Origin of the sequence: Hydrosulfovibrio ferrireducens, assembly GCF_046883345.1 — a bacterium.
In the GTDB taxonomy this organism is placed as follows: Bacteria; Desulfobacterota; Desulfobulbia; order Desulfobulbales; family Desulfurivibrionaceae; genus Thiovibrio; species Thiovibrio ferrireducens.
In genome coordinates, this window is record NZ_JALKCW010000010.1 from 1 (window position 1) to 228,964 (window position 228,964).

Annotated in this window: 216 protein-coding genes, 5 tRNA genes, 1 other RNA gene and 1 pseudogene (1 of these 223 cut by a window edge); 157 read left to right on the top strand and 66 right to left on the bottom strand. The window is 56.8% G+C overall.

Annotation, left to right across the window (positions count from 1 at the left end):
* The first annotated feature begins 153 nt into the window (after window positions 1-153).
* Window positions 154-504, top strand: a complete 351-nt coding sequence (locus MWR57_RS03460) for a hypothetical protein (protein ID WP_423123395.1) — start codon at window positions 154-156, stop codon at window positions 502-504.
* A 61-nt stretch (window positions 505-565) separates the two neighbouring features.
* Here MWR57_RS03460 and MWR57_RS03465 read toward each other — a convergent pair whose 3' ends face one another.
* Entirely contained in the window at window positions 566-1,780 is a 1,215-nt protein-coding gene (locus MWR57_RS03465) for an IS256 family transposase (protein ID WP_423123396.1), read from the bottom strand.
* A gap of 384 nt (window positions 1,781-2,164) precedes the next feature.
* Between MWR57_RS03465 and MWR57_RS03470 the strand changes: the two genes are divergently transcribed.
* The 12 genes from MWR57_RS03470 to recQ all read left to right on the top strand — a co-directional run bounded on the left by MWR57_RS03470 (window position 2,165) and on the right by recQ (window position 13,936).
* Entirely contained in the window at window positions 2,165-3,820 is a 1,656-nt protein-coding gene (locus tag MWR57_RS03470) for a CTP synthase (protein WP_423123397.1), read from the top strand.
* Between the two features lie 95 nt (window positions 3,821-3,915).
* Window positions 3,916-4,758 (top strand): 3-deoxy-8-phosphooctulonate synthase, encoded by an 843-nt coding sequence (gene kdsA, locus MWR57_RS03475; RefSeq protein ID WP_479723938.1) that lies wholly within the window; start codon window positions 3,916-3,918, stop codon window positions 4,756-4,758.
* Window positions 4,755-5,399 carry a 3-deoxy-manno-octulosonate-8-phosphatase KdsC gene (kdsC, locus tag MWR57_RS03480; RefSeq protein ID WP_423123398.1) on the top strand — a complete coding sequence of 215 codons (645 nt, stop codon included), beginning with the start codon at window positions 4,755-4,757 and terminating at the stop codon, window positions 5,397-5,399. Before kdsA ends, kdsC begins: the two co-directional genes overlap by 4 nt.
* The gene (gene lptC / locus MWR57_RS03485) at window positions 5,396-5,971 is read left to right on the top strand and encodes an LPS export ABC transporter periplasmic protein LptC (protein ID WP_423123399.1); all 576 of its coding nucleotides are present in this window, start codon (window positions 5,396-5,398) and stop codon (window positions 5,969-5,971) included. Before kdsC ends, lptC begins: the two co-directional genes overlap by 4 nt.
* Window positions 5,972-5,997: 26 nt before the next feature.
* Window positions 5,998-6,705 (top strand): orotidine-5'-phosphate decarboxylase, encoded by a 708-nt coding sequence (pyrF, locus tag MWR57_RS03490; RefSeq protein WP_423123400.1) that lies wholly within the window; start codon window positions 5,998-6,000, stop codon window positions 6,703-6,705.
* A 229-nt stretch (window positions 6,706-6,934) separates the two neighbouring features.
* Window positions 6,935-7,183: a hypothetical protein gene (locus MWR57_RS03495; RefSeq protein WP_423123401.1), complete on the top strand. Its 249-nt coding sequence runs from the start codon at window positions 6,935-6,937 to the stop codon at window positions 7,181-7,183.
* A 186-nt stretch (window positions 7,184-7,369) separates the two neighbouring features.
* Window positions 7,370-7,822, top strand: coding sequence for a hypothetical protein (locus tag MWR57_RS03500; RefSeq protein ID WP_423123402.1), 453 nt, complete (start codon window positions 7,370-7,372; stop codon window positions 7,820-7,822).
* A 108-nt stretch (window positions 7,823-7,930) separates the two neighbouring features.
* Window positions 7,931-8,821 carry an NAD(P)/FAD-dependent oxidoreductase gene (locus tag MWR57_RS03505; RefSeq protein ID WP_423123403.1) on the top strand — a complete coding sequence of 297 codons (891 nt, stop codon included), beginning with the start codon at window positions 7,931-7,933 and terminating at the stop codon, window positions 8,819-8,821.
* 41 nt (window positions 8,822-8,862) lie between these two features.
* A complete protein-coding gene (locus tag MWR57_RS03510) occupies window positions 8,863-9,159 on the top strand; it encodes a hypothetical protein (RefSeq protein WP_423123404.1) in 297 nt (98 codons plus the stop codon).
* 17 nt (window positions 9,160-9,176) lie between these two features.
* Window positions 9,177-10,874 (top strand): 2-oxoacid:acceptor oxidoreductase subunit alpha, encoded by a 1,698-nt coding sequence (locus tag MWR57_RS03515; RefSeq protein ID WP_423123405.1) that lies wholly within the window; start codon window positions 9,177-9,179, stop codon window positions 10,872-10,874.
* Window positions 10,871-11,722 (top strand): thiamine pyrophosphate-dependent enzyme, encoded by an 852-nt coding sequence (locus MWR57_RS03520; RefSeq protein ID WP_423123406.1) that lies wholly within the window; start codon window positions 10,871-10,873, stop codon window positions 11,720-11,722. The genes MWR57_RS03515 and MWR57_RS03520 overlap by 4 nt, the downstream gene beginning before the upstream one ends.
* A 399-nt stretch (window positions 11,723-12,121) precedes the next feature.
* Window positions 12,122-13,936 (top strand): DNA helicase RecQ, encoded by a 1,815-nt coding sequence (gene recQ, locus MWR57_RS03525; RefSeq protein WP_423123617.1) that lies wholly within the window; start codon window positions 12,122-12,124, stop codon window positions 13,934-13,936.
* Window positions 13,937-14,055: 119 nt separating this feature from the next.
* Here recQ and MWR57_RS03530 read toward each other — a convergent pair whose 3' ends face one another.
* Window positions 14,056-14,520 carry a NanQ anomerase/TabA/YiaL family protein gene (locus MWR57_RS03530; protein WP_423123407.1) on the bottom strand — a complete coding sequence of 155 codons (465 nt, stop codon included), beginning with the start codon at window positions 14,518-14,520 and terminating at the stop codon, window positions 14,056-14,058.
* Between the two features lie 73 nt (window positions 14,521-14,593).
* The gene (locus MWR57_RS03535) at window positions 14,594-15,568 is read right to left on the bottom strand and encodes a LysR substrate-binding domain-containing protein (protein ID WP_423123408.1); all 975 of its coding nucleotides are present in this window, start codon (window positions 15,566-15,568) and stop codon (window positions 14,594-14,596) included.
* A 234-nt stretch (window positions 15,569-15,802) separates the two neighbouring features.
* Between MWR57_RS03535 and MWR57_RS03540 the strand changes: the two genes are divergently transcribed.
* Both MWR57_RS03540 and MWR57_RS03545 read left to right on the top strand, forming a co-directional pair.
* Complete coding sequence (locus MWR57_RS03540) at window positions 15,803-16,405, top strand: hypothetical protein (protein ID WP_423123409.1); 603 nt, start codon at window positions 15,803-15,805, stop codon at window positions 16,403-16,405.
* Complete coding sequence (locus MWR57_RS03545; protein ID WP_479723939.1) at window positions 16,383-16,820, top strand: hypothetical protein; 438 nt, start codon at window positions 16,383-16,385, stop codon at window positions 16,818-16,820. Before MWR57_RS03540 ends, MWR57_RS03545 begins: the two co-directional genes overlap by 23 nt.
* 128 nt (window positions 16,821-16,948) lie before the next feature.
* On the opposite strand, the gene MWR57_RS03550 is transcribed toward MWR57_RS03545, so the two are convergent.
* The 8 genes from MWR57_RS03550 to galU form a co-directional block, all read right to left on the bottom strand.
* A complete protein-coding gene (locus MWR57_RS03550; RefSeq protein ID WP_423123411.1) occupies window positions 16,949-20,209 on the bottom strand; it encodes a DUF748 domain-containing protein in 3,261 nt (1,086 codons plus the stop codon).
* Between the two features lie 96 nt (window positions 20,210-20,305).
* A complete protein-coding gene (locus MWR57_RS03555) occupies window positions 20,306-20,761 on the bottom strand; it encodes a phosphatidylglycerophosphatase A family protein (protein WP_423123412.1) in 456 nt (151 codons plus the stop codon).
* The gene (gene larC / locus MWR57_RS03560; protein WP_423123413.1) at window positions 20,761-21,954 is read right to left on the bottom strand and encodes a nickel pincer cofactor biosynthesis protein LarC; all 1,194 of its coding nucleotides are present in this window, start codon (window positions 21,952-21,954) and stop codon (window positions 20,761-20,763) included. Before larC ends, MWR57_RS03555 begins: the two co-directional genes overlap by 1 nt.
* The gene (locus MWR57_RS03565) at window positions 21,947-22,708 is read right to left on the bottom strand and encodes a TVP38/TMEM64 family protein (RefSeq protein WP_423123414.1); all 762 of its coding nucleotides are present in this window, start codon (window positions 22,706-22,708) and stop codon (window positions 21,947-21,949) included. Before MWR57_RS03565 ends, larC begins: the two co-directional genes overlap by 8 nt.
* Window positions 22,705-23,649, bottom strand: a complete 945-nt coding sequence (fmt, locus tag MWR57_RS03570) for a methionyl-tRNA formyltransferase (RefSeq protein WP_423123415.1) — start codon at window positions 23,647-23,649, stop codon at window positions 22,705-22,707. The genes MWR57_RS03565 and fmt overlap by 4 nt, the downstream gene beginning before the upstream one ends.
* Before the next feature lie 3 nt (window positions 23,650-23,652).
* Window positions 23,653-24,168 carry a peptide deformylase gene (gene def, locus MWR57_RS03575; RefSeq protein WP_423123416.1) on the bottom strand — a complete coding sequence of 172 codons (516 nt, stop codon included), beginning with the start codon at window positions 24,166-24,168 and terminating at the stop codon, window positions 23,653-23,655.
* A gap of 69 nt (window positions 24,169-24,237) precedes the next feature.
* The gene (gene priA / locus MWR57_RS03580) at window positions 24,238-26,688 is read right to left on the bottom strand and encodes a replication restart helicase PriA (protein ID WP_423123417.1); all 2,451 of its coding nucleotides are present in this window, start codon (window positions 26,686-26,688) and stop codon (window positions 24,238-24,240) included.
* A gap of 158 nt (window positions 26,689-26,846) precedes the next feature.
* Window positions 26,847-27,716 (bottom strand): UTP--glucose-1-phosphate uridylyltransferase GalU, encoded by an 870-nt coding sequence (gene galU / locus MWR57_RS03585; protein ID WP_423123418.1) that lies wholly within the window; start codon window positions 27,714-27,716, stop codon window positions 26,847-26,849.
* Window positions 27,717-27,871: 155 nt separating this feature from the next.
* Between galU and tilS the strand changes: the two genes are divergently transcribed.
* The 3 genes from tilS to MWR57_RS03600 all read left to right on the top strand — a co-directional run bounded on the left by tilS (window position 27,872) and on the right by MWR57_RS03600 (window position 30,084).
* Window positions 27,872-29,347, top strand: coding sequence for a tRNA lysidine(34) synthetase TilS (gene tilS, locus MWR57_RS03590; RefSeq protein ID WP_423123419.1), 1,476 nt, complete (start codon window positions 27,872-27,874; stop codon window positions 29,345-29,347).
* A 25-nt stretch (window positions 29,348-29,372) separates the two neighbouring features.
* Window positions 29,373-29,449, top strand: a tRNA-Arg gene (locus tag MWR57_RS03595).
* Window positions 29,450-29,703: 254 nt separating this feature from the next.
* Entirely contained in the window at window positions 29,704-30,084 is a 381-nt protein-coding gene (locus tag MWR57_RS03600; protein ID WP_479723940.1) for a response regulator, read from the top strand.
* A gap of 60 nt (window positions 30,085-30,144) precedes the next feature.
* On the opposite strand, the gene MWR57_RS03605 is transcribed toward MWR57_RS03600, so the two are convergent.
* From MWR57_RS03605 to MWR57_RS03640, 8 genes are all read right to left on the bottom strand, one after another.
* Window positions 30,145-30,450, bottom strand: coding sequence for a DUF6763 family protein (locus MWR57_RS03605; RefSeq protein ID WP_423123421.1), 306 nt, complete (start codon window positions 30,448-30,450; stop codon window positions 30,145-30,147).
* A gap of 26 nt (window positions 30,451-30,476) precedes the next feature.
* The gene (locus tag MWR57_RS03610; RefSeq protein WP_423123422.1) at window positions 30,477-30,659 is read right to left on the bottom strand and encodes a hypothetical protein; all 183 of its coding nucleotides are present in this window, start codon (window positions 30,657-30,659) and stop codon (window positions 30,477-30,479) included.
* A gap of 46 nt (window positions 30,660-30,705) precedes the next feature.
* Complete coding sequence (locus MWR57_RS03615; protein WP_423123423.1) at window positions 30,706-31,152, bottom strand: universal stress protein; 447 nt, start codon at window positions 31,150-31,152, stop codon at window positions 30,706-30,708.
* Between the two features lie 176 nt (window positions 31,153-31,328).
* Window positions 31,329-31,667 (bottom strand): hypothetical protein, encoded by a 339-nt coding sequence (locus tag MWR57_RS03620; protein WP_423123424.1) that lies wholly within the window; start codon window positions 31,665-31,667, stop codon window positions 31,329-31,331.
* 153 nt (window positions 31,668-31,820) lie between these two features.
* Window positions 31,821-32,207, bottom strand: a complete 387-nt coding sequence (locus MWR57_RS03625; RefSeq protein WP_423123425.1) for an acyl-CoA thioesterase — start codon at window positions 32,205-32,207, stop codon at window positions 31,821-31,823.
* Window positions 32,176-32,730: a thioredoxin family protein gene (locus MWR57_RS03630; RefSeq protein WP_423123426.1), complete on the bottom strand. Its 555-nt coding sequence runs from the start codon at window positions 32,728-32,730 to the stop codon at window positions 32,176-32,178. Before MWR57_RS03630 ends, MWR57_RS03625 begins: the two co-directional genes overlap by 32 nt.
* A gap of 39 nt (window positions 32,731-32,769) precedes the next feature.
* Window positions 32,770-36,027 carry a UvrD-helicase domain-containing protein gene (locus MWR57_RS03635; RefSeq protein ID WP_423123427.1) on the bottom strand — a complete coding sequence of 1,086 codons (3,258 nt, stop codon included), beginning with the start codon at window positions 36,025-36,027 and terminating at the stop codon, window positions 32,770-32,772.
* Between the two features lie 277 nt (window positions 36,028-36,304).
* Complete coding sequence (locus tag MWR57_RS03640) at window positions 36,305-36,682, bottom strand: endonuclease domain-containing protein (RefSeq protein ID WP_423123428.1); 378 nt, start codon at window positions 36,680-36,682, stop codon at window positions 36,305-36,307.
* A gap of 240 nt (window positions 36,683-36,922) precedes the next feature.
* Here MWR57_RS03640 and MWR57_RS03645 point away from each other — a divergent pair, with 240 nt between their 5' ends.
* The 49 genes from MWR57_RS03645 to MWR57_RS03885 all read left to right on the top strand — a co-directional run bounded on the left by MWR57_RS03645 (window position 36,923) and on the right by MWR57_RS03885 (window position 80,541).
* Window positions 36,923-37,846, top strand: coding sequence for an NAD(P)/FAD-dependent oxidoreductase (locus MWR57_RS03645; protein ID WP_423123429.1), 924 nt, complete (start codon window positions 36,923-36,925; stop codon window positions 37,844-37,846).
* A gap of 19 nt (window positions 37,847-37,865) precedes the next feature.
* Entirely contained in the window at window positions 37,866-38,342 is a 477-nt protein-coding gene (gene tadA, locus MWR57_RS03650) for a tRNA adenosine(34) deaminase TadA (RefSeq protein ID WP_423123430.1), read from the top strand.
* 33 nt (window positions 38,343-38,375) lie between these two features.
* Window positions 38,376-38,467, top strand: a tRNA-Ser gene (locus MWR57_RS03655).
* Between the two features lie 250 nt (window positions 38,468-38,717).
* Window positions 38,718-39,131 carry a HEPN domain-containing protein gene (locus MWR57_RS03660; RefSeq protein ID WP_423123431.1) on the top strand — a complete coding sequence of 138 codons (414 nt, stop codon included), beginning with the start codon at window positions 38,718-38,720 and terminating at the stop codon, window positions 39,129-39,131.
* A 5-nt stretch (window positions 39,132-39,136) separates the two neighbouring features.
* The gene (locus MWR57_RS03665) at window positions 39,137-39,493 is read left to right on the top strand and encodes a nucleotidyltransferase domain-containing protein (protein WP_423123432.1); all 357 of its coding nucleotides are present in this window, start codon (window positions 39,137-39,139) and stop codon (window positions 39,491-39,493) included.
* Between the two features lie 96 nt (window positions 39,494-39,589).
* On the top strand, window positions 39,590-40,111 hold the full coding sequence (locus MWR57_RS03670) for a transcriptional activator RfaH (RefSeq protein ID WP_423123433.1): 522 nt from the start codon (window positions 39,590-39,592) through the stop codon (window positions 40,109-40,111).
* Between the two features lie 281 nt (window positions 40,112-40,392).
* The gene (locus tag MWR57_RS03675; protein WP_423123434.1) at window positions 40,393-41,874 is read left to right on the top strand and encodes an oligosaccharide flippase family protein; all 1,482 of its coding nucleotides are present in this window, start codon (window positions 40,393-40,395) and stop codon (window positions 41,872-41,874) included.
* On the top strand, window positions 41,861-42,673 hold the full coding sequence (locus MWR57_RS03680; RefSeq protein WP_423123435.1) for an HpcH/HpaI aldolase family protein: 813 nt from the start codon (window positions 41,861-41,863) through the stop codon (window positions 42,671-42,673). The genes MWR57_RS03675 and MWR57_RS03680 overlap by 14 nt, the downstream gene beginning before the upstream one ends.
* On the top strand, window positions 42,663-43,148 hold the full coding sequence (locus MWR57_RS03685; RefSeq protein ID WP_423123436.1) for an acyltransferase: 486 nt from the start codon (window positions 42,663-42,665) through the stop codon (window positions 43,146-43,148). The genes MWR57_RS03680 and MWR57_RS03685 overlap by 11 nt, the downstream gene beginning before the upstream one ends.
* Window positions 43,149-43,188: 40 nt before the next feature.
* Window positions 43,189-43,962, top strand: a complete 774-nt coding sequence (locus MWR57_RS03690) for a 3-deoxy-manno-octulosonate cytidylyltransferase (RefSeq protein WP_423123437.1) — start codon at window positions 43,189-43,191, stop codon at window positions 43,960-43,962.
* Window positions 43,949-44,941, top strand: a complete 993-nt coding sequence (locus MWR57_RS03695) for a class I SAM-dependent methyltransferase (protein WP_423123438.1) — start codon at window positions 43,949-43,951, stop codon at window positions 44,939-44,941. Before MWR57_RS03690 ends, MWR57_RS03695 begins: the two co-directional genes overlap by 14 nt.
* 34 nt (window positions 44,942-44,975) lie before the next feature.
* The gene (locus MWR57_RS03700; RefSeq protein WP_423123439.1) at window positions 44,976-46,013 is read left to right on the top strand and encodes a Gfo/Idh/MocA family protein; all 1,038 of its coding nucleotides are present in this window, start codon (window positions 44,976-44,978) and stop codon (window positions 46,011-46,013) included.
* 18 nt (window positions 46,014-46,031) lie between these two features.
* On the top strand, window positions 46,032-46,643 hold the full coding sequence (locus MWR57_RS03705) for a D-sedoheptulose-7-phosphate isomerase (protein ID WP_423123440.1): 612 nt from the start codon (window positions 46,032-46,034) through the stop codon (window positions 46,641-46,643).
* Window positions 46,644-46,674: 31 nt separating this feature from the next.
* Complete coding sequence (locus tag MWR57_RS03710; protein WP_423123441.1) at window positions 46,675-47,019, top strand: hypothetical protein; 345 nt, start codon at window positions 46,675-46,677, stop codon at window positions 47,017-47,019.
* A gap of 20 nt (window positions 47,020-47,039) precedes the next feature.
* Window positions 47,040-47,957 (top strand): NAD(P)-dependent oxidoreductase, encoded by a 918-nt coding sequence (locus MWR57_RS03715; RefSeq protein WP_423123442.1) that lies wholly within the window; start codon window positions 47,040-47,042, stop codon window positions 47,955-47,957.
* A 1-nt stretch (window position 47,958) separates the two neighbouring features.
* Window positions 47,959-48,690 (top strand): SDR family NAD(P)-dependent oxidoreductase, encoded by a 732-nt coding sequence (locus MWR57_RS03720; protein WP_423123443.1) that lies wholly within the window; start codon window positions 47,959-47,961, stop codon window positions 48,688-48,690.
* Window positions 48,683-49,765: an AroB-related putative sugar phosphate phospholyase (cyclizing) gene (locus tag MWR57_RS03725; protein ID WP_423123444.1), complete on the top strand. Its 1,083-nt coding sequence runs from the start codon at window positions 48,683-48,685 to the stop codon at window positions 49,763-49,765. The genes MWR57_RS03720 and MWR57_RS03725 overlap by 8 nt, the downstream gene beginning before the upstream one ends.
* 3 nt (window positions 49,766-49,768) lie before the next feature.
* Window positions 49,769-50,689: a WxcM-like domain-containing protein gene (locus MWR57_RS03730; RefSeq protein WP_423123445.1), complete on the top strand. Its 921-nt coding sequence runs from the start codon at window positions 49,769-49,771 to the stop codon at window positions 50,687-50,689.
* Window positions 50,686-51,783, top strand: coding sequence for a DegT/DnrJ/EryC1/StrS family aminotransferase (locus MWR57_RS03735; protein ID WP_423123446.1), 1,098 nt, complete (start codon window positions 50,686-50,688; stop codon window positions 51,781-51,783). The genes MWR57_RS03730 and MWR57_RS03735 overlap by 4 nt, the downstream gene beginning before the upstream one ends.
* A 13-nt stretch (window positions 51,784-51,796) precedes the next feature.
* Window positions 51,797-52,567, top strand: a complete 771-nt coding sequence (gene rfbF, locus MWR57_RS03740) for a glucose-1-phosphate cytidylyltransferase (RefSeq protein WP_423123447.1) — start codon at window positions 51,797-51,799, stop codon at window positions 52,565-52,567.
* Window positions 52,567-53,670 (top strand): CDP-glucose 4,6-dehydratase, encoded by a 1,104-nt coding sequence (gene rfbG, locus MWR57_RS03745; RefSeq protein ID WP_423123618.1) that lies wholly within the window; start codon window positions 52,567-52,569, stop codon window positions 53,668-53,670. The genes rfbF and rfbG overlap by 1 nt, the downstream gene beginning before the upstream one ends.
* On the top strand, window positions 53,655-54,095 hold the full coding sequence (locus MWR57_RS03750; protein WP_423123448.1) for a dTDP-4-dehydrorhamnose 3,5-epimerase family protein: 441 nt from the start codon (window positions 53,655-53,657) through the stop codon (window positions 54,093-54,095). The genes rfbG and MWR57_RS03750 overlap by 16 nt, the downstream gene beginning before the upstream one ends.
* A 26-nt stretch (window positions 54,096-54,121) precedes the next feature.
* Window positions 54,122-55,177, top strand: a complete 1,056-nt coding sequence (locus MWR57_RS03755) for a sulfotransferase family protein (protein WP_423123449.1) — start codon at window positions 54,122-54,124, stop codon at window positions 55,175-55,177.
* Window positions 55,164-56,435, top strand: coding sequence for a glycosyltransferase family protein (locus tag MWR57_RS03760; RefSeq protein WP_423123450.1), 1,272 nt, complete (start codon window positions 55,164-55,166; stop codon window positions 56,433-56,435). Before MWR57_RS03755 ends, MWR57_RS03760 begins: the two co-directional genes overlap by 14 nt.
* A gap of 51 nt (window positions 56,436-56,486) precedes the next feature.
* On the top strand, window positions 56,487-57,617 hold the full coding sequence (locus tag MWR57_RS03765; RefSeq protein ID WP_423123451.1) for a DegT/DnrJ/EryC1/StrS family aminotransferase: 1,131 nt from the start codon (window positions 56,487-56,489) through the stop codon (window positions 57,615-57,617).
* Window positions 57,610-58,569, top strand: a complete 960-nt coding sequence (locus tag MWR57_RS03770; RefSeq protein ID WP_423123452.1) for a glycosyltransferase family 2 protein — start codon at window positions 57,610-57,612, stop codon at window positions 58,567-58,569. The genes MWR57_RS03765 and MWR57_RS03770 overlap by 8 nt, the downstream gene beginning before the upstream one ends.
* Window positions 58,570-59,913 (top strand): hypothetical protein, encoded by a 1,344-nt coding sequence (locus tag MWR57_RS03775; protein WP_423123453.1) that lies wholly within the window; start codon window positions 58,570-58,572, stop codon window positions 59,911-59,913.
* A 39-nt stretch (window positions 59,914-59,952) separates the two neighbouring features.
* Complete coding sequence (locus tag MWR57_RS03780) at window positions 59,953-61,149, top strand: oligosaccharide repeat unit polymerase (RefSeq protein ID WP_423123454.1); 1,197 nt, start codon at window positions 59,953-59,955, stop codon at window positions 61,147-61,149.
* A 78-nt stretch (window positions 61,150-61,227) separates the two neighbouring features.
* Window positions 61,228-62,256 (top strand): polysaccharide biosynthesis protein, encoded by a 1,029-nt coding sequence (locus MWR57_RS03785; RefSeq protein ID WP_423123455.1) that lies wholly within the window; start codon window positions 61,228-61,230, stop codon window positions 62,254-62,256.
* Window position 62,257: 1 nt separating this feature from the next.
* A complete protein-coding gene (gene wbjC / locus MWR57_RS03790; RefSeq protein WP_423123456.1) occupies window positions 62,258-63,364 on the top strand; it encodes a UDP-2-acetamido-2,6-beta-L-arabino-hexul-4-ose reductase in 1,107 nt (368 codons plus the stop codon).
* Between the two features lies 1 nt (window position 63,365).
* Window positions 63,366-64,496 (top strand): non-hydrolyzing UDP-N-acetylglucosamine 2-epimerase, encoded by a 1,131-nt coding sequence (gene wecB, locus MWR57_RS03795; protein ID WP_479723941.1) that lies wholly within the window; start codon window positions 63,366-63,368, stop codon window positions 64,494-64,496.
* 131 nt (window positions 64,497-64,627) lie between these two features.
* Complete coding sequence (locus tag MWR57_RS03800) at window positions 64,628-65,740, top strand: glycosyltransferase family 4 protein (RefSeq protein WP_423123458.1); 1,113 nt, start codon at window positions 64,628-64,630, stop codon at window positions 65,738-65,740.
* Window positions 65,741-65,779: 39 nt separating this feature from the next.
* Window positions 65,780-66,733 (top strand): UDP-glucose 4-epimerase family protein, encoded by a 954-nt coding sequence (locus MWR57_RS03805; RefSeq protein ID WP_423123459.1) that lies wholly within the window; start codon window positions 65,780-65,782, stop codon window positions 66,731-66,733.
* 180 nt (window positions 66,734-66,913) lie between these two features.
* Entirely contained in the window at window positions 66,914-68,815 is a 1,902-nt protein-coding gene (locus MWR57_RS03810) for a polysaccharide biosynthesis protein (RefSeq protein ID WP_423123460.1), read from the top strand.
* Between the two features lie 159 nt (window positions 68,816-68,974).
* Window positions 68,975-69,062: transfer RNA gene (locus tag MWR57_RS03815), tRNA-Ser, on the top strand.
* Between the two features lie 18 nt (window positions 69,063-69,080).
* Window positions 69,081-69,179: signal recognition particle sRNA small type (gene ffs / locus MWR57_RS03820), an RNA gene on the top strand.
* 188 nt (window positions 69,180-69,367) lie between these two features.
* Window positions 69,368-71,113 carry a DNA polymerase III subunit gamma/tau gene (dnaX, locus tag MWR57_RS03825; RefSeq protein ID WP_423123461.1) on the top strand — a complete coding sequence of 582 codons (1,746 nt, stop codon included), beginning with the start codon at window positions 69,368-69,370 and terminating at the stop codon, window positions 71,111-71,113.
* An 82-nt stretch (window positions 71,114-71,195) separates the two neighbouring features.
* A complete protein-coding gene (locus tag MWR57_RS03830) occupies window positions 71,196-71,504 on the top strand; it encodes a YbaB/EbfC family nucleoid-associated protein (RefSeq protein ID WP_423123462.1) in 309 nt (102 codons plus the stop codon).
* Between the two features lie 111 nt (window positions 71,505-71,615).
* Window positions 71,616-72,224: a recombination mediator RecR gene (gene recR, locus MWR57_RS03835; RefSeq protein WP_423123463.1), complete on the top strand. Its 609-nt coding sequence runs from the start codon at window positions 71,616-71,618 to the stop codon at window positions 72,222-72,224.
* 227 nt (window positions 72,225-72,451) lie between these two features.
* Window positions 72,452-72,528, top strand: a tRNA-Val gene (locus tag MWR57_RS03840).
* Between the two features lie 138 nt (window positions 72,529-72,666).
* The gene (gene thrS / locus MWR57_RS03845; protein WP_423123464.1) at window positions 72,667-74,607 is read left to right on the top strand and encodes a threonine--tRNA ligase; all 1,941 of its coding nucleotides are present in this window, start codon (window positions 72,667-72,669) and stop codon (window positions 74,605-74,607) included.
* A gap of 83 nt (window positions 74,608-74,690) precedes the next feature.
* Window positions 74,691-75,239, top strand: a complete 549-nt coding sequence (gene infC / locus MWR57_RS03850; RefSeq protein ID WP_423123465.1) for a translation initiation factor IF-3 — start codon at window positions 74,691-74,693, stop codon at window positions 75,237-75,239.
* Between the two features lie 173 nt (window positions 75,240-75,412).
* Entirely contained in the window at window positions 75,413-75,610 is a 198-nt protein-coding gene (gene rpmI, locus MWR57_RS03855; RefSeq protein ID WP_423123466.1) for a 50S ribosomal protein L35, read from the top strand.
* Window positions 75,611-75,707: 97 nt separating this feature from the next.
* Entirely contained in the window at window positions 75,708-76,061 is a 354-nt protein-coding gene (gene rplT / locus MWR57_RS03860; protein WP_423123467.1) for a 50S ribosomal protein L20, read from the top strand.
* A gap of 29 nt (window positions 76,062-76,090) precedes the next feature.
* Window positions 76,091-77,101 carry a phenylalanine--tRNA ligase subunit alpha gene (gene pheS / locus MWR57_RS03865; RefSeq protein WP_423123619.1) on the top strand — a complete coding sequence of 337 codons (1,011 nt, stop codon included), beginning with the start codon at window positions 76,091-76,093 and terminating at the stop codon, window positions 77,099-77,101.
* A gap of 128 nt (window positions 77,102-77,229) precedes the next feature.
* Complete coding sequence (pheT, locus tag MWR57_RS03870; RefSeq protein WP_423123468.1) at window positions 77,230-79,653, top strand: phenylalanine--tRNA ligase subunit beta; 2,424 nt, start codon at window positions 77,230-77,232, stop codon at window positions 79,651-79,653.
* Between the two features lie 3 nt (window positions 79,654-79,656).
* Window positions 79,657-79,950, top strand: a complete 294-nt coding sequence (locus MWR57_RS03875; protein WP_423123469.1) for an integration host factor subunit alpha — start codon at window positions 79,657-79,659, stop codon at window positions 79,948-79,950.
* A gap of 72 nt (window positions 79,951-80,022) precedes the next feature.
* Complete coding sequence (locus tag MWR57_RS03880) at window positions 80,023-80,379, top strand: MerR family transcriptional regulator (RefSeq protein ID WP_479723942.1); 357 nt, start codon at window positions 80,023-80,025, stop codon at window positions 80,377-80,379.
* Window positions 80,380-80,464: 85 nt separating this feature from the next.
* Window positions 80,465-80,541, top strand: a tRNA-Pro gene (locus MWR57_RS03885).
* Window positions 80,542-80,610: 69 nt separating this feature from the next.
* Here MWR57_RS03885 and MWR57_RS03890 read toward each other — a convergent pair.
* Together MWR57_RS03890 and MWR57_RS03895 are read right to left on the bottom strand one after the other, a co-directional pair.
* Window positions 80,611-81,636 carry an MraY family glycosyltransferase gene (locus tag MWR57_RS03890; protein ID WP_423123471.1) on the bottom strand — a complete coding sequence of 342 codons (1,026 nt, stop codon included), beginning with the start codon at window positions 81,634-81,636 and terminating at the stop codon, window positions 80,611-80,613.
* A gap of 16 nt (window positions 81,637-81,652) precedes the next feature.
* A complete protein-coding gene (locus MWR57_RS03895) occupies window positions 81,653-83,404 on the bottom strand; it encodes an LTA synthase family protein (protein ID WP_423123472.1) in 1,752 nt (583 codons plus the stop codon).
* A gap of 254 nt (window positions 83,405-83,658) precedes the next feature.
* On the opposite strand from MWR57_RS03895, the gene MWR57_RS03900 reads away from it, so the two are divergent.
* From MWR57_RS03900 to MWR57_RS03920, 5 genes are all read left to right on the top strand, one after another.
* Window positions 83,659-84,333, top strand: coding sequence for a winged helix-turn-helix domain-containing protein (locus tag MWR57_RS03900; protein WP_423123473.1), 675 nt, complete (start codon window positions 83,659-83,661; stop codon window positions 84,331-84,333).
* Complete coding sequence (locus MWR57_RS03905) at window positions 84,320-85,735, top strand: sensor histidine kinase (protein WP_423123474.1); 1,416 nt, start codon at window positions 84,320-84,322, stop codon at window positions 85,733-85,735. The genes MWR57_RS03900 and MWR57_RS03905 overlap by 14 nt, the downstream gene beginning before the upstream one ends.
* A gap of 193 nt (window positions 85,736-85,928) precedes the next feature.
* A complete protein-coding gene (locus MWR57_RS03910; protein ID WP_423123475.1) occupies window positions 85,929-88,013 on the top strand; it encodes an LTA synthase family protein in 2,085 nt (694 codons plus the stop codon).
* A 104-nt stretch (window positions 88,014-88,117) separates the two neighbouring features.
* Window positions 88,118-88,855 (top strand): carboxy-S-adenosyl-L-methionine synthase CmoA, encoded by a 738-nt coding sequence (cmoA, locus tag MWR57_RS03915; protein ID WP_423123476.1) that lies wholly within the window; start codon window positions 88,118-88,120, stop codon window positions 88,853-88,855.
* The gene (locus MWR57_RS03920) at window positions 88,852-89,598 is read left to right on the top strand and encodes a methyltransferase family protein (RefSeq protein ID WP_423123477.1); all 747 of its coding nucleotides are present in this window, start codon (window positions 88,852-88,854) and stop codon (window positions 89,596-89,598) included. The genes cmoA and MWR57_RS03920 overlap by 4 nt, the downstream gene beginning before the upstream one ends.
* A 10-nt stretch (window positions 89,599-89,608) precedes the next feature.
* Here MWR57_RS03920 and phoU (MWR57_RS03925) read toward each other — a convergent pair whose 3' ends face one another.
* The 10 genes from phoU (MWR57_RS03925) to corA all read right to left on the bottom strand — a co-directional run bounded on the left by phoU (MWR57_RS03925) (window position 89,609) and on the right by corA (window position 101,106).
* Window positions 89,609-90,277, bottom strand: a complete 669-nt coding sequence (phoU, locus tag MWR57_RS03925) for a phosphate signaling complex protein PhoU (RefSeq protein ID WP_423123478.1) — start codon at window positions 90,275-90,277, stop codon at window positions 89,609-89,611.
* 15 nt (window positions 90,278-90,292) lie between these two features.
* Window positions 90,293-91,042, bottom strand: coding sequence for a phosphate ABC transporter ATP-binding protein PstB (gene pstB / locus MWR57_RS03930; RefSeq protein ID WP_423123620.1), 750 nt, complete (start codon window positions 91,040-91,042; stop codon window positions 90,293-90,295).
* Between the two features lie 38 nt (window positions 91,043-91,080).
* Window positions 91,081-91,935, bottom strand: coding sequence for a phosphate ABC transporter permease PstA (gene pstA, locus MWR57_RS03935; RefSeq protein WP_423123479.1), 855 nt, complete (start codon window positions 91,933-91,935; stop codon window positions 91,081-91,083).
* On the bottom strand, window positions 91,932-92,066 hold the full coding sequence (locus MWR57_RS03940; protein WP_423123480.1) for a hypothetical protein: 135 nt from the start codon (window positions 92,064-92,066) through the stop codon (window positions 91,932-91,934). The genes pstA (MWR57_RS03935) and MWR57_RS03940 overlap by 4 nt, the downstream gene beginning before the upstream one ends.
* Entirely contained in the window at window positions 92,063-92,950 is an 888-nt protein-coding gene (gene pstC, locus MWR57_RS03945; protein WP_423123481.1) for a phosphate ABC transporter permease subunit PstC, read from the bottom strand. Before pstC ends, MWR57_RS03940 begins: the two co-directional genes overlap by 4 nt.
* Complete coding sequence (locus MWR57_RS03950; protein ID WP_423123482.1) at window positions 92,934-93,794, bottom strand: PstS family phosphate ABC transporter substrate-binding protein; 861 nt, start codon at window positions 93,792-93,794, stop codon at window positions 92,934-92,936. The genes pstC and MWR57_RS03950 overlap by 17 nt, the downstream gene beginning before the upstream one ends.
* Window positions 93,795-94,035: 241 nt before the next feature.
* A complete protein-coding gene (locus tag MWR57_RS03955; protein ID WP_423123483.1) occupies window positions 94,036-97,320 on the bottom strand; it encodes an efflux RND transporter permease subunit in 3,285 nt (1,094 codons plus the stop codon).
* On the bottom strand, window positions 97,320-98,351 hold the full coding sequence (locus MWR57_RS03960) for an efflux RND transporter periplasmic adaptor subunit (RefSeq protein ID WP_423123484.1): 1,032 nt from the start codon (window positions 98,349-98,351) through the stop codon (window positions 97,320-97,322). Before MWR57_RS03960 ends, MWR57_RS03955 begins: the two co-directional genes overlap by 1 nt.
* Before the next feature lie 24 nt (window positions 98,352-98,375).
* Window positions 98,376-99,809: a TolC family protein gene (locus MWR57_RS03965; RefSeq protein ID WP_423123485.1), complete on the bottom strand. Its 1,434-nt coding sequence runs from the start codon at window positions 99,807-99,809 to the stop codon at window positions 98,376-98,378.
* Window positions 99,810-100,023: 214 nt separating this feature from the next.
* A complete protein-coding gene (gene corA / locus MWR57_RS03970; protein ID WP_423123486.1) occupies window positions 100,024-101,106 on the bottom strand; it encodes a magnesium/cobalt transporter CorA in 1,083 nt (360 codons plus the stop codon).
* Window positions 101,107-101,337: 231 nt separating this feature from the next.
* Here corA and MWR57_RS03975 point away from each other — a divergent pair, with 231 nt between their 5' ends.
* From MWR57_RS03975 to MWR57_RS04050, 16 genes are all read left to right on the top strand, one after another.
* Window positions 101,338-101,733 carry a flagellar export chaperone FliS gene (locus tag MWR57_RS03975; protein WP_423123487.1) on the top strand — a complete coding sequence of 132 codons (396 nt, stop codon included), beginning with the start codon at window positions 101,338-101,340 and terminating at the stop codon, window positions 101,731-101,733.
* 116 nt (window positions 101,734-101,849) lie between these two features.
* The gene (locus tag MWR57_RS03980; protein ID WP_423123488.1) at window positions 101,850-102,458 is read left to right on the top strand and encodes a DUF116 domain-containing protein; all 609 of its coding nucleotides are present in this window, start codon (window positions 101,850-101,852) and stop codon (window positions 102,456-102,458) included.
* Between the two features lie 156 nt (window positions 102,459-102,614).
* Complete coding sequence (locus MWR57_RS03985) at window positions 102,615-104,495, top strand: hybrid sensor histidine kinase/response regulator (protein ID WP_423123489.1); 1,881 nt, start codon at window positions 102,615-102,617, stop codon at window positions 104,493-104,495.
* Between the two features lie 207 nt (window positions 104,496-104,702).
* Window positions 104,703-105,053 (top strand): cytoplasmic protein, encoded by a 351-nt coding sequence (locus MWR57_RS03990; protein WP_423123490.1) that lies wholly within the window; start codon window positions 104,703-104,705, stop codon window positions 105,051-105,053.
* A 30-nt stretch (window positions 105,054-105,083) separates the two neighbouring features.
* Complete coding sequence (locus tag MWR57_RS03995) at window positions 105,084-105,869, top strand: sterol desaturase family protein (RefSeq protein WP_423123491.1); 786 nt, start codon at window positions 105,084-105,086, stop codon at window positions 105,867-105,869.
* A gap of 42 nt (window positions 105,870-105,911) precedes the next feature.
* Entirely contained in the window at window positions 105,912-106,772 is an 861-nt protein-coding gene (locus tag MWR57_RS04000) for a rhodanese-like domain-containing protein (RefSeq protein ID WP_423123492.1), read from the top strand.
* Window positions 106,772-108,814, top strand: coding sequence for a PAS domain-containing protein (locus tag MWR57_RS04005; protein WP_423123493.1), 2,043 nt, complete (start codon window positions 106,772-106,774; stop codon window positions 108,812-108,814). The genes MWR57_RS04000 and MWR57_RS04005 overlap by 1 nt, the downstream gene beginning before the upstream one ends.
* 35 nt (window positions 108,815-108,849) lie before the next feature.
* Window positions 108,850-110,637, top strand: a complete 1,788-nt coding sequence (locus MWR57_RS04010) for a sigma-54 dependent transcriptional regulator (protein ID WP_423123494.1) — start codon at window positions 108,850-108,852, stop codon at window positions 110,635-110,637.
* Between the two features lie 364 nt (window positions 110,638-111,001).
* A complete protein-coding gene (locus tag MWR57_RS04015) occupies window positions 111,002-111,217 on the top strand; it encodes a hypothetical protein (RefSeq protein WP_423123495.1) in 216 nt (71 codons plus the stop codon).
* Between the two features lie 74 nt (window positions 111,218-111,291).
* Window positions 111,292-111,603, top strand: a complete 312-nt coding sequence (locus MWR57_RS04020) for a hypothetical protein (protein WP_423123496.1) — start codon at window positions 111,292-111,294, stop codon at window positions 111,601-111,603.
* A 235-nt stretch (window positions 111,604-111,838) separates the two neighbouring features.
* Complete coding sequence (ftsH, locus tag MWR57_RS04025) at window positions 111,839-113,659, top strand: ATP-dependent zinc metalloprotease FtsH (RefSeq protein WP_423123497.1); 1,821 nt, start codon at window positions 111,839-111,841, stop codon at window positions 113,657-113,659.
* A 456-nt stretch (window positions 113,660-114,115) separates the two neighbouring features.
* Window positions 114,116-114,649: a cytochrome c3 family protein gene (locus MWR57_RS04030; RefSeq protein WP_423123498.1), complete on the top strand. Its 534-nt coding sequence runs from the start codon at window positions 114,116-114,118 to the stop codon at window positions 114,647-114,649.
* Window positions 114,650-114,705: 56 nt separating this feature from the next.
* Window positions 114,706-115,629 carry a 4Fe-4S dicluster domain-containing protein gene (locus MWR57_RS04035; RefSeq protein ID WP_423123499.1) on the top strand — a complete coding sequence of 308 codons (924 nt, stop codon included), beginning with the start codon at window positions 114,706-114,708 and terminating at the stop codon, window positions 115,627-115,629.
* A 16-nt stretch (window positions 115,630-115,645) separates the two neighbouring features.
* Entirely contained in the window at window positions 115,646-116,896 is a 1,251-nt protein-coding gene (locus MWR57_RS04040; RefSeq protein ID WP_423123500.1) for a polysulfide reductase NrfD family protein, read from the top strand.
* A gap of 75 nt (window positions 116,897-116,971) precedes the next feature.
* A complete protein-coding gene (locus MWR57_RS04045; RefSeq protein WP_423123501.1) occupies window positions 116,972-119,311 on the top strand; it encodes a GAF domain-containing protein in 2,340 nt (779 codons plus the stop codon).
* A 43-nt stretch (window positions 119,312-119,354) separates the two neighbouring features.
* Window positions 119,355-119,672 carry a MerR family transcriptional regulator gene (locus MWR57_RS04050; protein ID WP_423123502.1) on the top strand — a complete coding sequence of 106 codons (318 nt, stop codon included), beginning with the start codon at window positions 119,355-119,357 and terminating at the stop codon, window positions 119,670-119,672.
* Window positions 119,673-119,692: 20 nt separating this feature from the next.
* On the opposite strand, the gene MWR57_RS04055 is transcribed toward MWR57_RS04050, so the two are convergent.
* Both MWR57_RS04055 and MWR57_RS04060 read right to left on the bottom strand, forming a co-directional pair.
* On the bottom strand, window positions 119,693-120,505 hold the full coding sequence (locus tag MWR57_RS04055) for a 50S ribosomal protein L11 methyltransferase (protein ID WP_423123503.1): 813 nt from the start codon (window positions 120,503-120,505) through the stop codon (window positions 119,693-119,695).
* Window positions 120,506-120,520: 15 nt separating this feature from the next.
* On the bottom strand, window positions 120,521-121,432 hold the full coding sequence (locus MWR57_RS04060; RefSeq protein ID WP_423123504.1) for a DUF748 domain-containing protein: 912 nt from the start codon (window positions 121,430-121,432) through the stop codon (window positions 120,521-120,523).
* A 183-nt stretch (window positions 121,433-121,615) separates the two neighbouring features.
* On the opposite strand from MWR57_RS04060, the gene MWR57_RS04065 reads away from it, so the two are divergent.
* From MWR57_RS04065 to MWR57_RS04095, 7 genes are all read left to right on the top strand, one after another.
* Window positions 121,616-122,329, top strand: coding sequence for a lysophospholipid acyltransferase family protein (locus MWR57_RS04065; RefSeq protein ID WP_423123505.1), 714 nt, complete (start codon window positions 121,616-121,618; stop codon window positions 122,327-122,329).
* 204 nt (window positions 122,330-122,533) lie between these two features.
* Entirely contained in the window at window positions 122,534-125,050 is a 2,517-nt protein-coding gene (locus MWR57_RS04070; RefSeq protein ID WP_423123506.1) for a PEP/pyruvate-binding domain-containing protein, read from the top strand.
* On the top strand, window positions 125,047-126,111 hold the full coding sequence (locus tag MWR57_RS04075; RefSeq protein ID WP_423123507.1) for a protein-tyrosine phosphatase family protein: 1,065 nt from the start codon (window positions 125,047-125,049) through the stop codon (window positions 126,109-126,111). The genes MWR57_RS04070 and MWR57_RS04075 overlap by 4 nt, the downstream gene beginning before the upstream one ends.
* Window positions 126,112-126,183: 72 nt before the next feature.
* Window positions 126,184-127,113, top strand: a complete 930-nt coding sequence (locus MWR57_RS04080; RefSeq protein ID WP_423123508.1) for a phosphate/phosphite/phosphonate ABC transporter substrate-binding protein — start codon at window positions 126,184-126,186, stop codon at window positions 127,111-127,113.
* 14 nt (window positions 127,114-127,127) lie between these two features.
* Window positions 127,128-129,164 (top strand): ATP-binding protein, encoded by a 2,037-nt coding sequence (locus MWR57_RS04085; protein WP_423123509.1) that lies wholly within the window; start codon window positions 127,128-127,130, stop codon window positions 129,162-129,164.
* 22 nt (window positions 129,165-129,186) lie between these two features.
* Window positions 129,187-129,546 carry a response regulator gene (locus MWR57_RS04090; RefSeq protein WP_423123510.1) on the top strand — a complete coding sequence of 120 codons (360 nt, stop codon included), beginning with the start codon at window positions 129,187-129,189 and terminating at the stop codon, window positions 129,544-129,546.
* Window positions 129,547-129,686: 140 nt separating this feature from the next.
* Window positions 129,687-130,094, top strand: a complete 408-nt coding sequence (locus MWR57_RS04095) for a hypothetical protein (protein WP_423123511.1) — start codon at window positions 129,687-129,689, stop codon at window positions 130,092-130,094.
* A gap of 76 nt (window positions 130,095-130,170) precedes the next feature.
* On the opposite strand, the gene MWR57_RS04100 is transcribed toward MWR57_RS04095, so the two are convergent.
* From MWR57_RS04100 to MWR57_RS04110, 3 genes are read right to left on the bottom strand one after another with little or no spacing between them, the layout of a single operon-like run.
* Window positions 130,171-131,046: an ATP-binding protein gene (locus tag MWR57_RS04100; RefSeq protein ID WP_423123512.1), complete on the bottom strand. Its 876-nt coding sequence runs from the start codon at window positions 131,044-131,046 to the stop codon at window positions 130,171-130,173.
* Window positions 131,043-131,873, bottom strand: a complete 831-nt coding sequence (locus MWR57_RS04105; RefSeq protein ID WP_423123513.1) for a nucleotide-binding protein — start codon at window positions 131,871-131,873, stop codon at window positions 131,043-131,045. Before MWR57_RS04105 ends, MWR57_RS04100 begins: the two co-directional genes overlap by 4 nt.
* A complete protein-coding gene (locus MWR57_RS04110) occupies window positions 131,870-132,346 on the bottom strand; it encodes a NifB/NifX family molybdenum-iron cluster-binding protein (protein ID WP_423123515.1) in 477 nt (158 codons plus the stop codon). The genes MWR57_RS04105 and MWR57_RS04110 overlap by 4 nt, the downstream gene beginning before the upstream one ends.
* A gap of 261 nt (window positions 132,347-132,607) precedes the next feature.
* Between MWR57_RS04110 and MWR57_RS04115 the strand changes: the two genes are divergently transcribed.
* On the top strand, window positions 132,608-134,710 hold the full coding sequence (locus tag MWR57_RS04115; protein WP_423123517.1) for a sigma 54-interacting transcriptional regulator: 2,103 nt from the start codon (window positions 132,608-132,610) through the stop codon (window positions 134,708-134,710).
* A 90-nt stretch (window positions 134,711-134,800) separates the two neighbouring features.
* Here the strand turns inward: MWR57_RS04115 and MWR57_RS04120 are convergent, their stop codons facing one another.
* The 6 genes from MWR57_RS04120 to MWR57_RS04145 all read right to left on the bottom strand — a co-directional run bounded on the left by MWR57_RS04120 (window position 134,801) and on the right by MWR57_RS04145 (window position 139,557).
* A complete protein-coding gene (locus MWR57_RS04120) occupies window positions 134,801-135,421 on the bottom strand; it encodes a cytochrome b/b6 domain-containing protein (RefSeq protein WP_423123518.1) in 621 nt (206 codons plus the stop codon).
* Window positions 135,418-136,572: a cytochrome c3 family protein gene (locus MWR57_RS04125; protein WP_423123519.1), complete on the bottom strand. Its 1,155-nt coding sequence runs from the start codon at window positions 136,570-136,572 to the stop codon at window positions 135,418-135,420. The genes MWR57_RS04120 and MWR57_RS04125 overlap by 4 nt, the downstream gene beginning before the upstream one ends.
* Window positions 136,573-136,788: 216 nt before the next feature.
* Window positions 136,789-137,016, bottom strand: coding sequence for a hypothetical protein (locus tag MWR57_RS04130; protein ID WP_423123520.1), 228 nt, complete (start codon window positions 137,014-137,016; stop codon window positions 136,789-136,791).
* A 78-nt stretch (window positions 137,017-137,094) separates the two neighbouring features.
* Window positions 137,095-137,520, bottom strand: a complete 426-nt coding sequence (locus MWR57_RS04135; RefSeq protein ID WP_423123521.1) for a hypothetical protein — start codon at window positions 137,518-137,520, stop codon at window positions 137,095-137,097.
* 347 nt (window positions 137,521-137,867) lie between these two features.
* The gene (locus MWR57_RS04140; protein WP_423123522.1) at window positions 137,868-138,800 is read right to left on the bottom strand and encodes a S66 peptidase family protein; all 933 of its coding nucleotides are present in this window, start codon (window positions 138,798-138,800) and stop codon (window positions 137,868-137,870) included.
* Window positions 138,784-139,557 (bottom strand): type III pantothenate kinase, encoded by a 774-nt coding sequence (locus MWR57_RS04145; RefSeq protein ID WP_423123523.1) that lies wholly within the window; start codon window positions 139,555-139,557, stop codon window positions 138,784-138,786. Before MWR57_RS04145 ends, MWR57_RS04140 begins: the two co-directional genes overlap by 17 nt.
* Window positions 139,558-139,779: 222 nt before the next feature.
* On the opposite strand from MWR57_RS04145, the gene cutA reads away from it, so the two are divergent.
* Window positions 139,780-140,106, top strand: coding sequence for a divalent-cation tolerance protein CutA (gene cutA, locus MWR57_RS04150; protein ID WP_423123524.1), 327 nt, complete (start codon window positions 139,780-139,782; stop codon window positions 140,104-140,106).
* A gap of 268 nt (window positions 140,107-140,374) precedes the next feature.
* On the top strand, window positions 140,375-140,728 hold the full coding sequence (locus MWR57_RS04155) for a hypothetical protein (RefSeq protein WP_423123525.1): 354 nt from the start codon (window positions 140,375-140,377) through the stop codon (window positions 140,726-140,728).
* A 190-nt stretch (window positions 140,729-140,918) separates the two neighbouring features.
* Here MWR57_RS04155 and MWR57_RS04160 read toward each other — a convergent pair whose 3' ends face one another.
* The 6 genes from MWR57_RS04160 to MWR57_RS04185 all read right to left on the bottom strand — a co-directional run bounded on the left by MWR57_RS04160 (window position 140,919) and on the right by MWR57_RS04185 (window position 145,318).
* Window positions 140,919-141,380, bottom strand: coding sequence for a YaiI/YqxD family protein (locus MWR57_RS04160; RefSeq protein WP_423123526.1), 462 nt, complete (start codon window positions 141,378-141,380; stop codon window positions 140,919-140,921).
* 102 nt (window positions 141,381-141,482) lie between these two features.
* Complete coding sequence (locus tag MWR57_RS04165) at window positions 141,483-141,947, bottom strand: glycine zipper domain-containing protein (RefSeq protein ID WP_423123527.1); 465 nt, start codon at window positions 141,945-141,947, stop codon at window positions 141,483-141,485.
* 181 nt (window positions 141,948-142,128) lie between these two features.
* The gene (gene thiD, locus MWR57_RS04170; protein ID WP_423123528.1) at window positions 142,129-142,983 is read right to left on the bottom strand and encodes a bifunctional hydroxymethylpyrimidine kinase/phosphomethylpyrimidine kinase; all 855 of its coding nucleotides are present in this window, start codon (window positions 142,981-142,983) and stop codon (window positions 142,129-142,131) included.
* Between the two features lie 16 nt (window positions 142,984-142,999).
* On the bottom strand, window positions 143,000-143,521 hold the full coding sequence (locus MWR57_RS04175) for an FKBP-type peptidyl-prolyl cis-trans isomerase (protein ID WP_423123529.1): 522 nt from the start codon (window positions 143,519-143,521) through the stop codon (window positions 143,000-143,002).
* Window positions 143,522-143,591: 70 nt separating this feature from the next.
* Complete coding sequence (locus tag MWR57_RS04180) at window positions 143,592-143,813, bottom strand: hypothetical protein (RefSeq protein WP_423123530.1); 222 nt, start codon at window positions 143,811-143,813, stop codon at window positions 143,592-143,594.
* 2 nt (window positions 143,814-143,815) lie between these two features.
* Window positions 143,816-145,318, bottom strand: coding sequence for a hypothetical protein (locus MWR57_RS04185; RefSeq protein ID WP_423123531.1), 1,503 nt, complete (start codon window positions 145,316-145,318; stop codon window positions 143,816-143,818).
* A gap of 232 nt (window positions 145,319-145,550) precedes the next feature.
* Here MWR57_RS04185 and MWR57_RS04190 point away from each other — a divergent pair, with 232 nt between their 5' ends.
* The 5 genes from MWR57_RS04190 (at window position 145,551) to MWR57_RS04210 (ending at window position 148,174) form a co-directional block, all read left to right on the top strand.
* Window positions 145,551-145,724, top strand: a complete 174-nt coding sequence (locus tag MWR57_RS04190) for a hypothetical protein (protein WP_423123532.1) — start codon at window positions 145,551-145,553, stop codon at window positions 145,722-145,724.
* 26 nt (window positions 145,725-145,750) lie between these two features.
* Window positions 145,751-146,128 carry a phosphoribosyl-AMP cyclohydrolase gene (gene hisI / locus MWR57_RS04195; protein ID WP_423123533.1) on the top strand — a complete coding sequence of 126 codons (378 nt, stop codon included), beginning with the start codon at window positions 145,751-145,753 and terminating at the stop codon, window positions 146,126-146,128.
* Window positions 146,125-146,997, top strand: a complete 873-nt coding sequence (hisG, locus tag MWR57_RS04200; protein ID WP_423123534.1) for an ATP phosphoribosyltransferase — start codon at window positions 146,125-146,127, stop codon at window positions 146,995-146,997. Before hisI ends, hisG begins: the two co-directional genes overlap by 4 nt.
* A gap of 235 nt (window positions 146,998-147,232) precedes the next feature.
* Complete coding sequence (gene yihA / locus MWR57_RS04205; RefSeq protein ID WP_479723943.1) at window positions 147,233-147,814, top strand: ribosome biogenesis GTP-binding protein YihA/YsxC; 582 nt, start codon at window positions 147,233-147,235, stop codon at window positions 147,812-147,814.
* 75 nt (window positions 147,815-147,889) lie between these two features.
* A complete protein-coding gene (locus MWR57_RS04210; RefSeq protein WP_423123536.1) occupies window positions 147,890-148,174 on the top strand; it encodes a hypothetical protein in 285 nt (94 codons plus the stop codon).
* Between the two features lie 20 nt (window positions 148,175-148,194).
* Here the strand turns inward: MWR57_RS04210 and lepA are convergent, their stop codons facing one another.
* Window positions 148,195-149,988 (bottom strand): translation elongation factor 4, encoded by a 1,794-nt coding sequence (gene lepA, locus MWR57_RS04215; RefSeq protein WP_423123537.1) that lies wholly within the window; start codon window positions 149,986-149,988, stop codon window positions 148,195-148,197.
* Between the two features lie 250 nt (window positions 149,989-150,238).
* Here lepA and MWR57_RS04220 point away from each other — a divergent pair, with 250 nt between their 5' ends.
* The 4 genes from MWR57_RS04220 to greA all read left to right on the top strand — a co-directional run bounded on the left by MWR57_RS04220 (window position 150,239) and on the right by greA (window position 157,367).
* Window positions 150,239-151,216 carry a sigma-70 family RNA polymerase sigma factor gene (locus MWR57_RS04220; protein WP_423123538.1) on the top strand — a complete coding sequence of 326 codons (978 nt, stop codon included), beginning with the start codon at window positions 150,239-150,241 and terminating at the stop codon, window positions 151,214-151,216.
* Window positions 151,217-151,265: 49 nt separating this feature from the next.
* Entirely contained in the window at window positions 151,266-152,459 is a 1,194-nt protein-coding gene (locus MWR57_RS04225; RefSeq protein ID WP_423123539.1) for a DegT/DnrJ/EryC1/StrS family aminotransferase, read from the top strand.
* A 69-nt stretch (window positions 152,460-152,528) separates the two neighbouring features.
* The gene (locus MWR57_RS04230; protein WP_423123540.1) at window positions 152,529-156,662 is read left to right on the top strand and encodes a tetratricopeptide repeat protein; all 4,134 of its coding nucleotides are present in this window, start codon (window positions 152,529-152,531) and stop codon (window positions 156,660-156,662) included.
* A 219-nt stretch (window positions 156,663-156,881) separates the two neighbouring features.
* A complete protein-coding gene (greA, locus tag MWR57_RS04235) occupies window positions 156,882-157,367 on the top strand; it encodes a transcription elongation factor GreA (protein WP_423123541.1) in 486 nt (161 codons plus the stop codon).
* 90 nt (window positions 157,368-157,457) lie between these two features.
* Here greA and MWR57_RS04240 read toward each other — a convergent pair whose 3' ends face one another.
* Window positions 157,458-158,045: a TetR/AcrR family transcriptional regulator gene (locus MWR57_RS04240; RefSeq protein ID WP_423123542.1), complete on the bottom strand. Its 588-nt coding sequence runs from the start codon at window positions 158,043-158,045 to the stop codon at window positions 157,458-157,460.
* A 379-nt stretch (window positions 158,046-158,424) separates the two neighbouring features.
* On the opposite strand from MWR57_RS04240, the gene purD reads away from it, so the two are divergent.
* The 6 genes from purD to MWR57_RS04270 all read left to right on the top strand — a co-directional run bounded on the left by purD (window position 158,425) and on the right by MWR57_RS04270 (window position 164,243).
* Window positions 158,425-159,699: a phosphoribosylamine--glycine ligase gene (gene purD / locus MWR57_RS04245; protein ID WP_423123543.1), complete on the top strand. Its 1,275-nt coding sequence runs from the start codon at window positions 158,425-158,427 to the stop codon at window positions 159,697-159,699.
* Between the two features lie 204 nt (window positions 159,700-159,903).
* On the top strand, window positions 159,904-160,392 hold the full coding sequence (gene purE, locus MWR57_RS04250; protein WP_423123544.1) for a 5-(carboxyamino)imidazole ribonucleotide mutase: 489 nt from the start codon (window positions 159,904-159,906) through the stop codon (window positions 160,390-160,392).
* On the top strand, window positions 160,385-161,023 hold the full coding sequence (locus MWR57_RS04255; RefSeq protein ID WP_423123621.1) for an L-threonylcarbamoyladenylate synthase: 639 nt from the start codon (window positions 160,385-160,387) through the stop codon (window positions 161,021-161,023). Before purE ends, MWR57_RS04255 begins: the two co-directional genes overlap by 8 nt.
* A 190-nt stretch (window positions 161,024-161,213) precedes the next feature.
* The gene (locus tag MWR57_RS04260) at window positions 161,214-161,540 is read left to right on the top strand and encodes an Hpt domain-containing protein (RefSeq protein WP_423123545.1); all 327 of its coding nucleotides are present in this window, start codon (window positions 161,214-161,216) and stop codon (window positions 161,538-161,540) included.
* Between the two features lie 68 nt (window positions 161,541-161,608).
* The gene (locus MWR57_RS04265) at window positions 161,609-162,451 is read left to right on the top strand and encodes an HDOD domain-containing protein (RefSeq protein WP_423123546.1); all 843 of its coding nucleotides are present in this window, start codon (window positions 161,609-161,611) and stop codon (window positions 162,449-162,451) included.
* A gap of 7 nt (window positions 162,452-162,458) precedes the next feature.
* The gene (locus MWR57_RS04270; protein ID WP_423123547.1) at window positions 162,459-164,243 is read left to right on the top strand and encodes an ATP-binding protein; all 1,785 of its coding nucleotides are present in this window, start codon (window positions 162,459-162,461) and stop codon (window positions 164,241-164,243) included.
* A 35-nt stretch (window positions 164,244-164,278) separates the two neighbouring features.
* Here the strand turns inward: MWR57_RS04270 and tsaE are convergent, their stop codons facing one another.
* Genes tsaE through MWR57_RS04285 form a run of 3 tightly spaced genes read right to left on the bottom strand, consistent with a single transcriptional unit; the run spans window position 164,279 to window position 166,078 of the window.
* On the bottom strand, window positions 164,279-164,761 hold the full coding sequence (tsaE, locus tag MWR57_RS04275) for a tRNA (adenosine(37)-N6)-threonylcarbamoyltransferase complex ATPase subunit type 1 TsaE (RefSeq protein WP_423123548.1): 483 nt from the start codon (window positions 164,759-164,761) through the stop codon (window positions 164,279-164,281).
* Window position 164,762: 1 nt separating this feature from the next.
* The gene (locus MWR57_RS04280; protein WP_423123549.1) at window positions 164,763-165,035 is read right to left on the bottom strand and encodes a hypothetical protein; all 273 of its coding nucleotides are present in this window, start codon (window positions 165,033-165,035) and stop codon (window positions 164,763-164,765) included.
* An 11-nt stretch (window positions 165,036-165,046) separates the two neighbouring features.
* The gene (locus tag MWR57_RS04285; RefSeq protein ID WP_423123550.1) at window positions 165,047-166,078 is read right to left on the bottom strand and encodes an NAD(P)/FAD-dependent oxidoreductase; all 1,032 of its coding nucleotides are present in this window, start codon (window positions 166,076-166,078) and stop codon (window positions 165,047-165,049) included.
* Between the two features lie 319 nt (window positions 166,079-166,397).
* Here MWR57_RS04285 and MWR57_RS04290 point away from each other — a divergent pair, with 319 nt between their 5' ends.
* From MWR57_RS04290 to MWR57_RS04305, 4 genes are all read left to right on the top strand, one after another.
* Window positions 166,398-167,768 (top strand): M23 family metallopeptidase, encoded by a 1,371-nt coding sequence (locus MWR57_RS04290; protein ID WP_423123551.1) that lies wholly within the window; start codon window positions 166,398-166,400, stop codon window positions 167,766-167,768.
* A gap of 3 nt (window positions 167,769-167,771) precedes the next feature.
* Window positions 167,772-169,613, top strand: a complete 1,842-nt coding sequence (gene mutL / locus MWR57_RS04295; protein ID WP_423123552.1) for a DNA mismatch repair endonuclease MutL — start codon at window positions 167,772-167,774, stop codon at window positions 169,611-169,613.
* Between the two features lie 212 nt (window positions 169,614-169,825).
* Complete coding sequence (locus MWR57_RS04300; RefSeq protein WP_423123553.1) at window positions 169,826-170,716, top strand: phosphoribosylaminoimidazolesuccinocarboxamide synthase; 891 nt, start codon at window positions 169,826-169,828, stop codon at window positions 170,714-170,716.
* 141 nt (window positions 170,717-170,857) lie between these two features.
* Complete coding sequence (locus MWR57_RS04305; RefSeq protein ID WP_423123554.1) at window positions 170,858-171,574, top strand: hypothetical protein; 717 nt, start codon at window positions 170,858-170,860, stop codon at window positions 171,572-171,574.
* A 100-nt stretch (window positions 171,575-171,674) separates the two neighbouring features.
* On the opposite strand, the gene MWR57_RS04310 is transcribed toward MWR57_RS04305, so the two are convergent.
* From MWR57_RS04310 to MWR57_RS04320, 3 genes are all read right to left on the bottom strand, one after another.
* The gene (locus tag MWR57_RS04310; RefSeq protein WP_423123555.1) at window positions 171,675-172,616 is read right to left on the bottom strand and encodes a DnaJ C-terminal domain-containing protein; all 942 of its coding nucleotides are present in this window, start codon (window positions 172,614-172,616) and stop codon (window positions 171,675-171,677) included.
* A gap of 47 nt (window positions 172,617-172,663) precedes the next feature.
* The gene (locus tag MWR57_RS04315) at window positions 172,664-173,074 is read right to left on the bottom strand and encodes a single-stranded DNA-binding protein (protein WP_307633107.1); all 411 of its coding nucleotides are present in this window, start codon (window positions 173,072-173,074) and stop codon (window positions 172,664-172,666) included.
* Window positions 173,075-173,297: 223 nt separating this feature from the next.
* Window positions 173,298-174,437, bottom strand: coding sequence for an SPL family radical SAM protein (locus tag MWR57_RS04320; protein WP_423123556.1), 1,140 nt, complete (start codon window positions 174,435-174,437; stop codon window positions 173,298-173,300).
* A 241-nt stretch (window positions 174,438-174,678) separates the two neighbouring features.
* Here MWR57_RS04320 and MWR57_RS04325 point away from each other — a divergent pair, with 241 nt between their 5' ends.
* The 16 genes from MWR57_RS04325 (at window position 174,679) to MWR57_RS04400 (ending at window position 193,158) form a co-directional block, all read left to right on the top strand.
* Window positions 174,679-175,803: a hydrogenase small subunit gene (locus tag MWR57_RS04325; RefSeq protein ID WP_423123557.1), complete on the top strand. Its 1,125-nt coding sequence runs from the start codon at window positions 174,679-174,681 to the stop codon at window positions 175,801-175,803.
* Between the two features lie 3 nt (window positions 175,804-175,806).
* A complete protein-coding gene (hybA, locus tag MWR57_RS04330) occupies window positions 175,807-176,757 on the top strand; it encodes a hydrogenase 2 operon protein HybA (RefSeq protein ID WP_423123558.1) in 951 nt (316 codons plus the stop codon).
* 39 nt (window positions 176,758-176,796) lie between these two features.
* A complete protein-coding gene (gene hybB, locus MWR57_RS04335; protein WP_423123559.1) occupies window positions 176,797-177,933 on the top strand; it encodes a Ni/Fe-hydrogenase cytochrome b subunit in 1,137 nt (378 codons plus the stop codon).
* 177 nt (window positions 177,934-178,110) lie between these two features.
* Window positions 178,111-179,814: a nickel-dependent hydrogenase large subunit gene (locus MWR57_RS04340; RefSeq protein WP_423123560.1), complete on the top strand. Its 1,704-nt coding sequence runs from the start codon at window positions 178,111-178,113 to the stop codon at window positions 179,812-179,814.
* A 75-nt stretch (window positions 179,815-179,889) separates the two neighbouring features.
* Entirely contained in the window at window positions 179,890-180,378 is a 489-nt protein-coding gene (locus MWR57_RS04345) for a HyaD/HybD family hydrogenase maturation endopeptidase (RefSeq protein WP_423123561.1), read from the top strand.
* A gap of 137 nt (window positions 180,379-180,515) precedes the next feature.
* A complete protein-coding gene (locus tag MWR57_RS04350; protein ID WP_423123562.1) occupies window positions 180,516-181,190 on the top strand; it encodes a response regulator in 675 nt (224 codons plus the stop codon).
* A 237-nt stretch (window positions 181,191-181,427) separates the two neighbouring features.
* The gene (locus MWR57_RS04355) at window positions 181,428-183,464 is read left to right on the top strand and encodes an ATP-binding protein (protein WP_423123563.1); all 2,037 of its coding nucleotides are present in this window, start codon (window positions 181,428-181,430) and stop codon (window positions 183,462-183,464) included.
* An 87-nt stretch (window positions 183,465-183,551) separates the two neighbouring features.
* A complete protein-coding gene (locus tag MWR57_RS04360; protein ID WP_423123564.1) occupies window positions 183,552-183,890 on the top strand; it encodes a hydrogenase maturation nickel metallochaperone HypA/HybF in 339 nt (112 codons plus the stop codon).
* Window positions 183,891-183,897: 7 nt separating this feature from the next.
* A complete protein-coding gene (gene hypB / locus MWR57_RS04365) occupies window positions 183,898-184,644 on the top strand; it encodes a hydrogenase nickel incorporation protein HypB (RefSeq protein ID WP_423123565.1) in 747 nt (248 codons plus the stop codon).
* Window positions 184,645-184,823: 179 nt separating this feature from the next.
* Window positions 184,824-187,145 (top strand): carbamoyltransferase HypF, encoded by a 2,322-nt coding sequence (gene hypF, locus MWR57_RS04370; protein ID WP_423123566.1) that lies wholly within the window; start codon window positions 184,824-184,826, stop codon window positions 187,143-187,145.
* Window positions 187,146-187,149: 4 nt separating this feature from the next.
* Window positions 187,150-187,422, top strand: coding sequence for a HypC/HybG/HupF family hydrogenase formation chaperone (locus MWR57_RS04375; protein WP_423123567.1), 273 nt, complete (start codon window positions 187,150-187,152; stop codon window positions 187,420-187,422).
* A gap of 101 nt (window positions 187,423-187,523) precedes the next feature.
* Entirely contained in the window at window positions 187,524-188,618 is a 1,095-nt protein-coding gene (hypD, locus tag MWR57_RS04380) for a hydrogenase formation protein HypD (protein ID WP_423123568.1), read from the top strand.
* The gene (hypE, locus tag MWR57_RS04385; protein WP_423123569.1) at window positions 188,611-189,666 is read left to right on the top strand and encodes a hydrogenase expression/formation protein HypE; all 1,056 of its coding nucleotides are present in this window, start codon (window positions 188,611-188,613) and stop codon (window positions 189,664-189,666) included. Before hypD ends, hypE begins: the two co-directional genes overlap by 8 nt.
* 162 nt (window positions 189,667-189,828) lie before the next feature.
* Window positions 189,829-190,131 (top strand): c-type cytochrome, encoded by a 303-nt coding sequence (locus tag MWR57_RS04390; RefSeq protein ID WP_423123570.1) that lies wholly within the window; start codon window positions 189,829-189,831, stop codon window positions 190,129-190,131.
* Window positions 190,132-190,173: 42 nt separating this feature from the next.
* Window positions 190,174-191,646, top strand: coding sequence for a DUF3373 family protein (locus MWR57_RS04395; RefSeq protein ID WP_423123571.1), 1,473 nt, complete (start codon window positions 190,174-190,176; stop codon window positions 191,644-191,646).
* Between the two features lie 207 nt (window positions 191,647-191,853).
* On the top strand, window positions 191,854-193,158 hold the full coding sequence (locus MWR57_RS04400; protein WP_423123572.1) for a M48 family metallopeptidase: 1,305 nt from the start codon (window positions 191,854-191,856) through the stop codon (window positions 193,156-193,158).
* Between the two features lie 5 nt (window positions 193,159-193,163).
* On the opposite strand, the gene MWR57_RS04405 is transcribed toward MWR57_RS04400, so the two are convergent.
* On the bottom strand, window positions 193,164-193,892 hold the full coding sequence (locus MWR57_RS04405; protein WP_423123573.1) for a DUF6901 family protein: 729 nt from the start codon (window positions 193,890-193,892) through the stop codon (window positions 193,164-193,166).
* Window positions 193,893-194,147: 255 nt separating this feature from the next.
* Here MWR57_RS04405 and MWR57_RS04410 point away from each other — a divergent pair, with 255 nt between their 5' ends.
* The 6 genes from MWR57_RS04410 to MWR57_RS04435 all read left to right on the top strand — a co-directional run bounded on the left by MWR57_RS04410 (window position 194,148) and on the right by MWR57_RS04435 (window position 202,365).
* Entirely contained in the window at window positions 194,148-195,629 is a 1,482-nt protein-coding gene (locus tag MWR57_RS04410; RefSeq protein ID WP_423123574.1) for an HD domain-containing phosphohydrolase, read from the top strand.
* A 58-nt stretch (window positions 195,630-195,687) separates the two neighbouring features.
* The gene (locus tag MWR57_RS04415) at window positions 195,688-197,085 is read left to right on the top strand and encodes a phospholipase D family protein (RefSeq protein ID WP_423123575.1); all 1,398 of its coding nucleotides are present in this window, start codon (window positions 195,688-195,690) and stop codon (window positions 197,083-197,085) included.
* Window positions 197,086-197,196: 111 nt separating this feature from the next.
* On the top strand, window positions 197,197-199,629 hold the full coding sequence (locus tag MWR57_RS04420; RefSeq protein ID WP_423123576.1) for a hybrid sensor histidine kinase/response regulator: 2,433 nt from the start codon (window positions 197,197-197,199) through the stop codon (window positions 199,627-199,629).
* On the top strand, window positions 199,613-201,436 hold the full coding sequence (locus MWR57_RS04425; protein WP_423123577.1) for an ATP-binding protein: 1,824 nt from the start codon (window positions 199,613-199,615) through the stop codon (window positions 201,434-201,436). Before MWR57_RS04420 ends, MWR57_RS04425 begins: the two co-directional genes overlap by 17 nt.
* Before the next feature lie 19 nt (window positions 201,437-201,455).
* On the top strand, window positions 201,456-201,875 hold the full coding sequence (locus MWR57_RS04430) for a response regulator (RefSeq protein ID WP_423123578.1): 420 nt from the start codon (window positions 201,456-201,458) through the stop codon (window positions 201,873-201,875).
* Between the two features lie 37 nt (window positions 201,876-201,912).
* Entirely contained in the window at window positions 201,913-202,365 is a 453-nt protein-coding gene (locus MWR57_RS04435; RefSeq protein WP_423123579.1) for an Hsp20/alpha crystallin family protein, read from the top strand.
* Window positions 202,366-202,447: 82 nt separating this feature from the next.
* Here the strand turns inward: MWR57_RS04435 and MWR57_RS04440 are convergent, their stop codons facing one another.
* Window positions 202,448-204,277: a pentapeptide repeat-containing protein gene (locus MWR57_RS04440; RefSeq protein WP_423123580.1), complete on the bottom strand. Its 1,830-nt coding sequence runs from the start codon at window positions 204,275-204,277 to the stop codon at window positions 202,448-202,450.
* Window positions 204,278-204,691: 414 nt separating this feature from the next.
* Here MWR57_RS04440 and metF point away from each other — a divergent pair, with 414 nt between their 5' ends.
* Window positions 204,692-205,582 (top strand): methylenetetrahydrofolate reductase [NAD(P)H], encoded by an 891-nt coding sequence (metF, locus tag MWR57_RS04445; protein WP_423123581.1) that lies wholly within the window; start codon window positions 204,692-204,694, stop codon window positions 205,580-205,582.
* 10 nt (window positions 205,583-205,592) lie between these two features.
* On the opposite strand, the gene MWR57_RS04450 is transcribed toward metF, so the two are convergent.
* A complete protein-coding gene (locus MWR57_RS04450; RefSeq protein WP_423123582.1) occupies window positions 205,593-205,820 on the bottom strand; it encodes a nicotinamide mononucleotide transporter in 228 nt (75 codons plus the stop codon).
* A 223-nt stretch (window positions 205,821-206,043) separates the two neighbouring features.
* Between MWR57_RS04450 and MWR57_RS04455 the strand changes: the two genes are divergently transcribed.
* The 5 genes from MWR57_RS04455 (at window position 206,044) to MWR57_RS04475 (ending at window position 210,561) form a co-directional block, all read left to right on the top strand.
* On the top strand, window positions 206,044-206,472 hold the full coding sequence (locus MWR57_RS04455) for an FKBP-type peptidyl-prolyl cis-trans isomerase (RefSeq protein ID WP_423123583.1): 429 nt from the start codon (window positions 206,044-206,046) through the stop codon (window positions 206,470-206,472).
* A gap of 167 nt (window positions 206,473-206,639) precedes the next feature.
* Window positions 206,640-207,530 carry a TRAP transporter TatT component family protein gene (locus tag MWR57_RS04460; RefSeq protein ID WP_423123584.1) on the top strand — a complete coding sequence of 297 codons (891 nt, stop codon included), beginning with the start codon at window positions 206,640-206,642 and terminating at the stop codon, window positions 207,528-207,530.
* 180 nt (window positions 207,531-207,710) lie between these two features.
* Window positions 207,711-208,748, top strand: coding sequence for a TRAP transporter substrate-binding protein (locus MWR57_RS04465; RefSeq protein ID WP_423123585.1), 1,038 nt, complete (start codon window positions 207,711-207,713; stop codon window positions 208,746-208,748).
* Window positions 208,745-209,287, top strand: a complete 543-nt coding sequence (locus MWR57_RS04470) for a TRAP transporter small permease (RefSeq protein ID WP_423123586.1) — start codon at window positions 208,745-208,747, stop codon at window positions 209,285-209,287. The genes MWR57_RS04465 and MWR57_RS04470 overlap by 4 nt, the downstream gene beginning before the upstream one ends.
* 8 nt (window positions 209,288-209,295) lie before the next feature.
* Window positions 209,296-210,561 carry a TRAP transporter large permease gene (locus MWR57_RS04475; RefSeq protein WP_423123587.1) on the top strand — a complete coding sequence of 422 codons (1,266 nt, stop codon included), beginning with the start codon at window positions 209,296-209,298 and terminating at the stop codon, window positions 210,559-210,561.
* 2 nt (window positions 210,562-210,563) lie between these two features.
* Here the strand turns inward: MWR57_RS04475 and MWR57_RS04480 are convergent, their stop codons facing one another.
* Together MWR57_RS04480 and MWR57_RS04485 are read right to left on the bottom strand one after the other, a co-directional pair.
* Complete coding sequence (locus MWR57_RS04480) at window positions 210,564-211,586, bottom strand: Lcl C-terminal domain-containing protein (protein ID WP_423123588.1); 1,023 nt, start codon at window positions 211,584-211,586, stop codon at window positions 210,564-210,566.
* A gap of 69 nt (window positions 211,587-211,655) precedes the next feature.
* Complete coding sequence (locus MWR57_RS04485; protein ID WP_423123589.1) at window positions 211,656-212,318, bottom strand: protein-L-isoaspartate(D-aspartate) O-methyltransferase; 663 nt, start codon at window positions 212,316-212,318, stop codon at window positions 211,656-211,658.
* Window positions 212,319-212,628: 310 nt separating this feature from the next.
* On the opposite strand from MWR57_RS04485, the gene MWR57_RS04490 reads away from it, so the two are divergent.
* The 10 genes and pseudogenes from MWR57_RS04490 (at window position 212,629) to MWR57_RS04530 (ending at window position 221,702) form a co-directional block, all read left to right on the top strand.
* Window positions 212,629-213,495 carry a hypothetical protein gene (locus MWR57_RS04490; protein WP_423123590.1) on the top strand — a complete coding sequence of 289 codons (867 nt, stop codon included), beginning with the start codon at window positions 212,629-212,631 and terminating at the stop codon, window positions 213,493-213,495.
* Window positions 213,496-213,613: 118 nt separating this feature from the next.
* On the top strand, window positions 213,614-214,273 hold the full coding sequence (locus MWR57_RS04495; protein ID WP_423123591.1) for a response regulator: 660 nt from the start codon (window positions 213,614-213,616) through the stop codon (window positions 214,271-214,273).
* An 87-nt stretch (window positions 214,274-214,360) separates the two neighbouring features.
* Complete coding sequence (locus MWR57_RS04500) at window positions 214,361-216,394, top strand: OmpA family protein (RefSeq protein ID WP_423123592.1); 2,034 nt, start codon at window positions 214,361-214,363, stop codon at window positions 216,392-216,394.
* 76 nt (window positions 216,395-216,470) lie between these two features.
* Entirely contained in the window at window positions 216,471-217,100 is a 630-nt protein-coding gene (locus MWR57_RS04505; RefSeq protein WP_423123593.1) for a DUF47 domain-containing protein, read from the top strand.
* Window positions 217,093-217,311, top strand: a pseudogene (locus MWR57_RS14440) (inorganic phosphate transporter); the annotation flags it as partial. The gene MWR57_RS04505 and the pseudogene MWR57_RS14440, both read left to right, overlap by 8 nt.
* A gap of 177 nt (window positions 217,312-217,488) precedes the next feature.
* Window positions 217,489-218,457 carry an inorganic phosphate transporter gene (locus MWR57_RS04510; RefSeq protein ID WP_479723944.1) on the top strand — a complete coding sequence of 323 codons (969 nt, stop codon included), beginning with the start codon at window positions 217,489-217,491 and terminating at the stop codon, window positions 218,455-218,457.
* 179 nt (window positions 218,458-218,636) lie between these two features.
* Window positions 218,637-219,260 carry a hypothetical protein gene (locus MWR57_RS04515; RefSeq protein ID WP_423123595.1) on the top strand — a complete coding sequence of 208 codons (624 nt, stop codon included), beginning with the start codon at window positions 218,637-218,639 and terminating at the stop codon, window positions 219,258-219,260.
* Between the two features lie 163 nt (window positions 219,261-219,423).
* Window positions 219,424-220,224, top strand: a complete 801-nt coding sequence (locus MWR57_RS04520) for a Mut7-C RNAse domain-containing protein (protein WP_423123596.1) — start codon at window positions 219,424-219,426, stop codon at window positions 220,222-220,224.
* Between the two features lie 35 nt (window positions 220,225-220,259).
* Window positions 220,260-220,829, top strand: a complete 570-nt coding sequence (locus MWR57_RS04525) for a hypothetical protein (RefSeq protein WP_423123597.1) — start codon at window positions 220,260-220,262, stop codon at window positions 220,827-220,829.
* A 204-nt stretch (window positions 220,830-221,033) separates the two neighbouring features.
* Complete coding sequence (locus MWR57_RS04530) at window positions 221,034-221,702, top strand: hypothetical protein (protein WP_423123598.1); 669 nt, start codon at window positions 221,034-221,036, stop codon at window positions 221,700-221,702.
* Window positions 221,703-221,759: 57 nt separating this feature from the next.
* Here the strand turns inward: MWR57_RS04530 and MWR57_RS04535 are convergent, their stop codons facing one another.
* Window positions 221,760-222,248, bottom strand: coding sequence for a sll1863 family stress response protein (locus tag MWR57_RS04535; protein ID WP_423123599.1), 489 nt, complete (start codon window positions 222,246-222,248; stop codon window positions 221,760-221,762).
* Between the two features lie 297 nt (window positions 222,249-222,545).
* Here MWR57_RS04535 and MWR57_RS04540 point away from each other — a divergent pair, with 297 nt between their 5' ends.
* A complete protein-coding gene (locus MWR57_RS04540; protein WP_423123600.1) occupies window positions 222,546-223,031 on the top strand; it encodes a BCAM0308 family protein in 486 nt (161 codons plus the stop codon).
* A gap of 110 nt (window positions 223,032-223,141) precedes the next feature.
* On the top strand, window positions 223,142-224,764 hold the full coding sequence (gene ade / locus MWR57_RS04545; RefSeq protein WP_423123601.1) for an adenine deaminase: 1,623 nt from the start codon (window positions 223,142-223,144) through the stop codon (window positions 224,762-224,764).
* Between the two features lie 27 nt (window positions 224,765-224,791).
* On the opposite strand, the gene MWR57_RS04550 is transcribed toward ade, so the two are convergent.
* The 4 genes from MWR57_RS04550 to pstA (MWR57_RS04565) all read right to left on the bottom strand — a co-directional run.
* Window positions 224,792-225,493 carry a response regulator gene (locus tag MWR57_RS04550; RefSeq protein WP_423123602.1) on the bottom strand — a complete coding sequence of 234 codons (702 nt, stop codon included), beginning with the start codon at window positions 225,491-225,493 and terminating at the stop codon, window positions 224,792-224,794.
* Between the two features lie 204 nt (window positions 225,494-225,697).
* On the bottom strand, window positions 225,698-226,381 hold the full coding sequence (gene phoU, locus MWR57_RS04555) for a phosphate signaling complex protein PhoU (protein WP_423123603.1): 684 nt from the start codon (window positions 226,379-226,381) through the stop codon (window positions 225,698-225,700).
* Between the two features lie 390 nt (window positions 226,382-226,771).
* Window positions 226,772-227,560 carry a phosphate ABC transporter ATP-binding protein PstB gene (gene pstB / locus MWR57_RS04560; protein ID WP_423123604.1) on the bottom strand — a complete coding sequence of 263 codons (789 nt, stop codon included), beginning with the start codon at window positions 227,558-227,560 and terminating at the stop codon, window positions 226,772-226,774.
* Window positions 227,561-227,809: 249 nt separating this feature from the next.
* Window positions 227,810-228,964 carry the 3' portion of a phosphate ABC transporter permease PstA gene (pstA, locus tag MWR57_RS04565; RefSeq protein WP_423123605.1) on the bottom strand. It continues 438 nt past the right edge of the window, so 1,155 of the gene's 1,593 nt are visible here — the last part of the coding sequence; its start codon lies beyond the right edge, outside the window; it ends in the stop codon at window positions 227,810-227,812.

Here is a 228,964-nt window from a genome sequence, read left to right on the forward strand (position 1 = left end):
TAGCTGAACAACATCTGTTGGTGGGTGTCGGTTCCGCGCATGTTTTCCTCAATGTTTATGAGTTATCCTAACTGGTTACAGAATACATTGAGCGGATTAAAAAGTCTCGATATTTGATGAGTTTTTCAACAGCCTGCTAGAGCGGACATTCGCGTGGAGCTTCAATGGGAACAAATGTGGCCAGATAGTGTTTTACATAGAAAGATAATGGAGTTCTGCGCCACTCACAAAGATCCCTGCTATGAAGACGAGCGTGAATTGCGTATTTTTGTTTATCCATCTGCCTCGGCTGAGTTTCGCGTGTTTACAGGGATAGCAACCAAGAAACAAGTGAAAACGTGTCCTAACGGAAAAAAGTATATCGCATTAGGTGAAAATTGGAGGCCTGGAATTATGCCTCGAAGAGTGATAATTGGCACCAAAGCCGATCAGAATATTGATTCAATCTTGGCAAATTATTTCCCTAAACCCAAAGTGGCATCTGCAAACATGCCTATCGCTTAGAGAGGAAAATGGGGCAGTTTTTTTGGGTGTGTAAAGAATTTTGTGTAAATGGTTTTTGTGATCAAAATTCCGGCAGCCTGTCTTCAAACATGATGCTGAACTGATTCAGCGCCGATTTCCAGTTTTTAATCGGCATCGTCCAGCGTTTCGAAATATTCGTCAGCGCCAGATACAACAGCTTGAACATCGCCTCGTCGTTCGGAAAGGAGCCCCGGTTTTTGGTGACCTTGCGCAGGGACATGTTCAACGACTCAATGGTATTGGTCGTATAGATCACCCTGCGGATCTCCGGCGGATAGGAAAAATACGGGATGATCCGCTGCCAGTTGTTCTGCCAAGACTGGCTGACCCGAGGATGGGTCGAATCCCATTTTTCCCCGAAGCTGATCAGGTTTGTCTCGGCCTGTTCAGCGGTCGGGGCGCTGTAAATCTCCTTCAGGTCGTCCGCCATTTCCTTGCGCTGTTTCCAGGAAACGAAGTTCAGGCTGTGCCGCACCAGGTGTACGATGCACAATTGGACCTGGGCAGAGGGATACACTGCCTCGATGGCCTCCGGGAACCCTTTAAGTCCATCGACACAGGCGATCAGGATATCCTTCACGCCTCGGTTTTTCAGCTCGGTCAGGATGGCCAACCAGAACTTGGCGCCCTCGGTCTCAGCGGCCCACATGCCGAGAACCTCCTTTACGCCTGTCATCGTCACGGCAATCGCCAGGTAGACGGCCTTCTTGATGATCTGACCGTTGTGCTTGACCCTGATCCGTACCGCGTCCAGATAGACGATGGGGTAAACATCTTCCAATGGCCGGTTCTGCCAGAGCCGGACCTCTTCCATGACGGCTTCGGTCACTTGGGAGATCAGGGTCGGGGAGATCTCGACCCCGTAAATCTCCTCCAGATGGCCCTGGATATCGCGGGTGGTCATCCCCCGGGCATACATGGAGATGATCTTGTCGTCAAACCCCTTGAAGCGGGTCTCTCTCTTGGGAACGATGATCGGCTCGAAGGAGCCGTTCCGGTCACGGGGAACCGCGACGTCAATCTCGCCAAAGTCTCCCTTGAGCTTCTTCTTGTAGCTGCCGTTTCTGGAGTTGCCGCTATTCTTCCCCGCCGGGGCGTTCCGGGGATAGCCGAGGTGATCGGTTATCTCGGCCTGCATGGCCCGCTCCAACAGGGCCTTGGTCAGTTGTTTCAGTATGCCGTTCTCGCCGATCAGGTCTTCCGGCTTTTTGTAATCGGCAATCAGTTGGTCAAGCACTTCTTTGGAAATGGCCATATCTCTCTCCTTGGTTGGGGGCGAACTTTTCTACCCCCGGAATGGCCATTTACACAATCCTTTTTACACCCTCTACAAGATACCCAACTGACCATCTGGGTGGTCAAGGTCGGCCACCGCCGAGAAGTCTACCGCATTTAGGGGCAGCCAGGCAGGACTTACAAGGCTGTTCTGCGGTTTTCATGAATCTTTCCCCGCCCCGTGCTTTGCTGCAAGCTGTCCGGCAAGTTCTCTTGTTGTTGGGGTATTTTCCCTTGGACAAAAGAGGGCGGAATACTGTATTTTGATGGGTATGTGTTGCGGCCTGACTGTCTGGGTTGTGTTGCGCATGCTGAAAGTCATCCTCCGTGTTTTTTCCTATTTCTATGAGACCGGCGCCATTTTATGAAAACTACCAATCAGACCCATCGGACCAAGTTTATTTTTATCACTGGCGGCGTTCTTTCGTCCCTGGGCAAAGGGCTGGCAGCCGCGTCCATCGGCGCCCTGCTTGAGAGCCGCGGGCTGTCCATCACCTTTCAGAAGCTGGACCCGTATATCAACGTGGACCCCGGCACCATGAACCCCTTCCAGCACGGCGAGGTGTATGTCACCGACGACGGGGCGGAGACGGATCTTGACCTTGGCCATTACGAGCGGTACACCTCCGTGGCCCTGGGGCAACGCAACAACTATACCTCGGGCCGCATCTACCATTCGGTGATCAGCAAGGAGCGGCGCGGCGAATATCTGGGCGGCACCGTGCAGGTGATCCCGCATATCACCGACGAAATCAAGAGAGCCATCCTCCAGTTTGAAGGCGAGGTGGACGTGGCTATTATCGAGATCGGCGGCACCATCGGCGATATCGAAGGGCTGCCTTTTCTGGAGGCGATCCGTCAGTTCCGCACCGATGTGGGGCGGGAAAATTCCCTGTACATCCATGTGACCTGGGTTCCCTACATCAAGACCGCTGGCGAGGTGAAGACCAAGCCTACTCAGCACAGCGTCAAGGAGCTGCGCGCCATCGGCATCCAGCCGGACATTCTCCTCTGCCGCACGGAAGGGTTGCTCAGTAATGAGCTGAAGGCCAAGATCTCCCTGTTTTGCAACGTGGAGAAAGAGGCGGTCATCACGGCCCGCGACGTGGACAATATCTACGAAGTGCCGCTCTGTTTCCATGCCGAAGGGCTCGATGACATCATCCTCAATAAGCTCAATATCTGGACCGGATCGCCGCGCCTGGACGCCTGGCAGGAGCTGGTCGAGAAGGTCAAGCACCCCAAACGCGAGGTGGAGATCGGCATCATCGGCAAATACGTCGATCTGACCGAGTCGTACAAGAGCCTGCACGAAGCCTTGGTGCATGGGGGTGTGGCCAACGAGGCCAAGGTGCGGCTCCGCTATGTGAGCGCCGAGGAGATTGAAGACAAGGGCGCCGACGGCTTGCTGGCCGGGTGCCACGGGGTACTGGTGCCGGGCGGCTTCGGCAGCCGCGGGGTGGCGGGCAAGATCCAGGCCGTGACCTTTGCCAGGGAGAAAAAGATTCCTTATTTCGGCATCTGCCTTGGCATGCAGTTGGCGGTGATCGAGTTCGCCAGAAATGTCGCAGGCATGAAAGATGCCGACAGCACCGAGTTCAACCAGCTTACTAAGCATCCTGTCATCTACTTCATTAAGGAGTGGTATGATTACCGCACCGGCAAAACCCAGATCCGCGACGAAGCCACCGACCTGGGCGGTACCCTGCGGCTGGGGGCCTACCCCTGCAAGATGGTGGAGAATACCTTTGCCCACGCGGCGTATGGTACGGGCGAGATTCAAGAGCGGCATCGGCACCGCTACGAATTCAACAATGCCTTCAAGGACGAGCTGGTGAAACATGGGCTCATCATCAGCGGCACCTCTCCGGATGAAAAGCTGGTGGAGATCATTGAGCTGCCCGACCATCCGTGGTTTCTCGGCTGCCAGTTTCATCCGGAATTCAAGTCCGGCCCCATGAAGCCGCATCCCCTGTTTACGAATTTCATCAAGGCAGCTTTGGAGAACGCCGGAATTTAAAGGGAAAGGTGAAAGGTCAAAGGCTAAAGGCGAAGAATCCAAGCAAAACCTTTACCCTTTCACCTTGGACCTGTCTTTAACGAAGGAGAGCAAAAGTGGAGCCTGTGCGTATCCCAGATTTTTTCGAGGTCGGTCCCAACCGGCCTTTTTTATTGATCGGCGGGCCGTGCGTCATCGAATCGGCCGACCTGTGCCGCGAGGTTGCCGCAGGGCTTAAAGAGATCTGCGCCCGGTTGGGCATTTCCTACATGTTCAAGGCCTCCTTTGACAAGGCCAACCGGACCTCGCTCGCTGCCTTCCGCGGCCCCGGTCTGGATGAGGGGCTGCGTATCCTGGCCGATATCCGCCGGGATTTTGGCGTGCCGGTGGTTTCCGATGTGCATGAGGTGGCCCAGGTCGGTCCGGCCGCCGAGGTCTTGGATGTCTTGCAGATTCCCGCCTTTCTCTGTAGGCAGACCGATCTGCTGGTGGCTGCGGCCAAAACCGGCAAGGTGGTGAGCCTCAAAAAAGGTCAGTTTGTCTCGCCCTGGGATATGCAGCACGCGGTGAGCAAGATCAACGCGGTGGCTAAAGATAAGCTGATGCTCATGGAGAGGGGCACCACCTTCGGTTACAACAATCTGGTTGTTGACATGCGCTCCTTGCCGGTGATGCGCTCCTTCGGCTGCCCGGTTATCTATGATGCGACCCACAGCGTCCAATTGCCCGGCGGGGCAGGGGGAAGTTCCGGCGGCCAGCGCGAGTTTATCCCCACTCTGGCCCGGGCCGCCGTGGCTGCGGGGATCGACGGCTTGTTCATGGAGATCCATCCCGATCCGGCCAAGGCCTTGTGCGATGGGCCCAATTCCATGCCCCTCAACGACGTGGAACCTTTGCTCGCCCATCTTGTGGAGATTCATGCCCTTATCCAGCGGCAAGCAGCGGAGGGCGGTCCATGACCGGCAACGGTTCCTGCGGTATCCCGGGCGGCCAGTACCCTTCCGACTGCGAGGTCACCGAAGGGTTGCGCCAGCGGGCCATGTCGCGAAGTGGCCAGGACGAGCGCGGCTATGCCTGGCGCGTCTGCCTGCCCCGGGCAAAGGAGATCCAGCTCCTGCTCCTTGACGTGGACGGGGTGCTCACCGACGGCACCATCACGTACGGGAATTCCGGCACGGAGCTGAAATCCTTCAACATCAAGGACGGCTTCGGCATCCGCCTTCTGCGGGAATCGGGAGTGGAGGTGGGCATCATCACCGCCCGCCGTTCCGAGGCGGTGGAGCGCAGGGCCCAGGATCTGAAGCTGGCCCACCTCTACCAGGGAGTGGGCAACAAAATCGAGGCCTTCACCGAGATCCTCGCCGCCCAGAAGCTCACCCCCCAACAGGTCGCCTACATGGGCGATGACTGGCTCGATCTGCCCCTGCTCAGCCGGGTGGGGTTGGCGGTAACGGTGGCCGACGGCGTGGCCGAGGTCAAGGCGGTTGCCCATTATGTGACCAGGCAGGCCGGAGGCAGGGGGGCGGTGCGCGAATTGTGCGAACTGATCATCGAGGCCAAAGGACAACGGGAAGAGCTGTTGGCGAGGTATCTGCGATGATGACTGGTTACCGCAATATCCTCTGGGCCTTGCCCCTGGTTCTTGTGCTTTCCTGGCCGATTTGGGGCGGCGCGTTCACCCGGGTTCTCGCTCCCCGCGGCGGCATGGATTCCGGCGCTACCCTTGCTGCGCCCAAGGCCGCGACCGCAGGCGCCGGTTTCAGCATGGAGGGGGTTTTGTTTTCCCAACTGAAAAACGGGGTGCGGGACTGGCAGATCCAGGCCAAGCGGCTCTATTCCGGAGAAGACCAGGACAGAATGCAGCTCGTAGCGGTGGAGGCGCAGGTTTTCAAGAACGCCGAACGCAGGTTTGTGATCACCGGCCAGGAAGGCGAATACAACAGCAAGCAAAAAGTTCTCACCATGCGCAACGAAGTTAAGGTGCAGGCCGAGAAAGGCATGCTGATCCAGTCCGACAGCCTCAGCTATGACGATCAGGCCCGAAAGATCACGACCCAGGACCCGGTGCAGATCACCGACAAAAACCTGGACATCCGCGGCATGGGGATGGCGTATGACATGGAAAAGGATTCCTACGATGTTCGCGGCCGGGTCAAGGTGGATTTTCAGTAAGATTGGCATAAGGAAAAAGGTAGCGCGTGAAAGATATTTCCTTGAAAGAACGGATCATCCTGGCCCTTGATGTGGAAACCCCGGAGCAGGCCAGGGAGCTGGTGAAAAAAACCGAATCCCATCTTGGTTTTTACAAGGTCGGGCTGCAGCTTTTTATGGCCGATTGGTTCCAGACCGTTGACTGGCTGGTTGACCGGGGTCACAAGGTGATGCTGGATCTCAAATTTTTCGATATTCCGGAGACGGTCAAGCTGGCCGTGGCTCAACTGAGAAGCCACGGGGTGAGCCTGGCCACCGTGCACGGCAACGACCCGATCATCCGGGCGGCCCTGGAGGAAAAAGGAGACATCAAGCTGCTGGCCGTGACCGTGCTCACCAGCTTTGGCGAGGAAGACCTGCGGGCCATGGGCATGACCCAGTCCATCGAGGATCTGGTCTATTTCCGGGCCAAACGGGCGCTGGAACTGGGCTGCGACGGGGTGGTCTCCTCCGGTCTTGAGGCGGCCAGGTTGCGCGACGGGCTTGGCGAGAAGCTGTTGCTGGTCACGCCGGGGATCAGGCCTGGGGCCAACGTGCTGGACACGGCCGACGATCAGACCCGGATCATGACCGCAGGCCGCGCCATCACAAGCGGCGCCGATCAGGTGGTCGTGGGCCGCCCCATTTCCAAGGCCGCTGATCCCATCGCGGTTATCGAAGCCATGCAGCAGGAGATTGCCCAGGCTCTTCGGTAAGGCAAGAGCCTGGCAGGCAACCTGGGCATCAAAATCTCCTCTCCTCCCGTTTTTTTCACGCAGAGAACAGCAACCCATTTTCGTGCGCGAACACCACCCCCTCTGTCTTCAAAGGCAGACAGGACAGCATTCTGGGCAAATTCCCCTCCGCCCCTTTACATCCGGTTTTTCAGGGCATATAGTAAAATATATGAATTCTGAATAGCAGAACACAACAGGAGGACGCGCCATGCACACCAAAGAAGAGCTGTGTGAGAAGATCAAGGCTGTTTTTCCGGAGATCGGCGCCTGCGGCATCGACCTCAAGGTTGATTACGACAAGGACAACAAGGCCTGGGTCGTTGATCTCAAGAAGGACAAACATGAGCTCAAGACCTTCCTGGAGGACTCCGAAGCGCAACAGTGCATGGACGGCAAGCAATGCGTGTCGTTGGGGCTGCAGATCGGCCAGCTCAGGAAAAATATCGAGCAGATGTAGCGTGCGCGGTTCTGAAGCAAACTGCGAAAACGGGGTGTTTATCCACTAACCACACGAGGAGGGACAAACATGACGGTAAAAATCCAATGGCGCACGGAAATGGACGATGCCCTGAGTCTGGGGCGGAAGGCGGGCAAACCGATCCTGCTCGATTTTTTCAACCCCAACTGAATTGGCTGCCAACAGATGGATACAGTTACGTATCCCGAAAGCAAGGTGGTGCAATTCATCGAGGAAAATTTCATACCGCTCCGCATTCCGTCTGACAGCAAACCCCATCCGGACAAGTTCAACGTCAAGTGGACCCCCACCCTGGTAACCTTGAGCCCGGACGGTCAGGAACATCATCGCACCGTGGGGTTTCTCGGGCCCGAGGAGTTGATTCCCTCGCTCCTGTTGGGACTGGGCAAATATCATTACGAAAATGACCGTTTCGACGAGGCCTTGGCCCGCCTTGCGCAACTGCTCGACGGGTATGGGCAAAGCGGCAGCGCGCCCGAGGCCATTTTCCTGGTCGGCGTCTGCAGCTACAAGCGGTCGCAGGATCCCAAGCCGCTGAAGGCGGCCTATGAAAAATTGACCGCTCTTTTTCCCGACAGCGAATGGACCAAGCGCGCCTATCCCTATCGGCTCCTCTGAGGTTCCGGACACGCGGATCAGCCGGGTTGCCCATCGGCTCCTGACCAATCCGCGTGTCCCTCTTTGCAAACGATTTCCTGCCGCCGGGGGGAGGGTTGGGAAAAGCCCATGCAAGAAAACAGCTACGATTGCATCATCATCGGGGCAGGGCCTGGCGGTTTGCAGGCCGCCATCCATCTGGCCCGCTATAACCGGAAGGTCATCCTCCTCGATCACGGCGGCGGCAGGACACGCCATGCCCTGCACATCGAGAACTACCTCGGCCTTGAGCGTACCTCCGGGAAAGAACTTGTTGATACCGGCATCAGGCAGATCACCTCCTTCGGCGCCGAGTTCAGACGGGAGGATGTTGCCTCGGTTCGGGTCGAGAACGGGTTTGTTGTGACCACGGAAAAGGGGCGGTACCAAGCGCCCTATGCCATTGTTTCCGCCGGAGTTGTCGAGCATCCGCCGAAAATCAGGGGGATGAACAGGTTTTTCAGCCGCACGGTTTTTACCTGCGTTGACTGCGACGGTTACCGCACCACCGGCAAGAAGCTCGTCATTCTCGGCGATTCCCTCGAAGCCATGCGCCTCGCCTTTGCCATGCGCCAGATGTTCACCCCGGATATCATGCTCATCCTGCCGGACGGCGTTCTGCCGGACGATCATGCCGATTTGCTGGCCGAGGACGGAATTGGTTTCCTGATCGGGGCTCCACAGGAATTTCTTGGCGAGACAACGTTGCGCGGCGTGAGGCTGACGGACGGGCGGGAGATTGCCTGCCAGGTGGTCATGCTCAGTTATGAGTACACCGTGAACGACTCCTGTCTGGCCGGGCTTGCCCTTGCGCGGGAGGGCAACGGCCGCGAGCTTGCAACCGACCCTGCCTGCGAAACCTCTGTTAAAAATCTCTTTGCCCTGGGCGCCCTCAAGGCGGGCAAGGCCCAGGCCATCATTGCCGCCGGCCAGGGAGCCATGGTGGGCATCGAGATCAACCGCCGGCTGCTGAATCTGTGAGCAGCGCGGCATAAACCGTCATCCCGCACAGGAGGAACATCATGAAACGTCAGGTTGAAATGGAAGAAACCATGCTGCGTGCGCACCGGGAGTTCCTGGAGCATCTTGAGAAATCCCTTGCTCTGGTGGCGAAGGATATTGATGAGGCCAAGGAGATGACGCATATCTGCACCGATGAGTGGTGTCAGGCCACCGAGGGCGTGCTTGACGAGTTGGCCAAGGTCATCTTTGCGGTCAGCGAACCGCGCTGGCTCTCCAAGGAAGACTCGAAAAAGATCAGCGCGTTGCGCCATCGCATGCACGATCTGTACGCCCGTTACAAAGCAGTTAAAAAATAACCCCAGGAGCCACGATCATGTCACTGGACATCCATTTGCTTATTGGCGGCGAGGCCGGTCAGGGGTTGGTGACCATAGGCCAGTTGCTCAGCAAGGCCCTGGTCCGGGCTGGGTATGAGGTTTTTGTCAGCCAGAGTTATCATTCGAGAATTCGCGGCGGGCACAACACCTTTGCCATCCGTTTGGGTGCGGGGCCATTTTTTGCGCCCCGCGTGTCCATTGACATCCTGGTGGCGCTCAACGCCGAAACCGTGGCGCTGCATCGGGGGCAATTGACCGGCCAGGCGCTGCTCATTGCCGATGCCTCCTTTGCCCCCGACCAGCCGGGCGTCATTGCGGTGCCCTTTGCCGAGCTTGGCCCGGAGCAGCTTTGGAACACGGCCGCCCTCGCCCTGCTCGGCAATATCCTGGATCTCCCCTCCGAGGCTCTGCATCAGGCGGTGGAGGCGATGCTCGGCAAAAAACATCCGGAAGCCCTGGCTGAAAACCGGGAGATCATGGAAAAAAGCCGGGAGTGGGCCGCGGTCCATGTGCCGCAGCATGGCTTTGCCCTGACCGGCGGAGTTTCTGCGGCGGATCGGCTTTTACTGAACGGCAATCAGGCCATCGCCCTGGGCGCTCTGGCCGGCGGCCTTAAGTTTTGCGCTTTTTATCCCATGACCCCTGCCACCTCCATTGTCCTTGAGCTGATCACCCATGCCGAGGTCATGGGGTGCGTGATCGAGCAGGCCGAGGACGAAATCGCTGCCATCAACATGGCCATCGGCGCTGCCTTTGCCGGAGCGGTCAGCATGGTGGCCACCTCGGGCGGCGGTTTTGCCCTGATGGCCGAGGGGGTGAGCTTGGCGGCCATGACCGAAACGCCGGTGCTCATCGCGGTGGCTCAACGGCCCGGTCCGGCCACGGGCATGCCCACCCGCACCGAACAGGCGGACCTGGAATTCGTGCTCCATGCGGGGCATGGCGAATTTCCCAGGGCAATCTTTGCCCCGGGCAGCATCGAAGCCTGCTTTGCTTTGGCCCAAAAAGCCTTGGCCCTGGCCGAGCGGTCCCAATCGCCGGTTTTTCTTCTCACCGATCAGTTTTTGGCCGATTCGTCCCGGCCGGTCGCGCCCTTTGACCTGACGACCATCGTTCCGGTCGCAACGGGGAGTGAGACGGCGTCGGCGTCGATCCCTTACCAGCGCTACCGGCTCACGGAAAATGGCCTTTCGCCCCGGCTGCTGCCAGGATTTTCGCCGCAGTTGGTGGTGGCGGACAGCGACGAGCATGACGAAGAGGGGCATATCAGCGAAGACCACGGGGTGCGCATTGCCATGGTGGAAAAACGGCTCCGCAAATGTGAGCTGCTCAAGCAGGAGGCCATCGCTCCCGAGCTTAGCGGGGAAAAGGGCGCGGACCTTCTTTTCGTCTGCTGGGGCTCAAGCCTCGGGCCGGTGCAGGAGGCAGCCGCTGTTTTGCGCGGGCAGGGGAGGCAGGTCGCCAGCCTGCATTTTTCCCAGGTGTGGCCCCTGGTCCCTGACCAGTTTCTCGACATCCTTCAGGGGGCCGGCAAGATCGTGTGCGTGGAGGGCAATGCCACCGGCCAATTTGCCCGGCTCATCCAACGGGAGACAGGTTTTGCCATCCCTGAAAGGATAGCGCGTTACGACGGACTGCCCTTTACCGCCCGCTACATTGTGGAACGCCTTGCAGCCATGGAGGAACGCGCATGACATCCATTGAGGAATACGGCAAATACGAAACAGCCTGGTGCCCCGGCTGCGGCAATTTCGGGATTCTCAACTCCCTGAAGCACGCCCTGGTCGCCTGCGGACTTTCTCCCTATCAGGTGCTGCTGGTTTCCGGCATCGGCCAGGCGGCCAAGACCCCGCATTATCTCAAGGCCAATGTTTTTAACGGTCTGCACGGCCGCAGTCTGCCCGTGGCCATCGGGGCAAAGCTCGCCAACCCCGAACTCACCGTGATCGCCGAAAGCGGCGACGGCTGCATGTACGGGGAGGGCGGTAACCATTTCCTCGCCGCCCTGCGCCGCAATCTCGACCTCACCATCCTGGCGCACGACAACAGGGTGTACGGTCTTACCAAGGGCCAGGCCAGCCCCACCTCGGAGCAGGGATTCGTGACCAAGGCCCAGCCCCATGGCGCTTTTGCCCTGCCCTTCAACCCGGTGGCCGTGGCGGTGACCATGGGCGCTTCCTTTGTGGCCCGCGGCTATGCCGGCTTGCCGGAGCATCTCGCCGACCTCATCGCCCAGGCCATCAAGCATCGGGGCACCTCCCTGGTGGATATCCTGCAGCCCTGCGTCTCGTTCAACAAGATCAACACCTACCAATGGTACAAGGAGCATTGTTATGAGCTTGGCGAAGACCATGATCCCACCGATCATGGTCAGGCCCTCCGCATTGCCCTGGAATTCGGGGAGCGCATCCCGCTCGGGGTGATCCATAAGATGGAAAAGCCGCTCTTTGAGGAGCAGTTCGCGGTTCTTAAAAACGGGCCGCTCGCACGGCAGGAGGTTTCCCGGGAGGGGCTGCAGCAGATAATGCAGGGATATTTTTGATGGACTCCTGAAAACTCAAAACACATTTTTCGGCAACGCCGGTACTGTTCATTTCTTTGCTTGCCCAAAGAAACGAACCAAAGAAAGGGCACCCTGTGTCTCTTGTCCCGCCGAAGGCGGGATGCCCGGAGTTTATGCCCCGCATGGGGTACTCCTCGATGCTGCCGGGGCTTTGCAAACTCGCTGCGCTCAGACAGTGCAAAGCCCTTTTTCGGCAGCCTCTCCGGTGCTCGGCTGCGTGCCAATGGGATTTTAACTGCCATGCGGCCAAAGGACTTAACTGAGATTGGTTGATAAACAGAATTTTTTCGGATCGGTCGATAAATGGTGGCGGGAGTGTTGTCGTGATGGGTAAGATCAAAGATCGATTAAAAATATGGGAGAAGATCTTTGAGTCGCATGCACACCACCCCCCAGGAAAGCCTCAAAAAAATATTCGGCTATGACACCTTCCGGCCTCCGCAGCAGGAGATCATCGAGGGATTGATCCGGGGCGAGGATGCCTTTGTCCTGATGCCCACCGGCGGCGGCAAATCGCTGTGCTATCAGATCCCGGCCCTGCACCGGAAAGGCGTGGGGATCGTGGTTTCTCCCCTGATTTCGCTGATGAAGGATCAGGTGGATGCCCTTTTGGCCTGCGGGGTCCGGGCGGCCTTTTACAACTCTTCTTTAAAAAGCGAGGAGGCCCGCCAGGTTCTTGCCCAGTTGCACCGGGAGGAGCTGGACCTGCTTTATGTCGCGCCGGAGCGGTTGATGAGCGACGGGTTTGTCGAACGGCTGCGCGAGATCCCCATCGCCCTGTTCGCCATTGACGAGGCGCACTGCATCTCCCAGTGGGGCCACGATTTCCGGCCGGAATACTGCAAGCTCGGCCAGTTGCGCACGCTCTTTCCCGACATCCCCCTGATCGCCCTCACCGCCACGGCCGAGCCGCACACCCGCAAGGATATCCTCGATCGTCTGGGCTTACGCGCAAACCAGTGTTATGTCTCCGGCTTTGACCGGCCCAATATCCGCTACACCGTGCTGGAAAAGCATAAACCCTTTGGACAGCTCACCAATTTTTTGCAGGGGCGGCGGGAGGAGGCAGGCATCGTCTACTGCCTGAGCCGCAAGCGGGTGGAGAAGGTGGCGGAGCAGTTGCGCGATGCCGGTTTTTCTGCCGCCTCCTACCACGCCGGGCTGCCTGCGGCTCAGCGCCAGCAAGTGCAGGAGGATTTCCTGCGCGACGATGTCCGGATCATCGTGGCCACGGTGGCCTTTGGCATGGGCATCGACAAGTCCAACATCCGCTATGTGGTGCATTACGACATACCCAAGAACATCGAGAGCTATTACCAGGAAACAGGCCGCGCCGGCCGCGACGGTTTGGCCGCCGAAGCGTTGCTCCTGTTCGGCTACGGGGATATCGCCCTGGCCCGCGGTCTGATCGAGAACAGCGGCAATGCGGAACAGAAGCGGATCGAACTCCACAAGCTCAACACCATGGTGGGCTTTGCCGAGGCCCTGAGCTGCCGTCGGCAGGTGCTGCTCGGCTATTTTGGCGATCGTCTGGAGCAGGATTGCGGCAATTGCGATATCTGTCTCAACCCGCCGGAGTTGGTCGATGTGACGGAGGATGCCCGTAAGGCGCTCTCCTGCGTCTTTCGGGTGGAGCAGCGATTCGGGGTGGGGTATGTGATCGAGGTGCTGCGCGGCTCGAAAAAAGAGCGGCTTTTGCAACTGGGGCACGACCACCTTTCCACCTACGGCATCGGCGCGGACAAAAGCCAGGAGTACTGGGGCAGCATTCTCCGCCATCTGGTGCAGCAGGGATATCTCGAACAGGACGTGGCAAACTACTCGGTGCTCAAGTTGAGCGAGTCGGCCCGGCCCTTGCTGCGCGGGGAACAAACCCTGAGCATGGCCAAGCCCAGGGCCAAGGTTGCCCCCCTGCCCAAACCGGTACGGCGCAAGGTCGGTGATCTGGAGTACAATCCGGAGCTGTTTGAGAGATTGCGTGCGGTGCGCAAAGGGTTGGCCGACGCAGCCGGGGTGCCGCCGTTTGTTATCTTCAGCGATGTCGCCCTGGCGGAGATGGCTGCCTTGCTGCCCATTGACGACGCGGCTTTCTTGCAGATCCACGGCGTCGGCGCCCACAAGCTGGAACGCTACGGCGCGGAGTTTCTTGGCGAAATCCGGCGGTTTTGCGAGGTGAGCCAGGAAGAGGAATAATCCCCTCCTCCTGGCGGAGGAGGGCTAGGGAGAGGGGGAAGTTGGCAGATGTTGTGTGGCTTGCCATCTCACCCACCCCCCATCTCTTCCCGTTTCGGGAGGGGAGTACGCCTGCTAGCTCATAAGAGATGCATGCCCACCTTGACCACCACCTTTTTGGTGAAGACCGGTCCTTGCCGGGTCATGATCGACGGCATATGCGCGTCATGGGGGAACAACGCCATGAAGTCTCCCGGGAACAGATCCACCCGCAGCAGCCCTTGTTTTGGGTGCTTGTACAATTCCGCATCCTTGGCTGTGTCATAGGGTGTGTCAATCTCCAGGTCATCGATCTGGCTCCAGCCAATCCCTTCTTCCCCCGTGATAACCGCTTGAATATCGAGATACTTCCGGTGCGCTTCGATCTCGGCGTTTTCCGGAGCGCGGGTTTCATAGCGCATGACAATGGCGAAAAGGTCATCGCCAAGCAAGGGGTATTTTTTTTCTTCCGCGTCGTGGGGCAACGACAGGAGAAAATCAAAGGCCATTTGCCACGCCTTGCCAAAGGGATAACATCTGTAGTGCTCTAAACGATCAACAATCATGGTGTCTTCCTCTGGTGTTGGCGTTCCGCGCCATGTAAAATTCCGCTCTGTTTACAGAATGACCTCGGCCCTGTCAAGCCCCAGGCTGCTGGCAGGATTTTGCCAGCAGATCCTGGAGTTTCCAGGGCGAGGAGAGGCAGGCGCACCCCTGACTGCACTCGTTGAGCAGGGCGCAGAAGTTGATGAATTCCTCCATCAGATTGGTGGAGGCTTTTTTCTTGTATTGGATGATCTGCAGGGTCCGTTTCATGTCGATGCCCTCCACTGGCAATCCGGCCAGCCAGCCCTGTTCCACTTCCCGGCAGACCGCCAGTTTTGAGAGGCAGGCAACCCCGGCCCCGGATTCAACCGCCTTCTTGATGGCCTCGGTATGGCCCAGTTCCATGATCACCTTGAGCCTGGTTACATGGCGGCCCAGTTTCTTTTTGAAGATCTGCGCCGTGCCCGAGCCCTTTTCCCGCATGACCCACTCGCATCTCTCCAGATCCTCCGGCACCCGGAAGGTCTTCTGGGCGCCTATTTCGCTGGCTGGGCTGGCGATCACCATCAGTTCATCCTGCAGCCAGGGAATCGTTGATATTTGGTCATTGCTGACCTCGCCTTCCACAAACCCAAGATCCATGCTACCGCCGACGATGAGTTCCTCGGCATGGCTGGTGTTGCAGACCTCCATGTCGATGGAGACCGAGGGATGCATGTGCTTGAAGGCGCCGATCAGATAGGGCAGGACATAATTGCCGACCGTGGAACTGGCCACGATCTTGAGGGCGCCGACAACCTTGTCTTTTTTCTCGGTCATCAGGGTTTCGATGTTGTTGATCTGGCAGAGGATTTCCTTGGCAAAGGGCAGGAGGTAGCGGCCGCGGTCGTTGATCAGCAGGGTGCGGCCCCGCCGGTCAAAAAGGGGGCCGGCCAGTTGATTCTGCAGTTCATTCAAGGCCATGCTCACCGCCGATTGGGTCAAAAACAGCCGTTCGCTTGCCTTGGTCACCTGCTGGGTTTCTGCCACGGCGACAAAGATTTCCAGTTGTCTCAAGGTAATGCTCATCAGGAATCCCTCGCGCGGCAATGGTTGGTCTGTGTCTTTTTACTGGCATTCTACTATAAGTAAAACTTGCTGCAAATATCTATATTATTCATTTTTATTTATCATTAAGGTTCGCTACAGTGCATATACGGCAGGGCGCATGGGACAGAGAAACACGCACGGGTCGTTTCCCGCGGCACAAAAATCTGGCGGGACGAGCCCCACAAGGATACTTCAGTAACAAGGAGGAATGCCATGGGAAAGTCGGAAGATGGTATCTGCAGGATTGCCCCACAACGCAACGCTTCTCCGAGGAAAAGCGAAGAGGTTTCGGGAAACCGGTCGAGAACATGGCTCAATGCCGGGGGCGGTAATCTTGTCCAGACCGGCAATGCGCCGGACGAGCACCACGGAAAATTTCCCCGATTCACTCCGCGCCAGGAAATGTACGTGTTCCATCAGGGCGTCGGCAGGGTGCTCGACATCAGCATGGGCGGGGTGTCGTTTTCATACATTGCCGACAACCCTCCGCCAGCGGAACTGCCTGGGGAGGGAATCCTCTTTACCCACAACGGCCAACATGTCCAGGGGGTTCCCTTTGAGATCCTGGCCGATGATGTGTGTTCCCGGTTTTTGTCGAGCGACTATTTTGTCAGGGAAAGACGGATCCGTTTTGGCGAGCTTTCCGAGGTTCAGGTGCGGCAACTGGAAAACTTTATCCTGAACAACGCCCATATCCCGCAATTTTCCTACGACACGCGGTACACGGAGTACAAATCCGTGTATGCCACCGGTAGGGCATATCCTTCTGAGAGGAAAGCGCGGGGAATGGAGAATGCGGATGTACGCCTGGCTTGATCGAGCCGATATCAGGATCTCCCAGGGGATGGACAGGTACTGCCAGCCCCTGATGCGATACTCCATCGCCTTGATCTTCATCTGGTTCGGCCTGCTGAAGCCTTTGGGCATGAGTCCGGAGGAAGAGCTGATCAAGCGGACGGTCTATTGGGTTTCCCCCCAGGTTTTTTTGCCGGTTCTCGGCTGGTGGGAGGTGGCAGTCGGGTTGTGTCTGCTCTATCGGCCGTTGATCCGCATCGCCCTGCTGCTTCTGCTTCTTCAGTTGCCAGGAACGATGCTGCCCTTGTTTCTGCTGCCGGAAATTTGTTTTACCCGTCCGCCTTTCGGGCTCACCCTGGAAGGGCAGTATATCGTGAAAAATATCTTTTTGGTGAGCGCGGCTTTTATGATTGGCGGCAAAGTCCGCGCCCAGTGATCGCCCTCAGCACCGGTTGCGCCCTTCCCTCGCTGCCGGGGCGACTGCGGCCTTGCCAGCCCTTCTCCCCTGGCAAGGCCGCAGAGTTTTTTGCAGAGTGCGGGGTACCTTGAGCGAAAGCTGGTTCTTCAGCGCGCGCTCAATTCGAGCTTGGCAGGGACACCCTCTTCCTGTTCCTCGGTCTGCACCGCAGGGCCGATGCCTATCCTGGCGGGATCCCCTTTGAAACGGCTTGTGAGTTCTTGGACGATGGCCACCCCACGTTGTTCGGCCAAGGCCTGCAGCTCCGTCTGGGGCAGGGGCGCGGTCTCCACCAGATGGCGAAACAGGGCCCGGTAGAAAGCGGAATCCTCGCTGGCCTTTCCGAGCAAGGCCAGAGCCGGGTTGACCCGTTTGGCCTTTTGGCCGGAGGTCTCTTCATAGCGGGACTGAAAGGCGGCCAACGTGTCTTCGCCCAGTTTTTCCAGGGCGCGCTGGGTTTTGGCGTTGTCAAAGGCAATGGGGCCAGGGGTTGTCCCAAATTCCTGCACCAGGGTACGCCGGAGCTGTGACCGTTTGATTGCCGTACCATCAAGGCCAGGCGCAAAACCGCCATGGACGGTGAGTTGGAGCTGTTCCCGCTTGGCAAGGGCCTCCGCGATATTTTTAAGTTTTTCCTGCTCCGGCGGGGCAAGCTCTGCCCGGCCCGGTTCGAAGAGGATGATGCCCGGGTTTTCGGAATTGCCGCCAAGCATGGCGCCCAAAGCGCGAAAGGGCGCGGTCACGATCTTGCTGAGCAGATTGAACAGCGCCTGTCTGATGAGATGCCCGTAAGAGAATTCCGGATGGTCTACGTTGCCGCGGATGGGCATCGCGATATCGATCTTGCCCGCGCTGTCGGTGAGCAGGGCAATGGCCAGATCCAGGGGCAGATCCATGGCGCTGGGGCTTTCGACCCTCTCCCCCAGAGTGAAATCCTCCAGGACCACCGAGTTTTCGCCCAGCAATTCGCTGTCCTTAATGTTGTAGCCCAGATCGAGGTTGAGTTTTCCCGAGGCGATGCTCCGCCCGGCGAAGGTGGCGCTGTAAGGGGAGAGGGGCATCAGGGCGACATTGCGGAAGGTAACCGTGATGTCGGTGAACTGCTTGGGGTTGGATGGGATCAGGCTGCCCTTGGCCTTGGCCTGACCGAACTCGCCGACCCTCCCCTCGAATTTGAGGCTGGCGCGGCTGCCCGGCTTGGAGGAGATGCCGGTGGCTGCGCCCTTGAATTGCGTGACCCGGGTGGCAAAGGGCAGGACCAGGCTTAAGTCGGCAAAATCCACCACCCCGTTATTGAGGCGGATGCGATCTATCGCCACGGGAAAGGCGGGCTTTTCGGCGTCCTCTTTCTTTTCCGCTGTTTCTTCGCTCTGTTTGCGGATTTTGGCCAGATTGAGGCTCTTGTCCTTGAAGATGGTGATTTTTATCCCCGGCTCCCGCAGCCGGATCTGCTTGATGGTCAGCCGGTCCGGGTTGAGTCCGAAATCAAGTCCGCTGGCGGTCAGTTCTTTCCAGGCAAGAAGGCGCGCCCCGGTTTTTTCCTCGTTGAGCAGCAGCTTTCCGATCGTTGCCTCGCCCTCCATGGTGAGCGAAGGTTTTGTTCCGTCCGTGGCATGGAGCAGGTGCAAGTTTGTCGAAAGGTTGCCGGAAACAAGGGCCAGGGCGGCATGCTCCGTAACCAGTGGGGCCAGGGGCTTGAGGTTCATCTCGGTGATGCCGATCCGGGCCTCCGTTTGACCGAGTTTTCCGGCTGATTGCGCCATGGTTCCGCTCAGGCTGACTGAACCGCCTTGGTCTATTTCCGCCTGCGCCTCGAAGGCGATCGGTTTGTCGGCGGGACTGCCGAAATCCTTCACCTGCGCCGTCAGGCCGGTCAGCCCATACGCCAGGGGCGGGGTGTTTTTCTGGTCGACAAAGCCAAGGCGAAATCCGGAGATGTCGAGTTGGTTGAGCGCCACTTTCCAGGGATTTTTTTGCTCCGGCCCGGTTTCTCCCGCTGGTGGCGGTCCGCTCTCGGACCGGGCGTTTCGTTGCGCGGATTTCTTGCGGCTGAGCGGATTTTGGGTATAGGTAATTCCTCCGCCGCTCAGGGCAAGACGTTTGACCACGGCTTCCTGCCGGCCGAGGTCCAGGCTGCCTCCGGACAGCGAAAGGGCGAGGTCCGCCTTGAGGCTGATGGGGGTGGCGCGGCTGGCATCATTGTACTGCAGGTTGAGACCGGTGGCGTCGAAAGAGCCGAGGGAAATCCGCCAAGGGGGCGTCGTGCCGGGAGCGGGTTTGGCGGTTGTGGCGGGAGGATTGTCCGTTTCCTTGACAAGCCTTTGCCAATTGCCGACACCTGCGGCATTGACCACGGCAGCGAACCGGCCACCCTTGAGAATAATCGATGGCAAGGAGATCCGGCGGGTGGCAAAGTCAATGTCTCCGCCCGAGGCGGCGAAACTCTCGATATTCAGGAGCGGCTCTGTTGTGTCCTTTTCAGTGAGCGAGAGTCCCTGTACTTCCAACCGGATGGGGTTTATCCGTAGTTCGGATTTTCCGTTGCCGGCGGAAAAAAGGTACCCTGCCGTGAGGTGTGCCGTGCCGGCGGGTTTTGCGAGATTCAATCCGTCCTGAAAGAGGTGCCAGATTGCGGCGGGCTTAAAATTTTTGAGTTCAATGGAGCCGGTGGAAGAGAGCGGCTGGAGGGACAATTCCCCCTGCCAGCCAAGGGTGCCGTTGTCAGGAAGGGCGGCGCAAACAGTATAGGCGCCGCGATGCTCCGGCAGGGTGGAAATGTTTTTGAGCTCAAGGGCAATGGGCGTAAAGGTGGTGCTGGTCGGTTTTGCTTTGGAATGGTCGGCCAGATGCACCGTGCCGCTGGATAGGGCCAGGTGCTGCAGCAGCAAACGAAGGGGCTTCTTTTTCCCCGTGTCCGGCGGCGGGGCTGACGCTGGCTCTCTTGCAAGGAAATCGGCCAGGTTGAGGCGGCCGTCGCCGTCGATCTTCAGATGAAGGGATGGGCTCTCGATGACAAGGTCGTCAAAGGTCCAGGCGCGGCGGATAATGCTTTCGAGTTCGAAGTCGACAAAAAGCCTGTGCGCCGAGAAGATGGGTTCGTCCGCGTTGTTTATTCGCAGGCTGAGATCCTGGAGCTCGCAGGTAAAGAGCAAAGGATTGATCCGCACCTTGCCGAGCAGAAGCGTGGAGTGGAGCTGCTCTTCGGCATATTGCGGCGCATATCTGGAGAGGAGATAGGGGGCCAGGAGGAATCCCGCCAGGCCATAGACGGTGAACAGCGTGGCAAGGGTGATGCCCAGGATGGAGAGGCGGCGGCGCCAGAGTGGCGGCAGGGAAAACAACTGTCCCGGTTCGATACGTTTCGGCATGGCATTCTCCGTGGGAAAGAGTCCGTGAAACGGAGGACGGTCCGATGATTTTTGCAGGTCGTTGCCCTCAGGTTTCGGGGCAGGGGAATCCCTTTCTTATCCAATTATAGCATAACAGAAAATTTGCAGGACGATACAACTGTAAACCCCGGCCAGCACATCATCCAGGACGATGCCCATGCCGCCGTTGATCCGTTGGTCGATGATCCGGATGGGATAGGGCTTGAAAATGTCGAAAAAACGGAAGATGAGAAAACCCAGCAGCCAGATCAGTGGGTTGTTCGGCGCACCAATCAGGGTGATGAGCATGCCGATGACCTCGTCGATCACTATTACGCCGGGGTCTTTGCGATCCAGAATTTTTTCCGCCTGTCCGGCCGTGATGACTCCGATGAAAAAGATACCCCCCAGGGCAAGGGCATAATGGTTCGGCGCCAGTTGGCGGAGAAAAAAATGCAGGGGCAGGGCCAGCAGGGTGCCCCAGGTGCCGGGGGCCTTGGGCAGATAGCCCGCACCGAAACCGGTGGCAATGGTCATGAATAAACGATCCATTAGGTATCCTTTGTAAAATCCGTGCATTCGGCGCGAGCCACTTCGGCGTACACCGCTTTGATCGAGACGCCCTGCGCGATTGCCACCCGTCGGCAATCTTCGTATTCCGGGGTAAACACCTCGCCGGTGGGAGTCGTTACCTTCTTTACTTTTACCTCGCCCCAGCGTGTGGGAACCGTGCCGATTTCCCGGGGCAGGGTCCAGCGCTGTTCCGTGCGGAAACGCAACCCGATAGCCGTGGTTTCGCTGAGGATGCATTCCTTGATTGCCAAGGAGGCAGCCCGGTCGCAGATCACCCGCAACAAAAAGCCGGGCCGCCCTTTTTTCATCTGAATGGGGATCAGGGCCACATCCAGCGCGCCCAGGAAAAATAGCCGTTCACTGAGATAGGGAAAGGTTTCCGGGGACCAGTCGTCCAGATGGGTTTCGATTACCTCCACCTCCTGGGCTTCGACCGCGATCCGGGCGGTGCCGAGGATCAATCGCAAAATATTGGGCTGACCATTGGCCAGCTCCTGGCTGCCGGCGCCGTAGCCCACGCCGGTGATGGTCATGGCTGGCATGGGACCAAAATCGGCGGCCAACGCCTTGACTATGGCCGCCCCGGTCGGGGTGACCAGTTCCTGGTTCAGCTCCACCCCGTAGGCGGGCATCCCTTGCAGCAGTTCGCACACCGCAGGCGCAGGCAGGGGCAACCGGCCATGGGCGCACTGGACCCAGCCGCGCGGCATGGGCAGGGGGGCGCAATGCAGGTGGGTGATCTTCAGGCAGGCAAGGCCGATGGCCGCGCCGACTATATCAATAATAGCGTCGATTCCCCCTACTTCATGGAAATGTACCGTGTCCGCCGGCTTGCCATGCACCTTCCCCTCGGCCTCGGCCAGCAGGGAGAAGATGGCAAGCGCTGTTGCCTTGACCGGCTCCGCGAGCCTACTTGCGGCGATGAGCTGCCGGATATCCGCCAAGGTGCGGTGCGGATGGTTCTCGCTGCTTTCAACCGAAAGGGTGGTGGCGGCGATGGCTCCGCAGCTTTTTTTGCCCACGGTCAGAGTGTAGCCGTCAAGGCCGAGCAAGGAAAGCTGGCTGCGTAGCTCCGCTTCCGGCAGTCCGGCGTCGAGCAGGGCGCCAAGGAACATGTCGCCGCTGATTCCGGAAAAACAGTCGATATAGGCGATGGTGCGCTGGTCAGTCATTTTTTTTCACCGGGCCAGGGCTGTTGTTATCGTCGTCGGGAAAGGTCCGTTTGCTGTAATGGGTGAGCCAGGTGAGAATCTGCTTGTGATAGAAGGCATACGGGATGGCGACTAGGGCCGAAACCGCCAGGAGAATCGCAAACTTCAGGTAGTTGCCTTGGTAGATCTCGGCCCCTTGGAAGGAGAGAAGCAGGGTGCCAGGGATCCGGCCCACCGCGGTGATGAAGAGAAACACCGGCATCGGCATGTGGCTCATGCCCAGCAGGTAGGCCAGGGAATCCTTGGGAAAGCCGGGCAGGAGAAAGAGCACAAAGGGAATAATAAAATCACCCTTGGAAATCAAGTGGTTAAACCGTTTGTAGATGGCGGCGTGTTCCAGGCGGCGGCGAACCAGATCGCTGAGCAAGCGGCCGACGACAAAGGCCAGCATGGAACCGATGGTGAGTCCCAGAGTGGAGTAGGCAAAGGCGGGTAGGGCTCCGAAGAGGTAGCCGCCCAAGATGCCGCTGGCCTCGCCGGGAATGGGGGCGATCAGCACCTGGAGAACCTGCAGGGCGATGAAGATGAGCGGCGCGAAGACGCCTTTGGCCAGGATGGCTTCCCGGAGCTGTTCCCCGTGGTGCCGGGAATTTTGCAGGTAGGAAATGACCCTGCCGAACAGGTTGTCCTCTTGGAGCGCGTAGAGGGTAACGGCTCCAATCCCGGCCAGGATGAGAACCAGGTAGAAGATGCGGCTTTTCAGGAACCGGGTCATGTGGGGAACCTGATGCCGGAAGCAAGAGGCCTGCCCCGGAGAAAGGCGTCCGCGCTCATCCGTTTGGACCCTTCAAGCTGCACCTCGCCGAGGCGCAGATACCCTTCGCCCGTGGCCACGGTTAAGCCGGTTTTGTCGGCCCTGCACAGGGTGCCGGGCGCTTCGCGTACCGGGCCGGGGATCACCTGCGGGGCAAAAAAACGCAGCCATTTGCCCTCCAGGGTGGTGTGGGCCATGGGCCACGGGTCCAACCCCCTGATCTGGCAACTGATTTTTTGGGCCGATTTCTGCCAGTCGATGGGGCTCAACTCCTTGGTGAGGGGGGGGGCTGGGGTGGCAAGGCTGTCGTCCTGTTTCTGCGGGGGGAGGTTTCCTGCCTTGAGGAGTTCCAGGGCTTCGATCAACAATCGGCCCCCGAGGGCGGCCATCTTCACGGCCAGGGTGCCGGAGGTGTCGTCTGGCTGGATAGCCAGGCTTCCCGGCAGAAGAATATCGCCGGTGTCCATGCCCTCGTCCATCTGCATGATGGTGATGCCGGTTTCCGGGTCGCCGTTCAATACCGCCCACTGGACCGGCGCCGCGCCCCGGTATTTGGGGAGGAGCGAGCCGTGTACGTTGATGGTGCCCAAGCGCGGCAGGTTGAGCACCGGCCCGGTCAGAATGCGGCCATAGGCGGTTACCACCATGAGATCCGGCCTATAGGCGCGGAGCTCTTCAAGAAATTCAGGGGTTCGAACCTTGGTTGGCTGGAGTACCGGGAGGCCCGCAGCCAGTGCCAGCTCCTTGACCGGCGGCGGGCTCAGCTTGCGGCCGCGGCCCTTGGGCTTGTCCGGCTGGCAGACCACGGCCACCACCTCTTCCCCATGGTCGAGCAGCGCTTGCAGTGAGGGCACGGCAAACTCGGGGGTCCCCATGAAGATGATGCGGTACTTGGCTGCCACCGGTTATTTCCCCTCTTCGGCCTTGAGCATCTTTTTGAGCTTCTTTTTATAGAGCGTCCGCTTGAGGGAGCTGATCCGGTCGATGAACAGGGTGCCGTTTAGGTGATCAAGCTCGTGCTGGATCACCCGGGCGTAATAATCCTCCGCCTCAAAGCTTAGGGGCTGGCCGTTGATGTCCTGGGCCTCCACCCAAATTTTTGTGTAACGGGGAACCTTGCTGGAGTACTCCCGCACGCTGAGACACCCCTCTTCATCAACCTCTTCCCCCTCGCCCTTGATGATCTTGGGATTGGCTAGCACGATCAGCTCCCTGGGCGTGTCCTTGGGCGAGATGTCAATGACGCAGAGCTGCAGGGGGATGTTGATCTGCGGGGCCGCTAGGCCGACGCCGGGGGCGTCGTACATGGTTTCCGCCATGTCGGCCACCAGCTTTTTGAGCTCCTCACCGAAGTCGGTCACCGGCTTGGCCGTGTCCTTGAGAATGGGAAAGGGATAGGTGACAATCTCTCGCAGAGCCATGGGGAGTATCCTTGGTGATGCGTTTTTTTTGGTTTCGCCGGGATGAACCGGGGTGATTAAGGAGACAATTTATAACATATTTTCCGGATCAACGTCCACCGACAAATTCACCTTTCCAGCCAACCGGGCGTGCTCCTGTTCCAACTCCAGGCAGAGGGAGTGCAGCTCTTCAAGGTCAGTCCCCTTGAGCAGGATCTGCCAGCGGAATCTGCCCCGCAATCTGGCCAGGGGAGCCGGGGCCGGGCCGAGGATCCCGGTTTTGCGATACCGGCGCAGGGCCTTGCCCTTGGCTGCCAGGGCTTCAGCCCTGTTTTGCACCGCCTCTTCCTGTTCGCCGTCAAGAACCAGATTGATGAGGCGGCTGAAGGGCGGATAGCCCAAGGCCTTGCGCAGTCCGGTTTCTTTTTCGAAAAACCGGGGATAATCGTGGTCGCGGGCTGCGGCAATGCTGTAGTGGGTGGGCTGGTGGGTCTGGACAATGACCCTGCCCGGCTGCTCGCCCCTCCCCGCCCGCCCGGTGACTTGGGCCAAAAGCTGGAAGGTGCGCTCGCCTGCCTTGTAATCGGGCATGCCGAGCCCGGCATCGGCCCAGACAATGCCCACCAGGGTGACATGGGGGAAATGGTGGCCCTTGGTGATCATCTGGGTGCCTACGAGAATGTCCACCTCCCGGTCGTGCACTGCCCGGAGGATGCGAAGGAAATCCTGACGGTTGCGGGTGGTGTCGTGGTCGAGCCGGGCGATACGGGCCTTGGGGAACATCCCCGCAAGTTCCTCTTCGATGCGTTCCGTGCCGAAACCGATGGGCGCCAGATTGATGGAGCGGCAATTGGTACAGACCGTGCGGCTGTTGGTGGCATAGCCGCAGTAATGGCAGACCAGTTCGCCCCTGCCCTTGTGCAGGGTCAGGGTTATCCGGCAATGGGGGCATTGCACCGCCTGGCCGCAGTCGGAGCAGAGCATGCAGCCGGCAAAGCCGCGGCGGTTTAAAAAGACGAGACTCTGCTCCTGCCGGGCCAGGGTTGCCCGCAGTGCCTGTTTGAGTTGCGGGGAAAAAAGCGGCGGCCTACCGGAAACCGTGTTCACCGCCTGGAGATCGACCAGCTCCACCTGGGGCAGGGGCCGGTTTTCGATTCTGGTCGGCAGGCTGAGCAGGGTGTACTTGCCGCTGAGCGCGTGCTGATAGCTGGCCAGCGACGGGGTGGCCGAGCCGAGGAGCACCGTGGCCCCGGTCTGGCTGCCCCGGACCAGGGCCAGGTCGCGGCCCTGGTAGCGCAGGCTGTCTTCTTGCTTGTAGGCACCGTCGTGTTCCTCATCCACGATGATCAGCCCCGGGTCACCAAGGGGCGCGAAGATGGCGGAGCGGGCGCCGATGACGATGCGCGCCTTGCCGGAAACCACCCGCTGCCACTGGTCGAATCGCTCCCCCCTGGCCAGGCCGCTGTGGAGCAGGGCCACGGTCTCGCCAAAGCGGGAAAGGAAATGCGCTTCCAGTTGGGTGGCCAGGGCGATCTCCGGCACCAGCACCAGGACGCTGCGGCCCAAGGCCAGGGTGGCCTCCGCCGCCCGCAGGTAGACCTCGGTCTTGCCGCTGCCGGTGACGCCGTGCAGGAGAAAGGGCGCGTATTTTTTCTTGGCGATGGCCGGGTTCAGTTGGGCAAGTCCATTTTCCTGATCAGCGGTGAGCTGGGGTGGCCTGGGATAAAAAAGCGGGGTTTCGCCAAAGGGGTCGCGATACACCGGGCGTTCTTCCAGGCGGAGAACCCCTTTTCCGGCCAGAGAGGCGAGGGCCTTTGCCGCGCCGCTGTAAGCCTTGGTCAGCTCCCTCCGGGGAAGCGCCTGGGGTGCAGGGAGCAGCATTTCTTCAAGGAGGGCGAGGGTCTTTTTTTCCGAAGGCTTGAGGTTGGCGAGGGTCTCCGGGGCAAGCGGCTCCGAGGCAAGGAACACGCAGGTTTCCGTTTTCTGGCCGATGGTCGCCCCGGAAATAATCTGCTCCACCGAGATCAGCCCCTGCTCACCCCACTGCTCGATGATCCGCCTTTCCTTGCCGCGCCAGAGCTTGCGCACCGTTGCGGCACTGAGTTTTTTCTTGGCGGTCACACTGGCAAGCCAGGGATGGTCATGGACAAGCTGGGGTTGTTCAACAAGGAAATAGTGCAGCCCCGCCTCGGTGGCCATGATTTGTCGGCCGCTCTGCGAGGTGAGCCCGCCGGGCAGCGCGCCCCGGATTACCTCCCCTATTGGATAATGATAGTAGCGGGCCACCCAGCGGAAAAAGGGGACCATGCCTTCCGGAAACACCGGGAAATCATCGAGGAGATCGGCAATGGGCTTGAGGCGGAATGCGGGCTTTTCTTGGGTTACGGCCAGGACATAGCCGGTGAGCAACCGTCCTCCCAAGGGGACCAGCACCCGCTGACCCGGGGCGGGGATCTCCCCGCTGCTCGGGAGGGCGTAGGTCAGGGTTTGCGGCAGGGGCGCGGCCACGGCGACTTCAAGATAGGGAGGGGATGCGGACATGGGCCTGTCGGTGAATTGTGCAACAAAGGTTGATGATCTGATGACAACTAAAAATGCGACGCACAGTCGCAGACGTGCAGAGACAGCACGCTGAAATCAAAGAGCGAGAACTCTGCGCCCCAGCGACGGAAAAAATTGCGGCTGCAAGTTCGGCGAAACTAAAAATCCGCGCAAACCTCCTTGATGTGTTTCTTGAACTCCTTGGATATCACGGGATGCCGCAGAGCATAGGCGACAATGGCTTTGAGGTAGCCGAGTTTGTCGCCTGCGTCGAAACGGGTGCCGGTGAATTCATAGGCATACATGGGGCGTTGTTTGGCCAGGGCCAGCAGGGCGTCGGTGAGCTGGATCTCTCCGCCGTGGCCGGGCGTGGTTTTCTCGAGCATGGGAAAGATTTCCGGGGTCAGGAGATAGCGGCCGATGATTGCCAGGTCGGAGTCGGTGGTGCCGGGGGCGGGCTTTTCCACCATGCGGTCCACCTGATACACCCCTTCCCGGACCTGGGTTCCCTCCACGATCCCGTACTGGTTGGTTTCCTCGGCCGGCACCTTTTGGATCGCCACAATGGGCGCGTCCATTTCCTGGTGCAGGGTGAGCATCTGCTGGCAGCAGGGCACCTTGCTCAAGACCAGATCATCGCCCAGCAGCACCAGGAAGGGCTCGTTGCCAATGACGTTTCTGGTGGTCCAGATGGCGTGGCCCAGTCCCAATGGTTTTTTCTGGCGGACCGTGGTAATGTCGATGAGATTCGAGATGTGGTTGATCTCTTCGCAGAGCGCATCTTTGCCCTTTTGCCGGAGGATGGTGTCGAGTTCGAAATCGTAGTCGAAATGATTTTCAATGGCCGACTTGCCCTGGCTGGTGACAAAAACAATCTCTTCGATTCCGGAGGCGACCACCTCTTCGACAATGTACTGGATGGTGGGGCGGTCGACGATGGTGAGCATTTCCTTGGGGATCGCCTTGCTGGCTGGAAGAAAGCGGGTGCCTTTGCCGGCCACTGGGATAACGGCTTTGCGTACGTTCATGGGAGACCCGTTGCTGAGTATTTTTTAAAAAAGACAGACTACAGTTATGGTATACCACATAGCCAAAGATAGCTGCTACTTCAAGGGAAATAATGAAGCCCCGTAAAAACTCCCTGGAGATCGGATTGTTACCTGGGGCATCGTGAACGAGACGGATGCATTCTTTCCTGAAAAAAACAGAAAAAATTATCAGGCGTCAGGCGCTTCTTGCCGTTGGAGAACGCTGCGTTGTGGCGGTGTCCGGAGGACCGGATTCCATGGCCCTGCTGCAGGTTTTGGCGCATCTGGCCCCAGTGTTCGATTGTTCTCTGGTGGTTGCCCATGTGGATCATGGCTTGCGGCCCAAGGAAGCGGAGGCGGAAGAGCGACTGGTGCGGGAAACGGCTTTGTCCCTGGGGCTTGCCTGCGAGTGCGGCCGGCTGGAGGTTGTTGCCTGCGCCAGGGAAGAGGGGCTCTCCATCGAGCATGCCGCCCGCAATCTTCGCTACGGATTTTTGGCGGAGGTGGCGGCGCGCCATGGAGCCACGAAGATTGCCGTGGCGCATACGGCGGATGATCAGGCCGAGGAGATTTTGTTGCGGCTTATCCGGGGTACCGGCCGCGCGGGTTTGACCGGCATGGCCGGAATGCGCGATGGTCTTGTGATCCGGCCTTTTTTGGGCATCGCCAAGAAGGAGATTTTCCGCTATCTTGCCGAAGAAGCTATCCCCTATTGTCTCGACAGCTCCAACCGGGAGCGGATGTATCTGCGCAACCGGATACGGCTTGATCTGCTGCCCTATTTAGAGGAACATTTTAACCCCAATATCGGCAACTCCCTGCGGGAAACAGCGGCGATTTTGCAAGGGGAAGAGGAGCTGCTGGCCGGGATGGCCAGTCAGGCCTATGTCCAGGTGGTTGCGGAGGAGGGGAGCGAACCCTCCGGGCTGGCGATCCAGGTGGCGGATTTTTTGCGCCACCCCCTGGCCATCCGGCGGCGCATTGCGGAAACAGCTTGCTGGCGCATGGGCTGCAGGCCGACGTTCAGGCAAATTGCCCAGCTTCTCTCCCTGGCGGAAACCGGGGATGAGGGCGCGGGATTGCATCTGGCCCAAGGGTTACGGGTTGTGAAGGCAGAAGGGCGAATGGGCTTTGGTTATCCCCAGGGGCAACAGGCAGTGCGCGGCAATCTCTTGGCGGCGGATAGGGAAGAGGGCTTTGTGTGCAGGGAGCTTTCCGGCCCGGGGGAATATGTTTGGGAGGGCTCAGGGGCGAGGATTACCCTGTGCTTTTTGGCGGCGGCGCCCGAGGGATGGAAAGATGAGTCTTCTCAGACCCTGTATTGCGATGCCGACAAAGTCTCCTTTCCCATGACGGTGCACACCGTTAGGCAGGGAGATCGCTTTCATCCCCTGGGCGCGCCGGGCTCAAAAAAGGTCGGCGATTTTTTCACCGACCGGAAGATCCCCGTGATCCAACGGAGACGGATACCCATCCTGGCCGACCGCGAGGGGATCATTGCCATCCTCGGCGTGCGTCCTGACCAGCGGGCAGCCCTCTCTCCAAGCACCAGAAGGATTCTGGCCGTAAGCCTGCACCCTTTGCCCACCGGTGAAAATGGCTTTACTGAAAAAGCGATACATGGTAAGTAGGTTGCCATTGTACAGAAAAACCCGAGGGCGGGTAGCTCAGTTGGATAGAGTGTTGGCCTCCGAAGCCAAAGGTCGTGGGTTCGATCCCCGCTCCGCCCACCAAAAATTATAAGGAATCAGCCGAAATGCTGGTTCCTTTTTTTGTGGGCATCGCGCCGGTTGCGAAAGGGTATTTTCCGTGCTGCCTTCGCCTGTGCCACAGAAGCGTGATGGTTCCCATCTATTGCTTTAATTCCTCGGGATCCTCCGTTATAATTAAAAAAATCAGGAGCGATACATGGCTCCTTCCGCGGAGAAATCCGGCAAAATGCCGGTTATATGGCATAGATCGCGCAAGAATGGAAATCGATTACGATATGAAAGTGTTGGTGGTTGATGATTCCCTGGTCATGCGGAGGATCATTATCAACCACCTGCGCTCCTTGGGGTATACGCATATCCTTGAGGCGGACAGCGGGGAGAAGGCGCTAACGATTCTGGCGCAAGACGGGGCGGACCTTATTCTTTCCGACTGGTGCATGCGGGGAATGCACGGCATCGAGGTGCTGCGGAGTGTCCGGAACAACGAGCGCACCCGGAACACCCCCTTTATCATGGTAACCGCCGAGGCGCAGCCGCATCTGATTCTGGAAGCGATTCGGGCCCAGGTCAGTGATTATGTGGTCAAGCCTTTTACCAGAGAGAATCTGCGGGAGAGCATCGACAAGGTTCTTGCCCTGGGGCAGGTGGGGGGCTGAAGGCCGGAGCCGCTCCTTCTGCAGGACATTTAAGAAAATTTGCCAGCGGATATCGTGCCCTTATTCCTCAATCTCGGGCAAAGGCTCCCCCCAATCGTCATCTTCCTGCTTTTCTGTTTGGCCCCACTCCTGCGCCTCATCGTCCTGCTCAGCCAATTCATCAAACAATCCTGTTTCGTCCGGCGGGGCAATGCCGGTAAGATCGGCCTCATGCCAGGCTTCGAGGGTGATTTCTTCCGTTGCCCCATCCTCATGCTGGAGTTCGATAAGCCCTTCCTCCTCGTCAACGGTGACCACGACGAAGCGGGCGCCATCCTCGATGGCCTCGTACCAGTTGCCTTCAATGGGTTCAGTGTCGGTCGGCATGGTCTTTTCCGGAGAACGGTTTTTTGCTACATGAGCAGGCAATCCTCTCGCCAGCAGCAATCTTCCTGGCTGCAGTGTTCCATGGCTGAGCCAAAGCAGGGGAAATTCCCTTCTCTTTCCTGGATGGCGCGGATGAGCTCCTCTTTTTTCATCTTGCCTGCCCTGAGGCCAAGATCTTTCGCCTTTGCTTTGATGTCGAGCATTTTCATGGGAAACCTCCGTGGATGGTGAGCGTAATGCCGGAAATCCGGATCGTTACAAGCATGGATTCATGCTGAGGACAGGGCAGTGAGCGGTCTTGATCACCCGCTCGGTAACGCTGCCGAACAGGGTTTTTTCCACTCCCTTGCAGGTCTGGGTGCCGATCATGATCATGTCGCACCCAGTGGCTTTGGCGTGCCGGACGATCTCTGCCGCAACCTTGCCCGTGAGCACCGCGCTCGCATGGGGGAGGTCACGCGGCATGTTTTCCGTGATGAATTCGGTCATCTTGCGTTTGGCCCGTTCGAGCAGTTCTTTTTCCAGATTTTCCAAGGGCAGATGGGGCACGGCAAAACCGGCGTAGGCGTCAAGACTTTCCACCACAAAAACCACCTCGATGGCCGCTGCGAACTTGCGGGCGATCATGATGGCGGACTGCAGAACCCGGTTTGAATGTGCGGAAAAATCCGTGGGAACCAGAATTTTTGTGATGTTGTTCATGGCCGAGCCTCCTCTGGGGAAAGATCTGGGAACAGCGTGGCAATTGAGCCCAGATTTATAGACGGTTGCAGCGCCGCGCGGAGCCGCGTGTCAATGGCCGGTAAAAGTGCCGCTGGCAGCGAAACCAACGCAGTGAGGCTGGGGAAGGAGATGCGGTGTCTTTCGCCTCTGGCGTCTCATCGCCTGGTGCTTTCAACGACAAAGGGGGTGGAGCGTATGGCAATGCTTTTTTTTCTCACCCAGATCCTGGCCATGGGAATCACCTCGCCCTCCATGGTGACGATGTTGGCCAGCTCCTCAACGTAGGAGATATCCTGGGTGTTGAATTCGTAATAAAAGGTGTTTTCGCTGTAGGGGTCGACGACCAAACAGATTTTCTGCGGGTTGGTCGCGTGTTTTTGGGGGGCGCCGGAAAAGGCGATGTGGGTATCGCGCAGCCGTTTTTCATCGCTGGGGCGCTGGTACACCTGGATCTCAAAGCGAACTATCGCTTGGGGAAAGTTGGCGAGGGGCATGGCTGACCTCTGCACTGTGTGATGATTGCCGTGCGGGCAACAACCGAATCGAAGCTCTCATTTCATAGTATACAGATTCTCCGGGGTGAATCAAAAAATAAAGTGGCGGCGGCGGATTTTTTTACGCTCTGTTCCCGCCGGGCCGGGTTGCCTTTATTTCTTAAGCGGAATCGGACGCATGGCATCGTCCACTGCGACAAAGGTGAAAAGTCCCTCGATGGCCTTTACCCTGGATTCGTCGTACATCTGTTCAAGATACACGGTTACCCGGATCTGGATGCTGGTGTTGCCGACCTTGACCACCTGGCCGATCAGTTCGACAAAGGTGCCGGCCGGGATCGGGGTCGTGAAATCGATGCGGTCCGAGCAAACCGTGACGATTTTTTGCCGGGAAAAGCGGGTGGCGGTGATAAAGGCTGCTTCGTCCATCCACTGCAGGGCCGTGCCGCCGAACAGGGTGGCGTAGTGGTTGGTGGTGTTTGGGAAAACCGCCTTGGTGATGCGGGTTTCAGCGGCTTTCATTTTCTGGGTGATCTCCATGTCCATCTCCTGCGGTTTGGCTGCGCAACGTTTCGCTTTCTTCCCTAACCCATTCCTCGACCTCGGCCGAAGACGGCATCCGCCCGGCGCATTTTACCCTGTGGTTGATGATCAGGGCCGGGGTTTTTGTTACCCCGAACCGCCAGATTTCATCGAGATCGTGCACCGATTCCATGTCCGCGGCCAGGCTGAATTTCTGCAGGGCCTCAAAGAGCATGGCGCTCAATGTGTTGCAGGTCACGCAGCCGGAGCCCAGCACCCGGATGGTGAGGATTTCCGGGGCGGCGCCCTGTTTTCCTTGGCGGCGGCGGTATTCGGCGCGCAAGGCCTCGCGGTAGAGAGGCTCCGCGGTTAAGGGGATGTAATTTTCCTTGGCAATGGCCTCAAAAAGAAAATCCACCGCCGCCTCTTCCTCCATCTCTCCGGCAAGCGCCGTGTTCAGTGCCTGGTCAAGGCCGATCAGCCCGATATTGGCCGCGCCGATGCGGATGGTGCGGGGTGCTGGTCTGTCCTGGTTTTCCATGGGGTTCCTGTTTGGGATACGGCGCCAAGCCAAGTTCGTCTAAAAAAGTTTCATCTGCCGTTCGTTTCCTTTCCCGCCTTTGCTCACGAGCTGATCCGTCTCGTTCAGCAGGGAGGCGGGTATTTCCCGGAGAAAGCGGGAGGGTAGGTGGGCGGCGGTCCGGTTGAATATGGTGCGGTTTGCGGCGTTGCTTACAATCAGGTGGTCCTTGGCTCTGGTCATGGCAACATAGAAAAGACGGCGTTCTTCTTCCACGTCGCTGAGGCGGTTGGCAATGGTGCAGGGAAGGATCTCCTCTTCAATCCCGGCCAGAAAAACCACCGGGAACTCCAGGCCTTTGGCGCCATGCATGGTCATGAGGGCCACGGCTTCGGCCCGTTCATCGTATGCGGTGGCCTGGGCGTTTTGCCGGAGATGTTCGCAGAAGCCCTGAAGATCGTTGCCAAAGGCGTTGGCAAGCTGGAGCAATCGCTTGGCCTCCGGCTCCTGGGGATCAATGCCCAGGATGGGCATGGCCTCGGTCAGGGGGAGGGCAAGGCCATGCTCCGCGGCGCGGCGAAAATGCGCGAGGGCTTTTCCCATTGCCGCGATGCTTTTTGCCGCACCGGCAGGGAGGGGAAGGGCAAACGCCGCGCTGTAAAAATCAGGGCAACGCATGGGGAGCTCTTGTTCCAGGCGGGCGATGGTTGCCTCCCCGATGCCTGGAAGGCCGGCCAGCAACAGGAGATGATCGTGTAGGTTCGCGTCTGCCGCACCAGCCAGGAGAAAATGACAGGCGCCCTTCAGGGCTGGTTTGAGATAAAAGGGGGTGGCGCCGACGAGCTGGAAGGGGATGCCCTTGCGGTGCAGGGCTTGGGCAATGGGTTCGGCCAGTTGGCTGAGCCGGTAGAGGATGGCGAAATCGGCAAAGCTCCGTGGCGGGGTCTGCTCGCCGCGGTTGGCGGTGTGCCGGGAAAGACTGCTGATGCCGCCCAACCCCTCTTCGATGCGGCGCACGATAAACTCCGCCTCGGCCTGGGCGCTTGGCGCCTGATACCATTCGATGGGCGTCGTGCTGCTGCATTCGGCCACGAGCTGGGTGTCGCCGCTCTGCCGGTTCCGGCGGATGAGAGCGGCCGCGCCGTCGATGATGGCAGGGGCTGAACGGTAGTTGCGGATCAAGGCCAGGGTGGCGACTCCCTCTCTGTCTCTAAATCGCTGGAAAAGGGTGAGGTCGCTGCCGCGAAAGCCGTAAATGGCCTGGTTGGGGTCGCCGATGGCAAAAACCCGCGCCTGCGCGCCAAGCAACAGGACTAACTGGTACTGGGGATGGTTGAGATCCTGGAATTCGTCGACAAAAAGATGGGTCGCCCTGCCGATGATGTGTTCGGCAAAGGCGGGATCGCTGCTGAGGCGCTCCACGCAGCGGGGGATGACCAGATCAAGGTCAATGGCCTTGTTGGGGGCAAGCGAGGCAATATAGCGCGCAAGAAGTTCCGGCAGGGCTCCACCGGCTGGCAGCGTCCCCCTGTTGAGCTGGTCAACATAGACTGCCAGTTGCTTTTTGAGGATATGGTGTTCGGCTCGGGATATTTCCGGGAAAACCTTGCGCAGATAGAGGTCGCGCTCATCCTCGCCGATGACCAGGAGATCTGGGGTTTCCTTGCGCAACAGGGCCAGGCAATACCCATGGAAGGTGCCCACGAAGATGGCCCGGGCTGCTTCGCCAAGCTCCCGGCTAAGGCGCTCGTGCATCTCGCGGGCTGCCCGGTTGGTGAAAGTGATGGCCACCATCTCTTCGGGACGTTCATGCTCGGCGGTCAGCAGATGTTCGATCCTGGCCACCAGGGTAAAGGTTTTGCCGGTGCCCGGCCCGGCAGCCACCAGAATATTCCTTGCCGCGCTGGTGATGGCGGCCAGTTGCTCCGGGTTGGGTTTTCTTGGGGATTTGGGCGTGTCGGCGGGAGGAGAGGGGTTTCTCTCAAGGGGCAGCGGTGAGCGGGATAGTTTTTTTGCGGGCTGGAGAGTCTTTTTGCCGGCAAACAGGCTGATCTGGCCGGCCAACTCCTCTCGCTCCCCTTCAGCAAAAACCCGGATCACCCCGAATTCCCCGTCGTAGCCAGGGGTGCGGATGACCCTGCCTGTGCGGATGCGGGCCACTGCCTTGCCCAGCACCGGAGACATCCGGTTGATTTCCTCCACCGGCGTGTCGAGCAGCAGGTTGAACTCCGACCCGAAGCGGTCGATGACCTTGGCGTACAGAGCCATCACCCCCTTGGTGGCCGGGCCGGCGCCGAGGATCTCGCCCAACACCTCGGGCAGCGGGATAAGGCTGTGCACCGCGGGCGAGCCCGGCGGGTAGTACGGCTCGGTCCGCTCGGCCAGCTCCATGACCCGGTGCAGCACCCCCACGGTCAGGGGCTTGCCGCAGACCGGGCAGATCGAGCCGATTTTCCGGGTTTCGAGTGGCTCAAGGCAAACATGGCAGTTCCGGTGGCCGTCGCAATGGTACTTTCCTTCTTCCGGGTAGAATTCGATCGTCCCGGAAAAACCGCCGGTTAGAGGATTTTTCAGGGCCTCGCGCAGATCGGCAAAGCTGAAGCCGGTGTTGAAGATGTTCGCCTCCCGGCCCAATTTCCCAGGAGAATGGCAATCGGAATTGGAGATCAGGGCGAAGCGGTCCAAGGCCGGGATGAGCCGGTTCATGTCCGGGTCCGAGGAGAGGCCGGTTTCGAGCGCGAAGACGTGCGGGCTGAGATCGCCGTAGCATTCCTCGATGGTGTTAAAGCCGGAACGGGAGCCGAACAGGGAGAACCACGGCGTCCAGATGTGGGCGGGCACCAGAAAACCCTCCGGCGCTTTTTCGAGCAGGATTTCGAGCAGATCGCGGGAGTCAAGGCCCAGGATGGGGCGGCCGTCGGACTCGATGTTGCCGATGCCGGCCAGGACGGAGTTTATCCGTTCCGCCGAGGCGAAATCGGGCACATAGAGCAGATTGTGGACCTTGCGCACCGCGCCGTGCCGCTTGTAGATGGAGCTGATCTCAGCGGTGAGCAAAAAACGGCTGGGCAGGGCAACCGGGGTCGCCTCCGATAAGGCCGGAGGAATTGCCTCGTCCTTGAGCTTATAAAACCCCAGTTCGGCAGGCTCAAGCTGCTCCTTGAGCTGGCTGAACCAGCCGGGATGGGTGAAGTCACCGGTGCCGAGGAGATGGATGCCCTTGACGTGAGCCCAGGCGGCAAGGCCCTGCAGGTTTCCGGCCTTGCTGGTTGCCCGGGAGAAGGGGGAATGGATATGGAGATCAGCGATATAGCGCATTTTTTTTGTTGCCGTTTGAAAAATCTCTTTCGTTTAAAAAACGTCTAAATCCCCCCTCGCCCCCCTTTTTCAAAGGGGGGAATAATATGCACTACCTGCTTTGTAAGTAATCGCTGTGCTCCCCCTTTGAAAAAGGGGGATTGAGGAGGATTTATTTAGTGCGATGATACAGCATTTCCCTCGGATGCAATTTCTTAACCGGACAGTGCGGGCAGAGGCTGAAAAAAGAGAGGAGTTGAGTCCGCTCGTTGCTGTTCCCCACTTTGAAAAAGGGGGGTCAGGGGGGATTTTTATGTGTTTTTCGGCCTTTTACGATTTCATCTATCACCACCAGCACTGCATCCGTCTCCAATAAAACCTGCCTATTATCAAAACGCAATACACGCAAGCCTAATTCGGTCAATGCTGCATCGCGTTCTTGGTCTTTGGTCTGATGCTCTTCTGCAAAATGTTGGCTTCCGTCGAGTTCGATCACCAACTTCGCTACCGGGCAATAAAAATCCACAACGAATGTGGACAATGGCTTTTGCCGATAAAACTGGACACCTTGTATCTGCTTGCGTCGAATGCGTTGCCATAGCACCTGTTCCGCATCGGTCATGTTGGTTCTGAGTGAGCGGGAATTTTCCTTGAGTTTTGGGCTGTAGCGTTCCATTTTTTCTCAAAATCCCCCTCAGTCCCCCTTTTTCAAAGGGGGACGCCATCATCAAACGTCATTTTTCTTAAAAAAAGAGAAAAACCGACGTTAACCAATGAATCTTACACAGATTCACTCTTCCTGTCCACGCCCTATTTTCCTACGGAAAAGACGGAAAAGGATGGCCTTCCTTTGATAAAATCGCTATATATTGAGCAGTTCATTTCGAACTTTTTTTTAATGAGAGGGAGACCGGAAATGGTTGAACAGATAACAGACGTGGTGATTATCGGCGCTGGCCCGGCAGGGTTGCAGGCCGCCGTGCACGCAGCCAGAAAAAAGGCTTCGGTACTTGTCTTGGGGCGGGTGGAAAACAGCAGTATTTCCCAGGCCCATGTTGAGAATTATCTCTGTGTCGATGGCGTGACCGCTGGGGCGGAGTTGCTGCGGGTCGCCTTGGCCCAGGCCATCCGTTTTGGCGCGGAGGTGTGGCCGGAGGATGTCCTGCACCTTGGCCAGGAAGGAGAGCTGTTCACGGTCAAGGTGGAAAGCGGACGGCAGGTCACGGCCCGAACCCTGATCCTTGCCACCGGCACCTCACGGAAAAAGTTGAAGGTGCCTGGCGAGAAGGAGCTGCTGGGGCGTGGGGTCAGTTATTGTGTGGATTGCGATGCCAATTTTTATCGCAACGCCAAGGTGGCGGTGGTGGGCAACGAATCCGCTGCGGTGGACGGGGCCCTGACCCTTACCAAGTATGCCGCCGAGGTGCATCTGGTTTGTAAGGATTTGGCGGTTACCAAGGAGCTTGGCGAAAAGCTGGCCGCCAGCTCGGTGGTGGTCCATAAGGGAAGATGGCCTCAGGAGATTGTCGGCGAAAAGGCGGTGAGCGGCCTTGTGCTGGACAGCGGCGAGACCCTTGCCGTGGACGGGGTTTTTGTCGAACTCGGGGCCAAGGGGGCCATGGAGCTTGCCACCAGCATCGGCGTCCTGCTCGACACGGAAACCTTCTCCTTTATCGAAACCAACAAGAAGCAGGAAACCAATATCCCAGGTATCTACGCGGCGGGCGACATTGCCGGACCTCCCTGGCAGATGGCCAAGGCGGTGGGCGAGGGGTGCGTGGCCGGTTGGGAGGCCGCCAACCACGCCAACCGGCTCAAGCGTATTCCGGAAAGCGTATAACGTGCCGGATTTTTTGCCGATGGACTCCCCCGAACAGTACATGGCAGTCGCCCTTGCCGAGGCACGGCTTGCAGCGGCGCGGGGCGAGGTGCCCATCGGCGCGGTGCTGGTGGACAGCGCCGGACAGATTATCGCCCAAAACGGTAATCGCACCATTGAGCTGTGCGACCCAGGAGCGCACGCGGAGATGCTGGTGCTGCGACAGGCGGGCCGGTTGCAGGGGAATTACCGGTTGCCCGGCACCACCCTCTATGTTACTCTTGAGCCCTGCGTGATGTGCGCTGGTGCCCTGGTGCACGCCCGGGTGAGCCGCCTGGTCTATGGGGCCATTGATCCCAAGGCAGGCGGAGTTGTTTCTCTGTTTCAGGTCGGACAGGACACGCGGCTCAATCATCTGCTGGCCGTGGAAGGCGGCCTGCTGGCGGCGGAGAGCGCCACCCTGCTCAAGGATTTTTTCCGGCAGAGAAGGTGCGGGGCAGGCGAGGGCAAAAGGTAGGAGCGGCTTCAGCCGCGATAATCTGCTTGAAACGGAGAGGTGCCAGAGCGGCCGAACGGGAGCGACTCGAAATCGCTTGACCTGGGAGACCAGGTCCGTGGGTTCGAATCCCACCCTCTCCTCCAGTTCTGCCGGGGAAAAAATCGGTCGGACGTTATTGGGTGATGATTTCGTAAAAAAATCAATAATCGTGATATGCTGTTTCCGGCGTTCGTTTCGGTCCTCGCTTGAGTGGGAAAAGCCGGAGTAAACGAGCGGAGCGAGACCACGGTCCAGGGTCCTGGATAGTTAGGGAAAGCCCGGGTCTCTGTTTTTACCGAGGTGACGATTTGTAGAGCTTCTTTTTTTTGCGTGTCTGCAACGGAGCTTGGCGGGTTGCACGAAAATAAGAATGGTGGAAAAATGACGCGATACCTCGACTGGCTCCATCAAGCGGAAAACGACTTGCAATGGGCGAAACATTCTTTTGCCGGAGGTTTTTATGCCCAGTCCTGTTTTGTCTGTCAGCAGGCTGGCGAAAAGGCATTAAAGGCATATTGTCTGTTCAAGGAGTATGATACTGTTCGCACACACTCCCTCTATCAGATCATCCGGGCGTTGCATGAAAACGGGAAGCTGGAACAATGCGCCAAGATCCTCGATTTGTATTACATCGCCGGACGGTATCCGGACGCATTCCCCGGAGGAGCTCCTTACGAAATGATCACCCGCGAGCAGGCCGAGGAAGCTCTTGCGTCTGTCGAGACAATCTATGCAATCATTGTCGAACGAACATCTTCCGGGAAATAATCTTCATGGCGCGGTCGATTTTGGAGAAAAGCAGGCCAGAGGTCAGTGTTCGTGATTACGGCAGGGATGCGCTTGTCGAGATATTCCGGCAACGGCTTTCGCAGCATCCCAATGTTGCCGCCGCCTTTCTCTTTGGTTCGTCGGCAAGCGGCAAGGCCTCATTTTGGTCTGACTGCGATCTCGTGGTTGTTGCCCAGACGGAAGATCCGTTTATCAAAAGGCCAAGACTTTTTGATGACCTTTTCGATCTTGGCTTCGCGCTTGATCTGCTGGTGTATACCCCGGCCGAGTTTGCAGAGATGCAGTCGGACGCCTCGCCGTTCTGGAAAAGTTTTAGGGAAAGCTGTGTCAGGGTTATCTGATTTCTCGTGCATGAAGATGTGGCCGGGAGAAAAAGTGACATCCCTGCTGCGCCCGAAACGAGCCAGCCTTTTGATGCCAGTATCCCTTCGCTTCGCATGAATCAGGACGCAGCAAGAGAGTGGTTCGCCATCCGCACCAAGCCCCAACAGGAACAGATTGCCAAACTGCATTACCAGCGGCAGGGGTATGTGGTCTACCTGCCCATGATGCGGACCATAGTCCGGCACGCCCGCCGCACCGAGGAGAAGCTCAAGCCGTTTTTTCCGGGTTATCTCTTTTTGCATCTTGCCCCGCTCGAACGAAACTGGGTGGCGATTTCCTCCACCCGTGGCGCCCTCGGGCCGATATGCTTCGGCGACCAGTATGTGCCGGTGCCGGACTGGATCATCGCCGACCTGCAGGCCAAGGAAGACGGGAGCGGAGCGGTCCCATTGGCGGAGTTGCGGGAAAAATGGCTGACTCCGGGCGCTGCTGTCGCGGTGCAACTTGATGATGACACCTCTGTCCAGGGGTTGTTTTACTCATTCTCCGGCGAGGAGAATGTGGTGGTGCTTTTGAGTTTTCTTAACCGTCAGGTGAAGGCCACACTTCCTTTGGATAGGGTACAGCGACAATAAGGCGTTTAGGTTATTCCATCTTTTTTGATCAATCCCCGTTTTTGTTTGACACTGGCTGAAAATGTCATGTATACCGGGGCAACGGTTGAATAGGCGTTCACCCGAAGGGCGGTAGCATGCCATTTTTCTATTTTAGTAAATTTGGCTGGTTTTATTTTTCGGAGAGCAAGAGATACGGAAGAGCGCAGGGCACAACAGCCTTATAATGAATTGCCAGGCATCATGTTTACCGAAAGGTCCTCTTGCTAATTTCCTAAGGTTCCCTTAAAAGTTGTAAAATAATGGCAGAAGAGAAGAAAATATTTCAAAAAATCAAGGAGGCGGGCAGCCATTCCATGATTTATGGTTTGGGCTCTGTCTTGCAGACTCTTACCGGTTTTGTGCTAATACCATTATACACGCGGTATTATACGACTGATATATACGGCGTATTAGCTTTAGTCACCATTAGCGGGACACTGGCTGGATCCATATTCTATTTAGGCGCCTCTTCAGCGCTGGCTCGATCCTATTACGACTATGACGACCCGGAAGAACGTAAGCGGGTTGTAAGCACATCTCTCTATATCACCCTGTTTGGCGCGATTCTTCAGGTAATCTTGGGATTCTCACTTGGTGGCTTTCTTTCAGAGTGGCTGTTCAAATCCTACGCATATAGACTGCATATTGCGTTAATGCTCACATCCTCGGCATTCACGTTCATAAACACACTATTTTATATGCTGCTCCGTTTTCAACGCCTTTCAAAATACGTCATAATACTTAATATCGTTTCGTTGCTTCTGTCGTCGCTACTGATTGTTTTCTTTCTGGTTTGGGCGAAGTTGGGAGTGTTAGCTCCAATACTGGGTGGACTGCTGAGCCAGACTATTGTTTGCGGGGTACTTTTTCTGTTGGTGCGTAAAAACTTTGTGATGGGGTATTCTGATAAAGAATTGAAAATTCAGATACTATTCGGATTACAATCGGTAATTATAGCCCTGGCCTATTATTCCTTTGATTGGTTGAACCGTTTTTTCATCAATAAGTACTGTTCTCTTAGTGAAGTTGGCATTTATTCGCTAGGCTATCAGATTGGCATGAGCATTAATATATTGTTGATTTTTCCATTTTGCCAAATATGGGCGCCCATGCGAATGCAGTATCGCAACGACCATAATGCAGACGAGTTCTATAAAAAGATATTGACCTATTATTTTATGATCGGGCTGACTATTACGGCATCCATAAGCGTTTTTGCGCGTGAAATCATCACGCTTCTGGCAGGACACAAGGAATATGTGGATGCATTCCGGGTTGTTCCCTTCGTCATGCTGGGGATGCTAATTTATGGGGCGGTTAACATCATTGATAGCGGCATCTATTTTAGCAGAAAGGTGATTTACCACGCATATATTTTTTGGTTTACGTCGTTGGTTTCCCTGATTCTCAATTATTTGTTGGTCCCACGATTTGGCTATCTGGCGGCGGCGTTTGTGATTCTAGTCTGTTATTGCACAGTCGCGATGCTGGTTTTCATGATTTCCAATCGTCTCTATGCAATCCCGTACGAGGGGAAGCGACTGGCAGCACTTATGGGGCTCAGTATTGCGGTTATTGTCGCGGGTAGCATGGTGTCACTTCCGTCACTCGTCTCTGTAATCGTTTTGAAGTTGTGCCTAATGACCTTCATGTGCATTGTCATTTATACGTTGATACTCTACAGGGAAGAAAAGGATAAAATACACATGGTCTTCAGAAGGGTGTGCTTTGGAACAAATTAATCGAAAAAGCCTGAAAAAAGCATTACGGGGCAACATATTGACAATCGGTTCATGGATAAGTCTGGCACATCCGGCTATCGCCGAGATTATGTCCGATGCCGGATTTGATTGGTTGACAATAGATATGGAGCACAGCGTCATCACCATCCGCGAGGCGGAAGAGTTGATCCGTATAATTGACCTTAAGGGTAAGACTCCGCTGGTGCGTGTGACAAGCAATGAGCCCAACCAGATCAAACGGGTCATGGATGCTGGGGCGCACGGTGTTATTGTGCCGATGGTCAACTCTCGGGAGCAGGCCGAGGCGGCCGTGAGGGCGGTCAAATATCCTCCATCCGGCACACGTGGGGTGGGCCTGGCGAGAGCGCAAAAGTACGGTGCCGGATTTGATGACTATGTCCGTTGGCTTGAGGAAGAATCTGTCGTAATCGCCCAGATTGAGCATATAGACGCTATCAACAATCTGGATTCAATCCTGACGATGGAAGGCATTGACGGTACCATTATAGGGCCATACGATCTGTCGGCTTCCATGGGCAAGCCGGGTAAATTTGAAGATGCCGACGTAATGGAGGCCATTGCTCGTTACGAGGAAACTTCTAAAAGACTAAGCAAGCCGCTCGGTTATCATGTGGTCCCTTCCGATTACCTACAAGTCAAAGCAAGGATTGAGAAAGGGTATTCATTTGTTGCGTTCAGTACGGATTTTTTATTCTTGGGAAATGTTTGCAGGGAGCAACTTGGTAAAGTTTTAAATACCAATAATTTACTAGGAATGGATACTGAAATTGAAAAATAGATTTATACTATGGCTAGTCGATAAAACGAAACGTTATGTATGGACTTTCGCTAATTTGTACGATATACGAATCAACAAGCATGTGAGTCCACAAGGTCAGCATTCCGTTATACTGAAAGGCGGCATCGACGATGCAAACAATAATATCCCCAAGACCGTATACTTCAATACCCGCTCTGGGGACATTACAATAGGAGAAAATACCGTATTTGGTGAGGATGTTATGGTGCTCACCGGTAAACACTATTGTGTTTCAGAAGCAGAAGAAGAAAATAAACCATTGCATTATGTTCCTGAAGAGGGGAGAGATGTGACGATTGGGTCAGGGTGTTATATTGGCAGTGGAGTTATTGTAATCGGCAAAGTAAATATTGGTGATTATGCGGTAATTGGTTCAGGTTCAGTCGTAACAAAAGATGTACCTTCTCGTGCTTTCTTTGCCGGTAATCCTGCAAAACTGATAAAAATGCTATAACTAAAACTAATAGTTACTACTTTAATTGAATGGAACATATATGAACATAATAGGCATGATCCCAGCCCGCATGGCATCTACCCGTTTTCCGGGTAAACCTTTGGCTAAGATAAATAGCATCCCGATGATCGGCCATGTTTATTATCGATGCAAGATGTGTGCGCTGTTGACTGATGTCTATGTTGCCACCTGCGACCGGGAGGTTTTTGACTACATCGAGTCCATTGGCGGCAAGGCGGTCATGACTGCCGACACCCACGAGCGGGCCAGTGACCGCTGTGCCGAAGGGATGTTGAAAATCGAGCAGAAAACTGGCAAGCCAACCGATATTCTGGCCATGATTCAGGGCGACGAGCCGATGGTGTATCCGGAGATGATCACCGAAGCGCTTCAGCCAATGATTGATGATCCAAATGTTATGATTACCAACCTGCTTGGACAAATTGCCTCGCAGGAGGAATTTGAGGATCCAAATCAGGTTAAGGTGGTGACCGATCTGGCCGGTAATGCGCTCTATTTTTCTCGCGAACCGATCCCCTCCCGTAAAAAATATTCCGCGCAGGTGCCGATGTTCAAGCAGGTGCCGATCATCCCGTTCCGCCGAGACTTTTTGATCGAGTACAACAACATGTCTCAGACACCGCTGGAAATCATAGAATCTGTCGATATGATGCGGATTGTGGAAAATGGGATTAAGATCCGGATGATCAAGACAAAATATGAAACGCATGCGGTTGATACTGCAGCGGATTTGCATCATGTCGAGGAGCTTATGAAGGAAGACTCTCTGGTTCGCTTATATGAAAGAGCATGATATCCGTCCTAAGCATATTTTTGATGAATACCTGCGGCTGACGACAGAGGATACCCGCTCTTATTTCCAGGATTCAGTCAGGCATGACGTTGGCTGCCCCGCTTGTGGCGCAAACGGGGTACATGCTTTTACCAAAATGGGTTTCAGTTACGCCGAATGTCCGGACTGCAGCACTCTTTATGTTAGTCCGCGCCCCGAACGTTCCGCTTTTGAGAGATATTATACCGACTCCCCATCAACTCATTACTGGGCTACCACATTTTATAAAGAGACCGAAGCAGCAAGGCGTGAAAAAATATGGAAACCCAAAGCCGAATTAATATCTGAAAAATTATCCCATTTTTCTGCTTTTGACGAGATAGTTGATGTGGGAGGGGGTTACGGGACCTTTGCTGAGGAAATCAACCGCATTTCAGGATGCAAGGTCACAATCGTGGAACCATCGCGTCATCTTGCCGAGATTTGCCGTAATAAGGGTTTTGTGGTTATTGAAAAGTTTCTTGAGGATGTCTCACCGTGCGATCTGGGCCACAAAACTCGTTGCTTTGTCAGCTTTGAACTTTTTGAGCATTTATACGACCCTGCCGCCTTTTTACGATGTCTCAACCGTTTGATGCGAGTTGGCGACGCCTTCATTTTTAGCACTTTGAACGGTATGGGCGCAGATATCCGGGTATTATGGGAACATTCGCAGGCAGTTTCGCCGCCGCATCATCTTAATTTCTTTAACTCCCATTCTGTTCGTAAGCTTCTTGCAACTTGCGGTTTTGGTGTGATAGAGGTAACTACCCCAGGGAGACTGGATGTCAATATTATCGAAAACAGTCTGCAGCATGTAACCGATAGATTTTGGCAAACTTTTATCACTCATTCATCTGAAAATGCTAAACAGCAACTGCAGGAATTTTTGGCTGCACACCTGTTGAGTTCACATATGATGGTAATTTGTAAAAAAGATTCAGAGTCATATAACCTGTAAATACAGATCCACAGTTTAATTGGAGATAATTTCAATGGCTTCCGGGAGATTAAAGGTTGGCATAGCCGGATATGGTGTTGTTGGTAAAAGACGTCGTGTTTTTATCGATCTGAATCCGCACTTAACTACGGTAGCGGTAAGTGATATTGCCTTTGGCAAAGACGGTATAGCGGAGGATGGTGTACCATTTTTTTCTGATTTCAAATCTCTTTATTCACAGGATATTGATATCCTTTTGGTCTGTCTGCCAAACCATTTGGCCGCAGAAGCGACGATTTCAGGAATCGAGAAAGGTCTACATGTCTTTTGTGAAAAACCTCCGGGTAGAACTGTTGAAGATATTCGCAAAGTACTCGAAAGCGAAAAACGACATCCAAAGATAAAACTGAAATATGGCTTCAACCATCGTTATCATACCTCTGTCATTGAGGCAAAACGGATTATTGACAGCGGCCAGTTTGGTAAGGTCATAAACATTAGAGGAGTCTACGGAAAAAGCAGCGTCATTCCTTTCTCCGGCGGTTGGCGCTCTGAGCGCCAATATGCCGGAGGCGGTATTCTGTTGGATCAAGGCATTCATATGCTCGACATGATACTTTTGTTCGGGGGGGATTTTGAAGAGGTGAAAAGTTTTGTTTCCAATGACTATTGGAATCATGATGTTGAAGATAATGCCTATGCAATCATGAGGAACCGGTCTGGCTGCGTTGCCATGATCCACTCGACCGCTACCCAATGGCAACACCGATTCAGACTAGAGGTCACTCTGGAAGAAGCGCAACTTGAATTAACGGGAATATTGTCCGGCTCAAAAAGTTATGGTGAGGAAAAATTGCGCTGTGTCCCCAGAAAAGACGGTTCGATCATTGGATCATTTACGGAAACAACGACTTCTTATTTGGAAGATAATTCATGGCGGGATGAAGTAGACGAATTTGCCGACGCCATAGTCAATGACAAACCCATCGAAAGCGGAACAAGCACCGATGCCTTGAAAGTTATGGAGCTTGTTTACAATATTTACTGCGCTGATCAGCAATGGCAGCAACTGTTCAATATTGATCATCCCTAACAGGAGGTAATACACATTATGAACAACATAGACAAAGCTTGCATGGCATCAAACAGCGCTGGTGTATTTGCGCAAGGTTATTTTACCTATCTCAAGCAGGTCCTAGATTCTATTTCTCCGGAATCCATAGACCAGCTTGTGGCAGAATTCGAAGCCGCTCGCGCCGCTGGCTCCACAATATTTGTTGCGGGAAATGGCGGCTCAGCCACCACCGCCACCAGTATGGCCAATGACATCGGGTTTGACATCTTGAAGAAGACGGATACGGACAAGCCTTTCAGGGTCATGGCGCTTACCGATAATGGTTCAGTTATTACCGCAATTGCCAATGATGTCGGTTATGAGAACATATTTATCAATCAGTTAAAGATTCATTATCGTCCAGGGGACAAATTGCTTGCCATCTCAGCCAGTGGCAACTCGCCAAACATTGTGGCAGCCGCCGAGTGGGTTAAGCAACAGGGGGGCAAGGTCATCGGTTTCCTGGGATTTAGCGGAGGCAAGCTCAAGGAGATAAGTGACATCATTCTCCATGTAAAATCAGAACCCGGTGAGTACGGTCCAGTGGAGGATGCTCATCTGGTGCTAAATCATATTTTGGCGCACTGGTTTCAGTGTAAATTGAAATAAGCCGTTCAAGAACAATTACCAGGATCTGGCTATGTCGCGTTTCGATCACATTGAAACTCATGTTTCAGACATCAAACGATATTGTGAGTTTCTTGTCGCTATTTTCGAGGGGGGAACCTATAAGGTCATTTCTCCTAGCGGAACATCCATGTATACTTCTCCAGACCAAGTCAATATCGAGGTGAAAAAGAAAAGTATTGATGGAGCTCCGACCAAAAGCGGTTTTTGCAACCCGTGCTTGCGGCGACTTGATCCAAGATCGCTCTTGTCTGAACTCAACTTGGAAATAGAATCCGAGCAGGATTCTATTTCGGGCAAGGTGTATTTTTTCAAGGATCACGAAGGGGTGACTTGGCATATCAAAGACCTGCCGTGATAAATCAAGGAGATGCATTCATGTCATACAAAATCCTGCTTGGCCCGTCATCCTTTGGCGAAACAGATAAGGCACCATTTTTCAAGCTCCAGGAGGCTGGCTATGAAGTTGTAGATAATCCCTTCAAGCGCAAGCTGACCAAGCAGGAGTTGTTCGATCTGCTGACACCGGACGTGATTGGGATTATAGCCGGATTAGAACCATTGGATCGCGAGGTATTGTCCCGATCAAAGTTAAAGGTTGTTTCACGGGTAGGATCTGGCATTTCAAATGTTGATCTGGAAGCTGCTGAGGAGTTAGGGATAATTGTGCGCTCGACCCCTTATGGGCCTACGGAAGCTGCTGCAGAACTTACCCTCGGAGCCCTGCTCAGCTTGTTGCGTAAGATCCCCCGGATGGATCAGGCACTTCATGCCGGCAGATGGGAAAAGCGCATTGGGACCCAGTTGGAAGGCAAAACCGTGGCAATTATAGGCTATGGACGGATCGGCAAGCGCGTAGCCGAATTGCTCGCCCCATTCCATGTGCGTTTGTTGGTCGTTGATCCTAACCTGGAGCAATCGGCTGTAGGCGCGGCCGAACTCATGTCACTCGATGAAGCGCTGCCATGGGCTGATATCATTACACTGCACAGCAGCGGGGAAGCCTGCCTTCTTGGAGAACAAGAGTTCAGACGGATGAAGCAAGGCGCGTTTTTGTTGAATGTCGCCCGTGGTGGGTTGGTGGCAGAAGAGGCTCTGGTCGAGGCGTTGGACGACGGCAAGGTTGCCGGAGCTTGGATTGACACCTTTGGAATGGAGCCTTACAAGGGGCCGCTATGCGGTCGGGAAAATGTGGTGTTGACCCCGCACGTAGGTTCATATACGCTGGAATGTCGCCAGGGGATGGAAAATGAGGCAGTGGAAAACCTGCTGGCTGTTACTGGAAAGTGTTGTTGAGATGAAGATCGATTTTAGCGGAAAGATAGCCCTGGTGACCGGCGGCACAAAGGGAATCGGCAAACAGATAGCTGATGATTTGTTGAAGTTGGGGGCTGATGTCTATGTTTCTGGCCGCTCTATTGAGCCCCCAGCGGAAATGCAGGATAGGGCGGACCGATATTTAGCAGTCGATTTCACCGACAGAAATAATACGAAGCGTTTCCTTGATTCCGTGTCACAGATAGAACGTATTGATATTTGTATTAACAATGCTGGGATCAATCGTATTAATCCTATTGACGAAACGCTCATTGAGGATTGGGACGATATTTCGGCGGTGAATCTCGACGCGCCTTTTTTGCTCACGCGCACGGTAAGCAGAATCATGAAAACCAATCGTTACGGCAGAATTATTAATATTTCTTCTATTTTTGGTGTTATCAGCAAGGCAAAGCGGGCATTGTACTCCATGTCAAAATTCGGACTGCGTGGCCTGACCATATCAAGCGCCCTTGATCTCGCTCCTTACAATATCCTCGTGAATTCCGTTTCGCCGGGATTCATTATGACAGAATTGACTCAGCGTATTCTCGACCCTGCGGAGATGGTTCATCTGGCCGAACAAGTGCCAATGGGCCGTTTTGCCCAGCCAGAAGAAATCTCCCGTTCTGTTTTGTTCCTCGCAAGCGACCTCAACACTTACATCACCGGGCAAAATCTAATTATAGATGGCGGGTTTGTAAATGTCTGATTTCATGATTAAATCTCTCCGGAAAGAATATGGCGTCAGCTTTGTCAACGACTTCACTGTTCCGCTAAAAGAGGCAACCGACGAGGGAGCTTTTGTCATCTGCGACAGCAAGGTTTTCGACCTCTATCGGGATCGGATATTGAACGCGGTAACGCAGGAGCGCTGTCTGATCATCGAAGCATTAGAAACCGCAAAAACCATTGAAAAATGTAAAGAAATAATTGAGTTGCTTGTTGATGCCAAGATGCGCCGCAATCAGAAATTAATCGCATTAGGGGGAGGAGTCATTCAGGATATAACTGCATTCATTGCATCCATCCTTTATCGCGGCATAGGCTGGAAATTCTTTCCTACGACTCTGCTGGCACAGGGAGACAGTTGCATCGGCAGCAAGACGTCCATCAATCTTGGCACTAAGAAAAATATTCTCGGAAACTTTTACCCTCCTGATCAGATTTTTATTGATTCTGAGTTTCTGGAATCCCTTGCCGCAGGAGATATTCAATCAGGCATCGGCGAAATACTCCACTTTTACTATTATTCAAACAGTCCATTAATCACTAAACTTATAAAAAACTACCATAATGTTCTTGCAGATCGAAAACTCCTAAGAGAATATACGCAAGAGAGCCTTGCCATAAAGAAGTCGGTGATTGAGGTCGATGAGTTTGATAAGGGAGAGCGGAACAAGTTCAACTACGGTCATACTTTTGGACATGCCTTGGAAACCATTACCGACTATGGGGTTCGTCATGGACAGGCAGTGACCGTTGGTATGGATTTGGCCAATTACCTTTCCTTGAAATTTGGTCTGCTGCCGCAGGAACAGTTTGATGAGATGCACGCACAATTATCGGTCAACTTTCCTGATTATGATTTCAATTCTTGTAACATGGATTTGTATTTTGATGCTTTATCCAAAGATAAGAAAAATATTGGTACTAACTTAGGCTGTATCCTTTCTGAAGGTCCGGGGCGTCTGGTGCGCAAACAAGTTCCATTTGATAATGTATTGAAAGAAAGCATTCGATCTTATTTCACCTCGAAATTACTTCAATTTGATACGGAGAAGTAAATTGTGAATTTCTTCAGGCATGCTCAGGCGTTAGTGGAATCAGAAGCCATCGGCGATAACACCCGTATCTGGGCTTTTGCTCATGTGCTGTCAGGCGCACGAATTGGCGCCGACTGCAATATCTGCGACCATGTCTTTATCGAAAACGACGTGCTGATTGGAGATCGTGTCACGATAAAATGTGGGGTACAGATATGGGACGGTTTGCGAATTGAAGATGATGTTTTTATCGGTCCCAATGCGACTTTTACCAATGATCTTTTTCCCAGAAGTAAGCAACATCCGGAAGAGTACACTAAGACCTTCCTCTGTAAAGGAGCCTCCATTGGAGCAAATGCCACTGTTTTAGCTGGTGTTACCATTGGAATAAACGCGATGGTTGGAGCTGGCGCGGTGGTTACGCGTGATGTCCCCCCAAATGCCATTGTTGTGGGAAACCCAGCGGTAGTTAAGGGTTATGTTAATGTCAACAATCAACAGGGGAGTTCCCACCTGAAGCAAATCGGTGAGGCAGAATCTGTCGTCCCGGGAGTAAGATTTTATAATCTACCTTTGATTGAAGATATGCGTGGCAATCTTTCTTTTGCTGAATGTGGTCAATATTTACCGTTTGTACCCAAACGCTATTTTCTTGTTTTTGATGTGCCAAGTAAGGAAATACGTGGTGAGCATGCCCATAAGCAGGTGCAGCAATACTTGGTTTGCGTTAAAGGGAGTTGTTCGGTGGTGGTGGATGACGGTAAACACCGCCAGGAATTTCTTTTGAACTCGCCAGCCCAAGGGCTTTATTTACCCCCGATGATATGGGGAATTCAGTATAAATATTCACCTGATGCCGTATTGATGGTTCTGGCCTCTGATGTATATTCTGCTGCTGACTACATTAGAGATTATGATGAATATTTGCAGGCGGTGGCAGGATGATACCTTTTTTGAACCTTGGCAACGTTAATGCACGGCATCGGGACGAAATCGTTAGCGCGATGATCCGAGTACTCGACTCCGGATGGTATATCCTTGGCAATGAAGTAAGGGCTTTTGAAAAAAAATTTGCAGACTATTGCGGTGTATCACATGCTATTGGTGTGGCAAACGGATTGGATGCCCTGACGCTCATTTTTAAAGCCTATATGGAACTTGGCCTTATGAGTGAAGGGGATGAAGTTATAGTCCCAGCCAATACATATATAGCTTCTATGCTGGCGGTATCGGCCAATCGGCTTATTCCGGTACCGGTGGAACCGCACCCAGATACCTTTAATATCGACATCAAGCAAATTGAAGAGAGTATTTCCCCGCGCACAAAAGCCATCATGGTGGTGCATCTGTATGGGCAAATCGGCTACTCCGATGAGCTGCAAAAGTTGGCAGACAAATATGGGCTCAAAGTCATTGAGGACTCGGCTCAGGCGCATGGTGCGCTGTCCCAAGGGAAACGCGCTGGGTCTCTCGGAGATGCGAGTGGGTTCAGTTTTTATCCCGGCAAGAACCTTGGCGCTCTCGGAGATGGTGGTGCGGTAACAACCAATGACGCGGAGCTTGCCCACACTATTCGGGCCTTGGGGAATTATGGGTCGAAGGTTAAATACGAGAATCTCTTTAAAGGGGCCAATAGCCGTCTTGATGAACTGCAAGCTGCAATTCTGTCAGTCAAAATACAGTACCTTGACCATGACAATCAGAGGCGCCGTGTAATTGCGAAGCAATATTTGGAATCAATCTGCAATCCAAAGCTGAATCTTCCGAAGAGCATATCCCCAGAATCTCATGTATGGCATCTTTTTGTTGTTAGAACAGAGCAACGCGATGTTTTTCAGCAGCATCTTAAAGATAAAGCTATTGGAACGGTAATCCATTATCCGGTTCCTCCGCATAAACAGCAAGCATACGGTGAATGGAACGTACGTAGTTATCCTGTTACTGAAGAAATTCATCGGACTGTTCTGAGCTTGCCCATAGATCCAAGCATGAGTGATGACGAGGTGCGGGCGGTCATTGATGCTTGTAATTGCTATTGAGAAAGGTAATTGAATGAAAACAGTTATTCTGGCAGGCGGTTTCGGTTCGCGACTAAGCGAAGAAACAACTATCAAGCCGAAGCCCATGGTGGAGATCGGTGGTAAGCCAATCCTCTGGCATATTATGAATATCTATGGGCACTACGGCTTCAAGGAATTCGTTATTGCCCTGGGTTACAAGGGAGAGTACATCAAGGAATATTTTCTTAATTACTATAACTTTCAGAGTGATTTGACTATCTCTCTTAAAAACGGTGAAGTGTCGGCCCAAAAAAACTGTAACAGGGATTGGATGGTTCATCTCGTCGATACAGGTACGAACAGTATGACCGGCGGTAGACTTCACCGACTTCAGGATCACGTTGGCAACAGCACATTCATGCTGACATATGGCGATGGCGTCTGCTCAGTGGATGTTAACAAACTGGTGGCATTTCATAAGTCGCACGGAAAACTGGCAACCGTTACGGCGGTCCGCCCGACCGCGCGTTTCGGGGGCATGTGCTTTGACGGTGAACGGGTGATCGAATTCAAGGAAAAACCGCAGGCTGGAGAAGGGTGGATCAACGGCGGTTTTTTTGTCTTTGAGCCGGGGATCTTTGAATATCTTCATGGAGACGCCACTGTTTTGGAAGCAGAGCCAATGGAGAACCTTGTTCGTGACGGGCAGTTAATGTCCTACCGGCACGACGGTTTTTGGCAGTGTATGGATACCATCCGCGACAGGAGTCACCTCGAGGAGCTTTGGCAATCAAATCCACCATGGAAGGCTTGGAGAGATTGATGTTCAACGGATGTTATTTAGGCAAGAGGGTACTTGTCACTGGTCATACAGGGTTCAAAGGGAGTTGGCTCACTGCCTGGTTGCTCAAGCTAGGGGCGGAAGTCATCGGTGTATCAAAAGATGTCCCGACCAACCCGGCTATGTTCGTCGAAATGGGTCTCGCCCAACGCATTTGTCACCGTGTGGCTGATATTCGCGACTTGCCGGCGATGCAGGCCATTATTCGTGAGGAACGGCCTGACTTTGTATTTCACTTAGCCGCCCAGGCCGTTGTCTCGGTTTCTTACGTTGATCCGGCGGAGACAATGACTTCGAACGTCATCGGGACGATGAACGTTCTGGAGTCCCTGCGCACGGTCGATCATCCCTGTATTGCAGTGCTCATCACCAGCGACAAGTGCTACGACAATGTTGAATGGGTGTGGGGGTATCGCGAAACCGATGCGCTTGGGGGCAAGGATGTCTACAGCGGCTCCAAAGGCGCTGCTGAACTGGTCATCAAGTCTTATCTGCACTCCTTTTTTATGGCCCCAGACCACCCGGTGCGCATCGGCGTTGGCCGGGCGGGGAATGTCATTGGCGGAGGCGATTGGGCTAAGGACCGGATCGTGGTGGATTGTATGCGCGCCTGGAGTGAAGGCCGTTCTGTCGAAATCCGCAGTCCGAGCGCCACACGGCCCTGGCAACATGTGTTGGAACCGTTGAGTGGTTATTTGACGCTTGGTGCGGCGCTCGCCAGGACGGGTGATCTGCACGGTGGTGTTTTCAACTTTGGCCCTCGCGCGGAGCAAAACCGGACAGTAGTTGAACTGCTGAGCGATCTGGGTGCCCATTGGGGTTTTTTGCGCACGGAGGATGCCTACCGGGTTACCGGTAACATTCCGTTCCACGAGGCAGGCCTGCTTAAACTGTGTTGTGACAAAGCCCTGTTTCATCTCAAATGGGCACCCAATCTCGGCTATCCAGAGATGATTCAAATGGTCAGCGAGTGGTACTACGCCTATTACCATGAGCACGGCGACATGTACAGCCTGACCCTGGAGCAGATTGCCACCTACGAACGCTTCGCCGAGGAGCGGAACCGCGCATGGACTACCCGCTGATCGAAGGCGTGCTTGTCACGCCACAGAAACGCATCCTGAATTCAAAAGGCGATATCCTGCATGCCATGAAACGCTCGGGGCCGGGATATACAGGCTTTGGCGAGGCATATTTTTCCATTGTGCGCACCGGTCTTATTAAGGGATGGAAGCGTCATCGGCATGCCACCCTTAATGTGGTCGTCCCGGTGGGTGCCATCCGTTTTGTCATTTACGATGATCGTCAGGAAAGCCTCACCTCCGGGCGTTTCCTCGACGTCACCCTGGGGGGCGCGAATCATGTTCGCCTCACCGTATCCCCCGGTCTCTGGATGGCTTTTCAGGGGATGAATGAGGGAATCAATTTGCTGTTGAATATCAGCAATGAGGAGCATGACCCGACTGAGGCCGATAATATTGATCTCGATGCCATTCCCTTTATTTGGTAAATACCTTCAATGAGTATCCCTCTTTCATGACCAATCTGGGTTTCATCGATGTTTCCGGCGTCGGCAACAGCGGGAAGAGTGCTGCTGTCGATCTTTTGCGCGAGTTCGACGGAATTTTTGTTCCCAATTTTCAATTCGAATTCGACTTCTTACGGGTCCGCGGCGGCTTGCTTGATCTGCGTCATGCCCTGCTCGAGGATTGGTCACCGGTACGAAGCCACGCTGCATTTAAGGCTTTTTTGAAAGTGGCGAGCCGAATGGGGAGAAATCCCCGGGCATGGTGGGATGTGCCAGCGTGGATAGAATCAACCAGCCAGCGGTATGACCGACATTTTTTTGAAAGCTTCCAGGGATTGACCCAAAGTTTCGCTCGGTCCTTCGTGATCGGCAGTTACTTCGCCGAGTGGCCATATGACGATTTGTGCAGTTCACCGGTCCAGGTTTTTATGCGTAAATTTATCCGTCGGCTTGGCGGGCGCCGCAAATTGCTGCGGGAGGTGTTTCTGCTGGACGGCACCGACTTTGATAAACAAGCCTACGCTTATTTGACGCAACTCTTCCAGAAGGTGGTACCCAAGAATATAAATCGGGTGATACTCAACAATGGCTTTGAACCGTTCAACCCGGTGCCATTTCTTGACATGCTGGATGGGTCTAGACAAATTGTCGTTACTCGAGATCCGCGAGATGTATATGTCTCGGGTCAGAACAATCACCATGCAAACGCGGCCGACAAAAAGTTGTTCGCTTTCGATAACGACGGGCTTAACAAATCATTTTTGGCGGCAGACGACATCGAGCTGTTTGTACGTCGATACCGTTTATATCATCAGCATCTTTTTCAGGGCACGGACAAGCGGGTGCTACGGTTGCGTTTTGAAGACCTGGTGCTTGATTATGAATCCGTAGTTGCGAGAGTTCTTGCCTTTTTAGATCTTCCGCCAGAAAAGCACGTCAGTCCACGCCTTAATTTCGATCCCACCCGAAGCCGGGAAAATGTCGGTGTCTGGCGTAAATACAGCAAGCATACGGAACTTCGCTTTATCGAAGCTCAACTTGAGGAATTCCTTGTCTCCGACTGAGATCCCCAATATTTATTTCATATTCCCGTACCGAGGGGTGGGTGGTGTCTCGCTGTTATTCCTCCGGTTAGCGGAATTTTTTGCCGAGAACGGCATGGCAAGATCTTATCTGGTGGACTATCCGGACGGCTTTATGGCGAGCCATCGGCGAGACGGGTTGGCTCGATTGCTCCCCTATACCGATGATGCCGCTGTGGATATTCCGGCCGGTGCCGTCGCCATTTTTCAATCAATGACGCCGTGGTCCATCTACCCGTCATTGCGTCTCGCCAAAGAAACCCGCGTACTGTTTTGGAACTGTCATCCATTTAATCTGGTGCCTACCCTGCCGGGGGTGCGACAAGTTATGCAAAGTCATCTTTGGTTCGGTCGCCTGATGCTCGATACATTGTTGATTGGGTATAAACTAAAAATCTTTCGCTTAATCAATCTATTGATAAAGCAACGGTCTTTGGTTTTTATGGATTCTACCAATCACCAAACTACAGAAGGATATTTGGGGTTAAAGATAGCTGCGCCGGTATATCTGCCGATTCCCGCTTCTCCGCCGGAGGTCCCGGTTGAATCTGCAGTTGTTAATGGAAGAGACTTCCGAGTGAGTGGTATTCGGGTCGGCTGGGTCGGGCGTGTGGTCGATTTCAAGTACCACGTCTTGAAGCGCGCATTGATTGAGCTCAATCTTCTCCAGCCGAGCTGTGGCGTGTCAATCTCCGTGACTATTGTCGGAACGGGTGAATTTGCTGATCGCTTAAAACTCGATGCAAAGCGGCTGGAAAACATATCAATAGACTTTGTCGAGCATATTTCGCCTGGGGAACTTGATCGATATCTTTTGGAACATTTTGATCTGCTTCTGGCCATGGGTACGTGTGCCCTGGATGGTGCAAAATTGGGCATACCTACGATTCTTCTGGACTGCTCGTACAAGAAGGTGCCGACAAGCTATCTGTTCCAGTGGCTGCACGAGCGGAAAGGTTATACGCTCGGCGACTTGATCGGATCGGTGCACCTTAATGGTGGAACAGATTCGATGGCTGCTCGCGTCCAGGAACTTCTCCTCACGCATTCCTCGTTAAGCGCCGCTGCTCGTTCATATGTTGACACCAATCATGATCTTGCGAAAATCGCAAATCGGCTGCTCAACATCGTGGGCGAGAGTCGTTGTTTATGGCAAGAAATTGAAGGCGCCCGAATTCTGGGGCGTGGATTCGTTTATTCAGTATTCGACAGAACCAGAAAAAAACTGGTAGCCAAATGATTCTTGAAATTTTCTCGAAACATAAATTAATCCATGATTGCGGATAATGTAATGGACCCGATTCGTCTTTCCAGATCCTGCGTCGGCAACGAAGAAATTGCCGCCCTTGCGCGAGTCATTGAGGCTGGATTTCTCGGTATGGGGAGCGAGGTGCAATGTTTCGAACAGGAGATTAAGGCCTATCTTGCGACTCCGTACGAGGTGATTTGCGTTAACACCGGAACCGCCGCTTTGCATTTGTCCTTAGAAGGGCTGGATATAGGAGCCGGGCATGAAGTGCTGGTCCCGAGCATAACTTATCTCGCATCCTTTCAGGCGATTGCCGCGTCTGGCGCAACGCCCGTTGCATGCGATGTAACCCCTGAGCGGGTATTTATCGATCTGCAAGATGCGGAGCGTCGTGTGACCGAGAAGACTAGGGCCATAATGCCGGTCCATTACGCCAGTGACAGTACGGAAATGTCGGGCGTTTATGAGTTTGCAGAGCGTCATGGTATTCGGGTCATCGAAGACGCTGCCCATGCATTTGGCTGCAAGCGAAATGCAAAGAAAATTGGCGCTACGGGGGATGTGCTTTGTTTTAGTTTTGATGGTATAAAAAACATTACCTCAGGGGAAGGCGGTGCAGTAATCACGGGTGATTTGGAGCTGGCAAGCCGCATTCGCGATGCACGACTGCTTGGTGTCGAAAAAGATACCGAAAAGCGTTACACCGGCCAGCGTAGTTGGGTGTTCGATGTTAACCGCAGGGGATATCGTTACCATATGAGTAATTTGATGGCTGCGATAGGCCGTGAGCAACTCAAAAAAATTGGTCGATTTTCGGAACATCGACGCACTGCAGCCATCCGTTACCGTGAATTTTTGGCAGGTCAGTCTGGTGTTGAGTTGCTAACATTGAGTGATGATGACATTGTTCCGCACATTTTTGTGATCCGCGTTACCAATGGCCGAAGGGATACCGCGATGCAAGCGCTTCGTGATGCGAAAATCGAATGTGGTATTCACTATCAACCCAATCATCTGCTGGCCTACTTCAACCAAGGCTATGCGTTACCGGTGTCCGAATTACTGATGAGTCAATTATTGTCTCTTCCCTTACACGCAATGCTAACGGACCAAGAACAATGTCGAGTCGTCGATGTGTTGAAATCATCTTTGGAAGATAAATCTAATGCCTAAAGTCTCGGTGATTATGAATTGTTATAACGGGGAGGAATATCTCCGTGAAGCGATAGATTCCGTTTACGCCCAGACGTTTGACGACTGGGAAATCATATTCTGGGACAATGCCTCGACAGACCAAACCCCGGTGATTGCCGCAAGTTATAGGGAGCGTCTACGGTATTTCAGAAGTTCCACCATGCTCACTTTGGGGGCCGCACGGCGGCAAGCAGTTGAACAGGCTGCCGGTGAATGGGTAGCGTTTCTGGACTGCGATGACTACTGGTATCCAGAGAAGCTGGAGACCCAGATCAGCGCTCTGGCGGGAACAGATCATGTTCTTTGCTATGCAGGCATACGCGAAATTGAGCCGGATGGAACTATCATTCGGGAAGTCATACCGCATCATTTCTCCGGCAACGCATTGGAGCAGTTGCTCCAACAGTTCGACGTTAATATGGTTACACCCATGCTGCGACTTGCAGTTTTAAAGCGCTTCGGACTCAATTTCGACGAAAATATCACCGCATCAGAAGAGTATAACCTCTTTGTTCGTCTTGCGGCGAAGGGTTCTGTTCTTTCGCTCCCCAATATTCTTGGTGCGTGGCGCATATCCCCGGGAAGTCTGACAGACCGCCAGATCGCAAAATGGTCAATTGAGCGTTACTACACTCTCGACCAGCTTAAGCGAGAAAATCCTGGAATCGACCGACTCTACCCGGCGGCGTTTCGTGAAGCCTACGCGCGTGGTGATTACTACAAGGCGCGTTACCTTATGTCAGAGGGACGCGTCGCGGAAGCACGAAAAGTTATGGCAGGCATTGCTGCGGTCAACTTCCGCTATCGACTGCTATTGTTTGGGCTTTATGTGCCGAGCTTTTGGGGTATAATTCACGGCAATTTCCTGAAACGTCGTGTTTTGCCGAGGATATTCGGATACACGTCTGTAAATTCTGGTCGTGTGAAATAAATGCCGCAGTGTTTTCCAAAGTTTATTCGGCGATGGCGTGACACGAAAGACAAATGGCTATTACTGTCGACTTGGGGAGTGCTTATAGGAACCTTTGGTGCGACGAGTGCCTCTGCCCCCAATAATGTAATCAGTTATGTGTCATTTGTAACGGCGATCTGCTTGTATTTCTTTATGATATTTTGGAAACCACAATCTAGCAATGATCGTGGTAAGTTGTTTTGTCTGTTTGACATTTTACCCGCTACGCAGCTCGGTGTGTGGGGGTATGGTGTGATCTGGGGCATGATAAATTCGAACCCATATCAAAATATATTGCGGAACAATGCCGGCATATTGGTATGTGTGCTGTATTTTATTTTTATCTTAGTAAGGTCTTCTCGAAGGGCACTGCTCGAGTGTTTAATATTCGCGGCCTGGGTAACTGCGATTGTTGTAGCTTCGTTCTTTCTCTTTGATAAATTGTTTAGCAAATATTTTTATGGCGTGTCATATTTTGCGCAACTTTCGACTCGATCATATTTTTCTGAGTCTGTTGTATTGTTGATCGTCCCGATTTGCCTAGTACTTTCAGGATTATTTTCACAACAATCTTGGCGAAATACTGAAGCACGAAACGTCCTGCGGGTACTCTATTTGTATACGTTGTCATTTTTATTGCTTGTCCCAATGCAGTCAAAGGCATTATCCGTAGCATTTCTGCTAATATTAGTGTGCTTCGCAGTGGCAATATATAGAGCTCTGCCGCGGATGAATGCTCAGCAGGTAGTTATGGCGAGTTGCTCTATCTTAATACCTTTCGTGGCTACAGCTTGGCTTACATCGTATCTTGTTTTAAACGCTTATTCAACAAGCGTAGTCGCGACCGATCCAACAAGTAAGTCATTTAGTGTGAAAGTTTTATTATCGGATAGCCGAATTGAGCAGACGCATAAGCTATACAATGAGTTTTCGATATTTGGGAGTGGATCGGGAGCGGTGTTGCGTTCCGGATATGCCCGTGATTCAGCGGGGTACGGTTTCGAAAGTTCATATGCCAATATCATTCACAAATTTGGAATATTCGCATTGCCTCTTTTCTTAGGGGACCTTGCTATTTTGGCTTGGATAGTCGTTTCTTTTAACTCGTTGATTTGGCGTCCTTACGCGGCAGTATCATTGGCTGTGGTGGGAGTGGATTTCATTGCGATTGGCAATCCAGTTTATACTGGACCAATTGCGATTATGTTAAAAACTATCATCTTTTACTGGATGCGGGGGTACTTGATCTGGAGGCAGTCGCATGGTAAACGCTATGCGCTGTCTTGCTCCGTTGCCACATTATTGGAGACGCGCCATGATTAGAGCGAGTGTGAAAATATACAACTTACTTAGGCCCCCCAAATGAAAGAAATTAATTTGAGCAGGCCTGACATATTTTTTGCGTGTGTATGGTTATCGGTAACGATATTGGCTTATGCAGATTTATATTACATGGGGTTCGATGAGTCAGTTTTTGTTACCAGCTTAATCACTGTAAACATAGCTTCGTTTTTTGTAGCATATAAATTTGTCAATTATGGAATGGACAAATTCCCCAGTTTAGCACAGCAGCGTGATGTTCATTTGAGCCAATCGCAAATAGATAAACTGTCACTCGCCAACTTTTTTCTGTTTCTTTTGTGGTGTTTTTTGTTTTCATTTGTTGTGTACAAAAGCGGTGGTGTCCCTATTCTGTGGAGAATGGCGCACATCAATAAATCTTATACTGACTTCGGCGTTCCAACGTTGTCCGGTTTTGCCAATATGATCCGCGCATTTATTTTCTGTCTATCAATTGTTCTATGGTTGAAAGTCAAAGAAAAAAGAGCTTTAGTCATAGCGGTGATTCTTCTAACGACATCACTTTTAGAATTTGCGAGGGCGAATACTATTTATCTCGTATTGCACGGGGTAGCGATTATCTTATTGCTACGCCCTTTGCGAATAAAACATATCGCAGCTATAGCAGTCGTTATACCGATACTTGTTATTCTTTTTGGTATCGTGGAGCAGATCCGAACGCCAAATGGTTCGGGTGGGGAGGCGATCCAAAAGTACACATCCGTACTTAACAAGCTACCGTATGGGTTTACAACCACTTATTTATATCTGACTACTCCAGTTAGTAATTTATACTATGCAGTAAATAAAGGTATCGTTCCGAATAATTTTCCTTATTATACACTTCAAACGGTTCTTCCTACGATCTTGCGTGACCAGATTCACGTCCCGAACCGGTATCCAATTGCTCTTAGAAGGGAAAGTCACAATGCGACTACGTTCTATTCGCCGTTTATTGCGGATTATGGAATTATGGTCGCTGGATTTTTAGTTTTTGTAATACAATTCTTTGTATCGTGGGTGCACTTGCAAGCGATGCGAGGTGATATATTTTATAGTTTAATTTATTCTCCCCTTTTTGCGTCTATAGCATTAAGTTTTTTTTATAATTACTTCATTACGCTTGGTGTTTTGTTGTTTCCCGTGATTACTTTTGGGGTGCGATTATATGTCATAAGGTCAACGAAGCTCACCCGTGTTGTTCGCCCTCACGCGTAATTTCGCAAGATATGCCCGTGTGAAAAAAAGGTAGAAACCGCTTTAGTTAGAGCATTCTTCATTATATGGAAGCACAATATGTTTAATAAAAAAACCCTTTTGATTACCGGCGGTACCGGCTCTTTTGGGAACGCGGTTTTAAGGCGATTCCTGGATTCGGAGCTTGAAGAAATTCGTATCCTGAGTCGGGACGAGAAGAAGCAGGATGATATGCGAAAGCGCTATCACAGCGCCAAGCTGAAATTTTACATTGGTGATGTTAGGGATTTTCAGTCGTTACTGAATGCCGTCCGGGGGGTAGATTACATTTACCATGCGGCAGCTTTGAAGCAAGTTCCTTCCTGTGAGTTTCATCCCCTTGAGGCGGTAAAGACAAACATTCTGGGCACGGAGAATGTCCTTGAAGCGGCGATTTCTTGTGCTGTAAAGCGGGTGGTATGCCTTAGCACGGATAAGGCTGTTTATCCAATTAATGCGATGGGGATTTCTAAAGCGATGATGGAGAAGGTCATCGTTGCCAAGTCGCGAAACAGTGAATCAACCGTAATTTGTACAACGCGATACGGCAATGTGATGGCATCCCGTGGATCTGTGATTCCGCTTTTCGTGGATCAGATTCGAGCGGGGAACCCTATTACCATTACCGACCCGAATATGACGCGCTTCATGATGACCCTTGATGACGCAGTCGATCTGGTACTATATGCCTTCAACAACGGCAAGCCCGGTGATATTTTTGTGCAAAAAGCCCCTGCCGCCACCATAGAAACCTTGGCGAAGGCATTGACAGAGCTAATGGGGGTTCCAAACCATGAAATTCGGATCATCGGGACACGCCATGGCGAAAAATTGTACGAAGCGCTGCTCAGTCGCGAGGAAATGGTTGCTGCCGGAGATTTGGGAGGGTATTACCGTGTTCCTCCTGACTTGCGGGATTTAAACTATGGCAAGTTTGTTGAGCAAGGTGAAATAAAGATTTCCGAGGCGCTAGATTACAACTCGCACAATACGATACGGCTGGATGTCGAAGGAATGAAGGCGTTGCTGATGAAGCTTTCCTTTATGCAAGCCATAACGCGCGGCGAGCATGTCCAACCGGAAGAGTGAGATGCGGGTATTAGTCACCGGTTGTCGCGGATTTATTGGGAAAAACCTGGTTGCCCAGCTTGGTGAACAGGCGGACACAGAAGTTCTGCAATTCGCCCGAGGCGATACTTTGGATACGCTGTCGGCGTTGGTTGCACGGGCGGACACAGTCGTGCATCTGGCTGGCCAAAATCGGCCTGGGGACGTGGCCGATTTTGTGCTGGTTAACGTCGACTTGACCAAAGTGCTCTGCGACAACATACGAGCCACCGGTCGAAAGATTCCATTCATTTTGGCGTCGTCGACACAAGCCGAACTGGACAACCCCTATGGGCAAAGCAAGCGAGCCGCCGAGCAAATTGTCGAGCAACTTGCCAGCGAGACAGGCAACCCTGTTGTAATCTATCGTTTGCCGGGAGTCTTCGGCAAGTGGTGCAAGCCAAACTACAATTCGGTGGTTGCTACCTTTTGCCACAACATTGCGAATGATTTACCGATTCAAATTAATGCCCCCGCATCAACAGTGCGGTTGGTCTATGTAGATGATGTGGTGAACGAGTTTCGGATTTCGTTGGCAAACATGGCTGACGGAATCAAGTGGGGAAAGGTCGAACCGGAGTACGAGATTACGCTTGGTAATTTGGCTGCTCAAATACACGCTTTCAAGAACAGCCGAGCGAGCCTAATCTCTGAACGGGTAGGGACAGGCTTAACCCGTGCGCTTTATTCCACTTTTGTCAGCTACCTGCCGACTGCCAAGTTTGCCTACGATTTGCCAACGCACGGCGATGACCGTGGCGTGTTCGTGGAAATGCTTAAAACACCTGATTGTGGTCAGTTTTCATTCTTCACGGCGCATCCTGGCGTAACCCGTGGTGGCCACTACCACCACACCAAGACTGAGAAGTTTTTGGTCGTCAAAGGCTCTGCCCGTTTTGGGTTTCGCCATATCGGAACGAATGAGACTTACGAATTGATTGCTTCGGGCGACAAGCCTCAGGTGGTTGAAAGCGTGCCTGGCTGGACGCACGACATCACCAATGTTGGTGAGGACGAAATAGTGGTGCTGCTTTGGGCCAACGAAATTTTCGATCATGAGCGCCCCGACACGATTGTCTGCAAGGTTTGATATGAAAAAACTTAAAGTCATGACCGTGGTTGGCACCCGACCGGAAATCATTCGTCTTTCACGTGTGTTAGCGCGGTTGGATGAGCATTGTGAGCATGTGCTTGTTCACACAGGTCAGAACTATGACTACGAGCTGAACCAGATTTTTTTTGATGATCTGGGCATTCGCAAACCCGACCATTTTCTGAATGCAGCAGGCACCAACAGTGCTGAGACCATCGGCAAGGTAATTATTGCAGTAGACAGCGTTCTGGCAGAGGAAAAGCCGGATGCGATGCTGGTGCTGGGTGATACCAATAGTTGTATGGCCGTATTGCCCGCTAAACGTCGGAAGATTCCAATCTTTCACATGGAGGCCGGGAACCGCTGTTTTGACATGCGGGTGCCTGAGGAGATCAACCGTCGCATCGTTGACCATACGTCAGACATAAATTTGCCCTACAGCACGATTGCCCGGGACTACCTTCTGCGCGAGGGTCTGTCGCCCGACATGATCATCAAGACGGGCAGCCCGATGAATGAGGTGCTGACATATTACCGTGCCGGTATCAATGCCTCGGATATCTTGGAGCGTTTGGGGTTGGCCGAAGGGCAGTTTTTTGTCGTGAGCGCACATCGAGAAGAGAATATCGATTCCGAGAAGAATTTTGGCAAGTTGGTCAGTGTGCTGAACGGAATCGCCGAAGCCTACGACTTGCCTGTTATCGTTTCGACTCACCCTCGCACGCAAAAGCGAATAGATGCGGTCGAGGTCAAGTTCAATGACCATGTGCGATTGTTGAAACCGCTGGGTTTTAAGGACTACAACAAACTGCAATTCACTGCAAAGGCGACGTTGTCCGACAGTGGCACCATTAATGAGGAGTCTTCCATTCTCAATTTCCCGGCACTTAATCTGCGCGAGGCGCATGAGCGTCCAGAAGGGATGGAAGAAGCGGCCGTGATGATGGTAGGCTTGGAGGTGGATCGAGTAATGCAAGCGCTGAGAATTCTGGAAACTCAACCACGAGATACGAAGCGAGGGTTACGCCAAGTGGTCGATTATTCAATGCCAAATGTTTCTGATAAGGTGGTTCGTCTGCTCCACAGTTATACCGATTATGTGAACCGGGTGGTTTGGAGGAAGTTTTGAATCCTCGGCATTTTCAAGACTCCCGATTAGAGAGATAGAGCTAATCTGAAATGCAACAGATTTTTCTTTTGTCCGAGTACGTTAGTCGTAACGATAATTCCACGGGATATTATTGGAACGACATCATACGAATGTTGGCTAGAAACTTTGGCTCTCTATCTGTAATTTGTCCAAAACAAGACAATGAAAATTGTTTCGAGGCCCTTGGGCAAGTCAAATTCTACTTTGTCAGAAATGAAAAATTTTCTAATAGAAAGCTTTTGCTTAGAATATTTGGCCAACTGTTAAAGGCTATACGATTTTGTCTATATCTCCTTAGGTATGCCAATAAAGGCGATGTGGTTATTAGTGGAACGAATCCGGCCTTATTTGTTCTCCTCATGCCAATCCTAAGGAAAGTTACGCCTTTTAGTTGGCTGCTTGTAGTTCATGATGTCTTCCCTGAAAACTTGATCCCTGCAAAAATATTATCGAAAAACAACATTTCGTATCTTCTTCTGAAGAAGTATTCAGATTGGGCATACGGATCTGCAAATACAATTGTTGTCATCGGTCGGGACATGGCGGGTTTGATCAATGAAAAGATAGGCTCTTCAAGCCGAATCAAACTTATCCAAAACTGGGTTCGCCCCAGTGATATCGCGGTGCTTCCAAAAGAGAAAGCGTTGATCATTCGAGATCTAAGTTGGCAGAAACAAATCGTCTTTCAGTTCTTTGGCAATATGGGCCGAGTGCAGGGTATTGAGAATATTCTTTCCGCTATTGAACGCGTTAAGCACCCGAAAGCATCGTTTCTTTTCATTGGCAATGGCGTGATGACTCCAGTCATAAAGAGCTTTATCAAAAATAATCCTAGACTGTCAGTTGCATATTCCGAATCGCCCCCAATTGAGGATCGGGAAAGGGGGCTTGCAGCATGCGACGTGGCAATTGTGACGCTTGCGCGCGGAATGTTTGGTCTTGGGGTTCCTAGTAAGGCGTATTTTTCTCTCGCAGCAGACAGGCCATTGCTTGTTGTTTCTGATTTTGGCTCAGAAATAGGCAAGGTTGTTGAGGAAGACAAAGTTGGTTGGTGGTGTAAACCAGACGACCCGAGTGCGTTGTCTTCAATGATTGACCATATTTGTTCTCTTGATTTGACAACATATAGGGGTCGCCCTCGAAGAGCCCTTGTTGAGAAATACTCTGATGACATTGCTCTTGAAAAATATAATCGTGCTGTTTCTGAGTTACTTTGCGGCTGAGATGAACGAATTTTGCCATGATTCACATTAATTGAAACAATGCGCATACTTGTAACCGGGAGTAACGGCTTTGTCGCAACAGAGTTAATTAATACCCTGATCGAAAAAATGGGGTACGATGTTGTCGGAGCGGTTCGCCGTCCTGTTGTATCAGGTGTGCTGGGCAAGTTGGCAGTTGTTGGTGAAATTAATTCATTAACAGATTGGAAGCCGTATTTATCCGATGTCGAAGTAGTAATTCATACCGCCGCTCGAACTCACATCATTAATGAAACTGCGGCCAACCCACTTGAAGCTTTTCGGCGTACTAATGTAAGCGGGACATTGAATCTAGCCTATCAAGCAGCAACTGCGGGGGTTCGGCGTTTTATTTTTCTTAGCTCCATTGGCGTTAATGGAAAATCCACGCGTTTTGGTCAAAAAATTACTACTGACGATTTGCCTGTTCCGCATGATCCATACAGCCTCAGCAAGTATGAAGCAGAGCAAGGTTTGCGGCAGTTGGCGGTTGAAACCGGTTTGGAGGTGGTGGTTATTAGGCCGCCCCTGGTTTATGGGGCTCACGCGCCGGGTAATTTTGGGCGACTCTTACAAGTCTTATCGAAACGCCTTCCGTTGCCATTGGGAGCAATACACAACAAACGCAGCTTAGTGGCGCTGGATAATCTCGTGGATTTGATCATTACTTGCCTCGATCACCTTGCCGCAGCTAATCAGACTTTTCTGGTCTCCGATGGTGAAGATCTTTCCACCACGGAACTGTTACGTCGCATGGGGTTGGCTCTGGGGCGACCAGCACGCTTGATACCGGTGCCCTCGGCATTGCTGGAAGCTGGGGCTGCGTTGTTGGGCAGGCACGATATGGCTCAGCGGCTGTGCGGATCCTTGCAGGTGGATATTTCCAAGACGCGGATGTTGCTCGGGTGGAATCCACCCATCAGTGTGGATGAGGGCTTGCGCAGGACTGCGAGGAAATTTTTACATGGTTTGTGATCCACCATTATTGATAAGAGAGTTGAGAAGAAATTAACAGGGTGATCACGAAAGGTTGATCCACAGGAAAGCCGGATTAAGCTCAGATATTTATGGTCGGCATCGCAGACATGGAGATGGTGGTGGGCTTTGCTGGCGCCGGAAGTCACAGCCGGATTAACAGGAATTTATGGAAAACCAATGAAATACCAATTCCGTAAACTGAATTTTTGGATCGTGCTCGGGGTGGACCTGCTGTTGCTGGTTGCAGCGCATTTGCTGGCCTATATAATTCGCTTCGATGGTGCTGTTCCCCAAGAGCAATGGGCCAATATCTCTACCGTCCTCGGTTTTCTCCTTCCCGCCAAGCTGGTGTTGTTTCATCTGTTCGGCTTGTATCGGGGGATGTGGAGGTACACCTCCCTTGCCGACCTTTTGAACATTCTCAAGGCGTGCGTAACGGCGGGATTTATTACCTTGGGCGGTATCCTCTTGTTCAACCGTTTTGAGGGGTTTTCCAGGTCGGTCTTTGTGCTTGATGCTCTGTTGACCTTCCTTTTCATCGCCGGGTTTCGGATCAGTCTCCGACTTTCTTGCCAGAGTTTTTTTTGTCTGCCTTTTTTGCGGGAAGACGTCAGTAAGCGCCAGCGTCGCAAGCGGCTGCTCATCATCGGGGCAGGCGACGCAGCCGAGAAGGTTACTCGGGAAATCAACGACAACAAAGGGTTGCCTTACATGGTGGCCGGATTTTTGGATGACCATTCCGCCAAGATCGGCCAACAGATTCACGGGATTCCGGTTCTTGGACCCATTGCGGATCTTTCGGAGTATGTATTTAAAGTCAAGGCCCAGGAAGTGCTCATCGCCATTCCTTCGGCCAGCCGTGACCAGATGCAGAGGATTGTCGATCTGTGTAGGGGGTGTGAAATTCCGTTCAAGACTCTGCCCGGCTTGGGGGAGTTGATCAGCGACAAGGTCTCCATTAAAACCATCCGCGATGTCTCGTATAAGGATCTCCTGGGGCGGCCGCCGGTGCGGCTTGAGCTGGAGCAGATCGGCGATGTTTTGGGGGGAAAGACGGTTCTGGTTACCGGGGCTGGAGGCTCCATTGGTTCGGAACTCTGTCGCCAGATTGTCCGCTTCCATCCCTCCACCCTTGTTCTCATGGACGCCAGCGAACAGAATCTGTACCAGATCGAGATGGAGTTGCTCCACGAATACGGCTTCAAAAATTATGTGGCCGTTCTCGGTAAGGTGCAGGACAAGGCCTTGCTGGAGTCGTTGTTCCCGCATTATCGGCCGACTGTGGTTTTTCATGCTGCGGCCTACAAGCATGTCCCCATGGTTGAGCGCAATCCCTGGGAAGGAGTGTACAATAATATCTTTGCCTCCAAGCGGTTGATGGAGGTTTCGGTGCGGTCCGGGGTGGAACGCTTTATCGTGATCTCCACCGACAAGGCGGTGCGGCCCACCAACGTCATGGGCGCCACCAAGCGGATGACTGAGATTCTCATGCAGGGTTTTTGCGAAAAGGCCCGATTGGCTGGGGCAGGAACCCGGTTTATGGCGGTGCGTTTTGGTAACGTCCTCGGCTCCTCTGGTTCGGTCATCCCCCTGTTCCGGCGGCAAATCGAGCTTGGTGGGCCGGTTACCGTCACCCATCCGGATATGACCCGCTACTTCATGTCCATCGAGGAGGCGGGTCAGCTTATTCTTCAAGCCGCCACCATGGGCGAGGGCGGGGAGATTTTTATTCTGGAGATGGGGACGCCGGTGCGGATCGGCCAGATGGCCCGCGATTTGATCAAGCTCTGCGGCAAGGAGCCGGATACGGAAATCGAGATCAGGGTCACCGGACTCCGGCCCGGCGAAAAGATGTACGAAGAGTTGATCACCGAGGGCGAGGGGATCGTGCCCACCGGCCATGAAAAGATCATGGTGTTGCGCGGGAACGGCGCTTGTCTGGAGGACTTGCAGGAATCGCTGGAAAATCTTAAGCAATTCGCTTCAACCCATGATGCCGAGGGGATCAAGGCCGAGCTTGGCAGGGTGATTCCTGAGTATGCATTCCAGGCCAGTGAATCCGTCCTGCCCAGGGGATGAGCGTTGCTTTTGGCTGGACATCGCTTGGGAATCATTGATAAAATTATTGAGTGAGACGGTCATCTCTTCCCCTTGGCCATTTTGTTCTTTGCAAGAGGGAGCAGGTGTTGTAAAGTGGTGCCCCATTGGCCAGCGTGCCTATTTGCTCTGAAAAACGCTGGAGAGGTGACCGAGTGGCTTAAGGTGCACGCCTGGAACGCGTGTGTGCGGCAACGTACCGTGGGTTCGAATCCCACCTTCTCCACCAGATATTTTACGGTTTGATAGCCGGGTCCTGCGCAACAGAGACTTGCGAACCCCGCCAGGTCCGGAAGGAAGCAACGGTAGTGAGTAACTCTGTGTGCCGCAGGGGTGCCTGGCTATCATTTTTTTGTAAGCGGTTGCAGGGCACCACATCTTGCAGCGATCGGTCCGTCTCACGTACCTGGTGTACGCTTCGCCGTCCCGCTTGCTGCAATCTGCGGCACCCTGCAACCACTTCCTTTGTTTCCTCATTTGCAGCTCTATCTTCTGTTTTCCCCGTTTACCGGGGCTGATCTCCGAGGGCTGAGAATGTCCTACCTTGTTCTCGCCAGAAAATGGCGTCCCCAGAATTTCGATGCGGTTGTCGGTCAGCAGGCCGTGGTGCGCACCTTGCGCAATGCGCTTACCCGGAACCGGGTGGCCCATGCCATGCTCTTTTCCGGGGTGCGCGGGGTCGGGAAAACCACTCTGGCGCGGCTTATGGCCAAGGCGCTCAACTGTCGGCAGGGCGAGCCGGATGTGCCCTGCGATCAGTGCGAGTCCTGTCTGGAGATCATGGCCGGCAACGCCATGGATCTGCATGAGATCGACGGCGCCTCCAACCGCGGTATCCAGGAGATCCGCGAACTCAAGGAAAACATCCGCTTTTTCCCTGCCAAGGGGCGCTACAAGATCATCATCATCGATGAAGTGCACATGCTCACCACCGAGGCTTTCAATGCTCTGTTGAAAACCCTGGAAGAGCCGCCCGCCCATGTCTATTTCATGTTCGCCACCACCGAGCTGCACAAGATCCCGATCACCATCCTTTCCCGTTGCCAGCGCTATGAGCTCAAGCGGGTGCCTTTTGTCGAGCTGGTTGCTTTTTTTGCCAGGATCGCCGCAGCGGAAAAAGTCGCGATTTCCCAGCGCGGTCTGGAGATGATCGGGCGGGAGGCGGACGGCAGTGTGCGGGACGGCTTAAGTCTTCTTGATCAGCTTTTTTCTTTTGGCGGGGCGGAGATCAGCGATGGGGATGTGGCCGAGGTTCTGGGGCTGGTCGACCGCCGGATTTATGAAAATCTGGCGCGCGCTCTCCTGGCCGGAGACCTGGCCGGGTGCCTTGAAATATTTGAGCAGGGCCAAGCCGCGGGCATGGATCTTAAGCGTTTTGCCAGCGATCTGTTGGGATTCTTCCGATCCTTGCTGATTGCCAAGGTCAAGGCCAGTCCCGAGGAGCTGCTGGATATTTCCGATCAGGAACTGGCAGCCATCAAGGATATTGCCGCAGGCGCCAGCCAGGAAACGCTCTATCAGTATTTTTCTTTGCTGCTGAAGGGGAGCGAAGAGATGCAGTACTCTTCCCGGCCGCGCCTTGCCTTGGAAATGGCGTTTGTCCGGGCCACCCAGGCTGGGCAGATCGTGCCGGCGGCTACTCTGCTGGGTCGTCTTGACGGGCTGCTGGCCGGAGTAGCACCTTTGGCGCAGGGGGGCGGAAAGGCTGGATTTCCGGCGGTTTCCACCGCCGAGCCTGAGCCAAATGCGCCCAGGGCGATACCCCGGGCTCCGCTTGCCGCCCCCTCTTCCGGATCGCTTCCGGCACAAAAAAAAAATGAAATAACCAGTGCGCCAGCGCCTCTTTCGGAACATGCCCGTGCATTGCCTCCTGTCGCGATGGCTTCCCCTTCCGGGCGGGAGGTGAAACGGGATTGGGAGGCGTTTATTGAGTATGTCAAGGCGCGGAAGCGCTGGATGGCGCCGGTGCTGCAACTCTGTGCCATGGCCCGTGACGAGGGGAGCGAGCTGGTTTTAAAATTTGATGATCCTTCCGATTGCAAGCTGTTGCAGGAGCATGACAATCTGAAGCTTTTGCAATCCTTTGCCTTGGATTTTTTTCAGCATGATTTCCGGGTTGTTTTCAGGGGCCGCGGTGCACAGGCAATTGAGGAGGGCGGTGGTAACGAGGCTGAGGATCTTCTTGTCGAGCGGCGGGTTTTGGCCAATGATCCCATGGTGCAGATGACGGCCGAGATTTTTGGCGGCCAGGTCGGCAGTATTCGGACCGGAACAAAGTAAAAGGTTCAAGGACAGGGGGGAGCCGGCAGATGCTTCCTGTGTCCTTGCGGTATATGGGAATGTCAATGTCGGAGATATGCGGATGGATATGAAACAGATGGTGAAGCAGGCGCAGCAGTTTCAGCAGCGGTTGACGGAGATGCAGGGGGAATTGGCCGGGAAACAGGTCAGCGCCTCGGTGGGCGGGGGGATGGTGAGCGCCACGGTGAACGGCAGGCACGAGCTCGTCAGTCTGACCATTGACAAGGAAGTGGTAGACCCTTCGGACCCGCAGATGCTTCAGGATCTTGTGGTCTCGGCGGTGAATGAGGCCATGCGCAAGGCCCAGACCATGATCGAGGCCGAAATGGCCAAGATCACCGGCGGCATCAAGATACCGGGGATGTTTTAAGGGATAGGCGCAAGGCTCAAGGTTAAAGGTGCAAGGTGAAGAAATGAAGCCTGAGAAATTGTGTTTGTCCGTTCCTTTCACCTTTCACCTTTCACCTTGGGTCTTTTGTATATGAACGTCGTACCTCCGGCCCTGAGCCGCCTTATTGCCGACCTGAACCGGTTGCCTGGAATCGGCACGAAAACTGCGACCCGGCTCGCTCTCCATATCCTGCGGCGGCCGGCCAGCGAGGCTCAGAGCCTGGCCAGGGATTTGGGGGAGCTGCACCGGAGCATCAGATTGTGCAGCGGCTGTTTCGCTTTTGCGGAAACCGATCCCTGCGGCATCTGTAAGGATTCCGAGCGTGATGGCGGGTTGGTCTGCGTGGTGGAGGAATCCGCGGATCTCATGGCCATCGAGAAGACCGGGGCCTTCAAGGGCAAGTACCATATCCTCCATGGGGTTCTTTCTCCAATGGATGGAATCGGGCCTGAGGAAATCAAGGCGGATGCCTTGCTGGAACGCATCCGCAACCAGCAGGTGCGGGAGGTGTTGATCGCCACCAGCTCCACCGTGCCCGGGGAGGCGACGGCCGCCTATCTCATCAAGCGGTTGCAGGAGGAGGCTGCGGTCAAAGTGACCAGGCTGGCCTGCGGGATTCCCATGGGCATGGACATCAAATATGCCGATGAGCTCACGCTCAGCCGGGCCATTGAATCCCGGAAGGATACCTGTTCCTGACCCTGGAAGCTCTCCTTGGGCGGCACAATTTGCTCGCTTTTTTGGCTGGGTGACGACGAAAAGAAGAAGCCGTTATCGCTGTGAACGGCGGGGGTATTCCGTAACGGCTCCTGAACTATTTGTCCTTGACACTCGGATGAAATGTTGGTAATTGGTTGCCGGTTGGAAGTTTTGTCTCAAAAGAAGAATGGGCTGTCGCCATGGGCGGCGTGCTCCTTGTTTTTTTCAGGCGCGTAGCTCAGTTGGTTAGAGCGCTTGCCCGACACGCAAGAGGTCGGCGGTTCGAATCCGCCCGCGCCTACCAGAAGAACATCCACTATATCGTGACGTCGCAAGGCCTGGCAGGGGGATTTTTTTGCCAGACCTTATTGTGCAGGCAGATTGACCAGGTCAATGTGCTTGTTTTTGTTTGTGCATTTGCGGAAAGGCTGATCCAACAACCATGACGGAAATATCCCTCACCCTTCCTTCCGGGGAGCAGAAAACGATCCCCGCGGGGACCACGGTGGCCGAGGCCCTGAAAGAGCTGGTTTCCAACAAGGAACGCAAGCAGACCATTGCCGCCCGGTTGGATGACAGGCTGGTGGATCTTTCCATGCCCATCACTGCCGCTGCCGCCTTTGCGCCCATAACCATTGACAGCCCCGAGGCCTTGGAAATTCTCCGGCACAGCGCGGCCCATGTCATGGCCGAGGCTGTCCTTGCCCTGTTCGGCAAGGAGGTGCAGGTTGCCATCGGGCCTGCCATCGCCGATGGATTTTACTATGATTTCGACCGGGCGGAGCCGTTCACCCCGGACGATCTCGCCCGCATTGAAGAAAAAATGCAGGAGCTTGTCGCTCTCGCCGCGCCTTTTTCTCGGGAAACCATGTCTTCCGCCCAGGCGATTGCGCTTTTTGAAAAGAGCGGGCAGCGCTACAAGGTTGAATTGCTGAAAGACCTTGGCGCCGAGACGGTCTCGCTGTACCGGCAGGGAGATTTTGTTGATCTCTGCCGTGGTCCGCATCTGCCGCATGCCGGCTGGCTCAAGGCCGTAAAAGTGATCAAGCTGGCCGGCGCCTATTGGCGTGGCGATGAAAAAAATCAGATGCTCCAACGCATTTACGGCACGGCGTTTTTCGACCCCAAGGATCTGAAGGCCTATCTTCTCCAGATTGAAGAGGCGAAAAAGCGCGATCATCGGAAGCTCGGCAAGGAACTGGAATTGTTTGCCGTCTCCGATCAGGTCGGACCGGGTCTGATTCTGTGGCAGCCCAAGGGGGCATTGCTCCGGAAGATCATCGAGGATCACTGGCGCGAAGAACATTACAAAAACGGCTACGAGTTGCTGTTTACTCCGCACATTGCCCGGCGCGATATGTGGAAAACCAGCGGCCATCTCGATTTTTATGGGGAGAACATGTTTTCCCCCATGGAGATCGAGGAGGTGAGCTACCAGCTCAAGCCGATGAATTGCCCGTTTCATATCGGCATCTATAATACGCGCAAGCGCAGCTACCGGGAATTTCCCCTGCGCTGGTGCGAGCTGGGCACCGTGTACCGTTTCGAAAAAACCGGCGCTTTGCATGGATTGATGCGGGTGCGCGGTTTCACCCAGGACGATGCCCATATTTTCTGCCGTCCCGATCACCTGGAAGAGGAGATTTTTAATATCCTTGACCTGAACCTGCACATCCTCAAGACCTTCGGGTTTGAAAGCTATGAGGTGTATCTCTCCACCAGGCCGGAAAAGTCCGTGGGCAGCGACGAGCACTGGGATCAGGCCACCGCCGCCCTGAAGCTGGCCCTGGAGAAAAAGGGTTTGGCGTATGCGATCGACCCTGGCGAAGGGGTGTTTTACGGTCCGAAAATCGATATCAAGATCAAGGATGTTTTGGGGCGGAGCTGGCAATGCTCCACCATCCAGGTGGATTTCAACCTGCCCGAACGTTTTGAGATGACCTATACCGGGGAAGACGGCAAGGAGCATCAGCCGATCATGATCCACCGGGCGCTCATGGGCTCGTTGGAGCGCTTCATCGGGGTGCTTATCGAGCATTATGCCGGCGCCTTTCCGGTGTGGCTTGCCCCGGCGCAGGCCAGGATCATGAATATCACCGACGCGCAGGGCGATTACGCGGAAGAGGTTTATGCCGAATTGCGCCGGGGCGGAGTGCGGGTTGAAAAGGATCTCCGCAACGAAAAGCTTAATTACAAGATTCGCGAAGCCCAGATGCAGAAGATTCCCTACATGCTGATCATCGGCGACAAGGAAGTGGAAGCGCGTCAGGTCACGGTGCGGTTGCGCAACGGCGACAATCTGCCGGCCATGTCGATCCCTGAGTTTGCGGCCTTGATTGCCGGGGAAAATGAGGCAGGTCGAACTGGTGCTTGCAATAGCTAGGTGATTCAGAGTATTATGATATATTTCAGCGTGCGGATGCGTTGCGTCATGTGCGGTGTTTTAAGAATCATGTGTGCGGAGGTATGAGTATCAAAGGCAAAAAAGTTGGCGACCGACCAGAGCGGGAAGTGCGGGCCAGAATCAACCACGAGATTGATTGCAAGGAAGTTCGTCTCATTGATGAGGAAGGGCAGCAGGTAGGGGTTGTGCCTGTTCGCGAAGCGCTGGCAAAGGCCGAAGCGGCAGGGCTTGATCTTGTGGAGCTGTCGGCTGCGGCCGATCCTCCGGTCTGCCGGATCATGGATTTTGGCAAATTCCGTTACGAGCAGTCCAAGAAGCAACAGGAAGCCAAGAAGAAACAGACGGTTATCGAGGTCAAGGAGATCAAGCTGAGGCCCAAGACCGAGAAGCATGATCTTGAATTCAAGATCAAGAATATCAAGAAGTTTCTGCAGCAGAAGAACAAGGTGAAGATCACCCTGCGTTTCCGCGGCCGCGAGATCGTTTATGCCGACACCCTCGGCATGGAGGTCTTGAACAAGGTGGTCGAGGAATTGAAGGAAGATGCGGTTATCCTGCAGTCCCCCAAGATGGAAGGGCGGCAGATGGCCATGTTTGTAGGGCCGAAATAACGTAACCGTCCCGCAGCACCGCATCTGTGTTGTTATCAGCCTGCACATGTGCGCTAGCACACGTCGCAGGCTTCTGCCTAGCAGCTACGGTACTGCTGAACGGTTACAATTGTGATGTTTAAGCCTGATTTTGGGTTTTAGATGAGTCTGGGTAGTTACAAAGGGAGAACACCATGCCGAAGATGAAAACAAACAGAGGGGCTGCCAAGCGGTTCAAATGCACTGGCACCGGTAAGATTGTACGCCGCAAGGCTTTTACCAGCCACATCCTCACCAAGAAGAGCACCAAGCGGAAAAGAAATCTGCGCCAAGCCGGGATTGTTGACGACACCAATCTCAAGGGGATCAAGCGTCTGTTGCCCTACATGTGAAAACCGGCAGGATTGATAGTCCGCCTCAAGACGATTACCAGTGTAAATACTGCCGGCGCCAAGAAAGCGTCGGAGAATGTCAATAAGGAGAAGTACGATGCCTCGCGTAACACGTGGATTTAAAGCGCGCCGGAGAAGAAAAAAGGTTTTGAATTTGGCCAGTGGCTTTATCGGCGGGCGGAACCGTCTGTACCGGACGGCAACGGAAGCCGTAGACCGGGCGCTGGTCTATGCCTACCGCGATCGCCGTCAGAAAAAGCGCGATTTCCGGAAATTGTGGATTGTGCGTATCGGTGCGGCTTGCCATGAAAACGGCACGACCTACAGCCGGATGATGGGCAGCTTGAAGAAAGTGAATGTTGAGTTGGACCGCAAGGTTCTCGCCAATCTGGCAGTTCTTGATCCGGGGGCTTTTTCCCAGGTTGCCAAGCTGGCTGGCGTTAGCAACTGATTGTTGCCGTGCCCTCCGCCATGCCCAGCATGCACGAAGAACTCCTTCGCCTGAAAGCCGCTGCCGGTGAAGAGCTCGCCGCAATCTCCACGATCGGCGAGCTCGAACCGTTTAGGGTGAAATACCTGGGCCGGAAGGGGGAGTTTACCCTTGTTATGCGCCAATTGGGGCAGGCTCCTCCCGAGGAGCGCCCAAGGCTCGGGCAACTGGCAAACGAGATCAAGCAGGAGCTGGAAACTGCATATGTTTCGCGGGAAGCTCTTCTTGCCGATGCTGGCGCCGCTTCAGCCCAAACCACCCTTGATCTGACTCTGCCCGGCCGGGCGCTGCCTTTTGGCAAGCTGCATCCGGTGACCCAGGTCATGGACGCGGTGTGCTCTATTTTCGAGGGGTTGGGCTTTGCGGTGGCCGAAGGGCCGGATGTCGAGGTTGATTTTTATAATTTCGAGGCCTTGAACATCCCGCCGCATCATCCCGCCCGGGCCATGCACGACACCTTCTATATCAGCGACAGCCTGCTGCTCAGAACCCATACCTCGCCCATGCAGGCCAGAATCATGGAGAAGGAGCAGCCGCCCCTGCGGATGATCGCGCCGGGCAAGGTGTACCGCTGTGATTCGGATATCACCCATACCCCCATGTTTCATCAGGTGGAAGGGTTTCTCGTTGACCGCCATATCTCCTTCGCCGACCTCAAGGGCGTGCTTTCGGTGTTCATCACCAGGATGTTCGCGGAAAACACCCCCATCCGTTTTCGTCCCAGCTTTTTCCCCTTTACCGAGCCCAGCGCCGAGGTTGATATCGGTTGCGTGATCTGTGGCGGCAAGGGGTGCCGGGTGTGCAAGCAGACAGGTTGGCTCGAAATTCTGGGCGCCGGCATGATTGATCCGGAGGTTTTTAAAAAGGTTGGCTACGATCCGGAAGAGTACAGCGGCTTTGCCTTTGGCCTTGGCATCGAACGGATTGCCATGTTGAAGTACGGCATCACCGATATCCGGCTGTTCTACGAAAACGACCTGCGTTTTCTTTCCCAGTTTTAGGAGCCGTTACAGAGTAATTATTGCCGTTGCCGCTCATGCTGCTACGGTTCTTTACGCCGTTAACACTGCTGCCGTTTTTTTGCAACGGCTTAAGCCTTTTTTCGGGCGACGACCATAAGACACTATCCATGAAGTTTACGCTCAACTGGTTGCGCGAATATATTGACACCGACCTGGAGCCGGCACGGATTGCCGACCACCTCACCATGCTTGGCCTTGAGGTGGACGCCTGCGTGCCGTGTTATCCGGAGCTGAACGGGGTTGTGGTCGCAAGGATCGAGGCGGTTTTTCCCCATCCCAACGCGGACAAGCTGGTGCTCTGTGACGTGAATGCGGGACAGGGGCTTACCCGGGTGGTGTGTGGCGCTCCCAACGCGCGCGCCGGGCTGGTTACACCTCTTGCCTTGCCCGGTGCGGTTTTGCCAGGGGGGTTTACCATCAAACCGGCCAAGATTCGCGGGGAGGAATCCTGCGGTATGCTCTGTTCTGCCAAGGAGCTTGGGATTGCGGAGGATCAGACCGGGATCATGGAATTGGCCGCGGATCTTCAGCCGGGAGTGGCGTTGAGCCAGGCCTTGGGCCTGGTTGACACCATGATTGAGGTCGATCTCACCCCCAACAGGCCCGATTGCGCCAGTGTCCTGGGAATTGCCCGGGAGGTGGGCGGGGTGATCGGCAAGCGGATCAAGCCGCCGGTCGATACACCCCCCGCACTGTCCGACGAGAATCTGCCCTTCAGCGTGGAGGTGGAAGCCGTTGCCGATTGTCCGCGGTATGCCGCCCGGCTCGTCAGGAAGGTAAAGATCGGGCCTTCGCCCTGGTGGCTGCGGCAGCGATTGCTGGCCGTGGGTATGCGCCCGATCAACAATATCGTCGATATCACCAACTTTGTCATGCTGGAGTATGGGCAGCCCCTGCACGCTTTTGATTTTAACAAGCTTGCCGGGGGCAAGATCGTGGTCCGGCGGGCGAGGGTTGGCGAGAGTTTTGTTACCCTGGATGGAAACGAGCACCAGCTTGAACCCGAGATGCTGATGATCTGCGATGCCAAGCGGCCGGTGGCCCTGGCCGGGATCATGGGCGGGGCCAATTCCGAGGTTGATGCGGAGACCACGGATATTCTGCTGGAAAGCGCCTGCTTTTCCGCCATTGGCATCCGCCGCACCGCCGGAAAGCTCAAGATGAGCACCGAGGCCTCCTATCGTTTCGAGCGGGGCGTTGATCCGCAGGGTGTCCCCCGCGCTATGGAGCGGGCTGTGCAACTTATCGCCGCCCTGAGCGGCGGGGAAATTGTCGAAGGCGGCGTGGATTGCCGGGACGGGGTCATCGCCCCGGCGCCCATCATCTTGCGTGGGAAGCGGACGCGTGCCCTGCTGGGCATGGATCTCACCCTGGACCGGATCGGTGCTGCCCTTGCCGGTATTGAAATTGACGTGGAAAAACTCGATGACGACACCCTGCGGGTGACGCCCCCGAGTTTTCGGGTTGATCTTGAGCGGGAGGTTGACCTCATTGAAGAGGTGGCCCGGATTGTGGGCTACAACCTGTTGCCGACCACCCTGCCCATGGTGCCCATGAATTTTTCCGAGCAGGACCCTCTCCGGGAACTGCGGAAAAAGGTGGTGCAGACCTTGACCGCCCTCGGGTTTTACGAAGCCATCAACTACAGCTTCGTGGCTCCGCAGCATTGTGACCTCCTGGGGTTGGCCGCGGACGACGCGAGAAGGCAGTCCGTGCATCTCTTGAATCCTCTGGCGGAAGATCAGAGTGTGTTGCGGACCACGCTGTTGCCCGGGCTTCTTGAAAATCTGCGGCGCAATGTAAACCACCAGAGCCACGATGTCCGGCTCTTTGAAATTGGCAAGGTTTTTCACCCCCTCGAAAGCGGTCAGCCCCAAGAGCCTTTCCGTCTGGCCGCGGTTGTTTCCGGACGGCGCAATCCTGGCGCGCCAGTGCTCCACGCCGGGGAAACCCCTGTGGATATCCTTGATGTCAAAGGGGTTGTGACGCAGATTCTCGAAAGTCTGCGTTTGGGTGGAACAATCACCTGCGAGGCAGGTGTTGCCAGCCAGGAGCTCCCCTTTGCCGAACCGGGCAGTGTCTTGGCTGTCAGGGGCGGGGAGCAGATCCTCGGCTGGTGCGGAGCTTTCAGCCAGAAAACCCTGAAGGGTTTTGGCGTCAAGCAACAGGCCTTTTTTGTTGATCTTGATCTTGCCGCGTTTGGCGGTTTTTCACCACAGGCAAAGACCTTTGCGCCGTTGCCCAAATTTCCTTTTGTGAAATGGGACATGGCTCTCATTGTGCCGGAGGGGGCTGCCGCGGGGGAAATGCTGGCCGCCATTCATGGCTGCGGCGATAAGCTCATCGAAAGAGCTGAGATCTTTGATGTGTTTCAGGGGAAAAATATTGAGGCCGGCAAAAAGAGCGTTGCTATTTCCATCACGTATCGCGCAGTTGACCGGACCCTGGACGACGAAACAGTTGGCAAGATTCACCAAAAAATTATCGAGATGATGATTTCCCGTTTTAACGGGCAGTTACGTGAGGCATAATAGATGAAACGATCCAACCTTACCAGAAAAGAACTGGCGCAAACCATCAACGAGAAGATGGGGTTTTCACAGCGGAGCGCCGGTGAGATGGTTGATGCTGTTTTTGATGCGCTCAAGAAAACCCTGCTGCAGGGCGAGGCAATCAAGATTGTGCAGTTCGGCACCTTCACCGTGCGGAAGAAATCCTCGCGGGTGGGGCGTAATCCCCGGACCGGTGAAACCATGGAGATCTCCAAGCGGCACATGGTATCCTTCAGGCCCAGCAAAGTGGTTCGGGAGAATCTGAACAAGGAATAAAGGAACAGAGTGACCAAACCATCTTGCGGGACTTTTGATGATGGTCAAAGTGGAGCCCAGGTTCTTCCAGGGATTCCTGACAAGCGTTATTTTAAGATTGGTGAGGTGTGTGCGATAACCGGGGTGAAGCAGCATGTGCTTCGCTACTGGGAGTCGGAATTCAGGATTCTCCAGCCGCAGCGGGCCCAGTCCAAGCAGCGGCTCTATCGTCGGGTGGATGTTGAAACGGTCCTGGCGATCAAAAGGCTTCTTAAGGATGAGGGCTTTACCATTACCGGCGCAAAAAAAGCCCTGGCGCGGGATGGAAACGGGCAGGAAAGCGACAGCGGTGCCCGCGAAGTGGTGCAGGAGTTGCCGGTGAAACCGGCGGATATTTTCATGCAGGTCAAGGCGGAGTTGTTGGCCTTGCAGAAAATTCTTGAGGAATAAGGTCGGTGGGGTGAGTCCAGCTTGACAGGTGCTTCCGGTCGTGCTAAATAGGGGGCCAACCTGTTCGATGGTTTACATATTTTGTCGGGATGTAGCGCAGTCTGGTAGCGCACTTGAATGGGGTTCAAGGGGCCGGAGGTTCGAATCCTCTCATCCCGACCAGCAATAGTACAGAGGTTAGCCGTTTTCGGCTAACCTCTTTTTTTTGCCCAAGTCGAAATTGCCCCGCACTCACACTTCCTGCTGTTCCTTTGCCCCAGCCTTGAACATAAACGCGCACCAGAGCAGCGGCGCATAAGCGATCAGCAGTCCGGCCAGGCCTGGAAGCGCTCCCTTGGCCACCAGGAGCGCCAGGGGCAACAACCAGAGAAGATTAATCAACCCCACCGCGATGGAGACATGCCGGTGCGCGGAAAAACGACGGGCGGCATACTGGTAGGCGTGACTGCGATGGGCTTCATAAACGGGCTCTCTCCGGATTGCCCTCCGCACTAAAGTTGTGGTGGCGTCGACAATGAAAACCCCGAGGAGGATGAGCCAGCACCAGAACAGTTCCGGCTCACTCTGGCCCGCCTGAATCGAGAGAAGACCCAAGATCAGGCCCAGGAAACCGCTGCCGGCATCTCCCATGAAGATCTTGGCCTTTGGGAAATTCCAGTAGAGAAATCCGGCCACCGCGGACAGCAGCAATACCGGCGCGAGCCAGTTCTGCCCGTCAGGGGAGGAGAGCACAGAGGCAACGCCTCCGCCCAGACAGACCGTGATCGCCTCAATGCCGGCGATACCATCAATGCCGTCCATGAAATTGTACAGGTTGAGCAACCAGACAAGATAGAGCGCGGCGAGCAGATAGCCGACCCAGCCGAGATACACCAGGTGCCCGAAAACAGGAAGAGGGGGCAGCGTTCCCAACCAGAAAAGGCCCCAGGCCGCTCCAAGAAAATGGGCGCTTAACCGCCATCTTGCCGCGATATGGCGACGATCATCCAAAAAGCCCACCCCGGCAACCAACCCTCCGGCGCCGGCCAGAGCCACCAATGCATGGGTCGGCAGAAAACCGGTCAACCACAGGCAGAACAGCCCGGGGAGAAAGGTGAAGACAATGGCCAGCCCCCCTGCCCGCGGCGTCGGAATCGTGTGCGAGCTCCTGCTGTTGGGAACATCAAAAAGATTGCTCGATGCGGCGTAGCGCCGGAGAACTCCGGTCAGCAACAGGGAACCCCCGGCGACAAGAGGGAAAAATATCCAAGGATTCATTGGGATAGTCATGGTTTCATTGCACGCACTGCGCCTTCGGGTCGAACAGGCGGATGGCTGAACCGGCATCCATGGCCTGGGACATGATGTCCAGGTAGTCGTCCCGGAAAGCGGTTTGGGTAACAGGGGTGTCGTGGGCCGTGAAATTGCAGGCATGTTCCCGGCAGTATTTCCCCCTGGTCGCGTAGTTGAGGATTATGCGGGGGATGTCGTAATGGTGGATGGTATTCTGGCGCACCGGCCGGCCGTTTTCGATGATGTAGATCCGGTTGAGAAAGGTGGCGCCCACCTTTCCGTCAAGATAGTTGAGATCCTGGTAGGTTTGGCCTCCCGAGAGGCTTGGCAGGTGGTCGCTCACCAGGATGATCAGCGACTTCGGGTCTGCCGCGATCAATCCTTTTACATAGGCGGCGATGGCTTCGGTGCGGTAATAGTACTGGTTGGCTGCTTTTTCCAGGCCTTCGTCCTGGAATTTTCCAAGCATTGTGATGGTTCTGGGCCGTTTGTTCAGGTTGAGATCGTGGGGGGTGTGGCCGTACATGCCGATAACGTAGTTGAAGATGGGGAGCGTCGGATTCTCCCTGATCCGTTTGGCGATGAATTCCAGGTTTTGGGAGAGAAGCACCCCGTCGAACATGTAATTCTCGTCCGTAACGTCGCCGGCGGCAAAATAGGTGTCGTAGCCCGCGGAGAATTCCTGGGGGTAGTACATTTTTTCAAAGCCGATTCCGGTGTAGGCTTTGGTGGAGTTGAAAAAATCGGGCTTGTAGGAGTTGGTGGCGTGGGTCTCGTAGCCGCCCAGGGAGAGGATGCGGGGGAGGCAGGGAGCCTTGGCCCCGGTGAACACATCAAACTCGATGCCGGAAAATTCCCGCAGGGCCGGAGCTCCGCAGAGAACCTCGAACTCGGCCTGCGCCGTGCCTCCGGCAAAGACCGGGGAGATGGAAAGTCCCCCCTTTTTTGCCAGGAGCTTGCTGAAGTCGGGATGAGCCGGGTTGCGTGAAAAACGGGCATCCTTTAAAAGCCCAGGGTCCAGAAAGCTCTCAAGGACGATCAGGTGAATATTTCTTTTTTCCGGCTGTTCTGTGAGTCCATTGATCACTTTGTCGAAATTAATCAGGGCAGCGGGGGTTATCTGATGTCCGGCAATCTTTTTGTGGTAGCTTTTCCGCTTGGCCTCATTATAGAGCATCATGCTCAGGCGCCCATTGTTGCGGGCGCTGAACATGTCGGAATAGATGACGATCTCCTGCTGTGTGTTCTGGAAAGCGGTCATGAAAAAATCCGGGGTCGTCTCCACCATCAGCAGCAAGGCCATAAGAGGCAGAGAGGCCACGACCGGGGCAAGCCGTCGGGGCGGGATTTCAAGGAAGGCGAGAAAGGCCAGGAGGGGAAGCCCGATCAGCACCCCGATCAACACGAGGCCCAGGGAGGGGAGAATCTGCAACATCTCCGGCAGCTCGGTGATTTCGGTGATCCGCAGCATCCGGCCAAACATGCGGTAATAGACGTCGAACACGCCATAGAGCAGAACGAGCGGCGCCGCGGCCACCAGTGGTTGCAGGCGTGATTTGCGGAGAAGTTGATTGAACAAGAAATAGAGATAGAGGAGCAGGGGGATTTCCAGGCGCCACGCAGGCAGCAAGGCTGGCAGACCGCCGGTTTGCTGAAGAATCTCCGTGCAGCCGAGAAAAAAGAGCAGGAACAGGGTGTATCGGTTTACCACGGTTTTCAGCCAGGGGAGATAGGGGGGCACGGTTGGGATCATATGGTCGTTTGTGTGGGAGAAAAAAATCTCGCTGCCGGTGAGCCCGGCATGTTCCGGGTAAAAACCGCTTCCGCCCCTTTAACAGCAAGGCAAAAAACTATACCATACTGTCCGTCCGACCCGCACATATTCTTTTCTTGTGGGAAGCCTCCGCACTCCCCCTTTCCCTGTAAAGTTCTGATTGCCGGTTGGCCGCAGGACTGCTAATCTTTGTGGGAGCGACAGCAACCGGGATTTTTCAGGATGAGGCGGCCATGCGCATACTCGTAGTCGAAGACGATTCTAAAATTGCCTCGTTCATCAGCGTGGGGCTTCGGCAGGCTGGTTTTTTGGTTGATGTTGTGGACAATGGCGAGGATGGTCTTGTTCGGGCTCTAGACGGCGTCCATGATCTTGCCATCCTCGATATCATGCTGCCAAGGCTTGACGGCCTTGCCCTGCTCGATCAACTCCGCCGTCGGCAGGTCAATACCCCGGTGATCATTCTGAGCGCCAAACGTTCGGTCGAGGATCGGGTCAAGGGGCTGCAGGCCGGCGGGGATGATTATCTCACCAAACCGTTTTCCTTTTCCGAGTTGCTGGCCAGGGTGCAGGCCCTGCTCCGCCGGGCAGGCGCCGCGCCGGAAACCACGGTTCTGCGGGTGGGGGATCTCTCCCTCGACAAGCTGAAGCGGGAGGTTCACAGAGGGGATCGCAAGATCGATCTCCAGCCCAGGGAGTTTTCCCTTCTCGAATATCTCATGCGCAATCCGGGGAGGGTCATTTCCAAAACCATGATTCTGGAGCATGTCTGGGATTATAATTTTGATCCCCAGACCAATGTGGTGGATGTGCTCATCTGCCGGTTGCGCAATAAAGTCGATCGGGATTTCGGACGCAAGCTGATTCAGACGATTCGTGGGGTCGGCTATGCCCTTGGCAACAATTAAGCAACTGGCGAAAACCACGGGGTTCCGGCTGGCCCTGTGGTATTCCCTCATCTTTATCTCAAGCTCGCTCCTGCTTTTTGCCCTGCTCTATTTTCCCCTGCGCGCCGCGATCCTGGAAAAAGACCGGAACATCATCCTGGGCAGGCTCAATGAATACACCCTGCAGGAGCAACAGCGCGGGCTGCAGGCCATGCTTGCCGAGATTCGTCTTGAGGATGCCGCGAACAGTCAGGCGGGTTTTTTTGTGCGGGTGGCCGACCCCACCGATCAGTCGCTTATTGTTACCCTGCCGCCGGACTGGCGCCAGTTGACCGGCGGTTTTTCTCCGCTATTCCGTAGCGGGGGCGGGGGGGATGGCGATGATTGGGTCGCCCTTCCCGCGAAGGGCAGGGGTGATGTCCTTGAGATTGTCAGCAGGAGGCTTAAGAGCGGATATCTGCTCCAGATCGGTCGAGGGTCCGGGGAGCGGCAAAAAATCCTGGATTATTTCGGGGAGGTTTTTGCCGGAATCATGCTGCCGATGATCATCTTTGGTTTTGTCGGCGGTTTTTTTCTGGCCTTCCGTTCCCTGCGACCGGTGCGCGACCTCATTCAGGTCGTGCGCAGCATCGACATCGGCAAGATGGACGCCAGGGTGCCATCGCGGCAGACCGGTGATGAGCTGGACGAGCTGGTTCACCTCTTCAATACCATGCTGGAAAAGATCGAGCAGCTGATTACCGGCATGCGGGCGGCTCTGGACAATGTGGCCCATGATTTGCGGACCCCGGTGACCCGTATGCGGGCCGGGATCGAAACCGCGTTGCAGTTTGGTAATAATACCGAGGTGTTGCGTGAAGCATTGCTGGACTGCGCCGAAGAGTCGGAGCGGATCATCACCATGCTCAACACCCTGATGGATATCTCCGAAGCGGAGACCGGGGTGATGAAGCTGCATCGGCAACCCGTTGAGGTTGTTTCCCTCCTTGCCGAGGTGGCCGATTTGTACCAATATGTGGCGGAGGAAAAGGGGGTGGAGGTTTCTGTCTCCGGCCCGTCCGATCTTACGGCGATGGCGGATGTCGACCGGATGCGGCAGGTTGTCGGCAATCTGCTGGACAACAGCCTGAAGCATACCCCTCCTGGTGGCCGCATAGAACTGACCTGTAATCGCCAGGCTGAAGATGCGGTGGTCCTGGTGCGGGATACCGGGACAGGCATCCCGCCGCACGATCTGCCCCTGATTTTTGACCGGCTGTATCGGGGGGATCACAGCCGCAGTCAGCGCGGCCTGGGTCTCGGCCTGAGCCTTGTCAAAGCCGTCATCCATGCGCATGCCGGAACCATCGAGGTGGAAAGCGCGCCCGGACAGGGTGCGACCTTCATCCTGCGGCTGCCCGCCGACGCTCCCCTGCTGTCCTGATCTCCTGCATCTCCGGTTATAATTTCTCAAAAAAGACCCAACCTTTCACGTTTGTAATGCCCAGGAAAGCATCCGGTAATTCTTGGCGTGCTAGATTCAGGCAAGGCAGTGCGCTTCCTCCTGGAAAAATTCGCGGTCATTCCGGCCGAGAACACGGGGCAGGCCTGTGCAACGGATCAGGGCAGCCAACATTATGTCAAAGATCATACCTCCCGTGTTTTACCGCCTGTCCGGTCTTCCGTTTCCTGGCCGCTTTCAACTTCTCCGGCTTTTTTTTCTCTGGTACAGTCTGTACGCCTTTGGGGTGCGGCTGGCGTTGTTGATCCACATCTGGCCGCAGATCGGGCATGGTCCCATGACCGTGACAGGGATCTTTTTGGTCGGTTTATTGTCTGATCTGGTCAATGCCGTGTATTTTGCCATTCCCTTGGCTCTGTATCTGATGGTCATGCCCCACCGGTTTTTTGTCAGCCGGTGGCAGAGGGTTGTTCTGTATCCCCTTGTTTTTGCCCTGTGTTATGGCCTGGTTTTCTCCGCCTTGGCGGAATGGCTGTTCTGGGATGAGTTCGGCGTGCGCTTCAATTTCATTGCCGTGGATTATCTGGTCTATACCCATGAGGTGATCGGCAATATCCGTGAATCCTATCCGGTGCCCCAGTTGCTCGCCCTCGTCGGCGTCACGGCGGCATTGATTTTTTTCGTCATCCGGCCCCGGATTGAAGCCGTCATCGCCTCGGTGCGACAACAGGGAATGCTGCCGTCTGCCTCCGGGCTTGCCGCCCGCCTGGCCACCGGGGCAGTTTTTTTGTTCTTGCCCGTCCTGGTATTCCTGGCCGTGGATGGCTCCCTTCCCGGCGCGGCCTTTGAGAACCGCTATGAAAAAGAGCTGGCGGAGAATGGGATATACCAGTTGTTTTCCGCCTTTCGCAACAACAGCCTGGATTACGGAACCTTTTATAAAAACATGGATGAGGGCCTGGTGTTCACCGGATTGCGGACGCTGCTCAAGACCGGAAACAGCCGCTATGTCGAGGATAATCCCACGGACATAGAACGGGTGCTTACCTCCGTGGCTCCGGAAAAACGTCCTAATGTCGTGTTGATCATGGTGGAAAGCCTGAGCGCGGAGTATCTCGGCGCTTTTGGCAACACCGCGCATCTTACCCCCAATCTTGACGCCTTGGCCAAGGGCGGTCTGTTGTTCAACCGGCTGTATGCCACGGGCACCCGGACCGTTCGCGGGATGGAGGCGGTCACGCTTTCCGTGCCGCCGACGCCGGGGCAGTCCATTGTCAAGCGGCCTAACAACGCCAACCTGTTTTCCCTGGGCTTCGTTTTCCGGGACAAAGGGTATGACACCAGGTTTTTCTATGGCGGTTACGGGTATTTTGACAATATGAACGCCTTTTTCGGCGGCAACGGCTTTGAGGTTACCGATCGCAGCGATCTCAGCGCGGCAGAGATCAGCTTTGCCAATATCTGGGGCGTGTGCGACGAGGATATCCTGGGCCGGGCGCTGCGCGAATTCGATCAGTCCGCAAGCCGGAAGAAGCCATTCTTCGGGTACGTGATGACCACCTCAAACCACAGGCCTTTCACCTATCCCGAAGGAAAGATCGATATCCCCTCAAAAACCGGGCGACCGGGGGGGGTTAAGTATACCGATTACGCCATCGGCAGGTTCATCGCCGAGGCACGGCATCACTCCTGGTTTGACAACACGATTTTCGTTATTGTCGCGGACCATTGTGCCGGCAGCGCAGGTCGGCAGGAGCTTCCGGTGCACAGCTACCATATCCCCTTGATTTTTTATGGCCCAGGTATCATTAGGCCGGGGGTGAACTCCACCCTGGCAAGCCAGGTGGACCTGGGACCTACCCTGTTTGGCCTTCTCAAGTGGCAATACCACAGCAAGTTTTTTGGCAAGGATATTTTGGCCTCTGATTTTACGCCCCGCGCCTTTATCGGAAACTACCAGCGGCTTGGTTATCTGGAGGGAGGCTATCTGGCCATCCTCAATGAACGGCAGGGGATTGGCCAGTACCAGGTGGTCAAAGAAACCATGCAGGATGCGGTGCTGGTTCCGGTGGCCGAGAATAAGGATTTGAGCGCTAAGGCCATCTGTTCCTATCAGGGAGCCAGTCTGCTCTACCAGAGGGGCTTGGATCATTGGTCGCCGGAAAAGAGACTCCCCCCAGTCAGCCAGGCAGCGGCCATGGTATCTCGGTCCGGGCCTAAAAAAGAGGGGATAAGCATGGATTTTCGTCGCGCTTTGTGATAATAAGGGAAGCTGGTTTGTAATAACCGCACGAAGCATCCGGACTGTGGCGTACGCCCATGGCCGAATTTCAGAATACTATTCGAGCAGAAGAAGAGGATTTCATGGCTAAGAAGGATGAAATTTTTGCAACCCCACATGGCACGGTGGCTGATTTCAGTTTTGACGCGAAAACTGCCTCTGTCTTTGACGACATGCTGGTCCGCTCAATCCCTTTTTATCTTGAAGTGCAGCGGATGATGGCCGAACTGACCCTGGATTTCGCCGTGCCTGGGACGAACGTCTACGACCTGGGCTGCTCCACCGGAACGACCCTGATTCAGCTTGACCCGATCCTCCCTGCGGGAGTAAGGATGGTGGGCTGCGATTATTCCGAGGAAATGTTGAAAAAAGCCGAGGAAAAGCTGAAGGGCCACGGCATGCAGCATGATTACCATTTTGAGTGCATGGATCTCAACAACGAGGTGCGGATCGAAAACGCCTCGGTGGTGATCATGAACCTCACCCTCCAGTTCGTCCGCCCCCTGAACCGGGAGCGCTTGATCCAGAGCATCGCCAAGGGGGTAAACGAAAACGGCTGCATGATCCTTATCGAGAAGGTGCTGAGCCGGGATTCACTGCTCAACCGGTTCTTCATCAAGTACTACTACGATTTCAAGGAGGCCAGCGGTTACAGTAAGCTTGAGATCAGCCAGAAACGCGAGGCCCTGGAAAATGTCCTCATCCCCTACCGGGTGCAGGAAAATGAGGAACTTGTCTTGCAAAACGGCTTCAGCGAATGCGAGATTTTTTTCAAGTGGTACAACTTTTGCGGCTATATCATTCGTAAGGTGGCAAAATGAGATTGAGCAATCCCTTCATGGTTGGGGCGGGGAACTTCTTTTTCCGCTATCGGGCCTATATGTTCCCGGTCATCTTCATTGTCATGCTCTTTGTGTTCAGACCGCAGGTGATCGTCAACGAAACCGTCACCAGCTGGGTGACCACTCTGGGGCTGGCGGTGACCTTGCTCGGCGAGGGACTGCGTTTTTTTACCATTGGTTTTGACTACATCGAGCGGGGCGGTAAAGATGGCAAAGTCCACGCCAGCCGTCTGGTTACCGGCGGCATCTATAACCACGTGCGCAATCCCATGTACCTGGGCAATATCCTGATCGCCATCGGCATCGGCCTGTATGGCGGCGCACCCCTGGCCTTTGTCACCGTGTTGCCGTTTTTCGTTTTTTTCTACTATGCGATCATGGCCACGGAGGAGAAATTTCTCTACGGGAAATTCGGAGAGGAATACGAGGCATTCTGCCGCAGGACGCGCCGGCTCTGCCCGTCATTTGCCAATCTCGGCCAGACCCTGTCCGGGTTCAGTTTCCACTGGTGGCGCGCCGCGATCAAGGACAGCGGCACTGCCTTCTGGACCTTTGTCGCCCTGGCGCTGATTCCGCTCTGGCGGGAGTATTTTCTCCACGGCACCACGCTCGCTGAATCGGCCTACGCGCCCTACGCCGCAGGCATCGTGGCCGTGCTGCTTCCCACCTACATCTGGTTGCGCATCCTCAAGAAAAAAGGCACCATCGACATCTCGTCGTAGGGCTTCCGGTTTACTCGTCGTAGAGTTCGGGCGTGTGGCGGATGATCTGTGCATCCACCAGATAGATGACATCCTCGGCGATGTTGGTTGCGTGGTCGGCGATGCGCTCCAGATGCCTCCCCACGGAGAGGACATGCATGAGGTTATTCACCTGCTCGGTATCGGTGATGATCATCTCCTTAAGCTGGGCGTACATCTCCCGGTTCATGGCATCCATGGTGTCGTCCGTCGCCCGGATATGGTGGGCCAAGCGCACGTCATGGTTGATCAGGGCGTCGATGCTTTCCGTGACCATTTTTTCGGCCAGACTGACCATGGCGGTCAGGTCAAAGGGGATTTCAAACTTTTCCTGGCCGGCGAGGAATAACCCCCGTTCGGCGATATTCACCGCCAGATCTCCGATCCGCTCCAGATCGCTGTTGATTTTCAGTACTGCCACGATGAAGCGCAGGTCGATGGCCACCGGCTGATACAGGGCGAGAATCTTCAGGCAATCCTCCTCGATCTCCACCTCCATGTCATCGATTTCCCGATCCCCCTTGATCAACGCGTTTGCCTTGACCGCATCGCGGTTGATCACGGAGAGCGTGGCCTGGTAGACCCGGTCTTCCACGGCCTCGCCCATGGCGATGATCTTTGCCTTCAGTTTGTCGATGTCGTGCTGCATGTGTTTTGGCATAGTTTCACTCCACGCTCATCCGAAGCGGCCGGTTATGTAATCTTCTGTCTGTTTCTGCCGAGGGTTGGTGAATATTTTGGGGGTTGCATCGCATTCAATCAGGCTCCCTTCGTAAAAAAAGGCGGTGTAATCGGAAACCCGGGCAGCCTGCTGCATGTTGTGGGTGACGATGACGATGGTGTAGTTGGTGCGCAACTCGCCGATCAGATCCTCGATCCGCATGGTTGATTTGGGGTCCAGGGCCGAGGCTGGTTCGTCCATGAGCAGGATCTTCGGCCCGACCGCCAGGGCGCGGGCGATGCAAAGCCGCTGCTGCTGGCCGCCGGAGAGTCCCATGGCGTTGGCGTGCAGCCGGTCTTTGACCTCGTCCCAAATGGCTGCCTGCTGCAGGCTCTGTTCGACAATCTCCGCCAACCGTTTGGGGTTTTTTTCGCCATGAATCCGGGGGCCGTAGGCAACATTGTCGAAGATGGACTTGGGGAAGGGATTTGATTTTTGGAACACCATCCCCACCTCCTTGCGCAGCTCCACGACATCGGTGCCCGGCGCATAGATATCTTTTTGGTTGATGGAGATTGCCCCCTCAACCCGGCTGTGGGGGATGGTGTCGTTCATCCGGTTCAGGCAGCGCAAAAATGTGGATTTGCCGCAGCCGGACGGCCCGATCAGGGCAGTGACGTGCTTGGCCGGGATCAGGAGGGAGATGTCAAAAAGCGCTTGGGTCGGTCCATAAAAAAAATTGACCTGGCTGGTGGTGATGACCATCTCCAAATCTTTTGGGTAATTTGGGTAAATAGACTGTTCTACCATCGGTATTTTTTCCTGAAATGGGTTCGAATGAGTATCGCGCCGAGGCTTAAGCCCAGAACCAGCAGGAGGAGAATCAGGGCGGTGCCATATTGCATGTGCCTGATCCGGTCCGCTTCCGGATGTTGGGTGGCAAGGATGTACAGGTGATAGGGCAGGGCCATGACCTGGTCAAAAACGGATTTGGGCAGCCTGGGGAGATAAAAGGCGGCCACGGTAAGGAGGATGGGGGCGGTTTCCCCTGTGGCCCGGCCGATGCCCAGGATCGAGCCGGTTATCATGCCGGACATGGAATAGGGCAGGATGTTGGTGCGGATCATCTCCCACTTGGTGGCGCCCAACGCCAGACTCGCGTCGCGGAAGCCCTTGGGCACGGCGCGCAGCGACTCTTCGCTGGCCACGATGATGGTGGGGAGCACCATGCAGGCCAGGGTCAGGCTGCCCGCCAGGATGGAGGGGCCGAAGCCGCAAAAGAGCACAAAGATGCCGAGGCCGAACAGGCCGAAGACGATGGACGGCACCCCGGCCAGGGTGACGATGGCCAACCGGATCAGGGTGTTGAACCGGTCCTGCTCGGCATATTCGGCAAGATAGATCGCGCCGCCGATCCCCAAGGGCAGGGAGACGGCGATGGTGCCCACCACCAGATAAAAGGTGCCGACAATGGCCGGGAAGATGCCGCCCGCAGCCCCGCTTCTCCGGGGAAAGCTGCTGATAAACTGCCAGTTGAGGGCCGAGGACCCGTGCCGGATGATGTCGAACAGGATATAGCCGATCACCAGGACAATGGCGTAGGTGATGAGCCGCAGGGCGAGGAGAATGAATTTGTCGGCGGTGTTGTTCGTCATCATTTGTCGGCCTCGCAGTGCGCGAACACGATGAAACAACGAAAAGTTGCTCCGCCGACGGTGCGGGCTTGTTTCTTTTTGCTGGCGTTCAATGGACCCGCGCCTTGGCTCTTCTTTTGCGAGATCGTCTTCATTTCATCATGCCGTATTTTTTCAGCACGCGCTGGGCCACGATGTTGAGGGCAAAGGTGATGACCAGCAGGATGATGCCTATCCAGAAAAGCGCTTGATAATGGACGCTGCCGAAGGGCACCTCGCCCATCTCCGCGGCGATGGTGGCGGTCATGGTCCGCACCGAGGCCAGGGGGGAGGCGGTGAGAATAGCCGAATTGCCCGTGACCATCAGCACCGCCATGGTTTCCCCGATAACCCTGCCGATCCCGAGCATCACCGCGGCCACGATCCCAGGCAGGGCCGCGGGCAGGGTAACTCGGAAGATGGTCTGCAGATGGCTGGCGCCCAGGGCCAGGGAGGCGTTTTTCAGGGCGTAGGGCACGCTGACCAGGGCATCCTCCGACAGGGAGATGATGGTGGGGATGGCCATGAGCGAGAGGAGCAGGGCGCCGGTCAGGGCGGTGAGTCCGGTGTTGAGGCCGAAGAGTGTCTTAATGAGGGGGGCCACCACCAGCAGGCCGAAAAAGCCCAGAACCACCGAAGGGATGCTGGCCAGGATTTCAATGAACGGCTTGAGAAACTCCCGTTCGGCAGGGCGGGCGATTTCCGCGATGTAGATGGCCACCAGCACGGAGATGGGCACCGTGACCAGCATGGCCAGGGCGGTTACCAGGGCCGAGCCGGAAAGCAGGGGGCCGACGCCGAAATGCTCCTCCTGGAAGGAGACCGGAATCCATTGGCTGTCCAGAAGCTTGCCCAACCCGGGATTCAGCGCAAAGGGGCCGGCCTCCTTGAACAGGAAGAGGAAAATCAGGCAGACGACAAGGACGCTGGTCGAGGCGGCGCTGACCAGCAGCAGCCGCATGACCTTGTCGGTTATGAAGAGCTTACGAGACCGGGACATATCCCGTTTCTCTCACGATTTGCTGACCTGCCGGACTCAGACAGAAGTCGATGAACTGTTGCGCCGTTTTCGTTGGCGTCCCGTTGGTATAGAAGAACAGCGGCCGGGAAACAGCGTATGTTCCGGAGCTGACCGTCTCCTCACTGGGAAGCACCGGCTCGTGCTGGTCAGCGGCCTGGACGCCGAGGGTTTTCACGGTGTTTTTCGCCTCGGCGGCAAAGCCAAGGCCCACATAGGCGATGGCCCCGCGGTCGGCGGTCACGGCCTGCACCAGCGCCGAGGTGCCGGGCAGCAGCCGGGCGGAGGAGCTGAAGTCCTCCTTGTTCAGGACATGTTCCTGGAAGAAAACAAAGGTGCCGGAGCTGGACTCGCGGGACAACAGGAGAATGGGGGTGTCGGATCCGCCGACCTCCTTCCAGTTGGTTACCTTGCCCGTGTAGATAAGCCGCAATTGGTCAATGGTCAGACCGTTCACCGGGTTTTGAGGATGCACGATCAGGACGATGCCGTCGCGGGCCACCGGGATTTCCACCGGGGAAATCTTGTTGTGTTCGGCTTGTTTTTGTTCCTTTTCCTTCATTCCCCTGGAAGCCGCGCAGATATCGGTGGTGCCGTTGATCAGGGCGGCGATGCCGGTGCCAGAGCCGCCGCCGGTTACGGAGATGTCAACTTCGGCATGGGTTTTCATGAATTCTTCCGTCCAGGAGCTGACCAGGTGGACCATGGTGTCCGAACCCTTGATGGAAAGGGTTTGGACGGGGGCGGATTGCTGCGAGGGGCCTGAGTCGCAACCGGTTATCGCCGCTGCGAGCAGCAGGCCAAGGGTCAAGGCAATTTTTTTCATGATTTCCTCCGGAAGCGGTAGACATACTGGTTGGGGTGGACCCAACGAAAAAATGCGTGGGGCCGGTGTTTGTAACCATGTGATTTTACGGGAGCCGGGCGAATTACATCCTGCATAGCCCCGATACCAGAAATTCCAGCTATTTGCCAGTAAAAATTATACTCAAGATTGTCTTGCGCGCCGAGCCGGACTGTCTCGACCGCGCTGAGGCGGGCCCCAGGAGGACGAGTCCGGGGGATGCTTATGCGCCCTCCTTGGCGGTGCGGTCTGCGGCTCGCGAACGGCGGCGCGTGTGCAGCATAAAGTAGAGAACCGGCACCGCCATGCGGCTGATCAAGAGCGAGGCGATCTCCCCGAACATCAGCGAGATGGCCAGCCCCTGGAAGATCGGGTCGGCCAGGATCACCGAGGCCCCGACCACCACGGCCAGGGCGGTAAGGAGCATGGGCCTAAAGCGGATGGCTCCGGCTTCCACCACCGCTTCGCCAAGCGGCAGGCCGTGGCTGATCCGCAGTTCGATGAAGTCAACGAGAATAATGGAATTGCGCACCACGATTCCTGCCCCGGCCATGAAGCCGATCATGGAGGTGGCGGTGAAAAAGGCGCCGAAAGCCCAGTGGGCCGGAAGGATGCCGATCAGCGAAAAGGGGATGGCGGCCATCACCACCAGCGGCACGGTGTAATCCTTGAACCACCCCACCATGAGCATGTAGATGAGGATCATCACCGCGCAGAAGGCGAAGCCCAGATCCCGGAAGACCTCCAGGGTGATGTGCCACTCTCCGTCCCATTTGATTGCCGGTTCCAGTTCCGAAAAGGGTTGTTTGAGGTTGTAGATGGAGATCGCTTTCTGTTCGCCTCCATACTCCCTGCCGTCGAGCTCGGCGAGTTTTTTGTTCAGGGCGAAGATGGCGTAGGCCGGGCTTTCCGCCGCCCCGGCCACATCGGCCGTCACATAGATAACCGGTTTGAGGTTCTTGCGGTAGATGGGCTGGTCAATGGGCGCTTCGCTGACCGAGACCAGCTCCCGCAGGGGCACCAAGGGGCCTGTCGGGTTGAGGCCGGAGCGGAGCTGGGTGTTGAGGATGCTCTCAATCCGCGCCCGCTCCCCCCGCGGCAGCTCCAAGACGATACTGATCCCCTCCTTGTCCTCGGGCAGGTGCAACAGGCTGACGGCCAAGCCCTTAACCGCCAGATCGACGGCCTGGGTGATTTCGCCCTCGGAAATACCGTTGAGGGCTCCTTTTTCCTTGTCCACCGCGATCACGGTTTTGAATCGTTCCGCTTCCCGGTACCAGTCGATATCGACCACCCCTTCCGTGGCGGCGAGAAGATCCTTGACCCTGGTTGCCAGCTTGAGCCGCTGTTCATCGGTTCGGCCGTAGATCTCGGCGACCAGGGTTTGCAGCACCGGCGGCCCCGGCGGCACTTCGGCCACTGCCACGGCGGCGCCGTATTGTGCCGCGATTGCCGCGACCTGAGGCCGGATGCGTTTGGCGACCTCGTGGCTTTGGGCTGTGCGCTCGCCCTTGGGCCGCAGATTGATCTGGATATCCGCCAGGTTGGTGTTGTTGCGCAGGTAGTAATGGCGCACCAGGCCGTTGAAATTGTAAGGCGAGGCCGTGCCGGCATACACCTGATAGTTGATCACCTCCGGTTCCCGGCCGATGAGCGCGGCCATTTCCCTGGCGACCTGGGTGGTTTTTTCCAGGGGGGCGCCCTCGGGCATGTCCAAAATAATCTGGAACTCGCTCTTGTTGTCAAAGGGGAGCATCTTGACCTTGACCAGCCCGAAATAGACCATGGCGCAGGAGCCGAGGAGTAGGCCGCTAATGGACAGGAAAAAAATTAGCCGCCAGCGGGCGTGGGCAAGGAGGGGGTCCATGGCCCGGTGATAGAGACGGGTAAAGAAGTCATCCGGGGCTTGGCCGTGCTCTTCTTCCTGCTTCGCCTCCTCTTCGGAGTCGATGGGGCATTCCGCGGGGGAACAGTTCTTTCTCAGCACCCGCACGGCGGCCCAGGGAGTAACGGTGAAGGCGATGAGCAGCGAAAAAATCATCGCCGCGGAGGAGCCGATGGGGATCGGCCGCATGTAGGGGCCCATCAGCCCGCCGACAAAGGCCATGGGCAGAATGGCGGCGATTACCGCCCAGGTGGCGAGGATGGTCGGGTTGCCCACCTCGTTCACCGCCTCGATGGCGATGGTAAGGACGGATTTCTGGGTGTTTCCCGGCAGCCGGAGGTGGCGGACAATGTTTTCCACCACCACGATGGCGTCGTCCACCAGGATGCCGATGGAAAAGATCAGGGCGAAGAGGGTGATGCGGTTCAGGGTGTAGCCGTACAGATAAAAGAGCAACAGGGTCAGCGCCAGGGTCGAGGGGATGGCGAGGATGACGATGACCGACTCCCGCCAGCCTAAAAAGAAGAGGATGAGCAAAGTCACCCCGAAGACGGCGATGCCCATGTGCAGCAGAAGCTCATTGGATTTTTCCGCCGCGGTTTCGCCGTAGTTCCTGGTCACGCTCACCGTGACATCGGTGGGGATGAGGGTTCCCTTGAGGGTCTCGATCTTGGTCAGCACCGTTTCCACCACCTGCACGGCATTGGCCCCCGGCCGCTTGGCCAGAGAGAGGGTGACGGCCGCCTCTTCCGGCTGCCCCTTGCCTGAACCGAAAAGGACATAGTTGGTGGGATCTTCCGGGCCATCGACCACGCCGGCCACCTCGTCGAGATATACCGGCCGGTTGTTGTACACACCGACGACGATGCGGCCGATTTCCTTGGCCGAGGTGAGAAACCGGCCGGTCTGCAGAAGGATTTCCGTGTTCAGGGACTGCAGGGTGCCGGAGTACGATTGCCGATTGGCCTGTTGCAGCGTGGGAATGATCTCCGTTGCGGTCAACCCGCGGGCGGCAAGACGGGCGGGATCGAAGAGCACCCGCACCTGACGGCGGGCGCCGCCGATGAGCTTGGTCTCGGCCACCTCGGGGATGTTTTTGACCGCGTCGTCAAGCTGGGCTGCGAGGCGTCGGAGGGTGAAGTGGTCATAGCGCGGGCTGTGCAGGGTCAGGGCGAGCACCGGCACGTCGTCGATGGTATGCGGCTTGACCATGGGCGGCACGACGCCGTAGGGGATGCGGTCGAAGTTGGTGGCCAGCTTCTGATTGAGGCGGACAATGGCGTCCTCCATTTTTTCGCCCACGTAGAAACGGGCGACGAGCAGACACTGGCCCGGCATGGAGGTGGTATAGATGTATTCCACCCCGGGCAGTTCGTAGAGGAGTTTTTCCATGGGGATGGAGACGCGTTCCTCCACCTCCTTGGGGGTGGCGCCGGGCATGGCGACCATGACGTCGATCATCGGCACCTTGATCTGCGGCTCCTCCTCCCGCGGCAGCATGGCAACGGCCACGATTCCGAGGAGCAGGGAGGCGATGATCAGGATGATGGTCAGCCTGGATTCGACGAAAACCGAGGCGAGCCTGCCGGCAAAGCCGTGTTGATTGTCCGGGGAGTGGTTCATCACGGCACGATGGCTACGGGTTGTCCGTCAATAAGCCGTTCTCCGCCCTGGATCACGACCTGCTCTCCTCCGTTGAGGCCGGTGAGGATCTCCACCTGGCCTTCCCGGTGTTCCCCGCTGCGCACCAGGCGCAACTGGGCGGTATTGTTGTGTAGCACAAATACCCGCTCCATCTGGCCGAAGCGAAACAACGCTGTTTCCGGCACCAGCAAGGTCTTGGCGTCACCTTCGCCGGGAAGCGTGACCCGTGCGTACTGCCCGGGTCGCAAGGAGTTACCGCCGTGGACGCTGATTTTCACCAGCGCGGTCCGTGAGGCGGTGTCTGTTGACGGCCCGATTTCGGTGACGGTTCCGGTCTGGGAAAACTCGGCCGCCGGGACCGTGACGGCAAGCGTGTCCCCTTTTTTGATTTTCAGGGCCGCCCCCTCCGGCGCCGCGGCAACCACCTGCAAGTGTTCGGTGTTTTCCAATACCAGGAGGGGCATCCCCGGGGTGGCCAGATCGCCGGCATTGGCCATTTTCTGCGAGATGATCCCGGCAAAGGGGGCGGTGATCAGGGTGTAGTCGCGCAGGGCCCTGGCTTCGCGCAGACCTGCCTCAGCCATCCGGTAAGCATCTTCCAGGGATTTTACTGTTTCCCGGGTGGAAGCGTCTTGTGCCAGCAACCGTTTTTCGCGGTCGAAATTCCGCTGCGCCTGTCCGAATTGCGTCTCAGCCTGCGACAGCCGGGCGGCAATCTCTCCGGCGCTGATCCGTGCCAGCAGCGCGCCTTTTTGTACCGCGGATCCCAGTTCCACGGGCATCTCCTCGATGGGTCCGGATATCTTGGCGCTGATGGTCGCCCGCTGGAGCGATTCCACGGCGCCGGCCACCTCGCTTTGCCGCTGGGGTGTCTGACCGGCCACGGTGAACACTCGCACTTGCGCAACGGGAAGAGGCTGGCTGGCTCCCTTGTGGCCGGAATCCTTGCAGCCGGCGGCGGTGAGGAGCAGGCACAGGGAAAGCGCTGAGAAAAAATGTTTGTACCGCATGATGTCGATTTCCTGTTGCAGAGCTTATTGGGATGCTGTCGCCTTTTCAGGCTGGAGTTCGGCCGGTATTTCCGGGGGGTCAGGGAACTGGTCCAGGCCAAGGGCGCGCCGCAGGCCGGCAACGGCAATGCGCTGGGAAGTTTCCGCCGCGATGCGCCGCACCTGGGCGTCAATCAGGCGGTTTTCCACCCCGAGCAGATCGGCGGAGAGCAGGGTGCCCTCCTTGAAGCGGAGCCGGTTGATGCGTGCGCTTTCCTGGGCCTGGGCCACGCTTTTTTCCGTAATCTGCAAACGTTCTCTGGCCTCCTGCAGGGCCAACTCCGCCTGCTTCACCTCAAGGATGATGGCCAGTTCGGTTTTGCGTTTTTGTTCCTGCGCTTCGGCCAGCAGGGCGGAGGCCCTGGCAACCTCGGCTTCGGTCCGGCCGCCCTCGGAGAGGTTGAACCGCAAGGTGACCCCGGCCTGCCATGAATCGCCGGAGCCGTCGGTGACATAGCCCGTGTCCGCGTCGTATCCGGCATAGCCTTCCACGGAGGGATAATAGCCGCCCTGGGCCTGGCGGACCTTGGCCTTGGCCGCCAGGATGAGGGCCTCCATGCTTTTCAGCTCAAAACGGTGTTCAGGGCTTGCGGACTGCGGTATTTCCTGAACGCAACCCTGGGCCGGGTCAAGCGTCACCGGGCCGTCGTCAAGACCCATCAGGCCGAGGAAGATCCTGCGGCTTATCTCAAGGGTGTGGTGGGCTTGGCTTAAATTTTCCCGCGCCGTGGCCTGTTGCACCTCCAGATCGAGGAGATCGGCCTTCAGCAGGACTCCTTCCCGGTAACGGGCCTGCGCCACGGCCAGGGAGGCAGTGATCGCATCCACCGATGCCTGCCGCGCCTTGACCAGCTCTTCGGCCTGGATGACGAGCTGAAAGGTTCGGACCACCTCAAAGGCGAGCTGAGCCCGGACCGCCCCGAGTTCCATGCGCGAGGAAACCGCCTGGGCTTCGGCGGCTTTCAATCCGGCCAGGTCGCGGCCGCCGTTGAAAAAGCGGTAGCCGAGCCTGACCCCCATGTTCAGGGTGTCGGTGCGGCCGGGATTATTGAAGTCGATGGCATTGGTGAAGGCCCCTTGGTTCAGGATGTTGCCAAAGGAATACATGGGGTTGTCGGTTTGTTCGTATCGGGAGTTTAGATCAAGCCTTGGGAAAAAAGAGGACCTCTCCATGGCCATGGCGGCTTGGGCCGCTTCAATCCGGTTTTTTCCCATCCGGCTGTCCGGGTTGTTCCGCACGGCAAAGAGTACTGCATTGCGAACTGTCCACACCTCCGGCCTGGGTGGGGCGTCGGTGGCCGCACCGGCGACAGGGGGAAAAACGACCGCCAGCAGAAGGGCTACGCACAGAGAGCAGAGCCTGCGCCAGGAGAAAAGGCGGCGATTGGTGTTTTCGCAAGGAGATAGTGGCCGGGTCATGGTTCCGTGTTCTCTTGTTTGCAGACCGGAGGAAAAGGAGGAAGCCTGTTTCGTATATTCAGCATTTAATTATATAGTTACAAGCTGAACTATCTGCCATGCTTTTTTTTGGTTTCATGGCCGGCGGAGAGTGCATTCTTTGTCACGCATGGCGCTCTACAACAGTATATCATAGAGGAAAGTCCCAACGGCAAGGGGACTTTTCACAGATCGTTCAGAACCACTGCTTCTTTTTGAAGTAGACCAGCATGGAGAGGAGTGTGCCCGCCATCAGCAGGAGGGCAAAAGGGTAGCCGAAATACCAGTTGAGCTCCGGCATGTTGAACGGGCTCGCGCCGGTGTTGAAATTCATGCCGTACAGGCTGGTGATGAAGGTGAGGGGGATGAAGATCACCGCGAAGATGGTCAAGACCTTGATGATCTCGTTCATGCGATTGCTCACCGAGGAAAGGTAGATGTCGATCATGCCGGAGATGATATCCCGGAAGGTTTCCACCGTGTCGAGCACCTGGATGGTATGATCGTAGAGGTCCTTGAGGTAGACCCTGGTCGATTCCCCCATGAAGGTGGTTTCATCCCGTTGGAGTCCGTGGATCACCTCGCGAAGCGGCCAGACCGATTTGCGGAGCAGGATCATCTCCCGTTTCAGGGAGTGGATGGCCTGGAGGGTTTCCGGGGAAGGCGCGGCGATCAACTCCTCTTCCAGATCTTCGACCTCCTCGCCGATTTTTTCGAGGACGGAAAAGAAATTGTCCACCACCCTGTCCAGCAGGGAATACAACAGGTAGTCTGTCCCCAATTTCCGGATGCGCCCCTTGTTGGTTTCCAGGCGGGCCAGCACGTCGTCAAAGATGTCGTCGTCTTTTTCGTGAAAGGTGAGCAGATAGTTGGAGCCGAGCACGAAGCTGATCTGCTCCATGCTCATCTCCCTGGCGGCATCGTCATAGTTGATCAGGTTGATGACCAAAAACAGGTACTCCTCGTAATGGTCGATCTTCGGACGCTGGCCGGTGTGGAGGATATCTTCAATGGTCAGCGGATGCAGGCCGAACTCGAGGCAGAACCTGTCCACCGCCTCGGCGTCATGCAGGCCGTGGACCCTGATCCAGGTGTTGCTGGGGGTTTCCTTCAGCAGGCGGAATTCGTCGAGCCGTACAGGGGTGCTGAGCGAAAGGTTCTCGGCATCGTAATCGACCATGTCCAGGCCGAATTTTTCCGTGACCCGTTCGCCGATGAACACGGGGCTTCCCGGGGGGAGCCCGGCTTTCCTGGAGGATGTCTTGACAAGCTTCAGCATCTGTAATTCCCCAAAATGGAGGTGGTTTTTTCCGACGGCGGGGTGGGTCGGCAAGAGAGTTGGGAGCCTTAATAAGGATATCATATCCATGGCTGTTCCGTGAACTCCATTGTCCGTTGGGGTGAATATCTTGCTGATCTTACAAGAACAGGGGAGATTTTTTTGTGAAAAGGCGCTATGGAATCGTGCCCTGATATGCGAGGATAAGAGTAAACACGAAAAGAGAGGGGAATGAAGCAGCCAGGCCCGCAGTATCTGAAAACCATGGTTGAGACGGCAAGCCCGGTGCGCAACATTGTCGCGTTGTACGAAAAATGCTTGCTGCACCTGACCAGGGCGCGGAAAAGTCTTGCCGCCGGGGAGATTGCCTGCAAGGCGGAAAGTCTGCGCAAGGCCATGGATATCCTCTTTTATCTGGACAATACCCTGGACGCCGCCGAGCCGGAAGCCGCGCAGCCGCTGCATGAAAGCTACCAGATGATTCTGGCCCAATTGAGCTTGGCCAACAGCGGGAACTCCCCGGAAGCGTTGGGGCTGGCCGAAAAATGGCTGACCGGGTTGCTGGAGGCGTGGCAGGCGATTGCGCCGGGCGGCAAAAAAACAGGGCCAGGCGGGAAATACCCATGAAAACTGCCTGCCGGATACGGGATGGTGTGGTAGACTGGAAATAACAAGACCGTTGCAAGTTCCCGTTGTCCTGCATCTGCAAGGGCTGCCGAAAAAACGATACAACCATAGAGATCATGACACTATCCCTTCCCCCCTGGCTGATCCTTCCCATTCTGGTTTTTTTCTACCACCCCCTTGCCCGGTTTTTCCCGAAGATGGACAAGGATGCCTACGTCCGGAAAGTCGTGGCGGCCGGAAACCAATTTTACCGGCGCAGATTTGCCCAAACGCCCTATGCCGAGAGGATGCTGTTTTTGCCCTACTGCCTGCGGGCCGAAGGGTGCGCCACGGTCATCGATCAGGAAAAGGGCTTGTTGTGCCCTCCTGAATGCCGTATTCCCTGCCGCTTGCGGGAGATGCGGGAGATGGCCTTGGCATTGGGGTATCAGGATGTTTCCGTGGTGGTGAGCGGCCGGCTGCACAAAAAGGACGGGGTGCTGCGCAGCCGGGATTTCCTGGTGCGCCGGATCGAACAGCGCCGGCCGAACGCGGTGCTGGGTTGCCTCTGCACCCGTGACCTGCGGGAGAAATATCTGCGCTCCGCCAATGTCTCTCCCGAGGGGTCGCTGGGCGGCCATGGGCTCAAGGTGATTCCCCAGGTGTGTCTGCTCAAGGATTGCAACTGCAGGCAGAGCTCCATTGATTGGCAGGAGCTTGAAACGCTGATTCGGGCGCATGTTTGAAATGCTTGTGCCGTCTTGTCCGGAATCCGGTGAGAATACAAAAAATACCTTTCGCGCCCCAAATTCTCGTCAAACGGCAGGGGGCGAAGTATATTTGAAAAAAAAGCGGCTTGCGGCCGCACTATTATTCCATGGAGTAGAAACGTCGGATGCAGCGTGAATAATCAGGAATTGAACACAGTATTCAAGCGGGTTGTCGATACCGCAAGCGTGGAGTTTTATCTGATCACCCCTGAAGGGGGATTTGCCTATGTGAATCAGGCAGCGGTCAGAAATCTCGGCTATTCCGAGGCAGAGCTTCTTGCCTTGAACCTTGCCGATATTGATCCGGAAATCGGCCCCAGGGCCAAACATCTTTGGCCCGAGTGGAAAAGACAGGGCACCCTGCGTCTTGAAACCACCCATCGAACAAAAAGCGGGCAGGTCGTCCAGAAGGAAGTTGATGCGGTCTGCGTTACCCTCGGCGCGGCAGACTATATCTGTGCCTTTGTCCGGGATATCACCGAGCGCAAGCGCATGGAAGCAGCCCTTTTGGAAAGCGGGGAGCAATACCGCGATCTTTTTGAAAGCGCCAGCGACCTCATCCAGTTCGTCCGGCCGGACGGCTCCTTTCTCCAGGTCAATCCGGCCTGGCGGGACACCTTTGGCTATTCCGAGGAAGAGGTCGGGAAGCTCACCATCTTTGATCTCATCGATCCGGACTGCTCGGATCACTGCATGGAAACCTTTCAGCGGGTCCTGGAGGAGGGACGGGTTGACAGGATAGACACATCCTTTGTCGCGAAGAACGGCGAAAAGATCATGATCCAGGGCGCGGCCAACTGCAGGTACGAAAACGGCAAGCCCCAGGTGACCCGCTGCATTTTCCGCAACGTCAGCGAGGAAAAAAGACTGCAGGCCCAATTGCTGCAATCCCAAAAACTGGAGGCTGTCGGGCGGTTGACCAGCGGCGTGGCCCACGATTTCAACAACCTGCTCACCACGATTTTAAGCTACAGCGAATTGTATCTGAGGCGTCTGCCGGACAGCGACCCCCTGGCGAACGCCCTGCGCGCCATCCGCGAGGCCGGCGTCCGAGGCGCGGCCCTGACCCGCCAGTTGCTTACCTTCAGCCGGCATCAGGTTGCGGATGTGCGGGTTATCGACTTGTGTAATCTTGTCTCCGGGTTGAGCACCATGATCCGGCGTCTCATCCATCCGGGCATCGATTTTACGGTGGAGGTTGCCTCCGGCGGACAGGGGCGGATTCTTGCCGATCAGCACCAGATCGAGCAGGTGCTGCTCAATCTGGCCATCAACGCGCGCGACGCCATGCCGGAGGGGGGGGGCTTGGCCATTTCCTGCCTTGAGGAGGTTTTGGAGCAAAACGAAGTCTCCAATTTCGACAATATCGAGCCGGGACGGTATGTGGTTCTTGTGGTGAGCGATACAGGGGAAGGCATGAGCAAGGAGGTGCAGGAGCATATCTTCGAGCCGTTTTTCACCACCAAGCCCCAAGGCAAGGGAACCGGCCTTGGCTTGGCCACCGCCTACGGCATTGTCAAGCAGCATAGCGGCTATATTGTGGTTGAGAGTGAGCCTGGCGAGGGAACCACCTTCCGTCTGTATTTCCCCAGGGTGGAGGCGCCGCTGGAGTCGGTGGTGACCGGCCAGGCCTTGGAGGTGTTGCAGGGAAGTGAGACCATCCTCGTGGTTGACGATGAACCGGAGATCTTGGCGGTTATCAGCCATTCCCTCGGGACCATGGGCTACCCCGTGCTTACGGCCGGGTCTTCGTCGGAAGCCTTGCTCCTTGTGGAAGAGGGGGGGCACAAGATCGACCTCCTGTTGACCGATGTGGTCATGCCGGGGATGCCCGGCCACACGTTGGCCGCCCGGGCCCAGGCGGCTGACCCCCGGACCAGGGTGTTGTTCATGTCGGGCTATACCGATTCCATGCTCGAAGAATATGGGGTCTTCCGGACGCATGCCAATTTCATCAGCAAGCCGCTTTCTCCGGGCGAGCTCGCCGTCAAGATCCGCAAGATGCTGGCGTAAGCCTGAATATGGCCTACGTTCGGACTCTTTTCCTTATTTCCGCATGATCTTCCGTCGCCCTGCGCTCGTTGCGGCGTTTCCGCGCAAGATTGTTTTCGGAAAAAACGGGATATGAATTTTTCCCGTTTTTTGCACAAAGCGTGGTAGTTTTTGGGGAGAAGCACCCCCTGTCCCGTCTTCTTGTCTTGTTTCTGAACGGAGGATGCCATGGAGCATAAGATCGCCATCGTTGCCTTTGCCGGGGAACCATCCTGTTTTGCCCACGCCTTGCTGAATGGCCTGGATATGCAAGCCAGGGGCTGGGAGGTCAAGCTGATCATCGAAGGCAAGGCCACAGCCCTGGTCAAGGAGCTGGCCGAGGCGGAGGCGCCCTTTGCTCCTCTCTACGCCAAGGCAAAAACAGCCGGACTTATCGACTGCGTCTGCCGGGCCTGCGCCACCAAGACCGGGGCTTTGGCCGCGGCCGAGGCGCAGGGCTTGCCCCTGTCCGGCGAGATGCAGGGGCATCCTTCCATGGCTCGCTATGTGGAGGCGGGCTATACGATAATCACCATATAATGATGCACGCTGGCTGAAGGAGGAATTGTCATGGACCTGTATGCGATCAAGCCCTATCTGTACTGGGGCGGCGTTGCTTTTTTTCTGCTCTGCGAGCAGGGTTTTTCCTACCGGCAGCCCACCGTGGCCCGGACAACACGCTGGCTCGCCAATCTGCCGCTGTCCATCATGAACGGCACGATCTACCATCTGCTGTATACCAGCGCCATTGTCGCTCTGATTCTTGCCGGGCAGGAGAAAAATACCGGCCTGCTCAACGCATGGGAGCTGCCCGGCTGGCTCAACATTGTCGCCTCCATCCTGATCCTGGATTTTTTCATCTACCTCTGGCATCTGCTCACCCATGTGCTGCCCTTCCTCTGGCGGTTCCATCGCGTGCACCACAGCGACATGAACATGGACGTGACCACGGCCAATCGTTTCCATTTGGGCGAGTTTCTTTTCACCGGCCTGATCAGGCTGGCGGTGATCTATACCTTCGGCATTTCGCTGACCGCCTACATCCTTTTTGAGATTCTGGTGAATCTCTCCGTGCAGTTTCATCACAGCAGCATCCGGGTGCCGGCGTGGTTCGAGCGGTTGTGGGTGCTTTTTTTTGTCCCCCCCTTCTTGCACCGCATCCACCATTCGGTGCGGATCAAGGAGCGGGATTCCAACTACGGGGTGATTCTGTCCATCTGGGACCGGATGCTGGGCACCCTGACCACCGGGGTGGAACAGGAAAAAATCGTCATCGGCATCGGTTCGCACCGGGAAATCGAAAAGCTGGGTTTCTGGCGGCTGTTGGCGCTGCCCTTCACGCGCAATACCCCGTGAAGCATGAACCCCGGATAGGGAAAGACACGAGAGGAGTGAGCAATGAACTGGAAGAATCTGTTTGTCCCGGGCAAGGATTTCACCGTGGCCCAGGCCAAGGAGTACATGGAGGCGCGGGGAGCTGATGCCTATCAGCTCCTGGATGTCCGTCAGCCCAAGGAGTATGAGGAAGGGCATCTGCCCGGGGCCATCCTCATCCCGCTTAAAGAGCTGCCCGGGCGACTGGCTGAGCTTGATAAGGAAAAGCCGGTCATTGCCTATTGCGCCGTTGGCGGCAGAAGCAAAGCCGCGGCCCAGCTTCTTGCTGGCAAGGATTTTGCAAACGTTTACAATATGGCCGGAGGCATCAAGGCCTGGCAGGGGCAACAGGCCAAGGGGGGGGAAGAGGCCGGGCTGGAGTTTTTCACCGGCCAGGAAGAGTATGAGGACGGAGTGAGCCTGGCCTATGCCATGGAAGACGGGTTGCAGGAGTTCTACCGTCTTCTGGCCGAACGGGCGCAGGATAACGGGGCCCGGCAGCTCTATACCCGTTTGATGGGCTTTGAGGATGCGCACAAGACCCGGCTTCTTGCCGAGTACCGGCAGGCGCACGGGTCAGCGGCCATGCCGGGCACAGGGGCTACGGGGGTGATGGAGGGCGGTTCCAGGGTGGAGGATTTTCTTGTCCGGGTCGATACCCGTCTGCACACCAAGCGGGATATCCTGGAGTTGGCCATGGGGTTAGAGACCCAAGCCCTGGATTTGTACAGCCGCATGGCGCAAAAGAGTAAAAAAAACGAGGCCAGGGCGTTGTTTTTGCGTTTGGCGGATGAAGAAAAAACGCATCTTTCCTTTTTGGCCGACGAAATGGACACGGTGCTAAGCCAAGGCGCAAGCCCCTTGGATGGCGGACAGGTACGATAATGGAATGGAAAACGCAAGAACGCAGGGTGGCAAAAACCGACAGGCGGGCCATAGGCCGCATGCTGCTGGGTCACCTCCGATTCCTGCAATCGGTGATCAACGGGGTGACGGACCCTGTCCTGGTGATCGGAACGGATATGCGGGTAAAGCTCATCAACCAGGCAGCGCGGGATTTCCCTGTTTCCCGGAAGAACGGTGGGAGATTCTCTGAAAATTCGCACTGTTATCGGGTGTTGTTCGGCTTGGAGCAACCGTGCGACAAAGTCGGGCGCGCGTGTCCGCTCATGGAGGTTCTTGAAAGCGGCAAAGCAGTCTCGGTTTCTCAGGACATTACCCTGAAGTCCGGTGAGCTTCGTCATTACGAGGTGTTTGCCTCCCCTCTTCTGGGGGACGACGACACCCTGCTCGGCATTATCGAAATTTTGCGTGATGTCACTGAACTGAATTGTGCCGCCGAGGTTTTAAAGAAAAGTCATGACGAGCTTGAGCGGCGGGTTGAGGCGCGAACCATTGAGTTGAAAAAGGTCAATGATGCCCTGCGCCTTGAGGTCGAAGAGCGGCGCTGGGCCGAAGACCAACTGCTTCAGGCCTGCGAACAGGCAAAACTCGTTTACAGTGTTATTCCCAGCGCCATTTTTACCGTTGACCTTGAGAGAAAGATCACCAGTTGGAATAAGAAGGCGGAAAAGATTACCGGATATACGGAAGCGGAGGTTCTCGGCAAGCCGTGCAGTGTTTTTGCCTTGGAACCCTGCACGGTAAAAGGCTGCGGCGTGTATTCGAAAACGGTCAAGAAACCTATCATTAATCGGATTTGTGAGATCAAAACCAAGGATGGACGGGTAAGGATTGCCAGTAAAAACGCCGACTTATTGCGGGATGCAAGCGGCCGGGTCATCGGGGCGGTGGAAAGCTTCAGCGACATTACGGAACAGCAAAATATCGACAGACAGTTGCGCACGGAGCGGGATAAGTTCCGGGGGATCCTTTCCGCCCTTGATCATGGCATGCACATCCTCAACCGGGATTATGAGATCGAATACCAAAACGAGATCTTGCGCCGGACCTTTGGCGACAAGATCGGTGAGAAATGCTACGAGGTGTACAAGCAGCGGGATGCGCCCTGTGAGGTGTGCCGCATGCATGCGGCCATCGAAAGCAACGAGATCCAGCGAACAGAGGAGGTCATGTCCGATCACCGCCATTATGAACAGAGCTATGTCCCCTTTGTCGATGTCGATGGCGAAACCAAGGCCCTGATTCTCCTGCGGGATGTCACCGAGGAAAAAAAATACCGGGCCGAAACCATGCGGGCCGGCCAGCTTGCCTCCATCGGCGAACTGGCCGCCGGAGTGGCTCACGAGATCAATAATCCCATCAACGGGATCATCAACTACGCCCAGGTGTTGCTCGACGATTCAAGCCAGGTGTCGCTGGAAGGCGAGGCCGTCAACCCGGTCCAGCGGGAGATGCTCGATCGCATCATCAAGGAAGGAGAGCGGATCGCCTATATCGTGCGCAATCTCCTCTTTTTTGCCCGTCAGCGGGAAGAGGAGGCGGAGGTGGTCGAAATCGGGGCGATTGTCGATGATTCCCTGGCCTTGATCAAACATCAGCTCCAGAAAGACGGGATACGTATCTCCACCGATATCCCGGAGGGTTTGCCGCCCATCCGGGTGCATCCGCAGCAGTTGCAGCAGGTTTTCCTCAATCTGCTCAGCAATGCGCGATATGCCCTCAACCACCGCTACCCCGGGCGGGACGCCGGTAAAAAGTTGGAGATCCGCTGCCGACAAGTGCAGGACCCGGGCCGAACCATGGTGCGGACGGAAATAACCGATCATGGCGAAGGGATTCCGCCGGAGATGCTTTCCCAGATCTTCGAGCCGTTTTTTTCTTCAAAGAAACCGGGAGAGGGAACCGGCCTGGGGTTGTCCATCAGCGCCGGGTTGATCAGGGATTTTCAGGGAGAACTGAGGGTGGCAAGCGAACTCGGGGTATACACCACCATGACCGTTGATCTGCCTGCATATGGAGAATGAACCGTTGATTTCTTTCCTTTTTTACGAGGGTGGCAATGATTGATCTGGATAAATCAGAGACCAGGATACTGGTGGTGGACGACGAGGAAAGCCTGCGGCTGACCTTTCAGATGTTTCTCGGTCGCGAGGGGTACGGGCCGGTGGTGACTGCCTCGACTTTTGAAGAGGCGATGGCGCTGATTGAACAGCAGACCTTCGATCTGATCATCAGCGACATCGTCATGGAGGGGGCCTCGGGCATTGATCTGCTGCGGCGGGTCAGGGAGCTTGGGTTGGAGTGCCCGATGGTCATGGTCACGGGCTATCCCAATATCAACACCGCTTCCGAGGCGGTGCGGCTGGGGGCCTTTGATTACCTCGCCAAGCCGGTGAAAAAGGCCGATCTGTTGCGCACCGCGCGCATGGCCCTCCAGCAGTATGGACTCTGGAAGGAAAAAGAACGGTTGACCGAGGAAAAAGAGCGCTACCAGCAGTATCTTGAAACGATTTTCCGCAGTGTTCGGGACATGATCATCACCGTTGACCATGACCTGCGGGTGGTGCAGATGAATGATCAGGCCAAAAATTGGGCGGCTACGTACATGCCCCGCCTTGCCGTTGGCGCCGATCTGGAGGAGGTGGCCGGCGCCTTTGCCGTGTTTGCCTCGGATGTGCAAAAAGTAATGGACTGCCGGGAAGCGGTAAGCGAGCATCGCATCGAGATCAATCTGGAGGACGGGGGGCATGTTGTGTTCCGGCTCAGCGCGGCTCCTCTGGAAAGTCAGCACGACAAAGGCTTTCTCGGGGTGGTGCTGGTGTTCCGCGATGTGAGCCGGTTGGAGGATCTCGAAAAACGGGGCAAGCGCACCTATTTTCACCGGTTGGCCGGGGTGAGCCGGGCCATGCAGACGGTCTACACCCTCATCGAAAATGTCGGCCAGGTGGACACCTCGGTGCTGATCACCGGAGAATCGGGCACCGGCAAGGAGTTGGTGGCCGAGGCCCTGCATGCGGAAAGTCCGCGCCGGGACATGCCCCTGGTCAAATTCGACTGCACCTCCATCCCGGAAAACCTCATGGAAAGTGAGCTGTTCGGTCATAAAAAAGGCGCCTTCACCGGGGCGGATCGCAATCGGGAGGGGAGGATTTTGCAGGCGGACGGCGGCACCTTGTTTCTTGACGAGATAGGCGATATCTCACCGCTGATGCAGTTGCGTCTGCTGCGTTTTCTCCAGGAGCGCACCTTCTATCCGGTGGGCGAGGATAGGCCCGTCACCGTGGACGTTCGGGTGGTGGCCGCCACCAACGCCGATCTGAAGCAAAAGGTGCAGCGGGGGGAGTTCCGGGAGGATCTCTATTATCGGCTGCGGGTGATTGACATTACCCTGCCGCCTTTGCGGAACCGTGAAGGGGATCTGCCCATTTTGGTGGATCTGTTTCTGGTCCGGTTCAGCAAACGTCTGAACAAGAATATTACCGGGATTTCCGACCAGGCTTTGCAACTGCTGGCTGACTACAGTTGGCCGGGAAATGTCCGGGAGCTGGAGCATGTCGTGGAGCGGGCCTGTGTGCTGTGCACGGACGACACGATCACCACGGGCAACCTTCCTGAAGAAGTGCGGAGCTGGAATCGTGTTGCTGCCACAACTTCTGGGGGTAATGGGGAGGAGGCCTCGGCTGTCAATGGCTTCGGGGTGAGCGCTCCTGTTTCGCGGGAGAGCGAAAAGGAGCATCTTGTGAGTATCATCGCCCAAACCGACGGCAACAAAGCCAAGGCTGCCAGGCTGCTTGGCATTGACCGCAGCACCCTGTACCGGAAGATGAAGGCGTACGGTCTGGAATAGCAGAGTGTTGCACGTGCAACACTCTGCTACACATGCTACAGCAAAAGTGTGGCGCCGCAATTCCGGGCGCCACACTTTTTTGTTTCCCTCCCCCCTGTCATTCTCTGCTGTGCCATCTTGCTGATAATCGCTGTAAACATTTGCTAACGATTTGATATTCATTGTTTTTTTGTGTTTTATCCTCCCCAGGCGTTCAATTCCTCCTCTGTTTTTTATTTGTAATTAAATCAATAAGTTAAACTTTAATGATGGAAAATGCTCCCCTGTCTCCGGAGTGTGTTGGCACACCCCATGCAATGTACCCTGATCAAACGAAACAAGAATCATGATAAGAGCGAAAAAACAAAATCATAGGAGGCTCACCATGAAGAATACACTGCAGAAACAAGGACTCGGTCTTGGCGAACTTGATCAGGAAGCAATCGGTGAGGGAATCTCCCAGGCAGGCGTGGGCGTCATTCTTACCTTGGCCACCTTGATCGGAGTATGGGGCATTGCCTGTTTGGTCGGCGGCATGATCAGCATGGGCGGGGTCCTGGAAATGGGGCGCAACTGGCTCACCGCAATAACAGGCATGTAATCTGGCTGAAAAATCAAGGGCTTGGGGATAAACCAAGCCCTTGAAAAAAAAGAAAATTCATAAGGAGCGACATCATGGAAAAGGCAATATCAGACAAGAAGGGCGCAGGGATTTTCATGGCAGTAATGGGCGGCATCGGTGCGGCAGTCGGAGTGTGGGCTTTTGCCGCCCTGAGTTTCAGCCTTTCAAAGGCGGGTTTGAGCGAGGTGGCTCGGCAATACATGGTAGCCATCGGCCTGATCGGCGAACAGGCCACCCTGGTTGACTTTTACACCCACATCAAGGGCGTTGAGTACCTGGTCTGTGTCGCCTTCTTCGCCGCATTCCCGGTTTTCTTCAAGTATGTCAACACCCCCAAGAAGGTTACGGTTCCCGGCCAACGCTGATCAGGAGCCGATGACGGATGCTGTGTTCTTTAAAGCATTCGTCGCGGCCCTGATGCCGTTCAACGGCTGACCTTGCAGTACCCTCCCTCCAAGCCCGGGTTCGCCCGGGCTTTTTTTTTATTGTTTTTCGCAGAGTAATGATAGGCTGGAGTAAAGACATGGTCCGAATGTTGCACCTTTTTTTCTTGGAATCCGTTCGCCCTGCTTCGTGTTCATTACAGTCCGGGAGGAAATTGTGGCCAAATATGTTCGAAATTATCTGCTGCTCATGGCGGTGGCAACATTGGGGGTTATCGGATACAACGTCTGGCTTGTTGAAAATCAGCTTCCCATGCTGGAATATTCCGCGTTTCTGACCAAATTGGAAAATGACGAGATCCAGACCGCGCGGATACAGGGCCAAGAGATCACCGGCACGGACAGCTATGGCCAGTCCTTTTCCACCTATGCCCCGGATGTGCAGCAGCTTCTTCCCAGGCTTGAGGGGAAGAATGTCCGTATTTCCGCCGGAAAGCCCCGGGCGGTTTCGCCTTTTTGGTCTTCGACCTTTCCGGTTGTGCTGCTCATGGGCGGCTGGATGTTTTTTATGTTTCGCAGCCAAAAAGGGGGAAGCGGCGGCGTCAGTGGCGGTTTCGGCAAGAAAAAAATCGCCATGGATCCGGACAAGGCCCGCCGGGTGACCTTTGCCGATGTGGCCGGCATTCCGGAAGCAAAGGAGGAATTGGTCGAGATCGTGGAGTTTTTGAAGGATTCCAAGAAGATTACGCGTCTTGGGGGCAAGATCCCCAAGGGCGTGCTGCTGCAGGGGCCTCCGGGAACCGGAAAGACCTTGCTGGCCAAGGCCATTGCCGGAGAAGCAGGCGTTCCTTTTTACAGCATCAGCGGTTCTGATTTTGTCGAGATGTTTGTCGGGGTCGGCGCTTCCCGGGTGCGGGATCTCTTTGCCCAGGCCAAGAAAAGCGCGCCGTGCATCATCTTCATCGACGAAATCGATGCGGTGGGCCGCAGTCGCGGGGCTGCCGGGGCCATGGGCGGCCAGGACGAGCGGGAGCAAACCCTCAATGCCCTGCTGGTCGAAATGGATGGCTTCCAGAGCGAGCAAACCGTCATCATCGTCGCGGCGACCAACAGGCCGGATGTTCTTGATCCCGCTTTGATGCGGCCGGGCAGATTCGATCGGCAGGTCACCATCATGCCTCCCGATGTCAAGGGGCGGCGCAAGATCCTGGAGGTGCACTCCCGCAACGTGATGATGGATCCGGACGTTGATCTGCAGGTGGTGGCCCAGTCCACGCCGGGATTCACCGGCGCTGAACTTGCCAACCTCATCAATGAGTCCGCCCTGATGGCGGCGCGCAAGGGCAAGGCGGGAATTCAGCTCAGTGATATCGAGGATGCCAAGGATAAGATTCTCATGGGGGCGGAAAGGACCGGGTTGGTCATAAGCGACCAACAGCGCAAGGTCACGGCCTACCATGAAGCCGGACATGCGATCCTTGCCAAGGTGTTGCCCAACACGGATCCGGTGCACAAGATTACCATTATCCCCAGAGGGCAGGCAATGGGGGTGATGCAACAGGTGCCCATTGATGACCGCCACGCCTATTCAAAGGAATATTTGACCAACCGGATCAAGATTCTCCTTGGCGGCAGGACCGCGGAGGAGATTGTCTTCAATGAATTCTCAACCGGCGCCAGCAACGATCTGCAGGTTGCCACGGATATAGCCACCCGCATGGTGTGTGAATGGGGGATGAGCGAACGGCTTGGGCCACGGGCCTTTGTCACTTCGGACCAGGGCTTTCTCGGCAGCGGTTCGCGGCAACGTGCTTACAGCGAAGAAATCGCCAGGACCATCGATGAGGAGGTCTCCCGGATCATCGCGGAGTGCTATCAGGAGGCGATCATTGTCCTTGAAGGGCGCATCACCTTTCTGCACAAGCTGGCGGAAGTTCTGCTGCTCAATGAAACCATTGATGCGGAAGAGGTTGATATCATAGTGACCTGTCCCAAGCTAACCGAAGAAAACAAGGAGAAAACCGGATTATTCGGTTAGGCGGCGTGATGGCGTGCAACCTGTTGCACGCAACACCTGTGTTGCATCAGAAGTGTTGCATGCAACACTTCTCCCTGCGTCGCGCAACTCCGCCGCACACTGCATGGCATCCCGCAATAATTTTTAATTTCCTCCCGTTCAATATCCCCCAGAGAGAGCGTTTGACAAAAAAACGCTCTCTTCTTCAGCGGTTCTCCTTTTTTCCCGATCCGGTGCTGTGCGTTTCGCGCGGAATGTGCTCCGAATGCCCGTTTCGGATCGGGGGCCTTCACGTAATACGTTCAAAAATAAAGGTTGGCACAGGATGTGCTATGTCCAAGGTTGGAAGCAATAACACACGGCAAAAAAGGGAGGCGGTGTTGCCCGTAACAGCCCTTTCTGTGTCAGGATTTTTCGATGGTACGGTTATTTTTAGGACAACGGTTTACGAGATTACTTTTTTACAAGGAGACCAACATGGGAGGAAGAAAAAAGACACTCATGGGCATGGCGGCGCTTATGCTCCTGACCGCGCCGACGGGTGCGCAGAGTTGGGCCGCGGATGGCCCTGACACGGTGGAACTCGGCAGTCTGGCAAATCATTATTCTGCGGTGACCTTTGACCATGCCATGCATGTCGGTGTGGCGGCGAGTTGTGCCGAGTGCCATCACCACACAACCGGGCTCGCGCCCACGGATCCGAACTGTGTCCGTTGCCATGAAGCCGGAGCTCAGGCACAATCCGTTGCCTGCAAGGATTGCCACTCCGACAAACGTTTTTCCGCGGAAGATCTGGAAAAGACCGGCGGAAATCCCCAACTCTACCATAAAGGCAAACCCGGCCTGAAAGGGGCGTATCATCAAAAATGCCTAGGCTGCCACACCACCATGGGCGGACCGACCGGCTGCCAGGATTGTCATACCCGCAACGACCAGGGCGACGCCTTTTTTCATTCCGGCAAATATGCCCCGGCGCCAAAGGCTTCCGGCGGGCATGGGGGCGGTCACTGATTTGAAGGCCACAGAGGCTTGAAGCTTACGCTGAAACGATATCAGAGGAATTTACCATGAAAAAGTTACACCGCAGAAGTTTCTTGAAAGGCGGATTGGTTGGTGGCGCTGCCATCGCCGCCGTCGGGACAAGCAAACATGCCGAGGCTGCCGGGAGTTTCGGCGGCTACCCGGACAGCATGGGCGTGCTTGTTGATCTTACCAAATGTGTCGGCTGCCGCACCTGTGAAGCCGCCTGCAACAAAGAACAGGGGTTGCCCGCACCGGACAAATCCTTTGACGATCCTTCGGTGTTTGAGGAGAAGCGCGAAGGGGGGTTGCCGAGAAGGACCACGGAAAAGGCCTACACCGTGGTGCAGAAATACGACGTGCCGGGCCGCGAACATCCGCTGTTTCGCAAGGTGCAGTGCAACCACTGCAACGAGCCCGCCTGCCTGACCTCCTGTTTCGTTAATGCCTACAAAAAAACCCCGGAAGGGGCGGTGATGTACGACCCCACGGTCTGCGTCGGCTGCCGGACCTGCATGGTGGCCTGTCCTTTCTATATCCCGGCCTACAGCTATTCCAGCGCCATCAACCCGGTGGTGAAGAAATGCATCATGTGCTACGACACCCGTCTCAAGTTCGGCAAGCCTCCGGCCTGTGTCGAGGCGTGTCCCCAGGAGGTCATGACCTTTGGCAAGCGCAAGGATCTCCTCAAGCTGGCCCACCAGCGGATCAGCGAAAAGCCGGATGCTTATGTGGATCATGTGTACGGCGAAAACGAGGTGGGCGGCACCGCCTGGATGTACCTCTCCGACGTGCCCTTTGACAAGATCGGTTACGACACCCATCTCGGGGACCAGCCGATCATCAGTTATGTCAAGGAATTCCTGGCGATCGTACCCATGGTGCTCACCATCTGGCCCGCGCTCTTTACCGGCTTCCACTTGCTGAGCAACCGGAAAGACGGACTGAAAAACGAAGATAATAAAAGCTGAGGAGAGGTGGACAACGATGAATAGCTTAAAATCACAAGGGTTCGCCCCTGTTGTCTCCCATCTCAAAAAGGATGGGAGCGAGTGGACCGTAAAAGAGAAGCTCATGCTGGGGCTTTCCCCCAAGGAATACTGGGCGGTGCAGCTCAGAAACCCCTTCAACTGGGTGCTCTGGGCCATCTATGCCGTGGGGCTGCCGATTCTGGTGGGACGTTTCATCTACGGCCTGGGCTGGGTCACGCATTCCTCCTATGACTATCCCTGGGGCCTCTTTCTGGGCTGGGGATTGTTCGTCATGGTGCCGCTTTCCGCTTCCGGCTTTATGATGGGAACCACGGTGGAGCTTTTCGGCCGCAAGGATTTCAAGTCCATCGAGCGGCTCGGCTTGCTGAACGGCCTTCTGGGTTATCTGTTCGCGGTCATGTTTTTGCAGGTGGATCTTGGTCAGCCCTGGCGTCTGATTTACCCCATGTTCGTCTCCCTGGGGCCGGCGGCGGTGCTCTTCCTCGTGGCCTGGCATGTGGCCACCTATCTCTCCTGCCAGGTGGCGGAGCTGGTGCCGGCCTTTGCCGAATGGATGGGTTTTCCCAAGGCCAAGCAGTTTATCAAGAAGATCGTCCTCGGTCTGACCGTTGCCGGGATCATCCTTTCCACCCTGCACCAGGGAGCCCTGGGCGCGCTGTTCACCTATGCCCCGGGCAAGGTGCATCCGCTCTGGTACTCTTCTTCATTCCAGTGGTTCCAGTTTTTCGTTTCCGCGGTTTTTGCCGGGCTATCGATGCTCATTGTGGTCAGCACCCTCACCAAGTGGTTCATGCGCTGGCGGTGTGACGAGACCTATCTGAACAACCTGAGCAAATTGACCCTGGGGCTGGCCAAGGGCGCTTCCCTTGCCCTGATCACCTATCTGGTGATCAAGATCATCGGCATTGCCCATGACAACGACTGGCAGTATCTGGCCTCCGGCTGGGGCGCCTGGTTCATGTTCGAGATGGTGGTTGGGGTGATACTGCCCCTGATTTTCTACACCATGGCCGTCCGAAACGGCAACGCCTCCCTGGCCCGTTTCAGCGCCTTCTTGGCGGTGTTCGGCCTCGCCCTGAACAGGTTGAACACGGCGCTGATCACTTTCAACTGGCAGTTGTATCAAGAGATTCCCCATTGGCGGGAAGTGGTGATCGTGGTCACCGTCTATGCCACCTATATCGTGGTGTATCGGGCGGTTCTGGCCAGGATGCCGATTCTCTACACCTGGAAGGAAAAGAAGTAACATCGCGAGGGTGATGAAAAAAGGCAGGGCCGGGTCTCCGGCCCTGCCGCAACTTGCAACTCCGGACTGAGCGAAATGGCATTTCCTTTAAAAAAAACAATTCATGCCACCGCGGTTTCGGTCACGCTGATTCTTGTGGCCTTGATGGGCCTTGGAATCAGGCAGTATCAACTGTATCGTAACCATGTCGAGGTCAGCCAGCAGACGGAAAAACTTATCTTCCAGTTCGCCATCATCCGGGAACATGTCACCGAAAACCTGCTGGAAGGGCAATATGGCGGCCTGGCCTCGGTGGGCGCGGAGCTGGAGGAGCTCAACCTTAATCTGGCATCCGTCATCAACAACCGTTCCATCGACGACCATTACAAACTCACCCTGGCCAACGCCATCGATCTGCCCGGTCTTGTCCTGCTGGTGAGAAAGATCAGCGTCGGGCCGGTCAAGCCCGAATATCTGCGGCAACTCAATACGGAAATCCGCACCCTGGGAGAGCGGCTCATGCTCTTCGACCGGGTGCTGGTGGAGCATGGCAAGCGCGAGCTGGTCAGCTTTCAGAATGTGGTGATCGGCGCGCTGGCCATGGTGGTCAGCCTGATCATCGGAATGCTCCTGTTTTTTCAGCGGCGGCTGATCGCCCCGCTGCTGGATCTTGTGCAACAGGTGAAAGAGGTGGCCTCCGGGTCCCGCGAGGGGCTTTCCATTGCCGGGAGAAGCGGCGAAATTTCCGAGCTGGCGTATTCGTTCCACGACCTCTTGATGGCCCGGGAAATCACGGCTCAGGGACTGGCAAAATTTCAGCGGGTGGTCTCGGCGGTGAAGGGGGCGCAGTTGGCCATCGCCAGGAATAAGACCAGGGATTCCCTGTTCAAGGAGGTCTGTCGCGCCCTGCTTGCAAATCATGAGTATTGCCTGATCTGGATAGGTCTGGCCGACGAGGGTGGGGATGTCATGCCGGTGACCGCCGACGGCGCAACATCCATGAGCAACAAGGAATGCGAAGCCTGCATGGCCATACTGCTCACCGAGGCCGAGGAAAAAGGGCTGGAGCAGAATCCCGCGGCCCTGGCCGTGCGTTCCAAGGCGCCGGTGGTGCGTATGGATATCCTGGCCGAAATTCCCAAGGGGCTGCTCAAGGGAACGCCCTTGGCGGATGGCCATGCAGCCTGCGCGGCCCTGCCGATTATCTGGCAGAATACCGTGTACGGCGTGCTTTCCATCTATGCCCTTTCCGCCACGGATTTTGACCCCAAGGAGATGGAGCTGCTCGAAGGATTGGCAAACGACCTGGCGTTGGCCCTGCACACCATGGAAGGCCAGCAGCATCTGGCCAGCAGGGAAAATTTGCATGGGCGGCTCTTTGGCGCCCTGCAAGCGATCCAACTCACTCTTACTCCTTCAGGGAGTATCCTTGCCGCGAACCCGATTTTTGCCGGGATGGCCGGCATTGACGCCGAACAGATTTCCGGCCGGTTCTGGCGTGATTTCCTGGCGCCGGTCCAGCCTGGCCTGACCAGTGACACCCCTGGCCTTCTCGAAAAATTGCGTTCAGATGAGGGCGCCGAGCTGGTGTTTTCAGGGAGCACGCCTGTGCGCCGCTTCCTGTGCAGGGTGGTTCCCGACCAGGAAACCGGCGGGGAGCCGGAACAGTTGATCCTGGTCGGCTATCCGCTTGTCCGGCAGGAAACCGCCGGGAACGGGGAGGCGTGCATGCGGCTGGAAATGATCGCCTCTCTCGCCGGCGGCGTTTCGCATGAGGTGAGCGATCTCAGCAACGGCTTGATCAACTATGCACAGGTTCTGGCCGATGAGGAGCAGCTTAAGAGGCCCGGACAGCCGCAGAACGAATTGCTGCTCAAGATCATCGAGGCCGGGGAACGCATTGCGGAAATAGTCCGGAAGTTCATCCTCTATGGCCGGGAAGAGAGCCAGGCGGCCGGAGAATTCTTGCCGGTGGCCACCGTGTTGGAGGATGCCTTGCTGCTCACCGGGTATCATTTGAAAAGCGAGGGCATCCTGGTGGAAACCGATTTTGAACCGATGCCGCCAGCGGTGCCGGTTCATGCCCAGCACATGCAGCAGGTTTTTTTGACCATCCTGGCCAGCGTCCGGGCTGCACTTGCCCAGAGATTCGCGGGCAGGGATCCACGCAAAAAACTCGCCATTGTCACCCGGTCTGCCATGGATTCCGTTCAGGGGCGGGTGTTTGAAATCACGCTTGTGGATCAGGGAGCGGTAATCCCCCAGAACAGCCTGTCCGAGTCCGTGGATATCAAGGGGATTCCGGTCAGGGGCTGGGGGAGGATGTTTGCTGTCTGCCGCCGCATCGTCGAAGATCACGGCGGTCTTTTGTCGGTCGATGGGGAAGAAGGAAAATACACCAGGATAACATTCAGTTTCCCTTTGAAGGGGGATTGATCGCGGTTTTTGCAAACATCAGAAAGAGTGAAAAGGATTGCCCATGCGATGCCAGGCCCACCCTTCAATCTACCGTATCTCCGCTGCAGCCGATATGCTGGACCTGCACCCGCGCACCTTGCGCAACTATGAAAAAGCCGGGCTTGTCACCCCGAGCCGCAAGGGGAAATGGCGGTATTACAGCGCCGATGATATTGCCTGGATCAGGTGTCTTTTCAGCATGATCCATGGCGGCGGCATCACCATCGCCTCCATCGGCAAGTTGCTGCACTATGCCCCGTGCTGGGAGGTTGCCGATTGCGCCTTGGAAAAACGCAGGCAATGCCCGGTGTATCAGAGGCGCGGCAAAGATCTTCGCTGATACCCCGGGGCAACCCGCGTTTATTGCCGCAACAGAGTCCAACTGCACCAGCGATCATTCCGCCTCCGTTCCAGCAAGGTAATCCCGCTCTGCGGCAGGGCGGCGAGCAGATCCTCCTCCATCCCGGAAATGAAGCCGGAGAGCAGGTAGAGTTTCGCCTGCCAGAAATCAGGGTTTTCGAAGAGCTCAAGCATCAATCCTTTGTACAGATTGGCCATCACCAGATCCACCCTGGTGTCCGGGCATTGTCTCCGGAGGTCGGTCTCCACTACCGTAACCCGGGCCGCTGTTTTGTTGGTCAGGCAGTTGGCGCGAGCCACCTGGCAGGCCAGCAGATTGTTGTCGCAGGCGGTGATTTTGGCCACCCCCTGTTTGGCCGCGGCAATGGCCAAAAGCCCGGTGCCGCAGCCCAGATCAAGGGCGGTGTTGATGGCGAGTTCCGGGCTTGCCGTATACTTGAACAGCCCCTCCAGGCAGAGGCGGGTGGAGGGGTGGAAGCCGCTGCCGAAGATAACGCTTGGGTCCAGCCGGATATCAGCCGGAGTCTTTTCCCATACCGGGGCCACGGTTAGTCCGCCCACGGTGAATGGTTCGATCTCTCTGCCCGCCTCCCAATCCGTATAATCCAGATCCGCCTCGTAGATGAGCTTGGCCCCCGAGGCCTCGCAGAGAATTTCGACCAGCCGTTCCTTGGGGCGGTGGAAAAAGAGGATGGCGGTTTCATCCTCGATCCAGGTGCCGATCAGATCCGGGTCGTCGATGGCCGGGAGATCTTTGAGATCGAGATGGTAGGTGTAGAGGCGGTTGTACTGGGTATAGGGCGGACGGAGCATGGGGGGGTATCCGGGTTAGGGGGCAGGGGTTGTTTCCAGCCTACGCGCGGCCGGCTGGCTGACTGGGTCTTCAAGGTACTGTCCGGCGGCTTGGCTCAGTTCCTGGACAAGGGCGATCGCCGCCGCTTTCGTTGCCGAGTCATCGGGGGTAATCGGGGCGCCGGTGTCAGCGCCGGGATCCGCGGGCCACGCTTGGCTCGCGGCATCGTTGAGGGTGATCGGGATGGAGTTGATTTCACCTTGCAGGCGCAAGGGGTTGGGCTGGCCGGGGGAGAAGGCCAGGGTGAGATCCTCGGCATGATGGGTCTTGCCGGTCTGTTCGTCGTCATACACCAGGCGGCTGTTGTCCATGGCAATGGTGCTCCAGGAAAACCGCAGAGGGAGTGCCTGCATGCCGGGCAGAAGATCGGCCATGCTCTGGCCGAGGTTGTAGCCTCCGTCTTTTTGGCGAACCAGGTGGAGAAAGACGTGGTCCGCGGCAAGAGTGCAGGAGAGCTCTCCGGCCGGCAGTTGTTTTGGCCCGCAAGCAATGGATATCCTGCCTGCGGAAAGCAGCGGGTCCACCGGGTCTTCGGGATTGGCGCGTTGCGGCCCGACAATGAACCGGCGCAGGGTCAGGGTGAAGGTAAGCGGATTGAATTCGGCTCCGGCAATGGTCACCGGACGATTGAGGGTTTCGGCCAGATGCGTGGCCAGGAGGGTGGTGGCCAGATAGGGAACCAGCAGAGGGCTGCAAATCACCAGGAGAAGGGTTGTTCCGAGGAAAAGCGCCACGAGCCTTTTCAGCCACGGCCAAAGGAAAGATCGCTTCGGCCGTTTGGGCAGAGAAAGTCTCGAAGCGAAGTTGCTTGTCGGCTTGCCCTCGCGGATGGGGATGGAGCCGAATCTGTCGCGCGGTTTTGGGGTATCGGTAATGCGTATCATCATGCAACCCGAGGGCTCGTGTCCGGTGTTCGAGGTCAGTGCTTGGCAGGAGCACGAAGGAATGCTAAGATGCCAAGCCTGAGGGAAAAAAGTGACTGTCCCGCAGCATCACGTTCAAATTGGCATCGTGCAGGGCCGCGGGCTCTTGTTTCGGCACAATACCATAACCATACCGGGGAGTTCAACGTGCTTACTTTTTTACGAGGTGTTTTGGTGTTGCTGCTCGCCCCCCTGCTCACCGGGTTGGTCAGCATCGTGGCCATCATCATGATTGTTGTCTTCCGGCGCTCGGCGGCTGATGTGCAGTTTCTGCCCCGCACCCTGGGCCGGATTGTCGCCCGGCTCAGCGGGGTTTCGGTCAGCATGACCGGCGGTGCTCTTCTTGAGCAGGGGCGCCCCTACATCTTTGCCGCCAACCACCAGAGCCAGTTCGACATCTTCGCGCTCCAGGGCTATCTGGGCTGCGATTTCCGCTGGCTGGCCAAGCTGGAGCTGTTCAAAATCCCCGTGTTCGGCAAGGCCATGCAGATGGCCGGCTATATTCCGGTGGACCGGGCGCATGGCCGCAAGGCGCTTAAAAGTCTGGACGAGGCGGCCCGCCGCATTGCCGACGGCACCTCGGTCATCATCTTTCCCGAGGGCACCAGGAGTCCGGACGGCAGGCTGGGTCAGTTCAAGGCAGGGGCCATGGTTCTGGCGATCAAGGCCGGGGTGCCGGTGGTGCCGGTGGCCATCGTCGGCACCCATCAGGTTTTGCCCAAGGGGAAGCTGCTGGTCCGGCCAGGCCGGGTGGAGATCCGGGTGGGCGCGCCCATTGCCACCAGCGACTACACCGTTAAGCAGAAGCAGGAGCTGGCCGAGCGGCTGCAGGGCAAGGTGGCCGAATTGTTGGGGGAATAGCGCCTTATCCCCATGCGCCGGCGGCCGATGTTGGGCCGCGGCGGGATCGTGTGTTTTTCCCCCTTGGCCGCGGGGCTTTCTGAAAATCTCCCCTGTTAAAAAATCTTGAAAAGCAGTACTGTATTGGGTGCCGAGGTGACAGCCTTCTTTTCAGTTGTCCCGAGGGGCTGCCGTTGACCGCAACCGGAGGGGGACTGGTTCGTCATGTTTTTGCGCGCCTTGTTCAGAAGCTTGCAGTCCTTTTTTCCCTCGTCACAGAGGACGGCGCTGGAAAAATATGAAACCTTCCGGGAAGTGTTGCGCCACGACCGGGCGGCCCACGAGCTGCTGGCCGAATTCGAGGGGGTGTATTACGGCAAGCGCCATGAGGAATTCTGCCGTATTGTCCGGCGCTACGACCAGTTGGCCCGGACTGTGGGGGAGATGATCGAATCTCTCTGCCGTCTGTCTCCCGGCGCCCATGAGCGCCTGCGCATTCCTTTTCAATCCCTTGATTCCCAAGTAAAAGCTCTTTTCGTTCCACCCGCGGCCAACGGTGCCCCTCCCTTTATTCTGCCCCTGCATGCCATAACCGCGGATACCGTTGAGGTGGGCCACAAGACCAGGGCGCTGGCGCAACTGGCCACCCGGTTGCATCTGCCCGTGCCCGATGGTTTTGCCGTCACCGTGAACGGATTCCATCATTTTTTGGCGGAAAATGGGCTGCGAGAGAGAATTGACGATCTTCTCGCCGAACTGAACATCGAATCCCTCGAGGATCTGCAGGCGGTTTCCGGCCGGTTGACGGCCCTGATCGCGGCGGCTCCGGTTCCGGCGGATCTTGCCGCGGCAATAGTTCAAGCCTTTGCCAGTCTTTCGGCGCGGCGCGGGCGGCCGGTGTCGGTGGCGGTGCGCAGCAGCGCCTTGGGCGAGGATGAGGCGACCTCCTTTGCCGGGCAGTACCGTTCCGTGCTCCATGTCGGGCAGGGGGAGATTCTCCGGGCATACAAGGAGGTGCTCGCCAGCAAGTATGCGCCCGAGGCCCTCTACTATCGGAGCTGCCATGGCCTTTCCGACGTGGAGACTGCCATGTCGGTCCTGGTGCTGGAGATGATCGAGGCCGAGGCGAGCGGGGTCATGTACACCGATACGGTTTGTGATTCGGGCGAGCCCGGGGGAAAGGAACTTTCCCTGCATGTGGTGCGGGGCCAAGGAGAGGCCCTGGTGAGCGGCGCCATGGCGCCGGAGGTTTTCAGGGTTTCCAGGGAAGGTGCGCCGGTTGTCGTCCGGCAGGGCGGAGCCTCGCTCCTCGACGAGCAGCAGGCGCTGCGGTTGTTTCGCTGGGGACTGCGGCTGGAAGACTATTTCGGCTCGCCCCAGGATGTTGAGTGGAGCCTGGACAGGGAAGGACATTTCCATGTGCTGCAGAGCCGCCCGCTGGGAAGACGGCAAACCGCCAGTGGGCCCGGCCCTCTCATGGCCGAACACATTGCGGCGCCGTTGCTGCTCGCCGGCGGGGAGCAGGCCGCGGGCGGGGTTGCCTGCGGTGTGGTTTACACCCTCGGGCCGGATACCCCTTTGACGGCCATGCCAGGCGGCGCGGTGCTGGTGGTAAGGGATACGCCCCCTGCCTATGTCAAGGTGCTCGGCCGTCTGGCCGCCGTGGTGGCGGAACAGGGCAGCCAGGCCTGCCATTTCGCGACGGTTGCCAGGGAGTTCGGAGTGCCGGTTCTGGTCAGGATTCCCGGTGCCACCTCCGGCCTGACACCGGGCATGGAGGTCACCGTTGACGCGGAGAACGGGAGAATCTATGCCGGCCGGGTGGCGGTACTGCTCGCGGAGCGGTCTGCCGGCGTCGGCAGCGGTGCGTCCTATTGCCTGAAGCGGCTTGAACCGGTGATGGAACGTGTTTCCTTTCTCAACCTCCTGGACCCGCGCGCCCGGGATTTCAAGCCGGAGTCCTGCCGCTCCCTGCATGACATCGTCCGGTATGCCCATGAAAAGGCGATGCAGGAGATGTTCGTCCTCTCCGGCCATGGCCTTTCTCGAAGAGGCGGCGCCCGGCAGCTTAAATCAGAGCTTCCCTTTGAACTTTTTGTGCTGGATATCGGCGGAGGATTGCATCCCGATGCGGCGGAGAAAAGGAGCGTTTCTCCGGAAGAGGTGCGCTGTCTGCCGCTGAAAGCCCTCTGGCGTGGACTCAGCCATCCGGGGGTTGCCTGGGATGGCAGGCAACACTTCGATTGGCAGGGGTACGAGGCGATCGTCATGGGCGGCGGCATTGCCAGCCCGAATTCCGCCTCTTTGGCGAGCTATGCGGTCATCGGAGAGGATTACTTGAACATCAACATCCGGTTCGGGTATCATTTCACCATTGTTGATGCCTTCTGCGGCGGCACGCCCGCGGAAAATTACTGCGGATTGCGCTTTGTCGGGGGCGGCGGCGAGTATACGGGCCGGCTGCTGCGGGTTGCTTTTCTGGCCCGGATCCTTGAGCGGTTGGGCTTTGTGGTGGAAAGAGCGGCGGATCTGCTGGATGCCAGGGTGATCGGTCTTGCCGGAGATGCGCTGCTGGAAAAGCTCGATCTGATCGGGCGCCTCCTCGGGGCAACCAGGCTGTTGGACATGGTTTTAAAAGATGAGGAAATGGTTGTCCGTTTGGCGGATGATTTTCTGGCGGGGCGCTACGATTTCCGGAAACAACAGAGCAGCGGGAAACAGGAGCGGAGCCTCTCGCCATGACCGCATATGAAATAACCTGGATCACCAGTCAACTGGCGGTGGGCTACGCCCCCATGTCCTATGCGGAGCTGGATCGCATCAAGGAAATGGGCATCGACGCCATCGTGAATCTCTGCGGCGAATTCTGCGATCTGCACGAGCTTGAGGCGGAAAGCGGTTTTGAGGTGTATTACCTGCCCATCCCGGATGAGGGCGCGCCGGATCTCGAGGCCATGGAGCAGGGCCTTGCCTGGCTTGATGAGGCCATCTATCTCGGGAAGAAAATCCTGGTGCATTGCCGGCACGGCATCGGCCGTACGGGCACCTTTGTTTCCGCCTACCTGCTGCGCCGGGGGCTGGGCCTCAAGGTGGCGGAAAAGAAACTCCGGCACAGCCGTGCCACCCCGGCAAATTACAGTCAGTGGCGGCTGCTGAAAAAGTACGGCAAGCAGTCCGGCACCTTGAGCATCCGGGAGCCGTCCCTGGAGAGTCGCAATGTCGTTGATTTGAATGCTTTTTTCGGCGAATACGAAGCCTTGATCCGGGAGGTGGAGGAAAAGGCCGCCGCCGCGGGGCACCCCCCGGGCTCAGCCGACGAGTGCGGCTTGAACTCCGATGGCTGTTGCCGGCATTATTTCGAAATGACGCTCATCGAAGCGGTTTTTTTGAACAACAGGATTAACCGGCACCTGACCAGCAGCCAACGGCAGGAGGTGATTGCCCGGGCGGTGGAGGTTTCCCGGAGATTGCGACAGGTGGCGGGGCAGGTGTCTCCGGGGGCGGGGGGCGCGGAGGAGAACATCGAGCGGATTTACGCGGCCGAAGGGCTTCTCTGCCCTTTGTCGGTGGGGAAGAACTGCCTTGTGTATGAATTCCGTCCCCTTCGCTGCCGGACCTGGGGACTTGCGCCGGAGGGTCTGGACGCCTCTCTGGTTGCGGAAATGCTTTCCAACCTTTCGAAAAATGTTTTTTTTGCCCTCTCCGGAGTCTTTCCCGGGGAGAGCGAGTTGCTTTTCCCTTGCCATGACGTGCTTTCCGGCAGGTTCGTCCAGGTCTATTTTTATTATCTTTCCTCGCTGTGAGGGCAAAATGCCGAGCGCGGCAAGGGGGGTGTGGCTGCGTCGCCAGCCACAGCCTCCCGGGAGCGGCAACCAATGTTGAAAACAGTTTTTTCGCTGATCTGGGTATTCGCGGCTCTGCTGCTGCCGGGTTGCGACCAGGAAGAGTCCCCGCTCAAGGTGGATTTGGGGAAAAAGGAACAGGTTCGCCATGAAACTTCGGCAACCGCCATTACCTATGCCTATCTGCCGCAGTATTCCCACACCGTTTCCCATGAGCGGCACCGGCTGCTGGTGGAGTTCCTGCGCCGGGAGACAGGGTACAACATCAAGCAGGTTTTTCCCGATACCTTTGATCAGCACATGGACATGGTCGGGCAGGGAAAAATTGATATCTCTTTTGCCAATCCCTTTGTCTATGTCGCCTTGGCCCAGCGTTACGGCTCAAGGGTTTTTGCCTCCGCAGTCGAGGGGGTGGAGGGCAACAGCAAATTTCGGGGACAGATAATCTGCCGGGCGGATAACCCGGCCATCGTCACCCTGGCGGATTGCCGGGGCAAGCGTTGGATCGCCGTTGATCCGAACTCCGCCGGCGGCTACCTGTACGCGCTCGGACTTTTTCACGGCCAGGGGTTGCGGCCCGAGGATTTCGCGGAGATCGCCTTTGCCCCCGGGCCCGGCGGCAAGCAGGAAAAGGTGGTCCTGGCGGTCTGGGCCGGGAAATACGATATAGGCTCCATCCGGGAAGGCACCCTGCAGGTGGTTGGGGAGAAGATCGACCTGCGGGAGATCAAGGTGCTGGCCACCACCCCCTGGTATCCCGGGTGGGTCTATTCGGCCAGGGCCGGGCTTGACCCGGAGGTGGCGGACAACATCGCCAGGGCTCTGCTCAAGCTTTCCTCCACGGACAAGGAACAGCGCCGCATTCTGGACGCGGCCCACATCATGGGTTTTGTTCCGGCGCAGGACCGGGATTATGACCCGATCAGAAACCTGGCGGCACAGATCGGCATCCATCTGGATTGAGGGGAGAGGAGTTCATGCTGAAAACCGGTCTGCGCGGCAAGCTCTATCTGGGTCTTTTCCTGTTGCTGTTTTTTTTCAGCGTGCTGATTTTTTTCATGGTCACCCGGATCATGCGCGAGGCGCTTCTCGAGGAAAATCGAAACCGGGGGATTTCCATCGCCGCCAATCTGGCGGCCCGGGCGGTGGAGCCCATTCTGACCATCGATTTTTTGATCCTGAAAAATCTGGTTGATGAGGCCACCAGCCTCAACGATGACATCTCCTACGGGTTCATCCTTGGGAGCAAGGGAGAGGTTCTCGTCCATACCTTCAGGGGCGGCTTTCCCGTTGAAATGAAAGAGACCAACACGGTGGAGAGTCATCAACCCTTCAGCCGCCGTCTGCTCGATACCGGCGAAAACCTGGTCTATGATTATGCCGCTCCCGTGATGATAGGCGAGGAGCGGATCGGCACCGTCCGGGTCGGCCTGCTCAGGACCAGGGTGGAAACGGCCATCAACCGTTTGCTCCGCCTCGCTTTTCTCATTACCAGCATTGTGACCCTGGCGGCCGGGATTGTGGGGGCGGTTTTGGCCAATTCCGTCACCCGGCGGATCAAGCTGTTGCAGCAGTCCGCGGAAAAGGTGGTGCGGGGGGAACTGGACACCCATACCGCGCCCACCCTGAAGGAGAATTGCTGGGAGGTCATGGAGTGCGACAATACGCGGTGCAAGGCGTACGGGAATTTTTACCACCGCTGCTGGTATCTGGCCGGAACCCTTTGCGCCAACTGCATTGCCGGTGATTATGCCACCAAGATCGAGACCTGTCGGCACTGCGCGGTGTACAAAAAATCCACTGGAGACGAAATCCAAAGCCTGGCCGAAAGCTTTGATTACATGACGCTCTCCCTGAAAAAACGCATGGAGGAGTTGCAGGACGCCGAAAAAACCATGCGGGAGCAGCGCATGCTGCTGAAAACCATTCTGGACGCCACGCCGGAATTCGTCTATCTGCAGGATTGTCACGGGAAGTACCAGGCGGTGAACAGGGCTTTCTGTCACGTGCTCGGCAAGGAGGAAGAGCAGATCATCGGCAAGTTTGACCATGACCTGTATCCGCCGGACCGGGCCGCAAGAAATATCGAGGAAAACGAGGAAATACTGCGCAACGGCACTGTCCTTGAGAAACAGGAAGCCATCGAAAGCGGTTCGGGCTACCGATGGTGCCATGTGATGCGGATGCCGGTGCGAAGCCCGGACGGCACGATCAGCGGCATCCTCTGGAGCGGGCGGGACATCACGGCGCTCAAGGAAATGGAGGCGCGGATGGTGCAGGCTCGCAAGATGGAGTCCGTGGGGCAGCTCGCCGCCGGGGTTGCCCATGAGATCAATACGCCGCTGGGCGTCATCCTCGGCTATACCCAGGTGCTCCTTGAAGAGATTCCCGAAGACGACCCGCGGCACCAGGATCTGGAGATTATTAACCGGCAGGGCAAGATCTGCCGAAGAATTGTGGCGGATTTGCTCAAGTTTTCGCGCTGGTCCGGAAGCACCTATGCCTTCTTTGCCCCAAACGAGGTAATCGAAGAGATTGTTTCGGTCATGGAGCATACCTTCAACCTTGACCGGGTGACCATCCGGTGCCAGTTGGATCCGTTGCTTCCCGGTTTTTTGGGCGACAGGGATAAATTCAAGCAGGTTCTGGTGAACCTGCTCAACAACGCGCACGATGCCATCGGCACGGATGGCCGCATTTGCATCACCACCTCTTTTGATGCCATGCGCAGCGAGCTGGTGATGACGGTGAGCGATACCGGCCAGGGTATCCCCAAGGAAGATCAAGGGAGAATCTTCGACCCGTTTTTTACGACAAAACCGGTGGACAAGGGAACCGGTCTCGGATTATCTGTGAGCTACGGGATCATTCAGGAGCACGGCGGAAGGATAACCGTGGAAAGTCCCCCGGGGGCAGACCATGCCTGCGATAACAAGGAGGACCGGGGCGCTGCCTTCCTGGTCCGCCTGCCGACGGTATATTTCCAGGAAGGGCAGGGGGTACTGAAAAATTGATTGTGAGGAGCAAGAGCGCATAATGGCCAGAATTCTTGTGCTGGATGATGTCCCGGACGCCTTGAGCATGATCAGGCGTATCCTGGAGAAGAAGGGGCATGAGATCGCTACCTTCACCGAAGAGGAAGAGGCGCTCAAGTATGCCCGGGACAACAGGGTTGATCTGGCGATCCTTGATATCAAGCTTAAAAAAATGAGCGGGGTCGAGGTGCTGGAGGAGTTGAAAAAAATTAATCCCACCGGGCGGGTGATCATGCTCACCGGCTATCCCACCATGGAAAGCGCCCGGGAGTCCCTGCGGCTGGGGGCCAACGACTATTGCGTGAAGCCGCTTGACAAGGTTGAACTGGAAGAGAAGGTCAGCCGGGTGTTGGCTGGATAGCCTCTTGTCGAGGCATCCCCTGGGGGAAGTGCGGAGAAACAAGACGGCAGGGGCGTTGACCGCCCCGGAGAGAAGGGCTTTGCGCAAGATTTTTCCGGTTGCCCGGCACGGCGCAACGCGGAAACAGACGAAGGGGAAAGATGGAAACCAAGCTCACGGAGCCGTTGCATGATGTGGCGCAGATTTGCCGGAACTACCATCGCAAGATACAGGTGCTGGCCGGGGTACTTTTCTGCGCCGTTGTTCTGGGGGGACTTGTCCTCTTTTTCGAGTGGGCGCAGAAACCCATTTTTACCAACACGGCCTTTGCGCTCTTTGTCTGCGCCGGCTTTGTCTTTGTCTATTACATGGAAGGGCTGAAGGAGTACAAGGAGATCACTCCCAGCGAGCAGGGCAAGGCGGCCGAGTTCGCCCGCGAGTACCCCGAGGTTGCGGAATACCTGCAGAAGGTTGCCGCGACGGGCAGGAAGATGGTGGCGATGGAATATGAGGAGATCGTCGCCTTTGTTGAGGAGAAAAAAGGGGAAGGCGCGAACAAGGGAAACTAGGCGCTTGCCGCAACGGGCTTCTTGTTCAGCCCTTGCTCTCCTGTGCGAAAGGTGAGGGTGTGTGATTTCTTCCCTGTCAGGCAGACAGGGATAATTGGATGATTTTTTCGTACAGTCCGCGCACAGCCTTTGCCGCCGCCGAATCCGGCGCCTGCTGCAATAGCGGCACTCCCTTGACCACCGCATCCACCATGGCCGTGTCGAATGGTATTGTGCCGAGGACCGGGATGGCCTGTTCCCGGCAAACCTGGCTGATATCGGCGCTGTAGCCGGGGTGGAGATCCCATTTGTTGATGCAGACCCCCATTGGGAGCTTGAAATGGCGGACGAGTTCCGCCACCCTTTTGAGGTCATGGAGGCCGGAAAGGGTTGGCTCTGTAACCAGGAGGACAAGGTCGGCTCCGGAGAGCGAGGCGATGACCGGACAGCCTATCCCGGGAGGGCCGTCCACCAGCAGCCATGCCGCATTTGCCTTTTCAGCCTCTTCCCTGGCTCTTTTTTTGACCAGGGAGACGAGCTTGCCGGAATTTTCCTCGCCGATGCCCAGGCGGGCATGGATCATGGGCCCGTATTCGGTATCCGAGAGAAACCACTCTCCGCAGTGCTTTTCCTGAAGGCGGATTGCCCCTTCCGGGCAAAAGCGGGCGCAGACGCCGCATCCCTCGCAGGAAAACGGGATCAGTTCGGCTACGGCGTTGATGCGGACGGCCCGGAATTGGCAGAGTTCGGCGCAGGTTCCGCAGGCGTTGCACAGGGCAGGGTCGATGACTGCCAGCACCCCGGACCGGAACTCATGCTCCTCGCGGATCCGAGGGGAGAGAAGCAGGTGGAGGTCGGCGGCATCCACATCGCAATCCGCCAGGACCGTTTGGGGCAGCAGCATGGCCAGGGCGGCGGTTATCGAGGTTTTCCCGGTGCCGCCCTTGCCGCTTACGATCAGGAGTTCCTTCATTGGCTGATCTCCTTGAGCAGGGAGGAGAAGATGGGGAGCAGTTCCGGCCGGCAGTTGACCAGGGGAATGCCGGCGGCGTAGCCTTCGGCTATCTTCCGGTCAAAAGGGATTTCAAGATGCACGGGGATATTTTCCTCCCGGCACCATTTTCCTGTTTTGCCGTCGCCCAGGTCGGCCCGGTTGAGGATGACTCCGAAGGGCTGCTCCAGTTTACGCAAAACCCCCACGGCAAGCCGCAAGTCATGAAGGCCGAAGGGGGTCTCCTCGCTGACCAGCAGGGTGTAGTCGGCGCCGGTTATGGCGGCGAGGAGGGGGCAGGATGTGCCCGGAGGCGCATCGAGGATGACAAGCCCATCGTTGAGGACGGCTTCTTCCTTTACCGCGCTGATAAGCGGCGCGGCCATGGCTTCTCCTACCCGGAGGGTGCCCTGGCTGAAGCCGATAGTGCCTGCCCGGCCGCTTTCCAGGAGGCCCAGCACCCTTTTTCCCCTGGTGAGTGCGTTTTCCGGGCAGACCAGAAAGCAGCCCCCGCAGGCATGGCAAAGTTCCGTGAAGGCCATGGCCGTGGAACCGAAAACCGTGATGGCGTTGAAGCGGCAGATATCCCGGCACTCGCCGCAGCCGCTGCATTGCGTCTCAACCACCTCCGGCACGGTGAGGGCGAATTCACGGCGTTGATCCAGAACCGGTTTGAGCAGAATGTGGCCATTGGGTTCCTCCACATCACAATCCGCGTAATGGACCGGTCCGTCGGCGGCCAGGGCAAGGCTTACGGCAATGGTGGTTTTGCCCGTCCCTCCCTTGCCGCTGGCAATGGCGATTTTCATGCCCCGCCCCGCCCGCCCCGACCGCTCTGCCTGGCCCGGCAGCCGCCCGTGCCGCATCCCCGGCCCAACCCCTTGCCTTTTTTCTGCCTGCAAGGGCTTGCGGGTTGCGAGCCGGTCCGCGGCGGGGAAGGCGTGCCGGGCGCAGGGGCATCCTGCCCGCCCCGGAACTGGTCGATTGCCTCGGCCACTGTTCCCGTAATGTTGTTCAGCATGGCAATTCCTGCTTTTTCGCAGACGGCGGCGGCCTTGGGGCCGACAACGCCGGTGAGCACCGCCCCTGCACCGGCGTCGGCGATAAGACCAGCCGCTTTGATGCCGGCGCCCTGCGCCGCTTCGCCTGCGGCCTGGTTGTCAATGGCCTCGATGATGGTCTTGGTGTCCGCATCGACAATGAGCAGGTACGCGGCCCGTCCGAAGCGTGGGTCAACGGTGGAAGAAAGGTCTTTCCCTGTGGCGCTGATGGCGATTTTCATGGCGAATCCTCCTGAGAACAGTGGTGGAAGGGAAGTGGCGGGATTATTATGTGCATATGCTCATAATTGTTGTAAAGTTTTTACAGGGGCCTGTCAAGGGGGATTTGTGGCCGGCGCGGCAAGCGGCGCCGGCGGGAAGTGCCCAAAACGTTCTTGTTATTTCTACCGTCCCCGGTATAGTTGAGGCAGTCTCTCACCGCCTTTCCGTGACCAACTGCTCGTTCCCCTGAATGATCCGCCAAGGAGCCTGTCCCGGCAGCCATGTGTCCACTCGATCCGAAAAATCCGTTTTCGCTTTTCCGTGGCAGCGTCCTCGGCGCCATCACGGAAGGGGTTTTTACCGTTGACCGGGATTTGCGGATCACCTCGTTCAATCGTTCCGCCGAAAAGATTACCGGGGTCACAGCGGAAGAAGCCATCGGCCGGAAATGCCATGAGATTTTTCAGTCCGACATCTGCGACTCCGCCTGCGCGATCAAAATAGCCATGGAAACCGGCGGAGAGGTCATCAAGCACGGGGTCAACATCCGCACCAAAAGCGGCGCCCTCCTCCCCATCAGCGTTACCGGCTCGGTGTTGCGCAACGAGCAAGGGGAAATCACCGGCGGGGTGGAGACCTTCCGGGATGTCTCCGCGCTGGAGGATCTGCGCAAGGAAATCTTTCTGGATAATTTTATTCTCGATTCCATTGCCGACGGCGCCTTTACCGTGGACAAGGATTTCCGGATCACCTCCTTCAACCGGGCGGCCGAGGATATCACCGGGGTGCGCCGTTGCGATGCCGTCGGCAAAAAATGCCACGAGGTGCTGCGGGCCAATATCTGCCAGACGGCCTGCGTTCTGAAAAAATCCATCGAGACCGGCGTGGATGCGGTCAGTCACAAGGTCTATATCCAGGATATCGAAGAAGATTTTTTGCCCGTCAGCGTCAGCGCTTCCGCCCTGCGCAACGAGTGCGGCGAGATCATCGGCGGGGTGGAGACCTTCCGGGACATCTCCGCCCAGGAGTCCCTGCGCAAGGAAGTTTCCATGGGCGAGTTGATCCTCGACTCCATTGCCGACGGCGCTTTCACCGTGGACAAGGATTTCCGGATCACTTCCTTCAACCGGGCGGCCGAGGATATTACCGGGGTGCACCGCAGCAAAGCCATGGGCAGAAAGTGCCATGAGGTGTTGCGGGCCGATATCTGCCATGAGACCTGCGCCCTGAAGAAGTCCATTGCAACCGGCAGGGATGTCTCAAACATAAAGGTCTATATCCACGATGCGGAAGACGATCTTGTGCCCATCAGCGTCAACACCTCCGTGCTGCGCGGCGAGAACGGCGAAGTCATCGGCGGGGTCGAGACCTTTCGGGATATCTCCTCCCTGGAAGCCCTGCGCAAGGAAATCTCCGAAACATACAGTTTCAATGACATCATCAGTAAAAATCACAAAATCAAAAATATTTTTGCCACCCTTCCCGATATTGCCAGAAGTGACAGTACGGTTCTCATCGAAGGGGCAAGCGGCTCGGGCAAGGAGCTTTTTGCCAAGGCCATCCATTCCCTGAGCAAACGCAAGGGCCGATATATCACCCTCAACTGTGCCGCGCTCCCCGACACCCTGCTGGAGTCGGAACTATTCGGCTACGAAAAGGGGGCTTTCACCGATGCCAAGGCCAACAAGCCCGGACGCTTCGCCCTGGCGGAGAAAGGGACCATTTTTCTTGATGAAATCGGCGATATCTCTCCGGCCTTGCAGTTGAAGCTCCTGCGGGTTCTTCAGGAAAAGGAGTATGAGCCCTTGGGCGGCACCGCCACCCGCAAGACCGATGTCCGGGTGATTGCCGCCACCAACAAGAATCTGAAGGAACAGGTGGACAAGGGAACTTTCCGCGCCGATCTCTTCTACCGGCTCAATGTTATCAAGATATCCCTGCCCTCCCTGGCGGAGCGCCGGGAGGATATTCCTCTTCTTGTTGATCATTTCATAAGTAAGTTCAATAAGTTGAAAAACAAAAAGATAAAAACCGTATCTCCGGATGTTCTGGACATTCTTATGCGCCACGAGTTTCCAGGGAATGTGCGGGAGCTGGAAAATATCATCGAATACTGTTTTGTCCTCTGCCATGGGGAGACGATCGAAAGAATGCATCTGCCCGAAGGGCTGGTTCCGCGAACTTCCGGGGAAGAGGTGGATTTTGAGAATCTCCGCATCGAGGCAAACCCTCTCCTCAATGCCGAAGCGAGCACGATTTTTGATGCCCTGCAAAGGTTCAACGGGCATCGGGGCAAGTCGGCTTCCTACCTCGGCATCGACAAGGCAACGCTCTGGCGGAAGATGAAAAAGTTTGATATCTCCTTCCCCGCAGGCCGCGAATGAGGGCTTGCAATAAAAAGCAAAAAAGAAGGGCTGCCACATGGCAGCCCTTCTTTTTTAGCATTATGCGCATGCAGAAGATCTTCGGCCTGTTTAATGGTGCTCCTCATAGCCGGTGAGCATCGCTTTGAAATGCGCCAACGGCGTATGTCCCAGGGTGGCGAGATAGCAATGCACCACCAGAAAGGAGGCAAAGAAGAAAAAGAAAAGCACGTGGATAGTGTCGATGATCCGTATTCCGCCCAAGAGGTGGATGTAGTCCGAATAGCCTTTCACCTTCCAAAGAAAAACACCGGAGATCATCTGGGCCGGCAGCAGGACAAACATGATCCCCAGATACGCCTTTTGTTGGAGGACGTTGAATTTGTTTTCCGGGGTCATGACGTGGGGGTTGGGTTCGCCCCGGAAGATGCCATAGCCGTAAAATTTAACCTGTTTCACTGCCTTGGCCACGAAGGTGCTGGGGTCCGGAAAATAAATGATGATCTTGCCGGTGCTCAGATAGTAGAAGAGCCAGAGGAAGTAGGCGGCAATAACGCCGAAGCCGGCAAAATTATGCAGGCTTACGCTGTCTTTGAGCGGCATGAGGTTGAGGATTTCCGCATAACGGATCTGGAAACCGGTGGCAACCAGCAGAACTATCCCCGCTGCATTAAGCCAATGCCAGACGCGAACCGGGGCCGGGTGAATATAGATCAGTTTCTCATGGCTCATCGGGAAACCTCCTCTTGTATGTTTGATTGTTCGGCTGCGTATTCATTCTTTCTGCGCAAGGGGATGGTGGCGATGCGCACGGCCAGATGGCCAAGCACCACGGAGAAGCCTCCGGCCAAAAGAAGAAAGCCTATCTTGTCGAGAAGCTTCATCCTCGTGCCGCCCAGGGCGTAAAAATGTCTCAGGCTGAAGCTTTCCAGCACGGCTCTGTCCACCTGGAAGTGGTCCGAGCTTCCGTCATCCTTGGTAAGCACCAGGGTGACCGCATCGAAATAGGGGGAATTCGCGGAATGGCAGGTTTTGCAATCGCGTTCCGCCTGTCCCCTGTTTATTTTATGGACACTGGGATGCATCTCGGCAACGAGTTCGGCATGAAAGATGGCATGAACGTTTTTTTGCCGGAGGATCAGTTCCAGGTTCTCAAACTCCGTGACGTTGATGATTTCATCCTTGTCCGTATCCAGAAGAAGCTTGAACTCGTTTTCGCTGATGCCGAGAATTTTCAGGATCTCCTGGCTGGAATAGAACTTGTTGGTCATCAGATCGAAAAAGGAGAGGCGAATATGTCGGGGAGCGTCTGGCACATGGCAGACAACGCATTCCACAAAGGAGAAATGTTCATTTTTCTGGGGCAGCCAGTCATGCGACTGGTAGGGATTGTGGCATTTGGCGCAGCCATTGTTGGTCCGGTCCGCCACTGACAAGGCGTCCTGTCGCGTTACATAGTGGTATCCGTGGCAGGCATTGCAGTTCATGGTGATGCCTTTGCCGCGAATTTTCATGTGCACGCTGTCCTTAAAAGCGTTGCTCGACTCCTCGTGACACATGGTGCAGTTGACCAGATCCAGTTGTTTTTTGTGAGGCACCTCTTGGTTGTAATCCAGCTTAGTGATATCGACATGGCAATCAACGCAGCCGATGCCATTGTTGTGATGAACGGAATGGCTGAATTGTGTTTCGTCAATAAAGAGCTGTTCGCTCATCCGGCTGTGATTCATGCCTTCGGTTGCGCTTCTGGTGAGACTTTCGTCGCTGTGGCAGGCGAAACATTCGGAGTTTTCGATGGAGGCGGCCCCTGCCAAGGGAGCCGCCGCAAAACAGGCGAGAGCGACGGCCAAGCCGATGCCGATCGGTGGGATTAAATTTTTCATGGTCTCTGGATCTCCCAGTGCATTCTTTAACAGCGGGTTTGTCCTGCCTGTGGCAGGCGCGCATGGGCCAGCTTGCTGAACATGTTCTCCGGTTGAAGGGGGTGACGCACCTGTGCGCATGGTATCATTTCCGCTGGAGCAAGTTTTCCAGCGGAAATGATACCATGCGCAGTACTGACGGGAGTGGCCTTTGCCCTCGGTCGCAAGCGAAAAAGTTTAGAAGCCGAGGATTGCGGCAAGCCAGTTGCGGCCAAGGCCGAGCAGGCCGTTGTTCATCAAGCCGGCCGCCATGCAGGCCAAGCCCCAGAACCCGACAATTCCGGCCAGGGATACCAGGATGCCGAAGGCGGCCATGCTGATGCCTTCGCCTGCGTCTTGCACATGGATGCCGTGATAGGCAAAGTTGGGTCCGGGTGCCGTCTTTTCTTTTCTGGTGTTCATCATGGTGTTGCCTCCATCTATTGAAAGGAATATGTTTTTTATTCGGTGATCATGCCCGTTGTTGTTGCGGGCTGGTTTGCTTTATCCCCGTGCGCCCTGGCGGACAGGACCCATGTCGGGGCTGGGTTCCTTGACTTCGCCGGCAATTTTTTGGCCGATCTTGTAGCCGATCATTCCGTAATAGGAGGACCAGATCAAGGCGTTGACCATGTGGATCATGAGAAGCTGCGAGGCCAGCAAGGGAGCGCTTTCAGCCAGCAAGCCGATGCTCTGCAGGAAGAAGTAGCCCAGAGAGCCGTGGATAAGATTTGTCATCAGGCCGATGAGCCCCACGAGTTTGCCGACAACCGGCATGCTGGTGAATTCCATGAGGCTGTAACTTACCGGAGAGATGACGGTCCCGAAGGCTACTCCGAACAGAAGCCATCTGTCCTTTGGGTGCAGTTTTTTGCTCAATTGCAAGCAGGCAAGGGGGATAACTGCCAACAAGGCGAGTAGCTGTGTCATGATCTTTCTCCTCTATGGTAGTAACGGTTACAAATCGGTCAGTATGCAAAGCGGGGAATCTGCATCGCTTTCATGGTGTCGTATCCATAAGCACAGCATTTTCCATGCCACTGATCTCCGAAAATGTCCTGGTGCTTTTTTTGGCTGTATATCGGGAAGTTGACGGATAAACAACAGAAGTGAAGGGATGGCTCTGTAGGATTGATGATTGCAATTATGCAATGCACGTTGCGATATTGCATTGCATAATTGCAATATGTATTGCCCTGTTCAAGAAAGGAAAAACTGAAATCAGGGATGTCCGTGGCGGGCGGAAACGCTGCGGGATGTGCGGGGGCTTTGGCTGTTTAGCGGGAAAGCGTCTGGGCCAGCAAGGGTTCGAGAATGGTGAGGCGACCGGCGGAGGAGTCGAGCCGTGCTTGCGCTCCCACGGGCAGGATCTGGTTTCGGCTGCCGTGGCCGCAGGGAAAGTTGGCCCAAATGGGGATGGCGCGGTGGGCCAGAAGGTCGAGGGCTCGTTGCCAGATCAATTCAATTGCGCCGCATTGGTCAAAATCGCCCAGGATCAGTCCGGCTATCTGCTCAAGGCGGCCGGAGGCCCAGAGGTGGGTGAGGAGCCGGTCGATGCGGTAGGGGGCTTCGCCGATGTCCTCCAGCACGAGAATGGTGTCTCGCCATTGTGGCTCCCAGGGGGTGCCCAGCAAATGAACCAGGCTGGTCAGGTTGCCTGGCAAAAGAGTTCCTTGGGCTTGTCCTCCCTTGAGGATCTCCAACCCCTTCACCTTGATCTCCGGGGGTGATCCACCGGTGAGCAGATTGAAAAAACCCTCTTGGGAATCGCGGTCGCTTCGTGCCAAGGTGGTGAGCATTGGGCCGTGGAAGGTGATGAGTCCGGTCCGTTGCCGGATCGTGGAGAGCAGGACGGTGAGGTCTGAAAACCCGATGAGCACTTTCGGCTGCTGGCGGATACGATCGAAGTCGAGGTCCGGCAACAGCCGCAGGCAGCCGTAGCCGCCACGCACGGCCACGATGGCTTTGATCTCCGGATCGCGCCAGAGTTCGTGCAATTCGGCCAGACGTTCCTGGTCGGTCCCGGCCAGGAAGCCGTCCTGCCTCAGGATGTCGTTTCGATGCCTGGTTTTAAAACCAAGATCGCGAAGGATCTTCAGCCCGGCGCTGAAATCGCTTTCGTTGCGCACCGGACCGGCCGGGGCGATGATGCCGATGGTATCCCCTTTTTTGAGGGGGGCGGCGAGGATGGGCTTAGGCGTTTCGTTCATGGAGCAGACGCAGGCCGTTGAGGGTGAGCATGGGGTCAACGTGGTCGATGCTGGTGGTGTACGGGGCGATGAGGGTGGCCATGCCGCCGGTCGCCACCGTCTGCGGCAGCGCCGGGGCCATCTGTTCCCGCAGCCGCCGGATCAGGCCGTCCACCATGCCGCCATAGCCGAAGAGGATTCCCGATTTGATCGCGGCAACGGTGTTGGTGCCGATGGGCGCGGCGGGCGGAGTGGAGATGTCCACCTGGGGGAGCTTGGCCGTGCGGTTGCCCAGCGCCTCCATGGCAATGGACAACCCCGGCGCGATGGCGCCGCCCAGGTATTCCCCTGCGTCGGAAACGCAGTCCCAGGTGATGGCGGTCCCGAAATCAACGACAATGAGGGCACACTTGAACCTGTCGTAGGCCGCCACGGCATTGACCAAGCGATCGGCGCCGATTTCCGCGGGGTTGTCGATACGTACCGGCATGGAGGTCTGCACCGCGTCTCCGCCGATCACAAGGGGGACGGTTTTCAGGTATCGGGTGGCAAAGGCTGCCCAGGCGGCCTGCATTGTCGGCACCACGCTGGAGATGATCGTATCGGAAATGTCGTTGAAACGGAGCCCTTCCATGGTAAAAAGGCCATGGAAGATGGCGGCCAATTCATCAACCGTGCTGCCCTTGTCGGTTTTGACCCGCCAGTGGCAGCGAAGCGTTGAGCCGGTGAAAACCCCGATCACCATGTGGGTATTGCCAATGTCAACCGCTAGCAGCATGGGGCGACTCTCTGTGGGTGGTGAGGAAAGCTGTTACAAATTTTACAACTGTACCATGGAATGCCGTGACCGGCAGCAGCACCTCAATGTACCAGAGATCGAGGCACGATGTCCATGCTCTTGGCCGGCGTGGTGAAAAGTTTATATCCGGACAACGTGAGGGATTCGGAGCGGGGAACAAGAATATCCAGCGTGTTGTTTCTATCATAAGGAGCGTGCCCAATGCATGAATATATCCAGGTTGCCACCACCGTTGCCACCGAGGAGGACGCCGGGGCCATTGCCGGATTGTTGGTTGAAAAACGGCTGGCCGCCTGTGTCCAGGTGCTCGGCCCCATGACCAGCCATTACCGCTGGCAGGGAAAAATTGAAACGGCCGGGGAATATCTCTGTCTTGCCAAAAGTCGCGTTGCGCTTTATCCTGAAATTGAGGCGGCGATCAAGGCGATCCATCCCTATGAGGTTGCCGAGATAATCGCCACCCCGATAATCGCCGGGAGCAATGAGTATTTGGCCTGGCTGACCGCCGAGGTCAAGGAGCCCTGTTGAGCATGGAAGGGGAACAGCCGAAAAAGGCCGGCCGCCGCCGGGGTTTGCGTGAGTTCCAATGCCATTGCTGCCGGAGGAAATTGCCCTTTTGCTGGAACTGTCCCTGCGGTTTTCAGATCTGCGATGACTGTTTCAAGGAAAATATGTGGGGGATCAGCAACGGCCCGACCTGGGTTTGTCCGGATTGCGGCCGGATCCGGATGATGTGATTTGTGTATGAACGCGCTACAGGACAGGGGGTGTCCTGAAAAAAATGGGGGGATTGGGCATGGGTAACCAGAGGGAGAGCCGGCGGTGCCGGAGGTTTCCGGTGAAGGGCGGGGTGATCGCCCTTGATTCCGTGTACGGCGAAATCATTGACATGAGCTTCGGCGGCTTGTCGTTTAGGTACACGGCGTATGACGACATGACCACCGAGCCCGCGGAGTTCGGCATCATCTTTGGCGGGGAGGAACTCTTCTTTGACAATCTCCCCCTCACCAATGTCTCTGATATCGTCATTGATCAAGAGGGAGACGGAGCCGGCGAGGTCAGGCGCAGGGGCATGGAGTTCGGCAATCTTGTTCCGGAACAGGTCGTAACCCTGGCCCGGTTTATCCGGCAGTTTTCCCTGGAAAAATGATGGCGTCGCACAAATCGCCAGCTACTGCGTTGCGCTGCATTATCTCGTCATTGCGGCGTACCTGAGTACGCCTCATTCCTCGAAATTTGCGCGCCTTGTATCTGACGATTTGTGCTTAGCCATCCCCAATTTTTGTTTTTCACGAGTGTATCAAAAAAATAGAGCGAAATTTTGGGTAGTAAGCCGCCATTCACCGAGGAGCGACGGTTGCGTATCGTGTCAGATATCGGTCCAGTTGGTTGGCAAAGGCCTGGAGATGAACCTTGCTCAAGGCCGGTGGGCCCCCGGTAATGGCGCCCGCTGAGCGCATTTCGTCCATGAAATTCCTGCGCGCCAGGTGTTCTTGAATGGATTCTTCCGTGTAGAGCGTGCCCCGAGGATTCAGGGCGGTTGCCGAGGCTGCGACCACCTCGGCCGCCAGGGGAATATCCGCGGTGATAACCAGATCCCCCGGTTCAACATCGTCGATGATCCGGGCGTCCGCAACATTGAAGCCCGGCTTGACCTGGATGGTTTTGATAAAGGGCGAGCGCGGCACCTTGAGGCAATGGTTCGCCACCAGGACACTCTCCACCCGCATACGATCCGCGGCCCGGAATAGAATCTCCTTTACCGGGCCTGGGCAGGCATCGGCGTCAATCCAAATGCGCATGGTTTACATCCGTGCCTTCTTGTTCATGGTGTTCCGGAGCGGGATTCCGTTTTGGGCAATCTCGCTCCGGCATAGCGCCCGACTGGATCAAGCCGCCGGGAATTATCTCTGGATCACCCACCTGCCGTCATTGTCCCTGCACGCCGTGGATTTCACTTTTTCCGGGCGGCCATCCACGTTGGCGATAATTTCCGCCTCCCGGCATACCTGGCCGGACGATTGCGTGTAGGCGGGTTGTGGCGTCACCGTGTATGAGCGGTTGGTGTCCGGGTTGACCCACTGGGTCCGCTGATGGGAAGGCGAACTCTCGTACACCTGATTGAGTTGCGCCTGGTCGTATTTGTCCATCTCGTTGCCAACGATATAGCCCAACAGTCCGCCCACCGCCGCGCCGATTAAAGTCCCCTTGGTGTCGTGGCCGATGGCCTGGCCGGCGATGGCGCCAGTTGCCGCGCCGATGGCCGCGCCGCTTGTTCCCTTCGATGTCGTGGTGGCGCAGCCGGCGGTGGTGAGCTGCATAAACATAATCGCCGCTGCCGCCATCCGTAGCCCATTTTTTTTCTGCATTGAGATCTCCTTGTGTTGTTCAGTTCTCTGACTGGTTGATGTCTCAAACCGAAGCAAGAATTTTCCCCTGCTCGGTGCGCTTGCCTGTTTCGCACAAGAGGATGTGTGCATACGCACCGGAAACTGCTGCGTATGGGAAATCTTATAACGCTTACCGGCAAACGTCAATGGTGCGCGACAATCAGACCGTGCCCCGGAAAAGATGATGGGCCATGGGGCCCTTGCCCTTGCCGAGGACAAGGCCGGCGCTTTGCCGCAAAACGGTCTCCACGAAGGCTACTGCCTTGAAAAACGCATCCTGGTCATTGCCGTGGAGCAGATGGTAGGCGGCAAAGGCCGAGGCAAAGGTGCAGCCGGTGCCGTGGGTGTTTCGGGTGTTGACCCGCGCATGTTTGCTCGAGAAAATCTCCGCGCCCTGGCCTTGTCTGAGGATCAGGAAATCCTCCACCTCTGCGGCCTGTTCCTGGATATGGCCTCCGGTAAGGGCAATGGCTCGCAGCTTGGGATATCGGGCAAGCAAGGAGGTTGCCGCCGCCAGCGCTTCCCGCGCCGTTTCAAGATTGTGTTGCGTCAGGCGCGCCAGCTCGGGGAGGTTGGGAGTAAGGACCGTGGCGATGTTGAACAGGGCGTGCAGGCCGGTGTTTTCCGTTGTTTCATGAAAAAGATCGTGGCCGTCGCTTGCCGTAAGCACCGGGTCGCAGATGACCTCACCGGGAAAACCATGCAGCGCCTCGGCCATCGCCCCGGCGATTTCATCGGTGCCGAGCATGCCGGTCTTGATGTGACTGACGGGCAGATCGGCCAGGACAAGTTCGATTTGCTTTGTGACAAATTCCGGGGCAACGGGCAGATAGGAATCGACGCCGAGGCTGTTCTGGGCGGTCAGGCAGGTGATCGCCGCCCCCCCATAGACTCCGATGGCGGTGAAGGTTTTCAGGTCCGCCTGGATTCCTGCCCCGCCCGAGGGGTCGGAGCCGGCAATGGTCAGGATCGCCCGTGCAGTGTGCTGCTGGGGGAGGATGACTTCCGTGGCCATGGGGAGGCAGGCCGGGTCAGGCGCAACCACAGCCGCGGTTGGGGGTGCAGCCGCCCGTGTTACTGGTGGCGCAGCCGCAGCCAGCGCCAGGGGGCTCGGCGGAGGTGTCGATGGAAAGCAGGGTGATCTGGTAGGTGATATCCTGACCAGCCAGCGGGTGATTGAAGTCAACGGTCAGGGTTTCATCATCAACCGAGAGCACCGTGGCCGGAATCTTGTGCTGCTGGCCGTCCTTTTCCATATTCATGCCGAGGATCATCCCCGGGGCGATGGTTTGCCCGGAAAAACCCTGGCGGCTTACGGTTATGATCAACTCTTCATTCTTCAGGCCATAGGCATCCTTAGCCGCGATGATGATGCTCTTGGTTTCCTGGGGCGCCATGCCCAGCACCGCCTGCTCAAAGGCGGGCAGCACGCTGCCGGAGCCCAGTTGAAATTGCAGAGGCCCGGTGTCCTGGGAAGAATCAAATTTTTCGCCGGTGGGCAGAAGTCCATCGTAGAGAATGGTGACTGAGTCGTTTTCGGAAACTCGCTGCATGGTGCGTTACTCCTCTATGTGGTTGCGGTGGGTTGTGTTTTGCAGATAATAAGACCGCGGGAGGGCAGGGTCAAGGGCGGCTCTGGGAGAGCCACCACTTGAGGCCAAGCAGCAGCAACGGGGTCAGGTGAAAGACGAGATCAAAGATATCGATCGGCCGATGGAGCTGGCCGTTTTTCAGCATGAGGATCTTTTCCACCACATGCGGCATGGGGTGGAACGGTGCCAGCAGCATGAAAATCGCAAGCACGATCAGGATCGGAAAGGGCAGTTGGTCGAGGAACCGGAGCATGGTCAGATTCTGGCGCTTTCGAGGTTTGCGGTGCGCACTTCCAGTTTGGCGACTAGGCGTCCCACCGTGGTCTTGTGCGCCGGGGTGGGCTTTTCCTCCGCATCGTCGGAGCTGAAATCGGTGGTCTCAAAGCCGTAGAGCATTTTTTCAAACCTGGAACCGTAGGTGCTGATGGCTTCTTTGGCCGTCCGAAAGAGCCCTTCGTAGGGAAAGGGCTGCTCGAAATCGCGGAGTTTGGTTTCGAGAAAGATGTTCAGTCTGGCAACGTCTGCCTTGGTGTTGCCATAATAGGTGTCGCAGGTGTTGAGGATGTCAATGAGGATGAGGTGCAGATCCTCGGATTTTATGGCCTTCTGCCCTCCGGCGGCGCTGAAAAGCAGCTTGACCGCGCGGACAAACCCTTTCAGTCCCATGAAGAAATCGGTGGCTTTCTCGGCGGCAACCGTGTTGGGGTTTACCAAAGAGCCCGGCTCCTTGATCTGGCGGGTCATTTCGGGGAGGATGGTGTTTTTTATGGTGTAATGCAGGGTTCGGGTTTCTTCCAAAACAATGGGGAGAAACTGGATCTGTTTCAGGTTCTGCGCTTTGTTTCTCAGGCCGATCAGGTTTCTGGCTAAGTTGGCGGTGAGAGGTTCGATCTGTGCCAGAATTTCCGGTGCTGCAGTGTCCCGCAGGGCGAGAATTTCCTGCTGAAGCGTATCAACCGCCCGGATCTCTCCCGGGAGATTTTTCAGGAAAAATTCAATGAATTCCTTGAGTTGATCCGTGGCTGCCATTGCCGCTTGGAGGGTGTGTTTGACAATGGTCCGCGCGAGCCCAGGGAGGCTGTTCAGGTCAATGTTGCGGATCCGTTTTTCCAGGTCAATGGCCTGGGCATGATAGTCGTGGAAAGAAGGGGTTTCGCTCTGGCCGCTTGCATCCTTGACCATGCGGTAAAAATTGTAGCCTTCGGTCACCATTGATGCAGTTCGGCTGTTGAGCGCATTGGTCAGGGGGAGCAAGCCGCTTAGCGAGAGCCGTTCTCGAATCGTTTTGTCCGCCTCGGTCAAAAGGGAGATCTGGGCTCGCCAGTTTTTCACGGTATTCTGATAGGTGGCGCATTCTTTTACAATTGTTTGCGCCTGGCTGACCGCTTTGAAGGGCTGGATGGTGTTGCGGCGGATATCGATATCCAGGGCGCCAAGTTCGTTTTCGCATTTTTCAATATGCCGGAGGATTCGCGAGGCTTTTTCCGGATGCTGGTCCCTGGCTTCGGCCACGGCGCCGGGCAGGTCGAGCAGTTCAAGGATGCGGGTATAGCCGTTGAAATTGCAATCGTGCCACTGGGTTACGCGGGGATCGGTGGAGAGGGTGAGAGTCTCCTTTTTTTGCGCGGCCAGAGCCTCTTTGGCCTGGCTGATAACCCCTTCGGCCTGGGCAAGCGTGGCGGCCTGGGCTTGGTCCATCCCCACCGGGGGTTGGTCCAGTTTTGGCTGCATGGAGGCAAAGGATACGGGTGTGATCATGGGGTTCGGCTTTATCTTGCTGAAAAACAGAGAAAAAAATAATAAGTGGCGCCCAGGGAGGTATATTTCACCGGATGCCGAAAACCTAAAAAAATAGTCTTTTTTCAGAGGATATGCTACGTTAATTTTTTTTTTGCATGCCGGAGCGGATGTTTCCCCATGTCGGCCGTTGCCGCAACCACTTGACAAGAAAGAAGGATCGGCATATTTTGCGTTTTTTTCAGGTGGCACGATGGAGCTGCTCTGTGAAAAATATACGGAAAAGGTTGATTCCCGCATGGCTGTCTGCCGAAGGCCCAGGGAATATTGCAAATTCAGAAACGCCTGTCTCATTCATTTTCTGGCCGGGGAAAAAGCCGGGGATGAAAATAAGGGGGCGGAGGATAAGGACGGAGAGGGCACGTAAGCAATGCCTGCCGTTGTTGGAGAATTATGAGCGTGCTGCGATTTGACAAAGGAGGCGGCCTGTTGCCTGCCATTGCCCAGGACCACCTGACCAGGGAGGTTCTCATGCTTGCCTATATCAATGAAGAGTCCTGGCAAAAGACCCTGGAAACCGGCAAGGCCCATTACTGGAGCCGCTCCCGCAACAAGCTGTGGCTCAAGGGCGAATCGTCCGGGCACGTGCAACTGGTAAAAGAGATCCTGGTCGACTGCGACGCAGACACCGTGGTTTTTCTGGTGGAACAGTTGGGCGGCGCCGCCTGTCACAAGGGGTACCGGAGCTGTTTTTTCAGGAAGGTGCAGGGCAGCGGGCTGGAAGTTAATGATACGCCGGTTTTTGATCCCGGGAAGGTCTATAACAAATGAACATCTTGAAATTGGGTATCCCCAAGGGCAGCCTGGAAAAGGCGACCATCGAGCTTTTTGAAAAGTCCGGCTGGCGGATCAAGCTCTCTTCCCGCAATTATTTTCCGGAGGTGGATGATCCCGAGCTGTCCTGCTCCATCTGTCGCCCCCAGGAAATGTCCAGCTATGTGGAAAAGAACGTGCTGGATGCGGGCATCACCGGCAAGGATTGGACGCTCGAGAACGAATCCGACATCGTGGTGGTGGCCGATCTTGTCTATTCCAAAGTCAGCAAGCGGCCGACCCGCTGGGTTCTGGCCGTGCCGGGAGACTCCAGCATCCAGCGGCTTGAGGATCTGGAAGGCAAGAAGATCGCCACCGAGCTGGTGGGTTTCACCCGCAAATTCTTTGCCGAAAAGGGCATCAACGTCGATATCTCCTTTTCCTGGGGTGCCACCGAGGCCAAGGTCGTTTCGGGCCTGGCCGACGCCATCGTCGAGGTCACCGAGACGGAAAGCACCATCAGGGCCCATGGACTGCGGATCATCCACGAGCTGATGACCTCCAACACCCAGTTCATCGCCTCCAAGGCTGCCTGGGCCGATCCCTGGAAGCGCGAGAAGATCGAGAACATTGCTCTTCTTTTGCAGGGGGCGCTGCGGGCCGACAAGATCGTCGGTCTCAAGATGAACGTGCCCCAGACGCATCTGGATCAGGTGATCAACATCCTGCCCAGCCTGAACGCGCCCACCGTGGCGCATTTGTATCATTCGGATTGGTATTCGGTGGAAACGGTCATCTCCGAGCACGAGGTGCGGGATCTTATCCCGAGATTATTAAAAAACGGCGCCGAAGGCATCATTGAATATTCCTTGAACAAGGTTATCTGACTTTTATCCGGACAGGGCTGTCAATCAAAGACTGGGTGACTGTGTTGCCATATTCGTTTACCAGAAACGAGAAACGTGGCTCAACCGCTGGAATGTAAACATTCAGCGGTGCCGCAGATGCGCGAAAGAGGCCTGCGAGCTATAGCCCGCCTATGCGAGCAGGCCGATGACAAAGCAGATGTGGTGCTGCTGAATGTTTACATGTTGCCAGGGAGAAAATGTGACCGACTCTGCCGTGAATTACGCGAAGATCGAATTTGTGAAAAGCGCTTTCAAGATGGCGCAACTGCCCGAGGAATCCCTGCCGGAAATCGCCTTTGCCGGGCGCTCCAATGTGGGCAAGTCCAGCTTGATCAACCGGCTGGTGAACCGCAAGGGTTTGGTCAAGGTCAGCGCCCGTCCCGGCAAGACCCAGAGCCTCAACTATTTTATCGTTGACGGGAAGCTCTATCTGGTCGATCTGCCGGGCTACGGTTTTGCCAAGGTCTCCAAAAAACTCCAGGACGACTGGCAGGAGCTGGTGACCGACTACCTGTCCAACAGCCCGACCCTGCGCTGCGTGGTGGTGTTGATCGACCTGAGGCATCTCCTGAAGAGCCAGGACCGGGAACTGGTCGAATGGCTCAGGAGCCGGGGCCGTCCTTTCCTCATCGTCTATACCAAGCGGGACAAGCTTTCCAACAACGAGCAGGCCAAGCAGGCCGCGAGCCTCGATGCCGCCCTCGGCCTGGGCAAACAGGAGCGGGTGCTCTTTTCCGCGAAAACCGGCGAGGGGAAGGACGATTTAGTGGCGGCAATCGCCACCTTCTTGGGGTAGTTTTTTTCTGATCGTGATGATAACGCCGCTGGCTTTTGGCCTGAGGCTTTCCTTTTTTGTTGGGGAGTAAAGAGGATGAACACCATGATAATACAGGAAGAATGGCATTGTTGGCAGATTACCCTCTGCGGAAGCGAAGAGAGCTGTCTGGCCTGGAAGCAGGGCCTCGAGACCAGGCCGTGCTGGGAGGTTGCCCAGGATTTGGACGATTACCGCAGCGCGCTCAATGTCTGCAAGGACTGCATCGTCTTTATCTCAAAAGAGCACAGCGCGGCCTTGAGCGAAGCGGAAGTCCGGGAGATCATGGAGCGCAAGATTGAGTGTGTGCTTGCCACGCAATGCCCAGGACGAAGGGATTAAGCGTGGTTTGTTCGGCCCACTTACTGGTCTGACTTGAGCACCGCCAGGAAGGCGCTTTGCGGGATCTCCACGTTGCCCACGGTTTTCATCCGCTTTTTTCCGGCCTTCTGTTTTTCCAGCAGTTTCCGCTTGCGGCTGATGTCGCCGCCGTAGCATTTCGCCAAAACGTCCTTGCGCAGGGCGGAGATGGTTTCCCTGCCGATGATGTTGCCCCCCACCGCCGCCTGGATGGCGATCTTGAACATCTGGCGCGGGATTTCCTCTTTCAGCTTCTCGCAGGCATGGAGCCCGCGCGCCCTGGCGTTGTTGCGGTGCACCAACTGGGAGAGCGCATCCACCCGTTCGCCGTTCACCAGGATGTCCAGCTTGACCAGATCGCTTTCCCGGTAATCCAGGAGATCGTAATCAAAGGAGCCGTACCCTTGGGTGACGGATTTGAGCCGGTCGTAAAAGTCGTAGATAATCTCCGCCAGGGGCACCTCGCAGGTGAACTCGATCCGGCCGGGCATGGGGTAGTGGTGGTGGGTGTTCTCGCCGCGCCGCTCCATGCACAGGGTCATCACCACCCCCATGTAGCGCTCCGGGATGAGGATGGTGGCCTTGATAAAGGGTTCCTCGATGCGCTCTATGGTGGTCGGGTCCGGGTAGTAGGCCGGGTTGTCCACCTCTTTCATGGTCCCGTCCTTGAGGAAAATTTTGTAGTTCACCGAAGGCACGGTGAGGATCAATGAGAGGTCGAATTCCCGCTCCAGTCGCTCCTGGACCACCTCCAGATGGAGTAATCCCAGGAAGCCGCAGCGGAAACCGAAGCCCAGGGCGGTGGACGAGTCCTTCTGGAAGGAGAGGGAGGCGTCGTTCAAGGTGAGCTTTTCTATGGCCGTGGCCAGGGTTTCGTAGTCGTCGGTGGACACGGGATAGATGGAAGAGAACACCACCTGTTTGATCTCCTGGAAGCCGGGCAGGGGTTTGGCGCAGGGGCGGTCTTTTAAGGTGATGGTATCGCCGGGTCTGGTGTCGGTGATGGTCTTGATCCCGGCGATGATGTAGCCCACCTGGCCTGCGCTCAGTTCTTTCTGCGGTTCGCGGGTCAGGCGGAAAAAGCCCACCTCCTCGACCCGGTAGGCGGCGTTGTTGGACATGAAGAGGATGGTGTCCCCGGCTTTGATCCGTCCTTCAAAGAGGCGGCAGGAGATGATGGTTCCCCGGAAGGGGTCGTAGAAGGCGTCAAAGATCAGGGCCTCCAGCGGCTTTTCCGGGTCGCCCGTGGGCGGCGGCAGGAGATTGACCACCGCTTCCAGCACCGTATCGACGCCCTTGCCGGTTTTTGCCGAACAGAACTGGATGTGGGCGGCGTCCAGGCCCAGGTCTTCCTCGATCTGCAGGGCAACCCCTTCGGGGTCGGCGGAGGGGAGATCGATCTTGTTGATCACCGGAATCACTTCCAGGTTGTTCTCCATGGCCAGATAGAGGTTGGCCAGGGTCTGGGCTTCGATGCCCTGGGCCGCGTCAACCAGCAGCAGCGCTCCCTCGCAGGAGGCCAGGGCCCGGGAAACCTCGTAGCTGAAGTCAACGTGGCCCGGGGTGTCAACGAGGTTGAGGATGTAGTCCTTGCCGTTCTTGGCGCGGTACGGCAGGCAGATCGCCTGGCTTTTGATGGTGATCCCCCGCTCCCGTTCGATATCCATGCTGTCCAGGAGCTGGTCGTGGAACTGGCGGTCGGTAACCATGCCGCAGAGCTGGATGAAGCGATCTGCCAGGGTGGATTTTCCGTGGTCGATGTGGGCGATGATGCTGAAGTTTCGAATGTTTTCCATGGTCAAGCCGGGGAAGTCCTGTTTTTTCGGTCGGGCAATGGTTGTACTGTATCAGAATCATGGAAATGGGCGGAAAAAATATCCTGAGCCCACAGAAGAGGCTATCTATCATAAAAAGGTAGCCTTGGCAATTTTAAAAAGGAATTACGCCCCCTTGGGATTGGTGTCAGGCCTGCGGCGAGGCGGGGAAGGGGAAGGCCGCTGTGGAAAGAGATTGACCTTTGACGCGGTTCTATTAATAATAACCCCCATGAAAGAAGACCCGGAAGTCCTTGAAATACTCGATGAAGAAGAGGATGCGCAGGAAATGCTGCATCCCCTGGTCGCGCTGCCCGATGATGACAATCTTCCGGCCCTGGGCAATGCGGGGCTTCATCGCTATCTTCAGGAAATCAGCCAGTACAAGCTCATGACCCGTGAGGAGACCGATGAGCTGGCCCGCCATTTTCAGGCAACCGGCGACCCGGAAGCGGCCTACAAGCTGGTCACCTCCAATCTGCGGCTGGTGGTCAAGGTGGCCATGGATTTCCAGAAGTACTGGATGCAGAACTTCCTCGATCTCATCCAGGAGGGCAATGTCGGGTTGGTGCAGGCGGTGAAAAAGTTCGACCCCTACCGTCAGGTGAAGTTCTCCTATTATGCCGCCTACTGGATCCGGGCCTATATCCTTAAATTCATCATGGATAACTGGCGGCTGGTCAAAATCGGCACCACCCAGGCCCAGCGCAAACTGTTTTTCAGCTTGAATAAAGAAAAAAAACTGCTAGAATCGCAGGGCTTTGCGCCGGAGGTCAAATTGCTGGCCCAGCGCCTCAATGTCAAGGAAAGCGAAGTCATTGAGATGAGCCAGCGCATGGACAACTGGGATGTTTCCCTGGAAAGTCCGGTGCGGGAAGGCTCCGACGAGGAGCAGAAGAATTTTCTCCCCATGCTCGGCCCCACCGTGGAAGAACGGGTGGCGGAAAAGGAAGTGCAGGAGTGGATGGGCACGGTTCTCGACAAGCTGCGCGAGACCCTAAACGACAAGGAAAAGGCTATCCTGGCCGATCGGTTGCTCAGCGACGAGCCCCTTACCCTGCAGGATATTGCCGATAAGTTTGACATCTCCCGGGAACGGGTGCGGCAGATCGAGGCCAATCTCTTGAAAAAGATGCGGGAATATTTTGAAAAGGAAGTGCCTGATATCAAGGACTTCCTTGCGGAATTTCTCAACCCCTGGCGTTCATAGCCGTTGGGCCGGCGCCCTCGCCGTCTGCGACGATACCTGGAAAAGACATATGCGCGTTCCTCTTTTAGATTTGCATGGCCAGATGGCTCCCCTGCGTGACGAGATCCTTGCCGCAGTGACCGAGGTCATTGATTCAACCCAGTACATCCTCGGCCCCAAGGTAGAGCAGTTTGAAAAAAATGTTGCCGCCTACTGTGGCTCCCGGTATGGCATCGGCGTTGCCAGCGGCACCGATGCCCTGCTTGCCGCGCTCATGGGGTTGGGCATCGGCCCCGGCGATGCGGTGTTGACCACGCCCTATTCCTTTTTCGCCACCATGGGCTGTATCCTCAGGCTGGGCGCAAGCCCGGTTTTTGCCGATATCGATCCGGTTACCTACAATATCGACCCGGAGCGGATGACCGAGGCCTTGGCCCAGGATGCTAAAGGGAAGAAGCGGATCAAGGCGATCATCCCGGTGCATCTCTACGGGCAATGCGCGGACATGGGGCGGATTCTCGCCTTGGCCAAACAGTACAACCTGCCGGTGGTGGAGGATGCCGCCCAGGCCATCGGCGCTGTCTATCCCATGAAGAGCGGCGGCCAGACCGTCTGGCAGCGGGCCGGTTCCATGGGCGAGGCCGGGTGTTTTTCCTTTTTCCCCAGCAAGAATCTCGGCGGCATCGGCGACGGCGGTTTGATTACCTGCAACGATCCGGAGCTTGCCGAGCGGATCAGGATAATCCGGGTACATGGCGGGGCGCCCAAGTATCACCACGGGGTGGTGGGGGGCAATTTCCGGATCGATCCCATCCAGACCGTGGTTCTTGATATCAAGCTCTCCCGGTTGCCCGAGTGGCACCGGGCAAGGCGGCGCAATGCCGCAACCTATCGGAGTCTGTTCGCCCAAACCACCCTGCTGGAAAACGGTGCGGTTTCTCTGCCCGAAGCGGTGTACGAGGCCGAGGGAAAGGCGGCCGGGGAAGGGGAGGATTATCATATCTATAACCAGTTTGTCATCCGGGCCAAGGAGCGTGACGGATTGCTCCACCATCTTCACAGCCATGACGTCGGGGCGGAGATCTATTACCCCATTCCTCTCCACCGGCAGGGATGCCTTGCCGGCCTGGGGTACGAGGATGTTTCGTTTCCCGAAGCGGAGCGAGCTTCGCGGGAGACCCTTGCTTTGCCCATCTTTCCTGAGCTCACGGGCGAGATGCAAGATTTTGTCGTGGAAAAGATTGCTGAATTTTACAGACGGTAACGCTGTTCCATTTCTTGTCTGCTTTTTAAGCCGGTCCTTTTTACGGTTGCCAAAAGGACACCTCTGCTGATGCGTATCGGATTGCGTTTTTCTCTCTCTCCTGTCCTCCTTTTCCCGATTGTCCTCCGGGCGAGAACCCTCGCCCGGGCGTCAGCCTTTTGCCTCTTTTTGTCTCTCCTCCTTCCCGTGGCCGGTCAGGCGGCGGAGTTCGCAGTGCCCCGGGGCAAGGAGGTCGTGCCGGCGCGAACCATCCAACTCAAGGAGGACAAGGATGTCGCCTGGAAGGCTTTGTGGGACCAGGGACGGGAGTTGGCCCGCAACGGCAGGCTTGTCGAGGCGGCGCCGGTGTATGAGGCGTTGCTGAGCTTGCGAGAGGGACTCGAGGCTGCCCGGTGGGAATTGGTTACCATTCTTCTGCAACTGAAGCGTGAGGAAGGCGTTCTTCCCCATCTTGAGTTGCTGGTTGAGGGTGCTCCACGGAATGTGCAGTATCTGTTCGCGCTGGCCGAGGTGAGCCGGGGGCGGAATAATGCCGCCCGGGCCGAAGCGCTGTACAAAAAAGTTCTCCAACGGGAGCCCGGCAATCTCCAGGCCTTGCGGGGAGCTGCTTCCGTTCTTCTTGCCCAGCAAAAAAAAGGAGAGGCCGCGGCCATGCTGGAAACCCTGCTCCAACGGGAGCCGGCCCGGCTCGCCTTGCGGGAAGAGCTGGGCAATCTCTATTACGAGATGGGCGCCTATGACAAGGCCAGGGCGCACTTCACCGTCCTGGCCCGGGAAAATCAGGCCGACTCGGCAATCCTGCTTAAAACAGCCCAGACGTATGACAAATCCGGCCTTGAGAGCCAGGCGGTTGAGTACTGGCAACGTTTGGCCCACATCTCCAAGAGTGCCGAGGCAAAGGAACGGTTGACCGCCTATTATCTGAAGGGCGGCAAAGCAGAGGATGCCTTGGCCCATCTTCTCCCTCTCGTTGAGAAGGAGCCCTCTTCTCCCCGGCTCCTCAAGCGCCTTGGGCAGATATATGCCTCCCTTGCCCGTCTCCCCGAGGCCCTGGCCTATTTTGAACGTTATATCTCCCTCAAGCCCGAAGATAAAGAGGTGCTGCGGCAGGTAATCGACATCCATGCCGTTTTGGGGAACACGCCAGGAGGGATGGCCCTGGGACGCAGCCTCAGACTTGAGCCTCTGCCCGACCTCGAAAATTTGGCGCGCGGCGCCGCACTCTATGAGGCACGCGGCGAGTTGCGGGAGGCGATCGCCCTGTATGACCAAATCCTGGCGGTCACCCCCGATGATCCTGAGATCCTGGCCAAACGGGCCAAGGTCCTGCTGGCGAACGGCAATGAAGACGAGGCCAGCGCCATGTGGGGCCATCTGGCGCGGCGGGAAAAACTTCTCGAAGTGCTTGAGGTCCTCTTCCGAATGGAGCCGGGAAACACAACGGTTCTTAAAAAACTGGCAGGCATGTACCTGGACCGGGGGGAGCTGGCACAAAGCCTGGAGATCTTTGCCCGGCTGGAAGCCCTCGGGGTAAGGACGCCCGAGGTTTTGGCCGGTCAAGCCTTGGCGTGTGAGGGGCTCGGTCGATCAGCCAAGGCGCTGGCCCTGTATGAACAGCTTTTGGATGGGGCTGACGCAACCGGAGGGTTCCGGCTGCGTTGCGTCCAGTTGGCAGGCGGGCTTGGTCTGCTGCGGAAAACCCAGAGCCATCTGGCCCGGCTGCAGGGAAAATTCCCCGAGCTGTACGCCTCTCCGCAGACGCAGTTGCGCATTGCCAAGGCTTTGAATGCGGCAGCCGCCCAGGGTGCGGCCAGGGAATACTACACCGGCATACTTGCACAGGATCAGGTTGGCGATGATCTGACCATGGCTGCTTTTCTCGGCCTGTCCGAGATCTACCGGCAGAACGGTTTGCCCTATGAGGCGGAACAGGTTTTGCGGCAGGCCTATCTTCGTTATCCGCGGGATGGGGCCGTTCTTGGCCGCTTGTTTGCCTTGGCTCTTCAAGAAAAGCATTTTGCCGAAGCCTGGGTCTGGCTTGAGCGGTTGGCGCAACAGGACAGCAATGTCGCGCGGCAGGGAGCCGGAGCAGCCCGGATGATAGGGCCCTTGGCCCAAGAAGTCTCTGACCCGAGGCTGCTGTGGGCACGGCTGCTGGCGGCCGAAGGCGCGACCGGGGATGCGGTCAAGCTCGCCCGGCAGGTGGTGAGGGAGTTGCCCGAGACCACGGAAAACAAGCTGTTGCTCGCCCGGCTCTTGCTGGCCGATGGTCAGTATGGCGCGGCCGAGGAGGTGGCCGGACCCGTGTCTGGTCAGGGGGGCAAGCCGGAGGCAGGCCTGCTTCTGTTGCGGATTTACCGCGCCCAAGGGAAGAGCGGCGCTGAAAAAGCGCTTGTTCAGCGAATATTGACGGAGTCCGCCCACGATCAAGGTCTTGTGCTTGATCTTCTGCAGGCCATGGCGGAAGAAGGGCTGATTGCGGAGCTATGCGAGAGGGCGGATCTGGCTGGCCGGCAATATCCTGAATCCGTCGCCATCCGTTCCCTGGCTGCCTCGGCTCGGGAGGCCAACGGTGAGGTCGGCCCGGCTATTGAACTCTGGCAGGGTATCGTCAGGGATTTTCCGGAGCAGGAATTTGCCGTTGTGCGTCTTGCCCATCTGCTTTTCCACCATGGCCGTTTTGCCGAGGCCAGGGCGGTGGCGGAACGTTTTCCCCAGGGAACGTTGCGCCCCGACATGATCTTGCTCAAGGCGCGAATACTCTGGGCCGAGCATGAGTGGGAAAAGAGCGTGGCCATGTACGATGGTTTTCTTCAGCCCTCGGTGGCGGACAGTATCGCTGTTCTGGCGCGGGAGCGGAAGGTTCCCTTGCCGCAGCCCGAAGAGCCTGGTGTGTGGACGCGGTTGACCGTGGCCGAGAGTGCCAGGCAAACCGTGATCGATGGGCTTATGACGCCCACGGCCGTGCTTGAACCCGGGGAAAGGGCAATGGCGTTGAATCGGATGGCCGTTCCGTTTTACGCCCAATACCGCTGGCAGAAGCAGCTTGCCCTGGAAAAAACCGCCAGGCAGGCCGTGATCCGGCGCGAGTATCTGGCTGCGGCAAATTATTTTAAGAAGTTGTTGCGGGAATATCCTGCGGAGGCTTCCCTGCAGTTTGATTTGGCCGGGATTTACAGCCGGTTCGGGCAGTTGGGGCATGAAGCCGCGCTGTATGAGGATATCCGCGCCGCCGGAGGGGAGTTCCCTGGTTTGACCGAGGCCAGAGAGAGAAACGAGTTGAAGCGCCAACCCAGGGTTGCTTTGGGGTATGGCTATCTCCGGGAGGAGGGCAGGGAAGGCTATAAGGCGATCAGGAAAAGCTGGGAAGGGGCCAGCCTGCAATACTCGCCCTATCTGCAGCATGATGTGGCGGTGGATCTTGCTCGGCTCGACTACCAGGATCCCGGCGGCACCGGCAAGATTCGTGGAAACCGCGCCTTTGTTTCCTACGCGGCCAATATCAATGAGCAGCTTCTCCTGCGCGGTGGAGCAGGAGCGGAGTTGTTGGAAAACAGCCAGCCCGACACCGCCCTGGTTGAGCTGGCCGCGGAGGGGCGTCTGGGAGACCGGTTGACCGGCATTCTTTCCTATGGGCGGGATGTCAAGCACGACACCCTGGCCAGCCTGGGTCGGAATATCGTGCAGCAGGACTATCGGGCGGATTTAGTCGTGGACATGGTTCCCAGCGTCCAGGCGGGAGGCGGGTATCTTTACACTGATTTTTCCGACAATAATACCATGAAAGGGTATGATGTGTGGGCGGCCTACCTGCTTTTTCTTGATCCGGCATTTTTGAAATTTTGCTATACCTACGATTTTAAGGACACCGTGTCGGGCAGAGGCGACGGAGTTCTGCTGGCGGATGGGTTTGGCGCCTCCGATCACCCGTACTGGACGCCGATGAATTATTGGCAGAACCGCTTCAGCCTGTATTTCAGGCACCAGCTTTCCGATGATCAGTTCCGGCGCGGTGTTCCCCGGTACTATGATCTTGAGTATGCCGTGGTCTATGACGAGATGGGGTATGCCATGCAAACCTGGAAGGGAGGCTTTTTTGTGGAATATGCCCCGCAGGTCATTTTTTCCGCGACAACGGAATTGACCTCAGGCCCTGATTACCGGGCCAAGGAGTTTTTTCTTTCGGCCATTTACCGCTGGTAGCCCTGCTTTTCCCGGCCCGCTTTCCCTTGCAATCTTTTTTGTCGTGTGCTAATTGAATGGTTTGCTGTTGTCCTGCCTCTCCGGATACCGGAGTGCGCTGGCGTTGATGGGTTGATGGATATTTTCGCCGTTTAGACCGGGGCGATCGCTGCTGCGATTGCCTGCCGGGAAAACGGCCATTTTTTTTATAGCGTTTTATTGTCTGGCAAGGAGGATGTTATGGTTGAGCGTATTCCCATGTCTCAGGAGGGATATGCCAGATTGCGTCAGGAGCTTGATCGGCTGCAGAAGAAAGAGCGTCCCGCGGTCATCGAGGCGATCGAGGTAGCGCGTGGGCACGGCGATTTGAAGGAAAATGCCGAATACCATGCGGCCAAGGAGCGTCAGGGGCACATCGAAGGGCGGATCATGGAGCTCAAGGACAAGCTGGGGCGGGCCGAGGTTATCGACTGCTCCGCCGTGGACTGTTCCCGGGTGGTTTTTGGCACGGTTGTCTCCCTTGTCGATCTGGATACGGACGACGAGATCCGGTATCAGCTTTTGGGGCCATTGGAGGCGGACGTGAGCAAAGGCAGCATTTCCGTGCTTTCCCCGATCGGCCGGGCCATGATCGGCAAAAGCGTGGGGGATGAGATCACCGTGAAAACCCCGGGCGGGGTGCGGCAACTGGAGGTCATGGAGATCAAGCCTCCGGAGCAGGCTTAAAGCTGAGTGCTGAGTGCAAAGTACCGAGCACTCGGAACTCAGCACTCGGAACTCAGCACTCGGAACTTTAAAAAGTCCCTGTGGCCTTTTTTACGAGTCCGTCATAATGCCGGAAATGAAGATATCGCTGATCTGTCGGGCCGCTTCGTCGATGGTGTAGCTGTGGTGCGGCGATAGAACCCAGAGCCTGGAGGTTTCATCCAGCGCCCCGAAAAAGGCCCGCTTGAATACGCCCGGCAGGAGGCTCTTGCGGAACACCCCCTCTTCCTGGCCCTTGTGGATAATGGCCGAGACCACATCCACATATTCAATAAACTTCGTATTTCTGTATTCTTTCATGAACTTGTTGCTCTGGCGCAACTCCATCTGCAAAACCTCGGCAAGCTCCTTTTTCTCCTCCATGAGTTGCATGTGGTGGAGGGCAAAAATGTGGAGCATCTTCCGGGGATCGGTCTCTTTTTCCAGGAGGAGTTTAACCTCCAGGATGATCTTGCCGATCTCTTCCTCAAAGAGCGAAATAAGGATGTCGTACTTGTTGTTGAAATAGAGGTAGATGGTCCCGTCGGCCACCTGGGCTTCCTTGGCAATGTCGGAAATGCGGGCGCTGAAAAACCCTTTTCTGGCAAAAACGGTGATGGCCGCTTCGATGATCTTGGAATGTTTGTCCGATGTTCTCATGGAGTCAGCAGGATACGTAGAGGTGACGGTCGTGGGATGGTTGACTTATGAATGTGTATTCATTCATTTTTCGGCCTATCATAGAAGGGGAAGGAGCGGGTGTCAAGGCAAAAGTTTTTTCTGAAGAAAGTAAGGATTTTTGCCGGCAGGCGCAGGGAATTGTTGGGCGACGACGGGAACCGCGGGGTTGCCCGCGGGTAAGGGACGGAATCCTATCGCGGTTTTGGTTCTCCAGGTGTTACATTTATGCATCGCAACGGTTTAATGCTTTCTTGTCCTGCGGTTTTGGGGTAAAATGCAGCCCTCCGGTTTTTGAGTATTTCCCAATGACTCCGGGGGGATAAAAGATTATTTCAGGAACAAGCCGAGGAGATTTTTGATGAAGATTCTGGTTGTTGGTTCGGGCGGCAGGGAGCATGCCCTGGTCTGGAAATTGCGGCAGAGCCCCAGGGTGACCGAGATATATTGCGCACCGGGCAATGCCGGGATCAGCGGACTGGCAACCTGCGTTGCGATCGGCGCCACCGATATTGAAGCGCTTGCCGACTTTGCGCAACAGAAAGGGGTTGGCCTCACCGTGATCGGCCCTGAAGTCCCGCTTTCCTTGGGCATCGTGGATTATTTTGAAGAAAAAGGGCTGCGGGTGTTCGGCCCCCGGCGCAACGCCGCCACCCTTGAAGGCAGCAAGGTTTTCATGAAGGATCTGCTTGAAAAATATCATATTCCCTCTGCCTTTTACGCCACTTTTACCGATAGGGAAGAGGCCCTCGGTTATGTGGAAAAGCAGTCCGCTCCCTTGGTGGTCAAAACCGATGGCTTGGCCGCGGGCAAGGGCGTGGTGGTGGCCCAAACCATTGCCGAGGCAAAGGTGGCGGTGAACCTGTTCATGAAGGAAAAGGCCTTTGGCGAGGCAGGCAGCCGGGTGGTGATCGAGGAGTTTCTTTGCGGGGAAGAAGCCTCTTTTCTTGCCTTCACCGATGGAGAGACGGTCCTGCCCCTGCCGACCTCCCAAGACCATAAGGCGATTTTTGATGGCGACAAGGGTCCGAACACCGGGGGCATGGGAGCCTATTCCCCTGCGCCGGTGGTGACCGAAGCCCTGCACCGCCAGGTCATGGAAACGGTGATGCTGCCCACGGTCAAGGGACTGGCTGCGGAAGGCTGTCCCTATAAAGGGGTGCTCTATGCCGGGTTGATGATCGACAAGGGGGTGGTCAAGGTTCTTGAATTCAACTGCCGGTTCGGCGACCCCGAGGCCCAGCCCTTGCTCATGCGGCTCAGAACCGATCTCGTGGAGGTCATGGAGGCGGTGATCGATGGCCGCCTCTCCGAGATATCCCTGGAGATCGACCCGCGCCCCACGGTCTGCGTGGTCATGGCGGCCGGAGGCTATCCCGGCAAGTATGAAAACGGCAAGGTCATCCATGGCCTTGCGAAGGCTGGGGAGCATAAGGACGTGGTGGTTTTTCACGCCGGCACCGCATGGCAGGGAGATGCGGTCGTCACCAACGGCGGCCGGGTGTTGGGAGTGACCGCCATCGGCGACACGGTGCAGGATGCCATTGGCAAGGCATACAAGGCCACGGAGGAGATCGGCTGGGAGGGCTGTTACTACCGAAAGGATATCGGCCGCAAGGCCTTGGACCGAAAATAAACGTTCAGCAGCACCGCATCTGCTTTGTCATCGGCCTGCTCATGTGCAATAGCACACTTCGCAGGCCTCTTGGTCGGCACTTCTGCCGACAATTGACACACGCATCTGCGGCAGCAGCGAAGCGGCACTGCTGAACGTTTATCGTACATAGTCTAAGTTGTTTTGTTTCAGGGGAATGATTACGACCATACAGGAGAGTGAGCTATGATCGGTATTGTCATGGGCAGTGATTCGGACCTGCCGGTTATGCAGGGGTGCGTGGATTTTTTGCAGAAGATGGATATCCCTTACGAAATAACGGTGGCTTCGGCTCACCGGAGCCCGGCGCGGGCCTTGGAATATGCAAGCAGCGCCAAGGGGCGCGGCCTGAAGATCATCATCGCCGCGGCGGGGATGGCAGCCCATCTGGCCGGAGTTCTGGCGGCCCATACCACCCTGCCCGTTATCGGGGTGCCGGTTGACTCCTCTTCTCTAAACGGCCTTGACGCCTTGCTTTCCACGGTGCAGATGCCGCCGGGCGTGCCGGTGGCTACCATGGGCATCGGCAAGGCCGGCGCGAAAAATGGGGCTATTCTTGCGGCGCAGATTTTGGCCCTTGCCGATGACCGGTTGGCGGCAAGGCTTGTCGCCTTTAAAGAAGAGATGGCCCGCGAGGTTGAGGAAAAGGCGCAACGGCTCGTTGGAAGTGCGTGACAGGGAAACCGTGGCGGAATCCCTTGTGACGGAAGAGGCCCTGGCCCAAGCCTGTGCGGTTCTTCGCTCGGGAGGGGTTGTCGCCTTTCCCACGGAAACATATTACGGGCTGGCGGTTGATCCTTTCAATCAGGCGGCCGTGTCCCGTCTTTTTGCCCTGAAAGGACGGTCTCCCGACAAGCCGGTCCTGTTGATTATCGACAATTCCTCCCAACTTACCCGTCTTGTCGCGGCGATTCCCCCCCTCTTTCCTCTGCTGATGGAAAGATTCTGGCCCGGGCCATTGACCCTTGTCTTTCCAGCGGCTCAATCCTTGCCGGAGATGCTTACCGGCTCCCGGGGCACCATTGGGGTGCGGGTTTCTTCCCATCCCGTGGCTCAGAAACTTGTCAAGGCCTTTGGCCGGCCGATAACGGCGACCAGCGCGAATTTTTCCGGGCAACCCGCGGCGGTGGCTGCCGACGGCGTGTTTGCGCAGTTGGGTCCGGAGGTGGATGTTGTTCTTGACGGCGGGCTGACTCCAGGTGGTCAGGGTTCGACCCTCCTTGGCTATCAGGAGGGCAAGATCCGCCTGCTCAGGGCCGGGGTCATTCCTTTTGCCCGGATAGAGGCGGCCTTGATCGAAGCATAGGAGTGCTTTTCTCCCCGGTTCGCAGGAGAAAAAATACGGCGCGAAATTTTCCCATTTATACATTTGCTGATCGGCAGCACTTTCTGTATGATACCAATGAGCCGCAATCGTGGTTTTAATGATGTTGCGTCGTCGCCTCCTTGTTGTTTTCCGGCTGTGGCGGCCACCAATTTTATGATAAGGAACAGATATGGCAGACCTTGAGTGGGATAGGGATTTCGCCCTGGAGCAGTCCGGAGACGACGAAGAGATGCTGGCGGAACTTTTGGTGCTGTTTCGCGATTCTTCCGCCTCTGATCTGGCGCGGATCAACGACGCTCTTGCCGCGGAAAAAGCCGTGGCCGTGGCTGATGCCGCGCACAGCATCAAGGGCGCCTCAGCCAGCCTCGGGGTGGAAGGTGTGCGCAAGATCGCGGCCGAGCTTGAAAAGAAAGGCCGGGCCGGCGATCTATCCCAGGGAAGGGAGCTCGCCGCCCAGCTTGCCGATCTTCTCGCGGCCTTTGCCGAACGGCAATGAAAGTGACCAGAGTAGAAAGGCCTCCTGTTGCAGGGACAAGATCTTCCCTGAATTTCTCTGACTGAACCATGCCCAGCGCCAAAGAAATACTTCGGAAATTCACCGAACTGAAAACGCTCCCGCATGTGGCGATCAAGGTGACCCAACTGGTCAATGACGATCGCAGTACCATGCAGGATTTTGAAGAGATCATCAAGCTCGACCCTGTTTTGGTCACCCGGCTGTTGCGTCTTGTCAACAGCCCCTATTTCGGCCTCTCCCAAAAAGTCGAATCTATTTCCAAGGCCGTGGTTTTCGCCGGCATGAAGCAGCTCCGCAATCTGGTGGCGGTTGAAGGGTTGCGCGGGCTGTTCAAGGGCGAGAATGCTGATTTTTCGGCGCCGAAACTCTGGATGCATTCCGCCACCGTGGCCATCCTCTCGGGAATGATTGCCAAGCGTATTTTCGGCAAAGACGGCGAGGATGTTTTTCTGGCCGGCATCATCCATGACATCGGGCTTATTGTTGAAAATCAGATAGCCGGGGAGGCGCTGCGCGAAGCCTGTAAGGCTTACAGGGAGGGAAAGGGGACCCTGATCGAGTGCGAACGCAATGCCATTGGCGCCGATCATGCCGAGGTGGGCTATCTTCTTACCAAGGACTGGGGATTGCCCCAGGAGGTGCTCGGCTCCGTCAAGTCGCATCATCTTGCCAAGCAGGGGAAATCCGTTTCCAGTACCGGCAGCATTTTGCAACTGGCGGAATTCATGGCCGGAAAGATGCAGTATTGGGCCATCCCCGGACCCATCGAGCCATTGCCCCCGGAGTTGACCGAGCATGTGAAGGAAAAGGTGGCGGATTACAAAATAATTATCAGGGATCTGCCTGGAGAAATGACCAAGGCCAAAGAATTGTACGAGTCGGACGAGTGAAACGCTGATGACCGAGCCCACCTTTGATGCCATATTTGATGACCTGATCGACGCCAATGCGGAACTGCAAAGTTTTTTGGCGATCCTCGATGCCCTGTTGCCCGAGGCCTCGATGCTTCTGGTGAGTGAGTCCGGGGCTGTGCTTGATGGCGCGCGCCCCCTGGTTGTCGCCTTGCCGGTGCGTGAAAAGCTGGTTCGCGAGGCCAAGGCCACCGATGGCTTTATCACGGGAAAAGCGGATAGCGGCACCCGGTGCCACGCGATATCGCTTGCCAAGTTTTCGGCGGTGCTGATCATCTCCTGCACTGCCTCCCCGGAAGATGATTGGGAGCCAGGTTCCGCGATCGCCTCTCTCTTGCGCAATACCCTTGAGCTCGCCCTGTACAGGCAGGAACGGGAGATGCTTGTCGCGGATCATGAGCAGTCGGTCCGGCAGATCAGCATCCTCCAGCAGCAGCACGGCAAGTTGATTGAGGACAACTATCGTCAGTACCGGCTCAACCAGGACCGGGAGAAAGAGTATGCCCGCAAGCTGGAAAGCGAAATCGCCAAGCAAACCGCCGAGTTGCGGGAAGCCAATGTGCGGCTTGAGGAGATCAGCCGTCTGAAGAGCGATTTTCTGGCCAACATGAGCCATGAATTGCGAACGCCCATGAATGCTATCATCGGTTTCAGCGAACTCCTCTCCGAAACCCCATTGGCAGGAGAACAGCTTGAATATGCCCGAACCATCACCCAGTCTGCGAAGAGTTTGCTGACGCTGATCAACGACATTCTTGACCTGGCGAAAATCGAAGCGGGCAAGCTCGAACTTGAGCATCTGCCTTTTGATCTCGCCGAGGTGATCGATAACGTGGTCGCCATGTTCAAGATTCCCGCCCGGGAAAAGGGGGTTGTCGTCGCCAGCACAATCGACAACCGCATCCCGAAAAGAATAATGGGAGACTGCAACCGGCTGCGTCAGATTTTGATAAATCTGGCTGGAAACGCCATGAAGTTTACGGAGCAGGGCGGGGTTGACCTCGAGGTTGCCTATGAGCGTTCCGCTGCCGGCCGTATTGTCAGCCGGTTTTCGGTGCGCGACAGCGGCATAGGTATCCCCGCCGACCGGGTTGAGGCGATTTTTGAAAAATTTACCCAGGCAGACGGTTCGACCACCAGGAAATATGGAGGAACAGGTCTGGGGCTGGCCATCTGCCTGCAGCTCGTGGAACTCATGGGCGGGCATCTCGTGGTCGCCAGCGAAGAGGGAAAGGGCAGCACCTTTTCTTTTGTTATTCCCCTGGAAGAGGCCCCGGCGGAGATCATCTCCTTGCAAGAGCGCAAGGATGCGTGCCGGGAAAAGACAGTGGGTGGCGGAAAGATTCTTCTGGTTGAGGACAACGCGGTTAATCAGCGATTGGCCAGCATCCTCATCAGCCGGGAAGGGTATGAGGTCGAGGTGGCTTCCGATGGGACCGAGGCTCTGGAGCATTTGCGGCACCAAGCCTTTGACCTTGTTCTGATGGATGTGCAGATGCCGAATATGGACGGCATGGAGGCCACCAGAAGAATCAGGGCGATTGAGGCCGATCCGGCCCTGCGGCAGGACTATGTCGGCTTGCGCGCCCTTAAACAGCCGTTGGAGATAGTCGGGCTCACGGCCCATGCCAGAAAAGAGGATGAAACCGCCTGTTACGCGGCAGGAATGAACGGTTTCCTCACCAAGCCCATTATCAAGGCAAAGCTGACCATGATCCTCGGCGAGAAGATGCCCAGGATTCCATCACCGAAGGATAACGAGCCGTCCTGACCCGTTCCGATCCCTGGTTCTTCAGTCGTTGTTGTTCATTCGCGCCACAGCGGTTCCGCCCGTAGCGCGGCGATTTTTTCTTCCCATCCCCCGCCATATCCGGTTATTTCAGCCAGCCGGGCCGTCTCGCTGAGCAGGGTGAGCTCGATATGCAGCCGTTCCGCGGGCATGAGGCTGCCCAGCCGGTCCGGCCATTCGATCACACTGAGTCCTGTGCCGTAAAGATATTCCAGCAAGCCGAGATCCTCTATTTCCGTTTCATCGCTCAAGCGATAGAGATCCAGATGATAGAGGGGCAGCCGCCCGGGATATTCGTGCAGGAGGCTGAAGGTGGGGCTGGTTATATAACAGGATGGGGGCACCAGCAATCCCTGGCCGATGGCCTGGGTGAGGGTGGTTTTCCCCGCCCCCAGGGAGCCGCCCAGGGTGATCACTTCGCCGGGGCGGGCGGTCTCGCCGAGATAGCGGCCAAGGGCGGAGGTGACGGCAAGGTTTGAAAGGGTGATGGCGAGTTTCATCTTACTGATATTTCTTGTGGCAGAAAAGACACCGGTATTTCGGCGGATGGCCTTCTGGGAGAGGGGCTTGGCCTTCGGGGGCATGGCAGGAGGCGCAGTGCTTCTCCGCCTCCTTTTTGTCCAGGGGGTAGAATTGCAGGTGGATTTCATCCTGGGGCAGCTTTTTTGTTGATTCCGGCGGCGCCTTGAGCAAGAAAGCAAGAATGGCTGCACACCCGGCGAGAAACAGGATATTGAGCAGGCGGGTTTTGTTCTTTTTCGGGTCAGGGTTCACGGGCAGATCCTTCATGAGGGTTGGTCGATGCCCATTTCCAGGGCGCGGAAAGGGATAAGGCCGGTGCGCAGGCAAAAAATCAGGGACTCCAGGACGAGTTTTCCGGTCAGTTTGCCGCTGGAGGCCAATTCGAGGATGCGGGTATGCTGGTGATGCCTCTTGATGAGCTGGGTCATTTTTTGGCTTTCATACCCGGCATCAAGGATGGTGCGCGCCGCTTCTTCCCCGGAAACGATCGCCGAATAAATGCCTTCGCCGGTGAGTCCCGAGGCAAGGCCCGCCGCATCGCCGATCAGAAAGCGGTTGTGAAAACGCCAGCCGCGAAAGTCGGAGTTGATTAGGGCGGCCTGCGGCTGGCGGGACTTGAGTTCGAGGTTGTACCTGGTGCCCCACTGGTGCAGGCGGTGCAGCAGGATGTTGGGTTTGCTCGTGCTGCGCCGGGCATATACGCCGATGGAGGCGGTATCCTGGTGGGGGAAAATCCACGCGTAGCCGTTGCCGAAAAGTTCGGTGTCCAGGTGCCATTGCATCTCGGGGAAGTTGCCCTGCACTTGGTAGTTGATGCCCACCCCCATGTTCTCTGTGGGAATACCAAGCTGGCGGCGTACCAGGGAGCTGCTCCCGTCGGCGCCCACCAGGAAGGAAAAGCCAAACTCCTCCCCCCCCCGGGTATGCACCCTGTTTTCGCCGATCTTGAGAACAAGGGCGTTGGTGGCGATGCTGACTCCTGCGGTCACGGCTCTGTCCGCCATCCATCGTCCGAGCCTGCCCCGGTCAACGGTGCGGATAATGGGGCTGTCGTCTTGGATGACGGCGTGCTGCCAGTTGCTGCTGATACGCTGGCTGGTGAAGGATTTCTCCCACAGGGTTTCCGGGAAACCGAGACCCTGGGCGACGGAGGGAATGCCGCCGGCGCAGACCTTGGGGCCGATGGCGCTGTTTCGTTCAAGGACCAGAACTTCTTTGCCCTGTCGGGCAAGAAGGGTGGCGCAGGCCAGTCCTCCCGGACCGCCGCCCACGATGACGGTATGAAAATTTTTCATGATCGTTGCCTCTGATGCCCTCCGGGAAAACACCTCGCACACTATATGAGGATGGCTTTTCCTGTCAAGTGATTAAGAGCCGTTAGGGGACAAAGACCTTGCCGGACTGTGCGGTTACGGCTCTGTATGCCCCCATTGTTATCCGGCCGGTGAGGCTGATTTTTCACAACGGCTTAAGAGCTCTGGAATCATGGCAGGGTTCATGGTATTATCGCCACAAATTGAAAGCGAGAAAGGCCCTGGGGGATGTTCCTGCCGGGCAAAGTTGCCACTTTAAAAAGTTCCGTGTCCGGAACGCCTGTGTGAAGAGGATGGATGCATGAAGCTTGACCCGTTTGACAAAGTGAAGAAAAACAGGAGCGCACTTCCCTCCCTGATTCTTGGGGGCTTGGGATTGCTTGGGCTTATTCTGGCGGCTTTTTTCTGGCTGGTGGGGGAGATGGAAAACCCCCAGGTGGCGCTCAATGGGGAGAGCTCCCACATCGGCCTTGCCCGGCAGATTTCCGTGGGTGCCAGTGATGCCAAGAGTGGCTTGAGTTCCATCAAGGTTTCCCTCATCCAGGAGGGCAAAAAAGCGGTGTTGCTTGAAAAAAGCTATCCCAAGGCGGGGTCTTTCCCCGGGGGTGGGCCGAAGCAGATCGAGGAGGCCATCGAGATCACGCCCAAGGAGCTGGGCTTCAAGGACGGCTCCGCGGAACTGGTGGTGACGGCGGCTGATTATTCTTGGTGGAACTGGCTCAGGGGCAATGTCACCGTGCACTCCTCGGTTGTCGGCATCGACACCAAGCCGCCGGCGATCAGCGTGATGGAGTCGCCCCGGTATATCAAAGGCGGCGGCGCCGGCGTGGTTATCTACCGGGTCAGCGAGGTGGCGGGCAGGCACGGAGTGCTAATCAACGAGGTTTTCTACCCGGGTTTTCCTCTGCCCAAGCGGGGCGAGGGGATCTATGGCGCTTGCATGGGGCTGCCCCACGATATCGCCGCGTTGGAAAAGGCCTTTGTGGTTGCGGCGGACCAGGCCGGAAACGAGGCCAAGACTCCCTTTGCCATGAACCTGCATGTGCGCAAGATTGTCACTGACAAGATCAGCATCGGCGACGGGTTTCTCTCCGCCAAGCTGCCGGAGTTTGCCTCCCATTATCCGGAATTGAGCGGCACGCCGGTGGAGCAGTTTGTCTCGGTGAACAACGACATCCGGGCGGCCAATTACAAGAAAATTCAGGAGGTGTGCTCGAAATTTCAGCCGGAACGTCTTTGGGATGGCCGTTTCGGGCGGATGCAAGGAAGTCCGCGGGCCGGATACGCCGATCACCGCACCTATCTGTACAACGGCGAGAAGATCGACGAACAGGTGCATCTGGGCGTGGACATTGCCTCGCTTGAGCATGCCGATATCGAGGCCGCCAACCGGGGGCTGGTGGTTTTTGCCGAGTATCTTGGGATTTACGGAAATACCGTCATCCTGGATCATGGCCAGGGGATTTTCAGCCTCTACTCCCACCTGAGCCAGATCGATGTTCCCTTGAACAGCATGGTTGAGAAGGGCGCGGTTGTCGGCCTTTCCGGCACCACCGGCATGGCGGGGGGGGATCACCTCCACTTCAGCATGCTGGTCAACGGCATCTTTGTCGATCCGGTGGAATGGTGGGACGAGGAGTGGCTGAAACTTCACATGTTGAGTGTGCTCTAAGTTTTGTCCAGGATCAGGATTCTTCCGGAAAATCTGGCCAATCAGATCGCGGCCGGCGAGGTTGTCGAGCGGCCTGCCTCGGTGGTCAAGGAGCTGTTGGAGAACGCCATCGATGCCGGGGCAACCCAGGTCGGTATCCAGGTGGAAGGCGACGGCACCCGCCTGATCCGGGTGATTGACGACGGCTCCGGCATGGATCAGGATGATGTGCTCCTCTGTCTGGAGCGCCATGCCACCAGCAAGATCACAAGCTTGGCCGAGCTTGGCGCCATCCGTTCCCTCGGGTTTCGGGGCGAGGCCGTGCCCAGCATCGCCTCGGTTTCCCTGGTGCGGATTACCTCGCGTCCCGCAACCCAAGAGCTGGGTACCCAGGTTGATCTTCGCTTCGGCAAGGTCCTTAAGGTGCATGAGATGGGGGGCAGCCCAGGCACCTCGTTTGAGGTAGCGGATCTTTTCGGCAATGTCCCGGCCCGAAAAAAATTTTTGAAATCCACCCGCACGGAACTGGCCCATATCGAAGAGGTGGTGAAGAATTATGCCCTGGCCCGCCCGGCACTGGGGGTGAGTTTTTCCGTGGACGGACGCGAGGTGTTGCGGCTGCCTTCGCGGCTTGACACTCCACGGAGCAGGGCGGAACGGATTTTGGGCAAGGGAGGGGGCGCATTGGTGGAGGTGGAGCGCCAAGCCCTGGATGAGACCGAGCCTGGAGTTTGGGGGTATCTTCTGCCGCCGGACGCTCCTGCTGCCGGACGCTTGCGAATATTTGTCAATGGCCGGGCGATCCATGACCGCCTGGTAACCCACGCGGTGAGCGAAGGGCTGCAGAACTATCTCATGAAAGGCCGGGGAGTGGGCGGGGTGATTTTTCTCGACCTGCCGCTTGCAAGCGTTGATGTGAATGTCCACCCCACAAAGCAGGAGGTCAGGTTCCATAAGCCGTCGTCGGTGCATCAGGCCGTGGTCGCCGCGGTTCAGGGTGCCATGGCGGATCATCAGCGGGCCTTGAAAAAGGAGATATTTCAGGTTCCCGTTTTTGGCCAGGACAGGGGGCAGGCGCAGGCCAAAGCCTCCTCAGCCAAGGTGTATGCGCCGGTTTCAGCTCTTCCCGCCCCTGCGGCGCAGGAGCCGTTGCCGCTTTTTGCGACTGCTGGTGCTGCCGCGCCGTCGGTTCTCCAGCCTGCTTCCGAGAAGAATCTTTTTTCGGAAGGCGATTGTGCGGCGGAAAAGCCCCAGCCTCCGGCCACGAGCGGGGAGGAGAGAGCCCCTTGCCTTGGCGGATTGCGTTATCTCGGGCAGGTGCTGGACACCTATCTGCTCTGCGCCACGGAAAACGGCCTGCTTGCCGTTGACCAGCACGCCGCCCATGAGCGGCTGTTGTTTGAAACGCTGAAAAGGCAGTTTGCCAGCAAAAAAATCGCCCGGCAGACCCTTTTGTTTCCAACGGTCATGGAGTGCAGCCTGGAGGAGCTCCAGATTCTCAAGCAGTATGCCGAGGAGATCCGTGCCCTCGGAGTCGAGATCGAGGATTTTGGAGGGTCCAGCCAGGTGGTGAAGGCCGTGCCCGCGGTGCTTGGCCGCTCTTCGGTTGAAGAGGTGATGGCCGGTATCTTTGCCAGGTTCGGCGAGCCTGGCTCCGGCAGAGGCGGGGTGCGGGCCGAGGAGGTGCTTTCCGATATGGCCTGCAAGGCGGCGATCAAGGCAGGACAAAGGCTGACTGCCACGGAAGCCGAAGCGCTGCTGGACGAAATGCAGCGGGCCGAGGTTTTTTCCCACTGCCCCCATGGCCGGCCGGTGGCCAAGAGCTTTACCTCCGACGAGATCAAGAAGTGGTTTTATCGAGGCTGAGTCCGGATAAGCCATCGTTAAAAAATAACATGGCCGTTTTAGGCCGCCAGATGGCTAAGGAGCCGTACAAGTAAGGCAACATAAATGGCCTGTTGTTTCTGACCGGCCCCTAAAAAAATATCGCGCAAGCGGCTTGAAAAAAGTATCTAATTGAGTAGGCATCAACATTTCCGTGCCTTCTGCCCTGTAATTTTCTTGATAAGGAAGATGTCATGACAACACCCATTACGCAAACGAATTTTGCCAATCTCCATCTGGTGCATCGCGGCAAGGTCCGGGATCTCTACGAGGTGGACGACCACCTGCTGATGGTGGCCTCGGATCGTATCTCCGCCTTTGATGTGGTTATGGATGACCCCATCCCCAACAAGGGCGCGATTCTGACCAAGCTTTCCCTTTTCTGGTTTGACTATCTCAAGGATATTGTGCCCAATCATCTGATCACGGCCAATGTTGAGGAATATCCGGTTGCCTGCGCCCCATACCGGGAGCAGTTGGCGGGCCGCAGCCTGCTGGTGAAAAAGGCCAAGCCCCTGCCGGTGGAGTGTATTGTCCGCGGCTATCTCTCGGGCTCCTTTTGGCAGGCATATAAATCAGACCCGACCGTGTGCGGCTTTGCCTTGCCCGCCGGAATGCGGGAGTCGGACAAGTTTCCCGAACCGCTTTTTACCCCATCCACCAAGGCGGCCCTTGGCCTGCACGACGAGAATATCTCTCTCGTCGAGATGGAAAAGATCGTGGGCAAGGAGCAGACTGCCCGGATCAAGGATATCTGCGTGCGCCTCTATGTCAAGGCGGCGGATTATGCCCGCAGCAGGGGAATCATCATTGCCGACACCAAGTTCGAGCTGGGCATCTATAACGGCGAGATTATTCTCATCGATGAGGTGTTGACCCCGGATTCCTCTCGGTTCTGGCCCGAGGATCAGTACCAGCCCGGCGCGGGACAACCGAGTTTTGACAAACAGTTTCTCCGGGACTATCTCTCCACCCTCGATTGGGGGAAAAACCCGCCGCCGCCGCCACTGCCACAGGAAATCATCGAGAAGACCGCGTCCCGTTACCGGGAGGCGCTGGTCAAGATAACCGGGGCGGATATCTAGCGGGTGTCGGAAAATCCAGGCAGGGCGTTTTTTTGCAGGCCCCTGCTGCGGGAAACTGTGCTATCATCGGACAGGCGGGGTATGGGTGACAGCTCTTTTGAAAGGCTGTAGTCAGGAAACCATTTTTCCGGGAGGTGCGTGATGCCGAGACCGCTTGCGCGTGGTCCGTGCGAAACAGCCGCAGCCATGCTGCTGAGCTGCGCCCTGCTGTTGTTTTCTTCTGGCTGCGGAATTTCCGGATCCGGCGCCAATGACGGGTTCGGGGGATTTTTTACCCCCACGGATGTCGGCGTTATCCGGCACCATGTGCGCCAGTATCAGAATTCCCTGCGGGAATTCACCGCCCGGCTCTATGCCAAAAATCCCAAGTATGAGAAAGATCCGGCCCGGCAGCGGCGGAAGATCGATGCTGTTTTCGCTCCCCTGCCCACGGGGGAGCAGGTTTATGCGTACAAGCAATCCCACGAAATCCTCGCCGCCGCCTTCCATCCCGAAACCGTCGAGCCGGACCGGGTCTATCTGCTGAGCCTCGGGTTGTGGAAAAGCATCGTGGAGGCGTATGATATCGGGGACGAGGGGATTTTTGTGAGCGGTCTGCAGATTTCGCTGGAGCGGTTGCAACGGCTCCACCATAATCTCAGTCAGGTGAACTGGCGGCTGAAAACATACAAGGACAAAAACGGCAAACTGCTTTTCCTCACCAACGAAGCTGGCGCGGACGGCTATCTCAACATGGGCTACGAGGTTATCATGACCCGGATCCTCACCCGCCTTGAGGATGATATCGCCATGCGGGGAGGATTGCCGGAGCGATACATGTTCAGCATGTCCACCATTTTTGTCGGCATACTTCTCTAGCCGGATGTTGAAAAAAGACAGGACGGCTTTTTCAACACCCTGCTAGGCGTTCTAGGCGATCTCAAGGCGCGGTTTGTCTGGGCTACTGCCTGGCGAAGGGCTACAATCCCGTTTCTTTCAGTTTTTCTACCAGCGCCTGCTGTTCCTCCGACAGCTCCTTGGGGACCGCCACCACGATTTTCACCAGCAGGTCTCCCCGCTCGCCTCCCCGGCCCTCTGGCAAGCCCTGTTTGCGCAGGCGCAGTTTTGCCTGGGGCTGGCAGCCGGGCGGAACCTTGACCTTGAGCTGCTTGCCGTCCAGGGTGGGAACCTCCACCTCGGCGCCGAACACGGCGGAGCTGTAAGGAATTTGCAGATCCATGGAGAGATGCGCCCCTTCCCGGCTGAAGACCGGGTGGGGTTCGACCTTGATCAGCAGATATAGATCGCCCGGCGGGCCACCCATGGGGGAAGGGGACCCCTTGCCGGAGACTCGCAGCTTCTTGCCGGTCTCGATTCCAGGGGGGATCTTTACGGAAACCCTCTCCGCCGCAGCGCCGCGGCCAAGGGAGATGGTTTTTTCGGCGCCGGTCAGCGCCTCATTGAGGGTGATCGGCAGTTCCAGGGAAAGATCGTTGCCCTTCACCTGTTGCTGCTGGCGGAAATCCTGAAAGCCCTGGCTGGTGCGCCCTCCTGCCCCCGGCTGGCGGAACATCTCCTCGAAGACGCCGCCGCCCCCGCCGGAACTCCGGAAGGTGGCGCGGCCCCCGCCGAAGTTGATGCCGAATTCCCGCAGAATATCGCCCAGATCGGCATTGCGGAAGATATCCTCCTGGGAATAGCGCTGCTGGAAGCCGGCGGAGCCAAAGGAGTCGTATTGCTGCCGTTTCTCCTTGTCGGAAAGAACGGCGTACGCCTCGCTGATCTTTTTAAACTGCTCCTCCGCCTCCTTGTTCCCCTTGTTGCGGTCCGGATGATACTTGAGGGCAAGTTTGCGGTAGGCTTTCTTGATTTCCTCCGGGGAAGCGCTTTTTTCCACACCGAGTAATTTATAGTAATCCATACCTTGCCTGCCTGTCTGTCCTGGCGTCTGTCATTAAAAAAGGGATTTTAGAACGGAACATCATCGCCCATGACCGGCTCGGGGAAGGGCTGGTCGTTGTACTGCTGGGACTGCGAAGAATCGCCGCTGCTGCCGCGGGGAGAGAGCATCTTCATCTCCCTGGCCACGATCTCGGTGGTGTATTTGGTGTTGCCGTCCTTGTCGTCCCATTTGCGGGTTTGCAGCCTTCCTTCGATGAAGACCTTGGAGCCCTTTGACAGGTACTCGCCGCAAATCTCACCCAAACGGCCAAAGGCCACGATCCGGTGCCATTCGGTCAGCTCTTCCTTGGAGCCGTCCTGTTTCTTCCAGGTTTCCGTGGTGGCGACATTGAAGCTGGCGATGGCTGCTCCTGCCTGCGAGTAGCGCACTTCCGGGTCTTTGCCGAGGTTGCCGATGAGGATGACTTTGTTGACCATTTCTTCTCCTTAATGTTCTCGATCAGATTTGCAAAAAAAAATGAGGCGCTGTTGTGATGGCCGCCCATCATACCGGCTATTTCCCGCGTCCGCACCAACCTTTTCCTGGTACGGGTTCTCTGGTGCCCTCAGGGCATGGCTGCCGGGAAACGATATATCATAGTAAGGATGGGCCGGTCAAAAATCAACACCCAAAAGGAGGGGGCCGGAATAGAGACCGTGCTCAGGGGAGGCCGCATTTTGTCCGGGCAGCCCGGTCGAGCATGGCGGGCAGGCCGCCTTTTTCCTCCGGGGTGAAGCCGAAAACCTCTTGCCAGATCTCGTCGCTTTCCATGCAGAAATAAAGGCAGGTGTCCGGGTCCAGATAGCGGGAAAGATGGTGCGCCATGTGGCGGTACATCTCCGTGCGCAGCGGCCGGAAATAACGGAATTTGTTGTCCAGCCCCAGGACAAACTCTTCATGGAAGAAGCGGGATCTGGGAAAGCGTCCGGTGGCAATGTTTTTCAGGGATGGAAGAAAGCGCAGCGCCCCCATGCTGATCCAGACGATGCTTGCAGCCGGCACCGTGGCGAAGAGCCGGTCGATCGTCTCGGTGTAGCCCTTCTGCCAGCCGGGATGATGGATGAGCGGGTCAAAATGAAAGGCCAGCTTGTAGCCCCAGGCCGCGCACTGGGCCGCGGCGGCCAAGCGCTGCTCCAAACTGGCGGTGCGCAGTTCCTCCTTGGCCATGATCTCCGTGCTGTTGAGGGACCAGGCCATGATGGTGCGGCCGCCATGCGCGCAGTGCTTAAGGTTGTCCAGGGCAACGGCTTTTGATTTCAGCTCAAGCACCGCGTTGGGCTGATCCTTGAAAAAATCAATGAGGATCCGGCTCAAGCCCGTGATCCGGTCCAGGGCCATGGAGTCGGTGAATTCACCGGTGCCGATGCGGCGGAAAGTCTGCGGCGTTTCGGCAAAGGCTCCGGTGAGTTCGGCCAGCAGATCGTCGGTATTCACAAAAAAAGAAAGCCAGGGGTTGTTGAGGTAGGCCTGCAGGATGCAGTACACGCAATCCATGGGGCAGTTCATGCCGACATTGAGCACCTGATAGTCGCAGCAGCGGTATTCCCTGGTCGCGGGGCAGGGCTTGAGAAAGCGGCCCCGGTTTTTGCAGAGGACAAGATGCTTCTTGCCGCTGGTAAGGCTCTGGGGGGTGATGCCGGCCGCGAAAAGATCCAGGCCGGAACGGGGTGGAATAATCCTCACCTCCCGGCCCGGAAGATTGGCCAGGATAGTTGCGGTGAGGGGCAGATCTTGGCAGTCGTTTTCCACATAGACATGCTGGATGATGCTGGCTGGATCAAGGGGGGCGGTATGCGGCATGATGGCGGGTTTCCTGTTTGCGTATTGGTTGCGGCACCATACCGTAAAGAATCTGGACGGCCAACGAGAAAATTCTTGACCCTTGGGAGAAAATTGCACTACCATTTTTTAGGTGTTTATACCTAATCTGATCGTGCTTGACTTGTGACATGCCATTATGATGGAATAATGGATAATCTTTTGAAATTCCGCTGTTATTGGAAGTGGGGAGAATGCTCCATACACGCAAAAGAGGCGAACGATGAAAGAGCAGGATTTTGCCAGGATCAGTGAACGTCTGAACGGGATATCGCGTCGTGATTTCATGAAGTTCTGCACGGTGATGGCCGCCGGCCTGGGGCTTCCCCTTGAGGTCGCCCCGCGGATCGCAGCCGCGGTTACGGCCCCGCAACGTCCTCCGGTGATCTGGCTTTCCGGCTCTGCCTGCACCGGCTGCACCGAATCGTTGCTGCGCCCTTCCCATCCCTCCCTTGAACATCTTATCCTCGATCTTATCTCCCTTGATTATAACGAAACCCTCAATGCCGGGGCCGGCCATCAGGCAGAGGCGGCCTTGCAGGCCTCGATCGCGAAAAATTCCGGCAAGTTCATCCTGGTGGTGGAAGGGGCCATCCCCGTGAAGGACAACGGGGTGTACTGCATGATCGGCGGCAAGCCGTTCAGCGAGATCGTGCGCACGACCGCGGCCAAGGCCGCCGCCGTAATCGCCATCGGTTCCTGCGCCTCCTGGGGGGGGGTGGCCGCGGCAGAGCCGAATCCCACCGGCGCCGTGGGCGCGCCCGAGTTTCTCAAGGGCAAGACCGTGGTGACGATTCCCGGCTGTCCGCCCAATGCCTACAATTTTCTGTCCACCGTGATCCACTTCCTGACCTTTAAAAAACTGCCCGCTCTGGATGAGAAAGGCAGGCCGAAATTCGCCTACGGCCGCCTCATCCACGAGAACTGCGAGCGCAGGCCCCATTTTGACGCGGGCCGTTTTGCCCTTGCCTTCGGCGACGAGGGGCACCGGAAAGGGTATTGCCTGTTCAAGCTCGGCTGCAAGGGGCCGATGACCTTTGCCAATTGTCCGGCTGTCCTTTTTAATGATGTTGGCCCAGGCTCCTGGCCGGTGGGTACCGGGCATCCTTGCTTTGGCTGCACCGAGGAAGGGGTGGGGTTTCATCTTCCGCTCCATGCCCAGGCCGACCTGAAGTACATCACCCCCGGAGCCGCGTATCCGCATATCGTTACCGAGCGGGGAAAAGGCGCCTCGGTGGGCGCGGCGGCACTGGCAGCCGGGGTGGCCGGCGTGGCGCTGGGAGCCGGGGCTGCGGTTGCCAAGAACCTTGGCAAGAGCGGGCAAGGTTCTTCCTCAGAGGGAGAATAGGGTATGAAGATACGACGCAGGGATTTTTTGAAAGGGGTGGCGGCCAGCACCCTGCTGCTTGCCGCGGAGCAAAATCCGGCCCAGGCCAAACGGGCCAGAAAGGATTTGCCCCCCAATGCCGTCGGCATCCTGTACGATTCCACCCTCTGCGTAGGCTGCAAGGTGTGTGAACATGCCTGCAAACAGGCCAACAACAAGGTGGCGGAACACACCAGCCCGAACGAGCCGATGTGGGACGACCCCCAGGATCTTTCCGACAAGACCCTGAATATCATCAAGCGCTACGGTGTTGAAGGACAAAAGGATTCGGTGGAGGGGTTTGCCTTCATCAAGCGGCACTGCATGCACTGCATTGATCCTGCCTGCGTTTCCGCCTGCCCGGCCTCGGCGCTGGTGAAAAATCCAGAAAACGGGGTCGTGACGTACAACAAAAAGGCCTGTATCGGCTGCCGTTACTGCCAGGTGGCCTGCCCCTATAATATCCCCAAATTCGAGTGGGATTCGCCCTTCCCGGAGATTGTCAAATGTCAGTTGTGCTCCCATCTCTTGGCCAAAGGCGGGATTTCCGCTTGCTGCGCCGCCTGTCCCACCGGCGCTTCCCTGTTCGGGCCGGTGGAAAAGCTGCGGCTTGAGGCCAAGCGGCGGCTGGGCATGGAGCCTGGAAAGTACTACGATTTCCCCGTGGCCGACATTGAGTCCACCGAGGTGCAGCAGCATCGGGCGGGCGGCTATGTCAAGCATGTCTACGGCGAGCGGGAGCTTGGCGGTTCCCAGGTTCTGTATCTGGCCGGGGTGCCCTTTGCCAATCTCGGCCTGCCCGACCTGCCCGAGGATTCCTATGTGGCCCTGGCGGATGGCATCCAGTACGCCATATACAAGGGCATGGTCTATCCCATCGTGGTTCTGGGCGGTCTGATCTACATCATCCGGAACAGGGAAGAGAAAAAAGAGTAGGGACGCAAGTCCCGGCTTTTCACGGAAAGGAGTGTTCCCATGCAGGAAAGAGAAGCTTTAGGAGGCAAGGTGCTCACCGTGCCATTTAAGGTGTGCGCCGCCATCGCGCTTATCGGTCTTTTTTTTATCGGCAAGCGTTTCATCTTTGGAATCGGCTCGGTTTCCAACATGAACGACGGCTATCCCTGGGGAATTTGGATCGCCTATGACGTCGTGGTGGGTACGGCCTTGGCCTGTGCCGGATATTCCATCGCCCTGATCATTTATGTCTTCAATAAGGGGGAGTATTCGCCCCTGCTGAAGCCCGCCCTGATGACCAGCATGTTCGGCTACACCCTGGCCGGAATCTCGGTCATTTTCGATATCGGTCGGTACTGGCAGGCCTATAACATCTTCCTGCCCTGGCTCAGCAACCTGCATTCGGTGATGTTCGAGGTTGCGCTGTGCATCGGCACCTATATCCTGGTGCTGTGGATGGAGTTTGCCCCGGTTCTGCTGGATAAATTCAAGGCGGACCAGTTGAAGGTCCGGCTCAACCGGATCATCTTTGTCTTCATCGCCTTGGGCATCCTCCTGCCCACCATGCACCAGTCTTCCCTTGGCACCATGATGCTTATGGCCGGGCATAAACTCTCCCCCCTCTGGTGGAGCGGCTTTCTGCCCCTGCTTTTCCTCATCACCGCCGTGGTCATCGGCTATGCCGCGGTGATCTTCGAGTCGCTTATCGCCGCCATTGCCTTCAAGCGGCCCATGGAGATGCATCTGCTGAGCAAGATCTCGGCGCTCATGCCCTGGCTGCTCGGCCTCTACCTGGTGGTCCGGATCGAGGACGTGAACCTGCGCGGCTATCTGCCCCTGGCCTTTGAAGGAGGGCTCCTGGGTAATCTCTTTCTTCTGGAAAACCTGTTGTTCCTTGCCGCCCTGTTGATTTTGGCTTACCCCAACAACCGGCAGAGCCCGCAGTTGCTGTTCATCGCCTCCTGCGCCATGCTGCTTGGAGGGAGCATGTACCGTTTCAACACCTATATTGTCGGCTTTGATCCCGGCACCGGCTGGCGGTATTTCCCCTCGGTGCCGGAAATGTTCATCACCTTCGGGATCATTGCCGCCGAAGTGATGGCCTATCTGTGGTTTGTCAAGACCTTGCCGGTGTTGCCCAGGCTCACCAAGGCATGAATTTGAAGGTAACTATCTAGCTCAGGGCTGGAAAGGTTCATAAAACACGAAACGTAACTGTTCAGCAGTGCCGCAGATGCGCGGAAGAGGTCTGCGAAGTGTGCTATTGCACACGAGCAGGCCGATGACAAAGCAGATGCGGTGCTGCTGGGCAGTTACACCTGAAGGAGATTGTTCATGGCTAAGAGAATCGTCGTTGATCCCATCACCAGAATCGAAGGGCATCTCCGGATTGATTGCGAGATTGACAATGGCCGGGTGACCAAGGCTTGGTCTTCCGGCCAGATGTGGCGCGGCATCGAGTTGATCCTCCAGGGGCGCGACCCTCGGGACGCTTGGGTCTTCACCCAGCGCATCTGCGGGGTCTGCACCACGGTGCATGCCATTGCCTCGGTGCGGGCCGTGGAAAACGCCCTGAATCTGGAGGTGCCGCTCAACGCCCAGTACATCCGGAACATGATTATCTCCGCCCACGGGATCTTTGACCATATCGTTCATTTCTACCATCTATCCGCCCTGGACTGGGTGGATATCGTCTCCGCCCTCAAGGGCAGCCCCAAGGGGGCCGCCGCCCTCGGTCAGCAGCTTTCTCCCTGGCCCCGCAACAGCGAGCAGGAGATCAAGGCGGTGCAGGAAAAGCTCAAAGGGTTTGTCGGGAGCGGCCAGCTCGGGATTTTTGCCAGCGGCTACTGGGGCCATCCGGCCATGAAATTGTCGCCGGATGTCAATCTTCTTGCCGCCACCCATTATTTCCAGGCCCTGGATTACCAGCGAAGGATCAACAAGGTGGTGGCCATTCTCGGCAGCAAGACCCCGCATATCCAGAATCTGGCCGTGGGTGGCGTCGCCAACCCCATCAATCCCGACAGCCAGTCCACGTTGACCATCGAGCGGCTCTATTACATCAAGACCCTGATCGATGAGATCGGCGATTTTATCAAGAATGTCTATATGGTCGATGTCGCGGCCATCGGCGCTTTTTATGCGGACTGGACGCAATACGGCGCCGGGGTGACCAATTATCTTTCGGTGCCGGATCTGCCCTTGGACACCAAGGGGACAGCGTTTGACCTCCCCGGCGGGTACATTGCTGATGGCAATGTGGGTTCCTTCAAACCGATCACCGGATTCAACGATGATTTCTTCAAGCAGGGAGTCAAGGAGGGGATCAAGCATTCCTGGTACAAGGGAGACTGGGACCGTCATCCCTGGGAGGAGGAGACCGTGCCCCAGCACACCGAGTTCCAGGACAACGGCAAGTATTCCTGGGTCAAGTCTCCGACCTTCAACGGCAAACCGGCCCAGGTCGGTCCTTTGGCCAATGTTTTGTGCATGTACGCCGCAGGGCACGGTCCGACCAAAACCTACACCGACGGTCTTTTGAAAACGGTGAGCAAGCTGGCCGGAGCCACGGTGGGGATTTCCGCCCTCCATTCCACCATCGGCCGTCATGCCGCGCGGGCGGTGCGCTGCGCCGTGCTGCACGATTCCCTGCTCGGTCAGTGGCAGGCTTTGATGGACAACATCGGCAAGGGGGATTATACGACCTTCAACCAGCCGGTGTTTCCGAAAGGCGAGCAGCGCGGGGTTGGTTTTCATGAGGCGCCGCGCGGGGTTTTGTCCCACTGGGTCGTGATCCAGGACGGCAAGATCAAGAATTATCAGTGCGTGGTTCCCTCCACCTGGAACGCCGGGCCCAGAAACAGCAAAGACGCCCCTGGGCCGTACGAGGCTTCGCTGGTCGGCAATCCGGTGGCTGATCCGGAAAAACCCCTTGAGGTGTTGCGGACGGTTCACTCCTTTGATCCGTGCCTTGCCTGCGCCATCCATCTGTTGGACCCCGCCAGCCGGGAAATCGTCACCGTCAGAACCATGATCTGAAATTGTTGCGTGGAGTTAACCCATTGAAAACAGGCCGCCCCGGCTATCGGGACGGCCTGTTTTATAAGGAGGAGCATGTCTCATTCTATTCTGGTGCTTGGCGTGGGCAACGTGTTGCTGACCGACGAGGGGGCGGGCGTCCGAGCAGTGGAGCAGCTCCAGCTCCAGTATCTTTTTCCTCCCCAGGTCGAGCTGATCGATGGCGGCACCATGGGGCTGGACCTTCTTGGCTATCTTGATGACAAAACCCATCTGTTCATCGTGGATGCGATTGTCTCGACCCAACCTCCCGGTTCGGTGGTCATTGAAAAATTGCTCGATCCACCGGCCTATTTCAGGCAGAAGATCTCTCCCCATCAGATCGGGCTTTCCGAGCTTTTGGCCGTTGCCGCCATGCAGGATTGCCTGCCTCCCTCCATCACGCTTTTCGGCATTGTTCCCCTGGATCTGTCCACCGGCATGGGGATGTCGCCGGAGGTTGAGGCCGCGGTGGACCGGGTGGTTTTGGCGGTGGTGAAGGAACTTGGTCAGATGGGAGTCGAAGTGAGGGCGGCGAGCCGTTGACCCGCCAGCCACGATTGGGGCTGATTTCCGCCGGGTGGCTCTGTGGGAAAAAAACTTGATCATGACAGCCAAATAGTATTCTATGAAACACCTTGTCTGTGTCGCAGATGGCATGGCTGGTTTTTCAAGGAGAAAGGATGTCCAAGATCACGGTTTTTGTGGCGGATGATCATTCCATCGTCAGGGAAGGGTTGCGGCAGATGTTTGCCAGAAGCAACACCCTTGCCCTGGTCGGCGAGGCTGCGGACGGCGAGGCGGCCGCCAAGGAGATCCGCAGATTGCAGCCCGACGTGGCGATTCTTGACATCGCCATGCCCATGGTCAGCGGCCTTGAATGCATCCCGCTTGTTAAAAACGATTCTCCCAATACGGCAATCGTGATTCTTTCGATGTTCGCCCGCGAAATCTATGTGCACCAAGCCTTGTCCTCGGGCGCCCTTGGCTATGTGCTGAAAACCGCTCCCTGGTCCGAGGTTCTTGAGGCGGTGCGGATGGTGTCCCAGGGCAAGTATTTTCTGAGCCGGGAGATAAATTCCGAACTCATCCGCGGCTATCTCCACAATGAGGACCGGAAATCCGCCGAATCCAGCAGATACGATCTGCTCTCCGACCGGGAACAGCAGATATTCCGCCTGGTTATCGAGGGCAACCCTACCAAATCCATAGCCGAACTTCTCTGTCTGAGTCCCAAAACCGTGGAAAAACACCGCTCCAACATCAGCAAAAAACTCGGGATGAGCGAACCTCTGGCCATGCTGAAGTTTGCCATGAAGATCGGTGTGGCTGATCCCGACCTCTGGCCTGACGTGTAAGGGGGGTCTGCTTCCGCGAGGGGCGTTCGGTTCGGCTCCTGGTTGTGCCGCTGCGTAAAAAAAGAGTCATTGCGCTTTTCTTGTCTGGTCAAGAGGATCGGGGGTCGGTATAGTTGTCAAAGCCCTTGCGGCAGGGGTTCGAGTGGGCTCGCCGTTCCGCCGTTGTGTTTGTCCCGTGCCCATGAGCTTGTCGTGTCTTTAAGCCGGGAATGAATCTTCCTAACCTCTTGGTGGTATGTGAGCGATTCCGCAGAGCCGCACAATTCAAAAATCAGGCCTGTCCCTGTCCGGTGGTTTACCTGGTTCCTGGTCGTGGTTTGGACCCTCTTCATCTGCGGACTTTCTTTTCACGAAATAAACGGTATCAGGCAGATCACCCGGGAAATGGCCATCAGTGAAATCCGGGCTTACTGCAACAAGGACCGCGCTTTGCGTACCTGGGCGGCTTCCCATGGCGGAGTGTATGTGCCTGTCGACGAGCGCACTCCGGCAAATCCATATCTCGCGCATCTTCCCGAACGTGATCTGGTAACGCCCTCCGGCAGGGAACTCACCCTGATGAATCCTGCCTACATGATGCGGCAGGTGGGCGAGGATTTTGCAAGCTTCTATGGGGGCGGCGCCCGGATGACCAGCCTCAAGCCGCTGCGTCCGGAGAATGCGCCGGATGCCTGGGAGCGCCGCTGTCTTGAGGAGTTTGTCCACTCCCGGCGCCCGGAAAAAATCGAGTTCAGCCACATTGACGGCGTGCCGCATCTGCGGTTGATCCAAGCGGTGCTGGTGAAACAAGACTGTCTCCAGTGCCACGGCCATCAGGGCTATGAGGAGGGGGACCTCCGGGGCGGAATCAGTGTCAGCCTGTCCATGGTGGAAGCTCTGGCCCTTGAGGAAAAACAGATCGTTTCCCATCTTGTCAGGGCCGGTTTGACTTGGTTCATCGGCGTGACCGGCATGCTGCTCGGCGGCGGTTTTCTGCGGCGGCGTGTCGCGGAGCGCGATGCGGCCCAAGAGGCGTTGCAGCTCTCCCGTGATCGTCTTGCCCGGAAAAGAGAGGAGCTGGAGGAAGCCAACGCCGTGCTGTTGACGGAGATTGGTGAGCGGAAAAAGGCCGAGGCCGAGATACTGATCAGCGAGGAAAAGTTCCGCACCGTTGCGGATTTTACTTACGACTGGGAATACTGGTTGGATCCGGCGGGAAATTTTCTCTATGTCTCCCCTTCCGCGGAACGAATCACCGGATATAAACCGGAAGAGTTCAGGGACAATCCCAGGCTCTTCCTGGAGATCATCCATCCGGACCACAAGTCCCAGATGGAAAATCATTTCCGGCAGGCCGTGTCGGAGCGCAGGGTGTGCATGCTGGAATTCCGGATTGTCACCAAAGACGGGAAAAAGCGCTGGATCGGGCACACCTGCCAGCCCGTGTATAACCGTTCGGGCGAGTTTTTGGGCAACAGGGCGAGCAATCGGGATATCACCGGCAGCAAATGGAGCGAAAAAACCCTCAACAAGTTTGCGGTGGAACTGGCCCACAGCAACAGGGATCTGCAGGATTTCGCCTATATGGCCTCCCATGACCTGCGGGAACCGCTGGTGCTTGTGCAGGCTTTCAGTGAGAGGCTGCGGACCCGCTATGGGAATGACATCCCTGAAAAAGGCTTGGAATATGTCCGGCGGATTGAAGCCGCCACCGCGCGGATGCAGGAGCTGATTTCCGGGGTGTTGGCGTATTCGCGTGTTTCCGCCAAGGCCCAGCCTTTAGAGGAAGTTGACCTGGCAAAGATCGTGTTGCAGGTAATCTCCGATCTCGAGCTGCGGCTCGCCGAGACCGGGGGGCGGGTAGAGGTTGCCGATCTGTGCCGGATCAAGGGTGATCCTCTCCAGATGAGGCAGCTTTTTCAGAACCTTATAGCCAACGCCCTTAAATACAGCAAACCGGATATGCCGCCCCGCATTGTGGTTTTCAGTCGAAATATCCCCAGGGCCGATGGCAACGGTCCGGGGGATTTCTGCCGTATTGTGGTGGAGGACAACGGCATCGGCTTTGCCGCGGAATCCGCAGATAAAATATTCGGCCTTTTCCAGCGCTTGCATGGCCGGAGCCGCTACGAGGGAACCGGCATCGGCCTGGCGGTGTGCAAGCGGATTGTCGAGCGGCACGGTGGAACCATCACCGCGGAGAGTTCTCCGGGCATGGGGGCGCGATTCATCGTCACCCTGCCGGTGCGTGGCCCTGAGATTGACGATCTGGAGCAGCTTGTGTGCCAGGATTAAGCGGTCGGGCAAGCCGGAAAATGAGCGGAGGCGCGTTCCGGCCTGGAATACACCCCGGTCTTTGTGTATCATGAACCAATGCATGAAATGTCACTGGCTATAAACATTGTCGAACTTGTTTCGGAAAAAGCGCAGGCAGCCGGGGGGCAAAAGGTCACCTCGGTGGAGCTTGAGGCTGGTACGCTTTCCGGGGTGATGGTCGAAGCGCTGGCCTTCTGTTTTGACGCCGCCGCCCGCAACACCCCGGCCGAAGGCGCCCGTCTCGTGGTTCGCGAGATTGAAGCGCGCGGTGCCTGCTTGGGCTGCGGTCACGCTTTTGTGCTTGAGTCCCTGCTTGCCCAGTGCCCGCAATGCGGCGGCTATGCGGTGGAAACTCTGCAGGGGCGGGAATTGAAGGTTATCTCCCTCACCATTGACGAAGAATAGGTGATTCATGTGTGATTCCTGCGGCTGCAGTCAGCCGGAGAACAGCGTAACCATCACGAGGATTGGGCGGGCGGGCTCCGGCGCGGCAGACCATCACCATTCGCATCCGAGCCGGGTTGTGGAGGTGCGGGAGGCGGTGCTGGGAAAAAACGACGGGATTGCCGCGCATAACAGGGAGTTTTTCAAGGAGCGTCGAATCGTGGCCCTCAATCTGGTCAGCTCCCCCGGTTCCGGCAAGACCACCATCCTCGAACAAACCATCCGGGAGCTGCAAGGCGAGATCCCCATGGCGGTCATTGAAGGGGATCAGCAGACCATGCTCGATGCCGAACGGATCGATGCCACCGGGGTGGACGTGGTGCAGGTGAACACCGGGGCCGGATGCCATCTGGATGCGGACATGGTCCACCAGGCCCTGCACCGGATGGAGCCGGCGGAAAACTCACTGCTCTTCATCGAAAATGTCGGCAATCTGGTCTGCCCGGCCATGTTTGATCTGGGCGAGGCGGCCAAGGTCGTGATCATCAGCGTCACCGAAGGGGAGGACAAGCCCCTCAAGTATCCGGCCATGTTCGACGCGGCCAGCCTCTGTTTGATTAATAAAATCGACCTGCTTCCCCATGTTGATTTTGACGTGGCCCGCTGCCGGGAATATGCGCTACGGGTGAACCACCGGCTGGAGTTTTTCGAGATTTCCGCCAGAACCGGCGAGGGCATGCCCGCTTGGCTGGCCTGGCTGCGCCGGCAACTCTAAGCGATCACAGGTCGGCGCATCTGCTTTGTCATCGGCCTGCTCATGTGCAATAGCACACTTCGCAGGCCTCTTTCGCGCATCTGCACCACCCTGCAATCGCTTACAGGCTAACGGTTTGTATTCTTTAATGATTGTCCATGCCCCGTGATTGGTTCTTGATTTCTGGGCGGAAGGAATTCATGCCAATCGAGCGCTGGAAGATATCGGTCAGCGGCATTGTCCAAGGCGTCGGCTTCCGGCCCTTTGTCTACCGTCTGGCCAAAGAGCGATCCCTGGTCGGTTTCGTGGCCAACACCTCGGAGGGGGTTGCCATCGAGGCCCAGGGGCAGGTCGCGCAGCTTGATGATTTTCTTGGCGCCATGCGAAGGGAAGCGCCTCCCTTGGCCCAGGTCGGCGAGATCGTTGCGGTTCCCATCCCTCTGCGTGATGATGGCGAATTTGCCCTCCTCCATTCGACAGCCTCCGGCCCGGTTTCCACCCTGATCTCCCCGGATGTCGCCGTGTGCGATGCCTGCTTGGCCGAATTCTTTTCTCCACCCGACCGCCGTTTTCGCTATCCCTTTATTAACTGCACCAACTGCGGCCCCCGCTATACCATTGTCGAGCGCATTCCTTACGACCGTCCCCATACGACCATGCGCGAGTTTACCATGTGCGCACCCTGCCAGCGGGAATATGATGATCCCGCGGATCGGCGGTTTCATGCCCAGCCCAATTGCTGTCCCGACTGCGGCCCGCAGCTTGCTTTGGTTGCGGCGGACGGTCGTTTGGTGGCCCAGCGGGATGAGGCGCTTCGCGAGACACTCCTGCGGTTGGCAACGGGCGAGATCGTGGCAATCAAAGGAGTGGGCGGGTTTCATCTGGCCGTGGACGCTGCCAATGCGCAGGCGGTAAATTGTCTGCGGCAGAGGAAGGGGAGGGAGGCCAAGCCGCTGGCGGTGATGGTTGCCGATCTGTCCGCAGCCCGGAAGATCTGCCGGTTGGGGGATATGGAAGAGCAGGCCCTTACGAGCCAAGAGCGGCCCATTGTCCTGGCTGAAAAAAAAGAGGGGCATGGGTTGGCGGAAGAGGTTGCCCCGGGATGCGACCAGTTTGGCCTCATGCTGCCCTATGCGCCGCTCCACTATCTGCTCTTGCAGGGGTCGGTGCGCACCGTGGTTATGACCAGCGGCAACCGCAGCGAAGAGCCGATTTGCATCGAAAACCATGAGGCGGTGCAGCGTCTGGGCTGTATAGCTGATTGTTTTCTCATGCATGATCGCGGGATTCATCTACCCTGCGATGATTCGGTGGTTGCGCTCCAGGCAGGGATGATCCGCCAGATCCGGCGCAGCCGGGGCTTTGCCCCCAAGCCCATTCTGCTGGCGGGAACCGGGGGGATGGTTCTCGGAGTGGGGGCGGAACTCAAGAATACCGTCTGTCTGCTCAAGGAAAATCACGCTTTTCTCAGCCAGCACATCGGGGATCTGAAAAATCTCGAGGCCTACCGGGTTTTTCAGCACAGCCTCGGCCAATTGGCAACTCTTTTTGAAATCAACCCGGCCCTGATCGTGCATGACCTGCACCCCCAGTATCTTTCAAGCCGCTGGGCCAAGGAGCAGAATATTCCCACCCTGGCGGTGCAGCATCACCATGCCCATCTAGCCGCCTGTCTGGCCGAGAACCACCAGGCAGGCCCGGCCATCGGCATTATCCTTGATGGGACAGGGTATGGATCTGACCGGACCATCTGGGGCGGCGAGGTTTTGCTGGGAGACGCCCGTGGGTGCCAGCGGTTTGGCGCTTTGGAAGCCTTGCCCCTGCCGGGTGGGGATGCCGCGGTGCAGGCCCCTTGGCGAATAGCCGTGAGCTATCTCCATGCCGCCTACGGCGCGGCATTGCCCGACCTGCCTTTTTTGGCTGATCACGAGTGCGGGGTGATCCTTGAGATGGTGCAAAAAAGGCTGAATTCCCCCCTGACCAGCAGTTGCGGCAGGCTCTTTGATGCGGTGGCCGCCATGAGCGGGGGTCGGCAGACCATCCACTATGAGGCCCAGGCCGCCATCGAGCTGATGCAACTGGCGGGCGGTGAGCTTGGTGAGGAAGTATTTCCCTGCGAAGTCTACGAAGAAGATGCTATAGCTGAGTTGAGCAGCGTGTCTGCTCGTACGAAACGTATACCCTCTGGGTGCATGCTGAAAATCTCGGTGCGTTCCTTGATCCGGGAGGTGGCGCAAGCCGTGCAGGCCGGGATGGCGCAAAACGAGATCAGCCGCAGGTTCCATGGTGGGCTGGTTGCGGCCTTTACCCGGGTGGCCGAGGAAGCGCGGCGCAGGGAAAAAATCAGTACCGTGGCCTTGAGCGGCGGGGTTTTTCAGAACCGGCTGCTTTTGGAGGGGATGAATGCCTCTCTGGGGCGGGCCGGATTCAAGGTGCTGATGCATACGAAGCTGCCCTGCAATGATGGGTGCATTTCCTTGGGGCAGGCAGTGATTGGCCGTGAGGCGTTAAAGAAAAGGTGACGGTATGTGTCTGGCGATTCCCGGCAGGGTGGTGGAGATATTTCAGGAAAACGGCCTGCTCATGGGGCATATTGACTACAGCGGCACGGTCAATACGATCTGCCTTGAGTATGTGCCGGAGATCGCGGTGGGCCAGTATACCGTGGTGCATGCAGGCTTTGCCCTGTCGGTGCTGAACGAGGAAGAGGCGCAACAGAGTTTTGCCGCCTGGCGGGAATTGACCCAGGCCGTGGCGGCGCAGGGCACGGATGTCTTCGGCAATCCCCTGGAGAAGTAGCCCCTTGCAAAAGGCCCAAAAGTTCCCTCCCGTCAAGGGAGGAGGATTCCATTTGGCAGAATTTTGCAAGAGGCGATACATAAAGAGGCCTTTGTCTCCCCATGAAATATGTTGATGAATACCGCGATCCGGCCCTGGCTGTCCGCCTTCTTGATGAAATCCGCCAGACCGTGACCCGGCCGTGGGTGGTCATGGAGATTTGCGGCGGCCATACCCATGCCATCATGAAAAATGGGTTGGATCAGTTGTTGCCCGCCCAAGTTGAGCTGGTGCATGGCCCGGGTTGCCCGGTCTGCGTGACCCCGGTGGAGACCATTGACCGGGCCGTGGCCATCGCGGCCAGGCCCGAGGTGATCTTTACCAGTTTCGGCGACATGCTCCGGGTGCCGGGCAGCAGTTCCAGCCTGTTCATGGCGAAATCCGCCGGCGCCGACGTGCGCATGGTGTATTCGCCCCTGGAAGCCGTGGCCCTGGCCCGCCAAAACCCGGAGCGGGAAGTGGTTTTTCTTGCCGTCGGTTTTGAAACAACGGCGCCGGGCAATGGCATGGCCTTGTTGCAAGCCAAACGCGAAGGGCTGACGAACTTCAGCCTGCTGGCCAGTCATGTTCTCGTGCCCCCCGCCATCCGGGCACTGCTCTCTTCGCCAGCCAACCGGGTGCAGGGCTATCTTGCTCCTGGGCATGTCTGCACGATCATGGGTTGGCAGGAGTACGTCCCTTTGGCTGAGGAATTTAAGGTGCCCATCGTGGTCACCGGCTTTGAACTCCTCGATATCCTGGCCGGTCTGCTCATGGTGCTTCGCCAGCTTGAGGCGGGGGAGCATGGGGTGGAGAACCAATACGGCCGGTCGGTGAGCCGGGACGGCAATCCGGGGGCGCAACGGATCATGGCCGAGGTCTTTGCGGTGCGTGACCGTCCTTGGCGGGGGATCGGGGTGCTGCCTGCCAGCGGCCTGGTGATCAGGGAGCATCTTGCCGCCTATGACGCCGAGCGGAAGTTTGCCGTGGAAACCATCAGGGTGCGGGAGCCTGAGGCATGCAAAAGCGGCAGTGTGTTGCAGGGGCTGATCAAGCCCGATGGCTGTCCGGCTTTTGGCCGGGAATGCACCCCGGAGCATCCCCTGGGGGCGACCATGGTCTCCGGCGAGGGTGCCTGCGCCGCTTACTATAAATACCACAGGATCTCCCATGCATAATTTGAATCCGGAAGACTTCAGTTGCCCCCTGCCCATCATGGAATACGAGACCATCCAACTGGCGCACGGTAGCGGCGGGCGTCTCTCCGCCGAGCTTGTCAGCCGGTTTTTTCTGCCGCGCTTTGGCAATGAAACTCTGAACCGGCTGGAGGATCAGGCGGTGGTCGATTTCCCCCAGGGGCGTTTGGCCTTGACCACCGATTCCTTTGTGGTTGACCCCCTTTTTTTTCCAGGCGGTGACATCGGCGATCTGGCGATCAACGGGACGGTGAACGATGTCTGCATGAGCGGCGCAACCCCGCTCTATCTGGCCGCCGCCTTTATCATTGAAGAGGGGTTGCCCATGGTCACCCTGCATCGGATTCTGCTTTCCATGGAAAAGGCGGCGAAAAGCGCCGGGGTGCAGATCGTGACCGGAGATACCAAGGTGGTCAACCGGGGGTGCTGCGACAAGCTCTTCATCACCACCACCGGGGTGGGCCGGGTTCCGGCGGAGGCGAACATTTCCGCGGCCAATCTTCAGGCCGGAGACACGATCATTCTTTCCGGTTCCATTGGCGACCACGGCATGGCGATTTTGACCTCTCGGGAGGGGCTTTCCTTTGCCTCCCGGGTGCAAAGCGACACGGCCGCTTTGAATGGCCTGGTGGCCAGAATGCTGCAAGCCTCCCCGATTATTCATGCCATGCGCGATCCTACCCGGGGGGGGCTCGCCACCACGCTCAACGAGTTTGCCACTGCCTCCGGGGTCGGTATCGTGTTGCAGGAGGCGGCTATTCCGGTGCGGCCCGAGGTGCGTGGGGCCTGCGAGGTGCTGGGCATCGACCCCATGTATGTCGCCAACGAGGGCAAGCTGGTGGCCGTTGTTCCCGGGGAGGTTGCCGGTACGGTGGTGGCCGCCATGCGAAGCCATCCCTTGGGCCGGGAGGCCGCGATTATCGGCGAGGTCGTCGCGGAGAACCGGGGAATGGTGGTCATGCGCAACGCCCTAGGGGCGCAACGGATTGTCGATATGCCGGTGGGCGAGCAGCTCCCCAGGATTTGCTGAATGCGAGCCCGGAGAGAACAATTGCTGGAACAATAAGGGCGCGGCGGCAGGCAGAAATATGGAAAAACACAGATGATATGTTGACTTTTTTTCAAGCAAACAGGTATAAACCTTCAGGAATCAGGATTTCTGTTATCAATTTTTGCAAAGGGAGGTGAGTTGGTGCAGAAGCGAATCGTAACAATGTTGACAGCAATGTCGCTGATGCTTCCTACGGCCGCTTTGGCGGCCAGCGGGGACGCGCTCTTTTTACAGAGCTGTGGCGCATGTCACAAAAAGGGAGGCAAGGCGGCGATTGTGAACCCTGCCGACAAGGCCGGCAGTGTGTGGGAAAAATACTTTGCCCGGGGACGTCACTCCGTTGATATGGGCATGAGTGATGCAGACCTGCAGGCGGTGGTGAAATATTTGGTGAAACACGCAGCCGACAGCGATCAGCCGGCAGCCGCGGTTATTCCCAAATAATTCACTGGCGAAAAAAGATATTCACTGGGAGGAGGAGAATAAGTGAAAAAGATTTTATTGACCGCAGGTGCATTGCTGGCCTGGACAAGCTGCGCCGTTGCCGGGGCAGGTGGCCAGACGGTAGCCATTCCGGTAGAAGATTATAAGGCGATTTTGGAGCGTCTGGACACTCTGCAGAAGCGTGTTGACCAGATGGAAAGGGCAGAGAGCCCTTCCGGCAAGGCAACGGCAGCCGCCATGCCGAGCAAGCTGGCCAAGGATGTGGAAACGATCTACGACACCTTGGACAAGGTTGAAACCAAAACCTTGAAAGACCGGATCAACCTGGGCGCCGAGCTGCGAACCAGGGCGGATTTCTTCAAGTTGAAGAACGACGCGAATTTTGGCGGCGCGGGCTCGGTTGAGCATAATGACAACCACTGGACCAACCGGTTCCGGTTGAATCTTGATTCCGAGATCCGGAAAAACCTGTTGTTCACCGGCCGTATCACTGCCTACAAGAATTTTGCCAACAGCGACAACAACGCGTTTGCCAATGATTCCAATGCGGCCCATCTGCCTGGGGACAGCGGTTTGAAGCTGGACCGCGCCTATGTGGACTGGATTCCCGAGGGCATGCCCATCCCGTTGGCCCTGACCTTCGGCCGTCATCCCTCCTCGGAGGGCCCGCCCTCCGAGTTGAAGGAGAACCGGCTCCGCCAGTCCACCTATCCCTCTCTTCTGTTTGACGGAGAGGCGGACGGCGTGGTGGCAACCATTGGTCTTGAGCGCTACTTGGGCTGGAAGAATTCAGGCATCCGTTTTGCCTGGGGCAAGGCCTATCAGGATACCAATACCTCTGTGAGCTACATGGACAATGCCGGTGGCATGTATGACGACACCAACATTTACGCCATGTTTTTTGAAACCGAGATTCCCGGCGTGCGGGACAGCCTCTTGGTCTTAAGCGCTCTCCAGGCTGCGGATCTGGTGGGTGATGGCACGTATGTCGGCGGCACCGGGAAGGCTGATATCGGTGACATGACCCTGTATGGTCTCCATGTCCAAGCCAATAACGTTGTGGATTCCGGTTTTGACCTGTTTTTCTCCTCAGGTCTTAACAAGACCGATCCGAGCGGGAATACAGTGACCGATGCCTACGGTCGCCCCACAGGCCTTATGAATACCGGGGCCAATACCGACGAGCATTCCGGTTGGGCGATCCACACTGGTTTGCGTTACAACATTCCGTATAAGCCGTGGAATAATCCCAAGGTCGGCTTTGAGTACAACCACGGTAGCGATAATTGGTTCAGCTTCACCTGGGGCAGCGCCGAATTGTACAATAAGCTGGCCACCCGTGGCGATGCCTACGACTTCTACTACATCCAGCCGTTCAATGAGAATCTCTTTGGCCGTCTGGGCTACACCCATATCGACTACAACTACACCAACAGCGGTATGCATCTGGGTGATTTCGGCGATTCCATCGCCGAGCTTGACAACCTGTACTTTTTGCTCGACGTTCGCTTCTAACGCGCGGGCAAAAGTGGTTTGTTCTCCGAGGGTGGCCGTCTGGCCACCCTTTTTTTATGCCCTTTCCCAGGGAAGGCAAATCGTTTCCGCGGCCTGAACCTGCGGCAAAGATGTCGCGAACCCGCTTGCGCATGGGCGATGAATTGAATAGACTAGTCAAGTATTGTGCGCATCGTTTTTTACGGACAATCTGACAGGAGCTTTGCCATGGGTATTCATTCACTGTTTTCTGTGCTGCTTGTCGTTCTTCTCTCCGGCTGCGCTATCAATCCTGTTACCGGCAAATCCGAGTTGGCCCTGTATTCCATGCCTGAAAACGAAGAGATCGCTCTGGGCAAAAAGGCCTTTCCCGAGGCGGTCCAACGAATGCAGGGGGAATACAACGACCCGGGACTCAAAAACTATGTCACCGCAATAGGGATGCGCCTGGCCAAGGTCAGCCACCGTCCTGATTTGCCCTATGTTTTCAAGGTTGTCAACGACTCCAGCCCCAATGCCTTTGCCGTACCCGGCGGCAATATCGCCATCACCCGAGGGTTGCTGGTTGCCCTGGAAAACGAGGCCCAGCTTGCCGCGGTGTTGGGCCATGAGGTTGGCCATGTCACGGCCAAGCATTCGGTGCAGAACCTGCAGCGCGGCGTCCTGCTCAATATCGGCCTGCAGGTTTTGTCCATTTCGAGCAGCGGCACTTCTTACAGCGCATTGGCCCGGCAGGCGGGGCAGGTGGCGGGAGCGCTTTTGGAGAGCTCATACAGCCGGGAGGAGGAGCGGGAGGCGGATCGGCTGGGCATCGACTACATGGTGAAGGCCCAGTACAGCCCCAGGGGAGCGGTTGAGTTGCAGGAATTTTTTGCCAAGAAAAGCGGGGAGGGAGAACCCCAGTGGGTCCAGGGGTTGTTCCGGACCCATCCCTTTTCCCGGGAACGGATGCGGGATAACCAGGAATACATCGACAGCAACTACAGTTGGGCCTTGCACAATGAAACGTATGGTTCCGGGGAGGGGGATTTCAAGCGGGCGATGGCTCCGTTGCTGAAGACCAGCGAGGCATACAACGATTACGACAAAGCCAGGGAGAAAGAGCAGGCCAAGGATCTGGCGGGGGCGATCGGACTTTATGAGCAGGCGGTGCGCAAAGCGCCGCAGCAGGCGCTGCTGCAGAGCGCCCTGGGCATGGCGTATCTGAAAAACAACAGCCCGGACCAAGCCAAAAAAAGTTTAAGCCGGGCCGTGCAGTTGGACGGCGAGTATTACGAAAGCCATTTCGGCCTCGGCTACCTGTATCTGCGCGAGAACAATCCCGCCTTGGCCAAGGAGCATCTGCAAAAAAGCATGAAGCTCATGCCCACCCTGGGCAGCGCCTTTTTTCTTGCCGAAAGCTATGAGTTGACGGGAGAGCCGGCAAAAGCCCATGCCTTGTATGGCCAGGTGGCGGGGGCTGATCCCAGCGGCAACCTGGGTAGGTCGGCGGCTGCCAGATACAGAGCGCTTGGGGGGGCGGGCCGCCGCTAGAAAGGTTAGGGTTTTTCCGGAGAATCCAGGATGTGCAAAAACGGCTCGAACAGGTAGCGGAGTTCTTCGAGGGATTGTCTGATCACATAGGGCAAGGCCTTGGCGTACATATCCAGCAGCACGATGGCATTGACGGACGAGTCTGTTTTTGATCCGCTCCGCACCCGTGTTGCCATGGCCTGGTTGACTTCCTGGATGGTGCGGTACAGATTTCGCAATTTTTCCAGATTGAAATCCGCTTCTCCTCCCCCGGTTTTTACAAAATATTGGGCCAGCATGTAGGTTGCCGTGGCGCGGAAGATGGTTTCTTCTTCGTTGGCCAGCGGTAAATGAAAGCGGGCCATGGGTTTGAACAAGGCGGTGTGTGGGCAGCCGCTTCCGGCAATAACCAGCCCCATCAGGGAGCATAGCGCCCTTTGCGCCGTGGTTTTCTGGGAAATCACCCTTTCGGCGGTTGTAACCTGAAGATCCAGCACATCAAAGGAGAGAAGCTTTTCGCCCCGCCGGACAATGGGAGCAATGTTGACCGCTGCCGGGCAATGGGGGGAGGAGGCTTCGGTCAACGGGCAACTGGCGCATTGGGAAAAGGAGAGCTTTGTCCAGTGCGGCAAGGGCTCCGCCTTGGCTTCCGGCAGGGTTTCAAGGGTCTGGGGGTCGAGGCGGATGGTAAACAGTTCTTCGCTGTTATCTTGCAAACGGAAGCTGTATTCGATGACCAAAGGCTGCGGTTGCATGTCGGCGCTGTGTTCTCCTGTGTTGTTTCCCCGGTGACGGCGGAGCCGTTCATTCCTTGGAGGAAGAATACTTCCATGGTAGGGGAAATCATTGTAAAAAGCAACGATTCCCCTCGGTTAACCGGCATGGCGCACGGTGAAGACGCCTGCAGGTTTTGACTTTAATACCTCCACTCTGTACACTGGTTGCAGGTTCGGGGGATGTATCCAAAAAGAGAAAGCCTTGGCGAAATCCGGGCACTGTCGAGAAATTGCATGACACCGAGTCAATTGCTGTCCACCATCCTGGTTATCCCGGGGATAATTTTTTTGAGTGTCGCGGCGCGCCTCTGCGTGCAGACCTGGCGGCAGGTTCCCCTTTCCCTCGCGGGGAAATGGCAGGCCCTGACCGGCCTGATCCTTTTTTTTATTGCCGGCTACCTCTTTTTTATCGTCATCCAAGTCAGGCAGCTTGTTTTTCCAGTGGAGATCGTCACCGGCCTGGTCTTTCTCGGCGGCTCCCTTTTTGTTTTTCTGGTCATCAGCTTGTCCAAGCTCACCATTGCCAAGGTCCGGGACGCGGATAAGGAAATTCTCCGGTCAAACACCGCCCTTGTCCAAAAGAACACGGAACTTGAACGCGAGATTGTCGCCCGGCTGGAGGCGGAAGGGAGGGCCAAGGCTCGGCTTCAGCATCTGACCACCCTGCACGGCATCGATCTGGTGATTACCGCGAGCCTCGACCTGCGGCTGACCATGAAACTGTTTCTGGAGCAGACCGTTTCGCAGCTCGGCATGGATGCGGGCGCCATACTGCTGCTCAATCCCCACACCCAAACCTTGGACCATGGGGCGGACTGGGGTTTTGAGGGGATGGGCATCCGGAAATCCAGGGTGCGGCTTGGCGAGGGAGGCGCCGGGATTGCCGCCTACGAGCGGCGGATTGTTCACATTGCCGACATCACCGAGCTTCCCAACCCCTTTGTCCGGCTTGAGCTGCTCCAGCATGAGAAGTTCATAGCCTATTATGCCGTCCCCTTGATTGCCAAAGGACAGGTGAAGGGCGTTTTTGAGATTTTTAGCCGGCAACGGTTTGAGGCCGACCCGGAATGGTCTGATTTTTTTGAGGCCCTGGCCATCCAGGCGGCCATTGCCATTGACAATGCGACGCTCTTCCGCAAGCTCCAGGAGTCGAACATCGAATTAACCCTGGCCTACGACACCACCATCGAGGGGTGGGCAAAGGCCCTGGAGTTGCGAGATTCGGAAACAGAGGGGCACACCCAGCGGGTGGCGGAGCTGACCCTGCGGGTCGCCTGCGCCCTTGGCATCCGGGAGGATGAGCTTGACCATGTCCGCCGGGGCGCCCTGCTCCACGATATCGGCAAGATGGCGGTGCCCGACTCGGTTTTGATGAATGCCGGTCCGCTCACCAAAGAAGAGCAGCAGATCATGCGGCAACATCCTGCCTTTGCCTTTGAACTGCTGTCTCCCATCCATTATCTGCGCCCGGCCCTGGATATCCCGTATTGCCATCATGAATGGTGGGACGGCACCGGTTATCCGCGGGGCTTGAAAGGCGAACAGATTCCCCTGGCGGCGAGAATCTTCTCCATTGCCGACACCTGGGACGCCCTGATCTCGGCCCGGCGGTACCGCGAGGCTTGGCCTCCGGAAAAGGTTGCCGCACACATCCATTCCCTGGCCGGCACCCAGTTTGATCCGAATTTGGTGGATATCTTTCTGGCAACGGTGTGAGGGTGCAATTTTTCGATTGGTGTTGCGTGTGCAGCGAAGTTTTAGAAGAGGAAGGTTCGTGAAGATCATCGTGGCTGTGGCGGTTGTCTGGGTGTCCCTGATGATTTACGGGCAGAACAAACCGCTGCCCAAGGGTGTCTCGCTGGAAGGGGCGGTGCGCGCCGCGGCACACGTCGAATTCCTGACCGATTGCACCTATCAACGCAACGGGCAGCGGGTGCGCGAGCAAGCCATTTTCAACCGAGTCCATCGGATCATTGATGGGGCCGAGCGTTTCATTCTGCTCGACTTTTTTTTGTTCAACGGAGTTCAGCCCAAGGGGGGAAGCTTCCCCGCCCTGGCCGAGGAAATGACCCGCAGGCTGGTTGAAAAAAAGCAGCGCGCGCCCCAGGTGGACATCGTGCTCATCACCGACACCATCAATCGGAGCTATGGCGCTGAGGAACCGGAGCATTTCCAGAGGCTGCGGGCCGGCGGGGTGCGGATCATGTACACGGATACCAGCAAACTGCGTGATTCCAATTTCATGTATTCCGCCTGGTGGCGGCTTTTTTGCCAGTGGTTCGGCGCCGGCGGGAATGGCTGGCTGCCGTCGCCCTTTGCCCAGGATGGGCCAGCCATGACCCTGCGGGGGTATTTGAGTCTGTTCAACTTCAAGGCCAACCACCGCAAGGTTGTGGCCAGCGAAAAAGAAGCACTCATTACCTCCGCCAATCCCCATGACGCAAGCGCGTATCATTCCAATATCGCCATTGTCGCTCAAGGTCCGGTGGTTCAGGATGTTGTCGAGTCGGAAGCCGCGGTGGCGAGGTTTTCCGGTGGGGCTATGCCCAGGTGGGAGATTCCGGTTCGCCCGCAATCCGGCGAGATGCATCTGCGCTTGCTCACCGAAGGGAAGATCAAGGCGCGGTTGCTGGCAACCCTTGCCCGGTGCGGGAACAAGGCTTCGGTGCGGATGGCCATGTTCTATCTCTCCGATCGCGAGGTGATCGCCGGGCTTCTTGATGCCGCAGCCAGGGGAGCCGAGGTGCGTCTGCTCCTTGACCCGAACAAGGATGCCTTTGGCCGGAGCAAAAACGGCATTCCCAACCGGCCGGTGGCCCAGGAACTTGTGGAGAAATCCCGGGGGGCAATCCAGGTGCGCTGGTATGGAACGCACGGCGAACAGTTTCATCCCAAGCTGACCATGATTTCCCTGCCCGAAGAGACAGTGCTCATCGGCGGCTCGGCAAATCTCACCCGGCGCAATCTCGACGACCTGAACCTGGAGTCCTGCCTTGAGGTGACGGCCCCCGCGGATTCGCGGGTGATCCGCTCGGCAACCGGGTATTTCGAGCGGATGTGGAGAAATGACGGTGGGGACTATTCTCTTGATTTTGCCAAGTTTTCAGAGGATTCGTCGTTTCGCTACGCCCTGTACCGTTTTCAGGAGTGGAGCGGGATGTCGACATTTTAACCGCACACTGGCGGGGCGACTTGTGCTACAATAAAAAAAATGCGATGAACCAAGGGGATACTCAGGGCTGGGAGGCTAGAATGCTCGGCCAATACGGCTTTGGGGGCGACCATGAATGAAAAGATTCTGGTAGTGGACAACCAGCCGCTGATGCTCCGGCTCATGAGCAATTTTTTGGGCAAAAAAGGCTATGAGGTCAAAACCGCGCCTGACAGCATGACAGCCCTTGCCGTGCTTGCTGATTTTGTTCCGGACGTCATGTTCGTGGATATGGTGATGCCGCATATCAGCGGCGACAAACTGTGCCGGATCGTGCGCTCCATGCCGGAGTTGAAAAACGTCTGTATCATCATTCTCTCCGCCATCGCCGCGGAAGAAAACATCGACTGCGCTTCGTTCGGCGCCAATGCCTGCATCGCCAAGGGACCTTTTCGCGACATCGAGCAGCATATTTCCCGGTTGCTCGCCGCCCGCGACAACAAGGAAGATCTGTTATCTTCAGGGATTGTCGGGCTTGAAAGCATTTACCAGCGAGAGATCACCAAGGAGCTGCTGAGTTCGAGGAAACACTTCGAGGTTGTTCTTGGCAATATCAGCGAAGGGATCGTCGAGTGCACCGGCGAGGGGCGGATTGTGTATGTCAATGCCGCCGGCGCTGCCATCCTTGGCGCCCGGGAAGAAAAAATCCTGGCCGCTGATTTTTTCGATTTTTTTGCGGAAAGCATGCGGCAGGAAGTGGCACATGCGTTTGCCGGACTCGGCGAGCATCCCATTGCCCTGGGCGAGGAAACAGTCCTGCTGCTGAAGGGGCGGCGGGTTGCCCTGATCGTGCTGCCCATTGTCGATGCCGGCCAGCGAACGGCCATTGTAATCATCCAGGATATCACCGCGCGCAAAGCCGCGGAAGAGAAGCTTGAGAGCTATCGTGACCATCTGGAAAAAATGGTGGTGGCGCGCACGGCGGAGCTTTCCCAAAAAAACGAGCAGCTCGGCGCGGAGATCCGGGAACGCCACTCCGCCGAGGAGCGGATGGGAGAGGCCCAGCGGGAGTGGGAGCGGACCTTCGATGCGGTGGACGACATCGTTACCTTGCAGGATGCTTCTTTGCGCCTGACCAGGGTTAACAAGGCGACGTGCCGGATTTTGCGTAAAACAGAGGCGGAACTGGTTGGCCGTTATTGTTATGAGGTGTTCCGGGGGGCAACCGAACCCTGTCAGGGTTGCTGGGCACATTGTGCCTCCCCAGCCCGCAAGTCTTACACTCAGGAGATTTTGCATCCGGATTTGGGCAAGACCTTTCTGCTCACCGCCACTCCGGTTATGGACGACCAGGGGAGGATGAGCGGCGTTACCCATTTTGCCAAGGACATCAGCGAACAGAAAAAACTGGAGTTCCAGCTCATGCAGGCCCAGAAGATGGAGGCCATCGGCACCCTTGCCGGCGGCATTGCCCATGATTTCAACAATATCCTTGCCGCGGTCGTTGGATACACGGAGCTGGCCATGCTGGATCTGCAACAGAATATGCCCGTGTATGCCAAGCTTGAGGAAGTGACCAGGGCAGGCAAGCGGGCCAGGGATCTGGTGGCGCAGATTCTTACCTTCAGCAGGCACAGCGAGGCAAAGCGGGAACCCCTTGAGTTGCGCAGCATAGTCAAGGAGGCCATGAAGCTGCTCAGGGCCTCCCTGCCCAGCACCATCGAAATGAAGCAGGAAATAAGCGACCAGCCCTGTTGGGCCTTGGCTGACCCGGTGCAGATCCATCAGGTGCTGATGAACCTCTGTATCAATGCCTCCCAGGCCATGCGCGGCCGGGGGGGAATTCTTCTGGTTACCCTTGCGCCCGAGGAAATTGACGAGCCCCGCGCCGCGTTGAATCCGGATCTTCGGCCTGGCCTCTCTGTGCATCTCGGGGTACGCGATACCGGTCAGGGCATGGAGAAGGAGGTGGTGGAGCGGATCTTCGAGCCGTTTTTTACCACCAAGCAAACCGGGGAAGGAACCGGGATGGGGCTTGCGGTGGTGCACGGGATCGTGAAAAGCCATAAGGGCGCCATTGAGGTTGCCAGCCAACCGGGGCAGGGAACGGTTTTTGATCTCTATTTCCCCTGCATCACCGAAACCGGGGAGCTTGGAGAGAGCGGTGGTGATTCGCCCATGTCCCGCGGCACGGAACGCATCCTGTTCGTGGATGATGAGCCTGCCCTGGCCGAATTGGGCAAGCAAGCGCTGGGCTCCTTGGGATATCAGGTTGAATCCCATGGCGACAGCCGGGAGGCCTGGGCGAGGTTTGTTGCCGCTCCGGACACCTTTGACCTGGTCATTACAGACCTGACCATGCCGGGGATGACCGGCGCCCTGCTTGCCGAAAAGATCCTGGCCTTGCGCCCCGCCATTCCGGTTATCCTAACCACGGGCTATAGCGATATCCTTACCGAGGAAGAAGCCCGGGAGTTGGGGGTGTATGAATACCTGCTCAAACCCTTCAGCACCGCGAAACTGGCAGAGGCGGTGCGGCGAACGCTTGATGCCAATGGGCACTGAGCCTACTCTCCCGAAAGTCTTTTCCCGGCGGATGCGCAAAAGCCTCCTGAATATCCTGGCTTTTTTGGGAGGGGCTCTGCTGCTTTCCCTCGTTACCCTCTTCTATCCGGGGCGGTTGAACGCTGCTTTCCCCGTGGAGACCAGCCTCGTGCTGCTGTCCGGCGGGCTCGGCGGGGTATTCACGCTCCGCTGGTTTGTGCAGCGGAGGAAAAGCAGGGAGCGCGAGGCCAATCTCCTCATGGTTGTGCGGACCATGCGCCGGATACATCTGCGGCTGGCCGAGAGAAAAAGCCGAGACGAATTACTCCAGGGCATCTGCCGGATCCTGGTGGAGGAGGGGCATTATTTCAGTGCCTGGCTGGCCCTGATAGACAGGGAGGGAAATCTGATCCGTTGCGCCGAAAACGGTCTGGGCGAACGGTTTTCCCGGGTGCGCCAGGGCATGGAGCAGGGGCTTTTCCCGGAGTGCGCGAAAAAAGCCCTGTCCGGAGAAAGATTGGTGCTGAGCGATTCGGCAAGCCGTTGCGCGGGCTGTCTTCTTCCGGAAAGCGATGCGGCCGGGGTTTGCTGTACCGCCAGGTTGAGCCACCGCGACCAGTTCTACGGCCTGTTAAGCGTTTCCTTTTCCGCGGCCCGCAAGCACAACCTTGAAGAACGGATGCTCTTTGCGGAAATCGCCCGGGATGTGGGGCAGACTCTGCATCTTTTGGAGCTTGAGGAGCAGCGGGCCGTTACCGAAAACAGGTTCAGGGAGCTGGTGGAAAATTCCCTGGCCGGGATTCTTCTGATTCAGGACAACGCGATCATCTATCGCAACCCGGAGCAGAAAAGACTTTTTGGGCCTCTCCCCGCCGGGTTCCGGCCGAACGCCTTTGTCGGGGTGCACCCCGACGATCGGGAAAAGGTGGAGGCGGCCTATGGCAGAGTCAGCCGCGGGGAAGCAGCCTCGGTGGATCTTGACTTCCGGTTTTATCCACAGCGGAAGGGCGACGAACCCCAGGCCATGAAATGGGTGTTCTGCCGGGCCAGCAGGATTGAGTATAATGGCAGGGAAACGGTGCTGGTCAGCATGATCGACATCACCCGAAACCGGGAGCTGGAACAGATTATCCGGGTTCAGGACAAGATGTCTTCCCTTGGGCGCGTGGCCGCGGGCATTGCCCATGAGATCCGCAACCCCTTGTCCGGCATCAATATCTATCTCGACACCCTGGTAAAGATGTATGAGCGCGGGACCAATCTGGAAACGGTGGGCGAGATTCTTGCCCAGATGAAGGTTGCTTCCGGAAAAATAGAATCGGTGATCCGGCGGGTCATGGATTTTTCAAAGCCCGGGCAGCCGCGGCTGGCGATGGTTGATGTCAATCTGCCGGTGGAAAACGCTCTGGCTCTCTGCGCCGCTGCCTTGCGGAGGGACAGGGTGGAGCTGCAGAAGGAGCTGGCCTGCGATTTGCCGTGCTGCCGGGTTGATGCCGGCCTGATTGAACAGGTTGTGCTCAATCTGCTGACCAATGCGGCAGAGGCCCTGCGTCAGGCCGAGAACAAGAAGATATCGGTGCGGACCGCTCTCGAAAAGAAAGCGGTGGTGATCCGGGTGGCTGATTCGGGGCCGGGTATCCAGGAAGGTCTGCGGGAGAAGATTTTTGATCCGTTTTATACGACCAAGAATGACGGGACCGGCATCGGTCTTAGTCTGTGCCAGCGGATCATCACCGACCATCACGGCACACTGACCGTGGAGGAAAGCGCTTGGGGCGGCGCTGAGTTTGTCATTGCCCTGGCGGCTGAACCGGAGCAGGGGGGATGAACTCCCGGAGGAGGGCGGTATGGATCTGTTCGCGCGATTGCAGGGGATGAAGGTGTTGCTGGTTGAGGATGAACCGCTGATCAGGGATTCTTTGCAGCGCTTCTTCGCCAATGAGGAGTGCACGATCATGGCGGCGGAAACAGGGGAGGATGCCCTGGAGATCATCAAGGGCAACGCCTGCGATATCGTCATCATCGATTACCGTCTGCCCGGCATGGACGGCCTTGAGTTTTTAAAACGGGCCCAGCGTCTCAATGCCCGGTTCAAGAAAATCCTGATCACCGCCTACATGACCGAGCCGGTGATTGCCGAGGCCTTCCGTCTCGGAGTGCATGAGTTCATCGAAAAACCCTTTGCCATGGAAGATCTGGAGGAAGTCCTTGTCCGGATCCTTGAGAAAAAAAAACGAACCAACGGGCGAGGCCCGGTCAAAACTTAGCAAAGTCCGGGGGGAACTTGATCACAGGAGGTGCGGTATGAAGGAAGTTATCCCAAGGAAGCCGTTTTCAGAGCTCAGCACCGTGCGCAACGAGATGGACCGGCTGTGGAACCGGTTTCTGGATGATTGGCCATTGCCCGCCATGTTCACCAAGGGGTGGGCGCCGATGGCCGACATCTCGGAAACCAAGGACAAGCTGGTCGTCAAAGCCGAGTTGCCGGGACTTGACCCGGAAGACATCAAGCTGAGTCTCTCCGGCAACCTGTTGACCATTGAGGGCGAGAAGAAAAAAGAAAAAGAGGAAAAAGACGAGCACCATCACTATCTGGAGCGCTACAGCGGGGCGTTTCACCGATCGTTCCGCCTGCCGGTGGAGGTGCACGAGGACAAGATTGAGGCCAAATTCGACAAGGGCGTGCTCACCATCACCCTGCCCAAGACGGCAACGAGCAAAAAAAAGGAAATCAAGATCGCCAAGGCGAAATCATAAAAAAATTCCCCCCTGGGTTTTGCCTGGCCTTTCCTGATTCTTCCCGCCCCTGCCGCAACGGTGTCACCGCGGCGGGGGCGTTCTATTCCGGACGGAGCCCCGTTGCTTTCAGGCCCGAGGCATTCTTGAGGTTGGCGCCCTTGAGGTTGGCATTGCTCAGGTCTGCCTTGTAGAAATCAGCCTCTTCCAGATTGGCATTTTCCAGATTGGCTCCGGAAAGGTTGGCGCCCTTGAGGTTGGCCCCTTCCAGATCGGCGTCACGCAGGTTGGCTCCGGAGAGATTGGCGCGCTCAAGAAAGGCCCCTTGCAGCTTTTTCCCGGAAAGATCCTGGCCGGCAAGGTTGCATTCCACGCAGCGGTTGACTTGCAGGAGTTTCTCCAGATCAGTGAGCTTGGCGGGTTCCGGCGGCGGTATCGGTTCCGGTGTCGCGGCCAGGATCGGAGGGCTTGGCGGAGCCGGAGGCGCGGGGGGAGCAATGGGCGGGGCGGCGACGCTTGCCGCGGCGGGCATGGCCTCTGCCGGGGTAGTCTTGGCAACCGCCGGAGATACTGGGTCAGCGGCCGGCGCGCTGGGCAGGGGGGCGGCAGCGGCGGAGATCTCTTCCGCGTCCTTGGCCGGGAGCTGGCTGGGTGTTGGGGCAAGGCCGTCCTCGGCGATTTCGTTCTCCTGCTCGGAAGTGCCCATGGCCGTCGTTGTTTGCATCGCCGGAAAAGAAGGCGCCCACAGGGTTTCCCCCTGTCTCCGGTCCCGTTCCCGCGGGTCTTTTCTCTTGGGCGCGGAAATGGTTTTGTCACGGTACTGGGCGAGGAATGCATCGATATCCTCTTTGGTGCCCTGCTGCCGATCTTTTTCCAGAATCGTCCCCATCAGGTACGCCCCCTCAAAATCCGCGCCGGTCAGAATTGCCCCAGTGAGGTCTGCCTTGTAGAGATCGGCTCCGGCCAGGTTGGCTCCGGTGAGATTGGCCTGAGTGAGCTGTGCCTCTGCCAGGTCCGCCGTCTTGAGGCTGGCGCCTTGCAGGTTGGCACCGCTGAGGTTGGCGCCGGCCAGATTGGCCCGATTTAGGTTGAGCCCGACCAGATCGGCGCCGGCCAAGTCGCAGCCCGGGCAACCGTTTTGTGCAATCAGGCGTTCAATCTCGGGGCTGGCGCCCAGGGGGATGGGCACCGGAACCGCCGGTTTTTGCGGAACCCTCACCCGCGCAGGTTGCGGGGCAGGTGGGGCAACGGGTTTCGCCGCGGGTGCCTCCGGTGGCGGTTCGGGCAGGACGGCGGGTGCCGATCTTGGTGAATCTGTCCGCGGTGTTTTCGCTTCCGGGAGCGGAAGTTCCGCCGGAACTGGGGCGGGGTTCGTTGCGGGGGGTGGTTCCGGTTGGGAAGCTGCTGCCGGTTTGGCCGGGACGGACTGCGGAGGAGGTGTCTGCGCCTCTGTGTTTGCTTGGGGAGGGGACACGGGCGTGGCCGGTTCACCATTGCCCTGGAGCGGAGGAGTCACGGCAACCGGTGGCGGCAGGGGCTTTTCCGGTTCCTTCCGGGCATTTTCCGGGGGGGTGTAGGTGTTGCCCTCAAGGATTGCCCGCTCATGGTTGCTGTTGGCCAGGGAGGCGTTTTTAAGGTTGGCCCCTGAGAGAAAAGCGCCGGTGAGGTCAGCCTTGTAGAGGTCAGCTTCCTCCAGGCTGGCGTCGGTCAGGTTTGCCCCGGTGAGATCAACCGCCTTGAGGTTTGCGCCCTCCAGGTCGGCCTTCTCCAGATTTGCCCTGGAGAGATTGGCCCGTTCCAGAAGGGCGCCGGCAAGCTTTGCCCGGCGCAGATCAGCGCCGGAGAGATCGCATTCCACACAGCGGTTGGTGGTTTTCAGGGTCTCAAGGTCTTTTTCGTTGTAGGCCGCGGCTTGGCGGGGTGAGGCAGTCAAGCAAAGAGAGCAGAACAACAGGGCGGCCGCAGGTGTTTTTCTGTTTGAATGTGCCAACGTTTTGTGATCCCCCGGCCATCTTCATGATGGCGCAATGTGTGCTTGCTGGGCCAGATAACTGATTCGGAGGTGGAGCCGTGAACCACGCTTTGCCCGAAACCGTAAGTGATTGCAGAGCGCCCTGTGATTGCTTGCCCAGCCAGATTCTGATTACAACCCAGGGCCGGACTTTGTCAAGTCAAGATGCGGCTTCCTGGTGTCCGGAGGGGAACTGTTGGCAGCGTATTTGCCGCTGAGCGCGTATTTTTTTCCTGCCGGGCATGGATTTTTCGAGCAATCGGATGGTAAATTTGGTAGATAGGTGTTTCTTTTGATGTCTGAAATTTTTCACCAAAACAACGGGTTAGAGGTACTATGCTGGTAAAGGACATTCTCGACAACAACAGGTTTTCCTTCAGTTTTGAATTTTTCCCGCCCAAGGATGAGCCGGGCTGGGAAAATCTTTTTGCCAACATCTCCGACCTGATGCCCTTAAAGCCCGCCTATGTCAGCGTGACATACGGGGCGGGCGGTTCGACCCGGGATCGCACCCACAAGCTGATCGTCAGGATCCAGCAGGAAACCAACCTCACCGTTGTCTCCCACCTCACCTGCGTTGGCTCAAACCGGGCGGAAACCGGAGAGATACTCCGCAATTATGCCGCAAGCGGGGTGGAGAATATCCTGGCCTTGCGCGGCGATCCTCCCAAGGGGCAGACCGATTTCGTTCATCCCCCGGACGGCTTTGCCTATGCCGCCGATCTGGTCGCCTTCATCAAAAAGAACTTCCCGCATATGGGCGTCGGCGTCGCCGGTTTTCCGGAGGGACATCCCGCCACCCCCAACCGGCTGCTGGAGATGGACTATCTCAAGGCCAAGGTTGACGCCGGGGCGGACTATATCGTGACCCAGCTCTTCTTCGACAATCGCGATTTCTATGATTTTCGCGACCGTTGCGAATTGTCCGGCATAACGGTGCCCATCATTGCCGGGCTCATGCCCATCACCACCAAGAGCGGCATGGTGCGCATGGCCGAGCTTGCCGCCGGGGCCAGGATTCCGGCCGCCTTGCTGCGTGCGCTGGATCGGGCCAGAAGCGATGAGCAGGTGGAAAAGGTCGGGGTGCACTGGGCCACCGAGCAGGTCCGCGATCTGCTGGACAACGAGGTGCGGGGCATTCATTTTTACACCCTGAACCATTCCCGCCAGGCTCTGGATATCTACCAGGCCCTCGGCGTGGAGGATTCCATCCAACTGGGCGCGTGAGCCGGGGTTTTCAGTCTTTGTCTTCCTGGGGCCGTGGGGTCCACCATTTGAAGATGCCGTAAACGGACAGCACCAGGTAGACCGAGAAAAGAAACGCTTCGGCCAGCATGCCCTTGTGGGAAAAGCTGACAATCCAGCCGATATTGGCGATGGTCCAGATGATCCAGCCTGCCACATGTTTCTGCAGGTTGAAAAGGGTTCCCAGTATGCTGAGCCCGGTGAGAATCCATTCGAACATGGCAAGTCCTTCATCGGCGGGGCGTTGCTTGTGCCGCGACGCTACCGCTCTGGTTTTTTGTTATGGGGCAAAGAGGAGTACGGCCCCAGCTTAAAGCCAAAGAGGGGCCTTAAGCAAGCATCAATCGTGAAAAAGGCGCGGAGCCGTGTTGGGTTTCGTGATAAATGACGTAATTTTATTGAGATAAAATCCCTCCCAGGGAGAAGACCACAAGGAGCACGATATGTCACAGGCTAAAAAAGGAGATAGCGTCAAGATCCATTATACCGGCACGCTGGAGGATGGGACGGTTTTCGATTCCTCCGCCGGGCGCGATCCCCTGGATTTCACCCTCGGCGGCGGTCAGGTGATCGTGGGCTTTGAGGAGGCTGTTTTGGGAATGGCCATCGGCGACAAGAAAAAGGTCACCATTCCCTCCCATAAAGCCTATGGCGAAAAGAATGAGGAGCTGGTTATCGAGGTGCCCCGCACTCAGGTTCCGCCGGATCTCAACCCGGAAGTGGACCAGAAACTGCAGATGGGCGGACCCAACGGCGAACTGGTTGTGGTCACGGTTGTGGCGGTAACGGACGAGGTTGTCGTTCTTGATGCCAACCCGCCCCTGGCAGGCAAGGACCTCATCTTTGATCTGGAACTGGTGGCTATTTCCTGAGCCGGGAAAAAGTGAGTCGGTCCCATGCCCTGGTAATCTTTTTTGCCGGGGCATTTTTTTTGCGCCGGGTCGCTTGCCTGTATCCTGCGGACAAAAGGGTGTGGTATACTCGGCGAAAGAAGGCTGGGACGCGCGCAGGCACATCGATAACAGGGATCAGGTCGGCCATGCAGAAGATCATTGACCAAGGGTTGTTTTTTCTCCAGAAAAATTGGGGGCTCGCCGTCCTGCTGGCCATGATCGCGGTGTTGTCGCAGGGGTGCGCCTCGCTGGTGATCCCCCCCATGGTCGGGCCGGTGGTGAAGAATCTCAACCGCCAGGCGGACCTGGAGCTGGTTTGTGACGGTGCGCCCTCCTACCTGCTGCTCCTAGATAGCATGCTGGTTTCCGATCCCGATAACGCCAGGTTGCTGATGCATGGCACCCAGGCCTATACGGCCTACGCGAGTCTCATGCCGGAATGCGGCCGCCCGGAACGGGCCGTGGTGCTGGGGGAAAGGGCCAAGGAGTATGGGCTGCGCCTGCTGGGCACGCACCCTGGCCTTGGCGGCGCGAATCAGATGCCGCTTGCCGGGTTCAGCGAGGCCCTGCAATCCGTTGGTTCCCGCGAGGTGGAAAAACTTTTTTGGGGTGGGTACGGCTGGGCCACCTGGATCGGTTTCAGCAAGGGGGCGCCCGCGGCGGTCGCCGATCTGCCCAAGATCGAAGAGCTGATGCTGCGGGTGCTGGCCCTGGACGAGGGTTTTTATCACGGCGGCGCCCATCTTTTTCTCGGCGTCTATTATGGCTCCCGCCCGGCGATGCTGGGCGGCAGGCCGGAAGTGAGCCGGAATCATTTTGAGAAGGCCCTGGCCCTGGGCGATCGGCGCTTTCTTCCGACCCTGGTGGCCTATGCCGAACACTACGCCCGGCAGACCTTTGACCAAGAGCTCTACGTCCGTCTCCTGGAGGAGGCGCTGGCCTTTGACCTTGCTTTAGCCCCGGACCTGACCCTGCCCAATGTTCTGGCCCAGCGGCGGGCCCGGAAGCTGCTGGCCCAGGTGGATGAATTTTTTTAACTGTCCAGCAGCACCCACCTGCTTTGTCAGCGGCCTACTCATGTGCGATAGCACACTTCGCAGGCCTCTTCCGCGCATCCGTGGCAGCAGTGAAGCGGCGCTGCTGAACAGTTACATGCTGGAGGTTTCGTCCAGTTTTGACCTCACGCTGGATAATTACGATTTTTTAGGAGAGAAGGTATGAATCGTCTGCTGCGTACGGTCTGTTTCGGCATCGCCCTTCTGGCGCTCATGGCTCCTCCGGGCGCCCAGGCCGCGCCCCGCTATCTTTTCAAGATCGCCACCCTTGCCCCGGATGGCAGCGTCTGGGCCAGGCGCTTCCAGGAATTTCAGAGCGAGGTGACTGCCAAGAGCAATGGCGAGATCGGCTTCAAGCTGTACATGGGCGGGGTAATGGGCGACGACCGGGCCATGTATCGCAAGATGCGCATCGGCCAGCTCCAGGGCGGCGGCTTTACCATGACCGGGATCAGCGAGACCGTGCCGGATTTCCGGATCATGGCCATCCCTTTTTTCTTCCGGTCCTACGCCGAGGTGGACAGGGTTGCCGAGGGTCTGTTCCCGCTGTTTAAAAAGGCCTTTCAAGAAAAGGATCTGGTCCTGCTGGCCATGACCGAGGTCGGTTTTGTCTACACCATGTCCAGCGAACCGGTGACCACCGTGGCCCAGTTGCGGGCGAGCAAGTGCTGGGCGCCGGAGAATGATCCCTTGAGCCGTGGGTTTCTCGAGGACATGGGCGTCACCCCAATCCCCCTCTCCATCCCGGACGTGCTCTCCTCCCTGCAAACCGGCATGATCAACACGGTGTTCAACGGCTTTTACGGCTCCATCGTCCTCCAGTGGTTTACCCGGACAAAATATATCACCGATACCCCCTTTGGCTACGCCTATGGCGGGTTGGTCTTTTCCAAGAGCGCCTTTGCCAAGCTCCCCCCCCACCATGCCGCCATGATGGAGGCTGCCGCGAAAAAACATTTTGCCGGCTTGTTGATCGATACCCGGCGCAGCAATGAAGAGGCCTTGGCCACCCTGAAAAAGAACGGCATCCAGTTGGTGCCGGCAGAGAAGGAAACCCTGCAACAGTTGCTGGCGGTGCGTGACCAAAAAACCGTGCCGCGTCTGGTGGGCACCGCTTTTTCCAAGGAGATCTACGCGGCGGCGACCCGGCTGCTTGCTGATTTTCGGGCGAAATCTCCCGCTGGGGGTGCGGCCAAATGAGCGAGCAACCGGGCCGGCTTTTTCGAGGAATCCAGCAGATAGGCAGATTGCTGGCGCGGCTTGAGGAGGGGGTTCTGTTGCTGCTGATCGCCGCCATGATCGGTCTGGCCTGCCTGCAGATCGTATTGCGCGATGTCTGGGGCGGGGGGTTGTCCTGGGCCGATCCGCTTCTGCGGGTCATGGTGCTCTGGACCGGGCTTCTCGGAGCCGTGGTGGCCACCAAGCTGGATAAACATATCTCCATTGATCTCGCTTCCCACCTGGTGCCCAAACCGATTTTTCGCTGGCTGCGGGTATTCAGGTCATTTTTTGCCGCCGGAGTTTGTGTGGTGCTTACCTGGATGGCCATTGATTTTGTCCGCCAGGAGGCGCTTTATGGCAACGGCCAGGCAATGGCCGGACTTGCCTCCTGGCAACTCAATCTGATTTTTCCCCTGGCCTTTGGCTCCATCACCCTCCGTTTTCTGCTCGGCGGCGTGCACAGTTTTCGCGCCGCCCTGGCCGGAAAAGATATCCGCTCTTTCGAGGAAACGGCCTAGATCCTGATATGCAATTCCTGCAACTGATAACCCTGGTTTTGGCCATATTGGGCAGCCCTCTTTTTGTGGTAATGGCCGCTTTGGCCCTGCTCTCCTTTTATGGGGCAGGCATTGATCCCTCGGTGGTGGTCATCGAGATGTCCCGGTTGGCCGAGACCCCCATGCTGCTTTCCCTGCCCCTTTTTATCCTCGCCGGGACCGTACTTTCCGAAAGCAAGGCGCCGGTGCGGTTGCTGGACCTGTCCAACGTGCTGCTGGGTTGGCTGCCCGGCGGGCTGGCGGTGATCGCCCTGGTGGTGTGTTCGGTTTTCACCGCCTTTACCGGCGCTTCCGGGGTGACCATTTTTGCCTTGGGGGGGTTGCTTTTTCCGGCCATGCTCAAGGACCGTTACCCCGAGCAGTTTTCCCTGGGGTTGATCACCACCTCCGGCAGCCTGGGCTTGCTCTTTCCCCCCAGCCTGCCCCTTATCCTCTACGGGGTCATAGCCGAGACCAGGATCGACCACCTCTTTCTGGCCGGGATTCTGCCCGGTCTGTTGATGCTGCTTCTGCTGGGCGCTTACAGCATTAAAAAAGGCGCGGCCACCCGTGGCCCCCGCAAGCCGTTGCCGGCGGGGGAGACGTGGCGGGCCTTGCGCGCCGCGGTCTGGGAGCTCCCTTTGCCGGTCATTGTGCTGGGAGGGATTTACGGCGGTTTTTTTGTCGTGGGCGAGGCGGCGGCGGTGACCGCCCTGTATGTTTTGCTCGTGGAGATGTGCGTGCACCGGGATATCACCCCGGCGCGGCTTCCTGCCCTCGTGGTGCGGAGCATGGCGCTCTTCGGGGGGATCTTCGTGGTGCTCGCCGCTTCCATGGCCTCCACCAGCTTTCTCATCGATCAGGAGATTCCGGCCCGGCTCTTTGATTTTATCCGGGAGCATATCTCAAGCAAGTACACCTTTCTTCTGCTGCTCAATCTTTTTCTGCTCGTTGTCGGCGCCCTGCTCGATATTTTTTCGGCCCTGGTCCTGGTGGTGCCGCTCATCGTGCCCATTGCCCAGGGGTATGGGGTCGATCTCACCCATCTTGGCATCATTTTTCTGGCCAACCTGCAGATCGGCTACTGCACCCCGCCGGTGGGGCTCGGTCTTTTTCTGGCCAGTTATCGTTTTGATCGGCCCATTGCCCAACTGTACACCGCCACCCTGCCGTTTTTGGGGATATTGTTCGTCACCCTGGGAATCATCACCTATTTCCCCCTGCTGAGCCTTTTTCTGGTCGAACTGTTCGGATAGCGTCAAGCCTCTTCGCCGGAAAATCTGACAGGCCACGCAGAAAACGATTCCCCCTTTTTGTGGCCGACCCCCAAGGCGCCCTTGTGAAGATACAAAGCCCAGGCCCAGTCTGTTTCAAAAAAGCTGGTGGTGGCAGACCAATAGGCCTCGCGCACCCGGTGGAACGGGTGACCGGCCGGCAGGGCCGGTTCCGCCTGCGAGCAGTCCACCAGCGATTCAAGGGCGTTTATGTCGGGGAGCCGCCAGTCGTTGCTGCCGTGCAGAGTGTTCCGGTTGATCTCGTCTATGAGATCCAGGGCCTGGCGCCAGGTCATGATTTTTCCGCCCAAGTCCCCATCCTTGAGCCAAATGAGGCGGGTCAGATTGTCGAGGACCGTTTCGCCGAGATCGGTAAAGCGCGGCTGCGGCCAGGCGAGGCCATGCCGGTGTTCGCCGTCCTGACCCGAGTTCGGGCAGGGAATCTCCCGCCCCAGGGCGTCATGGCAGGTTATCTGTCCGGTTCTTGGCAAAAGGTTGTATCCGGCGCCGCGAACCGGCCAAAACAGGGCATACTGATCCTTGCGCCCGTAAAACATGCGGGCGCCTTCGAGGTGGATCCACCAGGCATAGGCCGGGTGAATCGCCGCCGTGGTGGAAGTCCAGTACCAGCCCAGGAAGATGTTGGTGAACGGATGCTCCTCCGGCAATGAGGGTTTTTTCGCCTGATAGCTCATGAGCGAACGGAGCTCCCGGCGGTTGGGCAGCCGCCAGTCGTCATAGCCGGCCCATTTGTGGCGATTCATTCCGGCGATGAAGGCGAGGGATTCCTGCCAGGTCAGGGGGAATTCGTTCAGATTGGCGTCCCTGGCCCAGGCGAGTCCGGTGAGGTGGTCGAGAACGATTTCTTTTTCCAGGGAAAATCGTGGACTCGGCCATGGCAGGCCCAGGCGGAATTCCCCGTCCTGGCCGCTGCCGGGGCAGGGGATAGCGCCGCCCTCTTCGTCGTAGCAAAGGATTTGTCCGGTTTGCAATAAACCTGTTTTCATGGGGTATTCCGCAGGAGCAGGGTGGCTTGGCGTTGGCGAGATGTCTGGGGCAACTGTTGGTCCTCTTCCTCAGGCTTGCCCATGTCCGGTGAAGGGGACAAAGGCCACGGAGAGGATGCTCCGGCTGGTGACCCTTTTGCCGGATTTCTCCACCAGCAACAGATCCTGGGGCAGATGCGGGCGGCCCACCGGAATCACCAGCCTGCCGAAGGGGGAGAGCTGCTCGATCAGGGCTTGTGGTATACGGGGCGCCGCGGCGGTGACGATGATTCCGTCATAGGGGGCATGCTCCGGCAGTCCGGAAGAACCGTCGGCGGCGAGGACCTCCACCGCGTCGTACCCCAAGTGCCGCAAGCGGTCGGCAGCTTGCCGCGCCAGTTCGGGAACGATCTCCAGGCTGTATACCCGTTTGACCAATTGGGAGAGAACCGCGGCCTGATAGCCGGAACCGGTGCCGATTTCCAGGATGGTGTCGTCGGGTTCCGGCTCCAGCAGGTCGGTCATCAGTGCGACGATAAAGGGCTGGGAAATGGTCTGGCCGTTACCTATGGGCAGGGGATTGTTGTCGTAGGCGTAGGGCTTGAGTTCGTCCGGGACGAAGTCCTCGCGCCGTACCGTGGCCATGGCGTCAAATATCTGCTGGCGCAGGGTGTAGCGGCCGGTGAGGCCGCCGGTAAAACGGCATTCGTCTTCGATGGTGCGGAGCATGCCCTGTATCGTTTCCGCGCTCATGATCACCTCCGATCCGCACGGGATGGAATTGACTGCACTCGAACAGCGCCTGTTCTCATGATTGCTCATACGGCCGGTGGAAGTCAAAGATTTTATCGTTCCGGGGGGCAGTGGCGGCACGGCAGGGCGATGGCGGATTGCAGGAAGCCCTTGCCGGGCAATACTGCCATTCGTGGCCGTCGCGACGGCTGGGAAACGGACACGGGGATTATTGCGTAACAACGCTTAAAAACTTGTGCCGCAAGACAATACAGATTAGTAAAAATAGAGGAAGCACTTCTTCTTTTCCCCTCAGACGGTGGCGGACAGTATGGAATTCATCATGATACGGGCCGGCTTTCTTTTTGACTGGATCGAGCTGCATCTGGAAAGCAAACAGGGCATGAAGTTTTTTGCCACGGTGCTGGTGAGTTTCTTTGTTTCCGCCATTATTCTCATCGAGTTGAACCGAAGGCTTCTTGTGCCCGAGCCGTTTGCCTCGCATGTTTCCCTTTCCCATCTTGCCGCCATTGAGCAGGCTTTCAACCTCTTGCTGGCCTTGGAGGTGGTGAGCCTTATCCTCAGCCTGTCCCACTCGGTCACCAAATCGGTGGGCAAACAGTTTGAAATCCTTTCCCTGATTCTCCTGCGGGATACCTTCAAGGAGTTTTCCCATTTCAGTGAACCGCTGCTCTGGGCGGAGATTGCCCCAACCCTGGGAAATATTATCGCCTCGGCGATTGGCGCGCTGCTTATCTTCGTTGTCCTGGGTTTTTTTTACAAGACCCAGCGCTCCCACCCGATCACCGGGGATGAGAAAATCCGCAGCCACTTCATCCTTGCCAAAAAGATGATCGCCCTGTTGTTGCTGGTCTCTTTCGTGGGCATCTGCCTCAATGACCTCTGGGGCTATTTTGCCCATGGGCTGCCGGAAAACGCCTTTGCCTCCTTTTACACCCTGCTTGTTTTCAGCGATGTGCTGGTGGTGCTCATTTCCCTGCGCTACAGCGCGCAGTACCAAGTTTCTTTCCGCAATTCCGGCTATGCCGTGGCCACGGTTCTTATCCGGCTGGCCCTGATTGCGCCGATCATCGTCGGCGCCGTGATCGGGGTGGGCACCACCTTGTTTGCCCTGGGGATCAGTCTGGCGTACAATGCTTTTGCTCCCCAACCGGAAGCGTTTGTCTGTAAAAACTAAAAAAACTCCGGGTCGCGGGCCTCAATTTTTACTGCGGCCGAAGTGCAACTACGGTATATAACCGGTGGAATATATGGTGGTTTTGTCCCGTGACTCCGGAGAACAATGAGGTGTTGCTATGGGTGTCTGTCGTATAGTGCTGGCTGATGATCATGCCCTGATCCGGCATGGGGTCAAGAAAATGATTGAACAGGACCCCGCGCTCAAGGTGGTCGGCGAGGCGGCCGACGGTCTGGAGCTCATTGCGCTGTTGAAAACCATCCCGGCCGATCTTGTCATCCTCGACATCTCCATGCCCAACCTGCGAGGGATCGAGGCGATCCGCGAGGTGCGCAAGATCTGTCCTGCGATCAAGGTGCTCATGCTGACCATGCACAAGGGCGAGCAGTACCTCTGTTCCTCCTTTGCCTCCGGGGCGGACGGCTATTTGCTCAAGGAGGATTCCGACACCGAGCTGCTGCCGGCCATCGCCAGGGTTCGCCAGGGCGAGTTGTACATCTCCCCCAATCTGGCCGGAGAATTTCCCGAAGACGTCATCGCCTCCTGTAGCCGCCGTGGCGATGGATTCGGCGAGATCCTGACCCCGAGGGAAAAGCAGATCCTGCAACTGGTGGCCGAGGGGGTAACGAGCCGGGATATCGCCGACAAGCTCGATATCAGCAAACGGACCGTCGAGCACCATCGGGCCAACATGATGAAAAAGCTCAACATCAAGCGCGTTGCCGACCTTATCAAGTATGCCATCGGCAGGGGGCTTTCCGACACCCCGCCAGAGTAAATTGATTCGCCCCCCTTTTTCATAAGAACAGTTTGCGACACCTTTGTCCCAATGCGGCACTGCCGCATCCGCCACAGGAGGAAGAGTATGAAAAAAGCCGTTGGTCTTCTCTGTTTGTTGCTGGCCATATTTTCATGGGTGGGCGTGGGGATGGCCCTTGACCCCCTGGAGGTGCGGACCCTCAGCCCGCAAGCGAAGCTGAGCTTTCAGCCGCTTGAGCAGGGCAAGGTTCTGGTCTCGGTCCAGGACAAGTCCGGGGATGCCATTTTGGGCTTGCAGAAAGAGGATTTTTCCATCAAGCAAGGACTGAAAACAGCGAAGATCATTTCGGTGGAGGATGTCCAGGAGCAACGGAACATCGGCCTCAATATCGTGCTGGTGGTGGACAATTCCTATTCCATGGAGCAGCGCAAGGCGGTGGAGCCCTTGCTGGCGGCCATGGACAGCTTTCTCACCTTGGTCCGGCCCATTGACAATGTCCATGTCGTCACCTTTGTCGATCCGGGGACGAGTCTGCCCCGGGTCTCCACCCGAACCTTCCAGGCAAACGAGGTTCCGGCCTTGAGTCAGTTCTTGCGGAGCAGTTTTTTCCCCGCCACCACCGACGGCACCTACCTCTATGACAGCATGCACAAGGGGCTGGAGATTATTCGCCAGATGCCTGCGGACAGCCAGAAGTTCATGCTCATTTTTTCCGACGGCGAAGACATCAACAGCACGCTGAAGAGGGAGGAGGTGCGCTTGGCGGCCACGGGGGTGAGCAATTTTTCCGCCTATGCCGTGGACTACATGGACAAGCCCGGCCTGGATCCATTCCTGACCTCCTTTGCCCAGGGCCATAACGGCATGATCCGCAAGGCCACCTCGGCCAATGATTTTCTGCCCATTCTCAAGAGCTTCTCCACCACCATTTTTCACCGTTACCTGGTCACCTACCGGTTCCTTGCCCCGCCCGCCGGAACCCTCGTCAGCGCGCCTGCCGCCGTGAATATCGAGGAGGTAACCGTGATGGACAGCTCTCCCATGCTGAACCATGTCTATTTCGACACCGGAAAAAGCCGTATCTCCGAAAGATACGTCGTCCTGGCTCCGGCGGAGACCGCGAACTTTTCCGAAGAGAAGCTGAAAGACACGATGGAGAAACACCATCAGGTCCTTAACGTCATCGGCAAACGGCTGCAAGCCAACCCCGAGGCCCGGATAACCCTGGTGGGCTGTAACTCCAACAGCGGCGTGGAAAAAGGGAAGATCGGGCTGGCAAGGAGCCGGGCCGAAGCGATTTTCGCCTATTTTGAGTCCGTATGGGGCATTGATCTGTCACGGATGGAAATCAAGGCGCGGAACCTTCCCGCCGTGCCCAGCACCAGCCGGGTGCCGGAAGGCGTTGTGGAAAATCAGCGGGTTGAGATTCTTTCCACCCATCCCGCCATCCTCGACACCATCAAGAGCACCTATGTGCAGGAGCAAGCCGATACCAAGGAGTTGCGGTTCGCTCCCACCCTGCAGGGGGAAACCGAGATCGAGAGCTGGCAACTCAGGCTGCTGGGCGCGGACAAGGTGCTGGCGACCAGGGAGGGCGCGGGCGCTCCGCCGGCGGAGGTGGCCTTTGCCCTGGAAACGCTGGGGTTGGGTAACCTTGTGCAACTGGGGCAGGTCAGCGCCGACCTTGAGGTGAAAGACAAGGAAGGCAACGTGTTCAGCACCGCCTCCGCTCCGGTCGCGATCAATTTTATCCGGCGGGAGGAGCGCATCGCCCAGAAGATCGGGAGCAAGGTCGTGGAGAAATATGGGTTGATCCTCTTTGACTTCGACCGGGCCGATCTGAAGGATCGCAACCAGATCATCGTCAACCGGGTGCTCGCCCGGGTTGCGGAACTCAAGGGGGTTGCCATGGACATCGCCGGGCACACCGATAGCATCGGCAAGGAAAAATACAATATTGAACTGTCCGGGCGGAGGGCAAAAGCGGTGTACGACTCCACCGTGCAGAGCGGGATAGTCGCAGAAGCCCAGATAACCCATGCGGGCAACGGCCCCAATAATCCGCCCTACGACAACAGCCTGCCCGAAGGGAGATCGCTCAACAGGACGGTGGTCATCAATCTCCAGTATACGGAGTAATTATTTGTGGCGGCCATGGGCTGCGTATCGGTTGATCGTCCGTTTTTTTTTATTGTTTGCCAAGGAGGTGAAGGTTGTGCGTTTTCCAGGAATGAGCAAGAAGCAGGGTTTTTACGCGCTGCTAGAAAAACAGGCGCAAGCCGCGGTGGATGCGGCCAAGGAATTTCAGGCCTTGGTCAATGATTTCGCCAATCTTGACCGGTACGCGGCAAGGATCAAGGAGATAGAGAGCGACGCAGACCACATCACCCATGAGCTTGCCAACCGGATCGACGCCACCTTTGTCACCCCTCTGGACAAGGAAGACCTGCACGCCCTGTCCAGCGAACTGGACGATGTGACCGATTGCATCGAGGCCTGCTCCGGCAGGATGGCGCTTTACGAACTGAAGCAACTGCGGCCTGATTTGGCTGGGCTGGTGGTGCTGCTGGTGCAGATCACCGAAGCCACGCTGGAGGCGGTCAAGACGCTGCGCACCAAGCCAAACCGGGATAAAGTTCAGGACCTTTTTATTCGCATTCATCAGATCGAAAACGAGCACGACGCGGCCTTCCGCAAGGCGCTTGCCTGTTTGCTCAACGCCCCGGATGCCGACCCGATCAACGTGATCAAGTGGAAAGCGGTGTACGACCGGATCGAAGTGGCGGTGGACAAATGCGAGGATGTCGCCCATATCATCGAAAGCGTGGTCGTGAAGTATGCTTAGCCTGTCCCTGGTGCTCGTGCTGGTTGTGGTCTGCGCCTTGGCCTTCGACTATATCAACGGCTTTCACGATACGGCCAACGCCATCGCCACGGTGGTTTCCACCCGGGTGCTTTCGCCGAGAAAGGCGATTATCATGGCGGCCTGTCTCAATTTTGTCGGCGCCCTGTTCTCCACCCAGGTGGCGATCACCGTGGCCAGCGGCCTCCTCGACACGGCGCGGTTTCAGGTCGCGGATATTCATCAGCCCGCAGCGTTGGCCGCCAAGCTGCAACATCCCGCTGATCCGGTTTCCCAATATCTGGCAACGCGGCTTTCCCCTGCAACCCAAGGGCTGCTCGGGCAATACCCGGCAGGCGGCGCTGTTTCCCAAGAGTTGCAGGAGGCCCTGGTGGCTGACTTGAATCGCGCCATCACCCAAACCGATCTCTACTCGGCCGAGCGGTTCGCCGGAGTCGCGCTCAAGGAGAAGACAGAGGCAAAGGCCAAGAATTCCAGCACGCTGAAACCGGAAGAACTGGCCAACACGAACCGGGCGCTGCTGGAAAAGGGGTATCCTCAGGAGCTTGGTTCCAATCAGCAGACGTTTCAGGTCGTTATCCTGGCTGCCATCCTCGGGGCAATCGTCTGGAACCTGATCACCTGGAAATTCGGCATCCCCAGCAGTTCCTCCCATGCTCTGATCGGCGGCTTGTGCGGCGCGGCCATTATCCACGGCGGGCTGCCTTCCGTCCTCTGGGGCGGAATTGTGCACAAGGTGCTTATTCCCCTGGTGGGTTCTCCGGCCATGGGCTTTATCATCGGCTTTTTGCTGATGGGCGGGATCTTTAAAACCCTTGCCAACGTGCATCCCGGGCGGGTGAGCGCGAGCTTTCGCAATCTGCAGATTGTTTCCGCCGCAGCCATGGCCTTTACCCACGGCCTCAACGACGCCCAGAAGAGCATGGGCATCATCACCATGGCCCTGGTCAGCGCCCGGATGATCCCCGAGCCCGTGGTTCCCTTGTGGGTGGTGCTCTCCTGTGCCACCGTCATGGCTCTGGGCACCTCGGTGGGCGGCTGGCGGATCATCAAGACCATGGGGCATAAGATCATCCGGCTGGAGCCGGTGCACGGCTTTGCCGCCGAGACTTCCTCCGCCATCGTCCTCTTTGTCACCAGCCATTTCGGCATGCCGGTGAGCACCACCCACGTCATCTCCGGCAGCATCTTCGGGGTGGGCACCAGCAAACGGCTGTCCGCAGTGCGTTGGGGTGTGGCGCAGAGCATGGTCATGGCCTGGGTCTTGACCCTCCCCGCCGCAGGGCTGGTTGCCGCGCTTTCCTATGAACTGTTGATGCTCATGGGGCTTGGCAGGTAGGAGGAAAAGAGGGGGGGTGCTTTGCCTGGAGTAGGACTACGGGAGAAGTTGCTTGCCTTGTTCGGTTTTTGTTTATTTTCCTGGCTATCATGATTTTCGGCATGATAGCCAGCTCCGCAGAATAATTTGTTAGCCTTGCATGTCTTTCGCACCGCCAACTCAGCCATTTCGTATGAGCGATGAAGTTTGAAATTGGAGATGAAACAGATCAGGCGCTCACAACAACGCTTGTTCATGAGTTTGTTCTCTGTAAAGACAGCTTTGAACGTTTCGCTGCTTTAGCAAAGATGAACATCATGGGGCGCCGCGACAAGGCCACAAAGATAAGGTGCTACGATGCCTACGCCAGTTTTCTTCATCATCTCTATGAATTCTACGTGGGGTGCATCAAGCGAGATTTCCGAAGCACTGTAAATGTACAAAGTAGAGTGCTCGATCAAATATTCAATCGTGAAGTTACAAAGTTGCTAAAGAATAGGGTTGACGCAATAAAGGGTGGTTACGCGCCGTCCTGGGAAAATCATATTTCCGTCTATCAAGTGGAAGTGCCCGCCGAATTTGGGGCGCAGTTCAGAAAAATCAGAAACAGAACAGTTCACGCAAGCACCAAACGCTCTTCGCCGGGAGACGAGCTCCCGCTTGGACAGTTTTACGAGAAATACCACGGATTCGTTTACCTTCTTTACTACTCGCCCCAGTGGCTTTGGACGGTAAAAGACATCGAGACACAGGATTGGAAATCAATTGAAGAATTTGATCTTGCAGTTCGTAGGTCGGGTAGAGGAACGAAACCCGACGTTTAAACGACAACATCATCCACCGTTCGACTGAAAACTGTTGGGTTTCGCAGGGCTCTACCCAACCTACGAACTGGCTATCATGATTTTTGGGCGTGATGAAAAAAAATAGGGGCATCCCCTTATTTTCCCCGGCAAACCCTTCACTGATCGAGGGCCTTCTCCCGCGATGATCATCAACTTTTGGGGAAACCTGAAAGAGCTGTTGCGCCCGCCGTTCCGTGGGCAACAGCGGGTTGCGTACGAACTCACCCGGCAGGCCTCGGTTAAGGATATCGTCGAGGCCTTGGGAGTCCCGCATACCGAGGTGGGACGCTTGGTTGTTGCCGGGAGGGAAATCTCTTTTGCCGCTCCCGGCGCCGATGATGACACCCTTGATGTATACCCCATCTCTCCCCCTGTGGATGTAACGACTCCAACCCTGCTCCGGCCCGAGCCCTTGCCTGGTATCACCTTTGCCGTGGATATGAATGTCGGCAAACTGGCCACCTTGCTGCGCATGGCAGGCTTTGACACCTTGTACCGCAGCGATATCTCCGATCCGGACCTTGTTGCGGTTGCCGTGCGGGAAAAACGCATCCTGCTGAGCAAGGATACGGATCTTTTAAAGCGAAAAGAGGTGGTCTTTGGCTATCTCGTTCGAGAGATCCAACCGGAAAAACAGTTGGCTGAAATTGTTCATCTTTTTGGGATAAGGGAACAATTCAAGCCGCTGAGCCGATGCCTGCGCTGCAATGCGCTTTTGCTACCAGTCGAGAAGCGGCAGATCCTGGATCGCTTGGAGCCGCTCACCCAAAAAATATTATCAGTTGTTCCAGCGATGTCCCTGCTGCGACAGGATATATTGGCCGGGAACCCATCGGGACACAATGCTTTTGATGTTGGCTCGCTGCGGAGCATGAATGACCGGTCATGTTCTCCGTTGTTTCTTTTTTGCGTGTTCGTTCTTATTCTATTAAAAGAAAAGTAATTCCTGTCGAGACACTCTTCACCAGGAGGTGGGTTATGGCGGATATCGGAAACGCGAAATTGCAGGGGCAGTCCTTCAACGCGATGCGGGCACAGTATGCCAAAGTCCAGCCTGCCGGGGAAAAGCGCGGACAAGGATCGGAGAAGGTTACGACCTTGGAAGCGTCCCTTGCCATGCAGGAGAAGACGGTCGATTTTCTGCTGGCGGCAAAGACCAAGGCCAAGGATCGCTTCGCAACGCAGTACGGCCTTGTGAAACGGGGCGAGGAAGAGACGCGGGATCTTGAAAGTTTTCAGTACAAGGGGAAATCCCTGGCCGACTTAAGCCCCGAGGAGGCGCAGACCCTGATTGCCGAGGACGGGTACTTCGGCGTCAGCAAGACGGCGGAGCGCCTTGCCGGATTTGTCCTGACCGGCGCCGGGGACAGCCTGGAACGATTGCAGGCCGGGCGTGAAGGCATCCAGAAGGGGTTCGAGGAGGCGGAACAGGCTTGGGGGGGAAAGCTGCCCGAGATCAGTTACCAGACGCTGAACAAGGCCCTGGAGATGATCGATGCCAGGATACAGGAGTTGGGCGGCGGGGCGCTGGTCGATGTGAAAGCCTGAGTGTGACCTGATAGACGAATTGGGCCGGAGCCGCACGATTGGTCATGCCAAACCGTTGTGGGCACAGGCGGGATCGCCGTTTTTGCGGGAAAGCCTTGATGAGTATGCGGAATTAAGCAGTGCCTTCCCCAGCATCTTGCAGTAAGGTGCCGCTCTGCTCGTTGTCCGCCGGAAGTTTTCGGCCCAAAAAGGAGAAGGCCCCGATTGATTGAAAATAGCACATGCAGGTTGAGCCCCAAGGAGTTCGGGGGTGGTGTCCCAATTGCCTCGGCAGAGAGTTTTGCCAACGGCGTGTATTCTTCCGTGGATGCCGCCACTGCCTGCGAATTGGCTCGGCTGCGCAACGAAGACGGCGTTGTTTCAAGTTGCGGGTCGGGTTGTTGTCATTGCTGCCGGTATCATATCCTGACCAACATTGTCGAGGCCCAGACCTTGGTGCAATACATCAAGCGGGAATTGTCCGCCGGGCAGATTGACGCTCTGCGGCTGCGCACCAAACAATGGCATGAGTGGGACAATTCAAGGCCGGGCAGGCCGTCGGGCGTCACCGACGGGCAGGCGGATCTTTCCGCTTACGAGCATTGCTGCCCTTTGGTGGTGGATGGCGTCTGCTGCGTTTATCCCGTGCGGCCGGTGGTGTGCCGAGCGCATTTCGTCTCGTCGCATCCCCGATCCTGCTGGGCTGCGAACGATCCGGAATCGCGCGAAGATGCTCCGGTGGTGCTCAAGTCCGTGGTGGCGGCGGCAGGGCCGTTTTCCTTGGTCATGCGGGATCATATCGAGGAGGCGGGTATGGATTTTACCCGCTCGCTCATGCTTCTTCCGCAGTGGCTGGCCGTTGAGATGGGCTGGGATTTCGCCATTTCCCCGTGAGTTCTCGCGGAGCGATCACCCAACCGGCCGGCGTGCCGCAGCCAAGACGTCACCCTTTCAACTGAATTTCGCCAAGGCCTTCTTGGCTGAGGTGCGCAATTCATCCCAAGCCTTATCAACCCCATGCTTGGTAATCTGCCAGGCATCCTCGCTTGCAGCCGCAAGGCTGCGGGCATTTTTCTTGAGTTCCTCGATCTTTCTTTCAAGTTTGTGGATTTCGGCGAGGGCCTCTATTTTGCCGGCTCCCATTTTTTTTTGCGATTTCATTTTCAGGTCGGCAAGCTTGCTGGCCAGGGTTTGCAACTCGGTCTGCATCTTTTTGAGGTACAGATTCTTGGTCTGTTCATATTTCTTTTCAAGCCCCTTTGCCGGCAAGCAGGCATTCCGCCAGGCGCAGGATAATTGATTGCAGTAATCCTTTGCCGTTTCAAAGCAGGGGAAATTGCCCTCCTTGCTCTGGATGGCCCGAATCAAGTCCACCTTCTTCATCTTGCCGGCCTGGATGCCCAACTGTTTTGCTTTTTCCTTGATTTCCGTCATGTTCATTGGTGTTCCTCCCTAACCAGAAAGAGTATTCATCCTGTAGTAATGATGATCGATCATTGTGAAATGGAATGTCAAGGGGATATTTTTTTGAAAAAGGAGGATCGCCCAAGCAGCCTGTCCTGCATGACGAAGGAGGAGATGCGGAAAAAAACGGATTTGGTTCTTGTGTTTTCCCCTCCTGCTGGATGTATAATTTAACCATGGGAGATGGCCATTGCGGCAATATGGCTTGGCTGGTCTACCCGTGCAGGAACTGTGCTGCCTGAAACTGAACCAAAGGACAAGGAGAGAAACCTCATGGACAAAGGCCAATTTGGAAGAAGAGACCGGCTGATTCAGGAAAAGCGGCATGACACCTATCATGAGCGGCGGAAATTGCCCGAGCCTACGGTGTGCAGCGAATGCAACGCAGTGTTCCTGGAGGGACGCTGGGCGTGGTGGGAACCGGCGGTCAATGCCCATGCCATTGTGTGCCCGGCCTGCCAGCGCATCAAGGATAATTTCCCGGCCGGCACCCTGGAGATTCGGGGGGGATTTTTCGCAACCCATCATGAGGAGATCACGAATTTAATCCACAACCTGGAAGCCCAGGAGAAAAAAGCGCATCCCATGGAGCGGCTCATGGCCATTACCGAGGAAAAAGAGTGCACCACTGTAACCACCACCGGCATCCATCTGGCCCGGCGGATTGGCGAGGCCTTGAATAATGCCTATCAGGGTGAGCTTGATTTCGCCTACGGCGATGGAGAAAAAAGCATCCGACTCAACTGGGTTCGGGAATAAGCGATCCGAGTGATTGAGAAAAGGCTCGGGAGGCCCTGTTTGGTTGTCCGGCATGAGGGCTGGTCTCCCGGGTCTTTCCTCTCTCAGCCTGTGTCGTTTTCAGGAGAGTTATGGAAAAAAGATCCGGAATCATTGTTGATCCTGTGGCCCGCCGGCAATTTTCCGGGACCCTGGTTATCGATCAGGGCCGAATTGTTGAAATTCTTCCCGACTCTGCGGTTAAAGGCCCTTTTCTCCTGCCGGGCCTGATAGATTCCCATATCCATATCGAAAGCTCCATGCTGACTCCGGCCGCCTTTGCAGCAAAAGCGGTGTGCCACGGCACGGTGGCGGTGGTGGCAGATCCCCATGAGATCGCCAACGTCCTCGGTGTTGACGGCATCGATTTCATGATCGACAGCGGCCGACAGGCGCCGCTCAAGTTTTATTTCGGTGCGCCCTCCTGCGTGCCTGCCACCGGGTTTGAAAATAATGGGGCAACGCTTGATGCCCTGGCGGTGGAAACGCTGCTCCGGCGGGAGGATATCTTCTTTCTCGCCGAGATGATGAATTTTCCCGGGGTCATCGGCCGGGACCCGGAGGTCATGGCCAAGCTTGGCGCCGCCGCGAAGATGGGCAAAAGGGTGGACGGCCACGCCCCCGGTTTGCGCGGGGATGCGCTGGCAGCTTACGCGCAGGCGGGGATTTCCACCGATCATGAATCGGGTACCCTGGAAGAGTGCTACAAGAAATTGGCCCTGGGCATGAAAATTCTCCTGCGCCAGGGCTCAAGCGCCCGCGATTTCGAGGTGTTGCATCCGCTGATTACCAGCCATTCCGCCCGATGCATGCTCTGCAGCGATGATCTCAAGCCCGCGGATCTGGTTCGCGGCCACATCAATCTGCTGGTCAAACAGGCGCTCAGCCTGGGGCATGATCTCTTTGATATCCTGCAATGCGCCTGCGTCAATCCGGTGCGCCATTACCGGCTCGCTGTCGGGTTGCTGCAAAAGGGAGATCCGGCGGACTTCATCGTGGTTGAGGATCTTGAGCGCATGGAGGTCGGCGAGACCTGGATTGCCGGGGAAATGGCAAGTCTTAGAGGGCAGCCTCTTTTTTCGGCCAAGCCGCCCAGGCCGGTCAATCGCTGTAATGCGGCGCCGATTGCGGCAGGGCAGTTGCAGGTGCGGGCACAGGGTGGACGGGTGAAGGTTATTGAGGTGACGGACGGCCAGATTGTCACCGGCTGCGGGTTTTATCCCCTGGCAACGGGCAGCGCGGTTGTCGAAGCGGACCCGGATGCGGACCTGTTGAAGATCCTGGTCCAGAACCGCTACAGGCCTGCGCCTCCCGCCATCGGCTTTGTCCGGGGATTCGGCTTGAAGCACGGGGCCATGGCCTCGTCCATCGCCCACGACTCCCACAACCTCATCGCCATTGGCAGCAACGATCTGGATCTGGCCCGGGCCGTGAACCTGCTCCGGGAAAGCAGCGGCGGTATCTGTTTTGTGCAGGGGAAGGAAGAGTGGAGGATGGCCTTGCCGGTGGCAGGCCTCATGGGGCTTGGGAGCTGCGAGGAAATGGCCGGAAACTACAGCGCCATTGAGCAACGGGTCAAGGAAAACGGCTGCTTTTTGCAGACCCCCTTCATGACCATGGCCTTTCTGGCCCTGCCCGTAATCCCAGCGCTGAAGATCACCGATCTGGGACTTTTTGACGGGGAAAAATTCGCACTGACCGACCTCTTTGTCTGAGATCCCCGGGAAATCGACGATCCTGCCCTAGCCCTGCATGCGGTAGCCGATGCCGCGTACGGTTTCGATGTGTTTGCCCGCTTCGCCCAGCTTTTTCCGCAACCCGAACACCTGCACGTCCACGGCCCGGGGAGTGATGACGTAGTCGTAGCCCCGAACCCCGTCGATGATCTGCTGGCGGTTGAAGACCCAGCCCGGTCGCCGGGCCAGCAGCTCCAGGATGGAAAATTCCGTCACCGTTAGGGGGATGGCTTCCTCGCCCACCAGCACCTCGTAGCGGTTGGGGTCGATGGTTATCCCGTGGATGGTGAGCGGGCCGGTTTTTTTGCTTCCGCCCCCTTCCTCGCTCAACCCCTCCTTGCGGCGCAGGGCGGCCTTGATCCGGGAGATGAGGATTTTGGGGCTGAAGGGCTTGGTGATGTAGTCGTCCGCCCCGAGATCGAGGCCCGCGGCCATGTCGTTTTCTTCGCTTTTGGCGGTGAGCATGACAATGGGCAGATTCTTGGTTTTCGGGTCCTTGCGCACCAGCTTGCAGATCTCGAAGCCGCTCAAGCCGGGGAGCATGAGGTCCAGCACGATCAGCTCCGGCTTTTCCCGCTTGATGACGCTGAGCGCCTGCTCGCCGTTGTCGGCATAGAGCACATGGAAACCAGCCTTGGCCAGGTTGTAGCCCACCAACTGCTGGATGTTTTCGTCATCTTCCACGACAAGGATGGTTTCTCTGGCCATTGCTTTCTCCGCAACCGTCCAGGAGCACCGCATCTGCTTTGTCATCGGCCTGGTTCGCATACCTGGTGTATGGCGAACAGGCCTCTTCCGCGCATCTACGGCACTCCTGAACGGTTGCAATCCTGGGGCTGCCGGAAGTTTATGGGCGGCCCCGTATGAAATTTATTTATCCTGGGCAGTGTGACTGTGACAGTTTCCGTAAGGCTATCGTGTTATATGATGGCGGACAATCTTGCCCTGCGCCATATAAATAATGTCTTCGCAGATATTGGTGCAGTGGTCGGCTATGCGTTCCATGCTTCTGGCCACGCTGATCAGTTTGGCCAGATAGACCTGCTGGGCAGGGTCGCGCATGATGATCTCCTCCATCTCGGTGCGAATGGCGCCCTTGGCCCGGTCCACCTCGTCGTCCTCCAAACACACCTTGTAGGCCAGGTCGGTATCCTCGCTGACAAAGGCCTCCATGGTATTCTGAAACATCCAGATGGTTTTTGCAAACATGGCGTTGAACATCTCGGGAATCTGCATGCCGTCGGCGGCAAAGTGGACCGGGTCGATGTCGTGGAGCAGGATGACCTTGTCCGCGATCTTGGCGGCCAGATCGCCGATGCGTTCCAGATCGTTGTCGATCTTGAGCACGGTGACGATGAAGCGCAGGTCGCCGGCCACGGGTTGGTGCAGGGCCAGGAGGCGCAGACATTCCTCTTCCACGCTGATCTCCATGGAGTCGATCTCGCCCTTGTCCGTGGCGATCACCTGCCGGGCCAGGTCGGGATTTTTTCCCCACAGCGCCTTGACCGCTTTCTGCAGGTTTTCCTGCACTGCCGTGCCGAGAAAGACGATCTGGTTTTTGAGTTTTTCTATTTCCGTCTGGATGTTTTTAGCCATGGAATTGCTCCTTATTGTGCATAAAACCACCGCATTGAGCGGAGGATCCGGAAAGTTTTGCGCGATCCGGTATTATTGCCAGTATGTTTGTTCATTTTCTTTGCTTGCCCAAAGAAAACGAACCAAAAGAAAGGGCACCCAGTCACTTGTCCCGCCGCAGGCGGGATTCCCTGTGCTGCTCGTCTTGGCCGGGCGCTTGCAAACTCGGCTTCGCCTCAAACAGTGCAAGCACCTCATTCGGCCAAGGCTGCGCTGCTCGGCGGCGTAACAATGGGAAAGTTCGTAACCGGCCAGCAGTGCCGCAGATGCGAGGAAGAGGTCTGCGAAGTGTGCTATTGCACATGAGCAGGCCGATGACAAAGCAGATGCGGTGCTGCTGGCCGGTTACTCTCAGCCGAAGCGGCCGGTAATGTAATCCTCTGTTTCCTTTTTTTCCGGCATGGTGAACAGGGTCTGGGTCGGCCCGTATTCGATCAACTCGCCAAGGTACATGTACGCCGTGTAATCGGAGATGCGCGCCGCCTGCTGCATGTTGTGGGTGACGATGATGATGGTGTACTCGCCCCGCAGCTCGCGGATGAGATCCTCGATTCGCGAGGTGGAGCGCGGGTCCAGGGCCGAGCAGGGCTCGTCCATGAGGATGATCTCCGGGCTTACCGCAATGGCGCGGGCGATGCAGAGCCGCTGCATCTGGCCGCCGGAAAGGCCCATGGCCGACTGGTGCAGGCGGTCCTTGACCTCGTCCCAGAGGGCGGCCCGTTTTAGGCATTTTTCTGCGGCCTCGTCGAGCACGTTTTTGTCTTGGATGCCCGCGATCCTGAGGCCGTAGACGATGTTTTCGTAGATGGACTTGGGGAAGGGATTCCATTTCTGGAAAACCATGCCGACCTTGCGCCGCAGTTCAATCACATCCAGGGCAGGGTCGTTGATGTTTTCCCCGTTGATCGTGATGGCCCCTTCAATCCGCAGTCCGTCGACCAGATCGTTCATCCGGTTGATGCAGCGAAGCAGGGTGGATTTGCCGCAGCCCGAGGGGCCGATCAGGGCGGTCACCTGCTGGCCCGGAATTCCGAAGGTCAGATTTTTAAGCGCCTGGCTCGCCCCGTAGTAGAGGTTCAGATTTTCGACCTTGACCTGCGGGTTTTCTATACGGATTATGGCGGTGTCGGTGGCTGACATGTTCTCTCCTCGTTAGAGCCTCTTGCACAATTGGAAAAGGCTTCCATATTTACTCCCCTCGCCCGCGTGCGGGAGAGGGGTTGGGGGAGAGGGCAAATGCAACCTGCCGGGTTGACATCTGTTTCCCCCTCTCCCTAACCCTCCCCCCTCGGGGGGAGGGGACTTTTTTGCTTTATGCGAGCGGCTCCGTTAGTAACTGATTACGGGCCCGGGCAATTTGGTATCGTGCCCACCCATATCCGTAAGCTCCTACACATCAACCACGGAATGGCGTTGCCGCATCTTGTTGCGCAGATAGATGGCCGTGCTGGTCATGGCGAGCACGATCAGGATCAGCAGCAGGGTGGTGACGTAGACCATGGGCTTGGCCGCCTCCACATTGGGAGACTGGAAGCCGATGTCGTAGATATGAAACCCCAGATGCATGAATTTCCGGTCCAGGTGCAGATAGGGGAAGACCCCGTCCAGGGGCAGGGCCGGAGCCAGCTTGACCACCCCGGTGATCATCAGCGGGGCCACCTCGCCCGCGGCCCTGGCCATGGCCAGGATGAAGCCGGTGAGGATGCCGGGCGAGGCCATGGGCAGCAGAATCCGGGTCAGGGTCTGGAGCTTGGTGGCGGCCAGGGCCTGGGAGCCTTCCCGGATGCCCGGCGGGATCGAGCCCAACGCCTCTTCCGTGGCCACGATCACCACCGGCACGGTGAGCAGCCCCAAGGTAAGGCTGGTCCAGAGGATGCCGCCGGTGCCGAAGGTCGGGGTGGGCAGCCGTTCCGGAAAAAACAACTGATCGATGCCCCCGCCGATCCCGTAGACGAAAAAGCCCAGGCCGAAGATGCCGTAGACGATGGAGGGGATGCCGGCCAGGTTGTTGACCGCGATGCGGACCATCTTCACCAGCCAGCCGTCCTTGGCGTATTCACGCAGGTAGATGCCTGCCAGCACCCCCAGCGGGAAGGAGAGGATGGACATGAGAAAGATCAGCATGACGGTGCCGAAGATGGCCGGGAACAAGCCGCCCTCGGTGTTTGATTCCCGAGGTTCGTCAAAGAACAATTCCCGCAGCCGCTCCAGGTAATAGGCGCACTTGGCGAAAAAGGACATGGAGTTTGGCTGGTAGGCGCGGACGATGTTGGGCAGGGCAATGGCCTTGGGCTGGCCATTGGCATCGGTGAAGATCGCCTGGTTGGTGGCCAGGGCCGCGGATTTTTCCCCGAGGATGGAGACCAGCGCCTCGAACTCGGTTTTGAGCCCCTGCTTTTCTCCTTGCATGGCGGCGATGGCCGGGGTGTTCTCCTCCTTGTTGTAGCGGGCCTTGGCCAGGTGATGGTCGATCAGCTCCACCCGCCGGTTGAGGTTGGCGATCTTTTTGCCCAAAAGATGCACCTCAACTTTCCGGTCTTCGAG

Coding starts and splice junctions, on each gene's coding strand:
- MWR57_RS03755 (WP_423123449.1), top strand. CDS start 54,122: ATGACCAATCTGGGTTTCATCGATGTTTCCGGCGTCGGCAACAGCGGG.
- MWR57_RS03635 (WP_423123427.1), bottom strand. CDS start 36,027: ATGCGCTATATCGCTGATCTCCATATCCATTCCCCCTTCTCCCGGGCA.
- MWR57_RS04485 (WP_423123589.1), bottom strand. CDS start 212,318: ATGAGCGCGGAAACGATACAGGGCATGCTCCGCACCATCGAAGACGAA.
- metF (WP_423123581.1), top strand. CDS start 204,692: ATGCTGGTAAAGGACATTCTCGACAACAACAGGTTTTCCTTCAGTTTT.
- MWR57_RS04535 (WP_423123599.1), bottom strand. CDS start 222,248: ATGAACATGACGGAAATCAAGGAAAAAGCAAAACAGTTGGGCATCCAG.
- hypF (WP_423123566.1), top strand. CDS start 184,824: ATGCCAATCGAGCGCTGGAAGATATCGGTCAGCGGCATTGTCCAAGGC.
- ade (WP_423123601.1), top strand. CDS start 223,142: ATGGAAAAAAGATCCGGAATCATTGTTGATCCTGTGGCCCGCCGGCAA.
- hypB (WP_423123565.1), top strand. CDS start 183,898: ATGTGTGATTCCTGCGGCTGCAGTCAGCCGGAGAACAGCGTAACCATC.
- MWR57_RS03775 (WP_423123453.1), top strand. CDS start 58,570: ATGCCGCAGTGTTTTCCAAAGTTTATTCGGCGATGGCGTGACACGAAA.
- MWR57_RS03710 (WP_423123441.1), top strand. CDS start 46,675: ATGTCGCGTTTCGATCACATTGAAACTCATGTTTCAGACATCAAACGA.
- MWR57_RS03530 (WP_423123407.1), bottom strand. CDS start 14,520: ATGATTGTTGATCGTTTAGAGCACTACAGATGTTATCCCTTTGGCAAG.
- MWR57_RS03965 (WP_423123485.1), bottom strand. CDS start 99,809: ATGACCCGGCCACTATCTCCTTGCGAAAACACCAATCGCCGCCTTTTC.
- hybB (WP_423123559.1), top strand. CDS start 176,797: ATGCAGGAAAGAGAAGCTTTAGGAGGCAAGGTGCTCACCGTGCCATTT.
- MWR57_RS04135 (WP_423123521.1), bottom strand. CDS start 137,520: ATGACACAGCTACTCGCCTTGTTGGCAGTTATCCCCCTTGCCTGCTTG.
- purD (WP_423123543.1), top strand. CDS start 158,425: ATGAAGATTCTGGTTGTTGGTTCGGGCGGCAGGGAGCATGCCCTGGTC.
- MWR57_RS03610 (WP_423123422.1), bottom strand. CDS start 30,659: ATGAAAATGCTCGACATCAAAGCAAAGGCGAAAGATCTTGGCCTCAGG.
- MWR57_RS04115 (WP_423123517.1), top strand. CDS start 132,608: ATGTGTCCACTCGATCCGAAAAATCCGTTTTCGCTTTTCCGTGGCAGC.
- rfbF (WP_423123447.1), top strand. CDS start 51,797: ATGAAAACAGTTATTCTGGCAGGCGGTTTCGGTTCGCGACTAAGCGAA.
- MWR57_RS04060 (WP_423123504.1), bottom strand. CDS start 121,432: ATGATGATACGCATTACCGATACCCCAAAACCGCGCGACAGATTCGGC.
- MWR57_RS04500 (WP_423123592.1), top strand. CDS start 214,361: ATGAAAAAAGCCGTTGGTCTTCTCTGTTTGTTGCTGGCCATATTTTCA.
- MWR57_RS03565 (WP_423123414.1), bottom strand. CDS start 22,708: ATGACCCGGTTCCTGAAAAGCCGCATCTTCTACCTGGTTCTCATCCTG.
- MWR57_RS04405 (WP_423123573.1), bottom strand. CDS start 193,892: ATGCAACCGCAGCCTTTGGTCATCGAATACAGCTTCCGTTTGCAAGAT.
- MWR57_RS04515 (WP_423123595.1), top strand. CDS start 218,637: ATGAAGTTTGAAATTGGAGATGAAACAGATCAGGCGCTCACAACAACG.
- MWR57_RS03895 (WP_423123472.1), bottom strand. CDS start 83,404: ATGATCCCAACCGTGCCCCCCTATCTCCCCTGGCTGAAAACCGTGGTA.
- MWR57_RS04175 (WP_423123529.1), bottom strand. CDS start 143,521: ATGCAGCGAGTTTCCGAAAACGACTCAGTCACCATTCTCTACGATGGA.
- MWR57_RS04360 (WP_423123564.1), top strand. CDS start 183,552: ATGTCACTGGCTATAAACATTGTCGAACTTGTTTCGGAAAAAGCGCAG.
- MWR57_RS03550 (WP_423123411.1), bottom strand. CDS start 20,209: ATGCCGAAACGTATCGAACCGGGACAGTTGTTTTCCCTGCCGCCACTC.
- hisG (WP_423123534.1), top strand. CDS start 146,125: ATGAACATCTTGAAATTGGGTATCCCCAAGGGCAGCCTGGAAAAGGCG.
- MWR57_RS03665 (WP_423123432.1), top strand. CDS start 39,137: ATGGCGCGGTCGATTTTGGAGAAAAGCAGGCCAGAGGTCAGTGTTCGT.
- MWR57_RS03830 (WP_423123462.1), top strand. CDS start 71,196: ATGGATATGAAACAGATGGTGAAGCAGGCGCAGCAGTTTCAGCAGCGG.
- MWR57_RS04265 (WP_423123546.1), top strand. CDS start 161,609: ATGCCCAGCGCCAAAGAAATACTTCGGAAATTCACCGAACTGAAAACG.
- MWR57_RS03725 (WP_423123444.1), top strand. CDS start 48,683: ATGTCTGATTTCATGATTAAATCTCTCCGGAAAGAATATGGCGTCAGC.
- MWR57_RS03770 (WP_423123452.1), top strand. CDS start 57,610: ATGCCTAAAGTCTCGGTGATTATGAATTGTTATAACGGGGAGGAATAT.
- MWR57_RS03735 (WP_423123446.1), top strand. CDS start 50,686: ATGATACCTTTTTTGAACCTTGGCAACGTTAATGCACGGCATCGGGAC.
- MWR57_RS03510 (WP_423123404.1), top strand. CDS start 8,863: ATGAAACGTCAGGTTGAAATGGAAGAAACCATGCTGCGTGCGCACCGG.
- MWR57_RS04470 (WP_423123586.1), top strand. CDS start 208,745: ATGAGCGAGCAACCGGGCCGGCTTTTTCGAGGAATCCAGCAGATAGGC.
- MWR57_RS04290 (WP_423123551.1), top strand. CDS start 166,398: ATGAAGCTTGACCCGTTTGACAAAGTGAAGAAAAACAGGAGCGCACTT.
- MWR57_RS04125 (WP_423123519.1), bottom strand. CDS start 136,572: ATGAAAAATTTAATCCCACCGATCGGCATCGGCTTGGCCGTCGCTCTC.
- MWR57_RS04520 (WP_423123596.1), top strand. CDS start 219,424: ATGATCATCAACTTTTGGGGAAACCTGAAAGAGCTGTTGCGCCCGCCG.
- cutA (WP_423123524.1), top strand. CDS start 139,780: ATGCATGAATATATCCAGGTTGCCACCACCGTTGCCACCGAGGAGGAC.
- MWR57_RS03980 (WP_423123488.1), top strand. CDS start 101,850: ATGACACTATCCCTTCCCCCCTGGCTGATCCTTCCCATTCTGGTTTTT.
- MWR57_RS03495 (WP_423123401.1), top strand. CDS start 6,935: ATGCACACCAAAGAAGAGCTGTGTGAGAAGATCAAGGCTGTTTTTCCG.
- MWR57_RS04100 (WP_423123512.1), bottom strand. CDS start 131,046: ATGAAGGAACTCCTGATCGTAAGCGGCAAGGGCGGCACCGGGAAAACC.
- MWR57_RS03900 (WP_423123473.1), top strand. CDS start 83,659: ATGCGCATACTCGTAGTCGAAGACGATTCTAAAATTGCCTCGTTCATC.
- MWR57_RS03700 (WP_423123439.1), top strand. CDS start 44,976: ATGGCTTCCGGGAGATTAAAGGTTGGCATAGCCGGATATGGTGTTGTT.
- MWR57_RS04035 (WP_423123499.1), top strand. CDS start 114,706: ATGAAAAAGTTACACCGCAGAAGTTTCTTGAAAGGCGGATTGGTTGGT.
- MWR57_RS04185 (WP_423123531.1), bottom strand. CDS start 145,318: ATGATCACACCCGTATCCTTTGCCTCCATGCAGCCAAAACTGGACCAA.
- tsaE (WP_423123548.1), bottom strand. CDS start 164,761: ATGAAACTCGCCATCACCCTTTCAAACCTTGCCGTCACCTCCGCCCTT.
- MWR57_RS04020 (WP_423123496.1), top strand. CDS start 111,292: ATGGAAAAGGCAATATCAGACAAGAAGGGCGCAGGGATTTTCATGGCA.
- MWR57_RS03995 (WP_423123491.1), top strand. CDS start 105,084: ATGGACCTGTATGCGATCAAGCCCTATCTGTACTGGGGCGGCGTTGCT.
- MWR57_RS03600 (WP_479723940.1), top strand. CDS start 29,704: ATGAAAGTGTTGGTGGTTGATGATTCCCTGGTCATGCGGAGGATCATT.
- MWR57_RS03465 (WP_423123396.1), bottom strand. CDS start 1,780: ATGGCCATTTCCAAAGAAGTGCTTGACCAACTGATTGCCGATTACAAA.
- MWR57_RS04430 (WP_423123578.1), top strand. CDS start 201,456: ATGGATCTGTTCGCGCGATTGCAGGGGATGAAGGTGTTGCTGGTTGAG.
- MWR57_RS03615 (WP_423123423.1), bottom strand. CDS start 31,152: ATGAACAACATCACAAAAATTCTGGTTCCCACGGATTTTTCCGCACAT.
- MWR57_RS04270 (WP_423123547.1), top strand. CDS start 162,459: ATGACCGAGCCCACCTTTGATGCCATATTTGATGACCTGATCGACGCC.
- MWR57_RS03705 (WP_423123440.1), top strand. CDS start 46,032: ATGAACAACATAGACAAAGCTTGCATGGCATCAAACAGCGCTGGTGTA.
- hypE (WP_423123569.1), top strand. CDS start 188,611: ATGCATAATTTGAATCCGGAAGACTTCAGTTGCCCCCTGCCCATCATG.
- MWR57_RS04450 (WP_423123582.1), bottom strand. CDS start 205,820: ATGTTCGAATGGATTCTCACCGGGCTCAGCATACTGGGAACCCTTTTC.
- MWR57_RS04165 (WP_423123527.1), bottom strand. CDS start 141,947: ATGCAGAAAAAAAATGGGCTACGGATGGCGGCAGCGGCGATTATGTTT.
- phoU (WP_423123603.1), bottom strand. CDS start 226,381: ATGGCTAAAAACATCCAGACGGAAATAGAAAAACTCAAAAACCAGATC.
- pheT (WP_423123468.1), top strand. CDS start 77,230: ATGAAGTTTACGCTCAACTGGTTGCGCGAATATATTGACACCGACCTG.
- MWR57_RS03540 (WP_423123409.1), top strand. CDS start 15,803: ATGGGAAAGTCGGAAGATGGTATCTGCAGGATTGCCCCACAACGCAAC.
- MWR57_RS04480 (WP_423123588.1), bottom strand. CDS start 211,586: ATGAAAACAGGTTTATTGCAAACCGGACAAATCCTTTGCTACGACGAA.
- MWR57_RS04080 (WP_423123508.1), top strand. CDS start 126,184: ATGTTGAAAACAGTTTTTTCGCTGATCTGGGTATTCGCGGCTCTGCTG.
- MWR57_RS04465 (WP_423123585.1), top strand. CDS start 207,711: ATGAATCGTCTGCTGCGTACGGTCTGTTTCGGCATCGCCCTTCTGGCG.
- MWR57_RS04140 (WP_423123522.1), bottom strand. CDS start 138,800: ATGAACGAAACGCCTAAGCCCATCCTCGCCGCCCCCCTCAAAAAAGGG.
- phoU (WP_423123478.1), bottom strand. CDS start 90,277: ATGCCAAAACACATGCAGCACGACATCGACAAACTGAAGGCAAAGATC.
- recQ (WP_423123617.1), top strand. CDS start 12,122: ATGCACACCACCCCCCAGGAAAGCCTCAAAAAAATATTCGGCTATGAC.
- MWR57_RS04120 (WP_423123518.1), bottom strand. CDS start 135,421: ATGAGCCATGAGAAACTGATCTATATTCACCCGGCCCCGGTTCGCGTC.
- dnaX (WP_423123461.1), top strand. CDS start 69,368: ATGTCCTACCTTGTTCTCGCCAGAAAATGGCGTCCCCAGAATTTCGAT.
- MWR57_RS03625 (WP_423123425.1), bottom strand. CDS start 32,207: ATGGAGATCACCCAGAAAATGAAAGCCGCTGAAACCCGCATCACCAAG.
- MWR57_RS03875 (WP_423123469.1), top strand. CDS start 79,657: ATGAAACGATCCAACCTTACCAGAAAAGAACTGGCGCAAACCATCAAC.
- MWR57_RS04225 (WP_423123539.1), top strand. CDS start 151,266: ATGCGCGTTCCTCTTTTAGATTTGCATGGCCAGATGGCTCCCCTGCGT.
- MWR57_RS04015 (WP_423123495.1), top strand. CDS start 111,002: ATGAAGAATACACTGCAGAAACAAGGACTCGGTCTTGGCGAACTTGAT.
- MWR57_RS03780 (WP_423123454.1), top strand. CDS start 59,953: ATGAAAGAAATTAATTTGAGCAGGCCTGACATATTTTTTGCGTGTGTA.
- hybA (WP_423123558.1), top strand. CDS start 175,807: ATGAAGATACGACGCAGGGATTTTTTGAAAGGGGTGGCGGCCAGCACC.
- recR (WP_423123463.1), top strand. CDS start 71,616: ATGAACGTCGTACCTCCGGCCCTGAGCCGCCTTATTGCCGACCTGAAC.
- MWR57_RS03940 (WP_423123480.1), bottom strand. CDS start 92,066: ATGAAGACGATCTCGCAAAAGAAGAGCCAAGGCGCGGGTCCATTGAAC.
- MWR57_RS04130 (WP_423123520.1), bottom strand. CDS start 137,016: ATGATGAACACCAGAAAAGAAAAGACGGCACCCGGACCCAACTTTGCC.
- MWR57_RS03720 (WP_423123443.1), top strand. CDS start 47,959: ATGAAGATCGATTTTAGCGGAAAGATAGCCCTGGTGACCGGCGGCACA.
- rpmI (WP_423123466.1), top strand. CDS start 75,413: ATGCCGAAGATGAAAACAAACAGAGGGGCTGCCAAGCGGTTCAAATGC.
- MWR57_RS04000 (WP_423123492.1), top strand. CDS start 105,912: ATGAACTGGAAGAATCTGTTTGTCCCGGGCAAGGATTTCACCGTGGCC.
- MWR57_RS03670 (WP_423123433.1), top strand. CDS start 39,590: ATGAATCAGGACGCAGCAAGAGAGTGGTTCGCCATCCGCACCAAGCCC.
- hypD (WP_423123568.1), top strand. CDS start 187,524: ATGAAATATGTTGATGAATACCGCGATCCGGCCCTGGCTGTCCGCCTT.
- MWR57_RS03785 (WP_423123455.1), top strand. CDS start 61,228: ATGTTTAATAAAAAAACCCTTTTGATTACCGGCGGTACCGGCTCTTTT.
- MWR57_RS04350 (WP_423123562.1), top strand. CDS start 180,516: ATGTCCAAGATCACGGTTTTTGTGGCGGATGATCATTCCATCGTCAGG.
- wbjC (WP_423123456.1), top strand. CDS start 62,258: ATGCGGGTATTAGTCACCGGTTGTCGCGGATTTATTGGGAAAAACCTG.
- MWR57_RS03515 (WP_423123405.1), top strand. CDS start 9,177: ATGTCACTGGACATCCATTTGCTTATTGGCGGCGAGGCCGGTCAGGGG.
- MWR57_RS04210 (WP_423123536.1), top strand. CDS start 147,890: ATGAACACCATGATAATACAGGAAGAATGGCATTGTTGGCAGATTACC.
- MWR57_RS04075 (WP_423123507.1), top strand. CDS start 125,047: ATGACCGCATATGAAATAACCTGGATCACCAGTCAACTGGCGGTGGGC.
- MWR57_RS04525 (WP_423123597.1), top strand. CDS start 220,260: ATGGCGGATATCGGAAACGCGAAATTGCAGGGGCAGTCCTTCAACGCG.
- MWR57_RS04325 (WP_423123557.1), top strand. CDS start 174,679: ATGAAAGAGCAGGATTTTGCCAGGATCAGTGAACGTCTGAACGGGATA.
- MWR57_RS03960 (WP_423123484.1), bottom strand. CDS start 98,351: ATGCGGTACAAACATTTTTTCTCAGCGCTTTCCCTGTGCCTGCTCCTC.
- purE (WP_423123544.1), top strand. CDS start 159,904: ATGATCGGTATTGTCATGGGCAGTGATTCGGACCTGCCGGTTATGCAG.
- MWR57_RS04285 (WP_423123550.1), bottom strand. CDS start 166,078: ATGAAAAATTTTCATACCGTCATCGTGGGCGGCGGTCCGGGAGGACTG.
- MWR57_RS03695 (WP_423123438.1), top strand. CDS start 43,949: ATGAAAGAGCATGATATCCGTCCTAAGCATATTTTTGATGAATACCTG.
- MWR57_RS04180 (WP_423123530.1), bottom strand. CDS start 143,813: ATGCTCCGGTTCCTCGACCAACTGCCCTTTCCGATCCTGATCGTGCTT.
- MWR57_RS04155 (WP_423123525.1), top strand. CDS start 140,375: ATGGGTAACCAGAGGGAGAGCCGGCGGTGCCGGAGGTTTCCGGTGAAG.
- MWR57_RS04045 (WP_423123501.1), top strand. CDS start 116,972: ATGGCATTTCCTTTAAAAAAAACAATTCATGCCACCGCGGTTTCGGTC.
- MWR57_RS04145 (WP_423123523.1), bottom strand. CDS start 139,557: ATGCTGCTAGCGGTTGACATTGGCAATACCCACATGGTGATCGGGGTT.
- MWR57_RS03640 (WP_423123428.1), bottom strand. CDS start 36,682: ATGGAACGCTACAGCCCAAAACTCAAGGAAAATTCCCGCTCACTCAGA.
- MWR57_RS04220 (WP_423123538.1), top strand. CDS start 150,239: ATGAAAGAAGACCCGGAAGTCCTTGAAATACTCGATGAAGAAGAGGAT.
- MWR57_RS03810 (WP_423123460.1), top strand. CDS start 66,914: ATGAAATACCAATTCCGTAAACTGAATTTTTGGATCGTGCTCGGGGTG.
- lptC (WP_423123399.1), top strand. CDS start 5,396: ATGATGACTGGTTACCGCAATATCCTCTGGGCCTTGCCCCTGGTTCTT.
- MWR57_RS04495 (WP_423123591.1), top strand. CDS start 213,614: ATGGGTGTCTGTCGTATAGTGCTGGCTGATGATCATGCCCTGATCCGG.
- MWR57_RS03750 (WP_423123448.1), top strand. CDS start 53,655: ATGGACTACCCGCTGATCGAAGGCGTGCTTGTCACGCCACAGAAACGC.
- MWR57_RS04375 (WP_423123567.1), top strand. CDS start 187,150: ATGTGTCTGGCGATTCCCGGCAGGGTGGTGGAGATATTTCAGGAAAAC.
- MWR57_RS03500 (WP_423123402.1), top strand. CDS start 7,370: ATGGATACAGTTACGTATCCCGAAAGCAAGGTGGTGCAATTCATCGAG.
- MWR57_RS03470 (WP_423123397.1), top strand. CDS start 2,165: ATGAAAACTACCAATCAGACCCATCGGACCAAGTTTATTTTTATCACT.
- MWR57_RS03920 (WP_423123477.1), top strand. CDS start 88,852: ATGAGATTGAGCAATCCCTTCATGGTTGGGGCGGGGAACTTCTTTTTC.
- MWR57_RS04300 (WP_423123553.1), top strand. CDS start 169,826: ATGACAACACCCATTACGCAAACGAATTTTGCCAATCTCCATCTGGTG.
- MWR57_RS03975 (WP_423123487.1), top strand. CDS start 101,338: ATGAAGCAGCCAGGCCCGCAGTATCTGAAAACCATGGTTGAGACGGCA.
- MWR57_RS04475 (WP_423123587.1), top strand. CDS start 209,296: ATGCAATTCCTGCAACTGATAACCCTGGTTTTGGCCATATTGGGCAGC.
- MWR57_RS04230 (WP_423123540.1), top strand. CDS start 152,529: ATGCGTATCGGATTGCGTTTTTCTCTCTCTCCTGTCCTCCTTTTCCCG.
- galU (WP_423123418.1), bottom strand. CDS start 27,716: ATGAACGTACGCAAAGCCGTTATCCCAGTGGCCGGCAAAGGCACCCGC.
- MWR57_RS03520 (WP_423123406.1), top strand. CDS start 10,871: ATGACATCCATTGAGGAATACGGCAAATACGAAACAGCCTGGTGCCCC.
- MWR57_RS04550 (WP_423123602.1), bottom strand. CDS start 225,493: ATGGCCAGAGAAACCATCCTTGTCGTGGAAGATGACGAAAACATCCAG.
- MWR57_RS03690 (WP_423123437.1), top strand. CDS start 43,189: ATGAACATAATAGGCATGATCCCAGCCCGCATGGCATCTACCCGTTTT.
- MWR57_RS04305 (WP_423123554.1), top strand. CDS start 170,858: ATGCCGAGACCGCTTGCGCGTGGTCCGTGCGAAACAGCCGCAGCCATG.
- greA (WP_423123541.1), top strand. CDS start 156,882: ATGGTTGAGCGTATTCCCATGTCTCAGGAGGGATATGCCAGATTGCGT.
- thiD (WP_423123528.1), bottom strand. CDS start 142,983: ATGGCCACGGAAGTCATCCTCCCCCAGCAGCACACTGCACGGGCGATC.
- MWR57_RS03535 (WP_423123408.1), bottom strand. CDS start 15,568: ATGAGCATTACCTTGAGACAACTGGAAATCTTTGTCGCCGTGGCAGAA.
- MWR57_RS04085 (WP_423123509.1), top strand. CDS start 127,128: ATGCTGAAAACCGGTCTGCGCGGCAAGCTCTATCTGGGTCTTTTCCTG.
- MWR57_RS04435 (WP_423123579.1), top strand. CDS start 201,913: ATGAAGGAAGTTATCCCAAGGAAGCCGTTTTCAGAGCTCAGCACCGTG.
- MWR57_RS04260 (WP_423123545.1), top strand. CDS start 161,214: ATGGCAGACCTTGAGTGGGATAGGGATTTCGCCCTGGAGCAGTCCGGA.
- MWR57_RS03955 (WP_423123483.1), bottom strand. CDS start 97,320: ATGAACCACTCCCCGGACAATCAACACGGCTTTGCCGGCAGGCTCGCC.
- MWR57_RS04240 (WP_423123542.1), bottom strand. CDS start 158,045: ATGAGAACATCGGACAAACATTCCAAGATCATCGAAGCGGCCATCACC.
- tilS (WP_423123419.1), top strand. CDS start 27,872: ATGCATTCTTTCCTGAAAAAAACAGAAAAAATTATCAGGCGTCAGGCG.
- pstB (WP_423123604.1), bottom strand. CDS start 227,560: ATGTCAGCCACCGACACCGCCATAATCCGTATAGAAAACCCGCAGGTC.
- MWR57_RS04105 (WP_423123513.1), bottom strand. CDS start 131,873: ATGAAAATCGCCATTGCCAGCGGCAAGGGAGGGACGGGCAAAACCACC.
- tadA (WP_423123430.1), top strand. CDS start 37,866: ATGGACTCCCCCGAACAGTACATGGCAGTCGCCCTTGCCGAGGCACGG.
- pstA (WP_423123479.1), bottom strand. CDS start 91,935: ATGATGACGAACAACACCGCCGACAAATTCATTCTCCTCGCCCTGCGG.
- corA (WP_423123486.1), bottom strand. CDS start 101,106: ATGCTGAAGCTTGTCAAGACATCCTCCAGGAAAGCCGGGCTCCCCCCG.
- cmoA (WP_423123476.1), top strand. CDS start 88,118: ATGGCTAAGAAGGATGAAATTTTTGCAACCCCACATGGCACGGTGGCT.
- MWR57_RS04400 (WP_423123572.1), top strand. CDS start 191,854: ATGGGTATTCATTCACTGTTTTCTGTGCTGCTTGTCGTTCTTCTCTCC.
- pheS (WP_423123619.1), top strand. CDS start 76,091: ATGCACGAAGAACTCCTTCGCCTGAAAGCCGCTGCCGGTGAAGAGCTC.
- MWR57_RS04005 (WP_423123493.1), top strand. CDS start 106,772: ATGGAATGGAAAACGCAAGAACGCAGGGTGGCAAAAACCGACAGGCGG.
- MWR57_RS03505 (WP_423123403.1), top strand. CDS start 7,931: ATGCAAGAAAACAGCTACGATTGCATCATCATCGGGGCAGGGCCTGGC.
- MWR57_RS03630 (WP_423123426.1), bottom strand. CDS start 32,730: ATGGAAAACCAGGACAGACCAGCACCCCGCACCATCCGCATCGGCGCG.
- pstB (WP_423123620.1), bottom strand. CDS start 91,042: ATGGTCATCACCACCAGCCAGGTCAATTTTTTTTATGGACCGACCCAA.
- MWR57_RS04040 (WP_423123500.1), top strand. CDS start 115,646: ATGAATAGCTTAAAATCACAAGGGTTCGCCCCTGTTGTCTCCCATCTC.
- MWR57_RS04095 (WP_423123511.1), top strand. CDS start 129,687: ATGGAAACCAAGCTCACGGAGCCGTTGCATGATGTGGCGCAGATTTGC.
- priA (WP_423123417.1), bottom strand. CDS start 26,688: ATGTCCGCATCCCCTCCCTATCTTGAAGTCGCCGTGGCCGCGCCCCTG.
- pstC (WP_423123481.1), bottom strand. CDS start 92,950: ATGTCCCGGTCTCGTAAGCTCTTCATAACCGACAAGGTCATGCGGCTG.
- MWR57_RS03645 (WP_423123429.1), top strand. CDS start 36,923: ATGGTTGAACAGATAACAGACGTGGTGATTATCGGCGCTGGCCCGGCA.
- MWR57_RS03545 (WP_479723939.1), top strand. CDS start 16,383: ATGCGGATGTACGCCTGGCTTGATCGAGCCGATATCAGGATCTCCCAG.
- MWR57_RS03805 (WP_423123459.1), top strand. CDS start 65,780: ATGCGCATACTTGTAACCGGGAGTAACGGCTTTGTCGCAACAGAGTTA.
- MWR57_RS04160 (WP_423123526.1), bottom strand. CDS start 141,380: ATGCGCATTTGGATTGACGCCGATGCCTGCCCAGGCCCGGTAAAGGAG.
- MWR57_RS04540 (WP_423123600.1), top strand. CDS start 222,546: ATGGACAAAGGCCAATTTGGAAGAAGAGACCGGCTGATTCAGGAAAAG.
- rfbG (WP_423123618.1), top strand. CDS start 52,567: ATGTTCAACGGATGTTATTTAGGCAAGAGGGTACTTGTCACTGGTCAT.
- rplT (WP_423123467.1), top strand. CDS start 75,708: ATGCCTCGCGTAACACGTGGATTTAAAGCGCGCCGGAGAAGAAAAAAG.
- MWR57_RS04070 (WP_423123506.1), top strand. CDS start 122,534: ATGTTTTTGCGCGCCTTGTTCAGAAGCTTGCAGTCCTTTTTTCCCTCG.
- MWR57_RS03800 (WP_423123458.1), top strand. CDS start 64,628: ATGTTGGCTAGAAACTTTGGCTCTCTATCTGTAATTTGTCCAAAACAA.
- MWR57_RS03605 (WP_423123421.1), bottom strand. CDS start 30,450: ATGCCGACCGACACTGAACCCATTGAAGGCAACTGGTACGAGGCCATC.
- MWR57_RS04110 (WP_423123515.1), bottom strand. CDS start 132,346: ATGAAAATCGCCATCAGCGCCACAGGGAAAGACCTTTCTTCCACCGTT.
- thrS (WP_423123464.1), top strand. CDS start 72,667: ATGACGGAAATATCCCTCACCCTTCCTTCCGGGGAGCAGAAAACGATC.
- MWR57_RS04310 (WP_423123555.1), bottom strand. CDS start 172,616: ATGGATTACTATAAATTACTCGGTGTGGAAAAAAGCGCTTCCCCGGAG.
- MWR57_RS04410 (WP_423123574.1), top strand. CDS start 194,148: ATGACACCGAGTCAATTGCTGTCCACCATCCTGGTTATCCCGGGGATA.
- MWR57_RS03890 (WP_423123471.1), bottom strand. CDS start 81,636: ATGAATCCTTGGATATTTTTCCCTCTTGTCGCCGGGGGTTCCCTGTTG.
- MWR57_RS04315 (WP_307633107.1), bottom strand. CDS start 173,074: ATGGTCAACAAAGTCATCCTCATCGGCAACCTCGGCAAAGACCCGGAA.
- hisI (WP_423123533.1), top strand. CDS start 145,751: ATGAGCGTGCTGCGATTTGACAAAGGAGGCGGCCTGTTGCCTGCCATT.
- MWR57_RS04030 (WP_423123498.1), top strand. CDS start 114,116: ATGGGAGGAAGAAAAAAGACACTCATGGGCATGGCGGCGCTTATGCTC.
- MWR57_RS03765 (WP_423123451.1), top strand. CDS start 56,487: ATGGACCCGATTCGTCTTTCCAGATCCTGCGTCGGCAACGAAGAAATT.
- kdsC (WP_423123398.1), top strand. CDS start 4,755: ATGACCGGCAACGGTTCCTGCGGTATCCCGGGCGGCCAGTACCCTTCC.
- MWR57_RS04055 (WP_423123503.1), bottom strand. CDS start 120,505: ATGCTCCGTCCGCCCTATACCCAGTACAACCGCCTCTACACCTACCAT.
- MWR57_RS04420 (WP_423123576.1), top strand. CDS start 197,197: ATGAATGAAAAGATTCTGGTAGTGGACAACCAGCCGCTGATGCTCCGG.
- MWR57_RS03990 (WP_423123490.1), top strand. CDS start 104,703: ATGGAGCATAAGATCGCCATCGTTGCCTTTGCCGGGGAACCATCCTGT.
- MWR57_RS04340 (WP_423123560.1), top strand. CDS start 178,111: ATGGCTAAGAGAATCGTCGTTGATCCCATCACCAGAATCGAAGGGCAT.
- MWR57_RS04050 (WP_423123502.1), top strand. CDS start 119,355: ATGCGATGCCAGGCCCACCCTTCAATCTACCGTATCTCCGCTGCAGCC.
- MWR57_RS04425 (WP_423123577.1), top strand. CDS start 199,613: ATGCCAATGGGCACTGAGCCTACTCTCCCGAAAGTCTTTTCCCGGCGG.
- MWR57_RS04455 (WP_423123583.1), top strand. CDS start 206,044: ATGTCACAGGCTAAAAAAGGAGATAGCGTCAAGATCCATTATACCGGC.
- MWR57_RS04460 (WP_423123584.1), top strand. CDS start 206,640: ATGCAGAAGATCATTGACCAAGGGTTGTTTTTTCTCCAGAAAAATTGG.
- MWR57_RS03555 (WP_423123412.1), bottom strand. CDS start 20,761: ATGGATCGTTTATTCATGACCATTGCCACCGGTTTCGGTGCGGGCTAT.
- def (WP_423123416.1), bottom strand. CDS start 24,168: ATGGCTCTGCGAGAGATTGTCACCTATCCCTTTCCCATTCTCAAGGAC.
- MWR57_RS04010 (WP_423123494.1), top strand. CDS start 108,850: ATGATTGATCTGGATAAATCAGAGACCAGGATACTGGTGGTGGACGAC.
- MWR57_RS04345 (WP_423123561.1), top strand. CDS start 179,890: ATGTCTCATTCTATTCTGGTGCTTGGCGTGGGCAACGTGTTGCTGACC.
- MWR57_RS04320 (WP_423123556.1), bottom strand. CDS start 174,437: ATGCCGCATACCGCCCCCCTTGATCCAGCCAGCATCATCCAGCATGTC.
- MWR57_RS03910 (WP_423123475.1), top strand. CDS start 85,929: ATGTCAAAGATCATACCTCCCGTGTTTTACCGCCTGTCCGGTCTTCCG.
- larC (WP_423123413.1), bottom strand. CDS start 21,954: ATGACTGACCAGCGCACCATCGCCTATATCGACTGTTTTTCCGGAATC.
- MWR57_RS04090 (WP_423123510.1), top strand. CDS start 129,187: ATGGCCAGAATTCTTGTGCTGGATGATGTCCCGGACGCCTTGAGCATG.
- MWR57_RS03715 (WP_423123442.1), top strand. CDS start 47,040: ATGTCATACAAAATCCTGCTTGGCCCGTCATCCTTTGGCGAAACAGAT.
- infC (WP_423123465.1), top strand. CDS start 74,691: ATGAGTATCAAAGGCAAAAAAGTTGGCGACCGACCAGAGCGGGAAGTG.
- MWR57_RS03620 (WP_423123424.1), bottom strand. CDS start 31,667: ATGCCCCTCGCCAACTTTCCCCAAGCGATAGTTCGCTTTGAGATCCAG.
- MWR57_RS04190 (WP_423123532.1), top strand. CDS start 145,551: ATGGAGCTGCTCTGTGAAAAATATACGGAAAAGGTTGATTCCCGCATG.
- MWR57_RS03675 (WP_423123434.1), top strand. CDS start 40,393: ATGGCAGAAGAGAAGAAAATATTTCAAAAAATCAAGGAGGCGGGCAGC.
- MWR57_RS04490 (WP_423123590.1), top strand. CDS start 212,629: ATGGAATTCATCATGATACGGGCCGGCTTTCTTTTTGACTGGATCGAG.
- lepA (WP_423123537.1), bottom strand. CDS start 149,988: ATGGAAAACATTCGAAACTTCAGCATCATCGCCCACATCGACCACGGA.
- wecB (WP_479723941.1), top strand. CDS start 63,366: ATGAAAAAACTTAAAGTCATGACCGTGGTTGGCACCCGACCGGAAATC.
- MWR57_RS03950 (WP_423123482.1), bottom strand. CDS start 93,794: ATGAAAAAAATTGCCTTGACCCTTGGCCTGCTGCTCGCAGCGGCGATA.